The 196,460-nt window shown below is 58.1% G+C and carries 188 protein-coding genes, 1 tRNA gene and 3 pseudogenes (1 of these 192 cut by a window edge); 62 read left to right on the forward strand and 130 right to left on the reverse strand.

Annotation, left to right across the window (positions count from 1 at the left end; genetic code table 11):
- The 8 genes from prfB to AO068_RS00600 all read right to left on the reverse strand — a co-directional run.
- A protein-coding gene (prfB, locus tag AO068_RS00565; RefSeq protein WP_122259221.1) for a peptide chain release factor 2 occupies window positions 1-950 on the reverse strand; the annotation gives its coding sequence in 2 pieces (ribosomal slippage) (window positions 1-877 and window positions 879-950; 1,095 coding nt in all); it reaches 146 nt to the left of the window's first position.
- Window positions 951-1,067: 117 nt separating this feature from the next.
- Window positions 1,068-2,072: a response regulator gene (locus tag AO068_RS00570; RefSeq protein WP_058399634.1), complete on the reverse strand. Its 1,005-nt coding sequence runs from the start codon at window positions 2,070-2,072 to the stop codon at window positions 1,068-1,070.
- A 45-nt stretch (window positions 2,073-2,117) separates the two neighbouring features.
- On the reverse strand, window positions 2,118-3,128 hold the full coding sequence (locus AO068_RS00575; RefSeq protein WP_058407363.1) for a chemotaxis response regulator protein-glutamate methylesterase: 1,011 nt from the start codon (window positions 3,126-3,128) through the stop codon (window positions 2,118-2,120).
- Entirely contained in the window at window positions 3,125-5,500 is a 2,376-nt protein-coding gene (locus AO068_RS00580) for a hybrid sensor histidine kinase/response regulator (RefSeq protein ID WP_058407364.1), read from the reverse strand. Before AO068_RS00580 ends, AO068_RS00575 begins: the two co-directional genes overlap by 4 nt.
- A complete protein-coding gene (locus tag AO068_RS00585) occupies window positions 5,497-6,186 on the reverse strand; it encodes a chemotaxis protein CheW (RefSeq protein WP_058407365.1) in 690 nt (229 codons plus the stop codon). The genes AO068_RS00580 and AO068_RS00585 overlap by 4 nt, the downstream gene beginning before the upstream one ends.
- Complete coding sequence (locus AO068_RS00590) at window positions 6,186-7,496, reverse strand: CheR family methyltransferase (RefSeq protein WP_058407366.1); 1,311 nt, start codon at window positions 7,494-7,496, stop codon at window positions 6,186-6,188. Before AO068_RS00590 ends, AO068_RS00585 begins: the two co-directional genes overlap by 1 nt.
- On the reverse strand, window positions 7,493-8,029 hold the full coding sequence (locus AO068_RS00595; protein WP_058407367.1) for a chemotaxis protein CheW: 537 nt from the start codon (window positions 8,027-8,029) through the stop codon (window positions 7,493-7,495). The genes AO068_RS00590 and AO068_RS00595 overlap by 4 nt, the downstream gene beginning before the upstream one ends.
- A gap of 8 nt (window positions 8,030-8,037) precedes the next feature.
- On the reverse strand, window positions 8,038-9,660 hold the full coding sequence (locus tag AO068_RS00600; RefSeq protein WP_058399629.1) for a methyl-accepting chemotaxis protein: 1,623 nt from the start codon (window positions 9,658-9,660) through the stop codon (window positions 8,038-8,040).
- A gap of 289 nt (window positions 9,661-9,949) precedes the next feature.
- Between AO068_RS00600 and AO068_RS00605 the strand changes: the two genes are divergently transcribed.
- Window positions 9,950-15,919 (forward strand): NEL domain-containing protein, encoded by a 5,970-nt coding sequence (locus AO068_RS00605; protein WP_058407368.1) that lies wholly within the window; start codon window positions 9,950-9,952, stop codon window positions 15,917-15,919.
- Window positions 15,920-15,976: 57 nt separating this feature from the next.
- Here AO068_RS00605 and AO068_RS00610 read toward each other — a convergent pair whose 3' ends face one another.
- On the reverse strand, window positions 15,977-16,723 hold the full coding sequence (locus AO068_RS00610) for a tellurite resistance TerB family protein (RefSeq protein WP_057403261.1): 747 nt from the start codon (window positions 16,721-16,723) through the stop codon (window positions 15,977-15,979).
- A 288-nt stretch (window positions 16,724-17,011) separates the two neighbouring features.
- Between AO068_RS00610 and AO068_RS00615 the strand changes: the two genes are divergently transcribed.
- A complete protein-coding gene (locus AO068_RS00615; RefSeq protein ID WP_058399627.1) occupies window positions 17,012-19,099 on the forward strand; it encodes a hybrid sensor histidine kinase/response regulator in 2,088 nt (695 codons plus the stop codon).
- 59 nt (window positions 19,100-19,158) lie between these two features.
- Here AO068_RS00615 and AO068_RS00620 read toward each other — a convergent pair whose 3' ends face one another.
- From AO068_RS00620 to AO068_RS00630, 3 genes are all read right to left on the reverse strand, one after another.
- The gene (locus AO068_RS00620) at window positions 19,159-20,265 is read right to left on the reverse strand and encodes an NADH:flavin oxidoreductase/NADH oxidase (protein WP_058407369.1); all 1,107 of its coding nucleotides are present in this window, start codon (window positions 20,263-20,265) and stop codon (window positions 19,159-19,161) included.
- 113 nt (window positions 20,266-20,378) lie between these two features.
- Window positions 20,379-22,094 (reverse strand): single-stranded-DNA-specific exonuclease RecJ, encoded by a 1,716-nt coding sequence (gene recJ, locus AO068_RS00625; RefSeq protein ID WP_004666049.1) that lies wholly within the window; start codon window positions 22,092-22,094, stop codon window positions 20,379-20,381.
- A gap of 62 nt (window positions 22,095-22,156) precedes the next feature.
- Window positions 22,157-22,699 (reverse strand): YaeQ family protein, encoded by a 543-nt coding sequence (locus tag AO068_RS00630; protein WP_002554774.1) that lies wholly within the window; start codon window positions 22,697-22,699, stop codon window positions 22,157-22,159.
- Between the two features lie 333 nt (window positions 22,700-23,032).
- On the opposite strand from AO068_RS00630, the gene AO068_RS00635 reads away from it, so the two are divergent.
- Entirely contained in the window at window positions 23,033-23,872 is an 840-nt protein-coding gene (locus AO068_RS00635) for a TIGR02285 family protein (protein WP_058407370.1), read from the forward strand.
- A 183-nt stretch (window positions 23,873-24,055) separates the two neighbouring features.
- Here AO068_RS00635 and AO068_RS00640 read toward each other — a convergent pair whose 3' ends face one another.
- Window positions 24,056-24,352 carry a DUF3509 domain-containing protein gene (locus tag AO068_RS00640; RefSeq protein WP_005743386.1) on the reverse strand — a complete coding sequence of 99 codons (297 nt, stop codon included), beginning with the start codon at window positions 24,350-24,352 and terminating at the stop codon, window positions 24,056-24,058.
- Window positions 24,353-24,639: 287 nt separating this feature from the next.
- On the opposite strand from AO068_RS00640, the gene AO068_RS00645 reads away from it, so the two are divergent.
- A complete protein-coding gene (locus tag AO068_RS00645; RefSeq protein ID WP_058399624.1) occupies window positions 24,640-25,302 on the forward strand; it encodes a response regulator transcription factor in 663 nt (220 codons plus the stop codon).
- Here AO068_RS00645 and AO068_RS00650 read toward each other — a convergent pair.
- The 11 genes from AO068_RS00650 to ffh all read right to left on the reverse strand — a co-directional run bounded on the left by AO068_RS00650 (window position 25,275) and on the right by ffh (window position 38,839).
- Window positions 25,275-26,552 (reverse strand): EAL domain-containing response regulator, encoded by a 1,278-nt coding sequence (locus AO068_RS00650; RefSeq protein WP_080394859.1) that lies wholly within the window; start codon window positions 26,550-26,552, stop codon window positions 25,275-25,277. The genes AO068_RS00645 and AO068_RS00650 overlap by 28 nt on opposite strands.
- 124 nt (window positions 26,553-26,676) lie before the next feature.
- The gene (locus tag AO068_RS00655) at window positions 26,677-30,234 is read right to left on the reverse strand and encodes an ATP-binding protein (protein ID WP_161936567.1); all 3,558 of its coding nucleotides are present in this window, start codon (window positions 30,232-30,234) and stop codon (window positions 26,677-26,679) included.
- A gap of 182 nt (window positions 30,235-30,416) precedes the next feature.
- Complete coding sequence (gene thrC / locus AO068_RS00660) at window positions 30,417-31,826, reverse strand: threonine synthase (RefSeq protein WP_058407372.1); 1,410 nt, start codon at window positions 31,824-31,826, stop codon at window positions 30,417-30,419.
- Window positions 31,827-31,924: 98 nt separating this feature from the next.
- Entirely contained in the window at window positions 31,925-33,229 is a 1,305-nt protein-coding gene (locus AO068_RS00665) for a homoserine dehydrogenase (RefSeq protein WP_002552527.1), read from the reverse strand.
- A 145-nt stretch (window positions 33,230-33,374) separates the two neighbouring features.
- Complete coding sequence (dsbC, locus tag AO068_RS00670; protein ID WP_002552526.1) at window positions 33,375-34,115, reverse strand: bifunctional protein-disulfide isomerase/oxidoreductase DsbC; 741 nt, start codon at window positions 34,113-34,115, stop codon at window positions 33,375-33,377.
- A 145-nt stretch (window positions 34,116-34,260) separates the two neighbouring features.
- Entirely contained in the window at window positions 34,261-35,157 is an 897-nt protein-coding gene (gene xerD, locus AO068_RS00675; RefSeq protein WP_058407373.1) for a site-specific tyrosine recombinase XerD, read from the reverse strand.
- A gap of 102 nt (window positions 35,158-35,259) precedes the next feature.
- Window positions 35,260-35,610 carry a 50S ribosomal protein L19 gene (gene rplS, locus AO068_RS00680; protein WP_002552524.1) on the reverse strand — a complete coding sequence of 117 codons (351 nt, stop codon included), beginning with the start codon at window positions 35,608-35,610 and terminating at the stop codon, window positions 35,260-35,262.
- 44 nt (window positions 35,611-35,654) lie between these two features.
- Complete coding sequence (trmD, locus tag AO068_RS00685; RefSeq protein ID WP_002552523.1) at window positions 35,655-36,407, reverse strand: tRNA (guanosine(37)-N1)-methyltransferase TrmD; 753 nt, start codon at window positions 36,405-36,407, stop codon at window positions 35,655-35,657.
- A 5-nt stretch (window positions 36,408-36,412) separates the two neighbouring features.
- Window positions 36,413-36,952 carry a ribosome maturation factor RimM gene (rimM, locus tag AO068_RS00690; RefSeq protein ID WP_002552522.1) on the reverse strand — a complete coding sequence of 180 codons (540 nt, stop codon included), beginning with the start codon at window positions 36,950-36,952 and terminating at the stop codon, window positions 36,413-36,415.
- Between the two features lie 5 nt (window positions 36,953-36,957).
- Window positions 36,958-37,215 carry a 30S ribosomal protein S16 gene (rpsP, locus tag AO068_RS00695; RefSeq protein WP_002552521.1) on the reverse strand — a complete coding sequence of 86 codons (258 nt, stop codon included), beginning with the start codon at window positions 37,213-37,215 and terminating at the stop codon, window positions 36,958-36,960.
- A 247-nt stretch (window positions 37,216-37,462) separates the two neighbouring features.
- Window positions 37,463-38,839 carry a signal recognition particle protein gene (gene ffh, locus AO068_RS00700; RefSeq protein ID WP_002552520.1) on the reverse strand — a complete coding sequence of 459 codons (1,377 nt, stop codon included), beginning with the start codon at window positions 38,837-38,839 and terminating at the stop codon, window positions 37,463-37,465.
- Window positions 38,840-39,052: 213 nt separating this feature from the next.
- Between ffh and AO068_RS00705 the strand changes: the two genes are divergently transcribed.
- The 3 genes from AO068_RS00705 to AO068_RS00715 all read left to right on the forward strand — a co-directional run bounded on the left by AO068_RS00705 (window position 39,053) and on the right by AO068_RS00715 (window position 42,585).
- The gene (locus AO068_RS00705) at window positions 39,053-39,865 is read left to right on the forward strand and encodes a cytochrome C assembly family protein (protein WP_058407374.1); all 813 of its coding nucleotides are present in this window, start codon (window positions 39,053-39,055) and stop codon (window positions 39,863-39,865) included.
- A gap of 12 nt (window positions 39,866-39,877) precedes the next feature.
- The gene (locus AO068_RS00710) at window positions 39,878-41,125 is read left to right on the forward strand and encodes a CNNM domain-containing protein (RefSeq protein ID WP_058407375.1); all 1,248 of its coding nucleotides are present in this window, start codon (window positions 39,878-39,880) and stop codon (window positions 41,123-41,125) included.
- A 149-nt stretch (window positions 41,126-41,274) separates the two neighbouring features.
- On the forward strand, window positions 41,275-42,585 hold the full coding sequence (locus AO068_RS00715) for an MFS transporter (protein ID WP_058407376.1): 1,311 nt from the start codon (window positions 41,275-41,277) through the stop codon (window positions 42,583-42,585).
- A 56-nt stretch (window positions 42,586-42,641) separates the two neighbouring features.
- On the opposite strand, the gene purT is transcribed toward AO068_RS00715, so the two are convergent.
- From purT to AO068_RS00740, 5 genes are all read right to left on the reverse strand, one after another.
- Window positions 42,642-43,823, reverse strand: coding sequence for a formate-dependent phosphoribosylglycinamide formyltransferase (gene purT, locus AO068_RS00720; RefSeq protein ID WP_058407377.1), 1,182 nt, complete (start codon window positions 43,821-43,823; stop codon window positions 42,642-42,644).
- A 103-nt stretch (window positions 43,824-43,926) separates the two neighbouring features.
- Window positions 43,927-44,394: a preQ0 transporter gene (locus tag AO068_RS00725; RefSeq protein WP_004666056.1), complete on the reverse strand. Its 468-nt coding sequence runs from the start codon at window positions 44,392-44,394 to the stop codon at window positions 43,927-43,929.
- A 198-nt stretch (window positions 44,395-44,592) separates the two neighbouring features.
- Window positions 44,593-44,811 (reverse strand): DUF1289 domain-containing protein, encoded by a 219-nt coding sequence (locus tag AO068_RS00730; protein ID WP_058407378.1) that lies wholly within the window; start codon window positions 44,809-44,811, stop codon window positions 44,593-44,595.
- Window positions 44,811-45,335, reverse strand: coding sequence for a gamma carbonic anhydrase family protein (locus AO068_RS00735; RefSeq protein ID WP_002552513.1), 525 nt, complete (start codon window positions 45,333-45,335; stop codon window positions 44,811-44,813). The genes AO068_RS00730 and AO068_RS00735 overlap by 1 nt, the downstream gene beginning before the upstream one ends.
- A gap of 107 nt (window positions 45,336-45,442) precedes the next feature.
- The gene (locus AO068_RS00740) at window positions 45,443-46,039 is read right to left on the reverse strand and encodes a CoA pyrophosphatase (RefSeq protein WP_044323865.1); all 597 of its coding nucleotides are present in this window, start codon (window positions 46,037-46,039) and stop codon (window positions 45,443-45,445) included.
- Between the two features lie 150 nt (window positions 46,040-46,189).
- Between AO068_RS00740 and AO068_RS00745 the strand changes: the two genes are divergently transcribed.
- Both AO068_RS00745 and AO068_RS00750 read left to right on the forward strand, forming a co-directional pair.
- The gene (locus AO068_RS00745; protein WP_058399620.1) at window positions 46,190-46,741 is read left to right on the forward strand and encodes an NUDIX hydrolase; all 552 of its coding nucleotides are present in this window, start codon (window positions 46,190-46,192) and stop codon (window positions 46,739-46,741) included.
- A 204-nt stretch (window positions 46,742-46,945) separates the two neighbouring features.
- Window positions 46,946-47,368: pseudogene (locus AO068_RS00750) on the forward strand (L,D-transpeptidase family protein); the annotation flags it as partial.
- Window positions 47,369-47,482: 114 nt separating this feature from the next.
- On the opposite strand, the gene AO068_RS00755 reads toward AO068_RS00750, so the two are convergent.
- Window positions 47,483-47,794, reverse strand: coding sequence for a Nif3-like dinuclear metal center hexameric protein (locus tag AO068_RS00755; RefSeq protein WP_058407379.1), 312 nt, complete (start codon window positions 47,792-47,794; stop codon window positions 47,483-47,485).
- Window positions 47,795-47,799: 5 nt separating this feature from the next.
- The gene (gene purL, locus AO068_RS00760; RefSeq protein ID WP_058399618.1) at window positions 47,800-51,696 is read right to left on the reverse strand and encodes a phosphoribosylformylglycinamidine synthase; all 3,897 of its coding nucleotides are present in this window, start codon (window positions 51,694-51,696) and stop codon (window positions 47,800-47,802) included.
- 213 nt (window positions 51,697-51,909) lie between these two features.
- Between purL and mltF the strand changes: the two genes are divergently transcribed.
- Window positions 51,910-53,400: a membrane-bound lytic murein transglycosylase MltF gene (gene mltF / locus AO068_RS00765; protein WP_058407380.1), complete on the forward strand. Its 1,491-nt coding sequence runs from the start codon at window positions 51,910-51,912 to the stop codon at window positions 53,398-53,400.
- Here mltF and tadA read toward each other — a convergent pair.
- The 4 genes from tadA to AO068_RS00785 all read right to left on the reverse strand — a co-directional run bounded on the left by tadA (window position 53,397) and on the right by AO068_RS00785 (window position 59,159).
- Window positions 53,397-53,906, reverse strand: a complete 510-nt coding sequence (gene tadA, locus AO068_RS00770; RefSeq protein WP_044317308.1) for a tRNA adenosine(34) deaminase TadA — start codon at window positions 53,904-53,906, stop codon at window positions 53,397-53,399. The two genes, mltF and tadA, sit on opposite strands and share 4 nt — an antisense overlap.
- Window positions 53,906-55,279 (reverse strand): multicopper oxidase family protein, encoded by a 1,374-nt coding sequence (locus AO068_RS00775; RefSeq protein WP_005732457.1) that lies wholly within the window; start codon window positions 55,277-55,279, stop codon window positions 53,906-53,908. Before AO068_RS00775 ends, tadA begins: the two co-directional genes overlap by 1 nt.
- Window positions 55,280-55,457: 178 nt before the next feature.
- Window positions 55,458-57,434, reverse strand: coding sequence for a tetratricopeptide repeat protein (locus AO068_RS00780; RefSeq protein ID WP_058407381.1), 1,977 nt, complete (start codon window positions 57,432-57,434; stop codon window positions 55,458-55,460).
- 144 nt (window positions 57,435-57,578) lie between these two features.
- Entirely contained in the window at window positions 57,579-59,159 is a 1,581-nt protein-coding gene (locus AO068_RS00785; RefSeq protein ID WP_058399616.1) for a phage tail sheath family protein, read from the reverse strand.
- Between the two features lie 795 nt (window positions 59,160-59,954).
- Between AO068_RS00785 and AO068_RS00790 the strand changes: the two genes are divergently transcribed.
- Complete coding sequence (locus AO068_RS00790; protein WP_058399615.1) at window positions 59,955-60,947, forward strand: hypothetical protein; 993 nt, start codon at window positions 59,955-59,957, stop codon at window positions 60,945-60,947.
- A gap of 148 nt (window positions 60,948-61,095) precedes the next feature.
- Here AO068_RS00790 and guaA read toward each other — a convergent pair whose 3' ends face one another.
- The 3 genes from guaA to AO068_RS00805 form a co-directional block, all read right to left on the reverse strand.
- A complete protein-coding gene (gene guaA, locus AO068_RS00795; RefSeq protein ID WP_004656303.1) occupies window positions 61,096-62,673 on the reverse strand; it encodes a glutamine-hydrolyzing GMP synthase in 1,578 nt (525 codons plus the stop codon).
- 105 nt (window positions 62,674-62,778) lie between these two features.
- Complete coding sequence (gene guaB, locus AO068_RS00800; protein WP_004666065.1) at window positions 62,779-64,248, reverse strand: IMP dehydrogenase; 1,470 nt, start codon at window positions 64,246-64,248, stop codon at window positions 62,779-62,781.
- Between the two features lie 94 nt (window positions 64,249-64,342).
- Window positions 64,343-64,891, reverse strand: coding sequence for a hypothetical protein (locus AO068_RS00805; protein WP_004666066.1), 549 nt, complete (start codon window positions 64,889-64,891; stop codon window positions 64,343-64,345).
- A 131-nt stretch (window positions 64,892-65,022) separates the two neighbouring features.
- Between AO068_RS00805 and xseA the strand changes: the two genes are divergently transcribed.
- The 4 genes from xseA to AO068_RS00825 all read left to right on the forward strand — a co-directional run bounded on the left by xseA (window position 65,023) and on the right by AO068_RS00825 (window position 70,500).
- Window positions 65,023-66,402 carry an exodeoxyribonuclease VII large subunit gene (gene xseA, locus AO068_RS00810; RefSeq protein WP_161936568.1) on the forward strand — a complete coding sequence of 460 codons (1,380 nt, stop codon included), beginning with the start codon at window positions 65,023-65,025 and terminating at the stop codon, window positions 66,400-66,402.
- Between the two features lie 7 nt (window positions 66,403-66,409).
- On the forward strand, window positions 66,410-67,234 hold the full coding sequence (locus AO068_RS00815) for a M23 family metallopeptidase (RefSeq protein WP_058407382.1): 825 nt from the start codon (window positions 66,410-66,412) through the stop codon (window positions 67,232-67,234).
- A gap of 369 nt (window positions 67,235-67,603) precedes the next feature.
- Window positions 67,604-69,274: a 2-isopropylmalate synthase gene (gene leuA, locus AO068_RS00820; RefSeq protein ID WP_004667426.1), complete on the forward strand. Its 1,671-nt coding sequence runs from the start codon at window positions 67,604-67,606 to the stop codon at window positions 69,272-69,274.
- Window positions 69,275-69,630: 356 nt separating this feature from the next.
- Window positions 69,631-70,500, forward strand: a complete 870-nt coding sequence (locus AO068_RS00825) for an isocitrate lyase/PEP mutase family protein (RefSeq protein WP_002552494.1) — start codon at window positions 69,631-69,633, stop codon at window positions 70,498-70,500.
- A 390-nt stretch (window positions 70,501-70,890) separates the two neighbouring features.
- Here the strand turns inward: AO068_RS00825 and AO068_RS00830 are convergent, their stop codons facing one another.
- The 22 genes from AO068_RS00830 to trmJ all read right to left on the reverse strand — a co-directional run bounded on the left by AO068_RS00830 (window position 70,891) and on the right by trmJ (window position 90,104).
- A complete protein-coding gene (locus AO068_RS00830; protein ID WP_005760087.1) occupies window positions 70,891-71,325 on the reverse strand; it encodes a hypothetical protein in 435 nt (144 codons plus the stop codon).
- A 59-nt stretch (window positions 71,326-71,384) separates the two neighbouring features.
- Window positions 71,385-72,176 carry an amidohydrolase gene (locus tag AO068_RS00835; RefSeq protein WP_057431714.1) on the reverse strand — a complete coding sequence of 264 codons (792 nt, stop codon included), beginning with the start codon at window positions 72,174-72,176 and terminating at the stop codon, window positions 71,385-71,387.
- Complete coding sequence (locus AO068_RS00840) at window positions 72,164-73,312, reverse strand: pyridoxal phosphate-dependent aminotransferase (protein WP_058407383.1); 1,149 nt, start codon at window positions 73,310-73,312, stop codon at window positions 72,164-72,166. The genes AO068_RS00835 and AO068_RS00840 overlap by 13 nt, the downstream gene beginning before the upstream one ends.
- 109 nt (window positions 73,313-73,421) lie before the next feature.
- A complete protein-coding gene (der, locus tag AO068_RS00845; protein ID WP_004666071.1) occupies window positions 73,422-74,894 on the reverse strand; it encodes a ribosome biogenesis GTPase Der in 1,473 nt (490 codons plus the stop codon).
- A 138-nt stretch (window positions 74,895-75,032) separates the two neighbouring features.
- On the reverse strand, window positions 75,033-76,187 hold the full coding sequence (gene bamB, locus AO068_RS00850) for an outer membrane protein assembly factor BamB (protein ID WP_003409122.1): 1,155 nt from the start codon (window positions 76,185-76,187) through the stop codon (window positions 75,033-75,035).
- On the reverse strand, window positions 76,180-76,821 hold the full coding sequence (locus tag AO068_RS00855) for a YfgM family protein (RefSeq protein WP_002552488.1): 642 nt from the start codon (window positions 76,819-76,821) through the stop codon (window positions 76,180-76,182). Before AO068_RS00855 ends, bamB begins: the two co-directional genes overlap by 8 nt.
- A 39-nt stretch (window positions 76,822-76,860) precedes the next feature.
- A complete protein-coding gene (gene hisS / locus AO068_RS00860; RefSeq protein WP_058407384.1) occupies window positions 76,861-78,150 on the reverse strand; it encodes a histidine--tRNA ligase in 1,290 nt (429 codons plus the stop codon).
- A 22-nt stretch (window positions 78,151-78,172) separates the two neighbouring features.
- Window positions 78,173-79,282: a flavodoxin-dependent (E)-4-hydroxy-3-methylbut-2-enyl-diphosphate synthase gene (gene ispG / locus AO068_RS00865; RefSeq protein ID WP_004656273.1), complete on the reverse strand. Its 1,110-nt coding sequence runs from the start codon at window positions 79,280-79,282 to the stop codon at window positions 78,173-78,175.
- 3 nt (window positions 79,283-79,285) lie between these two features.
- On the reverse strand, window positions 79,286-80,290 hold the full coding sequence (locus AO068_RS00870; protein WP_058407385.1) for a RodZ domain-containing protein: 1,005 nt from the start codon (window positions 80,288-80,290) through the stop codon (window positions 79,286-79,288).
- Entirely contained in the window at window positions 80,290-81,048 is a 759-nt protein-coding gene (pilW, locus tag AO068_RS00875; protein WP_058399608.1) for a type IV pilus biogenesis/stability protein PilW, read from the reverse strand. The genes AO068_RS00870 and pilW overlap by 1 nt, the downstream gene beginning before the upstream one ends.
- A 26-nt stretch (window positions 81,049-81,074) precedes the next feature.
- Window positions 81,075-82,223, reverse strand: a complete 1,149-nt coding sequence (rlmN, locus tag AO068_RS00880) for a 23S rRNA (adenine(2503)-C(2))-methyltransferase RlmN (RefSeq protein WP_058399607.1) — start codon at window positions 82,221-82,223, stop codon at window positions 81,075-81,077.
- Window positions 82,224-82,256: 33 nt separating this feature from the next.
- Window positions 82,257-82,682: a nucleoside-diphosphate kinase gene (ndk, locus tag AO068_RS00885; protein ID WP_057402250.1), complete on the reverse strand. Its 426-nt coding sequence runs from the start codon at window positions 82,680-82,682 to the stop codon at window positions 82,257-82,259.
- Window positions 82,683-82,778: 96 nt separating this feature from the next.
- Window positions 82,779-82,979 (reverse strand): Fe-S cluster assembly protein IscX, encoded by a 201-nt coding sequence (gene iscX / locus AO068_RS00890; protein ID WP_057402251.1) that lies wholly within the window; start codon window positions 82,977-82,979, stop codon window positions 82,779-82,781.
- A 14-nt stretch (window positions 82,980-82,993) separates the two neighbouring features.
- Window positions 82,994-83,335, reverse strand: coding sequence for an ISC system 2Fe-2S type ferredoxin (fdx, locus tag AO068_RS00895; protein WP_057402252.1), 342 nt, complete (start codon window positions 83,333-83,335; stop codon window positions 82,994-82,996).
- 3 nt (window positions 83,336-83,338) lie between these two features.
- Window positions 83,339-85,201 carry a Fe-S protein assembly chaperone HscA gene (hscA, locus tag AO068_RS00900; RefSeq protein ID WP_058407456.1) on the reverse strand — a complete coding sequence of 621 codons (1,863 nt, stop codon included), beginning with the start codon at window positions 85,199-85,201 and terminating at the stop codon, window positions 83,339-83,341.
- Between the two features lie 44 nt (window positions 85,202-85,245).
- Window positions 85,246-85,767 carry a co-chaperone HscB gene (hscB, locus tag AO068_RS00905; RefSeq protein ID WP_058407386.1) on the reverse strand — a complete coding sequence of 174 codons (522 nt, stop codon included), beginning with the start codon at window positions 85,765-85,767 and terminating at the stop codon, window positions 85,246-85,248.
- Window positions 85,768-85,778: 11 nt separating this feature from the next.
- On the reverse strand, window positions 85,779-86,102 hold the full coding sequence (iscA, locus tag AO068_RS00910; protein ID WP_003365093.1) for an iron-sulfur cluster assembly protein IscA: 324 nt from the start codon (window positions 86,100-86,102) through the stop codon (window positions 85,779-85,781).
- A gap of 75 nt (window positions 86,103-86,177) precedes the next feature.
- Window positions 86,178-86,564, reverse strand: coding sequence for a Fe-S cluster assembly scaffold IscU (gene iscU / locus AO068_RS00915; protein ID WP_002552476.1), 387 nt, complete (start codon window positions 86,562-86,564; stop codon window positions 86,178-86,180).
- A gap of 81 nt (window positions 86,565-86,645) precedes the next feature.
- A complete protein-coding gene (locus AO068_RS00920) occupies window positions 86,646-87,860 on the reverse strand; it encodes an IscS subfamily cysteine desulfurase (RefSeq protein WP_058399605.1) in 1,215 nt (404 codons plus the stop codon).
- A gap of 44 nt (window positions 87,861-87,904) precedes the next feature.
- A complete protein-coding gene (gene iscR, locus AO068_RS00925) occupies window positions 87,905-88,396 on the reverse strand; it encodes a Fe-S cluster assembly transcriptional regulator IscR (RefSeq protein WP_002552474.1) in 492 nt (163 codons plus the stop codon).
- Between the two features lie 158 nt (window positions 88,397-88,554).
- Complete coding sequence (gene cysE, locus AO068_RS00930) at window positions 88,555-89,331, reverse strand: serine O-acetyltransferase (RefSeq protein WP_058407387.1); 777 nt, start codon at window positions 89,329-89,331, stop codon at window positions 88,555-88,557.
- Window positions 89,331-90,104, reverse strand: a complete 774-nt coding sequence (gene trmJ, locus AO068_RS00935) for a tRNA (cytosine(32)/uridine(32)-2'-O)-methyltransferase TrmJ (protein WP_058407388.1) — start codon at window positions 90,102-90,104, stop codon at window positions 89,331-89,333. The genes cysE and trmJ overlap by 1 nt, the downstream gene beginning before the upstream one ends.
- Before the next feature lie 215 nt (window positions 90,105-90,319).
- Between trmJ and suhB the strand changes: the two genes are divergently transcribed.
- Entirely contained in the window at window positions 90,320-91,135 is an 816-nt protein-coding gene (suhB, locus tag AO068_RS00940; protein ID WP_002552472.1) for a type III secretion system regulator SuhB, read from the forward strand.
- Window positions 91,136-91,201: 66 nt separating this feature from the next.
- Here the strand turns inward: suhB and AO068_RS00945 are convergent, their stop codons facing one another.
- From AO068_RS00945 to queA, 6 genes are all read right to left on the reverse strand, one after another.
- On the reverse strand, window positions 91,202-91,741 hold the full coding sequence (locus AO068_RS00945) for a glycine zipper 2TM domain-containing protein (RefSeq protein WP_058407389.1): 540 nt from the start codon (window positions 91,739-91,741) through the stop codon (window positions 91,202-91,204).
- A gap of 108 nt (window positions 91,742-91,849) precedes the next feature.
- On the reverse strand, window positions 91,850-92,761 hold the full coding sequence (secF, locus tag AO068_RS00950; RefSeq protein WP_003415403.1) for a protein translocase subunit SecF: 912 nt from the start codon (window positions 92,759-92,761) through the stop codon (window positions 91,850-91,852).
- Window positions 92,762-92,770: 9 nt separating this feature from the next.
- Window positions 92,771-94,639 carry a protein translocase subunit SecD gene (gene secD, locus AO068_RS00955; RefSeq protein ID WP_058407390.1) on the reverse strand — a complete coding sequence of 623 codons (1,869 nt, stop codon included), beginning with the start codon at window positions 94,637-94,639 and terminating at the stop codon, window positions 92,771-92,773.
- Window positions 94,640-94,702: 63 nt separating this feature from the next.
- Window positions 94,703-95,038: a preprotein translocase subunit YajC gene (gene yajC, locus AO068_RS00960; RefSeq protein WP_002552468.1), complete on the reverse strand. Its 336-nt coding sequence runs from the start codon at window positions 95,036-95,038 to the stop codon at window positions 94,703-94,705.
- 53 nt (window positions 95,039-95,091) lie between these two features.
- Complete coding sequence (gene tgt / locus AO068_RS00965) at window positions 95,092-96,207, reverse strand: tRNA guanosine(34) transglycosylase Tgt (protein WP_058407457.1); 1,116 nt, start codon at window positions 96,205-96,207, stop codon at window positions 95,092-95,094.
- Between the two features lie 14 nt (window positions 96,208-96,221).
- Window positions 96,222-97,286, reverse strand: a complete 1,065-nt coding sequence (queA, locus tag AO068_RS00970) for a tRNA preQ1(34) S-adenosylmethionine ribosyltransferase-isomerase QueA (protein WP_058407391.1) — start codon at window positions 97,284-97,286, stop codon at window positions 96,222-96,224.
- A gap of 117 nt (window positions 97,287-97,403) precedes the next feature.
- Here queA and AO068_RS00975 point away from each other — a divergent pair.
- Window positions 97,404-97,488, forward strand: a tRNA-Leu gene (locus AO068_RS00975).
- 83 nt (window positions 97,489-97,571) lie between these two features.
- Here the strand turns inward: AO068_RS00975 and umuC are convergent.
- Together umuC and AO068_RS00985 are read right to left on the reverse strand one after the other, a co-directional pair.
- Complete coding sequence (gene umuC, locus AO068_RS00980) at window positions 97,572-98,852, reverse strand: translesion error-prone DNA polymerase V subunit UmuC (RefSeq protein ID WP_058407392.1); 1,281 nt, start codon at window positions 98,850-98,852, stop codon at window positions 97,572-97,574.
- Complete coding sequence (locus tag AO068_RS00985; RefSeq protein ID WP_020313294.1) at window positions 98,839-99,273, reverse strand: LexA family protein; 435 nt, start codon at window positions 99,271-99,273, stop codon at window positions 98,839-98,841. Before AO068_RS00985 ends, umuC begins: the two co-directional genes overlap by 14 nt.
- Before the next feature lie 112 nt (window positions 99,274-99,385).
- Here AO068_RS00985 and AO068_RS00990 point away from each other — a divergent pair, with 112 nt between their 5' ends.
- Both AO068_RS00990 and AO068_RS00995 read left to right on the forward strand, forming a co-directional pair.
- The gene (locus AO068_RS00990; protein WP_058407458.1) at window positions 99,386-100,087 is read left to right on the forward strand and encodes an SOS response-associated peptidase; all 702 of its coding nucleotides are present in this window, start codon (window positions 99,386-99,388) and stop codon (window positions 100,085-100,087) included.
- A 36-nt stretch (window positions 100,088-100,123) separates the two neighbouring features.
- The gene (locus AO068_RS00995; protein ID WP_058407393.1) at window positions 100,124-101,356 is read left to right on the forward strand and encodes a hypothetical protein; all 1,233 of its coding nucleotides are present in this window, start codon (window positions 100,124-100,126) and stop codon (window positions 101,354-101,356) included.
- Between the two features lie 53 nt (window positions 101,357-101,409).
- On the opposite strand, the gene AO068_RS01000 is transcribed toward AO068_RS00995, so the two are convergent.
- From AO068_RS01000 to AO068_RS01010, 3 genes are all read right to left on the reverse strand, one after another.
- Window positions 101,410-102,204, reverse strand: coding sequence for a DNA adenine methylase (locus AO068_RS01000; RefSeq protein WP_058407394.1), 795 nt, complete (start codon window positions 102,202-102,204; stop codon window positions 101,410-101,412).
- Between the two features lie 177 nt (window positions 102,205-102,381).
- Window positions 102,382-102,927 (reverse strand): glycoside hydrolase family 19 protein, encoded by a 546-nt coding sequence (locus AO068_RS01005; RefSeq protein ID WP_058407395.1) that lies wholly within the window; start codon window positions 102,925-102,927, stop codon window positions 102,382-102,384.
- Window positions 102,928-102,965: 38 nt separating this feature from the next.
- Window positions 102,966-104,009 (reverse strand): phage late control D family protein, encoded by a 1,044-nt coding sequence (locus tag AO068_RS01010; RefSeq protein WP_058407396.1) that lies wholly within the window; start codon window positions 104,007-104,009, stop codon window positions 102,966-102,968.
- A gap of 95 nt (window positions 104,010-104,104) precedes the next feature.
- Between AO068_RS01010 and AO068_RS01015 the strand changes: the two genes are divergently transcribed.
- Window positions 104,105-104,554, forward strand: a complete 450-nt coding sequence (locus tag AO068_RS01015; RefSeq protein ID WP_058407397.1) for a hypothetical protein — start codon at window positions 104,105-104,107, stop codon at window positions 104,552-104,554.
- Here the strand turns inward: AO068_RS01015 and AO068_RS01020 are convergent.
- The 31 genes from AO068_RS01020 to AO068_RS01170 form a co-directional block, all read right to left on the reverse strand.
- Window positions 104,551-104,757 carry a tail protein X gene (locus AO068_RS01020; RefSeq protein WP_057421565.1) on the reverse strand — a complete coding sequence of 69 codons (207 nt, stop codon included), beginning with the start codon at window positions 104,755-104,757 and terminating at the stop codon, window positions 104,551-104,553. The two genes, AO068_RS01015 and AO068_RS01020, sit on opposite strands and share 4 nt — an antisense overlap.
- Window positions 104,732-105,577, reverse strand: coding sequence for a phage tail protein (locus tag AO068_RS01025; protein ID WP_058407398.1), 846 nt, complete (start codon window positions 105,575-105,577; stop codon window positions 104,732-104,734). Before AO068_RS01025 ends, AO068_RS01020 begins: the two co-directional genes overlap by 26 nt.
- A 9-nt stretch (window positions 105,578-105,586) precedes the next feature.
- Window positions 105,587-108,328, reverse strand: a complete 2,742-nt coding sequence (locus AO068_RS01030; protein WP_058407399.1) for a phage tail tape measure protein — start codon at window positions 108,326-108,328, stop codon at window positions 105,587-105,589.
- 138 nt (window positions 108,329-108,466) lie between these two features.
- Window positions 108,467-108,739, reverse strand: a complete 273-nt coding sequence (locus AO068_RS01035; protein ID WP_058407400.1) for a phage tail assembly protein — start codon at window positions 108,737-108,739, stop codon at window positions 108,467-108,469.
- Between the two features lie 46 nt (window positions 108,740-108,785).
- On the reverse strand, window positions 108,786-109,295 hold the full coding sequence (locus tag AO068_RS01040) for a phage major tail tube protein (RefSeq protein WP_058407401.1): 510 nt from the start codon (window positions 109,293-109,295) through the stop codon (window positions 108,786-108,788).
- A gap of 12 nt (window positions 109,296-109,307) precedes the next feature.
- The gene (locus AO068_RS01045) at window positions 109,308-110,471 is read right to left on the reverse strand and encodes a phage tail sheath C-terminal domain-containing protein (RefSeq protein ID WP_058407402.1); all 1,164 of its coding nucleotides are present in this window, start codon (window positions 110,469-110,471) and stop codon (window positions 109,308-109,310) included.
- Window positions 110,472-110,546: 75 nt separating this feature from the next.
- The gene (locus tag AO068_RS01050) at window positions 110,547-110,978 is read right to left on the reverse strand and encodes a hypothetical protein (RefSeq protein WP_020313284.1); all 432 of its coding nucleotides are present in this window, start codon (window positions 110,976-110,978) and stop codon (window positions 110,547-110,549) included.
- Window positions 110,979-112,601, reverse strand: a complete 1,623-nt coding sequence (locus tag AO068_RS01055) for a phage tail protein (protein ID WP_058407403.1) — start codon at window positions 112,599-112,601, stop codon at window positions 110,979-110,981.
- Window positions 112,598-113,203 (reverse strand): phage tail protein I, encoded by a 606-nt coding sequence (locus AO068_RS01060; RefSeq protein WP_058407404.1) that lies wholly within the window; start codon window positions 113,201-113,203, stop codon window positions 112,598-112,600. Before AO068_RS01060 ends, AO068_RS01055 begins: the two co-directional genes overlap by 4 nt.
- A 1-nt stretch (window position 113,204) precedes the next feature.
- On the reverse strand, window positions 113,205-114,086 hold the full coding sequence (locus AO068_RS01065; protein WP_058407405.1) for a baseplate assembly protein: 882 nt from the start codon (window positions 114,084-114,086) through the stop codon (window positions 113,205-113,207).
- Window positions 114,083-114,409: a GPW/gp25 family protein gene (locus AO068_RS01070; protein WP_004407126.1), complete on the reverse strand. Its 327-nt coding sequence runs from the start codon at window positions 114,407-114,409 to the stop codon at window positions 114,083-114,085. The genes AO068_RS01065 and AO068_RS01070 overlap by 4 nt, the downstream gene beginning before the upstream one ends.
- A 3-nt stretch (window positions 114,410-114,412) precedes the next feature.
- Window positions 114,413-114,691 carry a hypothetical protein gene (locus AO068_RS01075; RefSeq protein ID WP_058407406.1) on the reverse strand — a complete coding sequence of 93 codons (279 nt, stop codon included), beginning with the start codon at window positions 114,689-114,691 and terminating at the stop codon, window positions 114,413-114,415.
- A gap of 43 nt (window positions 114,692-114,734) precedes the next feature.
- On the reverse strand, window positions 114,735-115,319 hold the full coding sequence (locus AO068_RS01080) for a phage baseplate assembly protein V (protein ID WP_058407407.1): 585 nt from the start codon (window positions 115,317-115,319) through the stop codon (window positions 114,735-114,737).
- A complete protein-coding gene (locus tag AO068_RS01085; RefSeq protein WP_058407408.1) occupies window positions 115,316-115,828 on the reverse strand; it encodes a hypothetical protein in 513 nt (170 codons plus the stop codon). Before AO068_RS01085 ends, AO068_RS01080 begins: the two co-directional genes overlap by 4 nt.
- Window positions 115,821-116,477 (reverse strand): hypothetical protein, encoded by a 657-nt coding sequence (locus AO068_RS01090; RefSeq protein WP_058407409.1) that lies wholly within the window; start codon window positions 116,475-116,477, stop codon window positions 115,821-115,823. Before AO068_RS01090 ends, AO068_RS01085 begins: the two co-directional genes overlap by 8 nt.
- Window positions 116,474-116,788, reverse strand: a complete 315-nt coding sequence (locus AO068_RS01095; protein WP_058407410.1) for a head-tail joining protein — start codon at window positions 116,786-116,788, stop codon at window positions 116,474-116,476. The genes AO068_RS01090 and AO068_RS01095 overlap by 4 nt, the downstream gene beginning before the upstream one ends.
- Before the next feature lie 2 nt (window positions 116,789-116,790).
- Window positions 116,791-117,786, reverse strand: a complete 996-nt coding sequence (locus tag AO068_RS01100) for a major capsid protein (protein WP_058407411.1) — start codon at window positions 117,784-117,786, stop codon at window positions 116,791-116,793.
- Window positions 117,787-117,872: 86 nt separating this feature from the next.
- Entirely contained in the window at window positions 117,873-118,217 is a 345-nt protein-coding gene (locus AO068_RS01105; RefSeq protein ID WP_024683901.1) for a head decoration protein, read from the reverse strand.
- Window positions 118,214-119,365 carry a head maturation protease, ClpP-related gene (locus AO068_RS01110; protein ID WP_058407412.1) on the reverse strand — a complete coding sequence of 384 codons (1,152 nt, stop codon included), beginning with the start codon at window positions 119,363-119,365 and terminating at the stop codon, window positions 118,214-118,216. The genes AO068_RS01105 and AO068_RS01110 overlap by 4 nt, the downstream gene beginning before the upstream one ends.
- Complete coding sequence (locus tag AO068_RS01115; RefSeq protein ID WP_003377402.1) at window positions 119,362-120,843, reverse strand: phage portal protein; 1,482 nt, start codon at window positions 120,841-120,843, stop codon at window positions 119,362-119,364. The genes AO068_RS01110 and AO068_RS01115 overlap by 4 nt, the downstream gene beginning before the upstream one ends.
- The gene (locus AO068_RS01120) at window positions 120,840-121,046 is read right to left on the reverse strand and encodes a phage head-tail joining protein (protein WP_003377401.1); all 207 of its coding nucleotides are present in this window, start codon (window positions 121,044-121,046) and stop codon (window positions 120,840-120,842) included. The genes AO068_RS01115 and AO068_RS01120 overlap by 4 nt, the downstream gene beginning before the upstream one ends.
- Before the next feature lies 1 nt (window position 121,047).
- Window positions 121,048-123,078 carry a phage terminase large subunit family protein gene (locus AO068_RS01125; RefSeq protein ID WP_058407413.1) on the reverse strand — a complete coding sequence of 677 codons (2,031 nt, stop codon included), beginning with the start codon at window positions 123,076-123,078 and terminating at the stop codon, window positions 121,048-121,050.
- A gap of 4 nt (window positions 123,079-123,082) precedes the next feature.
- Complete coding sequence (locus AO068_RS01130; RefSeq protein ID WP_058407414.1) at window positions 123,083-123,652, reverse strand: hypothetical protein; 570 nt, start codon at window positions 123,650-123,652, stop codon at window positions 123,083-123,085.
- Between the two features lie 225 nt (window positions 123,653-123,877).
- Window positions 123,878-124,066 carry a hypothetical protein gene (locus AO068_RS28965; protein ID WP_004663048.1) on the reverse strand — a complete coding sequence of 63 codons (189 nt, stop codon included), beginning with the start codon at window positions 124,064-124,066 and terminating at the stop codon, window positions 123,878-123,880.
- A complete protein-coding gene (locus AO068_RS01135; RefSeq protein ID WP_058407415.1) occupies window positions 124,026-124,412 on the reverse strand; it encodes a hypothetical protein in 387 nt (128 codons plus the stop codon). The genes AO068_RS28965 and AO068_RS01135 overlap by 41 nt, the downstream gene beginning before the upstream one ends.
- Window positions 124,409-124,732: a phage holin, lambda family gene (locus tag AO068_RS01140; protein WP_003377395.1), complete on the reverse strand. Its 324-nt coding sequence runs from the start codon at window positions 124,730-124,732 to the stop codon at window positions 124,409-124,411. The genes AO068_RS01135 and AO068_RS01140 overlap by 4 nt, the downstream gene beginning before the upstream one ends.
- A 252-nt stretch (window positions 124,733-124,984) precedes the next feature.
- Window positions 124,985-125,467: a hypothetical protein gene (locus AO068_RS01145; RefSeq protein ID WP_058407416.1), complete on the reverse strand. Its 483-nt coding sequence runs from the start codon at window positions 125,465-125,467 to the stop codon at window positions 124,985-124,987.
- Window positions 125,468-125,795: 328 nt separating this feature from the next.
- Window positions 125,796-128,489, reverse strand: a complete 2,694-nt coding sequence (locus AO068_RS01155) for a bifunctional DNA primase/polymerase (RefSeq protein ID WP_058407418.1) — start codon at window positions 128,487-128,489, stop codon at window positions 125,796-125,798.
- A complete protein-coding gene (locus tag AO068_RS01160; RefSeq protein ID WP_004407080.1) occupies window positions 128,486-128,692 on the reverse strand; it encodes a TraR/DksA C4-type zinc finger protein in 207 nt (68 codons plus the stop codon). Before AO068_RS01160 ends, AO068_RS01155 begins: the two co-directional genes overlap by 4 nt.
- Window positions 128,685-129,173 carry a phage regulatory CII family protein gene (locus AO068_RS01165; RefSeq protein WP_020309367.1) on the reverse strand — a complete coding sequence of 163 codons (489 nt, stop codon included), beginning with the start codon at window positions 129,171-129,173 and terminating at the stop codon, window positions 128,685-128,687. The genes AO068_RS01160 and AO068_RS01165 overlap by 8 nt, the downstream gene beginning before the upstream one ends.
- A 227-nt stretch (window positions 129,174-129,400) precedes the next feature.
- On the reverse strand, window positions 129,401-129,628 hold the full coding sequence (locus AO068_RS01170) for a transcriptional regulator (RefSeq protein WP_003377382.1): 228 nt from the start codon (window positions 129,626-129,628) through the stop codon (window positions 129,401-129,403).
- Between the two features lie 100 nt (window positions 129,629-129,728).
- On the opposite strand from AO068_RS01170, the gene AO068_RS01175 reads away from it, so the two are divergent.
- The 14 genes from AO068_RS01175 (at window position 129,729) to AO068_RS01240 (ending at window position 137,748) form a co-directional block, all read left to right on the forward strand.
- A complete protein-coding gene (locus AO068_RS01175) occupies window positions 129,729-130,445 on the forward strand; it encodes a helix-turn-helix domain-containing protein (protein ID WP_058407419.1) in 717 nt (238 codons plus the stop codon).
- 174 nt (window positions 130,446-130,619) lie between these two features.
- Window positions 130,620-130,880 carry a DUF1654 domain-containing protein gene (locus tag AO068_RS01180; protein WP_235592554.1) on the forward strand — a complete coding sequence of 87 codons (261 nt, stop codon included), beginning with the start codon at window positions 130,620-130,622 and terminating at the stop codon, window positions 130,878-130,880.
- A 76-nt stretch (window positions 130,881-130,956) separates the two neighbouring features.
- Complete coding sequence (locus AO068_RS01185) at window positions 130,957-131,151, forward strand: hypothetical protein (protein WP_058407421.1); 195 nt, start codon at window positions 130,957-130,959, stop codon at window positions 131,149-131,151.
- A complete protein-coding gene (locus AO068_RS01190; protein ID WP_020309372.1) occupies window positions 131,148-131,486 on the forward strand; it encodes a hypothetical protein in 339 nt (112 codons plus the stop codon). The genes AO068_RS01185 and AO068_RS01190 overlap by 4 nt, the downstream gene beginning before the upstream one ends.
- Window positions 131,483-132,055, forward strand: a complete 573-nt coding sequence (locus AO068_RS01195) for a deoxynucleotide monophosphate kinase family protein (RefSeq protein WP_020309373.1) — start codon at window positions 131,483-131,485, stop codon at window positions 132,053-132,055. The genes AO068_RS01190 and AO068_RS01195 overlap by 4 nt, the downstream gene beginning before the upstream one ends.
- A 49-nt stretch (window positions 132,056-132,104) precedes the next feature.
- On the forward strand, window positions 132,105-132,341 hold the full coding sequence (locus AO068_RS01200; RefSeq protein WP_020309374.1) for a hypothetical protein: 237 nt from the start codon (window positions 132,105-132,107) through the stop codon (window positions 132,339-132,341).
- Window positions 132,338-132,712, forward strand: a complete 375-nt coding sequence (locus tag AO068_RS29135; protein ID WP_058407422.1) for a hypothetical protein — start codon at window positions 132,338-132,340, stop codon at window positions 132,710-132,712. The genes AO068_RS01200 and AO068_RS29135 overlap by 4 nt, the downstream gene beginning before the upstream one ends.
- The gene (locus AO068_RS01210; protein WP_058407423.1) at window positions 132,709-132,951 is read left to right on the forward strand and encodes a pyocin activator PrtN family protein; all 243 of its coding nucleotides are present in this window, start codon (window positions 132,709-132,711) and stop codon (window positions 132,949-132,951) included. The genes AO068_RS29135 and AO068_RS01210 overlap by 4 nt, the downstream gene beginning before the upstream one ends.
- A 49-nt stretch (window positions 132,952-133,000) precedes the next feature.
- Window positions 133,001-133,351: a hypothetical protein gene (locus tag AO068_RS01215; RefSeq protein ID WP_003342461.1), complete on the forward strand. Its 351-nt coding sequence runs from the start codon at window positions 133,001-133,003 to the stop codon at window positions 133,349-133,351.
- 43 nt (window positions 133,352-133,394) lie between these two features.
- Window positions 133,395-134,204: a DUF2303 family protein gene (locus tag AO068_RS01220; protein WP_058407424.1), complete on the forward strand. Its 810-nt coding sequence runs from the start codon at window positions 133,395-133,397 to the stop codon at window positions 134,202-134,204.
- A 73-nt stretch (window positions 134,205-134,277) separates the two neighbouring features.
- Window positions 134,278-134,781, forward strand: coding sequence for a hypothetical protein (locus tag AO068_RS01225; RefSeq protein ID WP_058407425.1), 504 nt, complete (start codon window positions 134,278-134,280; stop codon window positions 134,779-134,781).
- Entirely contained in the window at window positions 134,778-136,811 is a 2,034-nt protein-coding gene (locus AO068_RS01230) for a DNA cytosine methyltransferase (RefSeq protein ID WP_058407426.1), read from the forward strand. The genes AO068_RS01225 and AO068_RS01230 overlap by 4 nt, the downstream gene beginning before the upstream one ends.
- Window positions 136,808-137,428: a hypothetical protein gene (locus tag AO068_RS01235; protein ID WP_235592550.1), complete on the forward strand. Its 621-nt coding sequence runs from the start codon at window positions 136,808-136,810 to the stop codon at window positions 137,426-137,428. Before AO068_RS01230 ends, AO068_RS01235 begins: the two co-directional genes overlap by 4 nt.
- Window positions 137,425-137,748 carry a hypothetical protein gene (locus AO068_RS01240; RefSeq protein WP_058407427.1) on the forward strand — a complete coding sequence of 108 codons (324 nt, stop codon included), beginning with the start codon at window positions 137,425-137,427 and terminating at the stop codon, window positions 137,746-137,748. Before AO068_RS01235 ends, AO068_RS01240 begins: the two co-directional genes overlap by 4 nt.
- Window positions 137,749-137,871: 123 nt before the next feature.
- On the opposite strand, the gene AO068_RS01245 is transcribed toward AO068_RS01240, so the two are convergent.
- Both AO068_RS01245 and AO068_RS01250 read right to left on the reverse strand, forming a co-directional pair.
- Window positions 137,872-138,903, reverse strand: a complete 1,032-nt coding sequence (locus AO068_RS01245; RefSeq protein WP_058407428.1) for a hypothetical protein — start codon at window positions 138,901-138,903, stop codon at window positions 137,872-137,874.
- 414 nt (window positions 138,904-139,317) lie between these two features.
- On the reverse strand, window positions 139,318-140,316 hold the full coding sequence (locus AO068_RS01250; RefSeq protein WP_058407429.1) for a tyrosine-type recombinase/integrase: 999 nt from the start codon (window positions 140,314-140,316) through the stop codon (window positions 139,318-139,320).
- A 360-nt stretch (window positions 140,317-140,676) separates the two neighbouring features.
- Here AO068_RS01250 and AO068_RS26355 point away from each other — a divergent pair, with 360 nt between their 5' ends.
- From AO068_RS26355 to hopZ3, 4 genes are all read left to right on the forward strand, one after another.
- The gene (locus AO068_RS26355) at window positions 140,677-140,979 is read left to right on the forward strand and encodes a phage major capsid family protein (RefSeq protein ID WP_227449389.1); all 303 of its coding nucleotides are present in this window, start codon (window positions 140,677-140,679) and stop codon (window positions 140,977-140,979) included.
- Window positions 140,960-141,166: a hypothetical protein gene (locus AO068_RS01255; protein ID WP_058407430.1), complete on the forward strand. Its 207-nt coding sequence runs from the start codon at window positions 140,960-140,962 to the stop codon at window positions 141,164-141,166. Before AO068_RS26355 ends, AO068_RS01255 begins: the two co-directional genes overlap by 20 nt.
- A gap of 397 nt (window positions 141,167-141,563) precedes the next feature.
- On the forward strand, window positions 141,564-142,031 hold the full coding sequence (locus AO068_RS01260; protein ID WP_058407459.1) for a type III secretion system chaperone: 468 nt from the start codon (window positions 141,564-141,566) through the stop codon (window positions 142,029-142,031).
- Window positions 142,028-143,263 carry a type III secretion system YopJ family effector HopZ3 gene (hopZ3, locus tag AO068_RS01265; RefSeq protein WP_058399598.1) on the forward strand — a complete coding sequence of 412 codons (1,236 nt, stop codon included), beginning with the start codon at window positions 142,028-142,030 and terminating at the stop codon, window positions 143,261-143,263. The genes AO068_RS01260 and hopZ3 overlap by 4 nt, the downstream gene beginning before the upstream one ends.
- A 262-nt stretch (window positions 143,264-143,525) precedes the next feature.
- On the opposite strand, the gene AO068_RS01270 is transcribed toward hopZ3, so the two are convergent.
- From AO068_RS01270 to AO068_RS01280, 4 genes and pseudogenes are all read right to left on the reverse strand, one after another.
- Window positions 143,526-143,855 carry a hypothetical protein gene (locus AO068_RS01270; RefSeq protein WP_058407431.1) on the reverse strand — a complete coding sequence of 110 codons (330 nt, stop codon included), beginning with the start codon at window positions 143,853-143,855 and terminating at the stop codon, window positions 143,526-143,528.
- Window positions 143,761-144,182: pseudogene (locus AO068_RS29140) on the reverse strand (hypothetical protein). Before AO068_RS29140 ends, AO068_RS01270 begins: the two are co-directional and overlap by 95 nt.
- Before the next feature lie 193 nt (window positions 144,183-144,375).
- Window positions 144,376-146,682, reverse strand: coding sequence for a type III effector HrpK domain-containing protein (locus tag AO068_RS01275; RefSeq protein ID WP_058407432.1), 2,307 nt, complete (start codon window positions 146,680-146,682; stop codon window positions 144,376-144,378).
- Window positions 146,683-146,755: 73 nt separating this feature from the next.
- Window positions 146,756-147,310: an RNA polymerase sigma factor gene (locus tag AO068_RS01280; protein WP_058407433.1), complete on the reverse strand. Its 555-nt coding sequence runs from the start codon at window positions 147,308-147,310 to the stop codon at window positions 146,756-146,758.
- Between the two features lie 243 nt (window positions 147,311-147,553).
- On the opposite strand from AO068_RS01280, the gene sctW reads away from it, so the two are divergent.
- Genes sctW through sctU form a run of 12 tightly spaced genes read left to right on the forward strand, consistent with a single transcriptional unit; the run spans window position 147,554 to window position 158,013 of the window.
- Window positions 147,554-148,660: a type III secretion system gatekeeper subunit SctW gene (gene sctW, locus AO068_RS01285; protein WP_058399594.1), complete on the forward strand. Its 1,107-nt coding sequence runs from the start codon at window positions 147,554-147,556 to the stop codon at window positions 148,658-148,660.
- The gene (sctV, locus tag AO068_RS01290; RefSeq protein WP_058407434.1) at window positions 148,657-150,744 is read left to right on the forward strand and encodes a type III secretion system export apparatus subunit SctV; all 2,088 of its coding nucleotides are present in this window, start codon (window positions 148,657-148,659) and stop codon (window positions 150,742-150,744) included. Before sctW ends, sctV begins: the two co-directional genes overlap by 4 nt.
- 33 nt (window positions 150,745-150,777) lie before the next feature.
- Entirely contained in the window at window positions 150,778-151,752 is a 975-nt protein-coding gene (sctD, locus tag AO068_RS01295) for a type III secretion system inner membrane ring subunit SctD (protein WP_058407435.1), read from the forward strand.
- Window positions 151,749-153,098, forward strand: coding sequence for a FliI/YscN family ATPase (locus AO068_RS01300; RefSeq protein ID WP_058399592.1), 1,350 nt, complete (start codon window positions 151,749-151,751; stop codon window positions 153,096-153,098). Before sctD ends, AO068_RS01300 begins: the two co-directional genes overlap by 4 nt.
- A gap of 2 nt (window positions 153,099-153,100) precedes the next feature.
- A complete protein-coding gene (locus AO068_RS01305; RefSeq protein WP_005778280.1) occupies window positions 153,101-153,547 on the forward strand; it encodes a YscO family type III secretion system apparatus protein in 447 nt (148 codons plus the stop codon).
- 6 nt (window positions 153,548-153,553) lie between these two features.
- Window positions 153,554-154,126 carry a type III secretion system HrpP C-terminal domain-containing protein gene (locus AO068_RS01310; protein WP_058407436.1) on the forward strand — a complete coding sequence of 191 codons (573 nt, stop codon included), beginning with the start codon at window positions 153,554-153,556 and terminating at the stop codon, window positions 154,124-154,126.
- The gene (locus AO068_RS01315; protein WP_058407437.1) at window positions 154,123-154,839 is read left to right on the forward strand and encodes a hypothetical protein; all 717 of its coding nucleotides are present in this window, start codon (window positions 154,123-154,125) and stop codon (window positions 154,837-154,839) included. Before AO068_RS01310 ends, AO068_RS01315 begins: the two co-directional genes overlap by 4 nt.
- A complete protein-coding gene (locus AO068_RS01320; protein ID WP_058407438.1) occupies window positions 154,829-155,218 on the forward strand; it encodes a FliM/FliN family flagellar motor switch protein in 390 nt (129 codons plus the stop codon). The genes AO068_RS01315 and AO068_RS01320 overlap by 11 nt, the downstream gene beginning before the upstream one ends.
- Window positions 155,215-155,868 (forward strand): type III secretion system export apparatus subunit SctR, encoded by a 654-nt coding sequence (sctR, locus tag AO068_RS01325; RefSeq protein WP_057430737.1) that lies wholly within the window; start codon window positions 155,215-155,217, stop codon window positions 155,866-155,868. Before AO068_RS01320 ends, sctR begins: the two co-directional genes overlap by 4 nt.
- Window positions 155,869-155,875: 7 nt before the next feature.
- On the forward strand, window positions 155,876-156,142 hold the full coding sequence (gene sctS / locus AO068_RS01330) for a type III secretion system export apparatus subunit SctS (RefSeq protein WP_002552413.1): 267 nt from the start codon (window positions 155,876-155,878) through the stop codon (window positions 156,140-156,142).
- Window positions 156,143-156,937 (forward strand): type III secretion system export apparatus subunit SctT, encoded by a 795-nt coding sequence (sctT, locus tag AO068_RS01335; RefSeq protein ID WP_058407439.1) that lies wholly within the window; start codon window positions 156,143-156,145, stop codon window positions 156,935-156,937.
- Window positions 156,934-158,013 (forward strand): type III secretion system export apparatus subunit SctU, encoded by a 1,080-nt coding sequence (gene sctU / locus AO068_RS01340; RefSeq protein ID WP_058407440.1) that lies wholly within the window; start codon window positions 156,934-156,936, stop codon window positions 158,011-158,013. Before sctT ends, sctU begins: the two co-directional genes overlap by 4 nt.
- A 205-nt stretch (window positions 158,014-158,218) precedes the next feature.
- Here sctU and AO068_RS01345 read toward each other — a convergent pair whose 3' ends face one another.
- The 14 genes from AO068_RS01345 to AO068_RS01410 form a co-directional block, all read right to left on the reverse strand.
- Complete coding sequence (locus tag AO068_RS01345; protein WP_002552410.1) at window positions 158,219-158,566, reverse strand: hypothetical protein; 348 nt, start codon at window positions 158,564-158,566, stop codon at window positions 158,219-158,221.
- Between the two features lie 2 nt (window positions 158,567-158,568).
- Window positions 158,569-158,772, reverse strand: a complete 204-nt coding sequence (gene hrpT, locus AO068_RS01350; protein WP_002552409.1) for an HrpT family type III secretion system protein — start codon at window positions 158,770-158,772, stop codon at window positions 158,569-158,571.
- On the reverse strand, window positions 158,769-160,868 hold the full coding sequence (sctC, locus tag AO068_RS01355; RefSeq protein WP_005778267.1) for a type III secretion system outer membrane ring subunit SctC: 2,100 nt from the start codon (window positions 160,866-160,868) through the stop codon (window positions 158,769-158,771). The genes hrpT and sctC overlap by 4 nt, the downstream gene beginning before the upstream one ends.
- Before the next feature lies 1 nt (window position 160,869).
- Entirely contained in the window at window positions 160,870-161,301 is a 432-nt protein-coding gene (locus AO068_RS01360; protein WP_058399586.1) for a type III secretion system protein HrpG, read from the reverse strand.
- Window positions 161,288-161,512, reverse strand: a complete 225-nt coding sequence (locus AO068_RS01365; protein ID WP_002552406.1) for a type III secretion protein — start codon at window positions 161,510-161,512, stop codon at window positions 161,288-161,290. Before AO068_RS01365 ends, AO068_RS01360 begins: the two co-directional genes overlap by 14 nt.
- A gap of 83 nt (window positions 161,513-161,595) precedes the next feature.
- Window positions 161,596-162,177: a type III secretion system stator protein SctL gene (gene sctL, locus AO068_RS01370; protein WP_058407441.1), complete on the reverse strand. Its 582-nt coding sequence runs from the start codon at window positions 162,175-162,177 to the stop codon at window positions 161,596-161,598.
- 35 nt (window positions 162,178-162,212) lie between these two features.
- Window positions 162,213-162,740, reverse strand: a complete 528-nt coding sequence (locus AO068_RS01375; protein WP_058399584.1) for a hypothetical protein — start codon at window positions 162,738-162,740, stop codon at window positions 162,213-162,215.
- Window positions 162,740-163,546, reverse strand: coding sequence for a type III secretion system inner membrane ring lipoprotein SctJ (sctJ, locus tag AO068_RS01380; RefSeq protein ID WP_058399583.1), 807 nt, complete (start codon window positions 163,544-163,546; stop codon window positions 162,740-162,742). The genes AO068_RS01375 and sctJ overlap by 1 nt, the downstream gene beginning before the upstream one ends.
- A gap of 8 nt (window positions 163,547-163,554) precedes the next feature.
- The gene (gene sctI / locus AO068_RS01385; RefSeq protein WP_058399582.1) at window positions 163,555-163,929 is read right to left on the reverse strand and encodes a type III secretion system inner rod subunit SctI; all 375 of its coding nucleotides are present in this window, start codon (window positions 163,927-163,929) and stop codon (window positions 163,555-163,557) included.
- 27 nt (window positions 163,930-163,956) lie between these two features.
- The gene (hrpZ, locus tag AO068_RS01390; RefSeq protein WP_058399581.1) at window positions 163,957-164,994 is read right to left on the reverse strand and encodes a type III secretion system effector HrpZ; all 1,038 of its coding nucleotides are present in this window, start codon (window positions 164,992-164,994) and stop codon (window positions 163,957-163,959) included.
- Window positions 164,995-165,046: 52 nt separating this feature from the next.
- Window positions 165,047-165,373 (reverse strand): hypothetical protein, encoded by a 327-nt coding sequence (locus AO068_RS01395; protein WP_058399580.1) that lies wholly within the window; start codon window positions 165,371-165,373, stop codon window positions 165,047-165,049.
- A gap of 91 nt (window positions 165,374-165,464) precedes the next feature.
- Entirely contained in the window at window positions 165,465-166,373 is a 909-nt protein-coding gene (locus AO068_RS01400; protein WP_058399579.1) for a sigma 54-interacting transcriptional regulator, read from the reverse strand.
- A gap of 50 nt (window positions 166,374-166,423) precedes the next feature.
- Window positions 166,424-167,344, reverse strand: coding sequence for a sigma 54-interacting transcriptional regulator (locus AO068_RS01405; protein WP_058407442.1), 921 nt, complete (start codon window positions 167,342-167,344; stop codon window positions 166,424-166,426).
- A gap of 1,083 nt (window positions 167,345-168,427) precedes the next feature.
- A complete protein-coding gene (locus AO068_RS01410) occupies window positions 168,428-169,891 on the reverse strand; it encodes a transglycosylase SLT domain-containing protein (RefSeq protein WP_058407443.1) in 1,464 nt (487 codons plus the stop codon).
- A 218-nt stretch (window positions 169,892-170,109) separates the two neighbouring features.
- Here AO068_RS01410 and AO068_RS01415 point away from each other — a divergent pair, with 218 nt between their 5' ends.
- Window positions 170,110-175,254, forward strand: a complete 5,145-nt coding sequence (locus AO068_RS01415) for an AvrE-family type 3 secretion system effector (protein WP_058407460.1) — start codon at window positions 170,110-170,112, stop codon at window positions 175,252-175,254.
- 49 nt (window positions 175,255-175,303) lie between these two features.
- On the opposite strand, the gene AO068_RS01420 is transcribed toward AO068_RS01415, so the two are convergent.
- From AO068_RS01420 to AO068_RS01430, 3 genes are all read right to left on the reverse strand, one after another.
- Window positions 175,304-175,690, reverse strand: coding sequence for a type III secretion system chaperone (locus AO068_RS01420; RefSeq protein WP_058399576.1), 387 nt, complete (start codon window positions 175,688-175,690; stop codon window positions 175,304-175,306).
- A 77-nt stretch (window positions 175,691-175,767) separates the two neighbouring features.
- Window positions 175,768-178,002, reverse strand: coding sequence for a hypothetical protein (locus AO068_RS01425; protein WP_058407444.1), 2,235 nt, complete (start codon window positions 178,000-178,002; stop codon window positions 175,768-175,770).
- A complete protein-coding gene (locus AO068_RS01430; protein ID WP_058399574.1) occupies window positions 177,999-178,493 on the reverse strand; it encodes a CesT family type III secretion system chaperone in 495 nt (164 codons plus the stop codon). The genes AO068_RS01425 and AO068_RS01430 overlap by 4 nt, the downstream gene beginning before the upstream one ends.
- Before the next feature lie 302 nt (window positions 178,494-178,795).
- On the opposite strand from AO068_RS01430, the gene AO068_RS01435 reads away from it, so the two are divergent.
- Window positions 178,796-180,064, forward strand: coding sequence for a pectate lyase (locus AO068_RS01435; RefSeq protein ID WP_058407445.1), 1,269 nt, complete (start codon window positions 178,796-178,798; stop codon window positions 180,062-180,064).
- Window positions 180,065-180,150: 86 nt separating this feature from the next.
- On the opposite strand, the gene AO068_RS01440 is transcribed toward AO068_RS01435, so the two are convergent.
- A complete protein-coding gene (locus AO068_RS01440) occupies window positions 180,151-181,521 on the reverse strand; it encodes a hypothetical protein (protein WP_058407461.1) in 1,371 nt (456 codons plus the stop codon).
- 460 nt (window positions 181,522-181,981) lie between these two features.
- Here AO068_RS01440 and AO068_RS01445 point away from each other — a divergent pair, with 460 nt between their 5' ends.
- Window positions 181,982-182,926: a bestrophin family protein gene (locus AO068_RS01445; RefSeq protein ID WP_058399572.1), complete on the forward strand. Its 945-nt coding sequence runs from the start codon at window positions 181,982-181,984 to the stop codon at window positions 182,924-182,926.
- Window positions 182,927-183,074: 148 nt separating this feature from the next.
- On the opposite strand, the gene AO068_RS01450 is transcribed toward AO068_RS01445, so the two are convergent.
- Both AO068_RS01450 and AO068_RS01460 read right to left on the reverse strand, forming a co-directional pair.
- Window positions 183,075-185,594 (reverse strand): GAF domain-containing hybrid sensor histidine kinase/response regulator, encoded by a 2,520-nt coding sequence (locus tag AO068_RS01450; protein ID WP_310887187.1) that lies wholly within the window; start codon window positions 185,592-185,594, stop codon window positions 183,075-183,077.
- A gap of 373 nt (window positions 185,595-185,967) precedes the next feature.
- Window positions 185,968-186,396 carry a MarR family winged helix-turn-helix transcriptional regulator gene (locus tag AO068_RS01460; RefSeq protein ID WP_005735168.1) on the reverse strand — a complete coding sequence of 143 codons (429 nt, stop codon included), beginning with the start codon at window positions 186,394-186,396 and terminating at the stop codon, window positions 185,968-185,970.
- A gap of 97 nt (window positions 186,397-186,493) precedes the next feature.
- On the opposite strand from AO068_RS01460, the gene surE reads away from it, so the two are divergent.
- Window positions 186,494-187,270 carry a 5'/3'-nucleotidase SurE gene (gene surE, locus AO068_RS01465; protein WP_058407462.1) on the forward strand — a complete coding sequence of 259 codons (777 nt, stop codon included), beginning with the start codon at window positions 186,494-186,496 and terminating at the stop codon, window positions 187,268-187,270.
- A 209-nt stretch (window positions 187,271-187,479) separates the two neighbouring features.
- Here the strand turns inward: surE and AO068_RS26370 are convergent.
- Both AO068_RS26370 and AO068_RS01475 read right to left on the reverse strand, forming a co-directional pair.
- Window positions 187,480-187,719 (reverse strand): annotated as a pseudogene (locus AO068_RS26370) (SDR family NAD(P)-dependent oxidoreductase); the annotation flags it as partial.
- Between the two features lie 107 nt (window positions 187,720-187,826).
- Window positions 187,827-188,744, reverse strand: a complete 918-nt coding sequence (locus tag AO068_RS01475; protein ID WP_005735171.1) for a LysR substrate-binding domain-containing protein — start codon at window positions 188,742-188,744, stop codon at window positions 187,827-187,829.
- 188 nt (window positions 188,745-188,932) lie between these two features.
- Here AO068_RS01475 and AO068_RS01480 point away from each other — a divergent pair, with 188 nt between their 5' ends.
- From AO068_RS01480 to AO068_RS01515, 8 genes are all read left to right on the forward strand, one after another.
- Window positions 188,933-189,682, forward strand: a complete 750-nt coding sequence (locus tag AO068_RS01480; protein ID WP_058407448.1) for an SDR family NAD(P)-dependent oxidoreductase — start codon at window positions 188,933-188,935, stop codon at window positions 189,680-189,682.
- Between the two features lie 100 nt (window positions 189,683-189,782).
- Window positions 189,783-191,084, forward strand: a complete 1,302-nt coding sequence (locus AO068_RS01485; protein WP_058407449.1) for an MFS transporter — start codon at window positions 189,783-189,785, stop codon at window positions 191,082-191,084.
- An 18-nt stretch (window positions 191,085-191,102) separates the two neighbouring features.
- Window positions 191,103-191,951: a transketolase gene (locus AO068_RS01490; protein WP_058399566.1), complete on the forward strand. Its 849-nt coding sequence runs from the start codon at window positions 191,103-191,105 to the stop codon at window positions 191,949-191,951.
- Window positions 191,948-192,967, forward strand: a complete 1,020-nt coding sequence (locus AO068_RS01495; RefSeq protein WP_005735175.1) for a transketolase family protein — start codon at window positions 191,948-191,950, stop codon at window positions 192,965-192,967. The genes AO068_RS01490 and AO068_RS01495 overlap by 4 nt, the downstream gene beginning before the upstream one ends.
- 58 nt (window positions 192,968-193,025) lie before the next feature.
- A complete protein-coding gene (locus tag AO068_RS01500) occupies window positions 193,026-193,979 on the forward strand; it encodes an alpha/beta hydrolase (RefSeq protein WP_058407450.1) in 954 nt (317 codons plus the stop codon).
- 41 nt (window positions 193,980-194,020) lie between these two features.
- Entirely contained in the window at window positions 194,021-194,308 is a 288-nt protein-coding gene (locus AO068_RS01505) for a YceK/YidQ family lipoprotein (RefSeq protein WP_058399565.1), read from the forward strand.
- Between the two features lie 123 nt (window positions 194,309-194,431).
- Complete coding sequence (locus AO068_RS01510; protein ID WP_058407451.1) at window positions 194,432-196,177, forward strand: OPT family oligopeptide transporter; 1,746 nt, start codon at window positions 194,432-194,434, stop codon at window positions 196,175-196,177.
- Between the two features lie 62 nt (window positions 196,178-196,239).
- The gene (locus tag AO068_RS01515) at window positions 196,240-196,401 is read left to right on the forward strand and encodes a DUF2986 domain-containing protein (protein WP_069707265.1); all 162 of its coding nucleotides are present in this window, start codon (window positions 196,240-196,242) and stop codon (window positions 196,399-196,401) included.
- Window positions 196,402-196,460: the final 59 nt, after the last annotated feature.

Here is a 196,460-nt window from a genome sequence, read left to right on the forward strand (position 1 = left end):
CGATATCGGACTTGGTGTCTTCGAGCGCCTGGGACGCTGCGTTGCGCTTCTGCACTTCCTGCTCATACAAACGGGCCCGCAGCATTTTCATGGCGGTGTCCTTGTTCGCATGCTGGGAACGTTCGTTCTGGCAACTGACCACGGTGTTGGTCGGGACGTGGGTGATACGTACCGCAGAGTCTGTGGTGTTTACGTGCTGACCACCGGCACCGGAGGAGCGGTAGGTATCGATGCGCAGGTCCGACGGGTTGATGTCGATTTCGATGTTGTCATCGATTTCCGGCGAAACGAACACGGCCGAGAACGAGGTGTGGCGACGGTTGCCGGAATCGAACGGGCTCTTGCGCACCAGACGGTGAACGCCGATCTCGGTACGCAGCCAGCCAAAGGCGTATTCGCCCTTGATGTGCACGGTAGCGCCCTTGATACCGGCGACTTCACCGGCAGACAGCTCCATGATGGTGGCGTCGAAACCGCGCTTGTCAGCCCAGCGCAGGTACATGCGCAACAGGATGTTGGCCCAGTCCTGCGCTTCGGTGCCGCCGGAACCGGCCTGGATGTCCAGGTAGGCGTTGTTGGGGTCCATCTCGCCACTGAACATGCGACGGAATTCGAGCTTTTCCAGCGATTCGCGCAGGCGCTCGACTTCGGCAGCGACGTCATCGACGGCGGCCTGGTCTTCTTCTTCGGCAGACATCAGCAACAGGTCTTTGGCATCGGCCAGACCCGAGGACATTTCGTCCAGGGTTTCTACGATCTGCGCCAGCAGGGAGCGCTCGCGCCCCAGTTCCTGAGCGTAGGCCGGGTTGTTCCAGACGTTTGGATCTTCGAGCTCGCGGTTGACTTCGGTCAGACGATCATGTTTGTGATCGTAGTCAAAGATACCCCCGAATGGTTTCGGAGCGCTCGGACAAATCCTTGATGCTGTTTAGGATCGGGTTGATTTCCATGGTAGGCAGCACTCGCAGGCGAAATTTTCAAAGCCGACGAGTATACCCCAGGCAAGGCCACGAAAGCAGCCCGTCGAGCAGGCGTTGTGAGGCCTATTTTACCGGCCACTGGCGGCGTCAGCCTGCCGCGACCTGATTGCGTCCGTTGTTCTTGGCCTGATAAAGCCCCTTGTCGGCATCCAGAATCAGCTGGCGGCTGTGCATCCCGACCTGCGGCGTCAGGGTAGCGACACCAATACTCACGGTAAGGCTGGAACCAGGCGTTGGAGCGATATGCGGGATATTCATGCCTGACACGCTCTGACGCAGTTTTTCAGCCAGCAGACGCGCCCCGCCTGGAGAAGTATTGGGCAGGACCATGGCAAACTCCTCGCCGCCGTAGCGCGCGGGCAAGTCCGACGGGCGACTGCAACTGTTGCGGATGGCTTTCGCCACCTGACGCAGGGCCTCGTCGCCCTCCAGGTGCCCGAAATTGTCGTTGTAAGCCTTGAAGTAGTCGACATCGATCATCAGCAGCGACAACTGCGCCTGATCGCGAGTGGCACGCCGCCACTCCAGCTCCAGGTACTCATCGAAATGGCGGCGGTTGGACAGTCCCGTCAGGCCATCGGAGTTCATCAGGCGTTGCAGCACCAGATTGGTGTCAAGCAACTGCTGCTGGCTGACTCGCAGGGCACGATAGGCCTCGTCACGCTGCAGCAGTGTCATATAGGAGCGCGAGTGGTAGCGAATGCGCGCCACCAGCTCGATGTTGTCCGGCAGTTTGACCAGATAATCGTTGGCCCCGGCCGAGAACGCGGCGCTCTTGATCAGCGGGTCTTCCTTGGTGGACAACACGATGATCGGGATATCGCGGGTCAACGGGTTGCTGCGGTACTCGCGAACCAGCGTCAGACCGTCCAGGCCCGGCATGACCAGATCCTGAAGAATCACGGTCGGCTTGATCCGCACAGCCTGGGCAATTGCCTGATGCGGGTCGGCGCAAAAGTGGAAGTCGATCGATTCGTGGCCAGACAGTCCACGCCGGACAGCCTCGCCAATCATGGCCTGATCATCAACCAGAAGCACCATGGCGGTGTTCTCATCCGGGGTCTTGATCTCATCCGTCTGCAGGTCATGCATAGTGTTTCTCCTGATCGCCGACCACAGGTGAATGCACCTGAACGGTCATTGAGTAAATACCTCGACCAAGCGAGGGGCAATGGCGGGCAGCGGACGGATCTCAACAGCAGCATCAATGGCTGCGGCCGCTTTGGGCATCCCATACACAGCAGAACTGGCCTGATCCTGGGCGATGGTCAGAAAGCCTCGCTCCCGCATTGCCTTGAGTCCCTGCGCACCATCGCGCCCCATGCCGGTCAGTAGAACGCCGACTGCCTCACCACTCCAATAACGGGTTACGCTCTCGAAAAACACATCGATCGAGGGCCTGTAGACTTCATTCACTGGCTCTGCGGTATACGCCAGCGTACCGTCCTTGAGCAAACGAATATGATGATTGGTTCCGGCCAGCAGCACCACCCCGGGCTGCGGCGTTTCGCCTTCCTTTGCCAATCGCACGGGCAAGCCGGAAGCGGAAGTCAGCCACTCTGCCATACCGGCTGCAAATACCTGATCAACATGCTGCACCAGGACGATCGCTGCCGGAAAGCTCACCGGAAGCCCCTTCAGGAGGATCTCCAGCGCCGCGGGACCGCCCGCCGAAGAGCCGATTGCAACGAGCCTGTCGCGCCTCGCCGGCTCCGATCTCGGCGCAGCCACCACGCGCTCTCGGCCGACGCGCTGACCGATCAGCCAGTCGATATTGAGTATCTTGCGCAGCAGGGGCGCCGCCGCCTCTTTGGGGTTGGGACCGCCGATGGCAGGCGTATCCACCACATCCAGCGCACCGTGCCCCATCGCTTCGAATACGCGGCGCATGTTCTGCTCGCGGTCGACGGTCACGATGACGATAGCGCAGGGTGTTTCGGCCATGATCCGGCGGGTGGCCTCTACGCCATCCATCACCGGCATGATCAGGTCCATCAGGATGAGGTCCGGGGTCAGCTCAACGCAGCGCTGCACCGCATCGGCACCATTGGACGCCACCCATATGATCTGGTGCGCGGGCTCGAAGGCCAGCGCGCGACGCAGGGCTTCGATAGCCATGGGCATGTCGTTGACTATGGCAATCTTCATCCTTGCGCGTCTCCTATCAATTCGACAACAGCGTCGAGCAAGGCATCATCGTGGAAACTGGCTTTGGCCAGATAGTAATCCGCTCCGGCGTCCAGGCCGCGGCGTCGGTCTTCTTCACGATCCTTGTAGGAAACAACCATGACCGGCAATGACTGCAAACGAGTATCACGGCGCAGCAACGTCACCAGTTCTATACCGTCCATGCGCGGCATATCGATGTCGGTGATGAGCAGGTCGAAGTCCCCGGCACGCAGGGCATTCCAGCCGTCCATCCCATCCACGGCGACCGACACTTCGTAACCGCGACCGACCAGCAGCTTGCGTTCCAGCTCGCGAACAGTCAAAGAGTCATCGACCACGAGAACCCGCTTGCGCGACACATGGTCGACCTGACGGTTGCGCCGGTCAATACGCTCAAGGCGTCCGGTATTCAGGAGTTTTTCCACCGAGCGCAGCATGTCTTCTACATCAACGATCAACACCACAGAACCGTCATCGAGCAAGGCCCCTGCCGAAACATCCTGAACCTTGCCCAGCCGCGCATCAAGCGGCATCACCACCAGCGTACGCTCACCGATGAAGCGTTCGACGGCTACGCCATAAACTGCATCACGCTCGCGAATAACCACAACCTTGAGCGCTTCGCCGGCATTCTGGGCGGGCGGCCGATTCAATAACTGACTGGCCGAGACCAGACCGACATGGCGCTCTTCATCCCAGAAGTGCTGACGCCCTTCCAGTTGCAAAATATCATCCGGCTGCAAGTCGCGCATGCGCTCGATATGGGCCAGAGGGAAGGCATAGGCTTCTCCGCCCACTTCCACCACCAGGCTACGCACCACTGAAAGCGTCAGCGGCATTTCAATCCTGAAACGACTGCCCTCGCCCGTCCACTGCTGCAGCTCGACACTGCCGTGCATCTGGCGAACCATATGCTGCACAGCATCAAGCCCGACACCACGACCGGAAATTTGCGTGACCTTGTCGCGCATGCTGAAACCCGGCAGAAACAGAAAACTCAGCAGTTCCTCCTCGCTCAACTGCGCGGCGGTTTCTGCTGGCGAAAGCTTGCGTTCAACAATGCTCTGGCGCAAACGCTCCAGGTCTACGCCGCCACCGTCGTCACTCAACTCAACGACCAGCAAACCAGCCTGATGCGATGCCTGCAGACGAATCAGACCTTCAGGGTCCTTGCCCGACGCCGCGCGTTTTTCGGGCGACTCGATGCCGTGGTCCACCGCGTTGCGCAACAGATGGGTCAGCGGCGCATCAAGCTTTTCCAGTACATCGCGGTCGACCTGGGTCTTCTCCCCTTCGATCTGCAAGCGGACCTGTTTGCCCAGCTCACGCCCCAGATCTCGGACCATGCGCGCCTGACCGTTCAGCACATCAGCGAAGGGCCGCATGCGGCAGGCCAGTGCGGTGTCATACAGCAGCTGCGCGCGCTGCGCCGACTGCCAGCCAAACTCATCCAGCTCTGCGGTTTGCTGGACCAGCACCTGTTGCGCCTGGGACAACAGGTTGCGTGCATCTTCCAGGGCTTTTTGCACATCAGCCGGGGGGCCTTCTTCGCCAAAGCTCGCACCCAACACTTCAAGCGCGCGGTCGCTGCTGCTTTGCAAGCGTTTGAGGCGCTGCATACCGGCCAGCAGCGGCTTGAGTCGCTGGGTCTCGACCAGCGATTTGCTGGACATGTCCAGCAGCCCGTTCAAACGCTCGGCAGTGACCCGCAATACACGCTCGCCGCCTTCGGCCACTCGACGTTCACGCAAGGGGGTAAAAGGTGCTTCCGGTTCCGGCGCCGACGTGGCTGCGGGCCTGGATGGCGGACGCGACTCTGCTGGCAGCGGATCAGGTGCAGGGTTGATTATTGGCTCAGCCCCTTGGGCTGAAGACTCAAGCTGCTGCATCGCGCTGGCCAGCAATGCGTCCGAAGCAGGGTCAGGCAGCGGCGTATTGACCGTGCGCGCTGCGCCAGCACCGGACGCCAGCAGCGCGTTGAGCCTTTCAACATAACTGTCGATATCGGGCTGACCGACGCTGTTACCGCCTGGCGTAGCGATACGCATCAACAGGTCAGTGCCGGACAGCAGCGCATCGATGTGCTCGGCCTGCAGCAATAGACGGCCTTCCTGGGCGCTGACCAGACAGTCTTCCATCACATGCGCAACGCTCACCCCGAAATCGACGCCGACAATGCGCGCCGCGCCCTTGAGCGAATGTGCCGCCCGCATGCAGGCTTCCAGTTGATCCGCCTGGGTCGGGTTACGCTCAAGTGCCAGCAGGCCCGCACTCAATACCTGAGTCTGCGCATCGGCTTCCAGCGTGAACAGTTCAAACAGTGAGGCGTCACGCATTTGATCTGGCGTCATGTAAGGCTCCGGTGCACCGCCGACAACAACTCTTCTTCGTCCAGCCAACGCAGGCTGCGGCCCTTCCATTGCAAAACGCCGCGAGTGAAACGGGCGTTGGCATGAGTACCGGACGCAGAAGCGGCTTCCAGCTCACGCTCGTCAATGGCGTGAATGCCGTCTACCTCGTCCACCGGCACCACGACCGGACCGCCTTCAGCGGCAACGATCAACATGCGTGGCACCACCCGTGCCGACTGGGTACTCGCTGCATTGCTGTCGAGCCCTAGCAACTCGACCAGCGATATGCACGCTACCAGAGCACCCCGTACATTGGCGACACCCAGCATCGCACGCGAGCGCTGGTGCGGCAGCGAATGGATGGTCTGGTTGGGGGCGACCTCCGAGAGACAGCGGGAGGCCAGCCCCAGCCATTCTTCACCAAGACGGAATACCAGAATGGAGCGGGTCTTGATGTCGCGCAGCAACACAGAGCCCTGAAACTGTTCATGCGACTCCTGGGCCAGCGCGTAGCGGTCCAGCAGACGGGTGGCCGCCGCGGAATAAACCGCGCAGTTGCGGCAATGGATGTGCTCTTCAAGCAACGGGCAGGAACGATCACCGTGAATACCGATACGGTTCCAGCAGTCATCGATATCCAGGGCTTGGTCATGGGTAAGACTGGAAAAACCGGACACACCCGTCATCAATGGTTTCCTTGTTTATTCGCGCCACGTGCAGCGCGGTCCTGCAAGCGCCGGGCCCCGGTACTGTCACCCTGGGCGGCCAGCAACGCCGCCAGTTGGGCCAGCGATTCGGAATGCTGCGGTTGCAGGTACAACGCCTTGCGATAGAAACCCTGAGCCTGCGCCACGCTACCTTCTACTTCGCTGAGCAGGCCCAGCCAGTAAAACACCTGTGCAACCGGCTCATGCTGTTGCAGATAGCGTTCGCAGGCAGCCCGCGCCTCGACACTTTTGCCTTCGTTGGCCAGGCCAGCAATCCTGTCGAGGAGCGCCGAAACCTCGCTATTGCCAGTGACAGCAACCGGCTTGACGATGGGCGCAAATGCTGCGGACGTTCGTGCGACAGGTCGTGGCGCAGGCGCTCTGGCAGGTGCATCAGGGACCGGGCGCGGTGCAACCGGCGCGGCTACCGGCGCCGGAGTCCGAGCCTGGACTGGAGCCGGAGCCGGAGCCGGAGCCGGAGCCGTCGGTTCGACTGGCGCATGCCGGAAGGCAAATGATTGCGCAATACCGATCGAACGCATGCCAATACCTGCCAGCAGGTTGCCCTCCGCCGGCCCGATGAACAGCAGGCCGTCTTCCCGGGTCAGCTGCTTGAGGACCTTGAACACATGTTGCTGGGTCTGCCGATCAAAATAGATCACCAGGTTGCGGCAGAAAACGATGTCATACGCGACCTGCGAAGCCAGTTTCGGATCGAGCAGATTGCCAGCCTGAAAACTCACACAAGCGCGCACACTGTCGGCGATTTCAAACCCGTCAGCGACCGGGTTGAAATACCGCTCGCGAAAACCGGTGTCGCTGCCCCGGAACGAGTTCTTGCCATAGATGCCGTGCTCGGCCTTGGCAATCGAAACAGGGCTGATATCAATGGCATCGACTTTGAACTGCCTGGCATCGACCCCCGCATCGAATAACGCCATGGCAATCGAATAGGGTTCCTCGCCGGTCGAGCATGGCAGGCTGAGAATACGCAACGGGCGCACACCGGCAAGGCTGGCTATACGTTCACGGGCCAGCATGCCCAGTGTGACGAACGATTCCGGGTAGCGAAAAAACCAGGTTTCAGGAACGATCACCGCCTCGATCAGCGCCTGCTGTTCTTGAGGCGACGACACCAGAAGGTGCCAGTACGCATCACTGTCGGGGCAATGGGCGGCCGTCGCACGCTGACGCAAGGCACGCTCGATGATCGCCTCGCCGACCGAGGTCACATCCAGCCCGATGCGCTCCTTGAGGAAGCTGAAGAAGCGTGAATCGTCGACCTTCATGGCGCGTCCTCAAGCAATTCGAGGTCGATTGGCGGCACCGGGTACAACAAATCTCGAACCGGCTCGCTCAACAGCTCCTGAACGTGAATCCATTGCAGCAGCCCCTGCTCATCCTCGCGAACCGGCCCCAGGTAAGGTGACAGGCGATTGTCCAGCCCATACGCCTTGAACTGTGACACCGGGCAACACAGCGTTTCGGTGGCCTGCTCAAGAATCAGCCCGAGCAACTGCGCCGGATGCGCGTCGTCGTGCCGATAATGCACCAGAACCATGCGTGTGCTGGTGCGCAAGCGCGCTGACTGACCCGAGTTCAGCGCACTGATGTCAATCACCGGCACGATCTCGCCGCGATGGGCAAAGATCCCCGCCACCCAGTGCGGAGCCTGGGCAATTGCCTTGAGTTTCACCCGAGGCAGGATTTCAGCGATCTCTGTCGCGTCCAGCGCATAGCGGTCTTCGCCGATGCAAAACAGCAGAAAGAGTTTGCTGGTGGTCAGTGGCGTGCCGTTGCGCCTCGGCGATTGATCCGTCATTGGAGTGTTCAGACCTTGAATCGCGAAACGCCACCGCGCAGCCCGACCGCGACCTGACTCAACTCGTCGATGGCGAAACTGGCTTGACGTAGAGACTCGACGGTCTGGCTGCTGGCATCCGCCAGTTGCACCAGTGCCTGATTGATCTGTTCGGCACCGGTAGCCTGAGCCTGCATACCTTCATTGACCATCAACACACGGGGCGCCAACGCCTGTACTTGCTGAATGATCTGCGACAACTGCTCGCCGACCTGAGTGACCTCGAACATGCCACGGCGCACTTCTTCGGAAAACTTGTCCATGCCCATAACGCCTGCGGAAACCGCCGACTGGATTTCCCGCACCATTTGCTCAATGTCATAGGTGGCGACAGCAGTCTGGTCGGCGAGGCGGCGCACTTCGGTGGCGACCACCGCGAAACCACGGCCGTACTCACCCGCCTTCTCGGCCTCGATGGCTGCGTTAAGCGACAGCAGGTTGGTCTGGTCGGCCACCTTGACGATGGTAACGACGACCTGATTGATGTTGCCGGCTTTCTCGTTGAGGATCGCCAGCTTGGCGTTGACCAGGTTGGCAGCGCCCATCACCTGATGCATGGTGTCTTCCATACGTGCCAGCCCCTGCTGGCCGGAACCGGCGAGAATCGACGCCTGATCTGCTGCCGAAGTGACTTCGGTCATGGTTCGCACCAGGTCGCGCGAGGTGGCAGCAATTTCCCGCGAGGTCGCGCCGATCTCGGTGGTGGTTGCCGCGGTCTCGGTGGCGGTGGCCTGCTGCTGGCGGGAAGTCGCAGCGATTTCAGTGACAGACGTCGTTACCTGCACCGAAGAACGCTGGGCCTGCGCAACCAGCGCGGTCAGCTCGGTCATCATGTCGTTGAAGCCGGTTTCGACCGCATTGAACTCGTCCTTGCGGGACAGGTTCAGGCGGGTGCTCAGATCTCCGGTACGCATGATGTCCAGAATCCGCACGATCAGTTGCATCGGAGCCATGATCGAACGCATCAGCAGCAGCCCGCAGGCCGCTGCAGCCAGCACTGCCACCAGCAACGACAGGATCATGCTGACCTTGGCAGCCAGCACGGCATTGACGATATTGGCAGTGGCCTGATCAGCCAGCTGCTTGTTGGCGACAATCAGGTCGTTGAGCTGCTTGCGGCCCGTGAGCCAGACCGGGTTGACCTCGCCATAGAACTCGGCGCGCGCACCGGCATAATCGCCGCGGTCATACTTGGCGTGAACATCGGCAAGCATGCGCGAATAGGCTTCGCGGCGTTTTTCGAAAAGCGCAAAGCTGTCTCTGTCCGCGTCATCGAAGATGGACTTCTTGTAGCCGTCCATCTGCGCCTGCAGGTTTTCGTCAAACCCCTGAAACTGGTCCCTTTCCTGCTTGGTCAGCGCACGCCCCTGCCCTTCGGCAATCAGCTCCAGGGTGCGGATGTAACTTTCGCCCCATGCGCTGCGCACCAGCGTGCTGTAGTAGACACCGGGTAACGCATCAAGACGGACATCTTCCTCGCTGGACTCGATGGACAACAGTCGTGAATAAGATACAACGACCATCAACAGCATGATTGCGATGATGACGGCGAAACTCGCCAGAATCCGTTGGCGCAAGGTCCAGTTCTTCACAGTCAGCCCTCAAGAGTTCAACGACGGCATCGGGCCGTGTTCAAGAAGCGGACCGACGAGCGGTCCAAGCGGCGTGAGTATAGCCCAGCCGTCAACGGGTACACGGGGAATGAAAACCAAATCATGGCACCTGCTCATTAACCCGCTTTCCTGCCTTCTTGTCGGCACTTGTCACCACTACTTGAGCACAAGGTCTCAGGAACCTGTGCAGGCTATAAATAGTTAGCACTTGCTGTCCCGACCTCAAACGTAAGCTTTGTCGCCTGCTCACTCACGACAAGGCACTTCAATGCTGGATCAAACTTCGCCGGGCAAGGCATCTACCGCCCCGCATGTGCAACTTATAAAAGATAAAACACCCCGATGGCTGCTTGACGCAGAATCGGCAACCCATGCGGCTCTGCGCAAAACCTCCGGACGCCCCTTGCAATGGCTGACGAGCGCGCGCGCATCCAGTCCGGAGCAAGTCGATAAACTTCAGCAGCTCTATGCCGAACATCGCCAGAATGAACAAAAGGTTCGTCCGACGCTTGATCGCCTCTCGACACTGGAAGACTTTGCGCTCCCTCTTCTGACGGCGGCGATCAAGGACCGCTTCGGGCTGGACGTGGACGTCGCCCGAACCTCGCTGTTTCACGCCAGCCGGGCCAGGGTCGACCAGTCGTTCCTTGCGGCATCCCGAGACCCCATCACTCAAGCCAACATTGCCTTGAGGGCCGCCTGTCAGAGCCTGCTAAAGGCTGCACTGCAGAATTTCGAAACGTGGGAAACCGCGCCTGGCGCGATGGACTCGGACTCGGGCATCGAGGCTCAGGTGTTTTCCTCCGTTGAAATCATCGGCCCACAGATCGCCGGCCAGTCCTTGCCGATATCTGCAACCGGGTTCGCAGCAATGTGCCGCGAGCTGGACCTGGGCGGTAAATACCAGACCCACCTGGAGTCCGTCTTCAATGCACCTTCAACACCCGAAGAAACAGCGGACGCTGCGGCATCCAGGCTGCGCAAGGACTTCCTGAAACTTCAGTCATCGTCCATCCGGCTTCAACTGCAGATTGCCTCCCTGCAGAAACTGGTCAGCCCGCCATTGCAGGGCGCGTTACTGGATATTCTCGAAGGCAAGCAAAACGTCCGGCTTGATAACAGGCCGGTCACCTGCAGCGTGCTGTGCCTTGGGGATGTCGAACTTGACGGCCCGTTCGTTATTGGCAAAGACCGCGACATGGCAACTCAGGCAGAAAAAATTGTCGTCTACATTCCGGACGATCCGGTTGCGCCATTGAAGGAATACGACTCGGTCGAGGCGTTTATAAACTCGCTGCGCGACCGGATGTTCATCGATGGGTATCTGAATTTTTTCATGCGCTTCATACCGGCGCGCCATCGAAGTGCCTTGTTTGAAAAGCTGTCCGAGCGTCTGCACCCCAAAGTCAAGAAAGGGGGGTTCTTCGAGCGCCAGTGGCTGGAACGTGAAGCTGACCGAAACGCCCGGCTGGACCTGAGAGAAATCCCGCTGCAAGGTCTCTTGCCGGAGGCCCTGTACGATCGCAAACGGGCAGCGTTGAAGGACAATGCGCTGTTTCATGGCGTGCCGACAGCGGCGCAGGACCAGAAAACCTTCGACGAGCGTGTGCAGTACTTCAAGGACAAAGCCTTCGACGTCTTGAACATCGCCGCTTTTGTCGTTCCGGTATTGGGCGAAGTGATGATGGCCGTCACCGCCATTCAGCTGGCCCATGAGGTTTATGAAGGTATGGAGAGCTGGGCCAAAGACGAGAGACAGCAGGCGTTCGCCTACCTTTTCGATGTGGTGGAGAACATTGCCCTGATGTCGGCCCTTGGCGCTGCGATGACGGGAGCAGCAGGCATCCCGGCGATACAAGTGCCCGAGTTCGTAAACGGACTCAAACCCGTGGAATTACCGGGTGGAATGACTCGCCTCTGGAAGCCTGACCTGGCACCCTTTGCCCATGACGTCGTGCTGCCAAAGGGTCTGCATCCCGACGCTACAGGCCTGTACACCTGGCAAGACAAGCAATGGTTGCCACTTGAAGGGCGAACGTACTCGGTCAGACCTGAGCCGACCGGCGATGGTTATCTGATAGAGCACCCAGCCAACCCGCACGGCTATCAACCCGCCCTGCGCCACAACGGCGCGGGAGCATGGCTGCATGAACTTGATCGCCCGCTGGAGATGGAAGGTCTGACACTGTTTCGACGGTTGGGGTATTCCAGCGAAGCGTTTTCCGACAGCGCAGCCAGACGCATCCTGAAGGTCAGCAATACGCCTGAATCCGTGATGCGCCAGGCACTGGCTGATCAGCGCCGCCCACCGGCCTTGCTCGAAGACACAGCGCGCCGTTTCAGGCTGGATCAGGAAATTGATCGTTTCATAGCTCAGATGGAAGCCAACGATGCAGACGCAGCAGCGCCCCTCCAACTTGAACTGCTGAGCCATGACCCTGGCTGGCCGAACAATCGCGCTCTGGTGCTGGTGGATGCCCAAGGCAACACGCTCCAACGGTTCGTTGCGGCGCAGCAGTCTGGCGCTGCTGCCCCCCTCGACATGCATATTCGTGCCGATCAGCCAGATGCCCTGCGCCAGGTCCTGGAAAAACTGAACAACATCGAAATCCGGACTCTGCTCAACGAAGAGTTCGGTGCGGGTCAGCCGGGCAGCGCACCGCGGCTGATCGCTTTACGCGCGCAATTGATGGCGCGTGCCCGGATAACCAGAGCCTGGTTGTTCGAATCACATTACCGCGCCCTGAAAGTCACCGATACGGACGGCGCGCAAACCCTCCAGCAGGCGTTTGCCGGCCTGCCGCCGCTGGTCGTCGAGGAATTGGCCAGCCACGCCTCGCCAGCCGAGCGGATACAACTCACTACAGAGCGCCGCGTACCGTTACGAATGGCCGAAGAAGCCAGTGCCTATTTGCAGCAAGTACGGCTGGCACGGGCCTATGAGGGCCTTTACCTGACCTCGGTATCCAGCGCAGATACCGATTGCCTCGCCCTGCACAGCCTTGAAGCCCTTGCGCAATGGCCTTCAAACGTCAGGCTGGAGGTGCACAATCGCGTCTTTGGCGGCCAACTGCTCGACAGCATCGGGGCCCAGGAGGCTCCTGTTCGCAAGGTGCTGATCAAAGATGGCAATCGTTATGCGACCCGTGACGCTGACGATCAGCACCTGCACGGGCTGGACGATCTGTATTCATCCGTACTTCACGCCCTGCCCGATGCCGAGCGCAGCCAATTGGGTTTTGCCCATACCAGCCAAGGGCAGGCGCTGGCGGCTCTGATTCAGGAAACCCCTCTGCCTCGCCAGGCTCTCGCGCCACTGCTGAAAATGCAGGCGCTCAAACCCGGCTCCAAATCCCCCATGCGTCTGGCCGATGGGCGCCTTGGTTATCCCTTGAGCGGTAACGGCAGAACCGACTGGCATATGACCGATGAAAGTCTGCTGGACAAGATCCGTTTGCTGGAGCTGGAAGACGCGTTCCCCGAAGACATTCTCAGCCGCCTGCGCCACACCGGCCGGGATAATCGGGCTATCGATGAACGACTCAACAGTTTGCTGGGCGAACAAATGACGCTGCGGGCAAGTATTGACGCCTGGACCTCTGAGGTCGTGGCAATGCCCTCCATGAGTCAGGCGCATATCGATAGCCGGACGCGTATCAGTGAGGCGATCTGGAACCATTGGCGCATCAATAACCTGCCTGAAATCGGGCGAACGCTTGAGCCACTGTATCTGCAGCAGGTATCCCTGACTGACTTCCCACGACACCTGCCAGATTTTGTCTACGCGCGGGTGGGCGGACTCTATCTGGAGAATATTTCGATCGAACCCCGAGTGCGCCCGGGCGCGGAGCTTTCAACACCGATAGCCACGGATCTACCCAGACAGTTGACCAACAGCTTCGAACTTGGACACTTTCTGCAACGCTTCCCCCACACGCGCTCACTCATTCTGGTCGGCGAACCCGGCGCCGGTGCGGATCCGGAGATATCGGCCTTCCTCAACCTGCCCCAGCAGGTGTCCAGTGTGCTGCCGCAACTTACTGAACTGGGACTGATAAACCAGAGCATTTTTCTGGATCAGGCGCAGATGGAGCACTTGCGCGATATGCCTGATCTCAGGTCGCTGAACCTCAGCGGCAACCGGCTGGTCAGCTTGCTGCCCATGGACCTTGGCTGGCTGCATCTTGACCGGTTGATACTGGAACGAGTCGGCATGCACCGCTGGCCTTCCTGGCTGACGGACATAATCCCGAACAATATTCGTGAGCTGTCGGTGGCTCATAACAACCTGACCGAACTGCCGGACTGGATCCTCGACAATCCCCTCAACCCCGAGCATCAGACCCTGATCGATTTGCGCGGCAACAGCCTGTCCAGGCATACGGTGATGCACGCACGCATCAATGAGGCTGTACCCGACTGTTCGTTTCGCTTCCTCATGGACACGCCGCTCGCCGTGCAAGCCGCTATAAACATGCAATTGCGCGAAGGTGCCGAGTTATCTGCCACCCTTGATCAGTGGACACACGCCTCAAGTTCGCTGGCCATCACGAGTGAACGGACCATCGAAGCCCGCCGCGAGATCGGCAGGATACTGACTGATCACTGGCGAGCGTTCAGCCTGGGGCAAATCCACCGTCCACTGCGCCTGGAAAACCTTTCGCTGGTCGACTTTCCCCGCCAGCTGCCGGAGTTCTTCTATCGTCAGATACGCTATCTGCGCCTGAGCAGAGTCACGGCTACGGGATCTGATCTGGACCAGTTGCTGCGCCGTATGACTGATCTGAACTCACTGGAAATGAACGGGTATGTCGCACCGCTGCTGCAACTGCCTCCGGCGCTGCTTGAACTTCGATCACTTCGTTCGCTATTGCTGATTGACCAGGGAATGGTGATCGAGCAAAAGCACATCGATTTCTTCAGCCGTATTCCGACGCTTGCAAGGCTGGAACTGGATGGCAACCGGATGGGTGCGATCAGCGATCTGTCTGCCCTTAGCAATACCGCGCTCAACTGGCTATCACTTAATAACGTCGGATTAACCGAATGGCCGACCTGGGTGAATGACATGATTCCAGCACATCTGGGGACGCTCCTGCTGGAGGGCAATCTGATTACTGACTTGCCGGAGCATATTCTGGCCAATCCCGGCAGCGAATCTTCGCACACGGAAATAAGCTTGCTGAACAACCCGCTTTCCGAAGACAGCATGCGTCGAGCACACTTTTCAGAAAGCTATGGACGCTCTTTCACCTTTGACATGGACCTGCCACCCGAACTCGCAGCGATGGACTGGACGGAGCAGCATGATTCGGACTCATCGATATCAGACTACGAGTCAGAAGACAGTCGGGCATCGACTCCAGAGCCAGTGACTGCCGAACCCTGGCTGGACGACAGCAGCCCGCTCATCGCCGCGCGGCGTGCGCTCTGGGAGCAACTGGAGATCAGCGACCACAACCGAAGGCTATTGGACCTGATCGGTTCGCTGCGCCACAGTGCCGACTATCGCAATACGGCCAACCGGGCAGCACTGCAGGAGCGCGTCTGGCGAGTACTCGGCGCGGTGAGTCAGGACCCTCAACTGGGAATGACCCTGAGTGCTATCGCCGAAGAACCACTCAGGCTGTTCCGTGACAACAACACCTGCCCGGACGGCATCCTGCTGGAGTTCAACCAGATGGAGGTGATGGTGTTCACTCGTCAGTCACTGCACGATGTTGTGCCGGAGCAGCGAGGTGCATTGCTGTACAGGCTGACAACCAGGCTTTATCGCCTGTCCGAACTGGATGCTGCTGCCCGAGAGCAGACCGGGAGCCGCGATGAAGCTGAAGTCCGCCTGGCGTATCGCATACACTGGGCAAGCGCGCTGGACCTGCCCGTACCACCGGAAGGCATGTTGTATCAGGCCCACGCCGCCATCAGGCCGGGTGAGTTCGATACAGCCCTGCTTCGCGTGCAGTCCGGAGAACAAGGCGAACCATTCCTGCGCTTCGCCCAGCAGCAGGATTACTGGATCAACTATCTGCGCGAAACCCATGCTGGACGGTTCGATGCACTCGAACGTATTTACAGGACTGACCTGACCCGACTCACCGACGAATTCGAACAGCGCAACATCAGTCTGGACAATCCGGAATACGAAAAACGCATTCGGGAATTTGAAGCCAGCTTCAAGGAACAGCAAACAATGCTGATAAGGGAGCTGACCAACGCCGAGGGGCTGGAGCATCATTGATGGCATGGGCCGCCTGACACACAGTGCGCCAGGCGGCCCGGCAGCGGACGTGGCAGCTTACTCGGCGCCCCGCACCTGTGCTTCCAGTTCGGCCTTGAGACCGGGCTCCAGTTTCAACTGGCGCGCCAGCTCATCGAGATAGGCGCGCTCCATGAAATGCTCTTCATCCACCAGCATGACACTGGCGATATACATTTCCGCCGCCATTTCAGGCGTGGTCGCGGCGCGAGCCACTTCTGCCGGGTCCAGCGGTTTGTTCAACTCGCCCTGAAGCCATTGCTGAAGCGCCTGATCGCTGTTCAATTTGCTGAACTCCCCCTCGATCAGTTCACGCTCACGCTCATCCACATGACCATCGGCTTTTGCAGCGGCAACCAGTGCACGCAGGATGGCCTGGCTGTGCTGCTCGGCTTCAGCCTCGGGCAAGCGATCAATGGTTTGCGGCTCACGCTGACCGACGAGGCCCTGACTGGACTGCCAGTTGTTATAGGCCTTATAGGCCAGTACGCCCAATGCCGCCAGGCCTCCGTAAGTCAGCACCTTACCGCCCATACCGCGCGAGCGTTTGCCGCGCAGAAGGCTCATGGCACCTGCAGCCAGTGCACCGCCACCGGCGCCGGACAGCAGACCGCCAAGACCGCTCTGGGAGGTCCCTTGGCCTTTGCCGCCGCCGAGCAGGCTGCCCAGACCATTGATCAATGAATCGCTGCCCGAAGACTGCTTGCCGGATTTGCCGTTAGCCTTGTCCTGCAACATGCTTTGCCCGGATTTGAGCAACTGATCGAGTAAGCCACGCGTATTCACAGAAAGCCTCCTACAAGGTTTGTCAGATGAGTCATTGACCAACAAGTTGACAGGAAGTCACTGACTCAAGATTACCGGTGTGCTTCCGGATGTTACGATTCCCGACCAGCCCCATTCATCCAGTCATTCCCGATATCAGCGAAACACGTGCAACGCGCGGCTCTGATAAGGGGTCAATAGTGGAGCAGCCGGTACGAAAAGCAGTTAAAAAGACTGCTCGTCCAGATTGATCAACCTTAAGTACACCCATATGAACGCAAGACGCATACCGTCAGGAGCTTGCCTGAAGTGATATCGCCCACTGGTTTCCCGACAGCTAACGGCACGGCTGCCGGGATTATCCGATCAAAGGACTGGAGCCAGACACCACTCGGACCCATCGAGCGTTGGCCGGTATCGCTGAAAAACACCCTGAATCTGATTCTGAACTCGCCGGAATCGATGTATCTGCTCTGGGGACCGGAGCTGGTGTTTTTCCATAATGATGCTTATACCCCCATCCTCGGCCCGCGTAAGGATAACGCCATCGGCGCACTTATTCCGGACCTCTGGGCTGACGTGTGGGATCAGGTCGCGCCACTGGTCATTGATGCATACGCCGGCAAGCCCTGCCATTACAAGGACATGCCGCTGAGCATGGCGCGCTATGGAGAGGTGGAGCAGACATGGTGGTCATTCTCCTTCTCGCCGGTGATCGACGAGCAAGGGATGATCGTTGGCATGTTTTGCATCACCAACGAAACCACCGAGCATGTCCTCAGTCAGCAAGCGTTGCAGGACAGTGAGCGCAAACGCCTGAAACTGATCGACGATCTGGTAAATCTGGAACGACGGCAGACCGCCAGGCTGGCGCAGCGGACCCTGGAGCTGGATACATTCTGGGAGATTTCCCCGGACCCGCTGGCGATACTCGATTTCAACGGCATTTTCCTGCGGGTGAACCCGGCCTGGACAGTGCTGTTGGGCCGCACTGAACAAGAGCTTCTGGGCAGTTCGATCATGAGCCTGTTGCATCCAGATGATGTGCGTAATACCGAGGATGCCCTGCAACACGCCATCAATCATGTTTTGCCGCTGTTCGAGAATCGCTACCTGCATGTGGACGGGACCTATCACTGGTTCGGCTGGACCGCTGCGCCAGGCAATGGAATCATTTTTGCGCTGGGCAAGCACCTGACCCATGAGAAAGATCGCATCGAAGCATTGCGTATTGCCGAAGAAGCACTGATTCAGGCCCAGAAAATGGAAGCGGTCGGACAGTTGACCGGCGGTTTGGCCCATGACTTCAACAACCTGCTGATGGGCGTGACCGGCAACATGGAGTTGCTCCTGTCGAGGATCAGACAGGAGCGCTTCACGGAGCTGGATCGCTACATCAATGCAGCACTGGAAGGCTCAAGACGCGCAGCCTCCCTGACGCACCGCCTGCTGGCATTCTCGCGCCGTCAGACACTGGCCCCCAAGGCGACGGATATCGACCTTCTGGTGGCGGGCATGGATGAACTGATCCGGCGTACCGTGGGCCCTGCCATCGATATGCAGGTCATTGCGTCACGAGGGCTGTGGTCGACTCTGGTGGACCCGCATCAGTTGGAAAACTCGCTGCTCAATTTATGTATCAACGCCAAGGACGCCATGCCTGACGGCGGACAGCTGCTGATTCAGACTGGCAACCGTCATCTGAATGCAGCAGCAGCGGCGAGGTATCAGTTGCCCGCAGGTCGTTACGTGGAGTTATGCGTCAGCGATACAGGCACGGGCATGGACAAAGATGTCATGGCACGGGCCTTCGATCCGTTCTTCACCACCAAACCGTTAGGCATGGGGACGGGCCTCGGGCTGTCGATGATTTACGGCTTTGCACGGCAGTCCGGAGGCGGCGTCAACATCACCTCAAACGTCGGAGAAGGCTCGAAAGTCTGCATCCTGCTGCCGATGCATGAAGGTGAGCCTGAAGCTGTGGCACTTGAAGACAACCCTCTACAAGTGCCCGCACCTGGCATCAGCGATGAAACCATTCTGGTCGTTGATGACGAGCCCGCTGTGCGTCTGCTGATTGCCGAGTTGCTTGAAGACCTTGGCTATACCATTTTGCAGGCCGAGCGAGGCGCCGATGCTCTGACCATTCTGCAGTCAAAAGCGGCCATCGACCTGTTGATTACCGATGTCGGTCTGCCCGGCGGCATGAACGGTCGCCAGGTCGCAGACGCCGCCCGGGATGTTCGGCCCGACCTGAAAATACTGTTTGTGACCGGCTACGCTGAAAACGCGGCGCTGGCCCACGATACGCTGGAACCTGGCATGCATGTACTGCCCAAGCCTTTTGCCATTGCCGAACTGATCGGACGCGTCACCGAACTGCTGGAAGGCGAATAAAAATGAGCGCCCTGCGGCGCTCACTTATTTGCTGCTTCCTTCCGTAAACCGAACGGGCATCAATCCCGCAGATCAGACTCATGAATCGGCTGATCCCGATGTGTGGCGCGTTGGTACTGTGCAGGCCAGGTCGCCAGACGCCCGCCCAGGTCTTCATCGGCATGCAGCGGCCAGTACGGATCACGCAGCAGCTCACGCGCAAGCAGGATGATATCGGCCTGCCCGGTGCGCAGAATATGCTCTGCCTGGGCCGGATCAGTGATCATTCCTACCGTCCCTGTAGCGATTTCGGACTCTTTGCGAACCCGTTCGGCAAAACGCGTCTGATAGCCTGGGCCAACCGGAATTTCCGCGTTGGCTGACGTGCCGCCCGACGACACATCGATCAAGTCGGTACCCAGCGCCTTCAGACGGCGCGCCAACTCTACCGTTTCATCGGCGTTCCAGCCGTCTTCCACCCAGTCGGTGGCGGACACGCGAACGAACAACGGCAGCTCTTCAGGCCACACTGCGCGCACCGCTTCGGTGACTTGCAGCGTCAGGCGAATGCGGTTCTCGAATGAACCACCATATTGGTCGGTGCGCTGGTTGCTCAATGGCGACAGGAACTGGTGCAGCAGATAGCCGTGGGCAGCGTGAACTTCTACCACCTTGAAGCCCGCGGTCAGGGCGCGCCGTGCGGAATCGACAAACGCCTTGATCAGCTCCTGAATCTGCGTTTCGCTCAGTTGCACAGGCGCCGTGTGCTGCGGATCAAAAGCAATTGCCGAAGGCCCGACCGGAGTCCAGCCACCTTCATTGAGGGAAATGCTGCCGTGCTTGCCAAGCCACGGGCGCCAGGTGCTGGCCTTGCGACCTGCGTGCGCCAGCTGGATGCCAGCCACCGCACCCTGAGCATTGATAAAGCGGGTAATGCGTTGCAGCGGCTCGATCTGTTCGTCGTTCCACAGCCCCAGGTCTTCGGGGGTTATGCGGCCGTCCGGCGTCACCGCCATCGCTTCAGTGATGACCAGGCCGGCGCCGCCAACCGCTCGGCTTCCCAGATGAACCAGATGCCAGTCGTTGGCCAGGCCGTCGACACTGGAATACTGGCACATCGGCGAGACTGCAATACGGTTGCGAAGGGTCAATTGGCGCAGGGTGTAGGGTTCAAGCAGCAGGCTCATGGCAACCTCTCGTAATGAAAATTCAGGTGTCCAGGCACCGTTCATTCAATGAACAGGTTTTGCAGACAGTCTGTTGTCGACAACCCGATAGCGAGAGGGGTTCCTGCTGATTGTCAGCGTGGCGCGATGTGCACCACCATCAACTGCACGGTTTCGTTGCCACGAAACTCGTTGAGGTCAAGTTTGTAGGCCAGTTCGACCCAGCGAATGTTGGGGTTGGGCCAGATGTCACGGTCGACGCCGAACGCAATGCCATCGAGCTTGACGCTGCCGCACTCGGTCTTGAGCACCATTTTCAAATGACGCTCGCCCACCACCCGTTGTTCAACCAGTTGAAACACGCCATGGAACAACGGCTCGGGGAAGTGCTGCCCCCAGGGACCGGCATTGCGCAGTGCGCGGGCCAGTTCCAGATGAAACTCCTCGACGGCCAGCGAACCGTCAGACAGCAGACGTCCGGTCAGGTCCTGCTCGTCGAGCTGACGACGCACTTCCAGGTCGAACGCTTCGGCAAACGCCGGGAAATTCTCTTCGGGCAGCGAGAGACCTGCCGCCATGGCGTGCCCGCCGAACTTGCTGATCAGATGTGGATGACTGGCCGCCACAGCGTCCAGCGCATCGCGAATGTGAAACCCCGGCACCGAGCGAGCCGAGCCTTTGAGCACGCCCTCCCCGGCACTGGCGAATGCGATGGTGGGTCGGTGGTAGCGCTCCTTGAGGCGCGAGGCCAGGATACCGATGACACCCTGATGCCATTCGGCATCGAACAGGCACAGGCCGAACGGCATGGACTCCAGCGGCAGGTCCTTGAGCTGCGCGAGCGCTTCGCGCTGCATGCCTTGCTCGATGGATTTGCGATCCTGGTTCAATTCGTCCAGTTGCACGGCCATTTCTCGCGCCAGTGTCGGGTCGTCGCAGAGCAGGCACTCAATGCCCAGGCTCATGTCGTCCAGGCGCCCCGCCGCGTTCAAGCGTGGTCCGAGAATGAACCCCAGGTCAGTGGAGGTGATGCGCGAAGGTTCACGTCGTGCGACTTCCAGAATGGCGCGCAGCCCCGGACGGGCACGCCCGGCACGGATACGCATCAGGCCCTGATGGACCAGAATGCGGTTGTTGGCGTCCAGCGGCACGACATCGGCCACGCTGCCCAGCGCGACCAGGTCCAGAAGCTCACCCAGATTGGGCTGGGCACGCTGGTTGCTCTCGAACCAGCCGGTGTCACGCAAACGCGCACGCAAGGCCATCAACACATAGAAAATAACCCCGACACCGGCCAGCGATTTGCTGGGAAAGGTACAGCCTGGCTGGTTGGGGTTGACGATGGCGTCTGCCGCCGGAAGCTCGTGACCCGGCAAATGGTGATCGGTGACCAGTACCTGCAAGCCTGCCGCCTTGGCAGCGGCCACGCCTTCGACGCTCGAAATGCCGTTATCCACAGTGATCAATAACTGAGGTTCGCGCTGCAACGCGACTTCGACGATTTCCGGCGTCAGGCCATAACCGTACTCAAAACGGTTAGGCACCAGATAATCGACGTGTGCCGCGCCCAGCAGGCGCAGCCCCAGAACACCCACAGTGCTGGCAGTCGCGCCATCGGCATCGAAATCACCGACAATCAGCATGCGCTGGCCTTCGCGCAGCGCCGTTACCAGCAGGTCTACCGCAGCATCGATACCCTTGAGTTGCTGATAAGGGATCAACCGCGCCAGGCTTTTGTCCAGCTCGGCCTCGCAGGCCACGCCCCTTGCGGCATAAAGACGAGTGAGCAAGGGCGGCAGGTCGCCGAGAAACGGCAAGGTATCGGGCAATAGACGAGGTTCGATGCGCATGCGGGTCAGCTGATTCTCTTTGCAGTGTCGATGAATGTTTTTTCGATCGGAACCGGCGGCTGTCAGCCGCGTTCGCCCGCAAGCCATTGCAACTGGACTTCATGCTGGCCGCGGTCGTCGGTGACGAACACCGTTCCTTCACTGATCATCACATCCCACTTGATGACCCGCGGCATATCCTTGGCCAGCACTTCCAGCACGTCCTGCGGGACGGCGGCAATATTGACGTTTTTCAGGTTCTTGATCGCCGGGATGACCTTGCCTTCCCAAACACGCAAGCTGCCGTAGGCCAGCAGGCTGGTGCGTTCGGTGCGACGCGAGCACCAGGTCAGGCGGTCGGCATCCGGCTGCCCGACTTCGATCCAGTGCAAAACCCGATCATCCAGGCTTTTTTCCCACAGTGCGGGTTCGTCCACATCAGACAGGCCGCGACCGAACGACAATTGTTCGTTGTACCAGAAGGCATAGGCCAGCAGGCGCACGGTCATGCGTTCTTCGGTTTCCGAAGGATGGCGGGCAATGGTCTGTTTGACGCTCTCATACACTCCGCGATCGAGGTCGGTGAGGTTGAGTTCGAATTTGTAGGTCGTGGACGGCTGGGCCATGAACGGGCTTCTAGAGTCTGGAGGTAAGACCGCAAGTCTAACCGATGCCGGGCCTGTGAACGAACTTGCTCGCGCAGTGGATGTAATTGCTCCGACTTGCGGGCTATACAAAAATCGATAGCCTGAAACAAAATTCTGATACAGATTGGCTTTATAGACGATCTGCTCCGCGTACCTGGATCCCGGCAAGGGACTGCCGAAGCACTTGAATGTGACGCCACAGGCGCAGCGCCACTCAAAGAGCTGCCACCCTACTCCAGTTTGCTGAATCTTTTTCGAGGATGAAACCAGCGAATGTCCCTTCCTGCCTCGTACTGCACAACGGCTCGATTGATGCTCGCCCTGTCGCTGGCAGCCCTGTCATGCGCCAGCCAGGCAAGGGAGACACTGACCTGGCTGATGCGCGACATACCGCCTTCGACGATCTTTTCCGGGGTCATGCGCGGGCAAGGTGCCATTGATCAGCTCATGCCTTTGTTAACGGCACGAATGCCCGAATACGATCACGTGCTGATGCGCGTCAACCGTGCCAGGGGCCTGCAGATGCTTAACGACGGCACGTCTCTGAGTTGTGATCCCACCATGCTGTGGACTGAGGAGCGAGCCAGAACCCTGCTTTTCTCCATACCGATCGGTGCCATATTCAGCAGCGGCCTGATTGTACGCAAGGAAGACATGTCGACGTTCGAGCCGTATGTCGAGGACGGAAAAATCGACTTCGCGGCGCTGATGGCCAGCCGGACGATCAAATTGGGCATAGTTGCCGAGCGCAGCTATGGAGAACTGATCGACCATACGCTGCAAGCTGTCGACGAAGATGCGCTGGTGCTCCATTACGGTAACGATGCCACTGGCAGCCTTCTGCAAATGGAACGCCTGGGGCGCCTGCAAGCCTTTATCAGTTTCTGGCCGGAAGCGCGCTATCAGGCCATGCAACAAGGCATAAGGCCGGATGAACTGGCCTTCTTGCCGATCAAAGGCAACCCGGCCTATCAATTCGTCTATATCAGTTGCAGCGACTCACCTGAAGGCAAAAAAGCCCTCGCACAGATCAACCGCGAGATGCGTGTGTTGCGCGAAAGCAGCTTGATGGGCTTTTACGCGCAGTGGCTGGACCCCGAGCAACGGGCAAGCTACCTGGAAGACGTCAAGGCGCTGTTCGAGAAGAACTGACCACACAAAAGAAACCCCGGGCAGAGGGGGAGCCTGCTCGGGGTAAACATGACCATGATGGTCAGTACGCCAACCTTTGATCACCGGAGCACAATGATCAAACCTGACGTAATGGATAGGAGTGCGACGAGCGCGTCAGGTTCCGACATCGTTGACGCGAGTCAGATAACTGTTAAGCAACTGTTAAGCAAAAGACGGAGTGCCGACAAACGTTCGGCTGATTGCAGCATTGCGCATCGCGGCAATGACGCAGGGTTCGATTCGACCTTCGGCGACCATCAAATCCCGGCGCAGGCCGTCTACCACGTCGGTGAGCTGACGCTTGTCGCTCAGTTGGTCAGCGCCGAATGTACGCTCGATCACACAGACGCCCGCTTTATCTTTAAGCGTCACCAGACGTTCGCCCCGAGTACCCGCCGGGCCAATACTGGCCTGATAAGGAGCCAGCGCTTCGCTTAGCAGTAAGCTGATATTTTCCATCCGGATCACCACTCAACAGTTTGAATGCAAAGGTGCTAACCAATGACCGTCGGCGACAGCAGAAAGTTCTTTCTATCGCCTGATCACAGCACCGGTCTGTCATTTCGAGCATGCCTGTTGAATGTGACAAGGAAAAAACCGGAGGCCGATGGCGACGGGAAGTGGGCTTGTAGGAAAACTCAACATAATTCCGCTACACGTCCTACAAGGTGCCTATGCTATTGATCACTGCGTTAAACAATCCCGTCGTCTTTAATACCAATCAGCCTTTTTGATGGAGCCACATCTTGAGCGATTCCACTGATCGCCCGTTGCGCGTCATCGTGGCTGACGACCACCCTATTTTTCTCATCGGCCTGCGTGTCGTACTGGAACAGGACGATCTGGCTAGCGTCGTCGCCGAAGCCTGTAATCCGGACGAACTGTTACAGGTACTCGCGCGCCACACCTGCGATGTGCTGGTGACTGATTTCATGATGCCGGTCGAGTTGCAGAACGACGGCCTGCGCCTGTTGCAGCGTATCCACCGGGATTTTCCGGCATTGCCAGTGATCGTTGTAACGACACTGAGCAATGCCGGACTTTTCCAGTCCATGCTGGACCTTAACGTGCGCGGCCTGTTGAGCAAGGCCAGCCTTGCCGGAGAACTGCCTGCGGCCATCAGGGGCGTTCAGCGCGGTGAGTTTTTTGTCGCTGATTCCGTGCGCAGGGTGCTGAGGGAGGCCCGTCAGTACGGCCCTGACGCGCTGTCGCCAGCAGAAAAGCTGTCGCCAAGAGAGCTGGAGGTGTTACGCCTGCTCTCGGCGGGTCATACCGTCGGCCAGATCGCTGCGCAGCTCAATCGCAGCAAACAGACTGTCAGCGCACAGAAAGTCGCGGCCATGCGCAAGCTCGGTCTGGCCAACGACGCCGCGCTGTTCATTTACTTGCAGGAAAGCGGCATGTCCTGAGGCTGGCCGTCTGTCAGCATGGCCTGCAGATGAGACTCGCGCTCGACGGCCCAGCGCACGAACTCTGATGCGGGCATCGGACGCGCAATGAAATATCCCTGAATGGCCGGGTTGCCCAATGCCAGCAGGCTATGAAAGTCGTCAATCGTTTCGACCCCCTCCACCACTACCGACATGGACAATCTCTGCGCCATGAGCATGGCTCCAGCCACCACTGCAGACTTGCGCGCATCGTCGGCCATGCCACGCACAAATTCGGTCGGTATCTTCAACTCGCTGAAGGGCAACTGCAGGAGCCTGTCGATATTCGAAGCCCCCATGCCAAAGTCATCAATAGACAATTTGCAGCCCTGCATGCACAACCGCAGCAGGCCCTCCATCTGCCAGGTTTCCGGGCGGGCAGCGTCCTGTTCGAGAATCTCCAGGGTCAGCGCGGTTGCTGGCACGCCATGACGGGCCAGCGCCTGCATGATCTGCCCGGCGAAATCCGCTTGTTGCAGCACTTGTGGGTCAATATTGACCGCAACCGAAAGCACTTCGCCCTGCTCGCGCATGAACTGTGCAGAGAACAGCAGGGCCTGATCCAGCACACGCCAGGTCAACGCAACCGTCAGCGCCTCAGCTTCAATGGCTTCCATGAATCGTCCGGGAGCCAGCAAGCCATGCGTGGGGTGCTGCCAGCGGACCAGCGCCTCGACACCCAGCAACTTGCCCTGCAGACTGACCTTGGGTTGAAAATAGGCAATCCACTGCTCGGCAACAGACGCAACGTCTATGGGCATATTGTCTTTTGGATCAAACAACTCCACGGCAGACAGTGCCCCGAACGCACGCTTTACCGGTGACTGTGGCGCACTCCCGGCACGGCCTGGCCCGTAGGCCTCAAGCAGGTCATGGAGTACAGCGGCCGAAGCAGGTTTTTGCACATACCCCAACACGTCCAAACCCTGGCTGAGCGCCAGCTGCGCAACACCTTCCAGCACGCAGGCAGCTGAACTGCTGACAATGATCAGCGCCCTCGCCAACCCGTTTTCGGCCATAAAGCGGATCAGCTCAAGGCCGTCGGGGCCGTCCATCTGCAGGTCACAGATAGCAATGTCGACAGGACCACGGCTTTGCAGGGAAAGCCTGGCAACCTCAACGCTCTCGGCAGCCAGCACATCGAAGACCTGATTGGCGTTGAGCATCTGGTGCAGAGCCATCAATTGGAACGGATGGTCTTCGAGAATCAGAACCTTGAGTGAGTGCACGGTCACGCCTACGGGAGTCAGAGCCAGCGGCTCAGGGGAACACTCACTGTAGCTCCTCCCGAACGCATGCCCCATAGGACATGTCCTAAACCCGGTAGCGATAACAGAATTTTTTACGCAAGTCTCAATCGCGAGCCGCCGCAATGTCGGGCACTGCCACCAATTGCAACTCGATATCAGCGCGCAGGCCGGTCATCGCAGCTTCCAGCGCCAGCCAGCGCTCAGGCACACTGGCCACACACTCAAGCCGCACACTTTCATCGAGCGCCGCGCACGCCTTGGCCAACGGTACTGCGTCAACCAGACTCGCCGCGCCCTTGAGCCGATGCAGGCAAGCGCTCAAGGTGTTCCAGTCATGTGCCAGCACCGCAGGCTCCAGCAAGGCGTGTTCATGCCTGAGATTCTTCCACAACTCGCCCAACAACCGTTGCATCTGTTGCGGGTTGGCCCGGGTCATGTTTTGCAGCGTGCTGATGTCGAACGTCGGCTCACGTACCCGATCCGCCAGCTCCTGGGCCAGACGCGCCAGGGAAAGCGGTTTGATCAGCAGACCGTCCATCCCCGCCTGCTCACACCGTGCAGCCTCGTCGCTCATTGCGTTAGCGGTACAGCCAATGACCGGGCAGCGCCGGCGCTGCTCTTTCTCTTCGATCTGTCGAATGGCTTCGGTCAATGCATAACCGCTGATACCCGGCATGTTGCAGTCGGTGATGACCGCATCGAACGGCTCTTCGCACCACCTCGACAGCGCAGCCTCGCCATCTTCGACAGCCACCACATGATGGCCAAGAAACTCCAGCTGGCGGGTCAACACCAGCCGGTTGGCCGACATGTCATCGACCACCAACAAGCGAAGGCTGCGCGTATCCACAGGTGCATCCGGGACATCGCTGGAGGGCGAAACCGGCTCGCTTACCCTGACCAGCGGCAAATCGATGTTGACCAGCGTACCCTCGCCCGGCTCGCTGTAGAGGCTAATGTCGCCCTTCATCAACTCCACCAGTTGCCGGGTGATGCTCAGTCCCAGCCCGCTCCCGCCGTAATGTGCGGCAGTGTCATCGCTGGCCTGAGTGAAGGGCTGGAATATCTGCTGTTGACGCTCGGGATCGATACCTTCGCCACTGTCCTGGATACCGATGCGTACACGCGATGAGTCATCCAGCGCCGTCACACTCACGACGATCGCCCCTTGCCGAGTGAATTTCAGGGCGTTGCCCAAGACGTTATGCAACACCTGACGCAACCTCAGCGGGTCAAGCCAGTAATCGCCCTGAGCCTGTTCGGAGAATTCCAGTCGAAGTTCCAGGCCCTTTTCCCGAGCCTGCGCTGAAAAAAGCTCGATGACGCCTTCGAAAAGAGCCTGCAAGGGTGTGACCGCCAATGACAACTGCATGCCGCCCGCTTCGATTCTGGCCAGATCAAGACTTTCGCCAATCAGTGCCACCAGCTCCGTAGCCGAGCGATAGGCGACCTGCAAGCCTTGGGACGGTGCCTGCCCCTCGCGTAAAGCGTGTGCGCATTCCAGCTCGAGCAAACCGATGATTGCCCCCATTGGCGTGCGAATTTCATGGCTCATGCTGGCCAGGAAGATACTTTTCGCCTCGTTGGCCTGAGCCGCCAGACACATTGCTTCCTGGAGCTGCTGCTCAAGCTGCTTGCGCTCGGTGATATCGACCCAGCCGCCCAGCAAACCCTGCAACTGCCCGTCGGCGGCGAAGAAAGGCACCGTCCATTGCCAGACGTCCATGCGTCTTCCGGACAGTTCGATGGTGCGATCGGAAAAGACCGGCTGGTGATTTTCCAGCAAATTCAGGTAATCGGTATGCATCTGTTCGGCCAATGCATGCGGTATCAGGTTTACATCGGTAAGGCGTCGACCATTCATCTGCTCGAAACTGATGCCCAGGCTCTGCTCGTAGCTACGGTTGCAGGAAATCAGTCGCCCCTTGAGATCGCGTACATAAATCGGATTGGGGATACCATCGAACAAGGCGTGCTTGAAGGCCAGTTGGTCATTGAGCTGCCTTTCGGCCTTGAGACGCTGGCGAATCTGCACCTTGAGCCGACTGCTCCAGACCAGCGAGACCAGACCGGTGAGTAACGCCAGGGCCAGTACCCAGAATACCCACTGCGGTATACGCCCCCAGAGCGAAGGCTGAGGCAGTGCCGAGCCCAGCCACTTCAAACGGATCGAGCGCAACTCGGCCACCGGGAACTCCTCCAGCGCCTTATTCAGAATGCCCAGCAGTTCGGGCTGGGTCTTGATCACCGAAAACCTGTCGGGTGACCATTGTCCATCGACACTGCGGGCGACCTTCAGTTGCCCGGCCGGGAACAGGTAGGCACCTACTTCATTCTGAATGGTCGCGTCGGCAACACCGCTTTCCACCAGGGCTCGGGCCTGGTCGTAGGTGTCCACCAGACGCAGCTGGATCAAGGGGTGCTCGCGCCTGATCAGGTCCTCGAGCGCATGCCGGGCAGGCAGTGCCAGCACTTTACCGGCCAGACTGTCGAGCGATACTCGGGATGAGCGCTCGGAGCGCACCACGAACATCCAGCTATTGCCTCCGAACGAATAGGTAAAGTCCAGAAACCGCCGACGCTCGGCATTTTCTGCAAGCGAGGTGTTCATCTCGGCAAGACCGACACGCAGCATTTCAATGCTCTGCTGCGTGGAAGGCACTTCCTGATGGACAAACTGCAACCCGGTCATGCGTGAGATACGGGACAGCACATCTGCGTTCAGCCCCACCCATTGGCCATTCTTGTCTTTGTAGATGTACGGCGGATGCTGTGTGGTGGCGATGGTCACGCTCGGGTGCTTGAGCAGCCAGCGCCGCTCGGCACCGGTAAGGCGAATGCGTTGCCCCTCCACGTCAGCGCCCAGCCCCATGGTCCAGCGGCCGAGCACTTCACGACCGATCGACGGTTCAATGCTGTCCAGCGCCCGATTGATGAAGGTCAGCAAGCGCTGCTCATCGTCACGCACTGCAAAAGAAAACCCTACCGGAGGCAACCGGCTTTCGAACTTGATCTGCAATCCGAGATAAGGACGCAGGGCGGTGTAGGCCCGGACAATCACTTCGTTGCCGATAAAAGCGTCGACCTCGCCTTGGCTCAGGGCCTCCAGAGCACTGTAGAGGTTAGGCGCGATAATCAGCTCGCTGTCAGGATAAACGCGGTGAGCGACGTCCGAGTCGGCATAGCCATCAAGCAGCACAACCTTCTTGCCGGCCAGGCTTGGCGGCGGGCTCAGATCGTTGCCACGACCGACGACAACAGATCGGTCAGGCATGTATTCGGTTGAGAACGACAGTCCTTTCACGCCCCGCTCAAAGCCATTGGCGCTGGTCAGCAGGTCTATCTTGCCGTCGCGCAATGCCTCGATGGCCTCGTCACGCCTGGCAAACCCGGTCACCTGCACCGGAATGTTCAACTGGTCGCTGACCAACCCCAGATAGTCGGCACTGATGCCCTGATAACGGTTGCGGTCACTGGTGATATCAATCGGCTCGTAGTCGGCAATCGCAATACCGACCCGAAGCACCTTGCGTTGATCGAGCCAGGCACGATCCTGATCTGCCAGGGCCAGATCCGCTGAAGCCACGAAAGGGGCTGTCAGGGTAAACGGCAAGCTTTGCGCCGCATCGACCGCCCCGACAAAAACCAGTGCCAACCACATGCATGCCATGCGCCATGCGCGGCCTCTCAATGTGCTGTCTGCCTCCCTGACTACGCTTTGCATGCTTGCCTGCTTCACTACAAATGACCCAACTCTATGGTTCGAAAACCAGCGAAGTTTGGCACGTAGAAACAGAAAGGCCCGCCAAGTGGCGGGCCTAAAGTTGTTACACGACGCTTCTGTCAGAGCGGTTTGCCGCGATTGCCATGCTGGCTGACAAACGCCTGTATGGCTTTCAGGTCATTTGGCAGCACAGTGCAGCGCTCGTCACGCTCGAACAAATCAGACAAATGTGCAGGTAGCTCAAGCGCTTTTCCTACACCGGCCTTCTCCACTGCCTCCGGAAACTTGACCGGATGCGCGGTACCCAGAATCACCATTGGCGTGTCCAGGCTGCGACGGCATTCGCGAGCAGCCTTCACCCCGATAGCGGTATGCGGATCAAGCAGTTCGCCGGTGCTGGCAAACACTTCAGCAATGGTCGTGCAAGTGTCCTCGTCGCTGACCGCCAGCGAATCGAACAGCTTGCGGGTTTCAGTCCAGCGCTCTTCTTCGACACTGAAACCGCCACCCTGCCTGAACGTGCTCATCAACTCGGCAATGGCAGAGCCGTTGCGACCGTGCATATCGAACAACAGGCGTTCGAAGTTCGACGACACCATGATGTCCATGGAAGGCGACAACGTCGCGTGCAGGGTTTCCTTGACGTACTGATTGCCGCTCATGAAGCGGTGCAGAATGTCGTTGCGGTTGGTGGCGACAATCAGTTGATTGACCGGCAGCCCCATGTTGCGGGCCAGATAACCGGCAAAGATATCGCCGAAGTTGCCGGTCGGAACCGAGAACGATACCGAACGTGCTGGCCCGCCCAACTGCAGCGATGCATGGAAGTAGTAGACGATCTGGGCCATGATTCGCGCCCAGTTGATCGAGTTGACGGCGACCAGACGCGTGCCCTTCAGGAAGCCCTGATCGGCGAAGCTGGCCTTGCCCATTTCCTGGCAGTCGTCGAAGTTGCCTTCTACTGCAATGTTGTGGATGTTGTCGCCAAAGATGGTGGTCATCTGCCGGCGCTGGACATCCGATACCCGATTGTTCGGGTGCAGAATGAAGATGTCGACGTTGTCACAGCGGCGGCAGCCTTCGATGGCTGCAGAGCCGGTGTCACCCGAGGTAGCGCCGATGATCACCACACGCTCGCCACGCTTGGCCAGCACGTAGTCCAGCAAGCGACCGAGCAATTGCAGCGCGAAGTCCTTGAACGCCAGGGTAGGACCGTGGAACAGCTCAAGTACCCACTCGTTGCCATTCAACTGACGCAACGGTGCCACTGCACTGTGGGCGAAGACACCGTAGGTCTCTTCAAGAATCTTCTTGAAATCGGCATCCGGGATGCTGCCAGCCACAAATGGGCGCATCACCCGAAAGGCAAGTTCGTGATACGGCAGACCGGCCCAGGAAGCGATCTCTTCCTGAGTGAAGCGTGGCAGGTTTTCCGGCACATACAGACCGCCGTCGCTGGCCAGACCAGTCAACAGCACGTCTTCGAAGTTCAGGGCCGGCGCCTGGCCGCGAGTACTGATATAGCGCATGGGATCAAACCTTTGATTTGAGCTGAAAGCCTCAAGCCTCAAGCTCAAAACGACTGGCGTCTGACTTTGAGCTTGCAGCTGACGGCTCGCAGCTGATGTTAATTAAGATGTTCTACGCGAATACGAACCACCGGGCCAACCACGTCCTGAAGAGCTTCCAGGGCCTGAATGGCGTCATTGATGCGCTGCTCCACAACACGGTGCGTCAACAGGATCATCGGCACCAGGCCATCGTGCTCTTCGACTTCCTTTTGCATGATCGACTCTATGTTGATACCGCGCTCGGACAGGATGCTCGCCACCTGGGCCAGCACGCCCGGGTGATCCTTGGCCTGGATGCGCAGGTAGTAGGCGCTTTCACAGGCTTCGATCGGCAGAATCGGGTGCGCGGACAGCGAATCGGGCTGGAAGGCCAGATGCGGCACGCGGTTTTCCGGGTCGGAGGTCATTGCCCGCACCACGTCCACCAGATCGGCCACCACGGAGGAAGCCGTAGGCTCCATACCGGCACCGGCACCGTAGAACAGCGTCGAGCCGGACGCATCGCCATTGACCATCACCGCGTTCATCACGCCGTTGACGTTGGCAATAAGACGATCGGCCGGGATCAGCGTCGGGTGTACGCGAAGTTCGATACCCTGGGCCGTGCTGCGTGCAACGCCCAGGTGCTTGATGCGATAGCCCAGCGCCTCGGCGTAATTCACGTCGGCGGTGGTCAGTTTGGTGATGCCTTCGGTGTAGGCCTTGTCGAACTGCAGCGGGATGCCGAAGGCAATGGAGGCCAGAATGGTCAGCTTGTGCGCTGCATCGATACCCTCAACGTCGAAGGTCGGATCGGCCTCGGCATAACCCAGCGCCTGGGCTTCGGCCAGAACGTCCGGAAAGGTACGGCCCTTCTCGCGCATTTCGGTGAGGATGAAGTTGCCAGTGCCGTTGATAATGCCTGCAACCCAATTGATACGGTTTGCCGACAGCCCCTCACGGATGGCCTTGATGACCGGGATGCCACCAGCGACAGCCGCCTCAAAGGCTACGATTACGCCCTTTTCACGTGCCTTGGCGAAAATCTCGTTGCCGTGAACTGCGATCAGCGCCTTGTTGGCGGTCACTACGTGCTTGCCGTGCTCGATGGCCTTGAGCACCAGATCACGGGCGATGGTGTAGCCACCGATCAGTTCAACAACGATGTCGATTTCAGGGTTGGTCGCAACGGCAAACACATCACTGGTAGTAGGCGTACCGGCAATCTGGCAGTTGGGGTTTGGTGTACGAACCGCAATTTGCGCAACTTCGATTCCTCGCCCGGCACGGCGGGCGATCTCCTCGGCGTTACGCTGAAGTACGTTGAAGGTACCGCCACCGACAGTACCCAGCCCACATATGCCTACTTTGACCGGTTTCACTGATGAACTCCCCGAAAAACAGCCGATGCTTGATCAGCCGTGAAATCCGCCGCACGTTGCCATGCGGCTACAAATGTGAAGAGGCGCCAAAAGCACAGCCTCGTGTAGCGCATGCTTATATGAAGCATGCTGATGTGACAAAGCGTTATTTGGCGCCCATTGCCAGTTTGGCAACCTGAGCAGCAGGCTGATAGCCCGGAATCACCTGACCGTCGGCGAGGACAATCGCCGGGGTGCCGTTGACGCCGATCGACTGACCCAGCTCATATTGCTTGCTCACCGGATTGTCGCACTTGGCGGCCTTGATGTCCTTGCCGTCTACCATGCGGTCCATGGCACTTTTACGGTCCTTGGAACACCACACGGCCTGCAACTGCTCGTCACCCGGAGAACCCAGGCCCTGGCGCGGGAATGCCATGTAACGGACTTCAACGCCCATTTTGTTCAACTGGCCGACTTCTTCGTGCAGTTTGTGGCAATACGGGCAGGTAGTGTCGGTGAATACCGTGATGTGCGATTTGGTCTCGCCCACCGCCGGGTAGATCACCATTTCGGAAAGCGGAATGGCATTGATGGTCTTGGCAATGGCCAGTCGCTCGGTCTTCTCGGTCAGGTTGACCGGCTTGCCGTTCTGCACCTGGAACAGGTAGCCCTGAACCACGAACTGGCCGTCGGCGCTGGCGTAAAGCACGCGACCGCCCTTGAGCTTCACTTCATAAAGGCCATTGAGCGGGCTCGGCGAGATGCTCTCGACCGGCAACTGCAATTCCAGCGAATCGAGGGTCTTGCGGATGGCCTGATCAGGGGCAGCATCAGCCAGGGCAGACATACTGAATGTGCCGGCCAGCAGTAAAGCGGCGGCAGCGAAAATCTGGGGCAAACGCATGGAAACTCCTATGACGACGGGCAGACTGGCGGCGGTCGAAAAAAGGGGCGCCAGCCTTGATATGCGAAACCGGCAAAGCCTACCACATAAGGCTCGCGGGGCCGACTCGGAGCGACGTAAGAAGCTTCGCAAAATACGTCGTGAGTCAACCGCGTGGATGGTGCTTGGCATGCATCTCCTGCAACCGCGCGCGCGCCACATGGGTGTAGATCTGGGTCGTCGAAAGATCGCTGTGCCCCAGCAACATCTGCACCACCCGCAAGTCAGCGCCGTGATTGAGCAGATGTGTGGCAAAGGCATGGCGCAGGGTGTGCGGTGACAAGGATTTGCCGATGCCCGCAACCGTTGCTTGATGCTTGATACGGTGCCAGAAGGTCTGACGGGTCATCTGGTCGCCGCGGGTGCTGGGGAACAGTACGTCGCTGGGTTTCCCGCTCAGTAGCTCGTCGCGGGCACCGCGCAGGTAGCGCTCTACCCAGACGATGGCCTCTTCGCCCATGGGTACCAGCCGTTCCTTGCTGCCTTTACCCATCACCCGCAGTACGCCCTGGCGCAGGTTGACCTGTTCCAGGGTCAGGCTGATCAGTTCGGTCACGCGCAGGCCGCAGGCATACAGCACTTCCAGCATGGCACGGTCACGCTCGCCGATGGGCTCACTCAGGTCGGGTGCTGCCAGCAGCGCTTCGACGTCGGCTTCGGAGAGTGACTTGGGCAATGGCTTGCCCAACTGAGGCATGTCGATCTGCAGGGTGGGATCGACGGAAATCAGATTTTCGCGCAGCAGGTAGCGGTAGAAGCCACGTGCGCCGGACAGGAAACGCGCCGTGGAGCGCGGTTTGTAGGCATTTTCAACGCGCCACGCAAGATGATCGAGGATGACCTCGCGTCCGGCACTGGGCAGATCAACGTTGCGCTCCTGCAGCCAGCCGTTGAACAGCGCCAGGTCGCTGCGGTAGGAATCGCGGGTGTTATCGGACAGCCCCTTTTCAAGCCAGAGCGCATCCAGAAACCGGTCAATCAGCGGGTGGTCGATGGCAGCCATTTCAACTCAGTATGTGCGTGATACGCCGAAGACGAATTTTCAAACATCAGATAGCAAAAAGGCAGCCCGAAGGCTGCCTTTTTTATGCATCGAAAAACTGTATCAGGACAGTTTTTCCTTGATGCGCGCTGCTTTACCGGACAGGTCACGCAGGTAGTACAGTTTGGCCTTGCGAACGTCACCGCGACGTTTCACAGCCATGCTGTCGATTTGCGGGCTGTAAGTCTGGAAAGTACGCTCAACGCCAACACCGTTGGAGATTTTACGAACAGTGAAAGCACTGTTCACGCCACGGTTACGCTTGGCAATTACAACGCCTTCGAATGCTTGCAGACGAGCGCGGTCGCCTTCCTTCACTTTAACCTGAACGACGATGGTGTCGCCTGGTGCAAAGGTAGGGATCTCTTTGGTCATCTGCTCTGCTTCGAGGGCAAGAATGATTTTGTTAGTCATGCTGGTGCTCCTAAGGTAATCCGTATGGATCGACCATCGATACGTTAACTATCGTCCCGCTCGCGGATGTATTCCGCCAGCAGCTTCTTCTCTTCTCCAGAAAGCGAGCGGCTTTCCAGAAGATCAGCGCGTCGTTCATAGGTCCGCCCAAGGGACTGCTGTAAACGCCAACGCCGGATGTGCGCGTGATTGCCACTTAGCAACACGTCGGGAACACGCTGATCCGCATACACCTCAGGTCGGGTGTAGTGCGGGCAATCCAGCAGACCGTCCGTGAAGGAATCTTCCTCCGCGGAGTCCACATGCCCTAAAGCTCCAGGCAGCAGCCGCGTAACCGCGTCAATCAGGACCATAGCCGGCAGCTCGCCACCGGAAAGAACATAGTCACCAATCGACCACTCTTCATCGACATGAGCATCAATAAAACGCTCGTCAATGCCTTCATAACGACCGGCGATGAGGATAATCGCTTCCTCCTGCGCCAGTTCGCGTACCGCAGACTGATTCAGCTGGCGGCCTTGTGGCGACAGGTAAATAACCTTCGCCGCATCCCCTGCCGCTTGCCTGGCCTGAACCAGAGCATCTTCGAGGGGCTTGATCTTCATCACCATGCCCGGACCACCGCCAAATGGGCGATCATCCACAGTGTGATGGCGATCAGTGGTGTAATCCCGCGGATTCCAACAAGTCAGCTGCAACAGCCCTTGTTTCACCGCACGGCTGGTAATGCCGTATTCGCTGATGGCGGAAAACATCTCGGGAAACAGACTGATGACTTCTATGCGCAGGCTGGCCATGGCATTCAGAAGTCCGCGTCCCAATCCACCTTCATCTCGCCAGCAGCCATATCGATTGCCAACACGCATTGCTCCGTATAGGGCAACAGGCGTTCACGATCATCCAGGCTACCCGCGCAGGGCTTTACAACCATTACATCGTTCGAGCCGGTTTCGAGCAGGTGATCGATTTTCCCGAGCAGTTGCCCGAGTTGGTCGATGACCTTGAGGCCTTCAAGCTGGTACCAGTAGTACTCGCCATCGTCCAGATCAGGGAACAGGTTACGCGGCACGCAGATTTCGTAACCGGAGAGAAGACGAGCTTCTTCACGATCATCGAGACCTTTGAGCTTTGCGACCAGAAACTTGCTTTGCAAGCGTCCGCTGACCAGCTCCACCTGTTTCTCAACGCTGCCTTCGCGCCGAAGCGTCCAGGTTTTGTAGTCCAACAGGTTTCCAATCGGATCAGTAAAGGAAAAGACCTTCACTTCGCCGCGAACGCCATGAACCGAGTAAATCTTGCCAATGACGATCAGATCGTCGGCAGATGCAGGCGTCGCGTTCATAAGACTCAGGCCGCGGCCTTGGTCTTGTTGTGCTCTTTGAGCAGCTGGGCAACGCGCTCGGAAGTTTGTGCACCAACGCTCAACCAGTAGTTGACGCGTTCTTCGTTAACGGACAGACGGATTTCCTGACCACGGGCAACCGGGTTGAAGAAACCAACCTGTTCCTTGTGGGAACCGTCACGAGCGTTGCGGCTGTCGGTTACGGTCAAGTGGTAAAACGGGCGCTTTTTGGAGCCGCCAAGGGCAAGACGGATGGTTAGCATTGAACATCGTTCCTGTAGTCGGTGCTGCAAATCTAAGATGCACAGCGGGCATAGGTGCCCGAAAGGCCGCATATTCTAAGGAATATCCCGACTTTTGCAAATGTCTTTTTCCGGCGCCTATCGGCATGCCTTCCAGATTTGCGAGGGAGCTGTCGGTATGACAGCAGGTAAAAGCCCGCATAACGCGGGCTGACCGGGGGTCGCCCCCCGTGTGGGACGCGTGCAAAGAGGCTTGCACGCGACGCAATTACATTTTTGGCATGCCGCCGCCAGGGAGCATTCCGCCCATGCCGCGCATCATTTTTGCCATTCCGCCCTTGGCGGAGAACTTCTTCATCATCTTCTGCATCTGTTTGTGCTGCTTGATCAGACGCCCGATGTCCTGCACCTGGGTACCCGAGCCCATTGCAATACGGCGCTTGCGCGAGCCGCTGATAAGGTCCGGGTCACGGCGTTCGCCAGGCGTCATCGAGTTGATGATGGCTTCCATCTGCTTGAACTGCTTCTCGGCCGCGCCCTGGGCATTGCCCATCTGCGCAAGATTGACGCCGCCGATGCTTGGCAGCTTGTCCATGAGACCGCCAAGGCCGCCCATGTTTTTCATCTGCTGCAACTGATCGCGGAAGTCTTCGAGATCGAAGCCTTTGCCTTTCTTGAGCTTTTTCGCCAGTTTGTCGGCTTTATCCTTGTCGAGGGTCTGTTCAGCCTGCTCGATAAGGCTGAGCACATCGCCCATGCCAAGGATTCGCGACGCGATACGGTCTGGGTGGAAAGGCTCCAGCGCCTCGCTCTTTTCGCCCATACCGATGAACTTGATCGGCTTGCCGGTAATTGCACGCACCGACAGGGCCGCACCACCGCGTGCATCACCGTCGACCTTGGTGAGGATCACACCGGTCAGCGGCAGTGCATCGCCGAAGGCCTTGGCGGTGTTGGCCGCATCCTGACCGGTCATGGCATCGACCACGAACAGCGTTTCAGCTGGCTTGGTCGCAGCATGCAGCGCCTGAATCTCGCCCATCATCTCGACATCGACGTGCAGACGACCGGCGGTATCGACGATAACTACGTCAATAAACTTGAGCTTGGCTTCTTTAATGGCCGCCAGGGCGATGTCGACCGGCTTCTGGCTGATATCGGAGGCGAAGAACGTCACACCGATGTCGTTGGCCAGGGTTTCAAGCTGCTTGATGGCGGCAGGACGGTAGACGTCGACCGACACAACCATCACGGTTTTCTTCTTGCGCTCTTTAAGGAAGCGCGCCAGTTTGCCGGCGGTAGTGGTCTTGCCCGCACCCTGCAGGCCCGCCATGAGGATGACGGCAGGCGGCGTGACATTGAGCACCAGATCTTCGTTGGCAGCGCCCATCAGGCTTTCGAGTTCGGCCTGGACGATCTTCACGAACGCCTGGCCTGGTGTCAGGCTGCGCGACACCTCGGTGCCGACGGCGCGCTCCTTGACGTTGTTGACGAAGTCTTTGACCACCGGCAAGGCGACGTCGGCTTCAAGCAACGCCATACGCACTTCGCGCAAGGTATCTTTGATGTTGTCCTCGTTCAGCTTGGCCTTGCCAGTAACATGGCGCAGCGTCTGCGAGAGGCGGTCAGTCAGGTTTTCAAACATGCGCGATCCTTTCAGGCTCTCGTCGAACCCCGGTTGATGCGGCCCGGCCCGTAATGCAGAAATGGCGCTCGGCGAGCCTGCGGCTTGAGCAGGTCGCGGATTATAGCGAAGACTCCGCCGCACGGACACCACGCAGTCTGCTTCTGTGGTCTTTCGTGATTTGCCGGTTCTATGCCAAACTCAACGTCTTTTCAGGCCCGTCCATCAGGATCTATGTCCCCTTTGCCACCCAGCCTGCTTCCCAGCCTCGCCGCCGCCGTTCTGTACGCCGCTGCGACCGTCTATCAGAGCCTGCGCCTGAGCCAGGCCGTCAAGCCCGACAAGCGGCTGCTTTGCCTGCTCGGTACGCTGGCGGTGATCGCACACGCCACCGGTCTGTTTTCCCAACTGACGCATTCCGTCGGCCTGGGTCTGGACTTTTTCAACTCGGCCAGCCTTATCGCCGCGTCAGTGATCGTTGTGACCCTGATCGCCACGTCACGCATTCCGGTGGAAAACCTGCTGGTGCTGCTGTTCCCATTGGGAATGGTCACCGTGATGCTCGCCCAGTTCGCCCCCAGCGGCACCGTACAGCCGATCATGGAAGAACCCGGCATCCTGAGCCATATCCTGCTGTCGCTGCTGGCTTACGGGATGTTCACCATTGCCGTATTCCAGGCGTTGCTGTTGCTGTTGCAGGACTACCGGCTCAAGCACAAGCACCCTTCCGGACTGATCAAGAACTTCCCGCCGCTGCAAACCATGGAAAGCCTTTTGTTCGGCTTTCTCTGGGCTGGCTGGACACTGCTTTCACTGTCGCTGATTTCCGGCTGGCTGTTCGTTGAAAACCTGTTTGCCCAGCATCTGGTGCACAAGACCCTGCTGGCTTGCCTGGCCTGGGTCGTGTTCAGCGTACTGCTGTGGGGGCGCAATCGCCTTGGATGGCGAGGCCACAAAGCCATTCGCTGGACCCTGGGCGGCTTCTGCCTGCTGATGCTCGCCTACTTCGGCAGCAAGCTGGTACGCGAATTCATCCTGCACATCTGACGGGCCCTGATCATGGATAATCTGCCCCTTGGCCCACTGCTTGGCGTCCTCGCCCTCCTTATGCTCTGGGCTGGTCTGCTGACGTCAGTCGAAGCCGCGCACCATCAACTCAAGGCAATGCGCGCCGCCAGCCGCTCGGACAAGGCTGCGCCGCTTCCCGAGCTGGCGTTCAACCTGAACAGCCTGATCCTGGGCAATACGCTGATCAGGGTGTTGATCACCGTAATCGCAACACTGATTGCTGCCAATTACTGGCTCTACAACGGCCCGACCGTGGCATGGCTGGGCACCGTGAGCGTCATGCTGGTGTTCGCCGAATACATACCGCGCCGCCTGGCGAACCGTCACCCTGTCTCGACACTGCTACTGGGCAATGGCGTACTGCGCATTCCAATGAAGATCGTCTGGCCGCTGGCCTACGTATTCAATGTGCTCGCCAAAACGCTGCTGCGCCCGTTTCTGTCACGCCACGTGCAGCAACAGGAGCAGAACTTCGAAGACGATGTGCAGAAAGCCAACCGCCACGACGTTGTTCACGAGCATTATCCGCGCGCCAGCGTGCTGTCGGGCATCCGCGCACTGGACAGCATAACGGTCAATGACATCCTGATACCGCGCAACGAGGTGGATGGCGTCAACCTTGATGATCCGATGGAGCTGATCATCGAGCGCCTGATCATTTCACGTCACACACGCCTGCCGGTCTATCACAACGACATAAATCAGGTTCAGGGCGTCATCAATACACGCGACATCAGCCACCTGCTACCCAAAGGCACACTGACCAAAGAGCAGTTGCTCGCAGTCTGCTACGAGCCTTATTTCGTTCCGGAAAGCACTCCGTTGCAGTTGCAGCTGCTGAATTTCCACAAACAGCAGCGCCGCCTCGGCGTGGTGGTTGATGAGTACGGGGAAGTGCTGGGTATCGTCACCCTTGAAGACATTCTTGAAGAGATCGTCGGCGAGTTCGAAAGCGAGCAGCGGCTGGACAATCCCCACGTCAAGCAACAGGAAGACGGACGCCTTGAGGTGGAAGGTGCTGCGTCCATTCGCGAACTAAATAAAAGCCTTGGCTGGCACCTGCCTTCCGATGGTCCGAAAACCGTTAACGGGTTGGTTACCGAAGCACTGGAAACCATTCCAGACGCTCCGGTCTGCCTGAAAATAGGGCCTTACCGGCTGGAAATTCTCGAGACCGAAGACAATCGCGTCAAGCGCGTGGCCATGTGGCAGAACACCCTCGTTCGCACCTTCAAATAGATTTCTGCCTTCAAATAGATCCCGGCGACACCCTTGCCTCTCGCCCCATTCGGGTTACTCTGCTCGACGCTTTACCCACAATCACAATAATGAATGCTTGCCGGAGCACGGTCCTTGCCGCCCGGCGAGTCGACAGTCAGGGAATCTGCATGATCAGCACCCCGCTCTCTCGCGAAGATAATGCCGCGCCCGTAAAACCGGTGAATTCGGCGACCCGCATCGCCACAGCCAGCTTCATCGGCACAGCTATCGAGTTCTACGACTTTTACGTTTACGCCACTGCCGCTGCCCTGGTGATAGGTCCTGTGTTTTTTCCGCAGACCTCAGGCACGGCACAGATGCTGTCTTCATTTCTGACCTTCGGTATCGCGTTTCTCGCCCGCCCCCTCGGGTCGGCGCTGTTCGGTCATTTTGGCGACCGGATCGGGCGTAAATCGACCCTGGTGGCGTCGTTGCTGTTGATGGGTATCTGCACCACGCTGATCGGCATATTGCCTGGTTACGCGACTATTGGCGCGTGGGCACCGATCCTGCTGTGTGTCCTGCGCTTTGGTCAGGGGCTTGGCCTGGGTGGGGAATGGGGTGGCGCTGCGCTACTGGCGACCGAGAACGCCCCGAAAGGCAAGCGAGCCTGGTTCGGCATGTTTCCACAGCTGGGACCCTCGATCGGGTTTCTGGCCGCCAATGGCCTGTTTCTGGCACTGGCCATGACGCTCACCGATGAGCAATTCCGCTCGTGGGGCTGGCGAATCCCGTTTCTGCTCAGCGCCGTGCTGGTCATGGTCGGGCTGTACGTGCGCCTGAAGCTGGAGGAAACCCCGGTCTTCGCCAAGGCCATGGCCCATCACCAACGCGTCAGCCTGCCGATCGTGGAAACCTTCAGCCAGCACTGGCGGCCCATGCTGCTTGGGGCAGCGTCGATGGTCGTCTGTTATGCGCTGTTTTATATCTCGACGGTGTTTTCATTGAGTTACGGTGTGGCCACGCTGGGCTATACCCGTGAAACGTTTCTGGGGCTGCTGTGCTTTGCGGTGCTGTTCATGGCGGCTGCCACCCCATTGGCGGCACTGGCAAGCGACCGCTTCGGGCGCAAGCCGGTACTGATTGTTGGCGGTGTGCTGGCGATTCTGTCAGGTTTCACCATGGAACCACTGTTAACCCACGGCAGCACCTGGGCTGTGGCGTTGTTTCTGTGCATCGAGCTGTTTCTGATGGGCATTACGTTTGCCCCCATGGGCGCACTGCTGCCAGAACTGTTCCCGACACAGGTTCGCTACACAGGCGCATCGGCGGCGTACAACCTGGGCGGAATCGTCGGCGCTTCGGTTGCACCCTTCTTCGCCCAGAAACTGGTGGCGATGGGCGGCTTGAGCTGGGTGGGCGGGTATGTATCTGCAGCTGCGCTGATCAGCGTGCTGGCGGTGTTGAGCCTGAAGGAAACTCGGGATAGGGAGCTATAAGCCTCAAGCTGCAAGCAAGAGCACCACACTCCTGCTTGTAGCTTGCAGCTGCACCCTTACAACTTTACGTCTACCGCTTGCGATGCTCGGGTCGCTTTGGCCCGCGCGGCTTCGATGGACTCATCGCGAGCCAGGGCAACGCCCATGCGGCGTTGACCGTTGACTTCCGGTTTGCCGAACAGGCGCAACGCGGTGTCAGGCTCGGCCAGCGCCGCGCCGAGGTTAGCGAAAGCGGTCTGAGTGGACTGGCCTTCGACCAGAATCACTGCGGAAGCAGATGGCCCGAACTGGCGGATCAACGGGATCGGCAGGCCGAGAATCGCGCGAGCGTGCAGGGCAAACTGCGACAGGTCCTGAGAAATCAGGGTGACCAGACCGGTGTCGTGCGGGCGCGGCGAGACTTCGCTGAACCACACTTGATCGCCCTTGATGAACAGCTCGACGCCGAACATGCCACGGCCACCCAATGCCTCGGTCACCGCCCTTGCAACACGCTCAGACTCTGCCAACGCTACCGGGCTCATGGCCTGCGGCTGCCAGGATTCCTGATAGTCGCCCTTCTCCTGGCGATGGCCAACCGGCGCGCAGAACGTGGTGCCACCGATGTGACGCACGGTCAGCAGGGTGATTTCGTAATCGAAGTCGATGAAACCTTCGACAATGACGCGGCCCTTGCCAGCGCGACCGCCTTCCTGCGCGTAATCCCAGGCTTTCTGCACGTCATCGGCGCTCTTGAGCAGGCTTTGCCCTTTGCCCGACGAACTCATGACCGGCTTGACCACGCACGGGAAACCGAGGTCTTCGACCGCCTTGCTGTAGTCCTCGAAGGTGTCGGCAAAGTGGTAAGGCGAAGTTGGCAGTTTCAGCTCTTCGGCCGCCAGACGACGAATGCCTTCACGGTTCATGGTCAACTGTGCCGCGCGCGCGGTCGGGATCACAGTGAAGCCTTCAGCCTCAAGCTCAACCAGAGTTGCAGTGGCGATGGCTTCGATTTCCGGAACGATGAAATCCGGCTTCTCGGCCTCGATGACTGCACGCAACGCGGCACCGTCGAGCATGTTGATCACATGGCTGCGATGAGCAACCTGCATCGCGGGCGCGTTCTCATAACGGTCAACAGCGATCACTTCAACGCCCAGGCGCTGCAGCTCGATCACGACTTCCTTGCCCAGTTCGCCGCTGCCGCAGAACAGTACGCGAGTCGCGGTGGGCGACAGTGGAGTTCCGATTTGAGTCATCTCAGGTCCTCGTGAAGCAGATATCGAGGGCTGCCTGCGTTATGCAAGCAACCGCTGTGGAGAAAGGCGCGCAATTTACCACGAAGCCCCGGCAAATTGGGGCTCAGCCCGGACAAGCATTGTTGCGCGCTCGCCAGGCCATGATCATCCAGACCAGGGTCACGCCGGCGAACTTCGATGCCAGTGCAGTGAGCACAACCGGTGCAGTCAGGGCGTCGATCATGCCGAAGAAGATAAAGGTATCCAGCGGAATACTGAGTGCCGAGCTGATCCATAACCGGTCACGCAACGGGCGTCTGGTGATACTGAACACCAGCCAGTCAATGCACTCGGAGACCGCGAACGCAGTGGCGCTGGCCAGGGCAATGGTCGGATCGCTGGTGACGTAGGAAAGCACCAGCGCCACCAGCATGGCGATGATCGCGCCATGACCAAAGCGAATCTGCACCATATCGCGCAGCACAAACACCAGCCCGCCCCAGGCAGACCAGATGATGTCCAGATGCGGCGCACTGGAGAAGGCGAAGTTGATCAGCACGACACTGCCGATGTAAGCGATGAGGAAAAGCATGGAGGGTTATACGCTTGGGGAAACGGATGGCAATGATAGCTCAACGAGCCTCAACTATCGTACGACGCAGAGCGTCGAGAACTGCATTCCCACGCTGGAGCGTGCGGAACGATCAACCCGACTATCGTGCGGCGCTCTGCGTCGCATGCCTTTCTGGACGCTCTGCGTCCTCTTGCGACGCAGAGCGTCAAGCACTGATCAGCGTGCCCCGCCCACCGTCCACATCAACCCGCTGGCCTTGGCGCGCTCGTCGCACAGCCCGAGCACAACACGGCGCTCGTCGTTGCTCATCCGGCTCCACCGGGTGATCTCGTTCACGGTTCGCTGGCAACCGGTGCATATATCCTGCTCATCGAGCGCACAAATGCTCACGCAGGGAGAACGGACCGGCTTTTCAATCGGGGTATCAGTGCTCATCACTCTTCCTGCACAACCAGGTCACGGGCGTAACGCTGGGCATTGTGTACGTAATGAGCAGCGCTGGCTTCCAGCATCTTCTTCTGCACGTCGGTGAGTTCGCGCACCACTTTACCCGGTGACCCCATGACCAGCGACCCGTCGGGAATGACCTTGTTTTCTCCGATCAGCGAATTGGCGCCGATGATGCAGTATTTACCAATCTTCGCCCCATTGAGTATGACCGCATTGATACCGATCAGGCTGTAATCGTCAACACTACAACCATGCAACATCGCGTTATGCCCAATGGTCACGCTCTTGCCGATGCTCAGGGGCGAGCCCATGTCGGTGTGCATTACCGTACCATCCTGCACGTTACTGTTTTCACCGATATGGATCAGCTCATTGTCGCCACGCAACACCGCGTTGAACCACACACTTGCCCCGGCTTCCAGCCTGACATTGCCGATCAGCACCGCATTGGGAGCAACCCAGCTCTGCGGGTCGGTCTGGACACGGGATTCCCCCAGGCGATATTTCATGCAGCTTCCTCAGGCGGGTCGTACTCATGGGTACGGATTGTTATGAACAGCACTTCTTGTGAGCAGCACTTTCTGTGGACAGCACTTCTGCTGCAGGCCAGTCAGGTTCAAGTGGTCGAGCGTTCGGGCGGATGATGCAGACTGATTTTGGTGTCGTACAGCACATTGACCAGCTCGACGATCATGATCGCGGTAAGCCCCCAGATCTTGTACCCGCCGTAACGGTAACTGGGCACGTACCAACTGCGGCCTTCGTAATCAATGCGGTGCGTGTGTTCACGGGTGTCCTGACGGAAGAACTCCAGCGGTACGCTGAACACCGCCGCGATCTCGCCGTCATTGGGCTGGTATTCGACAAAGTCAGGTATGACACCGACATACGGCGTGACTTTAATGCCATGTTTGGAGATGAGCGGGCTTAACGGGCCGACTACTTCGACCAGCCCGGGAGGCAGGCCGATTTCTTCCTCGGCTTCGCGCAGGGCAGTAAAAATCAGGTCCGGGTCGCCTGGATCGCGTCGACCACCCGGAAAAGCCACTTCACCACCATGCGTCGACAGGCCACTGGCACGCAGGGTCAGAATCAGCTCGGGTTGTTCACTGCGGGTGACAGGCACCAGAACAGCCGCCTCGGGGAATCGTCGATCCGAGTCGAGGGTTTCGGGCGTATGATTGACTACACGGCGAAGTAGCTCATCCAGCATGGGAAATCTCGATCTGTTGCCTGTCTGGCATCATGCACCAAAGCGAGGTTGCGCCCAACCCCTCGCAAGGCAACTCCTGTCACACAGAGGGTTGCCGAGCCGCAGCACGACAGGCCAAGATAGCGACTGCGTTCACTATCGACTGACCCCATGAAATTTTGCAGCCAGTGCGGCAACCCCGTTATCCAGCGTATTCCCGAAGGCGACAGCCGATTGCGGTATGTCTGCGAGCATTGCCACACCATTCATTATCAGAATCCGAACATCGTGGCGGGCTGCCTGGTGACGCTGGGCGACAAGGTCCTGCTGTGCCGCAGGGCCATAGAGCCGCGCCTGGGTTTCTGGACGTTACCGGCCGGTTTCATGGAGAACGGCGAAACCATCGAACAAGCCGCGCGGCGTGAAACCATCGAGGAAGCCTGCGCCACTCTGACCGACCTGCATCTATACACTTTGATCGACGTTCCGCACATCAATCAGGTGCATGTGTTCTATCGGGCAGAAATGGCTACTGACTCATTCGCCGCAGGAATCGAGAGTCTGGAAGTGCAGTTATTCGACGAAGCCGACATTCCGTGGTCGGACCTGGCTTTCATGACAGTCGGGCGTACCCTAGAATACTTCTTCGCGGATCGGCGTCGACAGGTCTACCCGGTTCATACCAGCGCCCTTCCCCCGTCACGTCCGTTGCTGGACACCTGAAAGTCAGGGTCGCACACAATATCGGCGCTTTTTATAGAAAGAAGCATCTTCAGGGAAATCGTAATGCGCTGGTTGTTCGCCTTCTTTTGTATGTCATTCGTACCGCTTTCGCAGGCTGCGTTTACCCAGACCATCGTGCCCAAGGGCAGCGAACAGAAAATCATCAACAATAAAGTCATCAATACCGAGAGTATTGCCAGCAAACCGATCGACAAGGTGCTGGTACTCAAGTCGGTTCGCCAGTTGCAACTGATCAGCGGTGGCGAGGCCCTGAAGACCTATCGAATCTCTTTGGGCAAGAACCCCAAGGGCACCAAACTGCAGGAAGGCGACCAACGCACGCCGGAAGGTTTCTACTGGCTCGACTGGCGCAAGCCCAGCAATAACTACAACCTGTCGATGCACATTTCCTACCCGAACATTTCGGACTCGGCACGGGCACGTCGCGAAGGCGTGAAACCGGGCAGCATGATCATGATTCACGGTACGCCGGTGGATGAAGAGTATCCGGAGTGGTACTTCCACACGCTGGACTGGACCAACGGCTGCATCGCGCTGAAGAACAACGATATGCGGGAAATCTGGGATCTGGTGAAAGACGGGACGATGATCGAGATTCGGCCTTGAATAGGCGGCTTTGCGCATTCGCGAGCAAGCTAGCTCCCACGAGACGCTCTGAACGATAGTTATCGTCCCACGCGCCAGCATGGGGAAGCATTTCCGGACGCCCCGCGTCCAACTTCAGAACTCTGCCAGCCGCCATACTTCGTAAGCAGGCGTTTCGTAGGGATGGCTCTGCTTGAGAGCCACCACCACTTGCCGAATCAGATCATCAGCCACGACCAGCTCGACCTTCCATTCCTCCACTGATTCGACCACTCCACTCTGCCCGACAAATGGCTGACTGCCATCCAGCGGGCGGGACTGGCCCTGGCCGAGCACTTGCCATGAGCAGTGATCGTAAGCGCCGATTCGCCCTGCACCAGCAGCGAATACGGCGTTCTTGACCTCGTCCACATGGCTCGGCGGAACGAAGAAGGCGAGCTTGTACACGCGCCTTAGTTAACCCAGGCCCGCGCGTTGCGGAACATGCGCATCCAGGCAGCGTCCTCGTTCCAGTCCTCGGGACGCCACGAGTTCTGCACCGCGCGGAACACGCGCTCCGGGTGCGGCATCATGATCGTCACGCGACCGTCCAGGGTGGTCATGCCGCCGATACCGCGCGGCGAGCCGTTCGGGTTGGCCGGGTAGGTTTCAGTGACCTTGCCGTGGTTATCGACGAAGCGCAGCGCCACAGTACCGGACACGTCCGCCTCAAGCAGCGCGTCGTCATTGCGGAACTCTGCGTGACCTTCACCGTGAGCGATGGCGATTGGCATGCGCGATCCGGCCATGCCTTGCAGGAAGATCGACGCCGATTCCTGAACCTGGACCATGGCCACGCGCGCTTCGAACTGCTCGGAGCGGTTACGCACGAAATGTGGCCAGAACTCGCTGCCCGGAATCAGCTCGTGCAGGTTGGACAGCATCTGGCAACCGTTGCACACACCCAGCGTGAAGCTGTCGGCACGCTCGAAGAAGCCCTGGAACGCATCGCGGGCGCGGCTGTTGAACAGTGCCGACTTGGCCCAGCCTTCACCGGCGCCCAGCACGTCGCCATAGGAGAAGCCGCCACAGGCAACCATGCCCTTGAAGTCGTTCAGGTCAACACGACCGGCAAGGATATCGCTCATGTGCACGTCAATCGCATTGAAGCCTGCGCGATCAAAGGCTGCCGCCATCTCGACCTGACCGTTGACACCCTGCTCGCGCAGCACGGCAACCTGAGGGCGGACGCCCGTCTTGATGTACGGCGCGGCGATATCTTCGTTGACGTCGAAGCCCAGCTTGACGGTCAGGCCCGGATTGTCCTCTTCCAGCAGCGCATCGAATTCCTGATCCGCGCATTCGGCGTTGTCACGCAGGCGCTGGATCTGATAGCTGGTCTCGGCCCACTGACGTTGCAGCAGACGACGCTGGCCACTGAATACCGGCTCGCCATGGAAGCTGATCGATACTTCATCGTTGTTGATCGGCTGACCGATCACTGCCACGCAGTCTTCCAGACCGGCCGCGCTGAATTGCGCCAGCACCAGCGGAGTCGCGTCCTGACGCACCTGAATGACCGCGCCCAGCTCTTCGTTGAAGAGGATCGCGCTTAGCTCGGAGACGTTGTCGGCCACACCGTCGAGGTGCAGGTTCAGGCCGCAGTGACCGGCAAAGGCCATTTCCAGCGTGCTGACCAGCAGACCACCGTCGGAACGGTCGTGATAGGACAGGATATGACCGTCGGAATTGAGACCCTGAATCACGGCGAAGAAGGCTTTGAGGTCTTCAGCGTCATCGACGTCTGGTGCGACACGACCCAGCTTGCCGTGAGTCTGGGCGAGAATCGACGCGCCCATGCGGTTCTGGCCACGGCCCAGATCGATCAGGATCAGGTCAGTGATGCCTTTGTCCATGCGCAATTCAGGCGTCAGGGTCTGACGAATGTCGACCACTGGCGCGAAGCCGGTCACGATCAGCGACAGCGGCGAAGTCACGCTCTTCTCAGTGCCTTCGTCGCTCCAGCGGGTTTTCATGGACATCGAGTCCTTGCCCACCGGGATGGTGATACCCAGCTCCGGACACAGCTCCATGCCCACCGCTTTGACGGTGTCATAAAGACGCGCGTCTTCACCGGGATGGCCAGCAGCCGACATCCAGTTGGCCGACAGTTTGATGTCAGACAGCTTTTCAATACGAGAGGCCGCAATGTTGGTCAGCGTCTCGCCAATCGCCATGCGGCCCGAAGCCGGAGCATCCAGAAGAGCCAGCGGCGTGCGCTCGCCCATCGCCATGGCTTCACCGGTGTTGACGTCGAAGCTGGTCGCAGTCACGGCGCAGTCAGCCACAGGCACCTGCCACGGGCCGACCATCTGATCGCGAGCGACCAGACCGGTAATGCTGCGGTCACCAATGGTGATCAGGAAGCTTTTGCTGGCGACTGCCGGGTGACGCAATACGCGTTGCACGCTTTCTTCGATATCCAGCGTGCTCGGATCGAAATCATCGCCGATCTCGGCTTCACGCTCGACCGAACGGTGCATGCGCGGCGCCTTGCCCAGCAGCACTTCCAGCGGCATGTCCACCGGGCTGTTGCCGAAATGGCTGTCGGTCACGGTCAGTTGCGGCTCGGCAGTGGCTTCACCGACAACGGCAAACGGGCAGCGCTCGCGCTCGCAGATGGCCTTGAAACGCTCGAAATCTTCGACGCCGACGGCCAGCACGTAACGCTCCTGGGATTCGTTGCTCCAGATTTCCAGCGGGGCCATGCCCGGCTCGTCGTTGGGTACGTTACGCAGTTCGAAACGTCCACCACGATCGCCATCGTTGACCAGTTCAGGGAAGGCGTTGGACAGCCCCCCGGCACCGACGTCATGGATGAAGCTGATCGGGTTACGGTCGCCCAGCTGCCAGCAGCGGTCGATCACTTCCTGGCAACGACGCTCCATCTCAGGGTTTTCACGCTGAACCGAAGCGAAATCCAGATCGGCAGAACTTGTACCGGTCGCCATCGAGGACGCTGCGCCGCCGCCCAGGCCGATCAGCATTGCCGGGCCACCCAGCACGATCAGCTTGGAACCCACGGTGATCTCGCCCTTCTGGACGTGATCTTCGCGGATGTTGCCCATGCCGCCAGCCAGCATGATCGGCTTGTGATAACCACGAACTTCGTCGCCATGTGGCGTGGCAATCGACTGCTCAAAGGTACGGAAGTAGCCGGTCAGCGCCGGACGGCCGAACTCGTTGTTGAACGCCGCGCCACCCAGCGGGCCTTCAATCATGATGTCCAGCGCGGTGACGATGCGCTCGGGCTTGCCGTATGGCACTTCCCAAGGCTGCACGAAACCGGGAATCTGCAGGTTGGACACGGTAAAACCGGTCAGCCCGGCCTTGGGCTTGGCACCGCGACCGGTTGCACCTTCGTCACGAATCTCGCCGCCGGAACCGGTCGCTGCACCAGGAAACGGCGCAATGGCGGTCGGGTGGTTGTGAGTTTCGACCTTCATCAGAATATGCACCGGCTCCTGCACCGCGCCGTACTGACGGGTTTCCGGGTCCGGGAAGAAACGGCCGGCAACGTTGCCGACGATCACCGAAGCGTTGTCCTTGTACGCGGACAGCACGCCTTCGCTGTGCATCTGATAGGTGTTCTTGATCATGCCGAACAGGCTTTTTTCCTGGCTCTGGCCGTCGATATCCCAACTGGCGTTGAAGATTTTGTGACGGCAGTGCTCGGAGTTTGCCTGGGCAAACATCATCAGCTCAATGTCGTGCGGGTTGCGCCCGAGACCGTTGAAGCTGGTGATCAGGTAATCGATTTCATCTTCAGCGAGGGCCAGACCCAGTTCGACGTTGGCTTTTTCCAGCGCCGCGCGGCCGCCACCCAGAATGTCCACCGCGGTCAGCGGCTTGGGCTGGGCGTGGCTGAACAGGCTGGCGGCCTGCTCGTGATCGCCCAACACCAGTTGCGTCATGCGGTCGTGCAGGCTGTCGGCGATTGCCTGAGCCTGGGCCTCACTGAACTGGCCTTCTACATAGAAGGCAATCCCGCGCTCGATACGCTGGATTTTCGTCAGGCCGCAATTGCGGGCGATGTCGCTGGCCTTGCTCGACCAGGGTGAAATGGTGCCAAAACGCGGCAACACCAGAAACAGACGGCCGCTCGGCTCTTGAACCGGCACGCTGGGGCCGTATTTCAGGAGACGATCGAGAACCTGCTGTTCTTCGCTGGTCAGAACGTCGTTGACGTCCGCGAAGTGGGCGAATTCGGCGTACAAGCCACTGACAGCTGAAACTTTTTGTTTCAGTTGTTCTAGTAATTTGCTGTGGCGGAAGGCAGAAAGGGCAGGAGCACCGCGCAGGATCAACATCTTCGGGACAGCCTCGAGAAGGGGGTGTGCTTTGAGGCCGCATATTCTAGCCTAAAGCGGGCCTGTGATCACCCAAAACGGCGGCATCGGGTGCGCCCGAATGTCGCTCCGCGCAAAAAAAGTCTGAAAATGCCTGTAAAACCCCCTCGCCTATCAGACGCAGGCTTCACTGTCGAGATATGGCGCCCGGTGCGCTTTGCGTATACTGCACCGATGTTCTTCAGACCAGATTTCCGCCCACGCTGCGCCAAGTGGCTCATCGCAACCGGACTCTTCCTGATGCTCGGCGCCTGTGTGGAGAAACCCACCACACTGGAGCGAGTCAAGGAGGACGGCGTACTGCGGGTGATCACCCGTAACAGCCCGGCGACTTACTTTCAGGATCGCAACGGCGAAACCGGCTTCGAATACGAGCTGGTCAAGCGTTTCGCCGACGATCTGGGCGTCGAACTGAAGATCGAAACAGCCGACAATCTGGACGATCTGTTCGACCAGATGAACAAGCCGGGCGGCCCGGTCCTGGGTGCCGCGGGCCTGATCGAGACGCCAAAGCGCAAACAACAGGCGCGTTTCTCGCACTCTTATCTGGAAGTGACCCCTCAGGTTGTCTACCGCAACGGCCAGTCGCGCCCCACCGACCCGGGCGACCTGGTGGGCAAACGTATCGTGGTCCTGAAAGGTAGCGCGCATGCCGAGCAGCTTGCGGCACTCAAGGCGCAGAATCCCGGCCTTGAATACGAAGAGTCGGACGCGGTCGAGGTCGTCGATCTCCTGCGCATGGTCGATGAAGGCCAGATCGACCTGACGCTGGTCGACTCCAACGAGTTGGCGATGAACCAGGTGTACTTTCCCAACGTGCGTGTAGCCTTCGACCTGGGCGAAGCCCGCGAACAACGCTGGGTGGTTGCACCGGGCGAAGACAACAGCCTGCTTAATGAAATCAACGCGTACCTCGACAGGGTCGAGAAGAACGGCACGCTGCAGCGCCTGAAAGACCGTTACTACGGCCACGTTGACGTACTCGGCTACGTTGGCGCCTATACCTTTGCCCAGCATTTGCAGGAACGCCTGCCCAAATACGAGAAACACTTTCAGACATCGGCCAAGAAAGAACAGGTCGACTGGAGATTGCTGGCCGCCATCGGCTATCAGGAATCAATGTGGCAACCGGCCGTTACCTCGAAAACCGGTGTGCGCGGCCTGATGATGCTGACCCAGAACACCGCTCAGGCGATGGGCGTGACCAACAGGCTCGACGCGCGACAAAGCATTCAGGGCGGCGCAAAGTATCTTGCCTACGTAAAGGATCAGCTGGACGACTCGATTAAAGAGCCAGATCGCACTTGGCTAGCTCTCGCGTCCTACAACATTGGCAGCGGTCACCTCGAAGATGCGCGCAAATTGGCCCAGAACGAGGGGCTGAATCCTGATAAATGGCTGGACGTGAAAAAAATGCTGCCGCGTCTGGCGCAGAAGAAGTGGTACAGCAAAACGCGTTACGGCTACGCCCGAGGCGGCGAGCCGGTGCATTTCGTTGCCAACATTCGTCGTTATTACGACATTCTGACCTGGGTCACGCAGCCTCAGCTCGAGGGCAGCCAGGTCGCCGATGGCAACCTGCATGTTCCCGGTGTCGACAAGACCCAACCACCTGCGCCGCCTGCACCTGCTTCAGGCAGTAGCCCCGACAAGCCTGCGCTCTAGACGCCGCCCTGGTTTTTATCTGCATCCTTGGCTGCCCGGCGCATTCTGAAAAACTCGCTCAGCATTGCCCCGCATTCCTCGCCCAATACCCCGCCCTCAAACAGCACGCGGTGATTGAGAAAGCCCTGACTGAAAAACTGCCCCTGGCTTTGAACGATGCCCGCCTTGGGCTCAAGCGCGCCGTAGACCACGCGCGCTACCCGCGAATGCACGATCAACCCGGCGCACATGCTGCATGGTTCCAGCGTCACGTAAAGCGTACTGCCCGGCAGACGATAATTATCCAGCGCCCTGGCGGCATCACGAATAGCGACCATTTCGGCATGCGCACTGGGGTCGCTCGCGCTGATCGGGCAATTGTAACCACGACCGATGATCTCGCCGTTCTGCACCACGACTGCACCGACCGGCACTTCGCCCAGCAATGCGCCTTGCGCGGCGAGCGCCAGGGCCTCACGCATGAAGTCCTGATCCTTGCTGCGGTCGATGATTTGCGGCTGACGCATCACGACACCTCGATCGCGGCCATGAGGCCTGTTTCCATGTGATCGATCACATGGCAGTGGAACATCCACACGCCTGGGTTATCCGCCACCAGCGCAACCCGCGCCCGCTCGTTGCGGCCCAGCAAGAACGTGTCGGTAAAGTACGGAATGATCTTGCGCCGATTGGACGCGATCACCTTAAAACTCATGCCGTGCAAGTGAATCGGGTGTTGATACTGAGTCATGTTCTTCAACTCGAAGATGTAGCTCTTGCCCAGCTTCAATTTGGCGATTGGCCGGTCGGCGCAGGTCTTGTCGGTGATGTCCCAGGCTTCGCCGTTGATCTGCCACAGGCTGGGCGGCTTGCCGTTGTCGGTGTTGACCGACATTGAGCCCACCCACTCGAAGTTGAAATTGATCTTCTCGGCGTTATCCATATCCGGCTCGGCCACCGGGTTGGCAGGCAGCTCGGGTGGCCATTGGCCGGGCGCGTCGTTATTGGCGACCGAGCGAAATGTCCCCAGACGCACCGGGCCGTTACGCAATGAAATTTCCTCACCCGCAGGCGGTGCCTTGATCGCCAGACAGATGCGCATGCCCGGCCCCAGCCAGTACTCGTCACCAAACGGTCGCGGCGTGACCGGGTTGCCATCCAGCGCATAAATCTGCGCCTCCGCGTCCGGCAGGTTGAGGCGGTAGGTGACGGTATTATCGAGGTTGAGCAAGCGCACGCGGGTAATCTGCCCAGCAGGCAATTCAATGACCGCCTGCGGAACACCATTCAATGTCGAAAGCCGACCCGCCGTACCTTCACGCGCCGCCTCACGCAGCACGCTGAACTCGGTAAACGCGCCAACTTCATCCACATGCCAGCTTTTCAGGCTGACCGTGCGCTCATGGGCGAAACCGGTGGGCTCGCGCTCTTCAACGATCAGCGGCCCGACCAGCCCACGGCCCAGCTCTTCGCTGCTGCTGACGTGCGGGTGATACCAATAGCTACCGGCATCCGGCACCCGGAATTTGTAATCGAAATATTCACCCGGCTTCACTGGCAACTGTGAAACGTACGGCACGCCATCCATCTCCAGCGGCAAGCGGATACCATGCCAGTGAATGGTCGTCTCGACCGGCAGCTGGTTGATGAAGCGCAAGCGCAACCACTCGCCCTGCCGCACCCGCAACTCGGTGCCCGGTGCAGAACCGCCAAACGCCCAGGCAGGTGTCTTGTGGCCAGAGACCAACTCTATATCCAGCGGTGCAGCGATCAGCACGAAGTCCGAACCCGCTTGCGACTCACGACGCCCCATCCAGTAACGCGAAGCACCACCCGCGCCAAGGCCGACGACAGCAAGACCGGCGATGCCTGTAAGGATTTGACGACGGGTAAAGGACATGAACGGCGCAACCTCAAAAACGACGACTGAGCGCATCTGCGAGCAAATGCGAGGGGCGAATACGATACACCTGCATTTGCGTAAAGATAAGGGTGGATACCACGAACTGAAGTCGAGGCGTAAAAAAGCCGGGCAAGGCAGTGACGCCCGCTCCGGCTTTTTGCATCAATCAACCGCGCTACGACTGACTAACCCGCTCCAGCCATTCGATATACGCCGGCTCTGCATCAAGCGGTACATTGGCGCGGTAATCCTGTAACTCTGCCTGCATGCCAAACCCTTTCCATATCAGCGGTGCGAGGCGCGATGCCGGGCTGTTCGCCCGCTCCAGTTCGCTCAGCACTTGCAGGCTTCGTTGCTTGTGCTCGGCCACTGTATCCGACTTGTAATCGAAAGCCTTTCCCAAGCCGGAGAGGTACATCAGTTTTGCGGTTTCTATCTCAGGCCACTGGAGCGCCATGTTAAGCGGCCATTCGAGCATGGCGCGCTCACCCCACATCGACGACTTGGGTAAATGGTCGTTCGCAAGCAACGTCAGCATGAATGATTGGCCCAACTGGGTCAGATACACCGGCAAGACCTCAGCGTCAGGCTGCCGGTAAAACACATCCAGTGGCTGCTCACGCTTGAGTCCGATGCCGGCCAGCAAGCGCTGTTGAAGATCAAGTACCAGCGCGCCAAGTTCCGCCTTGCCTGCACTACCGTTTTCAACGGTTTGCCGGGTGCGGCTCGTGCAGTTCCATAGGCTCAGTGAAATCCGCCACTGGGCCTGATCGCCCTCACCCGAACAACCCACCTCGCCCGTCACGAAATACTTCGTCGTTGGCGGGACGATATCGAAAAGTGTGTTGCCGTCGACCTCAACCCCCGATACGACCGGCCCCGCACCCTCCGCGACCTGGACATAAAAATTGGCTGCATAGTCATTCCAGTAGTGAACCGACTCAGCCATGTAAAGAGGGATGGCACGCGTATAGCGCCCGACATCATCCTCGCGCTGCGATTCGGCGGGCTCTGCTTTCTCCATGATTTTGGACAAGGCGAAGAAACAGATTTCTGGCGCACCTTCCGGTTTTTGCGCGAAGAGCCAGTCAGCATTGCGCAAACCGTAGTGCCAGACCGGCTTGGTCAACGCCACGGTATTGATCGCCACGCTGGCAGGATCAATCGGAATGCCTTTGTCTTCCTGCCTGCGCACGTCCTCGAAAGCGTGCGCAAACTGGTCAAGGTGACTTTTGATTGGCGCAAAGCCGAGGGCATACAAGCGCGTAAGCAAGGCCTCGCCTTCATCCACCCTGCCCAGTTCCTGATAGGCACGCAGCAAGTTGAGACCTGCCGTCGAATCATGTTTGTGCTCATCATAAGCAGGCCCGACAAGCTCGACGATCAGCGGAATGTGGCCATTGTTGCCCAGATCCCCCGAGATCATCTGCAGCGCGCTTCGGTCGAACTGGCCACCTGCCAACACTTCTTCATACAGCACGCGCGCCTGCTCGACGTTCTGCTGTTGCAGGTAATGCCGCGCCATCCACAGCTGCGCACGCCAACTGCCCGGCAACGCCGCTACTGTGTGAAGAGCAGCGAGATAGGCCGCCTCGCCGCCCCGCTCCTGCTGGATGCTCAGCCACCACATCACACCATTCTCTTGATTCGGGTCGGCTTCAACCGCCTGCCATAGCGTTGCCTCTGCAACTGATTGTTCACCACGCTCGGCAAACACCTTGGCCAGATTGGTCAGAATGATTCCCGACACACCGACTTTCGCCAGCCCTTCGCGCAGCGTGGCTTCTGCGGCATCAAGCCGGGCGTTATGCATCAGCACGATACCGTTCACCACATGGCTGCGCTCGGGATTAGCGTCGATCTCGACCAGTCGTTCGGCTGCTGGCATTAGATCAGTCGCAAATCCATCGTTCAGGCCCGAAACAATGAGATTGTAGAGCTCGTCAGCATCGCCCCACTGCTGCTTCAGATTGGGCAGGAACACCTTCTCGCGCCACTCGGCCCGAGTGATCTTTATCTCGCGTCCGTAACTGTCGTAGGCAGTGATCAACTCGCCGTCGTGGGCTTCTGGCGACGTCGTATCAGCAGGCGCGTTATCTGTTGAAGCTTGAGATTTCTTGCCGCTGAGAGCGGACAGAATGCGTTTGAACATGAGTGGAGTCGCCGCGGTTTGGGGTGAGTGGGCAGAACACGATGAGTTGCGGAAATCTTCAAGCAAGGATTGTTGGCATCCGTGCTTTTTGCTCCAGGCACTCAATCGTCAGTAAATAAAGCCGAGCGTTGCTGAGTGCTCCTGTCAGGCAGACTTCGCCTGCTCTTGCTGGAACATGATGACCAGAAATTCAGCAGGTCTGACGGTCGCCACAAGAACGGAAACGCGCAAGTAGCCATTGAGCACATCATCGGCCGTCATGGTACTGCCCAGCCCGACGTTGACCTGAAAGGCATCCGCAGGCGACGAGCCCTGCAAACCACCTGACCTCCAGACCCCCATCAGGAAACTGGTGATCATGCTTTTAACCGCCAACCAGGTGTCGGACGTATTCGGGCTAAAGATGTATTGGCGTGCGGCCAGCTTGACCGACTGTTCAAGGAAGGTCATGGTCCTGCGCACGGATACGTAACGCCATTCCTGGCTGTTGCCATCCAACGTGCGAGCCCCCCAGATCAAAATGCCCTGGCCGTTGAAAAAACGAATGGCGTTAACCGATTTTCCGGAAACGGCATCAATGTTGAGCGTTTCCTGCTGTGAGTCCGACAGACGAATCGGCAGGCTGGCAGCCCCGACGATGCCGACGTTTGCAGGCGCACCCCACACCCCGTTGGTATTGTCGTTGACGGTATAGACTCCCGCGATAGCGCCGCTTGGAGGCAACGTGTTAGCGCTCGACAACACATGCGTGACAATCTGGCTGTAGAGCGGACTGGCGACAAGCAGCGCGGCCTGCAACTGACTGTTTGTCATCGGGTCGGCTGGTGGCTTCTGGATCATCTCAAGCAGGGCGGCGACCGCAGCATTGGGTGCCGATGGCGGATTCAGCAAAGGAGCCAGTTGGGTCGTATCACCGCCAAACAGATTGGTGAAGTCGATGTCCGGCTGCTGCATGATCGTGGTGCCGATAAACGGGTAGTAGCTGGCGCCGTACTCGAGCCCGGTGTTGCCTGTGCTGTCGCGGAAGGTCTGGATGTCCTGGGTATAAAGGATAGGGTCGGGGTTGGCACCGCCAATGACGTCGAATATGCACATCGCAGTGCCCATTTCCTGTGCCTGCAACAACATACCCTGCATCAATGTGCCATTGTCGGCCACAGACAACAGCGTTGCCTCGGGGCAGATATACATTGTCGGCTCCAGCTCATTTTTGAGCAGGGCCAGCCCGCGCTGCAGATCAGCCAGTTGGACGTTGGGATTGATTACCGGAGCAGCCGGGTCGGTCGCAGGTTTTTTGCTGGGCGGGCCATAGGGACCGACCGCCACGATGTAAGCATCACCACCGCCATTCAGATAGAAGAGGCGTATGCTGTTGTAGAGGTAGTAGATCGTACTCGGGTCTGGCAGGATGGAATAATACTGATTGTTCAGCGTCAGGTATTCGCCGGATGTCGGCAGCTCCTTCTGTTGAACCAGGTAATACTCCGGACTGTACTGCCTGGCAGAATCAGCAGGCGGCGGCAGGTTGTCCAGCATGAAAAAGGCCTGGAACTCCATGAACGAAGAGATCTTCTGAGGCTTGTTGTAATACGACTCGCCCTGGTAATCCGCTCTCGGTGTGTAGCCGATAAAAGCAGGCACTGCAGTGGCTATTGGCACCACCGAGTTGGCAAAGCCGTTAACTTCATTGATGTACACACCTGGCGTTGGATAGTTGGAAGCCATTGCTCGTCCTTGATGGAGTTGAGAATTAACGGATCTCAGCCTTGCAGGTATCACACGTAAACGTACATGGCGCACACCGCGCGGGGCGATCGCAGATCGCCGGGCTTGATCAGGTAAACCGGCCTCGGTGTCAGCAGACCTTACTAAAATACGCTCAGCAGGTTGTCCTGTTGAGAGGGCTACCAACCTGTAAGCCAGAACCCTGGCGTGGCGTTTGCCTGATTTTTACGAGCGCGCGTGTGCGTCAATGTTATTGTTTTGCTCGCAAAATGCGGATAAAGCAACCCCGGAGTATGATTTTTGGGCTGCTCGTGGCGAGCTTTATAGTTTGCCCTTGCAGGATGCCCTTTTATCAACGCTTGCCGGGCAATCTAAAACCGAATTCTACTCTACAACAGACCAGCAAAGGTCTTCACTGAGTCCGGCGCAGCCCGAGGTTCGGACATAGCCACCGCAGCAGCTTGAAAAGCGAGCGAGGCCCGAATTGATGCGTCCACGCTTGATCGCAGCGGTAACGACGTCAGCAGCCACAATGCCTGCCTCGACCGCAGCACCTGCACCGGCCTGTACCGGCCCTCACCGCACCTGCCAATCCATCTTTCGACTCTCCTGCTGCGATCAGCACATGACTAATGAACGGTAAAGTCCAGAGTTTTTTACCCAATCCCCCTGCTAACGCATGAACATTATCCTTGTTTGAATCGTCAGCCCGAACATGTGAATCATTGGCTTTAGAAACTTAAAAACCTGCCGACAAGCTGGCTAACCTAAATGCGTTAACATCAGGAGATGTTTATGGAGCAGGAAACCGTTACGCAAATGGCTTTGACCGTAGCTTTGGCTGTTTCAGGGATAGCATTTATTTATTTAGTGCTTTGCTGGGCTCTTGTATGGAAGTCAAAGCTCGCTCCTATGCGAATAGGTGAGATTGGTTGGAAACGAGTAGACTACATTTGGATAATAATAGGATCCCTTGCATTACTTATACACATTTTGCAAACAGAAGCCAATATTAAAATAGCCGAACGCGACATGGAGGAGTCCTTTGGGAGATTAGCAATTCAATCTTTAAACATCGCGGCAACGAATCTGAGTGACCCTGACATTTGCGTGCCTTCCACTGCACCTGCTCGTAAAAACCTAGCCAAAGAAGACATTGCGGAGTTAGACGCAGCTTGCGAGGTATTTACGAAGATTCGACCACTCTCTCGGACCGGGACTGAGCCAGACGTCAAGCTCATCATCTATTTAACAAAGCATACAACGGCGCCTAATTACTCAAACCATACTCTATCCGAGCGTGTGAAAAGCCTTTATCACAGCTGGGCGAATTACTTGCAGCAACTCGACTTAATTAGCCAGACAGGCGGTCAAGTTTTAACTTACGAGAATACTATTAGCACCTCCGAGTATATTGCTTCTTTTCTTCTAGCCTGTGCAATTGCACTGAGATTAGCTAAGGTTACCGGAGAAATCAGACTAAAGACTCACCCTATCGAAAGTAGTAAGAAGCCGCCCGTCGACAATAAGGATCCGGATAGCGCTCCGAGCGAATTAAAAACTTCTGCGAGAGAGCTACGCCTTTCAGCACAAGAATTAAAACTCTCCGCCACGAACCTAACTAAAGCAGCTGATCAACTAAAGAACCCAAGCAAATTCGACACACTGCAGACCAGGCTTGCTAACATTGAAAAATTAATACCTTATGTTTATTGGATGCTAGCAGGGTCAGCTTGTATCAGCGTAGCCATTGCATTGCTCCTACAACGCGTCCTGACTGGCGCCTAGGATAATTTTAATGCTTGGCACCGATGGTGCTTAGTTGGTTCTCTACCATAGCGACAAACAAAGCTTCCAGATTTTACCACCTCCAAAAAAAAGCCCGCAATTACGCGGGCTCCAGAGCATTTCTTGCTAGATAATGCCGGACGCAGGGTCACTCCCACTCAATAGTAGCCGGCGGCTTGCTCGACACATCATAAGTCACCCGCGAAATCCCTTCGATCTCGTTGATGATCCGACCGCTCACCGTCTCCAGCAGCTCATAAGGCAGGTGCGCCCAGCGAGCGGTCATGAAGTCGATGGTTTCGACAGCGCGCAGGGCGACGACCCAGGCGTAGCGGCGGCCGTCGCCGACCACACCAACCGATTTGACCGGCTGGAACACTACAAACGCCTGGCTGACCTTGTGGTACCAGTCGGCCTTGCGCAGTTCTTCGATGAAGATGTGGTCGGCACGACGCAGTAGGTCGGCGTATTCCTTCTTCACTTCGCCGAGGATGCGCACACCCAGGCCTGGGCCTGGGAATGGGTGGCGGTAGACCATGTCGTACGGCAGGCCGAGTTCGAGGCCCAGGCGGCGGACTTCGTCCTTGAACAGTTCGCGCAGTGGCTCGACCAGTTTGAGGTTCATTTCTTCCGGCAGGCCGCCCACGTTATGGTGCGACTTGATGACGTGGGCCTTGCCGCTTTTCGCGCCAGCCGACTCGATCACGTCGGGGTAGATGGTGCCTTGCGCCAGGTACTTGATGTTGTCCAGCTTGCAGGACTCGGCATCGAACACGTCGATGAAGGTGCGGCCGATGATCTTGCGCTTTTTCTCTGGATCGCTCTCGCCTTCCAGGTTGTTCAGGAACTGCTCTTCAGCGTTGGCGCGAATCACCTTGACGCCCATGTTCTCGGCGAACATGGCCATTACTTGCTCGCCTTCGTGCAGGCGCAGCAGGCCGTTGTCGACGAATACGCAGGTCAGTTGATCGCCAATGGCCTTGTGCAACAGCGCCGCGACCACGGAGGAGTCAACGCCGCCGGACAGGCCCAGCAACACATTGTCAGTACCAACCTGAGCGCGAACCTGAGCGATAGCGTCTTCAGCAATCTTCGAAGGGGTCCACAGCGCTTCACAGCCGCAGATGTCGAGGATGAAGCGCGACAGGATGCGACCGCCCTGCTTGGTGTGGGTCACTTCCGGGTGGAACTGCACGCCGTAGTAACCGCGAGCGTCGTCAGCCATACCGGCAATCGGGCAGCTCGGGGTGCTGGCCAGAATGTGGAAGTCTTCCGGCAGTTTGGTGACCTTGTCACCGTGGCTCATCCATACGTCGAGGCCAAACAGGCCGTCGGCGTCGATATGGTCTTCGATACCATCGAGCAGACGGCTTTTGCCGACTACGTCAACGCGAGCGTAGCCGAACTCGCGCAGCTCGGAACCAGCAACCTTGCCGCCCAACTGCTCGGCCATGGTCTGCATGCCGTAGCAGATACCAAAAACCGGCACACCCAGGTCAAATACCGCTTGCGGGCAGCGTGGGCTGTTGGCTTCGTGTACGGACTCGGGGCCGCCGGCGAGGATCACGCCTTTTGGAGCGAATTCGCGAATCGCTTCGTCGTCCATGTCAAACGGATGCAGCTCGCAATACACGCCGATTTCACGCACGCGGCGGGCGATCAGCTGGGTGTACTGGGAACCGAAGTCGAGGATCAGGATACGGTGGGCGTGAATGTCGAGGGCCATGACTCATTCTCGTCAAAAAACAGAAACGACACGGGGCTGCGTCAACAGCCCCGGCTATAAAAAGTGTTGGCCTGCATCGCGGCGCACACCACGATGCAGTCCGGATCAACCAACGCGATAGTTCGGCGCTTCCTTGGTGATCTGCACGTCATGGACGTGGGACTCAGCCATGCCTGCGCCGGTAATGCGCACAAACTCGGGCTTGGTGCGCATCTGCTCGATGTCGGCACTGCCGGTGTAACCCATGGAGGAACGCAGACCGCCCATCAACTGATGGATGATGGCCGACAACGGACCTTTGTAGGCCACACGGCCTTCGATACCTTCCGGCACCAGTTTCTCGGCACCTGCGGACGAGTCCTGGAAGTAGCGATCGGACGAGCCTTGCGCCTGGGACATTGCACCCAGCGAACCCATGCCGCGATAGGCCTTGTAGGAACGGCCCTGGAACAGTTCGATCTCGCCTGGCGCTTCTTCAGTACCGGCGAACATCGAGCCCATCATCACGCAGGAGGCACCGGCCACGATGGCCTTGGACAGGTCACCGGAGAAGCGGATGCCGCCATCGGCGATCATCGGCACGCCTGTACCTTCAAGGGCAGCGGAAACGTTGGCGATGGCGCTGATCTGCGGCACGCCGACACCGGCAACGATGCGCGTGGTGCAGATGGAGCCTGGGCCGATACCGACCTTGACTGCATCGGCACCTGCGGCAACCAGAGCCTTCGCAGCTTCGCCAGTGGCAATGTTGCCGCCGATGACCTGCACCTGAGGGAAGTTTTCCTTGACCCAGCGAACGCGGTCGATCACACCTTTGGAGTGACCGTGAGCGGTGTCGACCACGACAACGTCAACGCCGGCAGCAACCAGCGCAGTGACGCGCTCGCCAGTGTCCTTGCCGGTGCCGACAGCAGCGCCGACGCGCAGGCGAGCCTGATCGTCCTTGCTGGCCAGCGGGTACGCCTTGGCTTTTTCGATGTCCTTGACGGTCATCATGCCCTTGAGCGCGAAATTGGCATCCACGATCAGGACTTTTTCCAGACGGTGTTTGTGCAGCAGCTCACGCACTTCGTTCTTGTCGGCACCTTCACGCACGGTGACCAGACGCTCTTTGGGCGTCATCACTTCGCGGACAGGGACATCAAGACGGTTTTCGAAGCGTACGTCGCGGGAGGTCACGATGCCGACCAGGTCGCCATTGTGCAGAACCGGTACGCCGGAAATGTTGTGCATGCGGGTGAGTTCGAACAGATCACGAACAGTGGCGTCGGCTTCGATCGTGATCGGGTCCTTGACGACACCGGCCTCGAACTTCTTGACCTTGCGCACTTCGGCAGCTTGCTGCTCGATGGTCATGTTCTTGTGGATGATACCGATACCGCCTTCCTGGGCCATGGCAATTGCCAGACGGGCCTCGGTGACTGTATCCATTGCAGCAGAGACCAAAGGTATATTCAGCTCGATGCCACGGGTCAAACGGGTTTTCAGACTGACTTCGTTGGGAAGTACCTCGGAATAACCGGGCACAAGGAGAATGTCGTCGAATGTAAGGGCTTCTTGACTGATACGCAGCATCGCGGGGGCTCCCGGGCGGGAAATTGGAAGCGCGCCATTATACCTATAGACCCCGGTCGGCTCAATGTAAACCTCAGCCTATTATCCAGGCTGTTTATAGCCGTACATGAACGAAGGACACCGGGCGATCCAGACGTTCGGCGAAGTCATCCAGAAAGGTCTGGGTGAACGACGCATCCAGCCAGTTATTGAAGATGAAACCGAGGTTGGAAAATCCGCAGGCGTCCAGAAACAAAAAGCCGTTGATGTCATCTTCATGACGGCATTCGGGGCAGGTGAAATTATCGGTGTGACCGGGCATCCAGTCTTCCAGGCTGTCGAACAGCGCCTCCCCCACTTCGCGGCGGCACTCCGGGCAACCGGCCTCTTCGGCGAAGTCGTTCAGCGGGGTGTAGATGCAGCGCTTGGTGACAATTTCCAGACCATTGACTGTTTGCCCGAAAGGCAAGGCATCGGGGTGCTTTACTACCCTCCTCGCTCCGGGTGCCACGGCATAGGCCATCTTGTTATAGGTGCGCCCGCATGTCGTCAGCTCCGGCTCGACTACGTCGAGCTTGACCAGCCAGCGCAGAATCAGCCGCGCCCTGGCCTCGTGCCCGGGAAAGGTGGAAATTTGCGGGACGATGATGCTTTGGGTGTTCATAACGGAGCGTCGCTTAAAGCTGTTCGAGGCCGCAGCTTAATAGGCTGATGATTCTGGTCAAGGTGAAATCCTGATCGAAGTGACGATACGGACCTGTGCGCCAGACCGGCATTGCCATTATGATGCCCGACATGATCAAAGACCCTTTCGCAAGACTCGGCCTCGACCGGGAAGTCCTTACTGTCAGCCAACTCAACGGCCGTGCGCGGGTGTTGCTGGAGGACGTGTTCAGCAGTATCTGGGTCGAAGGCGAGATATCCAATCTCTCGCGTCCGGCTTCGGGCCATGTGTACTTCACGCTCAAGGACTCTGGCGCGCAAGTGCGTTGCGCGCTGTTCCGGCAGAGCGCGGCACGTGTGCGTCAGGCGCTGAAGGACGGTTTGCAGGTCAAGGTGCGCGGCAAGGTGTCGCTGTTTGAAGGCCGTGGCGACTACCAGCTGATTCTCGACACCGTCGAACCCGCCGGTGATGGCGCTTTGCGCTTGGCGTTCGACGCGTTGAAAGCCAAGCTCAGCGACGAAGGCCTGTTCAGCGCCGAGCGCAAGGTTGCCTTGCCATTGCATCCGCAACGTATCGGCATCATCAGCTCGCCGACCGGCGCGGTAATCCGCGACATCATTAGTGTGTTCCGCCGCCGCGCACCGAGGGTCGAACTGACATTGATCCCCACCGCTGTTCAGGGGCGTGAGGCGATCAACCAGATTGTCCGCGCGCTGAAACTGGCCGACAGCAGAGGCTTCGATGCACTGATACTCGCCCGTGGCGGTGGATCGCTGGAGGACCTGTGGTGCTTCAACGAAGAAGCCGTCGCCCGCGCCATCGATGCTTGCGTGACGCCGATTGTCAGCGCCGTTGGCCATGAAACCGATGTGTCCATCAGTGATTTCGTGGCCGATGTGCGCGCACCGACGCCCTCCGCTGCCGCCGAACTGCTCGCCCCGGACTCCAGTGACCTGCATCGACGCGTCGACAACCTGCACCGGCGATTAGTCAGCCGCATGCAGGACCGCCTGATGCGCGAGCGCCTGCGTCTTGAGGGCATTTCGCGGCGTCTGCGTCATCCTGGCGAGCGCTTGCGTCAGCAGTCGCAAAGGCTGGATGACCTGGACATGCGCCTGCGCCGCGCCTTCGAACAGAACATGCACCAACGTCAGGTGCGTCTGGCGCACATGCAGAGCCGCCTTGCTGCCCAGCACCCGGGCCGGACCCTGGCCTTTTTGCGTCAGCGTCTGGATGCCCTGGCCGAGCGGCTGCCCAGAGCCATCCGCGAACAGATCAAGGCGCGCAAGCTGCAACTGCAAAGTCAGATGCAGACCCTCAACGTGGTCAGCCCGCTCGCCACGCTGGGGCGCGGCTACAGCATTCTGCTCGACGAGCGGGGCCAAGCGATCCGTAACGCTGCACAGACGCAAACGGGCCAACGGCTCACCGCCAGGCTCGGCGAAGGCGAACTACAAGTACGCGTCGAAGACAATCACCTCACGCCTGTGACCCTTTCCCTTCTGGACTGACTGCCTGATGCTACGTTTTATTGCCCCGCTGTTCGCCCTGCTGCTCTGCCTTCCCGCTCACGCCGACAGTTTCATCACTCGCGCACTCGACAAGCCTGTACCCGGCGGTGTGGCGGTTATCGATCTGGGCACCGGCGCTCAGGCTCCGACCGCCACCTATCAAGGCAAACCAGTGCTGGTGGTCAAGGAACAGGGCACGCGCTGGCTGGCCATCGTCGGCATCCCGTTGACGGTCAAACCCGGCACTCAACAAGTGACCTCGGGCGGGCGCACGCTGAACTTCACGGTTGGAAGCAAGAAATACCCGGAACAGCACATCACGCTCAAGAACAAACGTCAGGTGAACCCAAACCCTGAAGACAACAAGCGTATCGAGGGCGAACTGGCTGAACAGCTACGCGCCTACCGCAGCTTCAGCCCCGGAACGCCGAGCAACCTGATTCTGGACAAGCCAGTCAACGGACCGCTATCGAGCAGGTTCGGCGTGCGCCGGTTCTTCAACGGCGAAGAGCGCAACCCGCACTCAGGGCTGGATTTCGCTGTACCGGCCGGCACGCCGATCAAATCTCCGGCTGCGGGCAAGGTCATCCTGACCGGTAATTACTTTTTCAATGGCAACACTGTATTCGTTGACCACGGCCAAGGCTTCATCAGCATGTTTTGCCACATGTCGAAAATCGACGTGAAAGTCGGTGATCCGGTCCCTCGTGGCGGCGTGGTCGGCAAGGTCGGTGCTACAGGTCGCGCAACCGGCCCGCACATGCACTGGAACGTCAGCCTCAACGATGCGCGCGTGGACCCGGCGATCTTCATCGGCGCTTTTCAGCCGTAAGCCTGTTGGTGAGTGAGCGTTAGGGCGCTCGCTCACACAAGCCCTCACTTGCGCACATCGCTTTCGGCCAACAACAACCAGCAAATAAACGCTCAGAAACCGCTATAAAAAATCGATAAAAGCGTATTTTCGAGAATTTATCCTAATCTTTTTCAAGTGCTTGCCATCATTCATTCCAATGGTTACGGTTGGCCTCATGAAAACCTCTCAAACCCTTATTCTGTTGCGCCAACATCGGTGCCTCAGCTTGGTCAGTGCCCGACTGCCAGGCTAGATTGCTGTGCCTCGCCCCTGTGTTCGCAACCCCTGTGCTTTTTAGAACGGAAGGCCGACCCTAACCCGGCCCCGTGAATACAAAAGGATTTCCTGATGACCATGCTCAAAGACCCATCGAAGAAGTACCGCGCATTCCCGACCATCGATCTGCCTGACCGCACCTGGCCTTCGAAGACCATCGATGCAGCGCCGATCTGGTGCAGCTCCGACCTGCGCGACGGCAACCAGTCGTTGATCGAACCAATGGACGCGGCCAAGAAACTGCGCTTCTGGAAAACCCTGGTCAGTGTTGGCGTCAAGGAAATCGAGGCATCCTTTCCATCGGCTTCGCAGACTGACTTCGACTTCGTGCGTACCCTGATCGAAGACGGCCATATCCCGGATGACACCACCATCCAGGTACTGACCCAGGCTCGCGAAGACCTGATCGCTCGCACCTTCGAATCGCTGCGTGGCGCGAAAAAGGCCATCGTCCACCTGTATAACGCGACCAGCCCGTCGTTCCGCCGCATCGTCTTCAATCAGGACAAGGCCGGGGTGAAAGAAATCGCGGTCAATGCGGCCAAGCTGTTCGTCAAATACGCTGCACAACAGCCTGAAACACAGTGGACCTTCGAGTACTCGCCGGAAACCTTCAGCGCGACCGAGCTGGAATTCGCCAAGGAAGTCTGCGATGCAGTGATCGAGGTGTGGAACCCGACGCCCGAGAACAAGGTGATCCTCAACCTCCCGGCTACCGTGGAAGTGGCGACACCCAACATTTACGCTGACCAGATCGAATGGTTTGGTCGCAACATCACCCGCCGCGACAGCGTGCTGATCAGCCTGCACACTCATAACGACCGTGGTACAGGCGTCGCTGCTACCGAGCTGGGCCTGATGGCCGGTGCGGATCGCGTCGAAGGCTGCCTGTTCGGTAACGGCGAGCGGACCGGCAACGTCGATCTGGTCACCGTGGCCCTGAACCTTTACACCCAAGGCATCGACCCGGAGCTGGACTTCTCGGATATCGACGGTGTGCGCAAGGTCGTCGAAGAGTGCAACCAGATCCCGGTGCACCCACGTCACCCGTACGTTGGCGACCTTGTCCATACAGCGTTCTCCGGTTCGCACCAGGACGCCATCCGCAAGGGTTTCACCCAGCAGAAGGACGGCGAGTTGTGGGAAGTGCCTTACCTGCCGATTGACCCGGCCGACATTGGCCGTAGCTACGAGGCGGTGATTCGCGTCAACAGCCAGTCAGGCAAAGGCGGCATCACTTACCTGCTGGAACAGGAATATGGCATTTCCCTGCCACGCCGCATGCAGATCGAGTTCAGCCAGGTGGTTCAGGGTGAAACCGATCGTCTGGGCCTGGAGATGTCCGCTCAGCAGATTCATTCGCTGTTGCGCCGTGAATACCTGCAAGCCAACACACCTTACGCGCTGATCAGCCACAAGTTGCAGGAGGAGAACGGCAACAGTGCGGTCGATGCCGAAGTGCATGTGGACGGTGAAACCCAGCATTGGCGCGGCAAGGGCAAAGGCGCTCTGGAAGCGCTGGTCGCCGGTCTGCCAGTTGCTGTGGAGATCATGGACTACAACGAGCACGCCATTGGCTCGGGCACCACGGCCAAGGCGGCTGCCTACATCGAACTGCGCGTGAATGGCGAACGCGCCGTCCATGGCGTGGGCATCGATGAAAACATCACCACGGCGAGCTTCCGCGCCCTGTTCAGCGCCCTGAATCGCTCACTCAGCCAGACCCAGGCCAAAGCTGCCTGATTCAATAGCCGGATGACGGACGCAGGTCCGTCATCCGCATCGCCCTCTTCCCTCCCCGCCTCACACTGCACCAGCCTCTTGCATTCCGCGCATGACCCTGCCTGTTTCGGCATAATCTTTTTCATTTATGCTGTGGTAGCATGCTGCCCTTACTCCAGAGCGCGCCCAATCCAACAGCAATTCATATGCTGACGATGCCTGCTCGGACTTACCTGCCAGCTGCACCTTTCCTATAAAACCAAGACGACTATTGCATTGATTTCCGGACGAAAAGAATGCTCGGGCAGACCCACCGTGCATTGAAATTACCATCGGCCTCGGTACGCTGAGCTGATCCAATCACATTTGGAGCGATTATGCCCAAGGCTTCCCATCAAGATTTGCGCCGCAGTTTCCGTGCGCTCACCTCGTCGAATTCATGCTTTCACACCGCCTCGGTATTCGACCCCATGTCAGCGCGAATCGCAGCGGATCTGGGCTTTGAAGTAGGCATCCTCGGCGGTTCTGTCGCATCGCTGCAAGTACTGGCAGCACCTGACTTCGCACTGATCACCCTGAGCGAGTTCGTTGAACAGGCCACGCGCATCGGCCGCGTTGCGCAACTGCCGGTTATCGCGGACGCAGACCATGGTTATGGCAATGCCCTTAACGTCATGCGTACCGTTGTTGAACTGGAACGTGCCGGCATCTCGGCATTGACGATTGAAGACACCCTGCTGCCTGCGCAGTTCGGGCGCAAATCCACTGACCTGATCTCCACGGCTGAAGGCGTTGGCAAGATCCGCGCAGCACTGGAGGCACGTGTCGACCCGGAGATGTCGATTTTCGCTCGCACCAACGCGGCGATCATCCCGGTTCAGGAAGCCATCAGTCGGGTTCAGCAGTATCAGGCTGCCGGGGCTGACGGCATTACCATCGTCGGCATTCGTGACTTTGATCACCTGGCGCAGATATCCGAAGGCGTGACCGTACCGCTGATGCTGGTGACTTACGGCAACCCTGAGCTGCACGACAATGCGCGTCTTGCCGAGATGGGCGTGAGAGTCTGCGTACATGGTCACGCCGCGTACTTTGCCGCGATCAAAGCTACCTACGACTGCTTGCGCGAACAACGCCAGATTCTGGGCAGCGAGTCGAACATGAGCGCTACCGAATTGACCCACACGTATACGCAGCCTGAAGACTACGTAGAGTGGGCACGCAAGTTCATGAATGTGAACGAGTAAGGGCTCTGGGTGCTGTGACGCTCTGCGTCACAGATCTGCGCCAAACCGTACACTCAAAATCGGACGCAGAGCGTCCAGAACTGCATGCGACGCAGAGCGTCGCACGATAGTTGAGGTCATCGTTCCGCACGCTCCAGCGTGGGAACGCAGTTCTCGACGCTCTGCGTCGCAAGAGGCCGCAGAGCGCCCAGAACTGCATACGATGCAGAGCGTCGCACGATAGTTGAGGTTATCGTTCCGCACGCTCCAGCGTGGGAATGCCGTTCATGACGCTCTGCGTCATAAATCCACGCCGCACCGCACATTCAGGATCGGACGCAGAGCGTCCAGAACTGCATGCCGGCGCCGAGCATCGGCACGATAGTCCAGATCATCATCCGCGTCAGGACATCAGGCAGTGGTGTTGACGCCACCTTCAGTCTCCAGCTGCAGCAAGGATGCTTGCAGCGTCTGCAGGTTAGCGCTGGTGGACGCAATCTGGCCCTGAATCGCCATGGCTTTCTGGGCCTTTTCTTCCGCTGTGCCATTACCGCTTTGAGCGGCAGCCAATTGCGCCTGCTGTTGAGCCAGTTGCTTCTGGGCGTCCTTGATCTGCTGCTTTATCTGTTCGATCGTCTGATTAAGAGCCGATTTGCTGGAGCCACCAACGCTGCCCCCACCACCGGCCGCTCCGGCCTTACCGCCTTCGGTCGAGGCCTGATCAGAGGTCTTCTCTGCTTCAGTCGTGGTAGTTGCAGACTTGATTGCCTCTGCGTCGGTAGATTTAACCGCTAAGGTCAACGGGCTTGAATAGCTGTTCAATGTGGACGTATTGATGGTAATCATGGCGGTCTCCAGGTTGTCTGCACACACTATCGGCCGACTCGTAACATTCTGAAGTAATTTTATTGAATATTAAAAGAGTCAGCGTCCAGCCCGGCCGGAAAGCGTGTGCGATAGGCTTGCAAGTCTGCCGCGCTTAACGTCGCCCTGAACACTCCATCCGCTTCGCCTGCGCCCAACAGGCTCTCGCCTTGAAAATCCAGAACCTGACTGTCACCGGTGTACGCAAAGCCCTTCCCGTCCGACCCTACCCGATTGACCGCGGCAACGTAGCACAGGTTTTCGATGGCCCTGGCGGGCAGCAGGCGGTTCCAGTGCAGACGTCGCGCGCCTGGCCAGTTGGCGGTGTACAGCAACAGGTCGGTACTTTCGGCGTCACGGCTCCAGACCGGAAAGCGCAGGTCGTAACAGATCAGCGGGCGAATACGCCACCCATTGAGCTCAAACATCACCTGACGCTCGCCCGGCGTGTAGTGTTCGTGTTCACCCGCCATACGAAACAAGTGACGCTTGTCATAATGCAGCAACTCACCATCCGGTCGCGCCCACAGCAGACGGTTGCGATAAGTGCCATCGGCAGCGCGAATGATGACGCTGCCGGTCACCACCGCATTGATCCGCTTAGCCTGCGCCAACAGCCAGGTCGATGTAGGACCTGCCTCAGGCTCAGCCAGGGCCTCGGACTCCATCGAGAACCCGGTGGTGAACATTTCAGGCAGGATCACCAGATCAGCGCCATGCGCCTGGCCCAGCAAGTGCTCGAAATGCTCCAGGTTAGCCTCGCGGTCATGCCATGCCAGAGTCGTTTGAATCAGCGCAAGGTTCAGGTTTGGCAGTTCGCTTATATCGCGCATAGTTTCTCCGCCGCCTGACGCAACGTGTCCTCTTGCTTGGCGAAGCACAGGCGAATCAGACGCTGGCCTGCTGGAGGGCTCTGGTAGAACACAGAAATCGGAATGCTCGCCACACCGTGTTCACGGGTCATCCACAGCGCCATGTCGACGTCATTCAGGTCAGGCCGTATCTGCGAGTAATCGACCAACTGGAAATAAGTACCGCCAACAGGCTGGAAGCTGAAACGCGATTCAGCCAGATGGCCGCAGAAGAAATCCCGCTTGGCCTGGTAGAAACCTGGCAGCTCGTCGACATGCTCCGGGTGCTCGGCCATGAAATCGGCCAGCGCATACTGCAATGGCGTGACACCACAGAAACTGACGTACTGATGCACCTTGCGCAGTTCGGAAGTCAGCGCGGGCGGCGCGACCACGTAACCGGTTTTCCAGCCTGTGACGTGATATGTCTTGCCGAACGAGCTGACGACGAAGGCGCGCTGATACAGTGCCTCGTGATCAAGCACGCTGACATGGCGCGCGCCATCGAAGACCAGGTGTTCATAAACTTCATCGCTGAGCAGGTAGATATCACGATCGGCGATCAGCGCAGCCAGTCGATCAAGCTCTGCACGACTGATCAGGGCACCGCTCGGGTTGTGCGGGCTATTGATGACAATCATGCGTGTACGCGGGCTTAACGCATCGCTGAGCTTTTGCCAGTCGATGGAGAAGTCCTCCAGTCCTAATTGCACGTGAACACAGCGCCCTCCAGCCAGCTCGACGGCGGGCTCGTAGCTGTCATAGCAAGGGTCAAAAATGATCACTTCGTCGCCAGTACGGATAACGCTCTGGATCGCGCAGAAAATCGCTTGGGTGGCACCGGGCGTAATGGTGATTTCGCTGTCGGGGTTAATCTCACGCCCGTAACTGCGCGCGATCTTTGCCGCGACCTGCTGACGAAGTGCCGGCAGCCCGGTCATCGGTGAGTATTGGTTATGACCTTGAGTGACATGCCGACAGACCGCATCGCGCAGCGCCTGCGGCCCATCAAAATCGGGAAAACCCTGGGACAGGTTGATAGCGCCGGTTTCGGCGGCCAGCTGTGACATGACGGTAAAGATAGTGGTGCCCACGTTGGGCAACTTGCTGTCGATCATGGAACCCTTTCCCTGCAATCTCCCGGCACCGGGTGGCACGGGTCAGGCAGGATAGCCCATTAAACAGGCACAAAAAAAGGCGCCGAAGCGCCTTTTTCCAGATGCCGACTCAGCGCTTGTCGCGGCGCTTCTTATCGGCTTTCTTGTGGTGCGACATCATCCGACGCTTCTTGTTGACCTGACGGTCGGTCAGCGTGTTCTTGTTACCTTCATACGGGTTCTCGCCACCCTTGAACTCGATGCGGATCGGCGTACCGACCAGCTTGAGCACGCGGCGATAGGTGTTTTCCAGGTACCGGACATAAGACTTCGGTACTTTTTCGACCTGGTTGCCGTGGATCACGATCAGCGGCGGGTTGGCGCCGCCCAAGTGAGCGTAACGCAACTTGATACGGCGGCTGCCGACCATAGGTGGCGCGTGCTCACTGACCGCATCTTCCAGAATCTGGGTCAGACGGCTGGTTGGCCAGCGCGTTACGGCAGACTTGAACGAGTTCTGTACCGACTGATACAGGTTGCCCACGCCCGTGCCATGCATCGCAGAGATGAAATGGATGTCTGCGAAGTCGACGAAGAACAACCGGCGTTCCAGTTCGATCTTCACAAAATCACGTTCACCCGGCGTCATGCCATCCCACTTGTTCAGCGCGATAACCAGAGCACGACCCGCTTCAAGTGCGAAGCCCAGCAGGTTCAGGTCGTGGTCGACCACACCTTCGCGGGCGTCCATGACAAAGATCACCACGTTGGCGTCCTTGATGGCCTGCAGCGTTTTGACCACCGAGAACTTTTCAACTTCCTCGTGGATCTTGCCGCGCTTACGCACACCGGCAGTGTCGATCAGCGTGTACTTCTCTTCATTACGCTCGAAGGGAATGTAGATACTGTCGCGCGTGGTGCCTGGCTCGTCATAGACGATAACCCGGTCTTCACCCAGCATACGGTTGACCAGCGTCGACTTGCCGACATTGGGACGCCCGATGATGGCGATCTTGATGCCGTCTTTTTCGCTCGGACCAGGAATGCGCTTGGCTTCCTGACCTTCGGCAACTTCCTCGACCTCCTCGCCCTCTTCCAGCTCGTCTTCGTCCTTGGGGAACTCCCGCAGGGCGATTTCGAGCATCTGCGAGATGCCACGACCATGGGCACCAGCCACCGGAATGGCGTCGCCCAGACCCATCGGGCTGAACTCGGCACGTGCCAGGTTTTCGTCGATGTTGTCGATCTTGTTGGCAACCACGTAGGAACGCTTGTTACGTTTGCGCAGGTGCTCACCAATCATCTGATCAGCAGCGGTATAGCCTGCACGGGCGTCCACCAGAAACAGCACCACATCGGCTTCTTCAATGGCCAGCAGCGACTGCTCGGCCATCTTTTCGTCCATGCCATGCTCGTCACCGGAGATACCGCCGGTGTCGATCAGAATATAGGAGCGCCCTTGCCACTTCGCCTCTCCGTATTGGCGATCACGGGTAAGACCGGACAGATCACCGACAATAGCGTCGCGAGTCCTGGTCAGGCGGTTGAACATGGTGGACTTGCCGACGTTCGGTCGACCCACCAGGGCGATTACGGGAACCATGCGGCTCTCCACTTCGTTATTTCAGAAAATACAAAAGCCGCTGCAGGGCAGCGGCCGGAGTTCGGGGCGATGCCACAAAGGCACCGCAGCCTTGCCGAAGCAAGGGCACCCGAGGCCATTGGCCCCGGGCATGGACACTTATTGCTTGATGGTCAGGGCTTCCAGTTTGCCGCTGTTGCCATACACGTAAATCATGTCCCCAACCACCAGCGGACGAGCACGCAGGCCGTCGCTGTCGATACGTTCGCGACCGACAAAACGACCGTCCACCTGGCTCAACAGGTGCAGGTAGCCTTCCATGTCACCGACCGCTACATAGCTGGAATACACTTCCGGCGCGCCGAGCTGGCGGCGAGCCAGTGATTCGTTGCTCCACAGTGCAGAGGACGAACGCTCGTCGATACCTTCGACAGTGCCGGAGGCCAGGGTTGCGTAAACGCTGCCAAAGCCCTGGGCAACGCCCGAGTAGCTCGAAGCATCACGCTGCCAGAGCACACGACCGCTTTCCAGGTCCAGACCGGCGACGCGACCCTGATAGGTAGCGACGTACAGTGTACCGCCGGACAGCAACAGGCCGCCGTCGATATCCACAACACGATCCAGTTCCGAGCGACCTTGCGGGATGGCAACACGCTGCTCCCAGACAGGCACGCCGTTGGTAATGTCCAGCGCGACGACCTTACCGGTTGACAGACCCGCCACAGCAAGACGATTGGTTGCAAGTGGAGCACCGGTACCGCGCAGGGTCAGCACCGCTGGAGTACTTTCGTAAATCCAGAGCTGGGAACCGGTAGAAGCGTCGAAACCGACGATGCGGTCATCCTGAGTCTGAACCACTACCACAGAACCGTTGGTGGCAGGCGGAGCCAGCACTTCGCTGGTCACGCGAGCGCGCCACTTTTCCTCACCGGAGGTGGCGTCCATGGCAATGACTTCACCCTTGAGGGTACCGATCATCACCAGGCCATAGCCCACGCCGACTGCACCGGAAACCGGCAGATCGAGATCTTTCTTCCAGATCACATCACCGGTCAGACGATCCAGCGATACGACTTCGCCAGTGACGTCAGCCGCATAGATGCGGTCGCCATCGATGGCTGGCACGAGCATGTTGTACGTCTTGCCCTGACCGTCGCCGACGGAACGGCTCCATTGCTTGTGCAGAACCACTTCTTCTTTGAAGTCGGTCAGCTCGGCCGGAGGCAATTCCTTTTTGCTGTTGCTGCTGCAACCCGCGGCCAGAATGGCCAGAGCCAGCAATGCTGCATGTTTCCAACGAATCACGTCACGCATCCCCTTTCGCCAGATCGTCGAGCTTCATTTGCAGGCCACCCACTGCTGCGTCTTCGGACAGAGCGGATTTGGCCTTTTGGTATGCAGCATACGCCTCGTCGGTACGACCCAGCTGTACCAGCAGGTCACCCTTGAGTTCTTCACGACTGGCGAGGAAAGCCTTGTCGGCATCGCCGTCGAGCAGCTTCAGCGCGTCATCGGTCTTGTTCTGCGCAGCCAGCACGCGTGCCAGACGCTGACGGGCAATCTCGCCCAGCGTGTCATTGGCAGGCTTGTCGGCCACGGTTTTCAGCTCGGCTGCAGCATCGTCCAGCTTGCCGGCATCGACCGCCACCTTGGCGACGAACAGGCTACCGAACTGTGCATAGGTAGTGCCACCGAATTCGCTTTTCAGTTTGCCGGATATCTCGGCGACACGTGCGGTGTCTGCCTGGCCACTGGGCGTCAGCGCGGTTTCCAGCAATTGCTGATAAAGCATCGAGGCGCCTTGCGACTGGCTGGCCTGATACCTGTGCCAGAACTGCCAACCCAAGACCACGACCAACGCGAGCAGACCACCGGTCAACAGGGGTTTGCCGTTACGCTGCCACCAGTCCTTCATTACCGCCAGCTCTTCATCTTCGGTACCCGACACCCCAATACTCCTATTCGCTAAACGGCTGTTAAATCAGCTTCAACCCTGCACAACGCAGGAGGCCAGGTGCTCTGACAGAGCGTCCCAGGCAATATTTTGTTGTTCACCCTGACCGCGCAGGGGTTTGACGCCAATGACCTTCGCCGCCAGTTCTTCTTCACCGAGAATCAGCGCATACAGCGCACCGCTCTTGTCGGCTTTCTTGAACTGGCTCTTGAAGCTGCCGGCACCGGCGTTGACCTGCAAACGCAGGCTCGGCAACTGATCGCGCACCTGTTCGGTGAGAGCCAGCGCAGCCAGCTCAGATGCTTCGCCAAATGCGCACAGGTAAACATCGACCTGACGGGCAATTTCTTCCGGGACCTGCCCGAGGGTTTCAAGCAACAGAACCAGACGCTCGATACCCATCGCGAAACCAACGCCGGTAGTCGGCTTGCCGCCCATCTGCTCGACCAGACCGTCATAACGACCGCCTGCACAGACCGTACCCTGGGCACCCAATTGGTCGGTGACCCACTCGAAAACGGTCTTGCTGTAGTAATCCAGCCCGCGAACCAGCTTCGGGTTGATGACATAAGGAATGCCGGCTGCGTCCAGACGGGCCTTCAGGCCTTCGAAGTGAACGCGGGATTCGTCATCCAGATAATCTGCCAGCTTTGGAGCATCGACCAGCACAGCCTGGGTTTCGGGGTGTTTGGTGTCCAGCACGCGCAGCGGATTGGTTTTCAGACGACGCTGGCTGTCTTCGTCGAGTTGATCAAGACGTGCCGACAGAAACTCGACCAGCGCATCACGATAACGCGCACGCGCTTCGCTGGTGCCCAGGCTGTTGAGTTCAAGCTTGACCGCATTGCGAATGCCCAGCATGCCCCACAGGCGCCAGGTCATGACGATCAGTTCGGCATCGATGTCCGGACCGTCAAGATTGAAGACCTCGACACCAATCTGGTGAAACTGGCGATAACGGCCTTTCTGTGGACGCTCGTGACGAAACATCGGCCCGATGTACCACAGTTTCTGAACCTGACCGCCACCGGTGATGCCGTGCTCCAGGACCGCACGCACACAGGCAGCAGTACCTTCCGGACGCAGGGTCAGGGAGTCGCCGTTGCGATCGGCGAAGGTGTACATTTCCTTCTCGACGATATCGGTCACTTCACCGATGGAGCGCTTGAACAGCTCGGTGAATTCGACGATAGGCATACGAATCTGCCGGTAACCGTAGTTATCCAGCAGACGTGAAACGGTGCCTTCGAAGTGGCGCCACAGCGGCGTCTGCTCGGGCAGGATGTCGTTCATGCCACGAATGGCTTGTAGAGACTTACTCACAGAAAATCCTTAGCAATCCTGGTTAGCCGCGCACGATGACAGATGCGTCGGCTTCGGCCTTTTCAGCCGCTTTCTCGCGAATCAAGCGTTCAAGCTCGTCCACGAGATTGTCGTTGGTCAGTTTCTGCGCAGGCTTGCCGTCGATGTAAATCAGGTTCGGCGTACCACCAGTCAGGCCGATATGCGCTTCCTTGGCCTCGCCCGGACCGTTGACTACACAACCGATCACTGCGACATCAAGTGGCACCAGCAAATCTTCAAGGCGACCTTCAAGCTCGTTCATGGTCTTGACCACATCGAAGTTCTGCCGCGAGCAGCTCGGGCAGGCGATGAAGTTGATACCACGGGAACGAAGGCGCAACGATTTGAGGATGTCGTACCCGACTTTCACTTCCTCAACCGGGTCAGCAGCCAGCGAGATGCGGATAGTATCGCCAATTCCTTCGGCAAGCAGCATTCCGAGACCGACAGCCGATTTCACCGTACCCGAACGCAAGCCACCGGCTTCGGTAATACCCAGGTGCAGCGGCTGGACGATTTGCTTGGCCAGCAGACGATAGGCTGCGACGGCCATGAATACATCGGAGGCCTTGACGCTGACCTTGAAGTCCTGAAAGTTCAGGCGCTCCAGGTGCTCGACGTGGCGCAAAGCAGACTCCACCAACGCCTCTGGCGTCGGCTCGCCGTACTTCTTCTGCAGGTCTTTTTCCAGCGACCCGGCGTTGACGCCGATGCGGATCGGAATACCGCGATCACGCGCAGCATCGACCACGGCCCGTACACGATCTTCACGACCGATATTGCCCGGATTGATACGCAGGCAGTCGACGCCCAGTTCAGCCACACGCAATGCGATGCGATAGTCGAAGTGGATGTCTGCGACCAATGGCACTTTGACCAGTTGCTTGATGCGACCAAAGGCTTCGGCAGCGTCCATGTCCGGTACGGAAACACGCACGATGTCGACACCGGCCGCTTCCAGACGGTTGATCTGGGCGACGGTGGCAGCAACATCGTTGGTATCGCTGTTGGTCATGCTCTGCACGGCAATCGGCGCATCACCGCCGACCGGTACGGAACCGACCCATATTTTTCGGGATTCGCGACGCTTGATTGGAGATTCGCCGTGCATGACTTATTGCCCTAGCTTCAGGCGAGCAGTTTCGCCGCTGGTAAAAGGTGCCACGTCTACAGGCTGACCGTTGTAGCTGACCTGCGCGCCGCGCGCGTAGCCCAGACGCAGCGTCAACGGCGGCTTGCCGCTGACATCGAGGCTGTCGCCCTTGCGCTTGAGGCCGCTGACCAGCACCTTGCCGTTTCCGTCAGTAACCTGGGTCCAGCAATCGGCGACGAACTGCACAGTAACCTGACCGGCCCCGGCCATGACTGGCGCTGGCTGCTCGGCTGGTGCAGTCGGCATCGACGGTACGGTCGGCGCAGCAACAGGCGCTTGTGGAGCATTTGCAGGCGGCGTAGTGGCGGCCGGTGTCTGTGCCTGCGCAGGCGCATGACTCGTAACACCTGCAACAGGAGCGGCAGGTGCGGCGCTCGGCGATTCACTGGCAGGCGCGCCGGTGTTCAACGGCAGCGAAGTCTGTCCGGCAGCAGGCGTTTCAGCCACTGCTGGCTCTTCCGGCTCGTCCAGCGGGTGAATCTGAGTGGTGCCGTCGGCGCTTTCGACTTCGACGTGCTCCATGTTCAGCCCGGACTGATCCCTGCCGCGCAAGGAGGCCTGATCCTGCCACCAGAAGAAACCGCCACCGACCAGAAGCACCAGCAACAACAGGCTGACGATACGCAGGATGTTGTGTGAAAGCCTGACCGGCTCTTCGATACGGCCCAGTGCGTGGACGGAACTGCCCTTGCCATCGGTGCCGGTGAACTGGTCGAACTGTTCGACCAGCGCCGCCTGATCAAGGTCAAGCAGTTTGGCGTAGGCGCGTACATACCCCCGGGCAAACGTGTGCCCAGGCAGTTTTTCAAAATGACCGTTCTCCAGATTGCTCAGGGAGGTCACGGTGAGGTTCAGTCTCAAAGCCACATCTGGCAGCGACCAGCTCCTGCTCTCGCGGACCTGGCGCAGGGTTTCTCCAGGGTTCACGCGGGTGGTTGCTACAACTTCGGGATGCGCCGCTTTCATCATTGCTCCGACAGGTATTGCTGATATTCCGGCGTACCGGGATAGAGTCTTTTCAACAGCAGACCAAAACTGGCCGCCTTGTTACGATCATCATAGATCTTCGCCAAGCGTGTACCGAGCAATAGACTACGTGCATTTTGCTCGCTGAGTTGGCTAAAACGGTCGTAATAATCACGCGCCGGCACATATTGCTTGTCTTCGTAGGACATCTGCGCCATTTCCAGCAGCGACCTTGGCAACTGACGGTCCAGGCGCAACGCCTTGGTAAAATGCTCACGGGCCTGATCGCGGTTACCCAGCTTCAGCGAAGTCATACCCAGGCTCTCAAAGACCCGCGACCGCTCAGGATACAGGTTGTCGGCAGCGGCCTGCTCAAAACGCTCGTAGGCTTCCTTGTAACGCTTTTGTTCGAACAGAAAACTGCCGTAATTATTGACGATGCGTGTTTCGTTGTTACTGGAGGCCAGCGCCTTGCGAAAGTACTGCTCTGCAAGCTCCGGCTCCATCTCGGTCTGGAACACCAGCGCCAGCGCGGCATTGGCCTGCGCGTCGGAACTGTCCAGTTCGAGCGCCTTTTTCAGCGGAACCTTGGCGCGCTCGGTCTGCCCCTGCTGAAAGTAACCCAGCCCGAGCTGCACGTACGCTCTGCGCGCTTCCTCACGCCCCTGCGCCGTTGTCAGCGGGTTGACGTTGCCGGTGGATACGCACGCCGTCAGCAGCATGAAAACACATAGCAGCAGCGAGGCACGCACAGACATGGAGTCTCTCTCGATCAGGTTGGCAGTCAGGTTCGAGTCGCCGCAACCGGGGCCGTCTCGGTCTCGGCGCTCAACTCACGCACAGCAATGTAGCGTTCACTACGGCGCGTACGGTCCATCACCTGCCCGACCAACTGGCCGCATGCAGCATCAATGTCTTCACCGCGCGTGGTGCGCACAGTGACGTTATAACCAGCCTGATGCAACAGGTCCTGAAAACGACGGATCGCATTATTGCTGGGACGCTCGTAACCGGAGTGCGGAAACGGGTTGAACGGGATCAGGTTGATCTTGCAAGGCGTGTCCTTGAGCAGCTCGATCATCTCGACGGCGTGTTCAACCTTGTCGTTGATGTCCTTGAGCATGGTGTACTCGATGGTGAGCACACGCTTTTCGCCCAGACTGGACATGTAACGGCGGCAGGAATCAAGGAGCATTTGCAGCGGGTATTTCTTGTTGATCGGCACCAACTGGTTACGCAGCGCATCGTTCGGTGCGTGCAGCGACAAGGCCAGGGAAACGTCGATATGCTTGGAAAGCTCATCGATCATCGGTACCACGCCGGAGGTGGACAACGTCACCCGGCGCTTTGAAATGCCATACCCCAGGTCATCCATCATCAGATGCATGGCGGCAATGACATTGTCGAAGTTCAGCAGCGGCTCACCCATGCCCATCATCACCACGTTGGTGATGGCACGGTCGACGGTCGCCGGTACGCTGCCAAAGGATTTGTTGGCAATCCACACCTGACCGATGACTTCGGCGGCGGTGAGGTTGCTGTTGAAGCCTTGCTTGCCGGTGGAGCAGAAACTGCAATCCAGGGCACAGCCCGCCTGGGACGAAACACACAAGGTGCCCCGCTTGCCCTGCGGGATATAGACGGTCTCGACGCAGCTGCCGGACTCTACGCGCACGACCCATTTACGGGTACCGTCGCTGGAGATGTCCTCGCTGACCACTTCAGGACCGCGAACCTCGGCACACGCCTTGAGCTTTTCGCGCAGGGCCTTGCTGACGTTCGTCATCGCGTCGAAATCATCGACGCCGAAGTGGTGAATCCACTTCATGACCTGACCGGCACGGAAGCGCTTCTCCCCGATAGAGTCGAAGAATTTCTCCATTTCCTGTTGAGTAAGCCCCAGCAGGTTGGTTTTACCAGTCGATGCAATCATGAATTCACCCTTCACTCGTCAGTCAAAAATGACTTAGCGAGCGGTTACTTCGGTAGCTGCGAAGAAGTACGAGATTTCGCGAGCTGCGGCGGCTTCCGAATCGGAGCCGTGAACAGCGTTGGCGTCGATGGAATCAGCGAAATCAGCGCGGATGGTGCCGGCAGCAGCTTCTTTAGGGTTGGTAGCGCCCATCAGCTCACGGTTCAGAGCGATAGCGTTTTCGCCTTCCAGAACCTGAACGACAACCGGACCGGAGATCATGAAGGCAACCAGGTCACCGAAGAAAGCACGAGCGCTGTGCTCAGCGTAGAAACCTTCAGCTTCGGCCTTGGACAGCTGCTTCAGCTTGGAAGCGACAACGCGCAGACCGGCTTTTTCGAAACGAGTGGTGATCTCGCCGATTACGTTCTTGGCAACGGCGTCAGGCTTGATGATGGAGAAAGTACGTTGAACAGCCATGGTGAAACTCCAGAAGCAGTGATTGAAGCGAAAAATTAAACCCGCGAATTATACGCGGGTTCTGGTGTATTGCCTAACTGCGTACGTTACTGAACGTCAATCCAGCTCTTCGATCCATAACCCCTGGATCGCCTCGAGAACCTTTTCCCCGCTGCGCGCAGGATCGTCATCGAATTCAGGCAGGGCAATCACCAGATCGCGCAGCCTGGGGAAACTCACCGCAAGCGGATTGATATCCGTATGGCGTTCGGCCAGCAGGATGGCAATTTCCCGCACATCGACCCATTTGAGACTCATGAGCAATCCTTGAATCAGTGTGGCGCTTCAGCAGCGTGGTTGAGCGAATACTTGGGTATTTCTACGGTCAGGTCTTCAGTGCCGACAATTGCCTGACAGGATAGACGCGATTGCGCTTCCAGGCCCCAGGCTTTGTCGAGCATGTCTTCTTCCAGCTCGTCCGCTTCATTGAGCGAATTGAAGCCTTCGCGAATGACGCAGTGACAGGTGGTGCAGGCACACACGCCACCACAGGCGCTTTCAATCTCGATGTGGTGCTCGTGGGCAATATCGAGAATAGACGTGCCCGGCTCCACTTCTACAACCAGCCCGTCCGGGCAATGCTCGGCGTGGGGCAGAAAAATCACCTGCGGCATCAGTTATTCCTCAATATCATTCAAGTTGCGCCCGGCCAGCGCGGCTTTTACCGTCGAATCAAGGCGTCGGGCAGCAAATGCGTCGGTCACCTGCGACAGACGCTTGGTCTGCTGCTCGATGGCATAACCATCGGTGCCTTGCATCAATTCACGTAATTCGTCCATCTGCAGGTTGATGACCAGACGCTCTTCTTCGTCGAGAAGACGCTCACCATCAGCCTCAAGGGCACCTTGAACCGCTTCGAGCAAGCGCTCGGCGTCGACCTGGTGCTCACGCAGCACACGAGCGACTTTGTCGTCGCCGGCATACTCGAAGGAGTCCTTGAGCATGCGGGTGACTTCGTCATCGGTCAGCCCGTAGGAAGGCTTGACCTGAATGCTCGACTCGATACCCGAGCCCATTTCACGCGCCGAAACGCTGAGCAGACCATCCGCATCGACCTGAAAGGTGACACGAATCTTTGCCGCACCCGCGACCATCGGCGGGATGCCACGCAGCTCGAAGCGCGCCAGCGAACGACAGTCGCTGATCAATTCGCGCTCGCCCTGCAGGACATGAATCTTCATGGCCGTCTGGCCATCCTTGTACGTGGTGAATTCCTGACCACGTGCCACAGGGATGGTGGTGTTGCGCGGAATGACCTTCTCCATCAGCCCGCCCATGGTTTCCAGCCCCAGCGAGAGCGGGATCACATCGAGCAGTAGCAGTTCACCACCATCACGCTTGTTGCCTGCCAGAGTATCGGCCTGGATCGCAGCCCCGATGGCCACCACTTGATCCGGGTCAATCTCGGTCAATGGCTGACGACCAAACAGCTCGGCGACAGCCTCGCGCACACGCGGAACACGGGTCGAACCACCCACCATGACCACCGCCTCGACTTCTTCAAGCTCGATACCGGTATCACGCACCGCACGACGACACGCCTTGAGACTGCGCGCGATCATGGGTTCGATCAGCGCATTGAGCGCATCGCGAGTCAGGGTGCCACGCCAGTCACCATAGGCGACCTCAACAGACTCGGCGTCGGTCAAGGCTTCCTTGGCCGAGCAGGCTGCCTGCAACAGGCTGCGTTGAGCGGAAGGGTCGATGTCGGCAGACAAACCGGCATCAGTGACAATCCAGTTGGCTATCGCATGATCGAAGTCATCGCCACCCAGAGCGGTATCGCCGCCAGTGGCCAGTACTTCAAACACACCGCCGGTCAGGCGCAGGATCGAGATATCGAAAGTCCCGCCACCCAGATCATAGATGGCAACCACACCTTCGGCTTTCTGATCCAGGCCATAGGCGACCGCCGCCGCCGTGGGCTCATTGAGCAGGCGCAGTACGTTGAGGCCCGCCAGTCTGGCAGCGTCCTTGGTCGCCTGACGCTGAGCGTCATCGAAGTAAGCAGGAACGGTGATCACCGCGCCTACCAGCTCGCCACCCAACGAGGCTTCTGCGCGCTGGCGCAGGACCTTGAGAATGTCGGCAGACACTTCAACCGGGCTTTTCGGCCCCTGCACGGTGTCGATGAACGGCATGTGCGACTCGCCGCCAACAAAGCGATAAGGCAGTTGCTCGCCCAATTGCTTGACGTCAGTCAGCCCGCGACCCATTAGGCGCTTGACCGACAGAACGGTGTTGAACGGGTCCTGGGAAGCAGCGACTTTCGCTGACTGCCCCACTTCGACACGATCAGCGTGATAGCGCACGGCGGACGGCAGAATGACCTGCCCTTCTGCATCGGCCAGCGGCTCGGACAGGCCGCTGCGCACTGCAGCAACCAGAGAATTGGTAGTACCCAGGTCGATACCCACAGCCAGGCGACGCTGGTGCGGTTGAGGACTCAGGCCGGGTTCGGCGATCTGCAGTAAAGCCATGCTGTTCAGAATAATCACTGGCGCGCGACCGAAGCCGCGCGGGGTTAATCGTCGAGGCGCTCTTCTAGCTGGCGCACTTCGTGAGAGAGCTTGTCGAGAAACTGCATGCGCCGCATCAGCTTTTCAGCGTGATCGCGTTGTGCAGCATCGTTCCAACAGGCAGCGAAGCTCTGGTTCAGCTCGTCCTGAGCGACCTTGAGCTGGCGCTTGAAGGTCGCAACGCCGGCGAGATCAGCTTCGTCCTGCAAGTCCTCGAGGTCTTCGCGCAATTGCATCTGCTGCAGAAGGAACTCGGGATCGTGCACGGTGACCTCAAGCGGCACCTCGTTGCCATTCATTGCCAGCAGGTAACGCGCCCTTTTCGGCGGGCTTTTCAGGGTCTGATAGGCCTCGTTGAGACTGGCCGAGCGCTCCAGCGCCACACGCTGCTCACGCTCGGGGGCATCCGCAAAGCGATCCGGATGCACGTTACGCGCAAGCTCACGGTAGCGCGCGGCCAGCTGGTCAAGATCAAGCTGAAACTCGGGCTTGAGGTCGAACAGGGCGAAGTGACAGGGAGTACCCACAATAAAAAGCCTCAGACGTTGAAGCTTTCGCCACAGCCGCACTCACCGCGCGAATTGGGATTATTGAACTTGAAGCCTTCGTTCAACCCTTCACGCACGAAATCGAGCTCGGTGCCATCCAGATAGACCAGACTCTTCGGGTCAATGATCACCTTGACGCCGTGCATTTCAAACACGGTGTCTTCGCTGGCCGCCTCATCGACGAACTCGAGCACATAGGCAAGACCTGAACAGCCTGTGGTGCGAACACCCAGACGAACGCCGTCACCCTTGCCGCGCCCCTCGAGGGAACGTCGTACGTGGTTAGCGGCAGCTTCTGTCATGCTGATAGCCATCGGAACTCCTTAGCCTGTTGCATTAGCCTGTTGCAGTTGACTCTGTTGCAAGCGTCTATTGAAAAGCCTGCTTGCTTACAGCAGACCTTTCTTCTGCTTGTAATCGCGAACGGCCGCCTTGATGGCGTCTTCAGCGAGTACCGAGCAGTGAATCTTCACTGGCGGCAGCGCCAGCTCTTCAGCCAGCTGAGTGTTCTTGATGGTCTCTGCTTCATCCAGAGTCTTGCCCTTCATCCACTCGGTCGCCAGCGAGCTGGAGGCAATGGCCGAACCGCAGCCGTAAGTCTTGAACTTGGCGTCTTCGATAACGCCCTGTTCGTTAACCTTGATCTGCAGACGCATTACGTCGCCGCACGCTGGAGCGCCGACCATGCCGGTGCCGACATCAGGATCTTCCGCGTTCATCTTGCCGACGTTACGTGGGTTCTCGTAGTGGTCGATGACCTTTTCGCTGTAAGCCATGATTCTATTCCTCTCACATCAGGGAGCCGCTCTGCAGGTCACGCGCAATTGCCCATGACCTGTGTTGGAGGCGACTTTAAATTAGTGCGCCGCCCACTCGATCTTGGAGATGTCGACGCCGTCTTTGAACATGTCCCACAGCGGCGAAAGCGTACGCAGCCGGGTGACAGCCTCGCAAACTTTCTGCGCGGCGTAATCGATTTCTTCTTCGGTGCTGAAACGGCCGAAGGTGAAACGAATCGAGCTGTGCGCCAGTTCGTCGTTGCGACCCAGGGCACGCAGCACGTACGAAGGCTCAAGCGAGGCCGAGGTACAGGCCGAACCGGACGATACCGCCAGGTCCTTGAGCGCCATGATCAGCGACTCGCCTTCGACATAGTTGAAGCTCAGGTTCAGGTTGTGCGGTACGCGGGCAGTCAGGCTGCCGTTGACGTAAAGCTCTTCCAGATTTTCGACCTGCTTGAAGAAACGATCACTGAGTGCCTTGATGCGCACGTTTTCAGCAGCCATTTCTTCCTTGGCAATGCGGAATGCTTCGCCCATACCGACGATCTGGTGGGTCGCCAGGGTACCGGAACGCATGCCACGCTCGTGACCGCCGCCGTGCATGGTCGCTTCAAGGCGAACACGCGGCTTGCGGCTGACGTAGAGCGCGCCGATGCCCTTAGGACCATAGGTCTTGTGCGCAGAGAACGACATGAGGTCAACCTTGAGGCTGGCCAGATCGATTTCAACCTTGCCGGTCGACTGCGCGCCGTCAACGTGGAACAGCACGCCACGCGAACGGGTCAGTTCACCGATCGCAGCGATGTCGTTGATAGTGCCGATCTCATTGTTCACATGCATGACCGAAACCAGGATGGTGTCGTCGCGCAGTGCCGCTTCAATCATGGCAGGCGTGATCAGACCATCTTCACCTGGCTCGATGTAGGTGACTTCGAAACCTTCGCGTTCCAGCTGGCGAGTGGTGTCGAGAACAGCCTTGTGTTCGACCTTTGACGTGATCAGGTGTTTGCCTTTGCTGGCGTAGAAATGCGCAACACCCTTGATAGCCAGGTTGTTGGATTCGGTGGCACCCGAGGTCCAGACGATTTCGCGCGGGTCGGCGCTGACCAGATCAGCGACCTGACGACGGGCGTTCTCGACCGCTTCTTCGGCTTTCCAGCCAAAAACGTGGGAGCGCGAGGCCGGATTGCCGAAGTTTCCTTCGACGGTCAGGCATTCGATCATTTTCTGCGCGACACGCGGATCGACCGGGGTCGTCGCGGAGTAGTCGAGGTAAATTGGCAATTTCATTGAAGCTCTCCTATCAGGCAGACGCACCGCTCATTCATCTGCGTTCATTCGACGGCGGACGTTTCGATCTTACCCAGTTGCGACATGTGGTTATGACCACGGCGCATATCCTGGCGCTGAGCGACTTCTTGTACCTCACGGCGAGTGACAAGATCCGCCAAGCTGATACCGCTTAGAAATTCGTGAATCTGCTGGCTCAGGTCGCACCACAAGTGGTGGGTCAGGCAGGTATCGCCAGCGTGGCAATCGCCCAGACCCTGACAGCGCGTGGCGTCGACCGATTCATTGACCGCGTCGACAACCTGAGCCACCTGGATGCCTTTCATGTCGCGCGACAGCTGGTAACCACCACCCGGGCCACGAACACTGGAAACCAGATTGCCGCGACGCAGCTTGGCGAACAGCTGCTCGAGGTAGGACAGGGAAATGCCCTGCCGCTCGGAGATGTCGGCCAGAGACACTGGCCCGTTCTGCGCGTGCAACGCCAGGTCAAGCATGGCTGTTACAGCGTATCGGCCTTTAGTAGTCAGTCGCATGGCGTATACCGCAGAGGTTCGGAATGAGAGCGAGTATGCTATTCCCGAGTAAAAGAGTCAACTATTAGACCAAGTAAAACAGTCGGGATTAGCGAAAAGTGCGGGCTGCATCATAGCAAAGGTGCGACGTAATGGCACGCGTCACACCGCCGTGCCACCTAGCCAACCTTGCCTTCGTGACGATCCTTGACGCAGTCGAATACTTCATCACGCAGCTCGGGAAGGTCTTTGGCGCAGTAATCGCTGCCCAGCCTGCCGAGCGCATCGCACATGCCCTCGAGGCGACCGTCGACCGCCTGCAAATGGTCGAGCAACTGGCCAATGGCGCGAGCGATAGGGTCCGGCATGTCGGCGCTGACGCCATATGCGTCGAAACCGAGCTTTTCAGCCATGACCTTGCGCCGGGCTTCGGTTTCATCGTCGGACTTGACGATGATGCGCCCCGGAATGCCCACGGCCGTTGCCCCCGCAGGCACCGCCTTGGTCACCACTGCGTTGGAACCAATCTTGGCACCGGCACCCACCGTGAACGGCCCGAGCACCTTGGCACCCGCCCCCACCACGACGCCGTCTTCCAGCGTCGGGTGACGCTTGCCGGCATTCCAGCTGGTACCGCCCAGGGTCACGCCCTGGTAAAGCGTCACGTCATTGCCGATCTCGGCGGTTTCGCCGATCACGATGCCCATGCCGTGGTCAATGAAAAAACGGCGACCGATGCGCGCCCCCGGGTGGATCTCGATACCGGTCATCCAGCGACCAAAGTTGGAGACCAGCCGCGCGAGCCACTTCCAGCCGTTGCGCCACAGAATGTGCGCAAAGCGGTGCAACCATATGGCATGCATGCCCGGATAGCAGGTCAGCACCTCAAAGGCATTGCGCGCAGCAGGGTCGCGATGGAATACGCTTTGAATGTCTTCTCGCAGACGCTTGAACATTACTGATCCTTCCGCTTGTAGGGCTCACCGCGTGCGGCTTTCTGGGTTTCGGTGAGCACACCGCGCAGGATACTCAGCTCGGATCGCTCGACCTCGCTACGCCCGTACAGCCTGCGCAGTCGTGCCATCAGATGACGCGGCTTTTCCGGATCAAGGAAACCGATGGCCACAAGCGTCGCTTCGAGGTGCGTGTAAAAGCCTTCCATCTCATCCATCGTCGCCAGCTCGGCATTATGCGCCGAGACCGCTCTGGGCGTTTCGCCCTGCTCTGACTGTGCCGAAGCCGCCAGCCAGGCCATGCGCACTTCGTAGCTGAGCACCTGTACAGCCGCAGCAAGGTTCAGCGAGCTGAACCCGGGGTCCGACGGGATGTGCACATGGAAGTGGCAACGCTGCAGCTCTTCATTGGTCAGCCCTGCGTGCTCGCGACCGAAGACCAGCGCCACTTCCGCGCCCTCTCCGGCCTGCTCGATGACTTTCTCACCGGACGCGCGCGGATCGAGCAACGGCCACGGCAGGCTGCGATCACGCGCGCTGGTGCCGAGCACCAGACGACAGCCGACCAACGCGTCTTCAAGGGTCGCAACAACATGCGCACCCTCAAGAATATCGGTGGCACCTGACGCACGCGCATCGGCATCAGGCGAAGGAAAGATGCGCGGATCGACCAGCACCAGACGCGAAAGCCCCATGTTTTTCATGGCGCGAGCGGCCCCGCCGATATTTCCGGGATGGGTAGTGCCGACCAGGACAACACGAATGTTCTGCAACAAAGCGAACGCTCACTGACGCGAATTAGGGGGGCAAATCTTACAGAAACGGTTCGACTAACGCTATGAAGCTGTGCGGGCCGGAAGATCGGAACTGACCGCTTGTGACATAAAAAAATCCACCCAAACCCGACAACCGTGACAACGCAAGGCTGGAAATAATTCGAATCAGCCCATAGAATGCCCGGCTCTCTTTAACAACCTTAGGTGAATTGTCCATGCAGCCCATGCTGAATATCGCGCTGCGCGCCGCCCGCAGCGCCAGCGAATTGATTTTCCGCTCCATCGAGCGCTTGGATACCATCAAGGTTGACGAAAAAGAAGCCAAGGACTACGTCACAGAGATCGACCGCGCCGCCGAACAGAGCATCATTACCGCTCTGCGCAAGGCCTACCCGACTCACGGCATCCTTGGCGAAGAAAGCGGCCTGCACGAAGGCAGCGGCGAAGGCACCGACTACCTGTGGATCATCGACCCGCTGGACGGCACTACCAACTTCGTTCGCGGCATCCCGCACTTTGCTGTCAGCATCGCCTGCAAATATCGCGGTCGCCTTGAGCACGCCGTTGTTCTGGACCCGGTCCGCCAGGAAGAATTCACCGCCAGCCGTGGTCGCGGCGCTGCCCTGAACGGTCGCCGTCTGCGCGTCAGCCAGCGCAAGAGCCTGGAAGGCGCACTGCTCGGCACCGGCTTCCCGTTCCGTGACAACCAGATGGACAACATCGAGAACTACCTGGGCATGTTCCGCAGCCTGGTAGGCCAGACCGCCGGCATCCGCCGCGCAGGCGCTGCAAGCCTCGACCTGGCTTATGTCGCTGCCGGTCGCTTCGATGCGTTCTGGGAGTCGGGCCTGTCCGAATGGGACATGGCAGCGGGCGCTCTGTTGATTCAGGAAGCAGGCGGTCTGGTCAGCGATTTCACCGGTGGTCACGACTTCCTCGAGAAAGGCCACATCGTTGCGGGCAACACCAAATGCTTCAAGGCCGTGCTGACCGCAATCGCACCGCACCTGCCGCCTTCGCTCAAACGCTAAGCTGCAGACATAAAAAAACCGGCGAAAGCCGGTTTTTTTATGTCTTCTGAAGCTCAGCGGCTGGCGTTACTGCGCCTGACCCAATATCAGCTGACCGTTCTTGTCGACCGGAATCTGGCTACCCGGATCACGCTCCATACGAACCTGACCCACTTTCTCGTTCAACTTGTATTTGACGTTGTAACCCACAACCTTGTCGCTCACATCGTTGACCGTCGTGCAGCGGTTCTGCGTAGTGGTGTAGGTATCACGCTCCTGCATGCCTTCCTGAACCTTGTTGCCCGCATAACCACCACCTACCGCACCCGCAACTGTAGCGATCTTCTTGCCGTTACCGCCACCGATCTGGTTAGCCAGCAAACCACCGGCAACCGCGCCAATAACGCTACCGACGATCTGATGCTGGTCCTTGACCGGCGCCTGACGGGTAACGGTTACGTCCTTGCAAACTTCACGGGGGGTTTGGATCTGCTGATTGATCGGCTCTACCGCCAATACATCCGCATACTCAGGACCACCCTTGACCAAGCTATAGGTGGCAACGGCGCCGCCAGCAGTCACTACAGCAGCACCTAACACAGCACCAACAAGCATAGACTTGTTCACTTGAACCTCCTGACCAATCGAAACGCAGCATGACTGCGCAATGCCTAGCCTTGGAGCATAAAAAAAGGCGCGAGTTCAGCACTCGCGCCTTTTTTATGATGGCCGGACCTACGGGAGGTCGTCAGCCTTCTCGACGACCACTGGAGGAATCAGGTCCTCGGTGGTCAGGTTCAGCCAGATCAGCACCACGTTGGCGATGTAGATGGACGAGTAGGTACCCGCCAGTACGCCGATGAACAACGCGATGGAGAAGCCTTCCAGGCTGTCACCGCCAAACACCCACAATGCCACGATCGCCAACAGGGTCGAAACCGAGGTGGCAATGGTGCGCAGCAGTGTCTGCGTGGTGGAGATGTTGATGTTCTCGATCAGCGAAGCCTTGCGCAGCAGACGGAAGTTTTCGCGTACCCGGTCGAAGACCACAATGGTGTCGTTCAGCGAGTAGCCGATGATCGCCAGCACCGCCGCCAGCACCGTCAGGTCGAAGGTGATCTGGAAGAACGACAGGATCCCCATCGTCACCACCACGTCGTGAATCAGCGAGACGATCGCCCCGACTGCGAATTTCCACTGGAAGCGGAATGCCAGGTAGATCAGAACACCGCCCAGCGCCATCAGCATGCCGAGGCCGCCCTGATCGCGCAGCTCTTCACCGACCTGCGGGCCGACGAACTCGACACGCTTGACCACTGCCGGGTTATCGGCACCGGCCTTGCGCAGCGCCTCGGCAACCTGGGTGCCCAGTTGCGGATCCTCACCCGGCATGCGCACCAGCAAGTCAGTGGTGGCACCGAAGCTCTGTACAACGGCTTCGTGATAGCCCGCTGAAACCAGCTCCTGGCGAACCTTGCCCAGATCGGCTGGACGCTCGTAGGTCAGCTCGATGAGCGTACCGCCGGTGAAGTCCAGACCAAAGTTGAGCCCTTTATGGAACCAGCTGAACAGCGCCAGTGCGGTAAGGAGCATCGTGATGGCGAACGCAACATTGCGAACGCCCATGAAGTTGATGGTACGTAACATGGCAGCCCCTTAAATCCACAACTTCTTGAAGTCACGACCGCCGTAGATCAGGTTGACCATAGCGCGGGTCACCATGATGGCCGTGAACATCGAGGTAAAGATCCCGAGCGACATGGTCACCGCAAACCCTTTGACCGGGCCGGTGCCCATCGCAAAGAGAATGCCGCCGACCAGCAGCGTCGTCAGGTTGGCGTCGAGGATCGCCGTGTAGGCACGATCGAAACCTTCGTTGATAGCGCGCTGGACCGTCATGCCGTTGGCGATCTCTTCACGAATACGCGAGAAGATCAGCACGTTGGCATCCACCGCCATACCCATGGTCAACACGATACCGGCGATACCTGGCAGGGTCAGTGTTGCACCCAGCAAGGACATCAGTGCCAGCAGCATGACCATGTTAAAGGCCAGTGCGACGGTCGCGATCAGACCGAAGAAGCGGTAGATCGCCATGATGAACAGCGAGACGAACAGCATGCCCCACAGGGAAGCATCGATACCCTTGGTGATGTTGTCGGCACCCAGGCTCGGGCCAATGGTGCGTTCTTCAGCGAAGTACATCGGTGCCGCCAGACCACCAGCACGCAACAGCAGCGCCAGTTCGGAAGATTCACCCTGACCGTTCAGACCGGTAATCCGGAACTGACTGCCCAGCGGCGACTGAATGGTCGCCAGACTGATGATTTTCTTTTCTTCCTTGAAGGTCTGCACCGGCACGTCTTTTTCGACGCCGTTGACCATCTGTTTGGTGTAGGTGGTGGTCGGACGCTGCTCGATGAAGATCACCGCCATGCTGCGACCCACATTGCTGCGGGTTGCGCGGCTCATCAGCTCGCCACCGTGGCCATCAAGATTGATGTTCACCTGTGGACGGCCATGCTCGTCGAAGCTGGCCTTGGCGTCAGTCACCTGATCGCCAGTGATGATCAGACCACGCTCCACCGCCGCTGCCGGACGACCGCCTTCGCGGAATTCGAACATTTCGGTGGTGCCTTTCGAATCATCCGGGCCTGCACCCAGACGGAACTCAAGGTTGGCGGTCTTGCCCAGAATACGCTTGGCTTCGGCCGTGTCCTGCACACCCGGCAGCTCGACCACGATGCGGTTGGCACCCTGGCGCTGAACCAGCGGCTCGGCAACGCCCAGCTCGTTGACCCGATTACGCACGGTAGTCAGGTTCTGCTTGATCGAGTATTCGCGAATCTCGGCCAGCTTGGCCGGCGTCAACGCCATGCGCAGTACGGGAATCCCGTTCAGCTCGGCAGGCGTGATTTCGAAATCGGTGAAGGTCTTGCGCACCAGTGCACGAGCCTGCTCGCGCTCTGCGTCATCGGTAAAGCCCAGCTGAATCACATTGCCCAGTTGCGGCAGGCTGCGATAACGCACCTTTTCCTTGCGCAACAGGGATTTGACTTCGCCTTCATAAACCTTCAGACGAGCATCGATCGCCTTGTCCATGTCGACTTCCAGCAGGAAGTGCACACCACCGGACAGGTCGAGACCGAGCTTCATCGGGCTTGCACCCACGTGACGCAACCAGGTTGGCGTGGTACGCGCCAGGTTCAGCGCAACGACATAGTCGTCACCCAACGCCTTGCGCACGACATCCTTGGCTGGCAACTGGTCTTCCTGCTTGCTCAGACGCAACAAACCGCCCTTGCCATTCTCGGCCAGAGAAGAAGCCTTGACCGAGATGCCGGCATCGGCAAGCGCCTTGGCTGCACGATCCACGTCTGCCTGATTGACTTGCAGTGCAGTGCTTGCACCGCTGATCTGGATGGCAGAATCATCAGGGTAGAGATTGGGTGCGGAATAAATAAAACCGACCACCAGCACCGCCAGGATCAGTATGTATTTCCACAGAGGGTATTTGTTCAGCATCACGCCGCCCGCTTAAAACGCGGGGCGCCTTGCGCGCCCCGTCGATGGGTAAAAAGTTACTGCTCAGATCGCTTTCAGGGTGCCTTTTGGCAGAGTGGCCGCGATGGCGCCCTTCTGGATTTTCAGCTCAACGGTGTCAGACACTTCGATCACTACGAAGTCGTCGGTCACTTTGTTGATCTTGCCCGCGATGCCGCCGCTGGTCACAACTTCATCGCCTTTCTGCAGGTTGCCCAGCAGGTTTTTCTGCTCTTTGGCGCGCTTGGCCTGTGGACGCCAGATCATCAGGTAGAAGATGACCAGGAAGCCGACCAAGAAAATCCACTCGAAACCACTGCCCGCAGGACCGGCAGCCGGTGCAGCAGCATCCGCAAAAGCGGGAGAGATGAAAAAGCTCATTTGTCGCTCCAGTTACATAATTAGTATAAAAAGCAGGAAAAACTCGTTCTGTTTCAACCCAGAGGCGGCGTTGGAAGGCCGCGTTTGGCATAGAAGGCATCGACGAAGGCGGCCAATGTACCCTGTTGAATAGCCTCGCGCAAACCAGCCATAAGCAGCTGGTAGTGGCGCAAATTGTGGATCGTATTCAGCATGCTCCCCAGCATTTCTCCGCACTTGTCCAGGTGATGCAGATAAGCGCGCGAGAAGTTCTTGCAGGTGTAGCAATCGCAGGTCGGATCCAGCGGCGAATTGTCGTGGCGATGGAACGCGTTACGAATTTTCAGCACACCGGTATCGGTAAACAAGTGGCCGTTGCGGGCGTTGCGGGTCGGCATCACACAGTCGAACATGTCAACGCCGCGGCGCACACCTTCGACCAGATCTTCCGGCTTGCCTACACCCATCAGGTAACGAGGTTTGTCTGCTGGCATAAGGCCCGGCAGATAGTCCAGCACCTTGATCATCTCGTGCTTGGGCTCGCCTACCGACAGGCCGCCAATCGCCAGACCGTCAAAGCCGATCTCATCCAGACCTTCCAGCGAACGCTTGCGCAGGCTCTCGTGCATGCCACCCTGAACAATGCCGAACAGCGCAGCATTGTTTTCGCCATGCGCAACCTTGGAGCGCTTGGCCCAACGCAACGACAGCTCCATGGAGACACGCGCCACATCTTCGTCAGCCGGGTAAGGCGTACATTCGTCAAAGATCATCACGACGTCCGAGCCCAGATCACGCTGAACCTGCATCGACTCTTCAGGGCCCATGAACACCTTGGCACCATCAACCGGAGAGGCGAAGGTCACGCCCTCCTCCTTGATCTTGCGCATCGCGCCCAGGCTGAACACCTGAAAACCGCCGGAGTCGGTCAGAATCGGCCCCTGCCACTGCATGAAATCGTGCAGGTCACCGTGGCCCTTGATGACTTCGGTGCCGGGACGCAGCCACAGGTGAAACGTGTTGCCCAGAATCATCTGCGCACCAGTGGCCTCGATATCACGCGGCAGCATGCCCTTGACCGTGCCATAGGTGCCCACCGGCATGAACGCCGGGGTCTCGACCACACCACGCGGGAAAGTCAGGCGACCGCGACGGGCCTTGCCGTCGGTGGCCAGCAATTCGAAAGACATACGACAGGTGCGACTCATGCGTGATCCTCTGGTGCCGATTCCTGTGGGGCCGTCGGCGCGGGATTGCGGGTGATGAACATCGCATCACCGTAACTGAAGAAGCGGTAGCCGTGCTCGATGGCCGCAGCATAAGCCGCCATCGTCTCGGGATAACCGGCGAACGCCGAAACCAGCATCAACAGCGTGGATTCAGGCAAATGAAAATTGGTCACCAGGGCATCGACCACATGAAATGGCCGCCCCGGATAGATGAAGATGTCGGTATCACCACTGAACGGTTTCAGTTCGCCATCACGCGCGGCACTCTCCAGCGAGCGCACGCTGGTGGTCCCGACTGCAATCACCCGCCCGCCTCGCGCACGGCATGCGGCCACGGCGTCGACCACGTCCTGGCCAACTTCCAGCCATTCGCTGTGCATGTGGTGATCTTCGATCTGCTCGACGCGCACCGGCTGGAACGTACCCGCGCCGACGTGCAGCGTGACGAACGCAGTCTCGACGCCCTTGGCGGCAATCGCCTCGAGCAGCGGTTGATCGAAATGCAGGCCGGCAGTCGGTGCAGCCACAGCGCCTGCACGCTGCGCGTAAACGGTCTGATAACGCTCGCGGTCCGCGCCTTCGTCCGGGCGTTCTATATAAGGAGGCAACGGCATATGGCCGACACGCTCCAGCAACGGCAGCACTTCTTCGGCGAAGCGCAGTTCAAACAGCGCATCGTGCCGCGTCACCATCTCGGCCTCGCCACCGCCATCGATCAGAATCGACGAGCCAGGCTTGGGCGACTTGCTGGAACGCACATGCGCCAGCACACGATGGCTGTCCAGCACGCGCTCGACCAGAATCTCCAGCTTGCCGCCGGACGCCTTCTGCCCGAACAGCCGCGCGGGAATCACACGGGTATTGTTGAACACCATCAAATCGCCCGGGCGCAAATGCTCGAGCAAATCAGTGAATTGACGATGTGCCAGCGCGCCCGTCGGCCCATCGAGGGTCAACAGACGACTGCTGCGACGCTCGGCCAGTGGATGGCGAGCAATCAGGGAATCGGGGAGTTCGAAGGTAAAGTCAGCGACGCGCATGATCGGGTTCGTTTAGCAGGGCCGGGAAGTTTATCCGGTTTGGCGGCATTAGTAAAAAACCTGCGTAAATCCCTGTTGACCAACGGAAAACTCATCCTTATACTTCGCCGCCATTGAGCCCTGATGGCGGAATTGGTAGACGCGGCGGATTCAAAATCCGTTTTCGAAAGAAGTGGGAGTTCGATTCTCCCTCGGGGCACCACCAAATTAAAAAAAGACCTTGATTTTAAAGGTCTTTTTTTTCGTCTGGCGTAAAGTTGGCGTAATGACAACGAAGAAACAAGATCAATCACACCTTACGGTCCACAGCTGATCTAGCTTGGTTGTGTAGCTCTGGCTCATCATGTCGCGCCGCATGGCCCACTCAGGATTCGTAGGCACACTTCCCGCCCTAAGAGTCCCCCTCCCCCAGCGCGTATTGATCTCGTCCAGCACGCCCATCACCTTCTCGGCCGCGACCGGCTGCGAGGCCGCGAAAAGATCATCCGTAAATTCACCTGGCTGACGAAGGTCCAGTAGCAAAACCTCCGCTTTGCTGTACTTGAAGCCCGACCGGAACAGACGATTGACCGCCTCGGTCGCGGCCTTCGTCATCAAGCGAACGTCGTTGGTGGGATACGGCAATTCAACCAGCGCCCCATTGGCGTACTTGGCTTCTTCAGGGTTGAACATTCCTGTGCGGATGCTGACGCGGATCTTCTTGCATAGGGAACTCTGGGAGCGAAGCTTCTCGGCAGCACGTTGCGTGTAGGTGGCCACCGCTTCTTTGATTGGCTCAATCGTAGTCAGCCGCTGACCGAACATCCTGCTGCAGCAGATCTCCTGCTTTGGAGGCGCGGCCTCGCCCAGCTCCAGGCATGCAGTGCCGGCCAACTCACGAGCTGTCTTTTCAATGACAACACTGAAACGGTCGCGCAAGGTGCGCGGATCGGCGTTGGCCAGGTCCATTGCGGTGCGGATGTTCATCGCCTCCAGGTGTGCTTTCATCTTCCTGCCCACGCCCCAGACCTCGGAAACTGCTGTGTTACGCAGTACCCAGTTGCGTTTATGCAGATCGCAGATATCGACGACACCACCTGTCTGAGCCAGTAAGCGCTTGGCGGTATGATTCGCAAGCTTGGCCAGGGTTTTTGTAGGAGCGATGCCGACCCCGACAGGTATGCCCGTGCACTTGAGGACGGAAGCCCGTATGCGACGACCGAATGCTGTGAGGTCCCCAGGGATGCCGGTCAAGTCCGCGAACGCCTCGTCGATACTGTAAACCTCAGTGGCGGGCACCATGGACTCGATGATCGACATCACGCGCTCGCTCATATCGCCATAAAGCGCGTAGTTGCTGCTGAACACCTTGATGCCATTGCGACGCAGCACCTCTTTGATCTGGAAATACGGGGCCCCCATTTTCACAAATGGCTTGGCGTCATAGCTGCGGGCGATCACGCATCCGTCGTTATTGCTGAGGACCACGATAGGAGTCTTTTCCAAGTCAGGACGGAAGACGCGCTCGCAGCTCGCATAAAAACAGTTGCAGTCAATCAGCGCGAAAACCGGCTCATGCCTTTCCATGACGGCGCATGCTGTAATTCACCACGCCCCAAATGACCAGGTTGTCACCTTCCAAAATATGCCGAGCTGGATACGCGGCGTTTTCAGACTGGAGCTTGACGACTCCATCCATCATGAAGAGCCGCTTGCAGATCGGCTCAGAGTTATTCAGCGCCGCAACGACTATCTCCCCATGCTCCGCGTTGCGGCTGCGGTCGACGACGATCAGATCCCTATCGAAAATGCCCGCGCCTATCATGCTGTCACCCAGGATCTTCGCAAGATACACATGAGGCGCACGCACCTCGGCCATTTCATCCAGTGAGACGTGCTTCTCGATGTAATCGACAGCGGGCGAAGCAAATCCTGCGGGCACCTGAAACGAGTAAAGCGGAAGCTTGATGCCTCCTTCAGACAATGGGCCGAGAATGACTACGCTCATGGGGAAACCTTCAGATAGAGATTGCTGTATGCATATACAGTTAACTCTTCAGCTCGCTTGCGGTCAATCGTATAGGCAGGCATTTTCGACGAGTGACATTACGGGTGACATCATGTGCGGACGCTACTCGATCTACGAATCCATGGACCACTACCTCAAGGAGCTTGCGCCAGAGCATTTGGTCATCAACGGATATGACCTATGGCCTATCGAGCGGTACAACGTTGCTCCTTCTACCCGCGTCGAGATCATTCGTCCGACCGAGCAAGGCCTGAGTGTCGACAAAGTGCGCTGGGGCTGGGCACCGTTTTGGGCCAAAGGCAAACGCCCGGCACCGATCAATGCGCGGGTCGAAACCGTGATGACCGGAAGGTTTTTCAAGGAGCTATGGTCGAACGGGCGCTCGCTGGCTCCAGCGAATGGGTGGTTTGAGTGGGTAAAGGATCTGGACGATCCAAAGAAAAAGCAGCCGTACTACATTCGGTTGAAGAGTCAGAAACCGATGTTCTTTGCGGCGCTGGCTCAAGTGCATAAAGGATTTGAGCCGAATGAGCGTGATGGGTTCGTGATCATCACGGCAGAGAGTAATTCGGGGATGGTGGATATACATGATCGTCGGCCGGTTGTACTGTCGGCGGATGATGCACGGGAATGGGTAGAATTTGGATTGTCGACTTCTCGAGCAGAGCAACTGGCCCGCGAAGCATGCAGGCCTGTGGCGGATTTTGAGTGGTTCGCAGTAGGCAAAGCGGTAGGAAACGTTAAGAACCAAGGTTCTGCATTAATAGCTCCAGATGCTACACACAAAAAATGACGTTACAGCCTAAAGATCAGCCCCCAGGAGGCACTCTTGAGATCTAAATTTAGCAATGAAGCTTATGCCAGCGAGCTGCTCAATAAAATCTTCCAAAACTGCACACTGAACCCAAACGGAACCATAAGCTACAGAATCGAAAATCAGTTCTATCACGACGCGCTTTACGGGTTAATAAAGCACAATCACAAATTAGACGACGACACTGTCTTTGCAATACTTGTAAGGACACTAGAGGCATGTTTCATACGAAACCAACACTCAAAATCCAGCAACATCCTGACAGAGCTTGACAAGGCTTGCAACTTAAAAACCAAATCCCAGTCAACATACATATTAATAACAGAGGTGAGCATATTAAATATATACAAAATGCCCAAACTCAAGATTAATGATTGCCACATAACCTTCCACAACGAACTGCCATTAAAATACAAGAAGCATAGGGATTTTTATATAACTGAAGCTACAGAACACAAATTATTTGCTGTAGAAAATTACACATTCGCCTGCATTACAATTAGCGCAGCAAGCGAAGATCACGCTGTAAATAGTGCATTGGAAGCTCTGGGTGCAGTTAGAGCGATACTCCAAATAGGTTTCAAAAAAAATCGTCAACTTCTCAGTTCATCCAAAGAAGATGAGTACCCCACCGCAAGCGTGGTTCAATGTGGCCGCGTGCACACGTTACACATGCCAAGTGGTGAGATGACAGGAACACATTCATGGATAAATTCTTCTTTTAAAGGAAAACCGGCAGTCAGGTTGAGACATCCGGAGAAGACGACAGAACATTTGAAAAGAACCAATCGCCGCCTCCGATCAAGCGCATATTCCGCACACACTTTGTCAGCGCTGGCTAACTACATCGACTCCACGGATAGAGAAGATGCAGAGATGAAATTCATGAAGCTATGGTCAACCTTGGAGATACTCACACTGACCGACAAGTCTGAGATACTGATAAGAAGAGCTTCTTTTTTTTATCAAGATCGAATTTTACACCAGGCATTACTTGAATCTTTGCGCGACGCCCGCAACACTCATGTGCACAGAGGGCACCCCCCAGTAAACATCGAGCAGAAAAATTTTCAGCTATGCGCTTTCGTAGAAAACATTCTTAATTTTTTTATAGTTAATCCTTTCAAGTTCTCCACCGTTACAGAAATAAATAACTTACTTTCTCTGCCCACTCAAGAAACAAACTTGAAGACACAGATTATGATGCTTAAAACGGTACAGAGATTCATAAGCTATCCAAACTCTTGACACGTGATGTCATACACTCACCGTCGAGGCCACGACTAGCTCGACGAGAACTCTCAAAATAATCCGCCAAGTGCATCAGGCTGCCAATTCATCACAACTAGCTCTCCGGTTAACACTGACTTCCCCTGTCGTTGGTTTCCAGTGGTATACCGAATATCCAACGTTTCAAAATGAAAGCCTTCAAACACTTTTCGTATGTCCGGATGATCATTGATGCTGACCATTACCTTCCCCTTACACCGCCGCATGAACTCCGCCATCCGCTCGTAATTCTCAAACGGAAAATCCACACCATACCCAGCCGTCTGCCAGTACGGCGGGTCCATGTAGTGGAACGTGTGAGGCCGGTCGTAGCGCTCGGCACATTCGAGCCACGGCAGATTCTCCACGTACGTACCTGACAACCGCTGCCAGGCCGCAGACAGGTTTTCCTCGATCCGCAGAAGGTTGATGGCCGGACCGGTCGTGGCGGTACCGAACGTCTGCCCGCTGACCTTGCCTGCGAAGGCATGGTGCTGCAGGTAGAAGAACCTGGCGGCGCGCTGGATATCGGTGAGGGTTTCGGGGCGGGTCATCTTCTGCCACTCAAATACCTGGCGCGAGCTGAGTGCCCATTTGAACTGGCGGACGAATTCTTCAAGGTGGTTTTGGACGACGCGATACAGCGTCACCAGATCACCGTTGATGTCGTTCAAGACCTCAACGGGGGCAGCCTGGGGACGCATGAAGTAGAGGGCCGCACCGCCAGCGAACACTTCGACGTAGCATTCGTGGGGTGGGAAAAGCGGGATAAGACGGTCGGCCAGGCGGCGTTTGCCGCCCATCCAAGGGATGATGGGTGTGGACATAGAAAGCAAGACCTTTACTGTATATATAAACAGGTGCTAGGCTCGCTCCGCTTTGTGCACGAAGCGAGAGCCTTGGCTGGACTTGCAGGGGTAATCTGCGGGAACGGTGACCAGCCGTGATGTTGACGCATCTCGACTGGTCGCTCTTTTTCACTTTGATGCTGGGAGTCTTTCGGCTCAGGACAAAACCTTCAAAGCGCGCTCGTAGAGCATTTGCCGATCTGCCTGGCCATTGGTGCCGCCATTGATGCGTTTGGTGATCGTCAGGAGGTCGCCTTTATCCGCCAAGGTATTGAGCCCCGCACGGTGCCAGAACCAACCAGCCGACATGGCTGCATGCTCTGGGCGCTCCAAGAGTTCGGGGTGCTTGAGCAGATCCAGCCCCAACGCCTCTGCACACGCAGCGTAGTTGTCTCGCCCGGTGACCTGAATCAACCCCCTGCCCCGATACAACTGACCATCGTCATCGTCCTCTGGGGTGTTACCCAAGCGCTCAGCCAGCCGCCCGGTATCGTACTTATCAAGGTATTGATCGCTGCCAAGCTCACGCACGTAGCGGAGCTGGCCGGACTCATGGCCCACCTGCGCAAGGAAGGCAGCGATACGCAGCTTCGTAACGATGGCGTATTTGCTCATCGCAACATTTAGGACAGGAACAAAAACGCCAGCTCGGGAGCTGGCGTTGGGGAGGATCTGCAGCAACTGCTGCGTGGTAATCGACATGCGTGGTTCTCCTGATGAATAAATGTTGAGCTGGCCGGTTAAAGCTGTACGACCTTGACCGGTTTTTTCTCTTTCTTTTTCTTGCCCTTCGCCTTGGCTTTGCCGGACTTCCCGCCGTTGCATTCAATGGCCGTGGTCCAGCCAGACTGGGTGAAGACCTGTTCAACCGAGTCAACCAGGTACTCGCCATCGAGGCCGACTTTGAAGTCCAGTGCATTGATCATTCGCTCGGCGAACAGATCGGTGCGCCCCGCCATTTCCAGCCGAACACCTGCGGTACTGCGATTGAATGCCGCGAGGCGCGCCTTGGCTGCCTGCTCAGCAGCGGACTTATTGGGATGGATATGGCGGTCGGTATGAATGGGCGGGAGGCCGTTAGGGGATTGATCGTTGCTCAGCTCAACCACCTGCAGCTTTCCAGTCTTCTTGTCGAGATGCTTGGCCTGTACGGCTTTCTGCGTGGTTTTGTCGCTGAGACGAAACTGCCAGCGTGCTACGTCATGACGACGGACTGTTATGACCCCCAGAGCTTTCCCGCTCGCGCTTAATCCGTCTTGCCGAGGCAGCACCAGCAGCTTGCCGTCTGCAACCTTCGCGGTGCAGTCATACTTCTTGGCCACCCGGGTGATGAAGTTGTAATCCGACTCGTCGAGTTGATCAACGCGAGGCACTTTGGTCGTGACGGTACACACCGGCTTCCAGCCATTACGTGCAGCAACATCGCTGACAATCTGCTGCAGGGGGACATTCTCCCAATTGCCGGAACGCGTGGTCCGACCGCTGCCGCGCATATCGCTGGCCTTGCCGCGTATGACCAAGGTATCGGGCGGACCAGATGCCTCAATGTCATCAACGGTATATAGACCCAAGCGGGTCAGTCGGTGCCCTTCGTAGCCGAGGTATATCTCGATGTCTGCACCACGCGCAGGCAGTGAAACGGCCCTATCCCTATCGTCGATGCGCAGCTCAAACTCATCTGACTCCATGCCTGGCTTGTCACTTGTGCGCAGCAGCAACAGACGGTCATTGACCAACGCTGTAATGTCGTTGCTGTCCGCAACAATTCGGAATACCGGTTTCATGAGACCTTCTTATAGCCATGACAAGGCATGGCGGATTAACTAGAATCCGCCGACGAACACCACTAAGGGATTGAAAGTTGAAAAGGACTATCGGAATGATCTTGCTCGTGCTGGCCGCAGGCTCAGTGCAAGCTGAAAAGAAACTTGAAGTCATTGACCTCGCCCCGGAAAACGTCAGTGCAGAAGACAAAGCTGCAGGTCAGCGCTATCAGGCGGCGCAAGACGCAGCTGCGAAGATCACGCCAGCTGAAGCCATGGACTTCATCGCACGTCTTAACAGCACGGTCGAGGACGGCCATGCGTTAGCCAAATCGGGAACCATGAACGGAACCCAGAGCCGCAACCAAGCCATCGCCCTGAACAAGCTGCAAGATGAAGGGGCGAAGTTTGGAACGCTCTTTGCGCCACTCGCCAAATGCAACAACGCAGCGATTGATGCAGCCACGTCCTGGCAGGGGCTTATTGGGAATAACGAAAAACTGTTCGCCGATTCTCACCAGTCTTACTTACAAGCCTCTTTGGAATGCATAAAGGCGGCGAGCTAACCCCACAGCTGTATCACTTCCTCGGTCTGGGTGAGCAGATCCGGCAGCACGATCTGCACACCAGCTCGATACGGTTGGGGCTCATCGGCCAAGCCCTGATTGGCATCCAGCACCGCCTCAACGCTACCGTTCAGGTGCCCATAAAACTGGTGGCAGATAGTGTCCAGCAGATCTCCGTCAGACGTTCTGCAGATCGTCGCCATAGCTTACAAACTCCAGTGAAAAGCCCTGTTTGCGGGGAATACCTCCGGCGAGCAGGTTGCTCTGTTCTTCATCCACACTGAGCAGGCACCAGTTGCCCAGCACCTCGCCGTAACCGGTTGTCAGGCTCAGCGGCTGCAAGTTGCGGCCCATGCTGCGCAACGTGTCCAGTTGCTTGAGGCCGCCCTTGAAACCGGGAAAAATGGCCCCCTTCAAACTCAGCTTATCGTCGCCCAAACCAACTGCCTGTTGCGCAATGCTACGAGTCAAACGTTCTTGCCCGGCCCAGCGGAACGCGGTCTGCCTACGAAGCTCATCGAAGGCAGCCGTGTCCAGGTTGAAGTAGTAAGGCTGCGCCTCAGGCTTGAGCGGCTGGACGATCAGTAAATGCGGGAACGGCTTCACGGCCTCGGGTGCCGGTGTCATCTGCGCTGCGAAGCTGCCCGTCGGTACGATGTTGCCCAGCGCTGGACTGACATTCCCGGCCACCCTGTTGATGGCGGCACCGGCTTTGGACGCTTGCTCTTTCAAGGTCCCCAGACGCTCTTGCACCTGCGCCGCCGTACTGGTCGCCTGCCCGTAAATCGCAGCTACCTGTCCAACCTTTGACTGCGCGGCACTGATGCCCCGCATTGTGCGTTGCAGCTTTTCCCCGAGGGCCGGGCCAAGGAACGGTATGTTCTCCAGCTCCGACGCGGCCCCTGTCATATCGCCTACGGCCCCAGTCAAGGGGCCAAGCATGTCGTCCAGACTACGGCGTCCCACCTCTCCCGCTGCAATCAGGTATTTCAACGATGACTGCAGCTGCTCTGCGTAAGCCATGATTTTTCCTCACCCTACGTGCGGGGCATCAAACAATTGGCGGGCAGATGCTTGCCGACTGAACTCTTCAAACTGACGCTGCAGAAACGGTGCTATGTCCCGCGCCAGTTGTGCTGGGTCCTTTACATCGCCTTGTACGTTGACGGGCATATGCGGCGCGAAGGTGAATTGCTGGTCAACCTTGGCGGGTTCAGGCTTGTTCTGCTCAGCAGCCTTGACGACAGCAGGCAACGCCAGCGGAGCAGGTGCTACCGCCGCCATTGCTTTGACCACATCGCCAGGTGCGGCAGAAGGTTTGGTATCCCCAGTCTTGCCAGCGATGGCCTCGGTTTTTTCATCTGAGCCAAACAGCGCTTTGCCCAGAAAGCCACCGATGTCCTGTCCACCCATGCCGCCGAGAAAGGCACCGACCGCGCCACCAATGGCCGTACCGATCACCGGCACGATAGAGCCAATCGCGGCACCCGCCGCACCGCCTGCCAGTGCACCGGCCAAGCCACCCGCAGCGCCGCCGTAGCCTTCGGCTTTCTCGTCCTGGGTCTCGGCGTTTTGGTAGGTGTCCAGAGCAAGCATGCCCGCATCCAGAAACTTCGCGCCGGGAACCACCTTGGCAACACTGCCCAGCTTTCCTGCGGCACCCGCCAACCGCGCCAGTCGGCCTGCTGGTACAGGAGGAGCTGGCGGCATCGGAGGGCGCGGAGGTCCTGCGCGTCGACCACCGGCACCGCCAGCAGCGCCACGCCGACGGCTGCGTCGTGAGCGACGTTGATCACCTGGTGCATCCGAACCGCCACCGAACGCATTGGCGTTGACCACAAAGACCTTCTGCGGCTCAGAGCTACTGCCGCCCTTCGCGCCATCAGAGTCGTTGCCACCCTCACCAAACAGATCGAGGATCTTCAGGCCGGTGTCGACCGGATCAAAACCGGTCTTGCCGCTTTCCTCTGCGTCGTCATCAGCATCGTCAGCGCCGCCCTTGGCGTCAGCATCAGCTTTGTCCTTACCCTTACCTTTTGCCTTGTCGTTGTCTTTGAACGCTTTGAGACCTGTTTCCAGCAATCCTTTGACTGCACCCACCTTCCCTTCAGGCTTATCGTCTTTGTCACCGGAGTTGGTGACGTAGACTTTCTGCACCTTGTTCGGATCACCAGTCAGGGATCCACGCCCCAGGTTGAGCAAGCCCTTGCCGATTTTGAACACACCGGCAGCCGACTTCAGCGCCAGCAGCCCGGTACCTATCGACGCGATGGCCAGCACCACCGGCTTGGATGTGTCAGAAAGCGCAGTAAACTCTTTAGCCGTTGCAGTAATGCCCTTCGCAACCGCGTCAGTGACCGGACGTATCGCATCACCAATGCTGCGCATCGAGTCGTTGACTGCCTGAAACGTCTCGGCCCAGATCTGCGACGATGCACCACGGCGCTCGGCCAGGTTTTTGTCGAGGATCCCCGAAGCGTTCTGTGAGTCTTTTTTCAGTTGCTCATACAACGCGCGATTTTGCGTGTAAGCGGTTAGTGCGGCCTTGACCTGCATGTCAGCAAACAGATCGCCGGTGCGTAGCGCCTGCTCCAGCGAGTCCAACATCTCCTTGGCTTTCGCCGGATCAGCCTCTTTACTGATCTTGGCCGTTGCCTCCTTCATTTTTTTGGCTTTTTCAGGGTCTGTCTTTTCGATGTAGCGCTGGGCCAGCGCAAAGCTCGACTCAAGAGTCGACATGCCCTTTTGGATACCGGTGTTCAGCGACCCCTGATAATCGATACCGACGTCCTTGTACGACTTCACCACGTCGGTGGAGCCGATCTTCTCCATCCAGTTCTTCAGGTTATTGGCGGCCTCGTCCGAGCCACCGGCCGTTTTCATCTGGACCTGCAGCATTGCACCGAGCTGGCTCACCGAGTCCATGCCAGTGACACCCAGCTTGCCCATGCCCGCCAGTAATTGCGGGAACCAACGCGCCATGTCACTGGCCTCAAAGCTGCCAGCCTGGCCCTGCATGGCAATTGCCTCGAGGGCTTTTTCCATGACCTTGGGGTCGGTGATCTTGGCGTTCTGCTGCAGTGCCTGAATCATGTTGGCCGTATCGTTGCCGCTGGCCCCCTGCCCGACTGCAAACTTCGCTGCCACCGGCGCGTAGGACAGTGCCTTGTCCAGGCTCATGCCTGCGCCAACCAGCTTGTTGACCAGGTCGGCCACGTCATTGCGTGCCATGCCGGTGTCTTGCGAGGTCTTGATAACCGAGGTGGTCAGCTCTGCTTCCTGCGGCTGATTGGCGACGCCGGCCTTGATGGCGATGTCCCGGATGATTGCCTGATAGTCGGCACTGATCTTGGTCGGTACGGCCATTGCGCCGACACCAGCGACGGCGGTACCGATACCCGACTTGAGCCCGGCTTTACCCTGCTCGATCTGTTGATGCCCCTTGACCTTGAGGTCCATGCTTCTGGCCACACGGTCAAGGGACTGATATTCCTGCCTGAGCTTACCGACCTGAACACCCTGTTTACGCAGCGTGTCGATGTTGTTCTCAAGCTTGCGCAGCAAACCAGAGGCCGATGCAGCACCACTGTCGTGCGCTTTCTTCCACTCATCACGCAGGCGCATGGTTTCGCCAATCGTGTTTCTCAGCACCTTGGCCTGATTACCGCGCTGCTCCAGCTTCTTGATGCGACTTTCAACGGTGTTGAACGCCGCACCCACAGTCGGGCTGACAGCGCCGCCAATCACCAGGCCCAATGCCAGATTGTTCGCCATCACTCACCTCTGATGTTGGGATGGGCTCAGTCCGTGAGCCACCAGATCATGTCCGAGAAAGACATGGACATGATTTCCGCCGACGAAAAACCCAGCTCTTTTGCGAGCCGCTTCGCCGCGAGCCTCTGCAATGCGGGGTCAAAGCTCGTCGTCGCGCACCAGGCGAAAATAACCGGCCTGCAGGCGGCTGTAGTCCTTAAGGGACAGCCCTTCAAGATCGCGGACGCCCATCTCGGCCAGGGATGCGAACAGGTTCAGCTCGCGCTGTTCATCATCGCCGTTGGCAGCAGCCTGCGCGGTGCGAACATCGCGCACGGTAGGGGCGCGCATGATGATGGTGTCGACCTGAACGCTGTTGACCTCGGCAGGCTTGGTCAGCTTCACCGACACGCTCTCGGCCGTCAGGGTCATCCACTTTGGATTGGTATTTACTTGAGACACAGGATTTATCCTTCTATCAGAGGCCAAGGGCTGAACGTTCTGCAGCGAGCTGGTCGACACCGTTGATCACACGCTTCATGCCCAGTGCATCAATCTCGTAGACCACACGACCGTCCACTTCCAACTTGTAGTAAGTGAGCGCGACAGCGTGTTTGATCTCGGACTTGTCACCGGGCTTCCAGTCCCCCATGTCGACCTCTTTGAGCCGACCACGCAATGTGACCACGACCGGGGTGACCTTGCCTTTCAGGCCCTTGAACGCTCCACGGAATACGCCGTTGAACGCAGTGCCATCTGCCAGGCCGAAAAACTTCAAGGACTCACGGCGCACGCCCGTGGTGGTGAAGTTGGCCTCCTGCTTTTCCATGCCCATGTCCAGCTCGACCGGCAAGTCCATGCCACCGGGGCGGTGCTCTTCAGTCTTGAGTGTCAGCTTGGGCAGGGTCAGGCTCGACACATCGCCTTGGAAGCTGACACCGTCGACGAACAGGTTCAGGTTGCTCAGTGTTTCTGGAATCATTGCCATCGTTGCAGCTCCTTAAGCGGCAGAGTCGAGCACTTCGGTCAGCCATTGGTTGGTGACTTCAACGCGGAAGTTGGGGTTTTCGGCAGGTGGCACGTCGGTGAAACGGATGTTCCAGTACACCTTGCCCTGCTCCAGCTGGGTGGACGTGTTCAACTCGGTGTCCGCGAATACTTCAAAGTTGATGATCGCGCCCTGATTTTTCAGATCACGCATGAACGCCTGCAGGCCCTCGGTTACGTCCTTGACGTAGGTGGCAGTGATCGAGCGGTCCACCGCCCATTTGTGCCCGTAGAGGATCGCGTCCATGACAATGTCCATGGTGCGCACGCGGGTCACGAACGCCCATTTGGAATCGCTGCTGAGCGTGCGGTTGCCCCACAACCGATAGCCGTCATCGCGGATGATGGTGGCGATATTGGCGTTGTTGAGCAGGTTGGCCCGGCAGGTTTCGTCACCGTCCAAAAACTCGATGGGCCGCTTGGTACCCGTGATGCCTGCAAACTCTTTGTTCGACGGCGAGGCCCAGAAGCCGTACTCCGCGTCGGTCCAGGCGAACAGACCTGCCACCCAGGCAGAGCCAGGTGCATCGACTGTCCCATTGGCGGTGGTATCCCAGTACTGGACACCGGGGTCGACCATGAAAGAGCGCTTGCCACCGAAGTTCTTGGCGTACGCCATGACCGCTTCGTCGGTGGTGTTGGGGCCATCAATGATCGGCAGCGCCCGCAACTTGTCTGCCAGTGCAGTCAACGCTTTACCGACCGCCAGAATCGAGCTGTGCTTGGGGGCAATCAGCAATCGCGGCTGGGCATTGAAGCGGCTCTTACCGTCGAGCAGTGCCTGGAGTCCGGTACGGGTTCCATCTGCTTTCACACCGCCGATAATGGCGGAGGTCTGCAGGGCCGCGTCGTCCAGCTTGGCGACGCCGCACGCAACGATCACAGCCTTGGCTTTGACGTAGATCGCCTGACAGGCTTTGGTGATTGCCGAGTCAGGACCAAACGCTGCAATAGCCTCGCGCTCGGAAGTGATCAGCACCAGGTCATTGACCTTGGCGCTGTACGCAGGCGCTTCTGTGAACGTATCCACCAAGCCAATGATTGAGGACGTGGGGAGCGAAATGGTGCGTGCGCCGGTATCGACGTTCGTCACAGTCACGCCGTGGAAGAAACTCATAGGACAATCTCCAGAAACGAAAAACCCCGCATGGCGGGGTTGGGTGGTGCTGCGTTATGCGTAACGGGCGAGCGCTTAGACGAGCGCCGACACCCAGTCAGGAGGCTGGGGGCGACTCTCTGCGCTTGGGAATGCAGGTAACTGCGGCCAGTCGCGAAGATCCAGCCGCCAGGCTTGAAGTGTTGAGTACTGATCATCATTCAGCGTGGTCGCGCGCTTAGCTTCCTTTTCGTCGCGGTGACGCACGATTAGTGGGTCGGTGGTTGCAAGCCACTGGTCGCGCCAGTAGCGAGCGCCCTGTCTCAGTTGTTCGTCACTGGCCGGGGGCGGATCTTCGAGGATCGGGAAGCCAGCCGCTCCCGTGACAATGAGCTGGCCCTCGCCCTGTCCGCCCAGCAACATCGAATAGTCCTGCTCTGACACTTCCACAGCGTCGTCAGGCATATCGTTACCCAGGATGTCAGGGCGACAAAAAGCACCCAGCGAAGCACTCCAGTAGTTGTTCATTTATTCACCTATGGCCCAAACACGAATAATGCGCGCACCCGTATCCTCACTGAAGGCAAAGCCGTTGACGGACCCGAGGCCAAGTCCCTCCGTGGTAATTTGAAACTTGTTGACCCCGGCACCGTTCCCCTGGATCGCGAACGCCTGATGACATGCGTTTAGAAAACTGGTTGGGAGAACCGCAGTCCAGGCCATTGAAGCCCCTGCTACGGGAGTGAATGAAATCTGCGTCCATTGAAATATTTTTCCGCTCAACAATCGGGTCCATCCCGATTGTGCTCCGGACTTCATCTGCGCTTTGATACGGCCAGCCTCAACCTTATCGATTCGAAAAACCAAATCGGAACCGGAGTTCTGCCCTCCACCCTCTGCAAACATTCCACTGTCACCGTCCTCGGCGAACGTATACCCCGCCACTGATGAGTTATCCTCTGTATTGGGAGGGCCTTTGGGCACCCTCACACCACGGAAGAACTGTGCTGCGCCACCTGCGGAATGCTGGAAGATGACTTCGCCGTTGGCTGCCAACTGCAAGGTGCCGTCCGTGGGACTGAACAGGCCGGTATCGTCATCAAACACAAAACCACTGTCGTTTGTATTGCCCGCATTGGCCGCGCCTACCTTAGCCTTCAACTTGCCCTTGAGTTGTCCTCCGGACAAGCTGAGCTTTTGCGAAAGCCCAGCCGCCAGCGCGGCCTGCACAAATTCGGTGTTGGCGGCCAACTTGTTGTTGGCAACTACCGCAGGCGTGGGCACCGTAGGTGTGCCCAACAGAGCCGGGGACAGCAACGGGGCAAAGCCCGCCGTAATGTTCTGGAAAACCAACGGGGTTGTTCCGACACGAATCTGTCCTCCTGTAAGCAGTTGCCAGATTGTATCGGCCAGCAAAGTCCCCTCTTCCACAGAAACAATAAGCGCGGCAGTGACTTCAGGATCACTGTCTGCATCTTGCGAGCGCAGCCAGTTGCCGCTGGCAACTACCGTGTACAGGCCATTCTCTTTTCCAGCGGTCTGCGACTTGACCAGGACGCGATCACCGTCGACAAGCTCAATGCCGTCCACGGTTTGCAGACCGGACAATTTGATGTCTGTCGAGGTCGCAACCCGTACCGACTGCTTGTGATCGAGCCTGTTGAGTTTGTCGGCTACTTTACCGTCAACGTAAGCACGTGTTGCCAGCACCACAGAAGGATCAATTTTCAGCTCAACGTTGCTGGTATTGCTGACCAGCAGGTTGATACGAACTATCTGGGTACGACCGGACCCTTGAGTCAACGCCGGTTTGTATGATGGCGCACAGTTTGCGACCGCGACCATGTCACCATCGGAGTCGTACAAGGCGATTTCACGAATCCAGAACCCGCCCACTTCAGCAGGGATGACCTGCTCGGCGATGATGATTGCGTTATTGGCAGGGTCAACCTTGAGCTGATTGAGCGGCGCTCGACGTCGCTCGTTAATCAGTTTTTTCTGCGAGGCATCCGGAACAGGATCAGCCCCGTTTGCATCCCCGACGCCCATTTGTGCAATTTTCCATGCGATGCCCAACGCATCGGCGTTCGCCTGTTTGGCAGCACCGATGTTGGTCAAGATGGCAAAGAATTGCGAAGTCTGATCGATCATGCGAAGACATCCAGAGTATCGATAGTGGTTTCACGTCCACCCAGTCCTACAAAACCCGTGACATCGATGTCACGCTGCACAGGAGGGTAAACATCGATTTCATCGCCTTCGGAAACCGACAAGGCCATGTAAAACCTGCCGGTCGTTTCCAGGCTTATAGCCAGCTCCCGCATGTGCCGACTGACCGGCTTGGCGTCGTCAATCAGGGCGGTCAGCTCTTGATACATCTCTTCGGTAATACCGGTATCCAGCACGCCGACTTTCAACGCAAAGGTCCCCGGTGTGCCCTGCGGCACGGTCTCCCACCACTCCAGCACGTCAATCAGATAACCCAAGGGCTCGACCACACGGCGGATTGCTCCAATGGTGCCCTTGCGTGCATGGATGAAAAACGAAGCGGCAATAGCTGCACGCTTCACCGGCTCGGACCATTCATCATCCCAACGGTCGACGGACCAAGCCCAGGCAAGGTGGTACAGCAGGTGTGCAGGACAGGTCTGCGGGTTGTACAACGTGCGCAATGGAGTCTGGGTGACTTCATCCGTAGCCGCTTCAATGGCGCGCTCCAGCGGGGTGCTGTTGAGGGGGAGCAAGCTGGTCATCTCAACTCCCCCGCGTCACAGTGAATGCTTCGCACCAGGCTGCCTGCGCCTTCGTCGGACGGATATCGATCCAGCCCTGCAGATCAATCCGGCTGACACCGCTAATGTGCAGTTGGGCATCAACGCCGGACCGGGCGACCTCAAGGCCAAGCCGTCTTCTGGGATTGATCCAAGACTGCAGACGGCTTTTGCATTCGGCCAGAGTCGCCTCGGTTTCAGGACCGCTGCCGACCATGTGAACAACGGCATCGATCCGATAATGTAAGATCTCGGCGCTCTGCACTGTCAGGCGGTCACCCAGCGGGCGTACATCTTCGTCACTGAGATTGAGCCGAACGGTCTCCAGCAGATCCGCACTTGCCACACCGCTGCCTTCCAGTGCGAGCACCGTGACGACCACCACCGCTGGAGAAGGACTCTCGGCTGTAGCATCGGCCACCAGCGCCGAGGCGTTGCGCGCATGCAGGATATAGCTGTTTCGTGGCCCCGCCGTGGTGAGCCCTTCATAGGCCAGCTGGACACGCTCCTGTAGGGCGTCATCTTCTTCCATGACCGCAGCGGTAGGCGGCACGGCGTTCGGATCTGCTGCCTGAATCTCCAGACGCCTGAGATTGACGTTGGCTGCCAACTGATCGAGATCCGCTTTTCGGGCATAGGCCAGCAGCAGAGCCTTGGCCGCATCGTTGACACGGGCGCGGTTCTGAAGCCGTCGATAAGCGCCCAGTTCAAGCAGTTTTGTCACCGGGTCACTTTCCAGCAAGGCGCTCCAGTTATCACCCATGTACTCACGAAATGCGCTCAGTTCTCCCTGATAAACCTCTTCAAAGTCCAGATCTTCGAGCACCTGCGGCGCGGGCAGCGCCGACAATTCGATCAGGCTCATGCCGTTACCTCCAATACTGCGTTGTCACCGAGGTAGGTGCCTGTCAATTGCAAGGTGACCTGTCCGTTCAGAACGGCAATCACCCTCACCCGCTCAAGGCGCAGGCGCGGCTCCCAGCGTGAAAGCGATCTTGCGACCTCGGCCTGCACTGCGCTCTTCCAACCATCGTTGACGGGCAGGTCCACGAATCGCCTGATCTTGCTGCCGTACTCTGGCAGCATGCGGCGGCTGCCAATCGGTGTCGTGAGGATGTCTTCGATGGACTGCCGCAGATGCGCCAGGCCGGAGACGGGCTGACCGGTTCGGCGATCCATTCCGATCATGACTTACTCCAACGACTCAAGGTCGGGATGCGTGCTCAGACACTGCACCGCGACCGCGTCATCTGCCAGCGCGGTGACAATGCCTCTGGCGACCGCCAGCGTGCGGTCATCCGGCAGGATAAGCGTGCGGGAGGTGTACAGCGTGTCACGGTAGGTCCGAACCGCCACCGGGGGCACGGGAGGTGAAACGGCATCAGCTACGGATGCAGTCGCAGGTGTGACCTGATTTGCTTGTACGGCCGGCTCATCACCAGAAGCCTTGTCGCCTTTCACTGTCGCCATCGAATAATCTCCAGACATTAAAAAGCCCGCAGTGCGGGCCGGGTCAGTGCTTGTGGTTCGGGGTGTTGCCACCCGTGTCGATAATCTGCCCGCCGCCATGGATATCACCGACTACGGCGAGCGTTCCGCTGATCGTGACGTTGCCATCCAGCGTGATCGTGGCTGCCTTGGCAGTGATCGTTCCGGAGGTCGCACTGATAGAGTCGTCGGTCACAACGGCCGAGCTGGCTCCGACTGTGACAGTCACAGTTCCAGAGGGCAGATCAATTGTGTAGGTGTTGGCCTGCCAGTCGTAGATCAGGGAACCGCCATCGTCGAAGCGCCAGACTTCCACGTGATCGCGGTTATCAGGCTGGCTACCGGCATTGCCGTAAAGCCCAGGAATGAACGTGCCTTGGGACACGTCACCGCTTGCGCTGATCAAGGTGCCCTGCTCGTTCATTGACGGTGCCCGCCAATGGCGCGCCTTGCCAGCTGCAATGCTGTGCCAGCGAACCCAGGCACTCACCCAGTTTCCGTCTGAAACACGACAGGCGGGAGGTGATGCGGCAAGGTCCAACGCTACGACATAGCAGTCCTTGACGACTCCAGCGAGCATGCGGTCGTGCTCTGCAAGGGCAAAACTCATAACAGCTCCTCGGGCGAATGATTATCTCCAGCTCGGTCGAAGGCAAAAACCAACGTTCCGGGTGGCTCATTTGGCCACGGCCATTCCTCTTCGCCGAGGTAGATGCCTTGAGTCCACTCAACGACCCAGACCGCGTAGCCATCCAACTCGGGACGCGACCAGTCCTGAGCGGCTCTCACGAACTCAGCGGGCTCGACCTCAAGCCCCCAGGTTTGCAGCCTCAGCAGGACAGCAAGCTGCGATGCTGCAAAGGCTGCCTGCTGCTGACATTGCTCACGCTCGGAGCCCACGATTACCCGTGCTTCGAACCGGGCAATCAGGGCTGTTTCTCCGGTGCCCTGATCTATGCCTGGCTCAAACTCACCCAGTTCGATCAGCAAGGCCGGAACGGCGATCTGCTCAAGCATATCCGGCATGGTGCCGACGTACTCAAGCCCGACTATCGCGGCCCTGATGTGTCGCTCAATGGCTTCGTACAGCGAATCCAGACTGAAAGCTTCGTCAGGCACGGGCAGTTCCTTTCAGATACTTCTGCAGCTCGTAATTGAATTCCTGCTTGAGGATCTCCAGCAGGCGCTCATCAGCACGTTTCACCCAGCTATCGAAGTGTGGCCTCGCCTCTTCAAGCGATACCTTGGCTTTGGCCAGCGGGAAGCGGCTGCCGTTTTCTTCGATAAAACCGGAGCGACGTTTGCCTTGCCTTGTCTCGGCATACGCGCCTGAGTCAAAGTGCTTGCTCGCGGTACGGATCCAGATATCAGGACTGCCGCCGTAAACCGTTTTGAAGAACGCGCCCTGATAACGGCGACCGGCAACGGATACGCCGGTACGGCTCTGCCGCGCACGGCCGATACGACTGGCAGAAATGGCATCCAGACCAAACCAAAGCTTGCCGCGCATCGTGCCACCGCTGACCGGGTAGGCCCGAAGGCGTTGCCGTACGGCCGTGACAGCGATGCGCTCTTGCCGCCCAACTGCCCTGGCAATGTGCGTGCGCAACCAGCGCAGCGTCTTGTTGATGGCTCGACGCTGGGCCGCGACCGCCGCTTTGGGAACCGCGGCAGCAAAGTCCTTGAACGCTTCCAGGTCAGCCGCCGAAGGCTGCAGGGTGATCATACCGTCCTTGGCCGACTGCTTGTAGAAGCTGCCAACACTCATGGATTAATCCTCAAGACCAGCGTGATCAGTCCATCGCCACCGGGCTCCATACGAACCAATGTGTACAGCCCACCGCCGTCTGGCTTGGGCAGATCCACCCGCACCTGCTGTCTCTCATGAACGCCGTCAGAATCTGCGACACGAATGACCAGGTGCGGCTCGCGCAGACCGGTATTGATGCGGCCCAGCTTTGGTTGCAGCCAGGGTGCAGAGAACATGCCTGACACTTCGCGCCCCTCAATAAATGCCGTGTCGCTCAGCACATCGAACACGGCGTCATCCAGGGTTTCGATCAAGTCACGGAATGCCATGACTACAACGTCAGGCGGATCTGCGCCCGAGGTCGAGTGCAAAGGTGCAGCGGGTTGGACTGTGCTTCACCGGCTACGCCCTTACCAAACGGCAGTGTTTCCAGCTTGCTGTAGTACGGTATGCCCTGCGTGTTGACGGTCTCCATGTAATCGGCCGGCGCGAAGGCTGAGATGTACAGGTCCGGCACACCCTCAGGCACGAGCAACGCCTCGTCGTCATTCACAAAGGCGATACCGGCGACCTTGCCACGGTAGCGCTCCCACACGATGCCACCGAACTCGAAACTTTCGCGGGCATCACCGCGTAGCTCCGACGCCTGCGCCGAGTTGAGGTAGGTCTCTTTGACCGACTTGTGAACGATCAGCTTGTTCCAGAAGTTCTTGCCGCAGAACGCGCGCGAGCCGGTGCTGGTTACGCTGCCGAGTGCGTCCTCTTGCATGTCCAATGCTTCGCCTGCTTTGACACGCAGTTCCGTGCCAGCGTCGTTCAGGCCCATGGACAGGCTCTGACGCTGGACACCAAAGGCCGCGTAGATATCCAGCAGCACGGTTTTTCCGTCCGCATCCAGCACCTGGCCATTGAGCGCGCCCATGCGCTGGAACTCGTGGGTAGCGTCAAGCTGACGGCGGGCACGGGCCAGCCGGGTGTTGATTACATCCTGCACGGCCTGCAGCTCAGTGCGTGAACCGAATGCGCGAATGCCTTGAATCTCATCCGCCCGGATCGTGAAGCGCTCAGGCAGGTGGACGGTGTTGAACGGAATCATGCGGCGCTTGGTGCTGGTGACGACAAGACCAGAGCTACCACGCTCACCGGACGGGACCAGCGCCAGGGTGTCGCCGTCCTTTTCGATCTGCACGGTCAGAGTCGTGATGCCCGCTTCCTGAAACAGACCGAGGCCGCTGATGCGACCCGGCAGGTAAGGTTGCTCGTTGATGGCGGCGGTAAGCGTGGCGACGCTGAATGCTTCGTCGTCGAAAATGGCGATATCGGCCATGGGGGTATTCTCCAGAAAAACGAAACCCCGCAAATGGCGGGGTCGGATAAACGAAAATGAATCGGGGTTTGTGGCCGATAGATCGATCAGCGAAGGATGATGAACTGCTTGGCCAGCGCCTTCTCAGCGTCCAGATCCAGACCGGTCAGCAGCGTTTCAGCGACCTCGGCCAGGCGCACCACGGCGCGACCACGACGAACGATGTCCGACTCAGGAAGCGGTGCAAAAAGAATCGCTGTGGCGATCTCGCTGCCGTCTTCAGCGGCCGGGTCGTAAGGGGCGAACTCACCCGATGCGGTCACCAAGCCCAGCAGTTGGCCCGCATTCAGGGCCTCACTGGCGGCCACGTTGATCGACTCTCGCGAGATGTTTCCGGGACCTTCGGAGAGAAGGAATTCACCGGCATGGATAGGCTCCATTTTGATGGTCATGGACGTGCTCCTGTTGAGGTCGGTTTCTTACCACCCTGCGCCGCCCTTCGGGCCGCATAGATGTCGTGGTGATCGGGTTGTTTGGCCTGGACCTTGGCCGGTGGGTCGTCCTCCAGCGGCAGGCTGTTATCGATTTCAAAGCCCTTGCCGCTGCTGACCAGCTTTTCAAACAGACGCGCCTGCACAGCCTGCTTGTCCAGACCTGCGCTAACGAATTCGGCGGTCAGCTCCGGCAAGCGAGCCGCAACACACAGGTCGCGCACGCCCTTAGCCTGGGTGATCGCCGCCTGCACCGTTGCTTGATCGGCAAGCTTGGTGGACGCAATCAAAGGCTCGATCAGGTTATTGATGCCCGCCGCGCCGCAGGCTTTCGTAATCATCAGCGCCAAGGCGGATGCATCAGCCGGTTCAGGATCAGTTGGCGGGTCAGTAGGTTCGGGCTCGGGCTCGGGCTCAACAGCGTTGAGCTGATCCAGCAAGGCCTTTGGCGTCTGGCGGAACCGCTGTATGGCAGCACCCTGCCCAAGACATGCTTTGACCTCTACCCCCGCCCCGATCTCGTCAGCCAGGCCAAGCGCCAACGCTTCCGGCGCAGTGAGCCAGGTTTCAGCGTTGACCATGCGTCGCAGCTCGACCTCGTCGATGTCCGGCGACTTGGCCTTGTAAGCCGCGATGATGGCTTCCAGCGTCTGGTCCAGCACATCGGCGACCTTGCGCAGGTCCTCGGCATCGCCCGCCGTGTAGGTCCACGGGTTGTGAATCATGAGCATGGCGTTGGACGCCATGACCATGCGGTGTGCGCCACACGCGGCAACACTCCCGGCACTGGCAGCCAACGCATCGATACGCGCCGTGCAGCGCTCACCCAGCCGGTTCAGCGCATTGTGAATCGCCAGTCCGTCGAACAGATCGCCACCGATGGTGTTGAACGCCGCAACGATGGGCGACACGCCATCATCAATGGCCTTCAAGTCCTGAATGAACTGGTTGGCCGTGATGCCCCAACCGCCGATCTCACCGTAGATGTAGATCTCGATGGTGGTCTGCTCGGCCTGGGTTTCGGCCTTGATGCGGTACCAGTTCTGGTCCTCGACCGCCAGGGCTACCGGGACCTTGTTGAAAATGCGAAACGGCAACAGCGGTTTCATGGGTTCTCCTTCTCGTCGGGATCCTCATCGAACGCCGACAAGGTGCTGTAATTGAGGCCCAGACCACGGGCACGAGCCGCATCGGCGGCGTTTTCTTCGTCCACGATTTCGGCATCAGTGCCAGTGCGCAGGCACATCTCACTGCGCGAGGCGAGCCCCGCGTTGATTTCCATCGTTCTCGATTGCACGTCCTGCACCGGATGAATGTAGGACCAGCCTTGCGGTACCCAGCGCGTGCGCAGGTATTCGCGACGGCGTGCGGCGTAGTCGTCCAGTTGCAACGCCCCAGACAACACCGCCATGTCCATCCATGCCGCCCGGACGGGACGGCACAGTTGGTGGACATACACGCTGTACTGCAGCTGCTCCAGACGCCGACGAAACTCGTTAAGCACCACCCGGATGGTGCGGTCGTTGACGCCGCGCATGTCGCCGGTCATCAACTCATAGGGCAGCCCCGCACCCGCAGCTGCCGCCATCAGTTGCTGCCGCATGAAGTCGGGGTAGTTGTTGCCGCCATCGGGCGGTGTCGAGAACTCGACCTCCTCCCCCGGCAGCAACTCCTGCATCGTGCCTGGCTCCAGCGCGACCATCGGCGTGAAGCCATCGGCTCCGACCTTGATGGGCGCGCCCGTCAACGGGTCGAGCATGGGCGGACCGTCAACAGCGGGCTTACGGATGAAGCCCGCGAACAGGTTGGCCACCTCTTGGCGGAACAGGACAGCGTCGTCGTAGTTGTCCAGACTGCGCAGGCGCTTGAGCACCGGTGCCAGCCTGGGCACGCCACGAAGCTGGCCGGGCTCCACGGGCTCAAAGATGTGCAGCATCTGGCTGGCCGGAATACGCACCAGCATGTTGTAACCGGCGTTGATCGAGGTCATGTCACTCGGGTGTGAGCGATAACACCAGTAGGCCACCCGCTTGCCGAATCCGTTGAATTCGATCCCGGCGCGGATGATGTTGCCAGTGCTGGTCACCTCAAACTTGTCATGCGGAACGAACTCCGGTGCCAGGCATTGCAACTGCAAGGGTACCGCCAGACCGTCGTCCATCCGCCTGGGTCGTAACCGGACGAAGCATTCGCCCGACTGCTCGACCGTCCGGGCGATCAAGGCTTGCTGGCCGTAGAAGTCGGTCAACTGATCGGCATCGGATTCGTCTACCCAGTCCTCCCACGTCTCCTGAAAGATACGGCGCAATTCCTTGTCCGCGATCCTGGGCTGCGGGGTGATGCCGGTGCCGATCAGGTTGCTGACCCTGCGATCAATGGCATTGGCCGCATAAGGGTCGTTGCGCACCGCTGCTCTGGAGCGGGAGCGCAGGTTGCGCAGCGCAGGCATGATCAGGCTGTTTACGCCTGTATCAGGTGCGTCCCACGTGGCAGATCGGCGACCGTCGGCAGCGCCTTCATAGCTGGCTTTGATGCGTTCCGGCACCAGAAAGCCTGAACGTGACAGCGTAGGGTAACGAGTGCTCACAGTCCTTTGCCCCCGTGGTATAGGCGGACAACCCGCGAGCGTGGACCGGCAGCATTGGTCAGGCTGGTGCGGATCAGATCGCGAGCCTGGATCAGCTCATCAACCGAGCGGTATTCGACCGTCCGATCTGCGTAACGCACGATCTTTTCGCCACGCCCTATCGCTGCCTCGACGGCATCAAGATGCTTCTGGGTGTAAGCCATATCAACGTCTCTTCAGATAGCCGCTGGTGGAAGCGCGGCGTTGCGGGGGTTGCGCGGGTTGTGGTGCTGGACGTGCTATCGGCTGAACGACTGCAGCCGTGGGTTGCGCTCGCGGTTCAGGCGTGTGAGCTGGCCGGTCCTCAACGCTCAGACGTTCAGCGACCGGGGCTGTAGACTGACCCGCCTCGTCAAACAAACCGGCTTGGGCCAAGGCATTCTTGAGCCGCCCCCAGTCGTGCTCGCCGTAGCGATGCAGGCCCAAGTAATGAGCCATCGCCAGGCTGTACACCAGCAGATCGAGCGCCTCGTTTCGTTCCGCCTTGCCCTTGACCCACTCAATGCGTTTGAAGCCTTTCACGTACCGGGCGACCTTGCGCTCGGCAACGCACTGCGCAAAGAAGTCGGCAGGCAGATCCTTGGCGAAGTGCAACGCGCCGGGTCCGCTTTCCAGCTGATAGCGGTTGTAGATCCAGTCCTTTGCCGTGTCGGTACCGACCATCCACAACTCAGCACCGTTGCGTTCGGTCTGGCCTTTCCACGTCACGTCCACCAGTGAGGGCCGTTGAGCGATAACCGGCTTGCCGGGCTTGCTCGCGCCTTTGATGGCGAAGACATTGCGCCAGCGTCGAACGCGGCAGAACTGATAGACCTCGTGTGTGTGGTGTCCACCGGAGTCGACACCCGTTGCCAGAATCGCCAGGCTCACGCCACAAGGGTGGCGGTAGCGCTCTTTGAGCTTTTCATCCAGCACCAGCCAAGTGCGATCATCAGCGGGATCGCCCATGATCACCTGGAAATCAATGATCCAACGTTCCATCCCTTCGCCCCAGCCGACCACCATCATTTCCAGCCGGTTGGCCTGAACGTCCACTGAGGCAGTGAGCGATAGGACGCCAGCGGGCATGGAGCCCAGCACGTAGTTTTCCAGCAGCGCTCTTGCTTGCAGAACAGCAGCTTTGGTCTGCTCTTGAGCACTGTCCCAGACTTTGGCGAGACGGGTGTTGTAGAACACCTGCATCGGTTCAAGATCGCCGCGATCCTGAGCCTTTTTGGCTTTCTCGTACTGCTTGGCTAGTGACTGCCAACTCTGCCAGCCCAGCGGGGCATACAGCGCGTTGAGGTGGAAACCCACCGTCTCACCATCACCCTGGGCATGTGAGCGCCATTCGCCTCGGGCGAGCATATCGCCCTTGTGAAACTCCTCGATCAGCACATCGCAGTCCGGACTAGCACACTGGTAATGCACGGTGCTGAAGTCAGGCGAGTACAGCAGGCGTTCCCACTCCAGCGTCTGCATGTGCCCACACGTTGGGCATGGCACATAGTAGTAACGCTGGTCGCTGGTCGAAAACAGGTCATCAATGCGCGACGCGCCCTTGATGGTCGGGGAGCTGGAAAAGTAAAACTTGGCGTTGCGCCCGAAGGTACTGCCCCGCGTCTCGGCCAGCTCTATTGGATCGCCCTCGTCATCGACATCCACGTCCCAGCGATCCACTTCATCGCCGTAGACAAACCGCGCTGACAGTTCAGCAAGGTTGGCCGCAGAACCGGCTGTTGTGGCGAACAACGCGCCACCTTCAAACTCTTTGGTGTCCATGGTGTTACGGGCGTCCCGCGAGCGCGGTGAAGCCACACGTTCACGCAGGACCGGAGTCGCATTGATAGTCTTGCTGATCCGCGCAGAGACACGCTTTGCCAGGCTCAGGCTGGGCAGCAACGTCAAGATGTTCGACGGGGACATGTGAATCAGCGCGCCGATCCAGTTCAGCGCAATCTGGGTTTTCATCAGCTGCGACGCCACCATTGTGACGACCCGTTTGCAGGGGTGAGCCGGTGACAGGCAGCGCATGGGCTCGCGGGCATAGGGTGTGCGGGCCGTTCGGTATTGGCCAGGCTCTGCGGCACCGGTATCACGCGGGATACGCATGTACTCATCGGCCCATTCATCGACCCAGAGTTCCGGGTCGGGCTCAAGCCCACGGCAATACGCTTCGCGGTACACCTCGGCACCGTCTGCGTATCCAGTGGGCATAGGTCTATTTCTCGGTCATGGCGTGTTCAAGGTCAGCGGTTGTCATGCGGGCAGCATCCTCAAAGACCCGGCGAAACGCGCCCGTCAGGTGCTTTTCGATTTGCCAAGGGTCGGTCATGGCAGCCAGCTCGGGAGCCAGTTGGGGGGAAAGGCCGAACATCAAGTCCCGCACGGTTCGGCCAGCGGTGAAGGCAGCTTTTGTTACCGCTTCGCGCGCAACGAGGTTGCCTTGGACTTTGTGAAACTCAGCCTCGGCCAACTGCCCAAGGTAATACTCGCGATGCGCTCTGGACTTCTGGAAGTCCGGGCCTTTGTTTGGGGGCTGCGCCGCAGGTGTTTCGGCGCTCGGCGATAGCTCGCTGTAGACCCCGCGATCAATTCGCCCCTCTTCATGGCGAGCCGCGACAGCAGCCTTGCTTGGATCGGCAGAGTCGGCGAGCAGCGCTTCGGTTGCTTCCAGATCCACCTTCCCGTCCGGCGTCAGGACCAAGCGGTCCTGCTTTGCCAGTTTGGAAACGTAAGATTTGGCCCAGCCGCGCCGTGCTGCGAAATCCGACTTACTGATCAATGTCATGCTGAAATGTCCTGTTCACCCAATGAATACGGGGTGTTCACCTGTTCACCGCAGTTCACTAAGCTGGTGAACTGTCCGCTAACCGAGTTGCGCGAGTCCGCAGCCCCGTATACCCCGAATACCCCCAGGGTCCCCCTTCTCTCGGGGCGCACCAAAACAGGTCATTCGACCCGAAACGCCGAGATCGCGAGCCAGGGCGCGGGTTGCCGTGGGTAGGTCCACGACCTACTTGCTTTGGCTGCGCAGGATCTGCGCGTCGACCTGATCGGCGCAGGTGTCGAGTAGCTTGATGGCCTGATCCTTCAGTTCCCAGACGTCGCCGTTCGAACGAAGGTCAGCCTCATCGGCGTTGATGCGTTCGCAAGGAATCAACTCAGGGGGTTCGATTCGAACCGCTGATGTTTTTGTGACCACCACCGGCTTTGCCGCGCAGGCCGTCAGGCAAAGGCTGAGAAGCCCAATCACGAACGGGCTTGCTGTTGCGCTTGAGGTCTTCAAATTCTTTCCTCGCCTGTTTGGCTTTGTTTTCGCTGGCCTTGATCCGTTGATTCAAGTCCTTCAGGTAGGCTGCATTACGTTGGGCCTCGGCACGCAACGTGGTGATGGTGGCCTCGCTTTCGAGGTTGGCGTCGAGCGCTTTCTTCTTGGCCGTGGCTTCCACTTCCACTTCGCCGCGCAATGCGACGACCCGGTACTGCTGGATGCCGATGAGCAGTACGCCCACCAGCGCGATGATGATTGCAGCAGCGATAGCCTTCATAGGGAATCCACCTTCCGGCCAATGAAACGGGCCACCAATTCGCGAATGGCCGTAACGCCAAGAAAGCCAATCGTTCCACCTGCCGCTACCGATAAGCTGGGCGGCCAGGTCATCCACTCAATCAGGCTGGACGCGACCAGACTCAACGAACCGCAGATCAGCGCTTCGAACAGGATCCGGCGCTTACTGGTTTCTTTGGCGTCGTAGAGGATGCGCAGTAGAGAAACGACGATGGCCATGATCATGCCCTGCCACAGTGGATTTGAAATGGCCGCCACGATCCTGGCCCACGTATCTGGTTTGTCGGGCATGGTGCGCATCCGGTTGCCACCCTTCCGGGGGAGCTGAAATTAAAAACCCCGCCGAAGCGGGGTTGGTGACAGCCTTGGGGATGGCTGGGTGAAGCATGCACAGCAGGTGCTCTGACTGTGATTCAGGCGCAAATCGCAGATCGTGCCCACGTTGTACCGGCGTTCGGAAAAACCGAAAAGGGCTGTTTAACGGTTGGGCCAAATGTGGCCGCAATACAACAAAGATACGACCACAATGCGACAACTGACCCGGACGAACGGTCAGAGCGCCCGAGGGATTGAAGACCTTCTCGAGGAACCGCTTGCGACCTTCAGGTGACGGTTGGTTTGGGGGCCGACCGGATAGCCACGGGTCGAGCCGCTGCGCAGTGCGAGAATCAGCAGGACCTGCTGATGCAGGCGATCTACCCAGTTGCGATAAGTCCGATCAGCGCCTTCGGCAATACCCACCGCTTTCATCTGATCGCGAACAGTCGCCATGGCGCAATAGCGCTCCAATGCCAGCCGTGCCAGTGGTGCACGGCCTGACCGCTCAAGCTCTGCCACGGCGGCTCCAATTTCGCTTGCGATGTGGTCAATGCCACACCCAGCACCGCCAAGTATCCGAGAACCCGGCGTACCACGCGGTGGCGCGCCGCCCCATTCGATAATGGCCCCCATCTGGCTGCCCAAGCCGCCGCCCTGGCCGCGCTCTCGCATCTGCTCGCCCCAATGCACCATCAACACTTCGATTTCCTTGATCACTGCCCTTTCCTCTCGAAATCTGAACCCAACACACAAAACGCCCTATCCAACACAAACCCAACACACTTAAAAACCTTCAAAAACAATGAATTAAATAAGAGTGTGCTGAGTGTGTTGGGTTTGTCGGGTTTATAGGTCCTCGCATAGAGAAAAAATACCTGCGCTTTAAATGATGCAAATAACGTCACGTATGCGCGCACGCGACGCCAAACCCAACACACCCAACACACACGTCTGTACCCCGCGAAAAATGGGCGCTTGATCAGTGCTGGGTTGCCAAATCCAACCCAAAACATACCCAACACACCCGACACACTTTGAGGCGTACTCATGCCGCGACCGCCTTCACGTGGTCCCAGCTATCGACGTTCCAACCCGCAAGGCGCGCCTTGGCCCGCCAGGCATCGACGGCAACGCCCAAGTCCGGCGCTCTCATTGATGGGGGCAGGGAAGCCTCAGAATCATCGGGCACAAAGAAAGCGCCGAAGCGCCGATCATTGCGTTCAGTCCAGGGTATTGACCGGGTCTTCTCCACCTCCGAGCTGATGAACAGCGAGAACTTCGTCTGGCTCATCACGTGCTCTTTGTTGCGCTGACACCACTCAAGGAACAAGGCATAGAGGTCCGTTGAAAGACATACGCCCCAGAGCCCACGGCCCAGTTCGCCATACCGCCAAAGGTACAAAAACGTTTGCCATCCGGCCCGACTGAGCGCAACCAGCCGCTCGCGCGACGCAGTGCTGGGCGGGCGGGTGCGTTCATTGAAGTCACCCAGATCCACACGTAGCAACCAGCCGTAGAGCGCGGCGACACCACCGTTCTCCAGCTCGTGCCCGATGGCTTTCTGTCGGGCGACCGGCAAGGTTTCCATCGGCCACATGACCAACATTCGCCGGTCACTGTCGCTGATCGGCCACGGCAGGATCTCGTTGCTGAGGAACACAGCATTCATGTGGTTGGCCTCCTCCCAGCCGTTGATGAACTTCGACTCCATGCGCACGGTTTTGCCGGTGACCAAGTGCTTGATCTTGCCGACTTGGTTGTAACGCTGATCGCGGCTGACCACCTCTTCAAAAACGGCCCACATCTTCCTGCTTTGCCAGGCGTTGAAGTTGCTCTCCAACTGGGTCTGGCCAACTGTCGCGGCGTACTGTCCGTAGAGCGCGCCGAAGGTATCCGCGAACAACAGACTTTTGCCCGAGCCTTCCATGGTGGAGTGCATCAGCACCGCCGTGTCCATCTTGGCCCCGAGGTGTTGCAACGGATATGCAAGCCACCGAGTCAGCCACAGTGCAGCAGCCTCATCATGGTTGCAGAGGAATGAAATCAACCAGCGCAGGTTGGCGCACGCCGGATCGTCATTGACCGGCTCCAACGGCAGGCCGTCAAAAGTGTTGATGTAAATGCTGGGATCTTTGGTCATGGTCGGGTCGAAGACAATGTGTTCGACATCCACGACCCGTCGCTCGCTGCTGTTCAACCAGAGCGCATAGGTATCGCCCAAGGCCATCTTGACGGCCCCCTCGGCGATCCGGCGTTTCTTTTCTCGATCCCAAACGTCTTTGGTGCCGTCAATGTAGACGTAACGTTCCGTGGGCCGCATGCCGAGAGCACCGCCCTTCTTGCCCGCCATTTTTCGGGCCTGTTCAATGTCCTTCACCTGATCGTCGGCGATCAGCTTCTTGTCCGTGGCATCGAGCCAAAGCTTGGCAATGGGCTTGCCAACACGCGCTTCAAAGGCTGACTTTTTCATCGCCCTAGATTTATCGAAGTCCCAGACCTGCGTGGTGCCTTCTACCAAGGCAAAACGCCGCAGCACTTGCTCAATGGTTAGCTCCTCCCCCGCCCCCCCGTCAGGTGCAGGAGCCGCCGCGCTTGGCACGTCCAGTGCTGCTGCATCTGGCTTGTCGCTACCCTCAGTTGGGGCCGGGGGAAGATCGCTTGCGCTGGGTCGGGTCGTTTGCATACCGAGCATCCGTGCCGCGTCCTTCACCGCCTTGGACTGATCACCGCCATGCTCCAGTAGACAGAACACTTCGAACGCATCGTTTTGGTGACCATTGGCCAACGGATCAGCAGCATGGTGCGAATACACCTTGCCTTCATCCACGGTGATCCCTGGCAGCCCGGTACTACTCTGCGGATAAAGCCATTTGCTCCCGCGCTTGGTATAGCCATTGCTGCGCAAGATCTCTTCGACATCGTGGCAGTTGTTGAATTCGTCAATGACAGACGGCCTCTTGCCACCTGCAGGGGCTGGCTTCGGTTTAGGCTTTTGTTTGCCCGTAGCCTTGGCGTCCTTCGGCAGCCATGGGCACGCAGCCTCCGCGCCCCGCTTGAAGACGTCCCAGTTGCTCCAGACATTCAGCAGATCGCTGATCAGAACCGGGAGCCCCGAAACATCAGGCGGCGTGCGCCAGGTGTATGGCTGGCCGGTGCCTGGATGAATGGAAGGGGGCAGGACGTCCTGCACCAATCCTGCACGCAATTCAAACACAGTGAACCGCTTGTACTGCTCGGCATCTGCTCGATACAAGGCCTCTCTGGCCGTATCGCCCGCCTCCCGAGCAGCGTTTGCCTTAAGCATGATCGACTTGTGCTTTGATCCGTCTGGGTCGTTTTCATTGGGCCAAGACAGGGAGTGCCGCGTCAGTTCCAGCCCTTCCGGGACCTGAAAGAGGACCCGAAACCGCAGTGGGTTGCCGACGACAGTGGGAAAAGACAGGGCGAGCGCGTCCAGATCGACACCCAATAGTTCGTACAGGACAAACCGTGTCCACTTGACATCGTCGACGTCCAATGAACACACCCGACTCGGCCCCAGCACTACGCCGAGGTTATGGTTTGGATTTTTCGTCCAGAACGCCTCGGCCTTGGCAGGATCAACGATGTACTTGCCGGGCTGGTTCCATCCCCTTCCCTTCGGGCCTTTTTCACCCGGTTGAATAGGTACTAACGCAAAATTGAATGTCTCACAGTAGCGACGTGCCCAAGCAGAAAGCGGGATCGAACGATCACTCATCTACGCTGCTCCCGCAGCGATTGACAGTGAATACACGTCTCGCAGCCAACAATGGCGGCACGGCGTGGCTCCGGGATCGGATCGTCGCAGTCTTCACAGAACTGTGAGCTGACCAGGCTGGTCGGGATTCGGCGATGCTTAAACAGAGCGACGTCCAGCAGGTATTGAGCCTGCTCCGTTGCGCGGTCGATATCGTCAGCCATTGGCACGATCCTCCATCGCCAGACGAGCGCCGGCCATGATGCCTAGCACTGCGCGAATGATGTCGTTGCCCTGCTTCTCCAGCAGAGCGACTTCGTGCAACTCCCACACGCCGTCGGCAGCACCGTTGTGCATGCCTGAAACGAACTCGCCTGTTTCGGTCAGCAGCTTGCCGACCGACTTGAGCGCATCCTGAGTGGCAGCCACAGGCTCTGGCTGGTACCAAACGGCTGATGCCGGACGCATCAAGGCATCGAGCAAAAGCGGGCTGCCTGTAAGCCGAATGACATCTTCCAGTTCATCTGGATTCAACCAGCGTCGCTCTTCATCGAGCTTCAGCTTTTTCTGGAGGGCGTCGTTTTCCAACACCATGTCGTGAGCAAGGGCAGTGACCCCGCCCTTGTAGTCGCGACCGGCGCGGTAAAGCGCCTGACGCAACGAAAGCACCTGACCAGCGTCAGGCAATAAATCCATGCGACTCATAACCGTAAAATCCCCGTTTACGGTGTAGCCATAGGCAGGGGCACCCCCTATCCTACGACCACGACCGATGTGCTGTGCTTAACGTGCTGTGCGGCACGGTTCATCGTTCTAGCCAACCAGGTGATTCTTGTGGTGAGAGGACCTGGTAAGCGGAGTTGGCAGTGTTTTGCACTGCCGTTGCTGGGTCGGGGGAATCTTGTGGTGAGAGGTCCCCGGCCCTGCGACTTTTATGCAGCTTCGGAGCCGCGTAGGTATGCCCAGTCGATGTCTGGGCGCAGCACCTCGCATACAACCTTACCTTTCGACTCTCGCTCGATGTTCACTGCAAGAGCGGCACTGGCCCGACGATTACAGTACGCAACTTGTCTGAGCTGTCCGGCAGAAGTCCCGCAACGGCGGGCAAACGCTTCAAGGTCAGGTTTATTCAAAGCCTTCAAATATTCGTGCAGGGTCATATGCACCTCCGTTCAGGATTCGCAGATTAGCAATTGCTAATGGATACAGCAATAGCAAACCGTAATTTACTGTCTGCTAACGGAAAGCGATCATTGGGGCATGGATATCTATAAGCAGCGAATCAGCGCTCTGCGCGCCGCGATGGCGGGGCTGAGCCAAAAAGACTTTGCAAACCAACATGGGTTGGACGCATCGTATTTGTCCCAGCTTTTGAATGGTCATCGGAAACTCGGTGAGAAAGCAGCTGCAACCCTCGAAGAGAAGATCAAGCTGCACCCAGGTAGTCTGGTGAATCCAGAGCTATTGAGCGGTTCCGATCCGGATCAACTCATAGTGCCCGCCGTCGCACCCGTTGACAGTCGAACAGTGATGCAGTCGCTCGGATTCATCACTATCCCACACCTCGACGTGGCAGCGTCGATGGGGTCTGGCAATGTTCCGCCCGACTCCCAAATTGAAGTGATCAAGGACATTACAGTCCACCTTGATTGGCTCAAGACCCAAGGTTTAGCCTTCTCTAGGATCGAGAACTTAGCGATCATCACCGGCGATGGCGACAGCATGGACGGGACATTTCGCGACGGCGATTCCCTACTTGTTGATCGCGGGATTACCGAGATCAGAACCGATGCAGTTTATGTCTTCACACTGGACGGCGACCTTTACATCAAACGGCTGCAGCGCATGACTGGCGGGGCCTTGCGGATGATCTCGGACAACCCTTTGTACCCTGCGATAATCATCGAAGGTGCGGACCTTACAAAGGTCCATATTCAAGCCCGAGTCCTCTTGGTGTGGAATGCCAAAAAACTGTAAACCTCATGCCCATCCAAGCCCGCAATTGCGGGTTTTTTTGTGTCCAATCGCAAAGGAGTACAGATGTACTCCTTTCGGTGTTGCGAAAAAAACCTGCGCAAAATACTGTATGCATATACATACAAAGCCAAGGAGGACCCAATGGCTAGCGTAGCGCACAAGCTGATAGCAACTATGTCTCCCGCACAGATTCTAGCGGCTCGACTTCAAACCATTATTCGCTCCCAGTCCGCTCAGGGAGATCGATATGCAGTGATCTACAAAAAACCAGATGAAGATCAACGGCACTGGGACCAGATCATCGCAGCGATCGACGATACGGAAGGCGTTCACGTAAATATTCAATCTGACGGGGCCGCACGCATATCGTGGTACCTGCCCGAAACCCTATGTCGCCCTGAATGCGGCAGACGCAGTAGCAAAAACGATCATTAATTTAGCATCTGCTATTGCATGAATATTTAGCTTTTGCTAATTTGTCTCGTACCCCTCTCACCACAGAGTACGAGCCATGCAAACCACTCAGCGCAACACCCGCTGCCCGGTGTATCTCCACCCGGCAGCGGCCTCAAACCGCGAATCTATCGCCACCATTCAGCGCCAAACCGGCCTGCTGTTGATCGTCCAGCCAAAAAGCAGCTCCGCGAAAGCAGCACCTGCACCGGCAGTCGATGACTTCGGTCCATGGGGAGGTGACGCGGCATGAATAGCTCCCACCAAGACACCATTCTCCAGATCCTGACGACGATCATGATGGTCAACGCCCAAGGAAAGCTTGTAGGCTTTTTCGATTACGCGGGCCATGTGCAACGGATTGATGTGCGCTTCTATGAAATAGGGGCTTTCGATGTTCCTGACAGCATTAAAAAGGCCCTGCACAGGCGGCACGTTTGGCTGAAAAGAGAATTATCTGTACAGGATTCGGCCGATGACGGTGGGGATATGGGTGAACCCAACGTCACCTCACTGATCGGCCTGCTTGAATTCGTCCAAAACCTGCTGCAACCCACCGACCAATTGGAAGGGGAGCAAGCAGCATGAAGCAGATCCTGATCGGCCTCACCGGCCCTGCCCGCTCCGGCAAAACCACCGCCGCCCACCACCTGGCCCACGAGCACGGATTTGAGTGCTACGCATTCGCCGACCCGTTACGCGACGGCATCATGGCCATATTCAATCTCAGTCCTGAAGACCTTGAGGGCGACAAGAAAGAGCAGCCCATTGACTGGCTGGGTCGCTCACCTCGCCAGTTGATGCAACTGCTCGGCACAGAGTGGGGCCGACACATGATCAGCGCGAACCTGTGGATCGACCTCGCCGAACAAAACCTTGATTGCCTCAGTGCGGTTTTCGACGGCGTGCCTGGCTTTGTGGTGAGCGATGTCCGCTTCGAAAACGAGGCCGACTTCATCCGCAAACGCGGTGGGACAGTTATTCATCTTTCCCGTCCTGACGCAGCCGAAGTTAATCCTCACATCAGCGAAGCCGGTGTGTCGGTGCACCCGGACGACTTGGTACTAACCAACGACAGCGGCCTTCAAGAGCTGTATGGCGCACTGGACGAGCTGTATCGCGCCATCCGCTCACGCGGTTTGCTGGCCGTGGCCTGAGGCACTCGTCATGAACAGAACCCTCGATGCTACAGCAACGATTCTTGGCATGAAGCCACGGGCATTTCGAGCGAAGTTGCGCGAAATCGGCGTGCTGACCCAGGCAGGCGAGCTTGCACCCAAGCACCGCGACCATGGCTACCTTTACGAAGATTCACGCAGTCGCTGGAACAAGAACATTCACGCCTACAGCCACTATGCGGTGGTGATGGTCAAGGAGGCAGGTGTTACCTGGCTTTCGGACCAGCTTGGCATCACCTCCACGAAGAAGGACGCCGCAGCATGACACTGAACGCAATTACGCACGCCGTAGGCGCGCTGAAACTGGTTCCGATGCACCTGAACCACCCAACCATCGTGAGCCGCTCGACGCTGATAGGAGCCACGTCAGAGGCACTTAGCATGCTGGACGGTTTGCCGCCTGTTACAGCCGAATTGGCAGAGGTATTCCGGGCTGTGGACGCTGTACTGCTTGAGGGTCAAGTTGCGTATGTGACACCCACACGCTGCCCAGAGCGCCCATATGGCGCAGTGGTAGCGGACGCAGAGGGACGGCTTTGCGCGACTGCAACCGGCAAATCGAAAGAGGGTCTCGCGGAACTGATTCGCTTCCAGTTGGTGCCCCAAAAGGAGGGGCACGGGGAGGATGCTGCGTGAGTGAGACGTTAAGTCAGCTCCGGGAGGAGTTCGCCACGCCCTGCCCCACGCTGGGCACTGTGCGAGAACGGTACTTCTCGCACATATCAAGTGATCGTTACCTGCTTCGCAAGATCAACGCGGGCCGCATCAACCTCAAGGTTACTCGGCTGGGCGGATCGAATAAGGGCCAGCCAGTGGTCTACCTGCACGACCTGGCGATCTATCTCGACGCACAGGCCAAGTTGAAAGCGGCCTGATTCAAAGGTGGTCACTGCCTTCCAGTGACAACTACCAGAGGCACAGGACATGAAACCCACGGACACAGCCGAGTTCATTGGCGAACTCAACGCAGGCGTCTTCGCGAACCAGATCGGCCACGCGCTCTCCGAGGTAGCCGCAGGCGTCGTTGACAACAAAAAGGTCGGCACCGTAACGCTCACGTTTTCGCTCAAGCAGATTGCTGACAGCCACCAGGTCACTGTCAACCACAAGCTGGCCTACAAAGTGCCAACCAAGCGCGGCAGCCGCACCGAGGACACCACCCTCGACACGCCAATGTACGTTGGCGAAGGCGGTCGTTTGACTCTGTTCCCCGAAACACCTGCGGCAGACCAGATGTTTGATCGCAACGCCGCCCCCGTCCCAGCCAGATCGTAATTCAACGCTATTCCATACCTCTCACCACAGCAGGAAATGATTCATGGAAGCCAAAGCAATTCAGTTGATTCAAGACACCGCCGTACTTGCAAACGCCAAGGCGCTGGACACCTTTACACCTTCAATCGCCCTACCCGCGACCGTGAATGTTGTCAGCCTGGAGAAGTTTCAGCAGACCCGCAGCCGGTTTCGAGGCGTGCTTGAAACTTCGTCGTTAAAGGACTTCAGCGAGTACGTGCAGAACCAAGCTGATGGCAACACATCGGGCTTCGTTAATAGCGCCGACATGACGTGCAGCGTCTTCTTTAACCTTGGCAATCAGGACAACCCTGGGCACGGAGATTTTCGCGCCAACCTCACCCTGAAGAAGACTGCCGCATTTTTGGCTCTAGAACGCGCAGCCGGGTCCAAGCACACTCAAAAAGAGCTGAGCGACTTCATTGAGGACTGGGCACCGAACCTGACAGCGCTCACCCCGGACCGCGCCGAAATCGATCTGCGCCGAGCTGCTGGTGCCATTCGCTCGATCACCATCGAGCAGGCCCGCAAAAGCGAACACATCGTCGGCGACATGAGCGCATCCCGTTCGGCGATGGATCAGATCGAAGCCAAATCGGCAGACGGCCTACCCGCTGAGCTGCTGTTCAGCGTGATCCCCTACGAAGGCCTGCAGGCTCAGACCATCCAGTTGCGCGTTGCAGTCCTCACTGGGGGCGACCAGCCCGTGCTCCGGCTGCGTTGGATCGGCGAGGCTCAGCTGCGCGAAGACCTGGCGCAAGAATTCAAACAAGTCGTAGCAGAAGAAGTGGGCGAAGCAATAGACCTCACCATCGGCTACTTCACCTTGGCATAACCAGCCCGCGTAAGCCCGTCGCCGTCCTCTCACCACCGATCCGGCGACGGGCTCATCCACAAGGACACAGCACATGCACGCACAGCACTTCATCATTCTGGTCGGCCTAGCGGTCTGCTTTCTGCTCCTCACCGTCTTCATCCAGAGAGCAATCAAGCGGGCATTACGCAGGTCGTACTGGGCAGGAAAATCCGCGGGTATCGCCGACAGCAGCGCACGGATGGATGCATTGAATGCAGACATAGCAACGCTTGCACGCCGCCGCGAACGCGACCGCAAAGGGTTTCTGCACACTATCGAACTCAAAAACCTCACCATCAGGCATCTGGAGGAGCAGTTGAACTCGCGCAGCACCGGCTCGCTCACCAAAGCCGATCTCCAGGTTCTGTCAGACACAGCCATCGCGCTGGGGCTGGCCCATAAAACGTGGGTGCACGTCAAAGGCACAGAGCCATGGCGCACTCGGGCAACAAACCAACTCCAGGAGCTGAACGCCATAGTGCTCCGAATCCTTGGCGAGATTCGCGACAGCAACAAACCGACCGAAAGCCCGATTGTCGTGGAGGAGGCAGCATGACCTCACTCAATCGCCCACCATTCGATTTTAAAACCCAATACAGCCTGGGCTTCAACGCGCAAGACGACGAGATTGTTGTCGATTTCTTCTGCGGAGGTGGCGGCGCTGGTACCGGGCTGGAAATGGGTCTCGGCCGAAAGGTCAGCGTGGCCAAGAATCACAGCCCGGCAGCGATCAGCATGCACACCGTGAATCACCCGGGTGCGAAGCACTTCACGACTGATGTATTCGACGGCGATCCGGATACGGAATGCGGCGGAAAAGCCGTGGGCTGGTTCCACATGAGCCCGGATTGCACCCACCACAGCCAGGCCGCTGGCGGACAGCCACGCAAGCGCGAGATCCGCAATTTGTCTTGGATCGGTTTGAAGTGGGCAGGCAAGAAGCAACCCCGCGTCATCAGCTTGGAGAACGTGAAGCAGATCCTGCAATGGGGACCGCTGGTAGCCAAGCGTTGCAAATCAACCGGCCGGGTCGTGAAGCTGGGCGGCGGCATTGCAGCGCCAGGCGAGGTTGTGCCGGTCGACCAGCAGTTTCTGGTGCCAGACCCAGCGCGGCGTGGCCAGACGTGGGCAGTGTTCGTGGCCGAGCTGGAGCGCCTGGGCTATGCCGTAGAGTGGCGTGTGATCCGAGCGTGCGACTTCGGCGCGCCTACCAGCCGGGAACGTTTGTTCATGATTGCCCGGTGCGACGGCCAGGCAATCGTATGGCCAGAGCCGACACACGCCAAGCGTCCTACTAAAGGCCAGAAACCTTTGAAGACCGCCGCCGAGTGCATCGACTTTTCCGACCTCGGCAAAAGCATCTTCGAACGCAAGAAAGACCTGGCTCCAGCCACCCTGCGCCGAGTAGCGAAGGGCATGAAAAAGTTCGTCATCGACAATCCGACGCCCTTCATCGTACCGATTGCGAACTGGTCAGGCGAGACGGTGCAATCGGCCAACGAGCCGCTGCGCACGGTGACATCATATCCAAAAGGCGGCGCATTCTCGGTGGTCAGCCCGGTCATCGCACCAGCGACCCACCATGGGAGCGACCGTGTCAACGATCCGCTGGAGCCGTTGCCGACAATTACCTGTGCCAACCGTGGCGAGCTAACGCTGATCAGCCCCACCCTGATCCAGGCTGGTTACGGCGAGCGCGAAGGCCAACAGCCCCGCGTGCCGGGTATCGATCAGCCATTAGGGACGGTCGTTGCCGGTGGCGTTAAGCATGCGCTGACAAGTTCAATTCTGGTGGGTGCAGGCGGGCCAGTTTATGCAGGCAAGCCAGTAGCAACTGATCAGCCGGTCGGTGCTTTGATGACGAGGAATCACCGTGCGGTGGCCACTGCATTCATGGCTCAGATGAACGGCGGCTTCAACACGACGCACGCCAAGGGTGTCGACGAGCCGATGACAACGGTCACCAACACCGGAAGCCAGCAGCAACTGGTGGCCGCAAACCTGGTGCATCTACGCGGCAACTGTGATGCGCGGGACGTGAACGATCCTCTATACACCATCAGCGCCGGCGGCCAGCACCACGGCTTGGTCACTGCGTTCATGGAGCGGCAGTTCGGGGCCAGCGTCGGCCAGCCGCTTGACGAGCCTGCGCCTACCGTCACGGCCGGAGGCGGAGGTAAAAGCTCTGTCGTATCGCTCAGACTCTCCCCAGAGCATCAGGAAGGCGCACTGCGCGTAGCCGCGTTCCTGATCAGCTATTACGGAACCGAGAACGTCAGCAGCGCGGGCGAACCAGCGCCCACGATCACGACCAAGGATCGCTTGGCGCTGGTCACCGTGATGGTCAAGGGTACGCCCTACGTGATCGTAGACATCTGCCTTCGAATGCTCAAACCGCCCGAGCTGTACAAGGCCCAAGGCTTTCCGGCCGACTACGTCATCACCCACGGCGCCGACGGCAAGCCATTTACCAAGACCCAGCAGGTGCATATGTGCGGCAACAGCGTCAGCCCTCCGCCGATGGCCGCACTGGCCAAAGCAAACGACCCATGGCGGCAGATCGAACTCTGCAGGGAGGCAGCATGAGCCGCACCGGAGCGCGTGACAGAGCGCGCAAACAGCTCACCGAAACTTTGGCGCTCATGAGTGACTCCGTGGCTCTTCTTGCCAAGTCGCGCTCGCTAATCGAGCACATCGATACACCGGACGCAGTTCAGTATCTTGCAGATCTGGAGGCTTTTTGTTCCCGCCCGTTTCCAGCACAGGTCGACCAGCACCCAGATAACCAAGCTGTTGATGCGTTCGCTGCCGCTATGAAAACCAAGCTTGCCGAGGCTCGCGCTAAAGGCCGTCATGGTTGGAGTGAGTCGTGGGTACAGGACAAGCAACTGGCCGAACTGATGGTTGGGCACATTCCCAAGGGCAATGCTGGCAATTTTGAGGACATCGCGAACTTCGCCATGATGCTGCAGCAACGGGGCGCACATCCAATGGAACTGACATTGGCTTTCAAAAAAGTGTATCAGCAGGCCGAACCGGTCGCCTGGGATGTTCTCTCAAGTCGTGGAAGCTGGTGCAAAACCGTGAGAGGGCGTGAAACCGCCAAGGCTGCAGAACAGCGCGGCTTCACAATAGAGCCGCTCTACCGTTCCGCACAGCCCCACAGCGTAATTGCTGACGGGCAGATGGAGAAATATGTATGAGTAACCTAAGCACAGATCCTGAGAGTGCGGACTTGCTGCTGACTCTCCGAGCCTTGGTGACTGAGTTGAGAGCAGCTAGGGTTTCAATTGATGACGAGTTGTGGACCTTCGATGACATCGCTCAGTACATGAAGCTTTCTCAATACACGGTAGAGAGGCGTGTTGTCGTCCAACCTGGGTTTCCCGATGCACTCCAACCATGTGCCTCCGGCAAAGGCACCAAAGCAGTCAAGCGTTGGTTTGCAGGTGAGGTGATCAAGTGGGCACGACAGAACCGTGCCAAACTTCCAGTTGCACGCGGCACTCGACGCGCAGCGTGATCAACTGGGTAGCCGCACTGACTTGACCTCCCTTTGAAGCGTTCTCGTACCGCAAGTTTCCTAGGTCGGCACTATATGGAAATGGATAGAGGCGCTCCAAAGGTTTCTAAACATGTAATAGAATTATGGTTTTTTAAGGCTGCTGATCACCTTGGCTATCGAGTCGACAGCGTCGTAAACACTGGGAGGGGTATTAAGGTCTGCAGAAAGTTCGCTGAACACAAGATTTTCAAATTTGGCCAAAGTTGTTCTATCCATATCTTTAGCGCTATTCGCATACTCGTTTACGAACGCGCACATTTCATGCCGTAAATAAAGTTGCAGCATATGATTCTTGGCGATTATCCATTGCCCGTATACTATTCGAAAGTAGTACAGCAACAGTGCTTCTAGCGCTATGGAAAAGGTAAAAATGGAGATTGAGGAGATCGTGATCGTTACTTTTTCGTCAAGAAAGTTTTGAATGAAGCTTGTCGTTCCTAAAAACAAAAACAGAATGGGAACAAACAAAGTAGCCAGCGCAATCCAAGTCAGATTTTTGCGTAGGCCGTCACGTTCAGTACGTTTTTCTTTAAGCATTTTATCAAATGCGTTGCCAAGTCCGAGATAGTTTGTCGCGTCAATTACCCCTTGATAACGATCTTCACTTTCTTTAACTCGCACGCCCCACTGGCTGAGAGATATTTCCCACTCTTCAACCTTTTGAAAAATAGCATGAATACGATTTAGCCTATCGGTCTGCGGATGGAGAATCGCAGTAATCGGTATCCCAAATCGAATTTGATCAACCTTCTTATAGTCTATTTCTTTAAACTCCGGAAACAAGTAAAAAAGAACCATATCACTACTATTGTAGTCAGACGAGCCTCCGTAACTAAGCTCCCTTAAATATTTCGCCGAAAGAAAGTGACCCTCTTCTAAATTTTCAATACTGAACGGCACATAACTGAATGCATGTTCAATTTTCCTACGGTGATCACCAAAAAAATCTGAACCATCAGCCGTTCGAGATACATCTCCTTCTTTATTCAAAAACCAAATCATTTGATCAGCCAATTTAGATAAATAATCAAACCTGGCACTCCCCTCAAATGATCCAGATAGAGCCCTGATACTCGCCAAGCAATTATCGCGAAACCCCGTACTAAAATACATACTTACTCCTTATGATAAACTTTAAACAACATCAAAAGCTCGACGCGCAAAATACTGCCGCTAATGAACAAGGGGGAATTATAAGCTGAGTGCAATCGCCGCGTTGATATTTCTAAAAATACTTTGTGCCCTAAGCACCCGATCGGCAGCAGACAGTGGTACGTGATGTGATTGCTTCCTGCACCTCCGACCCGTAGATTTTCAGGACACATCCGGATCAGGCATACACATACGCTCGCCTTCTGGAACATACGTTCAGTAGCACAACCCACCCCGGCAGCAGAGACAATTGTGCTGCTGATCGCATATCCGACACGCGCTAGACGACTGCGCTTCGATCGCAGCGGGAGAGTAATGTAGATGCTTGCTAAAATGAAATGCAGGTTGGTGATCCATCAAAATGCAATGTCGTTGTCAGTCGAGCCGCGCAGCCATCTCGGTAGCAGTAGCGTTGTAATAGACCATCAACGAGCGCGGATCCTTATGCCCAGTGATCCGAGCTAGATCCAGCACATCGACTTTACGTGCAAGCCGGGTTGTCGCTTCATGTCGGGTATCATGGAAATGAAGATCCACAATATGTAACTCGTCTCTGATTTTTCGAAACATAGCATCAGCAGACGCAGAGCTGAGTCTGAACACATGGCTATCGCCTGATCGCTCGCCCACAAGCACTTCCAACAACTCGCCTGCTCGCCGCGTCAACGGTACGTTGCGGCTTTCCCCATTTTTGGTCATTTCCAATCGGACGTACCTGTCCTTTATAAGGACGTCTTTGACCTTCAGGCCAAGAATCTCACCCTGTCTCATTGCTGTTTCAAGTGCCAGCAAAAATGCATAGGCCAGCTCCTGCTGCAGAGTAACTGGCGCAACACCTTCGATGAACCCTAAACGGGTGGTGAGGGCGCTCACCTCAGACAAAGATACGCGACGATCTCTCGGCCTGCCATTACTTGGGCGTTTAACTTCGCGCACAGGATTGATCGTGCAGCACTTCCATTCTCGCTTAGCAATCTCAAAAACGGACGACAATAAAGTCATATCGCGTCGGACTGAGGGACTAGACACCTTTTTCAGCCTGAGATCACGCCACTCAGCGATCTGGTCAGCAGTGATGTTACCGATCAGCTCACCCACGAACGTCATCTCGTTGTCCATCTTATCCAGGCGCAGTTCTTCCCAACGCTGACCGGCCTTTGTAGTCGACACATCGCGCTTGTATCGTCTCAACGCGTCCGATAACGTCATTTGATTGCCAGCCTTCGGCTTTCCACTTCCTGCTAAGATTTCTGCTTCACGATGCGTTGCCCATGCAACGGCAGCTGCTTTCGTTGCAAAGGTCTGCGAGTCACGGATCCCTAGCTTGACTACCTCTGCTCGCCATCCCCCACTGCGCTTTCGATACGACGCCACGTCCGCCCCCTATTGGCGTAAATTTGGCGTAAAGACTACCACGCCAATGCAACCCGATGCCCCTAGCTGCACATCTTCTAACGGAGAAAAATCAATAGGAACAATCAGTTGCACCCATAAGCAACTTATAGCAGTTTTCTGTGTAATGCTTTAAGATTCCCCCTCGGGGCACCACACATAATTATCTAGCGTTGCTCAAAACGCCCAGATAACCAGAGAAACCGGCCACTGAGCCGGTTTTTTTGTGCCCAGCATTCCCAGTGATTCCCTTGTAAGCCCAGTTTATTGTGAGTAGATCGAGTTCGGTCCAGATTTCTACTCACACCCTGACGGGAAAATCCCCCGCCAGCGCCACCGAACCTGTGGGGTACGCCGGTAGTTGTCACCATGGGAATGCCCGAGGGTAGAGCGCTGATTCTCGACACCACCTCACTGCTTGATCGCCAGGAAGTGGCGGTTGAGGCAAGCCGGATGGACGGCGACAACTTCCGCCGCAACCTAGTAACGATCCTCGCTGAACTGCGCACCGGCCTCGCCGTGTACGCCCCATCCTCGATGCGTCTGGTGTCCCTGACCCCAATTGCCCCTCAACCACTGGCTGGATCGGGTCGATGCGTCGAACCGGTCCGCGAGGACTGCAAACATGAGCATCACCAAACCTGAAACGCTACCCAAGCCGATTCAGCGAGCGCTAAACCAGATCGCTCACAGCCGGTCCCTGCTCTATCAGGCAGCCTGCCGCGATCAGATCCGGAAGGAAATCGACACGCTACTGGCCAGAGGCATGAGCCATCAGGACGCGATCGAGGCGCTGCGGGCCTGCCCGCCGACTCTCGACCCGGACTACTAGGCCAAGTGGTTGCCAACCCCACCGATTTGGTACGAAAACAGCGATTCTGGCAGCGAATGAGGGATTCAAGGCGCTGAAAAACGCCGTTGACGGATTCGCTGAAGAGCTTGCCAGGCTGGACCGATTAGGAATGCCCTAGCCGCCGTCGCCAAGATTCCGGCCATTACAACGGCTGAAATCAGTTCAGCTTAACGTACTTTAAAATCCTTTTTCTGAGGCGCCCCTAAAAGATCCTTCATTGAGTCGATCAATTCCTGGGGAACTGACTGAAGGCCTCAACCACTCAACGATCAGTAATAGGGCACCAGGCCAGCCGGTCAGGACCTGGCCATGACAGGGCGAGGTTTTGCATCGATAGCGCCTGATGCACAGTCTCCTGACCTGCAGAGTTCCGATTATGACGATACAAGACTTGCTGAATGCGTTGGCGATAAGGCTTGAAAGTGGACCGCTTTCTCTGGATGCGAATCACCTATGCTGTCTGAAGGTCAACGAACTGGACATGACGCTGGAACGGATTGAACAGCAAAATACGCTGTTTGTTTATCTGTGCGTGGGCACGCTTTCTACTCCAGCCAGCAGCACACTTCTGAGCGATATTCTGGCCGCCAACCTCTTTCATTATGGCTCCAGCGATGGTGCGGCCTTCGGGCTGGACGAAAAAAATAATGAAGTGCTGCTTTTTCAGCGGTTTGATCCGTTACGGATTGATGAGGATCACTTTGTCAGCGCCTGCGTTCAGATGATCGAAGTGGCGAAAATATGGCGGGCAAAGTTACTGCATGGCCATTCTGCTCCGCTCGCCTCCTCAACCAGGCTGACGAAAACCGGTTTAATGCTAACCATGGCGGGGACTATTCGATGAATATCTCAGGTCCAAACAGACGTCAGGGGACTCAGGCAGAGAACACTGAAAGCGCTTCGTCATCATCGGTAACTAACCCACCACTACAGCGTGATGAGGGCAGACGTCTACGACGTCAGGATGCGCTGCCAACGGACATCAGATACAACGCCAACCAGACAGCCGCATCACCACAAAACGCGCGCGCGGCAGGAAGATATGAATCAGAGGCCAGCTCATCCGGCGCGGATGATACTCCGCAAGCTGAGGGTTCAATGCCTTCGTCGTCCGCCCTTTTACAATTTCGCCTCCCCGGCGGGCGGAACCATTCTGAGCTGGAAAATTTTCATACTATGATGCTGAACTCACCGAAAGCATCACGGGGAGATGCCATACCTGAGAAGCCCGAAGCAATACCTAAGCGCCTACTGGAGAAGATGGAACCGATTAACCTGGCCCAGTTAGCTTTGCGTGATAAGGATCTGCATGAATATGCCGTAATGGTCTGTAACCAAGTGAAAAAGGGTGAAGGTCCGAACGCCGATATTACACAAGGAGATATCAAGTTACTGCCGCTGTTCGCCAAAGTGGAAAATACAAGAAATCCCGGCTTGAATCTGCACACATTCAAAAGCCATAAAGACTGTTACAAGGCGATAAAAGAGCAAAACAAGGATGTTCAAAGAAACAAGCAATCGGTGAGTATACGGGTTGTTTACCCTCCTTTCAAAGTGATGCCAGACCACCATATAGCCTTGGATATCCAACTGAGATACGGCCATCGACCGTCGATTGTCGGGTTTGAGTCTGCCCCAGGGAACATTATAGACGCTGCAGAAAGGGAAATACTTTCAGCATTAGGCAACGTCAAACTCAAAATGGTAGGAAATTTTCTTCAATACTCGAAAACTGACTGCACCATGTTTGCGCTTAATAACGCCCTGAAAGCTTTTAAACATCACGAAGAATATACCTCCCGTCTGCACAATGGAGAAAAGCAGGTGCCTATCCCGGCGACCTTCTTGAAACATGCTCAGTCAAAAAGCTTAGTGGAGAATCACCCGAAAAAAGATACCACCGTCACTAAAGACCAAGGCGGTCTGCATACGGAAACGCTATTACACAGAAACCGTGCCTACCGGGCGCAACGATCTGCCGGTCAGCACGTTACCTCTATTGAAGGTTTCAGAATGCAGGAAATAAAGCGAGCAGGTGACTTCCTTGCCGCAAATAGGGTCCGGGCCAAGCCTTGACTCACGTCCTCTGAAAAAACGCGCCTTATGGTTGGCGCGTTTTGTCCGAGGACAGGTGTTCGAGAAGAATAAAGGTTGTCATCTCACGAGGCAGGAGGAAAGAGTCGAGGCTCGGCTTGCTCAGCAAACGAAAAGCTGGCGTAACGGGTTTGGCCAGCCCCCTATTGGAGCCGGGGCCGTGTATCGCGGCCTCAGGTCCACTGCAAGACGAATCAGGTTATAGAAAGACGTGCGTCACTTTGCTGAAAGAGCGCCAACGCTGTCAGGACTGCCGAATAAAAGTCCGCAGATCACGCACACGCAACTCAGCGTTTATATCCTGTAGCGCCTCAAGACTCAGCGTATTCAAGGGCGCACCATTGGACATTTCCGAGACCTGCTCAAGAAGATTATTGCGAAACCTATCAACAGCTGACGCATCCAGATACTCGGCTTTCTCTTTCTTGCTCGTGTTCAGCCTTACAAGCAGATCCTCAGGCAGCTTTATATTCTTGAGCTCACATCCCAGAGACAGCGTTACAAGATCCCCAAGGCTTCTGATCTCCACGTCCTTGATTGCCACCGTCTGCCTCCCCGGCCAGGCGATGCTCATTTGCCTTGTACATGAACCTATTATTCTTGCCCGGTATAGAGGTACTGATCTCATGGGCAGAAAGACCTTTGACTTTTTCGAATCCTAAAACCAAGGGCACCACCGTCCCACGATTCAGCAGGCTGTTAAAATGCGGATCAGGCCATCGGGCCACACCTACTAACACCTGCTGGTAAGGCATCAATCTGCTCACTTGGGGCCCTGAAGCTCACCGCACCTTGGCGTCCTGGCTCGTTGATGGACTGAGGATGCCTCTGGAGAGTTTGTATATGATGCGCGAAAGCTGTCCGAAGAAATGACAGATGCTTTTGACGATACGCAACCCATCGGGCTCACCTTTTAACTATTTAATTTAATGTCAGGCCTGACAAAAGTCCGATATTTGTCAAATAGCCTCGGTTTTTTTAGCGTCTAGCGCTAACGCTTTCCATAAACTTTTATGCTGCCGATTAAACAGCTCACACGGATCGGTAAAAAACGAAGGCTCAGCATTCAAGGCATCTGAGCCGACTCAATTCAATCAATGCGCCCTGGCAATCCCGAACTGGTCCAGCACCGGGTCAACGTTATGATCGAACGCCTTCTGCGCCTTGTGCTTCTTGACCGCATCAATGATCGCCGAGATACCGAAGCCCAATGCCATGGCGCCGTCGATGGCCCAGCCGATAACCGGAATCGCAGCACCCAGTGCCGCACCCGCAGCAAGCCCGGTGGCTTCGCCGGCGACCAGGCCGACAGCGCGGCCGATCATCTGCCCGCCCAGACGCCCGAGACCGGCAGAGGCCTCGCGGCCCATCATCTTCGCCCCGGCGTCGACCCCTCCCTTGATCGCCTCGGCGCCCAGCTTCGTGCTGTCGTAAATGGCCTGCGTCGCGCCAAGCTTGTCGCCGTTGGCGAGCATGGTGGATACCGATGCAAAGCCCATGACTGAATTCAGCACCTTGCCACCCGCCCCGGCATCAGCAAGCTGAGCCAACAGCGAAGGGCCGCCCTCTTCATCGCTTTTGCCTTCCAGCAACTTGCGACCTTTTTTGGAGTTCTGCAGCTCATTCAATGTGCTGGTCGTGTAGTTTTCATGCTCGCCTTCAACGAAATCAGCGGGCAGCACACTTTCATAGGCCGCTTTCTGGTTGTCTGCGGTTTGCAGGGCTTCGCTGGCATCGGCCTTTTTCTGGCCGAGCAATTGTTTCAATGCGCCGCCTTCGCTGAAGTTGCGAACGTACGAATCGGCAATAGACGATTGCAGATCAGGTCGATTGCTGACCACTTGCTCGGCCGTCGGCACTTCGGCATCGGGAAACAGATCTTTCTGCAGTTGCAATTGCGCCGACAGACCGCTGATAGCGCCGCTGTAATCGGGGTTTGGCTTGTGCTTGTCGACCGCTTTGTCCGCTGTCGACATGTCGGTCTGCAGCGCCTTGCCGCTGTTGACGTTTTCAGCTTGCTCGGCCACCGCTTTTTGCAGCGCGCTATCGCTGCGCACCAGTTTGCGTTCCTGCTCGGGAATGCTTTTGTTGAGGTAAGCCTGAACGTCGGGATCGGCCTGTAGCTGAGCGATTCTTTCGTTGAGGCCAGCCTCGGTTTTTTCAGTGTTGCGCAAGCCGCGACCGGCGATCACGCTCTGCTGGGTTTGCTGCAACTTGACCATCACGGCGGCTTTCTGCGCGCCGGTGTAAGACTTGGGTTTATCGAAAACACCGGCGTCCAGCTTGCTGATGTCGATACCCGCTACAGAATTCAGGGTCGCCGCATCGCTGAGCATGCTGGCGAACTGGCCACCATTGGTGGGCGCACTTTTCCTGATCCATTCGCTCATGTTTTTCGCGTCAAACAACTGGTCGGGACTGTGCGCAGCTTTCTTGCGCCCGGTCATCCCCGCCTCGTCCACCTGGCTGAGAAAGCCCGGCTGCGACCACGTGCTGCAGGATTGCTTGAGCGTACCCGACAACCCGGGGTTATTTTCAGCCAGACCTTTCAAGTCGTCGGCACTGATATTGCCGTCCACGTCGGTCTTGTCAGTCGCACCGACCGCATGATGCGGGTCAGCGGCCACCGTCAGCGGCATATTGGCTCGCATCACTGCGGCATTGCGCACCATTTCCAGGGATTGAGGATCCGCATCGGGGTTGTCCTCCATGTATTTGCCCAGGTCCTTGTCGGCCGCGTCCGCGGCCTTTTCCATATTTTTGGCGAACGCCTTGAGGTCTTTGTTGGTGATTTTGCCATCTGCGTTGCCGCCATCCTTACCGACGTCCACAGCCGTCTTCAACGCAGGGTTGGCGTTGATGAACGCCATAGCCTTGTCAGCATTGGGGCCGTGCTCTCTGGCCATCCAGGCGGCCGCAATCGGTCGGTTGAGTTCTTTGGCCGCCTGCTCGCGCTCTTCGGGCGGCAGGTTGGCAACCATCGGGTCCCAGCGCTTGAGGGCCTCGGGCGAAGAGTATTCGGAGTTATCGAGAAACGCGGCATCGGTAGCGCTTGGGGCGTTTGCCGGGTCGGAGGCAGCCGCCGCAGGTGACGCGCTCGCGGTTGACGAGACCGACGTCATCGGCGACACCTGATCACTGTCCTGATCGATGCTGGAGGTACTTTCGCTACTGCTGCTGCGAGTCAGCAGACTCATCAGCGATGAGCCGCTTTGCTCGGTATCGGAAAAGGAAGATGTATTGTCGTTGGCCTGGCCGAACTGCACAAAGGCCTGACCACCACCTGCGCTGCTCTGCGTGAGCGAGGCCTTGGCTAATGGCGTCTCAGCAGCCAGTTCGCCAGAGGTGGGTTGATTCACGATGCTGCCGAGGGCAGGACTGGGAGAACTGGATATACGCATGGTTGCCATCCAAGTGGTGAGGGATGGCAACTGTGTGGTTTTGCGTGCGAGTTGGTTCCAGACAGATATCCACTCAGGCGAACGGGTCAATCTGCTGCTTCAATTGCACCCGCGCCCGGGACAGTCGCGAGCGCACAGTGCCAATCGGAACGCCGAGCGTGTTCGCCGTATCCTGATAATTGCCATCCATCTCCAGCGACACTTCCAGGACTTTTTGCATGTTCGACGGCAAGCAATCGATGGCTGCGATGACGCGTGCCAATTGCCTGTGTCCATCTACCTGATGAGTGATATCGCCATTCCATTCCAGCTCTGAATGAACGTCGTCTTCCCAGCTTTCCTGATAGGGCTGGCGATACATTTTGCGGAAGTGATTGCGGATCAGGTTCAGCGCAATGCCACACAACCAGGTTTGCGGTTTGCTGGCATGTTGAAACTTGTGCTCGTTGCGCAGGGCCTCCAGAAATACGCATTGCAGGATGTCATCGACATCATCCGGGTTCATTACGCGTTTCTGAATGAACGCTCTGAGCATCTGTATCTGATCAGCCGTCAGTTGACGGATACCGGCAGACGAAGAGTCATTACGTGGCGGGGTTGCATCAAGAATCACAAGGTTGGGAAACATGGGCTTACCTTAATTTAATGGTGTGCAAGCCCTATAGCGATAACCGTGCCAGCCAAAATACTTATTTAAGCTATTGATTTATATAACTATTTTAAAATATGTAATTCTTTGTAATACATTTTTTTGCGCAACGCCGTTTTTATCCCTACAGCTTTTGGCACAAACGCGTCAGCCCCTTTTACAAGGGAACCGAATCCTGGCCAGGCCCCACTCAACGGTCATGACCAGGCTCAGAACCGTCCTATGAAAATCGTCGCCCCGCCTATATTGCCAACCCACACGGTCACGCCGATTCGCGCCGTCACGCCCGCTGCGCGAGCGATTCCCGGCACCCTATCGTCGGAAAAAGGCACGTCATCGCAACAGGTCTCGCGCTTCGCCGCAGCACTGGTGCAAAACAGCCGGATACTGCGCCAGCGCGAACTGATCGCAAGCAGAAATGCACTGCAGTCGCGGGCCGTCAAACTGGGTGAGCTCTATCAGTTGTTGATGAGCGCCAACGACACCGGGCTGGATAATGCCGCGAGGCTGCTGCGCAAAAAACTGCTGCAAGAGAACGACACAGAACTGGAACAGGTTCTGGAATTTGCCGATGGCGATGCGGCCAAGGCCCACGTGGTGCTGCAAGCAGCGCGCAAACAGGCTGAGGACGATGGCGCTGAAGGCGAGTACGTGGCACTCACCCAAACGCTGAAACAGCTGCGGCGCAAGTTCGGACCACACGCACGGGCGGGCATTAATACTGCCAGGGCGTTCGGGCGGCAGAACGTCGACAACAAACGCCGAGCCGCATTGCGCAACCTGTATGGCGTAGCGGTTTCCGGGCAGCCAAACGTGACCGGCCTGATCGAAGCCTTGATCAACGAGCAGGAAGAGACCGGAGACTTCGACCTCAACCTGCGCGACATGCGTAGAGCCATTGCCGACGATCTGTCGGCGATTACCCCTTCTGCATCTCATGAACAGCTGCGCACGTTGATGCACGGGCTGACCACGGCACGGCACGTGACGACGTTGTTGCGCGGTTGTGAACACCTGCTTGGGCGCATGCGCAACAAGAACCCTGACCTGAAGGTGGATCCGCCAGCCTTTCTCAAACACTTGCTGACCCTGACGGCCAATGGAATGAACGTGAACCAGACCCTGCAACTGACTCAACACATCGGCGGTGCCAGGCTCAAGAACCAGCTGGCGTTTCTCAATGGCTTGCGGCCGATGCTGATGCAATTGCCCATCCTGCTCTGGAAGGACATGAAAAGCCGTCAGGCTGCTCTGAATAACCTGCTCACCCTGATGGCAGAACTGACTCAACAGGAACAGAAACAGCTTTTTGAGGGACTTGCCGGATGAATCAAGTCATCAACTTTCTGAACATGATTGCGCTGTCGGCCATGCGCCGGTCAGAGCTGGTTGGCGCATTCTTCGTCATCGCCATTGTCTTCATGATGATCACCCCCCTGCCCACCGGGCTGGTTGATGTGTTGATCGCGGTGAACATCTGTATCTCTTGCCTGCTGATCATGCTGGCGATGCATTTGCCAAGACCGCTGGCATTTTCGACCTTTCCGGCCGTGCTGTTGCTGACCACCATGTTTCGTCTGGCACTGTCGATTTCCACCACACGATTGATCCTGCTCAATCAGGACGCCGGGCACATTGTCGAAGCCTTCGGCCAGTTCGTGGTGGGTGGCAACCTGGCGGTAGGCCTGGTGATCTTTCTGATCCTGACAGTGGTCAACTTTCTGGTTATCACCAAAGGTTCGGAACGGGTTGCCGAGGTCGGCGCACGGTTTACGCTGGACGCGATGCCCGGCAAGCAGATGTCCATCGACAGTGACCTGCGCGCCAACCTGATAACCGTTCAGGAGGCGCGCAAGCGTCGCGCCGAGCTGAACAAGGAAAGTCAGTTGTTCGGAGCCATGGATGGCGCGATGAAGTTCGTCAACGGTGATGCCATTGCCAGCCTGATCATCGTTGCCATCAACATGATCGGCGGTATTTCCATCGGCGTGTTGCAGCACAACATGAGCGCAGGCGATGCGTTGCAGCTGTATACCGTGTTGACCATTGGTGACGGCCTGATTGCACAGATCCCGGCGCTGCTGATCTCCGTGACCTGCGGCATGATCATCACCCGTGTACCCAATACCGAGGCTGGCGCGGAGGCCAACATTGGCCGTGAAATCGCCGAACAGATCACCAGCCAGCCCAAGGCGTGGATCATCGCCGCAGTGGCCATGCTCGGCTTCGCGGCCCTGCCGGGCATGCCCACGGGAGTGTTCATCACCATCGCGATCATCTGCGGTGCCGGGGGCATGCTGCAGTTGCAACGGGCAAAACCCAAGCCCGACGAACAACGCGCCACTGCCGTCGCCCCGGAAATGAACGGCAAGGAAGACCTGCGTACCTTCTCACCCAGCCGGCAGTTCGTCCTGCAGTTTCACCCAGGCCAGGACAGCGCACAGATAGAGGCACTGATCAGCGAAATACGTCGGCGACGCAATAGACTGGTGGTGCAATACGGTCTGACCCTGCCGTCGTTCATCATTGAACATGCCGATCATCTTCCTCCGGACGAGTTTCGCTTCACCGTCTACGACGTACCCATGCTCAAGGCGACATTTACCCAGTCCCATGTCGCCGTGGACGCCCGCCAACTCGGTGGTGAAAACCTCCCGGCGGCGATCCCTGGCAATACCGACCGCCAGGAAGATCAATGGGTGTGGTTGCCTGCCGAGCAATGCGATGAGCTGAACCCGGTCAGCGCCATGACTCTGATTGTCGAACGCATGGAACGCGCATTGCAGTCCTGCGCGCCGCAGTTCATCGGCTTGCAGGAGACCAAAGCCATCCTCAGCTGGCTGGAATCCGAGCAGCCGGAGCTCGCGCAAGAGATACAGCGGGTGCTCACGCTGACGCGCTTCTCGGCGGTTCTGCAACGTCTCGCGTCGGAGCGCGTACCGCTCAGGGCAATCCGGCTGATCGCCGAAACCCTGATCGAGCATTGCCAGCATGAACGCGATACCAACGTGCTGACCGACTACGTGCGCATCGCGCTCAAATCGCAGATCTACCACCAGTATTGCGGTGCCGAAGGCCTGCAAGTGTGGCTGCTCACGCCGGAAAGCGAGGGCTTGTTGCGCGACGGTCTGCGCCAGACACAGACCGAAACGTTCTTCGCACTGAGTAACGAGATCAGTCAGATGCTCGTGCAACAAATGAATATCGCATTCCCGGTGCGCGCGCCCGAACAGGCGGTACTGCTGGTCGCGCAGGACCTGCGCAGCCCGCTGCGGACCTTGTTGAGGGAGGAGTTCTATCACGTTCCCGTACTGTCTTTCGCAGAAATCAGCAACGCGGCCAAGGTCAAGGTAATGGGTCGCTTCGATCTTGAAGACGATCTTGAGCCAATGGACAACGAGCACGCAGCTTGAGCCTTTCAGGCTTGAGCAAAGGGAGACTTTCAGATGTTTGAATTACGCGTACTGAACGGTCAGCACCAAGGCGCAGCCTTGCCACTGGTGGGCGAGCAATGGTCGATTGGCTCTGCCGCGCAACACGATCTGGCACTGGACGACGCGGGTGTGGAAAGCCTGCACTGCCGCCTGCAACGCCTGGACGACAGCTGGACACTGAACGCTGAAGAAGGCGCGGTGTGCGACGAAGAAGGTAACGCCCGGCCCAGCATTGACCTGACACTCAACACTGCGTTCATGTTGGGTTCAGTGTGGTTGTGCGTTTCGCCCGCAGACGATGAGTGGCCTTCAGTGCCAGCAGTCATCCCGAAACAGCCACAGGCTGACCCCGAGCCAGCACGCAATGATGTGCCGCTGAAAAAGGTCAAGTCGCGCTCGCAATTGCTCAACCGTACCACAGGGATCATCGCCGGTTTGCTGGTGGGTGTCATCGGCAGCGCCTGGAGCCTGACCCGCCCGCCCGCAATTGCAATGGACCAAGGCCCCGGCCACATGGCCTCGGTCACAGCAGAGGCACCGGCAGAGACATCTCCAACACCGGCAAAGACCATCAAACCCGCGGCCGACAAACGCATACGCCTGACCAGCGCGGAGGCAGTCCGCCATCAGTTGGGCACCATGCTCAGCGACCGGCTGCTGACCGATGTCAGCGTGGAGGAAACAGCCGAGGGGCTGGTGCTTAACGGTGATCTCAAAGAGGAATCCCTGCTGGTCTATCAACGCATGCTGCAGCGTTTCAAGGACCGCTATGAATCGCCGGTGACGGTGTTCGACAACGTCGCCAGCACACGTAGCGCCCTGCCCTTCGTGGTGGTTCAGATCATGACCGGCCCGCATGCGCATCTGGTGACTGCAGACGGCCGCCGTATCTATGTGGGTGACGAAGTGGATGGCCTGCGCCTGACGCGAATCGACAATCAGCGCCTGCAATTCGACGGCAATCGCCACATTGAGGTGAACTGGTGAATGCTGCACTGAGCCAATGGAAAGACACCCACGCAGCGCGCTTGCGTGACTACAGCGCCGTGCGCGTCAGTGGCCGGGTCAGTGCAGTGCGCGGGATTCTGCTGGAATGCAAGATCCCTGCTGCCAAGGTGGGCGATCTTTGCGAGGTGAGCAAAGCCGACGGCAGTTTCCTGTTGGCTGAAATAGTCGGTTTCACTCAGGAATGTACGCTGCTCAGCGCCCTGGGCGCACCCGACGGAATTCAGGTCGGGGCTCCGATCCGCCCGCTGGGCATCGCCCACCGGATTGGCGTTGACGACAGTTTGCTGGGCTGTGTTCTGGATGGCTTCGGACGTCCGCTGCTCGGTGATTGCCTCGGTGCTTTTGCCGGACCGGATGATCGTCGCGAAACACTGCCGGTGATCGCCGACGCCTTGCCACCCACCCAGCGCCCGCGCATCACCAACGCCCTGCCCACCGGGGTACGCGCCATCGACAGCGCCATCCTCCTGGGCGAAGGTCAACGTGTGGGGCTGTTCGCCGGTGCTGGCTGCGGCAAGACCACACTGATGGCCGAACTGGCCCGCAACATGGGCTGCGATGTCATCGTCTTCGGGCTGATCGGCGAACGGGGCCGCGAGCTGCGCGAGTTTCTCGACCATGAACTGGACGCAACCCTGCGCGCCCGCTCGGTGCTGGTCTGTGCCACCTCTGATCGTTCAAGCATGGAGCGCGCTCGCGCAGCGTTCACCGCGACCGCTATCGCCGAAGCATTCCGCGCACGAGGCCAGAAAGTGCTGTTGCTGCTCGACTCCCTGACCCGGTTTGCCCGTGCGCAGCGTGAGATCGGGATTGCCTCGGGCGAACCGTTGGGGCGTGGCGGCCTGCCACCCTCGGTGTACACCTTGCTGCCACGCCTGGTCGAGCGCGCCGGCATGAGCGAGAACGGCTCGATCACCGCCCTCTACACCGTGCTGATCGAGCAGGACTCGATGAACGATCCGGTGGCGGATGAAGTGCGCTCATTGCTCGACGGGCACATCGTGCTGTCCCGCAAGCTGGCCGAGCGCGGGCATTACCCTGCCATTGACGTGTCCGCCAGCATCAGCCGGATCCTCAGCAATGTCACCGGCCGCGAACACCAGCGAGCGAACAATCGTCTGCGCCAGCTACTGGCCGCCTACAAGCAGGTGGAAATGCTCCTGCGTCTGGGCGAATACCAGGCCGGGGCAGACCCGGTGACCGATTGCGCCGTGCAACTGAATGACGCCATCAACGAATTTCTGCGCCAGGACCTGCGTGAACCGGTGCCCTTGCAGGAAACCCTGGACGGGTTGTTGCGGCTCACCTCCCGACTGCCGGAGTGACCATGGACGACACACTGGAAGACGACCCACAGCGAGCAGCACTTGAGCAGGTGATCGGCTTGCTGACCCCGCTGCGCCAGCATCGTCAGGCGAGCGCTGAACGGGCCCATCGCCACGCGCAGGTGGAACTGAAATCGATGCTCGACCACTTATCAAAAACACGGGCATCGTTGGATCAGGAACGTGACAACCACAAGCGGCGTCGCGAGGGCCTGTCTCAGGAACACCTGGAAAAGACCATCAGCCTGAACGATATCGACCGATGGCATGAGAAAGAAAAACACATGCTCGACCGCCTGGCCTGTATTCGGCAGGACGTGCAGCAACAGCAATTGCGGGTAGCCGAACAGCAGGCGTTGCTTGAGCAGAAGCGCCTGCAAGCCAAAGCGTCTCAGCGCGCGGTCGAGAAACTCGCCTGCATGGAGGAGACGCTCAACGAAGAAGGTTAAGTGACGATGACCGCACCGATCAAACACCCGGCCAAAGCGCCAACGGCACCACCCGTAGTGCATGCCACGCCGCCTTCTGCGCCCGCGCAGCGCGCACCGGACAAGGCTGATGAGAATCCACCGGCTTTTGGCAGTACAACGCGTACCGACATGCCGAAGGTCCGCTTCGCACAAAACCGTTCGGCGACAGAGACACCGGAGAGCGCCGACGGCCTGTTCTTTTCCCAACTGCTGATACCTCAGGTCGGCGAAGAGCCTGATCAGCAAGGCTTCGGCGGCAGCAGCATCGCCCTGCCCGAGCACGCCGAAAATGTACCGACCCCATTGATCGACGAGCTGGCGCAGCGCTTGCCCGAACAGCCCGCCGGCCCGCTGGCGTTTACCCTGCTGATGCCCAGCCTGGGGACAGTACGCGTCAATGCCGAAAAAACCGAACACCGTTGGAGCATCCAGCTGGGCTTCGCCCGTCGCGACGTTCTGAAACGTTTGCAGGGTCATACCGGCGCATGCCGTGATTCACTGTCGCGGGCACTCGGCCATGACGTTGAGCTGGACCTGCATGAAGATCTTGCAGCATGAGCGCGCTGCGTCTGCGCAAGGTCGATGCCCTGCTGGCTAAGGCCACGCGTGAGCTGGGTGCCGGTCAAAGCCTGGGCTTCAGCGCCGCAGGTCAGGACGCCGAACTGACCCTGTTGCCACTGCTTGCCGACACAGGCGAACCGGCAGGTGCTGTCTGGCTGAGCACAGCCGTCGGCCCCCTTTTGCTCAGCGACGCCGAAGCGCTGCTCAGCCTGCTGGGCGATATCCCCTTTACGCTCGGGGGCGAGCAACAAGCCTGGTACTGGCAGCTGTTCAATCAACGCCTGAGTCCGACCATTGCCCGACTGCTGGCACCGATCGAACCCCTGCACAACAGACCGCACGCACTCACCCTGGGCTGCCGGGTTCAGGTACAGCGCGGTGGTGAGCAGCTTCACGCGCACTTGCATGCCACGCCCGACACACTGCTCAGGCTGCTGCAATCGGCGCCCTGGCAAGCCCGCATGCGCACTGTGGATGAGTCCTGGTCAGTGGCCAGCCCCCTGATCATCGGTGAAATGTCGCTGACCCTGGAACAAATCGCCTCGCTGCGCCCCGGTGACGTGGTGCTGCCCGCCCACTGCCAGTTCGACAGCGCCGGTCAAGGGTTCCTGAGCCTGGCAGGACGGCAATGGGCGGCACAGACCGACCAGCACGCGCAGCGTCTTTTTTTGCGGCTCAGTCATGAGGAGCACCGCCACCATGAGTACTGAAGATCTGTATCAGGAAGATGTCGAGATGCTCGACGACTATGAAGACCCGTCGACTGAACAGCACTGGTCCGAAGAAGACGACGGCGAGCCATCCGGGTATGCGACGACCGAACCGGACGATCACGCAGCGCAGGAAGAACAGGACGAGCCCCAAGCCCTTGATTCGCTGGCGCTGGACCTGACCCTGCGTTGCGGTGAACTCAGGCTGACCCTCGCCGAACTGCGCCGGCTGGATGCCGGGACCATCATTGAAGTCACCGGCATTTCGCCGGGGCACGCGACACTGTGCCATGGCGAACAGATGGTGGCCGAGGGCGAGCTGGTGGATGTCGAGGGGCGCCTGGGTCTGCAGATTACCCGCCTGGTGACCCGCTCATGATCATGGAGGGCGTAAACCCGATCATGCTGGCGCTGTTTCTCGGCTCGCTGTCACTGATCCCCTTTCTGTTGATTGTCTGCACCGCCTTTCTGAAAATCGCCATGACCCTGCTGATCACCCGCAACGCCATTGGCGTTCAGCAGGTGCCGCCGAACATGGCCCTGTACGGCATTGCCCTGGCCGCCACGATGTTCGTCATGGCCCCGGTGGCGCATGAGATCCAGCAACGGGTCCATGAACACCCGCTGGAACTGGGCAGCGCCGACAAGCTGCAAGCCAGTCTGAAAACAGTGATCGAGCCACTGCAACGCTTCATGACCCGCAATACCGACCCGGATGTGGTCGCCCATCTGCTGGAAAACACCCAGCGTATGTGGCCCAAGGAAATGGCCGACCAGGCCAACAAGAACGACCTTTTGCTGGCGATTCCGGCCTTTGTGTTATCGGAGTTGCAGGCCGGTTTCGAGATCGGCTTTCTGATCTACATTCCCTTCATCGTCATCGACCTGATTGTTTCCAACCTGTTGCTCGCACTGGGCATGCAGATGGTCTCGCCGATGACCCTGTCGTTGCCGCTCAAGCTGCTGCTGTTCGTGCTGGTGTCGGGTTGGTCCCGACTGCTCGACAGCCTCTTCTATTCCTATATGTGAGGCGGCCATGGAAGCGTTGGCGTTGTTCAAGCAAGGCATGTTTCTGGTCGTCATCCTGACCGCTCCGCCGCTGGGTGTCGCCGTGCTGGTCGGGGTGCTCACCTCGCTGCTGCAGGCACTCATGCAGATTCAGGATCAGACGCTGCCGTTCGGCATCAAACTCGGGGCGGTCGGGCTGACCCTGGCCATGACCGGCCGCTGGATCGGCGTCGAGCTGATTCAGTTCATCAATATGGCCTTCGACCTGATTGCACGGTCCGGGGTCAATCACTAAATGCCCTTCGACGCCCACGAAGCGTTCCAATTCATGCTGGGCATGGGTCTGGCGATGGCGCGCCTGCTGCCGTGCATGCTTCTGGTGCCAGCCTTCTGTTTCAAATACCTGAAAGGCCCGCTGCGCTATGCGGTGGTGGCCGTGCTGGCGATGATCCCGGCCCCCGCAATCAGCCGCGCGCTGGGTTCTCTTGACGATAACTGGTTTGCCATCGGCGGCCTGATGATCAAAGAGGCGGTACTGGGGACGCTATTGGGGCTGTTGCTGTATGCGCCGTTCTGGATGTTTGCCTCGGTCGGTGCCCTGCTCGACAGTCAGCGCGGGGCGCTCAGCGGTGGCCAGTTGAACCCGGCACTCGGTCCGGACGCCACACCGCTGGGCGAATTGTTTCAGGAAACCCTGATCATGCTGGTGATTCTCACTGGCGGCCTTTCACTCATCACTCAGGTCATCTGGGACAGCTACAGCGTCTGGCCACCGACTGCCTGGCTGCCGGGCATGACCGCAGGTGGCCTGGATATCTTTCTGGAACAGCTCAACCAGACCATGCAGCACATGCTTTTGTATGCCGCACCCTTCATTGCCCTGCTGCTATTGATCGAAGCCGCCTTTGCGATCATCGGTCTGTATGCACAGCAGTTGAACGTATCGATTCTGGCCATGCCAGCCAAAAGCATGGCTGGCCTGGCATTTCTGTTGATCTACCTGCCAACGCTGCTGGAGCTGGGCACCGGTCAACTGTTGAAGCTGGTTGATCTGAAGTCGCTGCTGGCGCTTCTGGTGCAAGTGCCGTGAGTGAAAAAACCGAAAAGGCTACCCCCAAACAGATACGCGACGCTCGCGAAAAAGGTCAGGTGGGGCAGAGTCAGGACCTTGGCAAACTGCTGGTGCTGATGGTCGTCAGTGAAATCACCCTGGGCCTGGCCGATGACAGCGTCGACCGATTGCAATCCTTGCTGGCGCTGTCTTTCAAAGGTATTGACCGGAGCTTTGCTGCATCCGTCGAGCTGATCGCCAGCGAAGGCCTTTCCGTGTTGCTCAGCTTCACGTTATGCAGCGTCGGCATGGCCATGCTGATGCGCCTGGTCAGCAGCTGGATGCAGATCGGCTTTCTGTTCGCGCCCAAGGCCTTGAAGCTGGACATCAACAAGATCAACCCCTTCTCGCATGCCAAGCAGATGTTTTCCGGGCAGAACATCCTCAACCTGCTGCTCAGTGTCCTCAAGGCTGTCGCCATTGGCGCGACCTTGTACATGCAGGTCAAGCCCGCGCTTGGTGCTCTTATCCTGCTGGCCAACAGCGACCTGACGACGTACTGGCACGCATTGGTCGAACTCTTTCGCCATATTTTGCGCGTGATTCTGGGGTTGCTGCTAGTCGTCGCCATGGTCGACTTCGCCATGCAGAAATACTTTCACGCCAAGAAGCTGCGCATGAGCCACGAGGACATCAAAAAAGAATACAAACAGTCCGAAGGCGATCCTCATGTCAAAGGCCATCGTCGACAACTGTCCCATGAAATCCTCAACCAGGAGCCCAGCACCGCCCCCAATCCGGTGGAGGAAGCGGACATGCTGTTGGTCAACCCTACGCACTACGCGGTGGCGCTGTATTACCGGCCAGGCGAGACGCCTCTACCGCTGATTCATTGCAAGGGTGAGGACGAGGAAGCGCTGGCGCTGATTGCGCGGGCCAAAAAGGCCGGTATCCCGGTGGTACAGAGCATCTGGCTGACAAGGACGCTGTACCGCGCCAAGGTGGGCAAATACATCCCTCGCCCCACGCTGCAAGCTGTCGGGCACATCTACAAAGTGGTTCGCCAGCTGGATGAAATCACCGATGAAGTGATTCAGGTTGAGGTGGAGCTTTAGGCTGGGAGCTGCAAGCCAGGCGTAACAGGTGCTTATGCACCAGCCCTCCCCCACGCCCTGTTTCAATCTCTAGCCTCTAGAAGACCGCGTCCTGAAACAATCCTCAACATTACCTTACCTGTAGCTCGTGCCTGCAGCTCCAGCTGCCCAAAAAAAAGACCGCCTCCTCTGCAGGGGCGGTCTTCTTTCATGCTGGCCGAATTGCCTAAGCCAGGTGTTCCAGGCCTGCCAGCATCAGCTCATGCCGCCGGATGTCATCCAGGTTGGTGACGGCATCCGGCGCGTCGCTTACGGCATGCCACACTACAAAATCACGCTGTACATCCAGAAACAGAAAGTAGTTTCTGAACCGCTCGGCCTCTGAGAACCTCATTTGCAGCGCCTCTCTCAGTTGCTCGGGACGCAGCGCACGCCCCTCGATGTGCAGCGCGATGCCCCAGTCATGATGCTCACGCCGACTGACGAAGGACACCCCGTTTGCCACCGGCCAGACCGCAGGGCTCTGGGCAGCAACGTTGTAGTAGAACGCCGCTTTTTCCTTTACCTCAATCATTTCTAATCCTTTAACTTCACGACAGTGTAATCCCGCTCGTGGTCCTGGTCGTCCAGACCGTCGCGCATGTCCGGCGGCCACCAGATGACCAGTTCGCGGTTTGTGGAGTCCGGACGTTTGCAGGCAACTCCCGTACAGCCATGGGTGGCACACCCCGACAGGGTAGCGAACAGCACCAGCACAACTGCAATGCTACTGATCTTCATGGTTTCGCTCCCTTGAGCAGTGATGGCCGACTCTCTTTCGCCATTTTCGATATCTGTGGCTGGCGCACAGCGATATATACCTCGCTCTCTTCACCCGGTTGCAGCCAGGCGTGAGGCCAGGCGGCAACGCCGATGACCCAGCGACCGCCGCAGCGGCTCTCGTCGATACGTACCGGTTTGTCGGTATTGTTGTGCGCCACGACAACCGCAACACCCCAATCCTTTCTGGCGTACCACTGCGAACGTTGACCGTCGAGCGTCAGCCCCGCGCCCGGATCACAAAGGCTATCGGTTTCAAATGGCAGTGTTTCGCCGGTACGCATACCCACGGGGGCAGTTCCATCGACCATCTGGGTGAAGACCTTCTGGACATCGCCACGGGTCGGCAACTCTCCACCGTCGCGTCGCTCCTTGATCCTTTTCATCTGATCATCGACGTCATGCGGGTTACCGTTTTGCACATAGCGAGCCGGGTTGACCTGATCACCAATCAGCCGCGGCGTCAGAATGAACAGACGTTCGCGCTGGCTCAGTTCGCGGCTGCGGGACTGGAACAACAGCTTGCCGATGTAGGGAATGTCGCCCAGCAAGGGGATCTTGTGGACCTTGTCATTGGCTTCCAGCCCGTGGAAACCGCCGATCACCAGCGAACCATGTTCGGCGATGACGGCTTGGGTGCTGACATTGCCTTTGCGCACGCTGGGTTGTGTATCGTTGATATCGGAGATATCGATCTGGCCGTCTTCAATGTCGACGATCAGTTGCACCTGAGGCTTGCCATCGTGGTCCAGTGAACGCGGGATCACTTGCAGACTGGTCCCGGCGGTGATGGGCTCGATATTGGCGACGCGTTCTGAGGTCGCCGTGATGTATTCAGTACGACTGAAGTCAATGACAGCCGGCTGATTTTCCAGGGTAAGAATGGACGGGTTGCCGATCACGGACGCTGAACCGTTGCCTTCCAGCGCGTGCAACTCTGCAGAAAACTTGCCCGCGTTCTGAATGAACATCGTCGAACTGGTGCCCGCGTCGAACAGGTTGACGCCACCGCCGACGCTGCCTGCGTTGAAATTCCAGCGACTGGAGAGCTCCGCCAGCTCGTTGCGATCAATGTCGAGGATCACCGCATCGATTTCGATCAGGTTGCGTGAGACGTCCAGTTCCTTGATGAGTTTCTCGTACATTGGTTTGCGCGAAGGCAGGTCATAGATCAGCACCGCGTTGTTGCGCACATCGGCGGTTACACGAATGTTCGCGCGGCCACCGGAACGGCTTTTCCCGGATTTCTTGCTGCCGCTGCCATAGCTCAACACCCGATCAAGGCCCTGTTGCAAGGCGCCGGTATCGATGCCGCTGGAATCCAGAGGCAGGCTTTGAGTGTCCGCGCCGCCACCCGCGAGTCCGGCATTTGCGCCACCGTGCCCCAACAGGTTGATGCCATTGATGGCTTCGCCGCGAGAACGCGTGTCGAGCAAATCCTGAAGAATGCTGGCGACACCCGCTACTGTCAGTTGTTGATCACGATAACGAATGGTCCGGTCCGACGCGTTGGCGTATTTGAGCGGAAACACAACAATGTCTTGCTTGTCGCCCTTTTCCGGCGTCTCGACTTTTTTGCTGTAGTCACGCACCAGTTCCACATATTTTGCCGGGCCGCGAACCAGCACCACACCCTCGTTAGGCAGAACGCCCCAGCCAAAGCGTTTATCCAGCAGGCCTACATCGGTCAACGCCGTCTGCAAGTCATCTACCGCATCGGATGAGACTTCTACGCGCGCCGAGGTGTGTTCGCTGGACGGGCTGACGTAGAGCGTGTCGTTATAGACAAACCACTGGAAGTGGTATTCCTGACCAAGCCGGTCGAGAAACTCTTCCGGGCTCTGGGCACGAATCCGGCCATCGAGCGTTCCTGGAATGGACGGCATGTCCAGCGCCATGCCGAACTCTTTGGCAAAGTCAGCCAGCGCCGTGGTCAGTTCAGTCTGCCGGGCGTCGTAGGCGTAAGCCGTGTGTTTCCAGGCTTCGGGGGTGACCGCCCATGTAACAGGGGTCAACCCGATCAACAATAAAGGCAACCACATCAAGGCCTTGCGCATTTCAAACTCCCGGTTGCCGGTGATTGAGGGTCGTGCGCCCGGATATCGCGGGCGTCATGTCGCCAATGGTGGTATGCATCAGGCTGAGCAAGGCCGCACGCTGATTGGCCAGGCTTTCAAGGCGATCGAGTAGATCGGCGAGGTTGCAGGGGTTGGGTATCCAGGTGACCAGGACCATGCAGCGGGTCTGCGGATCAATGGCGAAGGCGCCATCACAGGCACACGCAAGACTGGCACCCCCGTGGCTGAGCAACGCCTCGATGCGTTGGGAGTCATTGGCATCGTAGGGATCGAGCAGCTCGATGCTGCAACGTATTCCATGACCAACCACTTCCAGGCGGGCGTTGGCGTCGTCGACCCAGCAGTCCAGCGCAGTCGCCGGACGCTGATCACACCACTGGCCGACGACCTCAGCGAACTCACTGAAATCCATCGATGACATTTTTGGTCATTTTGTAGCCGGCTTGCTGGCACTGGTCAGCGATGTTGGAGCTGACAGCGGCCTGCTGACTTGCCTCACCGAAGGCATCAATGTCGTCGGCAGTAAAATGCCCGTTGCCACCCTCAAGCACGTCATCCACGTCGGACAAGGCGCGATTCAGCGTGCTGTCGAGGTTATTTTGCAGAGATTTGAAACTTATCATGTCCTTTTACTCCAGCAGGAAGGTTCAAACCTTGAGTGGAGCAAACGGCTGGTGCGGTTCCATTTTCGGCGCAAGAGCCTGTTTCAGGCAGACGAGTCACGGCCTGCCAGCCCGTTGCGCAGCGTCGCCCAATCGATGTCGAACGCGCCATTGGCGTCGCTCAGGCGCAGGCTTTCGGTGGTCAGCGATGCGTCGCGCTTGAGCTGCCAGTATTGGGCAAACCGGCTGTCAGCCAGCCACTCGGCGACCGGCTCGGCCATATCGGGGTGAACGCTGAGGGTCGCCACCGCTTCGTTGAGCTGACTGGCCGCGAGATTTTTCACCAGTGCCCTGGCGCGCTCGGCCAGCGTCGTGTCGTCAAGCAGGTGCCGAAGTGACTCGCTGAGCAATTCCTCTATGGCGGTCATTGCTTGCTGCTGTAACACTTCACGCTGCACCTGCAATTGAGCGAGGAACGCATTGGCGTTTTCCCAGAAGCTGACCAGCGCCTGCTGATGCAGCAGGTCGGCCTTCTCTTGTTCGAGAACCAGCATTTGCTCTGCCTGGCGCTGCGCGTCGGCCAGAACATCGCGAGCCAGCAGGCTGTTGGCAATGTCTTCACGACGCAGCACAGGTTCAGGCAGAAGCGCAGTGGCAGTCAGCGTAATACTGCGTTTGGCGAGCATGGGGAATTCCTGATACAGAGCGAACCGGATCGAATTCAAACCGCCGTGACACGCCATAAAATGGCCTGCCACAACGTCTGAAGTTTATTCTCGGGTGCCTCGCACGGGGTGTCGGGAAGCTCATCTGGCGCCCAGGCCAGACGCAATCGCGACCAATACTCAGGCCCCAGCCAGGCCCCCAACAGCAAGCGAGGGTCTTCGTTGGCAAGTTCCAGCCAGACGCCGGGGCGCAGCGCTTTGGTCAGCGCCCAGCACCATTGCCCGTCAGCGCCATCGCTTTCATTTCGGCAAAAGCAGATGCGCCCGGCCAGATCCAGCGCCCGGTCACGCTGTATGGGTGTCAGCGCCAGCCAGCGCAACACCGGCTCGGCAGGCATCGGCGGTTGATCGGGGTCAATGCCGACACTCTGCAAAAATACGCTGTGACGACTGGCCATCAGCCCGTCACAGTCACTGAGTGTCAGCCCGCAGTTCAAGGCAAAACGGCGTTGCCAGTCCGGATGCGCAAACTGCCAGGGGTTGCACCACCATTGAACCCAGTGCTCCTCGGCAATCAGCTCCATCAGGCACGCGCCGGTACGGTTGATCGACTCCGGGCGCCGAACCCGATTCGCCGAAGCAGCGCGGCACGCCAGTCACTGCGCAGCAGCAGCGCAATAATCAGCAGCAATACGACAACACCGGCCGGTACCAGCCAAAGCATCAGGTGCCAGAACGGCAAATCTTCGCTGTCGAGCTTGAACGGTCCGAAGCTGGCCCATTGCGTCGTTTCCTGAAACTCGGTGGCCGGTACAAAAACGATGGAGAATTTCTTCGATTCTGCCGATTGCGTGGACATGCCAGGGATGCTGCTGGCGACCATCTGCTGAATACGCCCACGCACACTGTCCGGGTCCAGCGCAGCCGAGTGCTTGATAAATACCGCCGCAGAAGCAGGTTGCACCGGCTCGCCCGGAGCGATGCGTTCCGGCAGCACCACATGCACTCTGGCCACGATAACGCCGTCTATCTGCGACAGCGTGGCTTCAAGTTCCTGAGACAGGGCATAGATGTAGCGGGCACGCTCTTCGAGAGGGGTCGAAATGACCCCTTCTTTCTTGAAGATGTCGCCCAGACTGGCGCGCGACTGGCGTGGCAGGCCGGCAGCGTTAAGCACGCGTACGGCGCGGTTCATGTCGCTGGCTGCGACCGTAACCACGACACCTGTCTTTTCAAGGCGCTTGCGCGCATCGATGTGCTGGTCCGCAAGGCGTGCAACCACCTCGTTGGAGTCCTGCTCGGACAAGCCAGTGAACAGATCGGTTTCATCACTGCACCCGCCAAGCAACAACATGCAAAACAACAGCAGCCCTGCGCTCAGAAATTTCACGAGAACCTCTACTGCAGGTTGGTCAGCTTGTCGATTGCCTGCGCAGTCTTGCTGACGACTTTGGTCGTGAGCGCTGTCTGCAGCGAGCATTGCGACAATGTGCGAGTCATCGCCGCGATATCCAGTGCCTCTCCGCTGCCCGAGGCCTTTTTCATGGAGCGCATGGCTTGCTGGGACATTTTTTCGGTTTCGCCCAGACCACCGGAAATCGCGCTGGCGATATGCTCGGAAAGCGGTGCTCCGCTTGAGACATTATCCGGACGCGTTGCGGCGGTGAAGATATCGACATCCGCCTGGGGAGGTTCTGAAACGAGCCCTTGTGGTACATCCTGCCCGAGCTCCGGCGAGATGTTTTTAACATTACCAAGGTGGGAAATGGTCACTTGAGTTCTCCGTCAGGCGGGTGTCAATCAGGCAGCAGCCTGGTTTTTAGTGCTTTGCAGCAGCATGTTGACCAGCAGCAAGGCAACTTGCGCAGCGCTGGACTGCACGCCGGTGCCGGTCTGGCCAGCATCCTGAAGCGTCGCTTCCAGACCTTTCTGCAGCAAGCCACCGAGTAACTGACCCAGATCCTGATTCGGCTGTTCGCCGCCAGGCACAAGGGCAGTATTGGCGGTGCTCACAGGTGTTCCCAAGCCGCCACCGGCCAATACCGATTGCAGGCCTCGGTCTATCAGCTCACCGATCAACTGGCCCACATCACCATTGGGATTGCTGTTGCTGGCGGGGCCGGTGTTAGCGTCGATAAGCGGGTCACCCAGTGAACCAGGCGAATTTTCCGTATTGCTCACAGGGCTGCCCAAGCCACCACCGCTGCTGTCGCCCGCCAGACCGCCGGCTGCATTCTGTTGACTGCCCAATTGCTGGCCGATGATGTCGAGTGCCGAGCGGAACTGTGCTGTTTCGTCGCCGTCGAGGAAGTTATCTTCCTTGAGTTCGTTCACCCACGAACCCGAGTCCGGTTTGGGAAACTGTGAGGGGTTGTCGTCCATGAACTGCGCGATCTTTTTCAGCATCGGCATGTCGTCCTCGGAAAAACGAGTGCCGCCATCCTGCTTGGTCAGAAGATCATTCAGCATCGACTTGGCCAGGCCATTGAGCACCTGTGTCATCAAGTCGGGTTGTCCGGCATCCGAGGCGTTGTCGGCAGAAGCGCCAAAATTGTCGCCCAGCTTTTCGTGGATAAGCGTGTCCAGCGCAGCCTTGATGTCCTCGAGGCCGCCGCCAGCCTTGCCACTGGCGGCCATCGCTTTGCCGAGCAACTTGCCCAATGGCGAGCTCTCGTCCAGTTGACCATTATGGGTCAGCTCCTGGGCAAGCTGCGCAATCACTTCCTGAAGCGCCCGGCTGGATGTACTCGCCCCGGTGGTCTCGGTTTCAGGACGGATCAGAACGAGCGCCATCGTCGGGCTTTGCAGCGTGCTGTTATTAAGACTGAGACTCTGCATCACAACCTCCTCAAAGTAGCAGCCCCCTCTGTGTGAAGGGGCATTCAAGAAATCAGAACTGGACGACCGAGTTCCGGATCTTGCTCGCAACGATTTGGTTGGAAAGCGCTTCTTTCTTGTCTTCGAAGCCCGCCAGCATGCTCGTCTCTCGCAGCAGGCCGTTCTCTTCGTTCGCAGTGCCGTCAAGCTCGGCGCTTTTTGCATCACCTTTACTGATGCTCGAGCGGGTAGCATCGATACTGTCAGTGCTACCCGTGTTTTTGGTCAGTGCAGTGTTGCGGTCGACGCTGCTCTTGACGCTGTTGATACCCTGCGCAGCGCCACCCACTGTGTTAACGACACCGCGACCCGCGTTAGTCAGAGAACTCATGATGCTCATAACGTGATACCCCTTGGTCTGTACCAGCGTAATTGCTTGGTACAGATAGGTGGTAACGACCCTTAAATCGGTTCCAGCACTCTGCAAAAAATCAGATCTGCAACTCCTTGATACGTCGATAGAGCGTGCGGCGTGGCATGTCCAGCTCCAGGCTTGCCGCATCAATGCAGTTACGGTGACGCTTGAGTGACTGTTGAATCAGGGCCTTTTCAATCGCCCTCAGCTGGGATTTGAGCCCACAGGCCAAGTGTTCTTCACTCTGCGGGTCGACGCCCAGCACCGGAAAACCCAATACATGACGTTTTGCAGCAGCCTTGAGCTCACGAATGTTGCCGGGCCAGTCATGCCCCAACAGTACCTGCTGGAGCAGCGGACAGACATCGGGCGGAGCAACGTCCAGTTCTTTGGCAGCCGTGGCCAGAAAGCGCTTGAACAAGGGCTGAATGCGCTCAGGCTGTGTGCGCAACGGTGGCAGCTGGAGTGTCAGCACGTTAAGGCGAAAGTACAGATCGCGGCGAAATTTCCCTTGCTCGACGGCATCATCCAGAGACGACTGGGCCGAAGCAATCACGCAGACATCCAGCTTGATCGTCGAAGTCGAACCCAGTCGCTCCAGTGCTCGGGTTTCGAGCACCCTCAGCAGCTTGGCCTGCAGGCTAAGCGGCATGCTATCGATCTCATCCAGATACAGCGTTCCGCCTTGTGCCGCTTCGATGTAGCCGACTCTGGAGCGGTCAGCCCCGGTGTACGCACCGCTGACCACTCCAAACAGCTCACTCTCCGCCAGAGACTCCGGAATCGCAGCGCAATTCATCGCAACCAGGCGACCTTTACGACCCGACATTGCGTGAATGCGCTGGGCAATCGTGTCTTTGCCGGTTCCGGTTTCGCCTGACAGCAACACATCGATACCGAGTTGCGAAATGCTTTCAGCGACGATCCCCAGATTTGGAACACGCTCCTCGTCCAGGTCGTCATCAAACCCCTCATCAAGATCCATCACATGACTCCCGAGACATCAGCTTTTTGGACTCCAGCCGTTGCTGCGATCTATGCAGCAACTCCCAGCTCCTTCATACGGTGGTAAAGCGTACGTCTAGGCAGTTCGAGCTCCTGAAGCACGGCGTCGACATTGTGTCGATGCCGCTTCAACGCATCCTGAATAAGCATCTTTTCGATCACGCGCATCTGCATGCGCAGACCTGTCACCGGATCGCGAGCATCCATCGGTTCGGCCCCCAGCAGCGGGAACCCCAACACAAACCGCTTGGCCGCGGATTTCAGTTCGCGCACGTTGCCCGGCCAGTCATGGCTGAGCAGGATCTGCACACGCCCGTTATCCAGTGCAGGAACGGGACGTTGGAACTCAGCGGCAATCTCCTGGGTGAACTGGTCGAACAATGGCAGGATCTGTTCGCGACGTTTGCGCAAGGCTGGCAAGTGGAGCGTCAGCACGTTGAGCCGAAAAAACAGGTCGCGACGAAAAAGTCCTTGTTCCACCAGTTCATCCAGAGGGCGCTGGGCGGAAGCAATCACGCGCAGGTCCAGTGGAATGAATTCGGTCGAGCCCAGCCGCTCGACTCCCCGGCTCTCCAGCACGCGAAGCAGCTTGGCCTGGAGGCTGAGCGGCATGCTGTCGATTTCATCGAGGTAAAGCGTGCCGCCGCTGGACGCCTCGATGTAGCCCTCGCGAGCGCGGCAGACACCGGTAAATGCGCCGTTGACGACACCGAACAACTGGCTTTCTGCCAACGATTCGGGGATGGCAGCGCAGTTCATGCCGACAAAGGGCCCGGACCTGCTGGACAGTTCATGAACGCGATTGGCCAGGGTGTCTTTACCCGTCCCGGTTTCCCCGCACAGCAGCAAGTCCATATCCAGAAATGCGCTGTTCATTGCAATTTGATGACCAGCGGATAATGCAGTTACGTCCCAACACTCTCGGACGTCCTTATCAATGTCTGTGCTCATCGATCACTCTCACTGTGGGTGGCAAGCGGACTATTAATACCACGTCTTACAAGGCACACATATAGTAATTTAGTTCCCCATGAAATGAGAAAAAGCTCACAAAGTTGAGAATTATTATCATAGTAATATCGTCATATGACGAGCAACACCCGCATAGAGCCAGACTGTTGGGATGATTAGTTTAATCTATCGATATTCCATTCCGATCAAGCGCTTACCGTTCAAAAAAATCTTAAAACCCCCGGCGTGCGGGCCGTTCGTCCGACTGCCCCGTCTTGGACCCGGGCAAAAAACCATGTAATCACACGGTTTATTATTAGAAAAAACCGTGCAGCAAAGTGACTCGACTTATAAAAAACCAACGTACCGTTACAGGCCACATGAAAGGGCTCAACTAATAACGGGCTGAAAGAAATAAAAACGGGAAACACACACTTAACCAGTCCCCCCTCAAGGAAAATTAAGTTACCCAACTACCGAACCAAAACAAAAAGTTCGACATTGAAACTTAACTTACTGATTGGAAACGGAAGACGTTACACGTAACGCTGAACAGCGTTACTCACAGGTTTTCATTCATTCGGTTTTCCGAACGCTGCTCACCCTCGGCATGGAGGGTTACAAAATTCTCCCGGTTTTCGGGCTCGAAACGAGATAGCTTTTTGCCACCCAGCCATTCGGCTATCCGAACGAGTGGATTTCGTTGCGCGTAGACTCAAAATTGGAGGGAAGGGATAGTTAACTGAAAGGATTCAGTGTAGGACAATCCGCCAATCGCAAGCTGTCGCTACGCCAAAGGTGGCCACCATAAAGATCGGTGATACCTCGTCATCACGGAAGAATGTTTCTAAATGTGTGTAAGCACTAGCTTACAAACCTTTACAAAAGTTCAGCGAAAATAGTCGGCGAGCGTAAAAAGTTCATGGCTACCTGCCACGAACGAGAACAAAAACAAGGACGTATCAGCGTTGAAATATAGCGTCTTAACGGCGAGTCACACCGAAACGCCAACAAGAAAAAGCACCAAAAAAGGGCATTTTTCAGGTGATTTTGCTAGGCATCCGGCTTTAAAACCGCAGGTTATTAGCGTGAACCGCTGGCATAGACCACGATACGCGGGCCGCTTGGCAGCTCGCGCGGGCCCGTACGATCCTCGATATCATCACGTCTGCGAGGCGACGAGCGGTCATCCACGTAGCGCCCGGCTTGTACCACGCTAGGCACCGATAATGCCTCCCTTGCCGGTGTCCGCAGGGTCATCGGCGGCTCTTTATGCTCGACAGCCGGTACCAAGGGTGGTGTTTGCGGCGCAGAAGCCTGCTCTGCCACCTGCATGGGTTCCACGGGCTTGGGCACAGGTGCCCGTTCAGCCACCTCCACCGCCTGCACGGGCCTGGGCACCGGCGTTCGCTCGACCACCCTCACCGGCTGTGCCGTCCGGGGTAATGCCAAGTGTTCGACCACAGGCTTTTCAATGCGCTGAGGGGTGCCCGTAGTCACAGGAGATTCCCCGGTTATTCGCGCGATACCGGCTGTCAGCACTTGCTTCTGAGTCTTGGGCAACAGCAACCGCCCTGGTCCATCCGGCGTTTTTTTGCGCAGAAACGCCGAGTTGAGTCTCAGCAACTGGCCCTCATCCACACCCGCAGTGGCCGCAAGCTGGGTCAGGTCTACCGCATGGTTGAGTTCGACTACGTCAAAATATGGCGTATTGGCGACCGGGGTGAGTTTTACACCGTAGGTAGCGGCGTTGCGCACGATCAGCGAGAGCGCCAGCAGCCTGGGCACGTAATCCAGGGTTTCCCTGGGCAAATTCAGGTGCCAGTAATCAACAGGCAGGCCGCGCCGCCGATTGGCCTCGATCGCCCGGCCGACGGTGCCTTCGCCCGAGTTGTAGGCCGCCAGTGCCAGCAGCCAGTCATTATTGAACTGATCATGCAGGCGGGTCAGGTAATCCATCGCCGCCCTGCTGGATGCCACCACGTCACGGCGAGCGTCATACGTAGCGCTTTGATACAGATTGAAGCTGCGCCCGGTAGAAGGCATGAATTGCCAAAGGCCCGCCGCAGCGGCCGGTGAATTGGCCATCGGGTTGTAGGAGCTTTCGATCATTGGCAACAGTGCCAGCTCCAGCGGCATGTTGCGCTCGTCCAGGCGCTCGACAATAAAATGCAGATAGGGGCTGGCCCGGACACTTGCCCCACTGATAAAGCCACGATTGCTCAGCAGCCAGTCGCGCTGGCGAGCGATACGCTCATTCATGCCCTGGCCAGCGGCCAGCCTGCTGCGTTGCGCAACGCGCTGCCACACGTCCTCGCCGTTATACACGGGCAAATCGGAAATGCTCTCTGCCGCACGCGCACCTTCCTGATCATCTCCCCCCCAGTAGACCAGGCCCGTAACCAGCCGCGGATTGCGTTCCTGCCGTGGTGCTGAATAGTCCACAGACTGACAACCCACACACAGCGAGCCCAAGGCGAGGACAGCGATTTGAATAGCGCGAGCCAGCAAGCGGGGGCGCGATACGAAGGAGGCAACGGCGGGCATGGGGGGAATGTCCTGAACGTGTCCATCCTACGTGGCACGTTCACCGTTACGGTTCCCTTTGAAACCGATATCAGCGCTGCAAGGCGCTTGGCTGAATCATTTCAGCCATAAGTATTTGCGATGGAACCCTCCACCATCACTTGCCACTCAGCCGATGAAGGAATTTTCACGCTTTGCATCAGGCTGCCATCAGTGGCAAATGGACAGGGAGATTCACCGTGCATTCATCATCGATCCACCGCAACACCGGAAGCATCATTCAGCCGCCAGTCCCGGCAAATACGAACGCTGCAACTGATCTACAGCAAAAAACCGAACAACCCAAGCAGCGCTCCTCGCACTCACTGAGCAGTGTCGGCAAGCGAGCGCTGAAGAACGTCAGCAAACTGTTCCAGAAATCCAAGGCACCGCAGCAGAAAGCGGCCACGCCTCCCACCGTAAAAAACGTCAAGCCTTCACAGCCCACTTCAAATGCGAAGACAGCCAAAGATAAAGCGCCTGTATCTCAGTTATCGAGCAATAGTCTTGATGACCTGGACGATACGCGCCAGCCAGTGACGCGTGCGGGGCATAGCGGCGCCAGCACTTCCGGCACCAAAGCCCAAGACCCGGACGAGCCGGCAACGCTCCAGAGTTCTCGGCAATCGATGATGACGCGCAGCAACGGAGGCCGTTTCGAGCTGAAAGACGAAAAACTGGTTCGCAACTCAGAGCCACAAGGCAGCATTCAACTGGACGCCAAGGGAAAGCCTGACTTCTCCACGTTCAATACTCCCGGCCTGGCCCCATTGCTGGATTCCATTCTCGCCACCCCCAGGCAAACCTACCTGGCCCATCAAAGCAAAGACGGCGTGCACGGCCATCAGTTGCTACAGGCCAACGGGCACCTGCTGCACCTGGCGCAGGACGACAGTTCGCTAGCCTTGATCCGCAGCAGCAAAGAAGCACTGCATATAGAAGGAAAGAAACCGCCAGCTGTGAAACTGGAGCGTGAAGACGGCAACATTCACGTCGACACCGCGAGCGGACGCAAGACTCAAGAGTTACCCGGCAAGGCGCACATCGCTCACATCACCGGCGTGCTTCTCAGGCACGACGGCGAGCGTATGCGTGTGCATGAAGACCGGCTCTATCAGTTCGACCCGCTCAGTGCTCGCTGGAAAGCGCCTGAAGGCACGGAGGACATTGCTTTCAACAGTCTGGCGACAGGCGGCAACGGCTCGGTCTATGCGAAAAGCGACGATGTGGTAGTCGACCTCACGAGCCCGTTCATGCCGCACGTTGAAGTCAAGGATCTGCAGTCATTTTCGGTGGCGCCGGACAACAGAGCGGCATTGCTCAGCGGCAAAGAGACCCAGGCGATTCTGCTCACAGACATGAGCCCGGTGATTGGCGATCTGACCGAGAAGAAAACCAAAGCGCTTGAACTCGACGGCGGCAAGGCGCAAGCGGCTGCGGTCGGCCTGAGCGACAACAAGCTGTTCATAGCAGACACCCAAGGCAGACTTTACAGCGCGGACCGGAGCGCATTTGAAAGCAATGACCCGCAATTGAAGCTGATGCCCGATCAGGCAAACTTTCAACTGGCAGGCCTGCCGCTGGGTGGCCACGACAGCGTCACCGGATTCATCAATGGGGATGACGGCCGTGTGCATGCATTGATCAAAAACCGCCAGGGCGAGATTCACTCCCACGCGCTCAATGAGCAGGATTCAAAACTGGAAAGCGGCTGGAACCTGACCAATGCTCTGGTACTGAGCAACAATCGCGGGCTGAGCATGCCCCCGCCCCCCACCGCCGCTGACCGGCTCAACCTCGATCGTGCGGGTCTGGTTGGCCTGAGCGAAGGACGCATTCAGCGCTGGGACGCGACGCCCGAATGCTGGAAAGACGCCGGTATAAAAGATATTGAGCGCCTGCAACGCGGTGCCGACAGCAACGCCTATGTGCTCAAGGGCGGCAAACTGCACGCGCTCAAGGTGACTCCTGAACACCCCAACATGGCCTTTGACCACAACACAGCGCTGGCACAGACCGCGCGCTCGACAACAGTCGAGATGGGCAAGGAAATCGAAGGCCTCGACGACCGAGTGATCACAGCCTTTGCAATGGTCAGCAACAAATGCTTCGTTGCCCTTGATGACCAAAACAAGCTGACCGCCCACAGCAAGGATCACAAACCCTTCACTCTCGATATCCCCGGCCTGGAGGGCGATATCAAGAGCCTTGCTCTGGATGAAAAACAGAACCTTCATGCGCTCACCAGTACCGGCGGGCTTTATTGCCTGCCCAAGGAAGCCTGGCAATCGACAAAGCTGGGGGATCAGATGCGCGCCCGCTGGACGCCGGTTGCCCTACCTGGGGGTCAGCCGGTCAAGGCACTTTTCGCCAATGACGACAACGTGCTCAGCGCCCAGATCGAAGACGCCGAGGGCCAGGGTCTGATGCGGCTCAGTGCAGGCAAATGGCAAGCTTTCGAGCAGCGCCCGGTAGAAGAAAACGGTTTGAATGACGTGCACTCGCGAATCACGGGATCGAACAAGACCTGGCGAATTCCAAAAACCGGGCTGACGCTCAGAATGGACATCAATGCATTCGGGCGCAGCGGTGTGGAGAAATCCAAAAAAGCCAGCACCCGCGAATTCATACGCGCCAACGTCTACAAAAACACCGCAGAAGTGCCCCGCTGGATGAAGAACGTTGGCAACAGTATTCAACATCGCCACCACGGTCGTCTGGGTCTGAATGAGGTTTATGAAACCGAGTCCATGCTGTTCAAGCAGTTGGAGCTGATCAATGAGTCCGGCGGCAGGCCACCAGCCCCGGGCAAGGATTTGAAAGCGCGCATTGCCGCACTGGAATCAAAACTGGGGCCTCAAGGCGCTACGCTGGTCAAGGAACTGGAAACCCTGCGCGAAGAGCTGGAAAATCACAGCTATACGGCGCTGATGTCTATCGGCCAAAGCTATGGCAAGGTGAAAAACCTCAGGCAACAAGATGGCATTCTCAACCAGCACGGTGAGTTGGCCAAGCCGTCGGTGCGCACTCAGTTCGGCAAGAAACTCGCTGAGCTGGGCACAAAGCTCAACTTCAAAAGCTCTGGACATGACCTGGTCAAGGAGCTTCAGGACGCCTTGACTCAAGTTGCTCCGTCTGCTGAAAACCCCACCAAAAAGTTACTCGGCACGCTGAAGTATCAAGGGCTGAAACTCAGCCACCAGAAAGCCGATGTACCCTTGGGGCAGCGCCGCGATGCCAGTGAGGAGCATGGCCTGAGTAAAGCGCGTCTGGCGCTGGATCTGGTCACGCTGAAAAGCCTCGGCGCGCTGCTCGACGAGGTCGAACAGCTACCGCCGCAAGCCGACATAGACCCGTTACAAAACAAACTGGCGACGCTGCGTGATGTGACTTACGGCGAAAACCCGGTCAAGGTGGTTACAGACATGGGCTTTACCGATAACAAAGCGCTGGAAAGCGGTTACGAAGCGGTCAAGACATTCCTCAAGTCGTTCAAAAAAGCTGACCATGCGGTTAGCGTCAATATGCGCGCAGCCACAGGCAGCAAGGACCAGGCGGAGCTGGCCGGAAAATTCAAAAGCATGCTCAAGCAACTGGAGCATGGCGACGACGAAATCGGGCTGCAGCGCAGTTACGGACTGAACCTTACCACCCCGTTCATCATTCTTGCCGACAAGGCCACAGGACTATGGCCAACGGCAGGTACTACCGGCAACCGTAACTACATACTCAATGCCGAGCGTTGCGAGGGCGGCGTTACGCTGTACCTGATCAGCGAAGGTGCGGGAAACGTAAGCGGTGGCTTCGGTGCCGGCAAAGACTACTGGCCGGGCTTTTTTGACGAAAACCATCCTGCTCGTAGTGTCGACGTCGGTAACAACCGCACGTTGACCCCCAACTTTCGCCTGGGCGTGGACGTGACAGCCACCGTCGCCGCCAGCCAACGTGCCGGCGTGGTCTTCAACGTTCCGGATGAAGACATCGACGCATTTGTCGACGATCTGTTTGAAGGCAAGCTGAACCCCTTGCAGGTACTTAAAAAAGCAGTAGACCATGAGACCTACCAGGCGCGGCGATTCAACTTCGACCTCACGGCGGGCGGAACTGCCGATCTACGCGCAGGAATAAACCTGACCGAAGACAGAGACCCGGATGCCGATCCCAATAGCGATTCGTTCTCTGCGGTGGTGCGCGGCGGATTCGCGGCGAACATCACCGTTAACCTGATGACCTACACCGATTACTCGTTGACCCAGAAAAACGACAAGACCGAGTTGCGCGAAGGCGGCAAGAACCGTCCGCGTTTTCTCAACAACGCAACGCTTGGCGGGCAGCTTCGCGGTCAGATCGGCGGCACCCACACCGCCCCCACAGGCACACCCGCCTCCGCGCCGGGACCGACGCCCGCTTCACAGTCAGCCGCCAACAATCTGGGAGTAGCGGTCAATTTCAGCGTAGAGAACAGGACTGTCAAACGGGTCAAGTTTCGCTATAACGTCGCCAAGCCGATAACCACCGAAGGTTTGGGCAAGCTGTCTAAAAGCCTCGGCGAGGCATTCAAGGACAGCACGACCAAAGCAAAACTGGCCGAACTGGCCGACCCGCTGAATGCGCGTTACGCAGGCAAGAAACCGGATGAGGTTATTCAGGCGCACCTCGACGGCCTTGAAGAACTGTTTGCCGACACTCAATGGCAGAACGACAAGCAGTACAAAGCGCTTCGTGGCCTGAAACGCGGGGCGGTCGAGCATCGGGCATCAGTCAATAAGCACAGCGTGATGGATAACGCACGTTTTGAGACCAGCAAAACCAACCTCTCCGGCCTGAGCAGTGAAAGCATACTCACCAAAATCATGGGCTCAGTGCGTGAAGCGAGCGCCCCCGGCAATGCAGCCAGGGTTGCCGAATTCATGCGCCAGGACCCGAAACTCCGCGCCATGCTCAAGGACATGGAGGGCAGCATCGGGACACTGGCGCGCGTACGGCTGGAACCGAAGGACTCACTGGTCGATAAAATCGACGAAGGTAGCCTGGACGGCACCATGACCCAAAGCGACCTCTCCGACCTTCTGGGGGACCGCAGCCAGATGCGCATCAAGCGCCTGGTGGTATTCCACACCGCGACTCAGGCTGAAAACTTCACCTCACCAACACCCCTGGTCAGCTATAACAGCGGAGCGAATATGAGTGTCACTAAAACGCTGGGGCGCATCAACTTCATTTATGGCGCAGACCAGGACAAACCGATTGGTTACACCTTTGACGGCGAGTTGTCGCGGCCTTCGGCGTCGCTCAAGGAAGCGGCGAGCAAGTTGAAGCAAGAAGGGTTTGAACTGAAAAGCTGAAAACGCAAACAGTGAAAAAAGCGCCGCCTTTACGCGGCGCTTTTTTTATTCAAGCCAGAAATGCGCGAGCCTCGCGTGCCTGGGAAATGAAGCCGCGAGTCACATCGCAGAACGCCGGTTCATCGAGCGATGCCAGTTCACGCTGGGCGCATAGACGTACATCGCCCTGATCGACAGCAAACCAGCAACCGTGCAAACGGGCGACGTCGAAGTTCAGGCTCAACAGGCGCTGCAGATCAGTGGAACGCTCCGGACAACGGCCTACACGGCAATGAAAGACGACCATTTCGCTGTGCTCGGGCAACTCGATGATCGCCGCTTCGTTGTTCTGGCCGTCGTAAAGGGCGCATACGCCATTCTGCAAGGCCAATGATGTACCGAGCTGGACGCTCAGAGCGTTAATGAAGCGGGCGAAATCGGGTGTCGGGTTTCTCATCGTTATAGTCCTTTAAAGTTAAAGCAGTCTGAATCAGCCGGACAGCAGACAGGTACGGACTGTGCCCGGCGTTGGAATCAGCGCGGAGCGAGCAAGCCTTCTTCCAGCGCCCGCAACTGCTCGTCGTCAAGCGGAACGGAAGGTGCCGGCCGCTGCACTGTGGGGCTGGTTGGCGACGTTGGGGCCGCGTTCCGGGGCTCGTCGACGGACCCGCGAGCTTCAGGCGGTTTTGCTGGCGTAAGCGCAGCGCGTGCTGACGACACGCCGTTCAGCACACCGTCTGCCAACACTCGAACCGTGTCCACAGCCATCTGGGTTGGCAGCTGCAACGCGCCTCGGCCCATGTGATAAGCGTTTTCCATAGCCCTTGGAATGCCGCTCAATGTGCCCGGCTGGGAGGTATGTGGCAGCGATGCCCTGTTCGGATGGCGGATGTTGTTCAAGGCTGTTTCGGTACGATCCAGCATCGGCGTTGCGCCGCCCATGCCCGCATCCTTCAGCGCCTTGGCTTCGGCGGTGACAGACTGGTTGGCGTACAGCGTGGACAAGTAGGAAATCGAGCCCGTTGCGGCCAGAGCCATGTTGCGCAGGATATTCCCCGCACTGAGCGTACCGCGCGCGCCTTCGGGCTGGGCTGTCACTGGCGGCAGTGCCGAGGTCAGCGCCGAGCTCTGAATACCCGATATTGCCTTGCTATAGAACGTGGTACGTACCGACGCTTCGCGCAGGTCCATGCCTTTGGCCAGATCCTTTTTCAACTCTGTCTCGGCTCGGTCTGGCGTGAATACCGGAATTTTGCGCCCTGCGGGATCGACATACGTCGACTTCAACTGCAAAAGCGTTTGCGAACTGGCAGACACCGCCCCGCCAAAGCCGGATGCCAGGGCTCTTGCGCTCAGCGTCTGGCCATTGATCTGGTGTAAATCGTTGAGCATCTGGCGCACTGCCTGAGAACCACCAAAGGCACTGTAAGCCATCAGTTCACCCACCGGATGGGTGGACGAACCCTGGACCTTCTTCTGGTTCAGCACCGCGCGTTCGCCCTTGACGAATGCCTTGTCCTGAGCGAGTTCATCGGGCGTTTTCCTGATCAGTTCACCGTGCTCGCTTTTCAGTTCGAAGGGGTCAGGAATCACCGAATTGGTATCGATAGCCTTGAGTGGCACCATGTTCAAGCGCTCGTTCAGGCCAGTCTTCTGCAAGGCAGCCTGAAACACCGGTTTCACTACGCTATTAACTGTCTCGTGAGCAATGCCCGCGACCATTCCGGTTATTGCCGCCTTGAGCATGCTGGCGTCGCTGCTGATCTCAGGCACCTCCTCTCGCAGCTTGTCACTGGTGGACAAACGCACGTAACCCAGGTGCGTCATTGACGACAGGAACTGCGGAACCGCAGCCGCAATAATCGGCCCGGCACCTTTCCAGCCGCCAACCGAGTTGCGGGCAGTGACAAGATCACTGACGACGGTGTCCAGTTGTGTATGTGCGGCGACCGAAGCAAGGCGTTTGGCCTCTGGCGATTTGACGAAATCGGCGTGCAGGCCGACCAGAGTGGTTTTGGCATCAACCAGCGCCTGCCTGTTAGCGTGCAAAGCTTCCTTGTCGCCCTCTTCGGCACTTTGCAAGCTCACATCCACTGCAGCGATGTGCTCATCCAGCGACACGATGCTTTTGCTCAGCTCTTCGCCGATTGCCTTGCTAGCACGACCGGCGTACTCGCCAAGAGCGGCCTGACTGACGGCAAGAGTCGCCCGATCCTCGTTGGCATGCGGGCCTGTCTTGGTTGGCGTAGCGTCGTGCATCAACTGAAAGTGCTCCAGTTGATCGGCGACCGATTGTGCGAAGCCCTTGATCAGTTGACCGACTTCGGCTTTGTCGGGGGCCTGACCCGGCTGGGTAAACTTGTCCAGCAGTTGTTGCAAGTCCGAACCATGAAACTGCTTCAGTTGATAGCGCTCAGGAGAGAGACGCTCGGCCATGACTTCAAAAGGCAGCTTTTCAGCCTGCAGCAAGCTGCCAATCAATAACGCGGCACGCGAGCTGATCATCGGCGCGCCGCTGACCGGAGCCGTCGCAGGCTCAGCCTTGAAGGCTTGTAAAAGCTGCGTGTGTCGCGCCGCAACATTCAGCCGCGCGGCACCGGCAGCCGAGCTTTCTGCTGCGTGCGGCCCTGCCTGATTGGGAGTCAGCGGCGGATTCATGCCTGGCGTCACTGCATTCGGGTGAGCGGTCTGGGCGGGAATAGCATCGGGCTGCTGGTTTATCCGGGCGAGCTCGATGCCGCCCGATCCACCGATTCGCGGAGTGTTCATTGAAACCTCCCTGAGGCCGACAGGCTCTCGCGTTTGGCTGCCGTGGCAACAGGCTGCTCAGCCGAAGCACCTGCCGTTGCGGCCTGCCCGATGAACCCGTGCTCGCGCCACTCGTTCGCCAGATCAGCGAACGACTTCATCAACAGCAGCACGCCTTCGGCAGAGGCTCGCTCCAGGCTCACGGACCCCATAAGCAGCACCCGGCTGGTCTGAGCATTCCAAGAGAAAACCGGGCTATGGGCGCCCGAGAACATATGAAAATTGATGTCCATCAACGCCAGCAATACAGCGTCACGATTGCGTGTCGGCAACGCTCCCATGTCGCCGTAAATCAGAACAGCACGGCCCTCATCGCGATCCTGATACTGAAGTGTGAAGTCCACTTCGCTGATTTTGAAATTGGCAGATTCGTAAAAACGTTCAGGCGTGGAAATAAGGCTGAGCGCGCAGATTTCGTTTATCAGGGTGTGGTACGGGTCATTATTGGTCATTTCACGGCCTCTGAGTGCGATATAAAGCCACACCGTTTTTCTGCCGGTGTGTTCGCACTGAGTCGAAGGTAAAGGCGTTTTGGTTCCTTGCGCTCGTCAAGCGCACAAGGGATGGCGTCTTGAAAACATCGCCATCGATAGCGGCGAAACGGGAACCGCTCACCTCGCTTTGCCACTCACTTCGAGCAACATCTGGCGAATTCCTCGTCGACCTATAGAACTGACAGGGACGCGGCGACCGACGCTGGTAAATCCGGAAGACGACGCTGGTTCATATGTCCACCCCATCGAGGTAAAACATCATGAGCATCGGTATCACCCCCACGCCCTACCAACCCGCGCCAGCCGCGCTGGACTTCTCGGCGCTGAGTGAAAAAAGCCCGCAGACAAACACCTTCCACGATGAGAACGCACCGCAGGCCGTAGACGCTGGCGCCATGCTGTTCAACAGCGCCGCACAGAAAAACGTCAGTTTCGGGCAACCCGACAACAGCGTGCAGAGCCCACAGGATGCCAACAACACAGCCAACCCCGAGTCCAACCTCATCAAGCTGTTCAGTGCATTGATTGTTTCACTGCTGCAGATGCTCATGAACCTTAATAAAAAACAGGACACAGATCAGGACTCGAGCGAGTGGCAGGACCCTTTTCAGAACAATGGCGGGCTCGGTACGCCTTCAACCGATAGCGGTGACAGCGGTGACGGCAGTACGCTAGCCGCAACGGGTGATGGCAGCGGCGATACCCCCACCGCAACAGGTGATGGAGGTGGCGATACGCCGACTGCAACAGGCGGTGACGGCGGCGATAGCCCTGCACCCACTGCAACAGGTAGCAGCACGCCTTCTGTCGAAGGCAGCAGCGAGAACGATGATGGCGTAACACCGCAACTGGCCAACCCCAACCATACCTCAGGCACGGGTCCGGTTTCGGATACAGCGGGCGCCAACGACCAGGCCGGCAAGGTCATTGTGGTGAAAGACACCATCAAAGTCGCTGCCAACACAGTCTATGACGCACATGGCGCAACCTTCACCGCCGACAAGTCGATGGGTAACGGAGACCAGAGCGAAAACCAGAAGCCTTTGTTCGAACTGGCAGAAGGCGCCACCTTGAAAAACGCGAATCTGGGCGAGAACGAGGTGGATGGCATACATGTGGTAGCCAAAAGCGCCCAGCAAGTCACCATTGATAACGTGCACGCCGAAAACGTCGGGGAGGACATGATCACTGTCAAGGGCGAGGGAGGCGCAAAGGTGACCAATCTGCAAATCAAAAACAGCAGTGCTGAAAACGCAGACGATAAGGTTGTCCAACTTAACGCGAACACTCATTTGAACATCACTGGTTTCGAAGCCAACAATTTCGGAACGCTGGTTCGCACCAATGGTGAAAAGCAGTTTGATGACATGAATATCAAGCTGGACGGTGTAGACGCTAATCACGGCAAGTTCGCACTGGTAAAAAGCGACAGCGAAGACCTGAAGCTGGAGACCAGCAACATCGCCATGACCGATGTCAAACATGCCTATGATAAAACCAAGGCCTCGACCCAACACACAGCGCTTTGAATCCCAACCGGACAGCTGGAAAAAAGGGGTGGCCTCACTCGTTGAGCCCGCCCCTTTTTACCGTCTAATTGCAACTTACAGTTTGCTTACGACCATCCAGGCTGAAACGGTGTTTCACTTGGAGAAGCCGCAATACCACCCTCTTCAATATCCGCTTCACGCGCGGGACGATGACGCAGGTTATTGACCGTGTTGCGCAAGCTGGCACCGGTATTGACGAGCGCTTCCCCGCCTTTGTCTTTGACGGTTTTTGCCAGTTTCACGGTCTGGTCGGCAACATAGCCTGTCGTACTGGACGCAGTCGACTTCACCGTGTCCTGTATGAACGACTCGGCTTTTTTAACCGCAGGGTCAGTCGCCAGTGCAGCGGTGGTCCAGCCTGCGAAAACGCCTGCCGAACCCGCCAGGTTGGTCAACTGACTGACCGCAGCACTGGTCGCCGGATGGGAGATGTTTTTCGTCGCCATCTCCTGCAACTTGCCTACCCCTGCGAAACCGCCCGCCAAGGCAACCCCGTTTTGTACCAGACTGGTTGCCGAGACCAGACTTCTCACCGCCTTGAGCCCGTCAGTCGCGATGTCCAGTGGCAGACCGGCCATCCGCTTGCCAGCGTTAAGCGCCGCACCTGAGTAGCTGGCTGACTTGATCGCGTTGTAAGCATCGAGCCAGTCAGTTTCGTCATTCAGGTCAGCCTTGGGCTGTTTATCCTTCAGGCCGAGCACGAATGCACCACCGCGCAGGTGATCGCGCGACTGCACACTGAGCATGCGGTTGCCAAAGCCTGCGTTGGCAGCCAGACCACCCGCCGTCGACACGCTGATGTCGACAGCACTCTGGACTGCCGGTCTGGACGCCAGTGCCGGAGCCAACACCGTACGCACTGCGTTGCGCGCCGAGTACGTCTGCACCGCAATCCCCATGTCCACAACCTGCCTGCCAAGCCCTGGCGAGTGGCGCTTCACAGAGGCAGCCATCGCATCATGGAGCCTGTCCGGCGAGGTGCTCAGGTAATGCAGATCACCTGTCGCACGATCCATCATCTTGGTGCCCACCTGGTCCATCACCCCCGACAGCGCCCCGGAAATGAACGGGGTTAGCGGCTTGAGTGGCGCAGGTAGCCAATCGCCCTTGTTAATCGCTGGCTGCATGTACTGAAGCACCGAAGCAGCGGCAAATGGCGTGGCCCGTAACGCGCTTGATGCCGTCGTCGCCAATCGGTCGAACTTTTCCGCCTTGGCAAATGTTTCTCCGATGCTTGCACGGGTTTCGCCCTGCTCACTCAACCGCCTGGCGCGCGCATCGATCAGCGCATCGATCTGCTCGTTATGAGCATGAATGGCAGCGTGGTCGTCCAATGAGCCGGTCAACGGCAATTTGTGTGCAGCGAACACATGATCCTTCAGGTAATCAGTGATCGCATGCAGATTGTCCTGCGCACCGGAGTTGACGGACCGCACAGAACTGGAAGCAAGAGACGCGTCAGACGCGGTTCGAAAGCTCTCTATCTCAATACCAGGCGGTTGTTGGGCGGATCGGTTGATGTGCATGGAAATTCCCTCTCGGTCTACGGAGTTTGAACAGCAAAGCGCTGAGGCGGGCTTGTCCGGAACGAGTATTTGCGTGAAAGCAATGCAACGAAGTGTCGATCAAACAACGCCAGAAACAGCGAAACGTCCGGCTACCCGCCAGTTGAACAGGATCGACAAAGGCTGTGTGGTCCCGGATCCGTTGACGGTTCCAGTGCATGACCTGTGCATGCCGAATTCAAAGGCACCAGCCGAAACAGCACAGCAAACCGTGTTGAAAATTACGCACCCGGAAATTAAGCGGGCTTTAAGGCGAGCGGCGTAAGTTCGCGGCATAACGTGTTCACTGAACATATACAGCCTTCTTCCAACCCAGCAAGGGAGTGCCGTAATGACGGGGCTTTTCGAAAAAAAATGGCGGTGTATCAGCCGAACGGTCACCTACGTTGGCTGGTCGCTGTTCTGGCTTCTGCTCTGGGACCTGGCCGTGACCATGGATGTCATGCTGATAGAAGGCAAGGGCATCGATTTCCCGCTGATGCCTCTCACGCTGCTTTGCTCGGCACTGATCGTGCTGATCAGCTTTCGCAACACAAGCGCCTACAACCGCTGGTGGGAAGCGCGCACGTTATGGGGCGCGATGGTCAATAGCTCACGCAGCTATGGCCGCCAGGTGATTACCCTGATTGAGGGTAATACCGATGATCGCAACAACCCGGTGAAAGAAGTGCTGTTTCATCGCCACGTGGCCTACCTGCGGGCACTGCGGGCCCATCTCAAAGGCGATGTCGGCACCGCAAGGCTCGACGGTCTGTTGTCGAACGCCGAAATTCGTCGGGCCTCTGACAGCAATAACTTTCCCAATGACATTCTGAACGGCTCGGCAGCCATCATCTCCGAAGAGTTTGCAGCGGGACGCATCGACAGCATTCGTCTGGCGAGACTGGAGTCGACCATGGTCGAACTGTCCAACTGCCAAGGCGGCATGGAACGCATCGCCAACACACCCTTGCCCTACCCGTACATCTATTTTCCGAGGCTGTTCAGCACCCTGTTCTGCGTCATCATGCCACTGAGCATGGTGACCACCCTGGGCTGGTTCACCCCGGCGATATCCACGGTGGTCGGCTGCATGCTGCTGGCAATGGACCGTATCGGCACCGACCTGCAAGCGCCCTTCGGCAGCAGTCAGCACCGGATTCGCATGGAAGACTTGTGCAACACCATCGAAAAGAACCTGCACTCGATGTTTAGTGCGCCGGAAAAGCAGCTGCTGTCGACAGGCTCGCAAGGCGAGGACGGTGGTGCTTGGCAGGCGCATCGGCTGGCCGTTTGAAGAGCTGATATAAGCGCTAGCGGCCAACCATAAAAATTTTCACAGGCGAAGGAGGTTTGGAGGCATAGCCTGTGATGAACGGCGCATCATTGACTGCCAAATCCAAGCTGACAGGAACGATGGCCTTCACCCCATACTCTGGCGAAGGTCAGGGTGCCAAGCCATAAGCTTCTGGCGCGGGGCCGCCGCCCTTGCCGTGAAGCGGGGCAAGGCATGCTGCAAGTTCGCTTTTGCGAAACGGCTTTGTGAGCCGCGGAAGATCCGGATCAAGGCCCTCACGTTCGGCATATCCGGAGACCAGCAGGATCGCGGTTCCAGGCCTTGAGGAGCGGACCACTCGGGCCAGATCGGTCCCGTTGATACCCGGCATGAGGTGGTCAGTGATCAGCAGATCAAATGCCTGCCCGTTGGCTATCAGTTGCATGGCCTCTTCACCTGACCCGGCCTCGATCACGCGGTAACCCAGCTCGGCCAGCATGTAACAGGTGCTTGCCCGTACCAGTTCCTCATCGTCGACCAGCAGCGCGATCCCGCGCGTCAATTGCGGCTCTGACGCCTCGACAATGTGCAAAGCCGCTGCTGGCACGGTCATGCTGCGCGGCAACCACAGCTCCACTTTCGTCCCGGAACCTGGCGAACTCTGAATCGTGAGAGCACCGTTCAATTGTGATGCCAGCCCATGCACCATCGAAAGACCCAGACCAGTCCCTTTGCCGACACCCTTTGTGGAGAAGAATGGCTCCACCGCTCGGCCAAGCGTGGCAGCGTCCATGCCAGTGCCCGTGTCTGCGACAGTTAAACAGAGGTATTCGCCTTTCGGCAGCTTCGAACGATGCCCATCGCCCACCAGCACCGTGCCGGCAGATATGCACAGGGTGCCGCCTGCGGTCATCGCGTCACGCGCGTTCACGGAGAGATTGAGAACAGCCATCTCCAGCTGGTTTTGATCGGCAATGGCAGCAGGCAGATTCTCTGGAGCATCGACGACCACCTTGATTTTCGGCCCGGCCGTTCTGGCCACCAGATCACCCATATCGCTCAGCAATTTGGCCACATCGACCGGAACCGTCTGCAACGGCTGACGGCGCGCGAAGGCAAGCAGTCTCTGTACCAGCGTCTTGGCACGCTCCGCCGACTGCATCGCGCCCGAGATGAGACGTTGCTCTCGATCGCCACCCACGCCACGTCGCAGGAGCAGATCGAGCGTGCCCACAATGGGCGTGAGCAGGTTATTGAAGTCATGCGCAACGCCGCCGGTAAGCTGCCCCATCGCTTCCATCTTCTGGCTCTGGCGCAGCGTCTGCTGGACCTTCTCGCGCTCGGCGATGGCCTGGACAATTCGCCTTTCAAGGGTGTCGTTAAGCTCTCTCAGCTCCTCCTCGGCAGCCTTGCGAGCAGTGATTTCGATTGCGGTGCCGGTGACGCGCAAACAGACACCGGCTGCATTGAACACCCCGCGCCCCTTGGCCGTGATCCAGCGAACGACGCCGTCCTCTCGGCCAATCGTGCGATAGTCGACCTCGTAGAGCGCGCGACGCTCTGGGTCTGCGGCCGCCAGGAAGGCGTCGATCGTCGCATCACGATCCTCGGGGTGCAAACCATCATAGAAATCTTGCAACGTGACCGTCACGTTAGCCGAGATGCCGAACATCGCCTTGGTTTGTAAAGGCCAAACCAGCGTGTCATGCACCAAATCCACGTCCCAAAAACCCACATCGGCGTGGTCAACGGCCAGGCGCAACCTCGACTCGCTGATACGGATCGCGGAATCCGTTCGTGCACGGTGAACAATCAGTCCGACCGTATGAGCCACGAAGTCGATGATCTCAACATCCTCTGGCAACGGCTCACGCAGCTCACGGTGGTACAGGACGAAAGCACCGAGCAGTGCGCCCTGCGCCGAACGGATAGGGACTGACCAGCAGACGAACAGCCCATGTCCGACGGCCAGATCGCGGAACTCGCTCCAGCGTGGGTCGATCATGATGTCGGCCACTGCCATTAATGCGCTCTGGTAGCCCAGGAACGGGGCGACAGCAATAGCTTTGAGAGCGTCAGTGTAAGCGTCAGGCAGACTCGGGCCGGCACAATGCTCCACGTGATCCATGTCCTCATCCAGGAGCACGATGCTCCCCACGAATCCCGACGTTGACAGCGCTTCCACTTCGCGGACGATTGCGTCCAGAGTAACGTTCAGGGTTGTCACTTCTACAGCCAGTTCAAGGATTCGATTCTGAGTGGCCCTTAGTGCCGCCCCGCGATTGCGTGCCTGGGTCAGGCGCGCATTCTCGATTGCGATGGTTGCCAGTCGCGCTAGACTTTCCAACAGTTTGATCGTATCGGGATCATGATCGCGAACATCGGACCAGTAAGCGCCAAGCGCCGAGAACGGAACAGGTCTACCGACGGGCACCATCACGAGGCTTCGGACAAAGGTCGGCGCGTAAGCGTCCTGCGAGATGCGTGGATCGAGCCAAACATCACTGATCGCAACCGTCTCACCATGGCGCATCGTCCAACCAGATACACAATGGCTAATCGGGAAGCTCTGTCCTTGCCAAAGGGGAGAAACCGCATCTTCGGCTACATAAGAACAGCGGCCTTCATTTTCAATGACGACCGCAATGCCCTCCGCGCCTACCGCAGCGCGCGCCGTGTCCCTCAACACAGCGACGACCTCCTCAACCGAGGCCGCACTGGTCAGCCTCTCGCTGGCACTCAGCACATGCGACAGGCGGTCATCACCAATCAGATCCTTGGGAACATTAAGCAAACGGGTCTCCCAACGGTCGCAGAATACTGTTCCGCGGCATGGTTCAAATTGAAGGAGGAAAAGAGATACTGAAGCGCGACTCTCTTTTCGTATTTGTCGAATTTCAGTCTCTCAGAAAATCTTGTCAAGCATCACCATAGCGATGGTTTACGACCGGCAACACTTGGCCGATTTCTGTTTTTCGTGAGCAGCGTATTCGGGTCGAGAGTCGGCTGGCGCGAGAGGCGAATCTCGACCCATAGCTGCCTGCTGTCGGGGCTTATTTTTGCTAATCGCTTAATTTCTTATAACCGGCCAGCTTCTCCATCAGCGCTCCAGCAACTTCCAGTTGTTTGAGTTCTTTATCCGAAAGGTACGCTTCCACCGCGTTGCCCAGCCATTCATCGCGTCGATCTCGGCTTGTCTGTAATACCAGCCTGCCTTTTTCGGACAACCCTATCCATGTGCGGCGTAGATCACTGGTGTCGTGAGTGCGCGTAATCAGCTCACGAGCTTGCAGGTCGCGCAGCAGAGAGGCCACGTTCGACGACCGCATGTTTTCGGCCTCTGCAATTTTCGAAGGCGTCGCCGTCCCGTCCATTTGGTCAATTGCACTCAAGACCAACATTTGCGACCAGGTTTCAGGGTGATTTTGTGCTTCCTGACGCAGACGTTTGCTTAGTCGAGTCACCTGTTCACGAAACAACGAAATATCCATCAAGGTATACCTATAATAAAATAGCTATGTAATTATAGCTAAAACAGCCTACGGCAGTATTCTCAGATTCGGCCGGAAAATCATGAGGGGAATTAAGATGCCTAATGACCACCCGAGATTCGAGCGGATTCTTCTCACCAATGATGACGGTATTGATGCTCCGGGGCTTAAGGTTTTGGAACGCATTGCGTCTCAAATAGCACGGGAGGTTTGGGTTGTAGCTCCGTTACTGGATCAAAGCGGCACTTCTCACTCGCTGAGTCTTCACACTCCATTGCGGATGAGCTTTCATGGCCCCAGACGCTTTGCAGTCACCGGGACACCGGGGGATTGTGTGGCAATGGCGTTAGAGCACCTGCTCAATCACGACAGGCCTGATCTGATTTTGTCAGGAATAAATAGAGGCGCGAATTTGGGAGTCGAAACAGTTTTCTCGGGCACGGTTGGGGCCGCCATGACGGGGTTGCTGTATGGGGTTCCATCTATCGCGTTGAGCCAGTCGTTTACCGACAGGAGTGCTGTACCTTGGGAAAACGCGCTCAATCATGCGCCACAAGTCATCGCCCAGCTCATGGGTATGGACTGGCCGAAAGACGTTTGCTTGAACATCAATTTCCCCTGCTGCCCCTTGGCCGCCGTGCTTCCATTGAAACTGACACGCCAAGGATCTGGACGTTTGAGCGGTGTATCCGTACGCACAGAGAATGATCCTCGCGGCCTTCAATATCACTGGTTGAGCCTGGACAGGCACACACAAGCTGATACAGCAGGTACTGAAACGGCCGAGCTTCTTGCTGGGCATATTACCGTAACCCCCCTGCAATTTGAGCGTACCTGTGACAAGGCATTAGTATTGCCGGGGCCACAGAATTGAGACTTGCTCGTGGATTAGCACGGCCAGGTTTCTACTTCTTGCGAGCATAGTGGGGGCACGGTTAGAGAATAACCATCTGCCGTCTCGACCGCTTGAACAGCAAGCCGGAAGCAGCCTCTGAGTAAGCATCTGTTTCCGGCCGATTACGGCTTTTCGCGACCTCCAGCTTTCGGCCAAAACCGTCTTTGGCAGGCGTGATCTGAATGTCCTTGGCCTTGATTTGAAATCTGCGCGGCCAGTCGTTGCCAATCCTCTTCACGCCGCACATCCAGACGCAGAAAACAGGCGCGACTACCCAATGAGCTTGCAACCGCATTACCAAGGTCGTCGTTAATATCCGTGACGTAAACGAAGCAGCCTTGTTGCACAAAGAGTTTTGCAATGGCGGCACCGATGCCTTGAGCCGCGCCGGTAACGACCGCTGTTCTGGAAACCAGTTTATTTTCCATAAATGATGACATCTCCATGGTGAGGCGTATTCAGACATCATGAGAATGAGCCCATGCCCTATGCCACGCTCACACCTGGCAAAGAGGCTAACCATAAGCGGGGCGGCTCAAAACACAAACCCCTGCCCTAACTCATGCTCCATCCATTCAAGAAATCTTCTGACTCTGGGGAAGCCGGAATGGGCCTTGGGAAAGACCAGATGATGCGCTGCAACCGGTGCAGTCAATTCTTGAGGCGCAACTTCGATCAGTTCGCCAGTGCCCAGATACTTTTGCGCCAGCAAGGTGCTTTCCAGCGCAAAACCCAAGCCGTGACTGGCGGCTTCCAGCGTCATGTACGAGCGGTCGAAACTCAGCGCATAAGGCTTTTCCGGGCGAGCCAGACCATGCCGGGCAAACCATTCAGGCCATTTGAGCAACGTGGCTTCGGAGAGAATCAATTCGCGGTCGAGCAAGTCCGCTGCGCTATGCACCGGGCGACGCGCCAGCAGTTGCGGAGACGCCAGCACAGCGAATTTCTCGTCACGCAGGGTGCGCACTTCGTAGCTCGGCCAGTTTGGTCTGCCATGACGGATATCGACATCGATCTTGTCCCGGCTGAAATGCAGCGACTCATAAGAGCACGACAGGTTGATCTGGATATCCGGGTGGCTTACCCGAAACGCCTCCAGCCTTGGCATCAGCCAGAGCAGCCCGAAACTGGGCGCGGAATGCAGGCGCAAGCAATCGAGACTGACATCGCTTGCCGCACGTTCGGTCGCGACGGCAAGGCTGTGCAACACCCCCGAGACATCTTTCAGATACTGCTCGCCGACCGGCGTGAGCGTGACACCACGCGCGGCCCGGACGAACAATTGCCGTCCGATCAAAGCCTCCAGTCTGGCCAGTTGGTGACTGACTGCCGAGGGTGTCAGGTCCAGGACCTCGGCTGCTCTGGCCAGATTGCCGAAGCGGGCAGTCTGTTCAAAGGCCTGAAGCGCTTTCAGCGGTGGCAGGCTCAGAGGTGCATCGTCATCAGGCTGCATGAACACTCCGATGTGTCCGATTATTCGAGTTTCATGCATTCAACCACTGGTATAGCGGATTGACGAGAGGTGAATTTTTTTCAGCATCCAGTGATTTTTGCGGCATTGCTCAGGACCCGCACCGGGAACACTCTGAAGTCATCGATCACCCGAATCGAATCCAACAACAATAATCAGAGGTAACCCTTATGCTTCTTCAAGGCAAAATCGCAGTCATCACCGGCGCAGCGTCGGAGCGCGGTATTGGTCGCGCAACTGCGGTCACGTTCGCCAGCCATGGCGCACGCGTGGTCATTATCGATCTGGATGAGTCCGCTGCACGCGATGCCGCTGCCGCACTGGGTGAAGGTCATCTGGGTCTGGCGGCCAACGTCGCCGATGAAAAACAGGTTCACGAAGCCGTCAGCAAAATCATCGCGCACTACGGTCGCATTGACATTCTGGTGAATAACGCGGGTATCACACAGCCCATCAAGACCCTGGACATCCGCCCTGGCGATTACGACAAGGTGCTCGACGTCAGCCTGCGCGGCACTCTGCTCATGTCGCAAGCGGTGATCCCGACCATGCGCGCCCAATCCTCGGGCAGTATCGTCTGCATGTCGTCGGTTTCCGCCCAGCGCGGCGGAGGCATTTTTGGTGGCCCTCACTACAGCGCGGCGAAAGCCGGCGTGCTGGGACTGGGCAAGGCGATGGCACGTGAATTCGGGCCTGATCAGGTGCGTGTCAATTCCATCGCCCCCGGCCTGATTCATACCGATATCACCGGCGGTCTGATGCAGGATGAGCGACGCAACGCGATCATCGACGGCATTCCCTTGGGCCGCCTGGGCGCAGCGCAGGACGTGGCCAATGCCGCGCTGTTTCTGGCCAGCGACCTGTCGTCCTATCTCACCGGTATCACGCTGGATGTGAACGGCGGCATGCTGATTCACTGACCGCGTGTAGACGGGCTGGCAAACAGCCCGTGTTTGTTCTGGATCGACGATACGCCGGGCGAATGCCTGGCGATCTATAAAAACAAGAGATCAGACCATCATGATAACCACCATGACCCTCGACGCGGTTTCGACCACGCGCGCCAATGCCTACCGCAAGACCGCCTGGCGACTGATGCCGTTCCTGATGCTGTGCTACCTGTGCGCGTACCTGGACCGTGTCAATGTCGGCTTCGCCAAGCTGCAGATGATGAACGACCTGTCGTTCAGCGAGACCGTCTACGGCCTCGGTGCCGGCATGTTCTTCATCGGCTATTTCCTCTGTGAGGTGCCCAGCAACCTGATCCTGCACCGGGTCGGTGCCAGACGCTGGATCGCCCGCATCATGATCTCCTGGGGGATTATTTCCGCGCTCTTCGCCTTGGTCGAAACTGCCTGGCAGTTCTACGCCCTGCGCTTTCTGCTCGGGGTGGCGGAAGCCGGTCTGGCACCCGGTCTGCTGCTGTACCTGACGTACTGGTTCCCCTCTTATCGCCGCGCGCGCATGACCGTGCTGTGGTTCATCGCCATCCCGCTGTCCGGCATGATCGGCGGCCCGCTGTCGGGCTACATCATGACCCGCTTCGCAGGCGTTCATGGCTGGGCTGGCTGGCAATGGATGTTCGTCCTTGAAGCGATCCCGACGGTGATCGTCGGCTTGCTGGTACTGAGCTATCTGAAGGATGGCGTGCATCAGGCGACATGGCTGTCCGCTGAAGAAAAGGAATTGGTCAACAAGGAGCTGCAAGAGGACAACAGCCAGAAAGTGGTACACGCGTCGGTAGGCGCCTTCATTCGCGACAAGCGTCTGTGGCTGCTGGCATGCATCTACTTCTGCGTGGTGATGGGCCAGTACGCGATCACCTTCTGGCTGCCGACGCTGATTCGCAATGCAGGCGTTTCCGATCCGCTGCATATCGGCCTGATGACCAGCCTTCCCTACCTGTGCGCAATCGTCGTGATGCTGTTGATGGGGCGCAGCGGCGACAAGCATCGAGAACGCCGCTGGCACCTGGTCGGGCCGATGATCGCAGGCGCGCTCGGGCTGAGCCTGGCAGCGCTGTTCGGCGGCAATCTGCTGCTGTCGGTGCTCAGCCTGTGCCTCGCCGCAGCAGGCATTCTCTCGGCATCGTCGCTGTTCTGGATGCTGCCTACCACCCTGCTGGGCGGGGTATCGGCGGCCGCCGGGATCGCCGGAATCAACAGTTTCGCCAATCTCGCGGGCTTCTGCTCGCCCTACCTGATCGGCTGGATCACCACCACGACCGGATCAAGCGCCATCGGCATGTACCTGATTACCGGCGTGCTGTTCATCGGCGCCTATCTGGTGCTGCGCATCCCTGCCGCCTCGGTCAATCGTTGAGTCAACGGAGTAATCACCATGACAGCCACTACTTTACCTGCGCCTTCCACTTCGCTGGCGCAGCGTGCTCATAACATTCGTCGACACGCATTACGTATGGGCCAGGTTCAGGGCCAGGGTTATGTCGGACAGGCGCTGGGCGCTGCGGACCTGCTCGCCGTGTCCTATTTTCACGCGCTGAACTATCGGCCTGAAGACCCTGAATGGGAACAGCGTGACCGCTTTTATCTGTCGATCGGCCACTACGCCATTGCGCTGTACGCGGCATTGATAGAGGCGGAAATCGTCCCGCTCGATGAACTGGAAACCTACGGCTCGGATGACAGCCGTTTGCCCATGTCCGGGATGGCGACTTACACCCCCGGAATGGAAATAACCGGCGGTTCGCTAGGTCATGGTCTGGGCATTGCGGTAGGTGCTTGCCTGGGGCTGAAGCGCAAGGCCTCAAGATCTTTCGTTTACAACCTGCTGTCGGACGGCGAGCTGAACGAAGGCTCGACCTGGGAAGCGGCCATGTCCGCCTCGCACTGGAAACTGGACAACCTGATCGCGATCGTCGATGTGAATAACCAGCAGGCCGATGGCCACTCCAGTGAAGTGCTGGCTTTCGAACCCATCGTGGATCGCTGGCAGGCGTTTGGCTGGTTTACCCAGCGCGTCGACGGCAACGACTTGAACGCACTGGTCGCAGCCTTCGACGCGGCCCGCCAACACGTCGGCGCTCAGCCCAGGGTCATCATCTGCGACACGAAAATGGGCAAGGGCGTGGCGTTTCTGGAAACCCGTGAAAAGACCCACTTCATCCGCGTGGATGAGCATGAATGGGACGTCGCACTGAATAACCTCGACGAGGGGAAAATCGTATGAGCTCTGCCAATCACACACCGTCTCCGTCCGTTGCCACGAAGAAAAAACTGACCACCTCGGCGATGATCGCGTCTATCGCGTCCGAGGGTCAGGCCACTCGCCCGGCTCCGTTCGGCCATGCATTGGCGGCGCTCGCGGAGCAACGTCAGGATATCGTCGGGCTGTCGGCTGACCTGTCGAAATACACCGACCTGCACATCTTCGCCAAAGCGCACCCTGAACGTTTCTACCAAATGGGCATGGCCGAGCAATTGCTGATGAGCGCGGCTGCGGGCATGGCTCGGGAAGGCTTCGTACCGTTTGCGACCACTTATGCGGTGTTCGCCTCGCGTCGCGCTTACGACTTCATCTGCATGGCGATTGCCGAGGACAACCTCAACGTCAAAATCGTCTGCGGCCTGCCGGGCCTGACCACTGGCTACGGCCCCAGCCATCAGGCCACCGATGACCTGGCGATCTTTCGCGCCATGCCCAACCTGATGATCGTCGACCCCTGCGACGCGCTGGAAATCGAGCAGGCCGTACCGGCGATCGCAGCGCATCAAGGCCCGGTTTACATGCGATTGCTGCGCGGCAACGTGCCGTTGGTACTGGATGAATACGGTTACACATTCGAGATTGGCAAAGCCAAGACCCTGCGCACCGGCAACGACGTGCTGATCATCTCCACCGGCCTGATGACCATGCGTGCCCTGGAAGCGGCCAAGGCACTCCAGGCCGACGGTGTCGATGTTGCGGTGCTGCACGTGCCGACCATCAAGCCGCTGGACGAGCAGACCATTCTGGCGGAAGCCAGAAAACCAGGCCGTCTGGTAGTGACCGCCGAAAACCACTCGATTATCGGCGGGCTGGGCGAAGCAGTGGCGACGGTGTTGCTGCGCAATGGCGTTACACCGACCTTCAGGCAGATCGCCCTGCCGGACGCTTTTCTCGACGCTGGAGCGCTGCCTACACTGCATGATCGTTATGGCATTTCCACGCCGGCAGTCTGCACGCAGATCAAAGCCTGGCTGTAGGCACTGAAGGTGCACAGGGGCACTTTCCTGTGCACCTCCTGCGCATCGGGGGCAACCGTTGAACGCAAATGAATTGCTGGACCCGGCCTATCACTCGTTCATGGATGAGCCTGCGGGTAGCTGGACACATCAGACCCTGCCCGGGATCAGGGCTCGTGTCGGTGCCGCCTGGACGGCAGCCACTGCGGCCCGTAGCGAGCAGCACTGGACCACAGGCGTTTCGGACGTCGGCATCAGGTTATGCCTTTACCGGCCCGGCCCGCCGCTCGAACACCCCAAACTCCCCGTCATCCTGTATATCCACGGTGGCGGCTTTGTTCTGGGCAGCCCGGAGATGGCCAATGATTACCTCGCAGAGCTAGCCGTCGAGCTCAAGGCAATCATCGTCGCTGTCGATTATCGGCTCGCCCCCGAGCATCCATTCCCGATCCCGCTGGAAGACTGTTACGCAGCGCTGGAGTGGATATTCAGCAATGGGCTGACGCAAGGCATGGACACCCGCAACCTGGTGATCATGGGCCACAGCGCAGGCGGCGGGCTTGCTGCCGCGCTCGCTCTGCTGGCAAGAAACAAAGGGCTGCGGACACTCGCCGGTCTGGTGCTGATCTACCCCATGCTCGATCACCGCACTGGCGCGCCTGACGCGCTGCCAGCCAACCCGACTACCGGCACTTTCAGCTGGTCGCGTCAGGCCAATCATTTTTGCTGGGAATGCCTGCGCGGTGCCTGCGCACTGGACGATGAGCGCAAAGCACTGTTCTCCCCCGCACTGGCCACCGACCTGAGCGATCTGCCGCCCACCTTCATCTGCGTTGGCGCACTCGATCTGTTTCTGGAAGAGGACCTGGCATTCGCACTGACCCTGTCGCGCTCGGGGGTGCCGGTGGAATTGCATGTCTACCCGGGTGTGCCGCATATGTTCGATCAGTTGCCAGGCGAGCAGACAGCGCAGGCTACGCAAGATATTGCCCGGGCCGTGCGCAGGATGATCGCCGCAGGGTTATGCGACTAGAATGACGCACACGTTGCATCAACTCTGAAACAAGGGAATGTATGTTCAAGCAATGCCTGTTACTGGCTGCAGCCATCTCACTGAGCGGCTGCTGGAGCCTGATGTATCACCTTGATGGTGAACGTTGCGTCTATCCCGGAACACGACACGGCTGGGCATGGGGTACCAAAGACGTGACATCAACCTGGCCCTGGCTGATAGACGTGCCGTTCTCTTTGGCGCTGGATACGCTGTTTTTGCCCTACGACCTCACCGCTTTCCTGCCAGAAAACCTTGGCGGTGATGATCGCGAGTGCCATTTCAATGATGGGCTGAATGTGCTTGGTTGAGAGGATCCCGCAGAGTCAGGATTCTACACAGTGACGAGGGGCTGGAAGCCCGTCATCTGAACCTTCGGCCACTATGACGCTCACTTTATAGGTTGCCTTGTCTCATTGCCGAAAGGAACTCGCATGCTTTCAACCTCGCCATCGATGCCTCTTGTCAGTCCTGTCGAGCGCGAGCTTAGTCTGCGCGCGGTCATTACCGGGGTCGTGCTCGGTATCCTGTTGACGCCTTCCAATGTCTACGCCGGGTTGAAGATTGGCTGGTCGTTCAATATGTCGATCATCGCCTTGTTGATCGGCTATGCGATATGGCAAGGGCTTTCAAAGCGTTCATCCGAGCATCTGCCGTGGACGCTGCATGAGAGCAACATCAATCAGACCGTGGCGTCGGCAGCTGCGTCGATCATTTCCGGTGGGTTGGTCGCGCCGATTCCGGCTTATACCTTGCTGACCGGTCAGCAACTGGATGCCGTCCCGATGATCGCCTGGGTGTTCTCGGTGAGTTTTCTGGGGATCTGGATTGCCTGGTACTTGCGGCCATCACTGCTCAACGACAAATCGCTGAAGTTTCCCGAAGGCATGGCCACTCTGGAAACCCTGCTACACATCTACAACCATGGGCGCGAAGCCGCAATACGCTTGAAGGTGCTGCTCAGCACCGCGTTGCTGTCTGCGCTGGCCAAGTGGGTCGACACATTCATATGGGCCTTCCCGCGCTGGTCGCCGAGCGCTCACCTGGAGCGTCTGACCTTTACCGCCGACCCTTCGCTGCTGTTGGTTGGGTTCGGCGCAATTATCGGCATTCGCGTCGGCTTGACCCTGCTAATCGGTGCCGTGCTGGCCTGGGGTGGCCTGGCGCCGTGGCTACTGAACCAGGGTCTGGTGACATTACCGGCCGACAGCAGCGGCCCGCAGTTCGCAGCACTGGTGGAATGGTTGCTATGGCCGGGTGTGAGCCTGATGGTCTGCTCGACCCTGGCTTCGCTGGCTATCCGCCTGTGGACACTGCACGCGTCTACCAAAGCCAGCGGCGGGACGCCTTGGTCAATGCCCAAGCCCGGGCCGGCCGCCGGTTTTGCGCTGGCGATCCTGTTGGTGGTCAGCCTGCAGGCGCTATTATTCGGTATTAATCTGTGGATGGCATTGCTGACCATTCCCCTGGCAATCTGTCTCGCAGCCGTGGCGGCTCGAGTAGTCGGTGCCACCGGCATTCCCCCTATTGGGGCAATCGGGCAGTTATCGCAACTCAGCTTCGGCATCGTTGCGCCCGGGCAGGTGCCGATCAACCTGATGAGCGCCAACACAGCCGGAGGTTCTGCCGGGCAATGCACGGACCTGATGAACGACTTCAAGGTCGGCCGGGCGATTGGCGCCACGCCGCGTAAACAGCTGATCGCCCAGACACTGGGTATTTTCGTCGGCAGTATCGTCGGGGTCCTGGCTTATATGGCGCTGATCCCGGACCCGCAATCGATGCTGCTCACCGAAGAATGGCCCGCCCCGGCAGTAGCCACCTGGAAAGCCGTCGCACAAACGCTGACCCACGGCCTGGATTCGCTGTCAGCGAGCATCCGCTGGGCGATTTTCATCGGCGGGCTGGTCGGGTTGTTGCTGGGCATCCTCGACAGCACGCTGTCTGCTCATCGCGCCCGTTACTTGCCCAGCGCCGCAGCACTGGGCCTGGCCTTTGTCCTGCCAGCCTCGGTATCTCTGATGATGGCCCTTGGCGCAGTGCTCACCTGGCTGGTGAACTGTCGCTGGCCGTCCGTTACAGAACGCTTCGCCATTACCGCGGCGGCAGGCTTGATTGCCGGAGAGAGCATCACCGGTGTCGGTGCATCGTTGTGGCAGATGGTTCAGAACGGCGGGTAGTCGCATGCATGGTGCGACAGGCAACTGCTATGATTCGCGCCTGTGCAAGCGAGTTGAAAAACATGAATCGTCGCAAGAAAATCCAGCAGTTGCTGAAAGCCCACGCCAAAAAGGCCAGCGCCAAACTGGCCCCGCAGAGCAAGGCCAAATACATCAGCAAGGCCGACCGCTTGAAGCTGGCGGCCGAAGCGGATCAGGACTCGACCAGCCCGTCCGAAGGCTGACCCGCCACATGCGCGCCTTGACGACGCAGAGCGTCGAGAACTGCATTCCCACGCTGGAG

Source organism: Pseudomonas sp. ICMP 3272, assembly GCF_001466905.1.
Taxonomy (GTDB): Bacteria; Pseudomonadota; Gammaproteobacteria; order Pseudomonadales; family Pseudomonadaceae; genus Aquipseudomonas; species Aquipseudomonas amygdali.

Bases quoted from the DNA above. Each gene is read 5' to 3' on its own strand.
- AO068_RS01315 (WP_058407437.1), top strand. From the start codon at position 154,123: ATGAGCGCGCTGCGTCTGCGCAAGGTCGATGCCCTGCTGGCTAAGGCC.
- AO068_RS00790 (WP_058399615.1), top strand. From the start codon at position 59,955: ATGGAGCAGGAAACCGTTACGCAAATGGCTTTGACCGTAGCTTTGGCT.
- guaA (WP_004656303.1), bottom strand. From the start codon at position 62,673: ATGGCCCTCGACATTCACGCCCACCGTATCCTGATCCTCGACTTCGGT.
- AO068_RS00575 (WP_058407363.1), bottom strand. From the start codon at position 3,128: ATGAAGATTGCCATAGTCAACGACATGCCCATGGCTATCGAAGCCCTG.
- AO068_RS01480 (WP_058407448.1), top strand. From the start codon at position 188,933: ATGCTTCTTCAAGGCAAAATCGCAGTCATCACCGGCGCAGCGTCGGAG.
- AO068_RS29135 (WP_058407422.1), top strand. From the start codon at position 132,338: ATGACACTGAACGCAATTACGCACGCCGTAGGCGCGCTGAAACTGGTT.
- AO068_RS01110 (WP_058407412.1), bottom strand. From the start codon at position 119,365: ATGAAACCGCTGTTGCCGTTTCGCATTTTCAACAAGGTCCCGGTAGCC.
- AO068_RS01160 (WP_004407080.1), bottom strand. From the start codon at position 128,692: ATGGCTGACGATATCGACCGCGCAACGGAGCAGGCTCAATACCTGCTG.
- secD (WP_058407390.1), bottom strand. From the start codon at position 94,639: ATGCTGAACAAATACCCTCTGTGGAAATACATACTGATCCTGGCGGTG.
- AO068_RS01255 (WP_058407430.1), top strand. From the start codon at position 140,960: ATGAGCATCACCAAACCTGAAACGCTACCCAAGCCGATTCAGCGAGCG.
- sctT (WP_058407439.1), top strand. From the start codon at position 156,143: ATGCCCTTCGACGCCCACGAAGCGTTCCAATTCATGCTGGGCATGGGT.
- AO068_RS01360 (WP_058399586.1), bottom strand. From the start codon at position 161,301: ATGGATTTCAGTGAGTTCGCTGAGGTCGTCGGCCAGTGGTGTGATCAG.
- AO068_RS01070 (WP_004407126.1), bottom strand. From the start codon at position 114,409: ATGATCGGAATGGATCGCCGAACCGGTCAGCCCGTCTCCGGCCTGGCG.
- purT (WP_058407377.1), bottom strand. From the start codon at position 43,823: ATGACTCAAATCGGAACTCCACTGTCGCCCACCGCGACTCGCGTACTG.
- AO068_RS00745 (WP_058399620.1), top strand. From the start codon at position 46,190: ATGAAATTTTGCAGCCAGTGCGGCAACCCCGTTATCCAGCGTATTCCC.
- AO068_RS01065 (WP_058407405.1), bottom strand. From the start codon at position 114,086: ATGAGCCTGATCGAATTGTCGGCGCTGCCCGCGCCGCAGGTGCTCGAA.
- AO068_RS00580 (WP_058407364.1), bottom strand. From the start codon at position 5,500: ATGACGCCAGATCAAATGCGTGACGCCTCACTGTTTGAACTGTTCACG.
- AO068_RS01165 (WP_020309367.1), bottom strand. From the start codon at position 129,173: ATGAGTCGCATGGATTTATTGCCTGACGCTGGTCAGGTGCTTTCGTTG.
- AO068_RS01400 (WP_058399579.1), bottom strand. From the start codon at position 166,373: ATGGATCTTGATGAGGGGTTTGATGACGACCTGGACGAGGAGCGTGTT.
- hrpZ (WP_058399581.1), bottom strand. From the start codon at position 164,994: ATGCAGAGTCTCAGTCTTAATAACAGCACGCTGCAAAGCCCGACGATG.
- AO068_RS01045 (WP_058407402.1), bottom strand. From the start codon at position 110,471: ATGAGTTTCTTCCACGGCGTGACTGTGACGAACGTCGATACCGGCGCA.
- AO068_RS01420 (WP_058399576.1), bottom strand. From the start codon at position 175,690: ATGAGAAACCCGACACCCGATTTCGCCCGCTTCATTAACGCTCTGAGC.
- AO068_RS01015 (WP_058407397.1), top strand. From the start codon at position 104,105: ATGATCTTGCTCGTGCTGGCCGCAGGCTCAGTGCAAGCTGAAAAGAAA.
- AO068_RS01020 (WP_057421565.1), bottom strand. From the start codon at position 104,757: ATGGCGACGATCTGCAGAACGTCTGACGGAGATCTGCTGGACACTATC.
- AO068_RS01435 (WP_058407445.1), top strand. From the start codon at position 178,796: ATGAGCATCGGTATCACCCCCACGCCCTACCAACCCGCGCCAGCCGCG.
- AO068_RS01060 (WP_058407404.1), bottom strand. From the start codon at position 113,203: ATGACCAGCTTGCTCCCCCTCAACAGCACCCCGCTGGAGCGCGCCATT.
- AO068_RS01225 (WP_058407425.1), top strand. From the start codon at position 134,278: ATGCACGCACAGCACTTCATCATTCTGGTCGGCCTAGCGGTCTGCTTT.
- AO068_RS00920 (WP_058399605.1), bottom strand. From the start codon at position 87,860: ATGAAATTGCCAATTTACCTCGACTACTCCGCGACGACCCCGGTCGAT.
- AO068_RS01025 (WP_058407398.1), bottom strand. From the start codon at position 105,577: ATGGCTTACGCAGAGCAGCTGCAGTCATCGTTGAAATACCTGATTGCA.
- AO068_RS01010 (WP_058407396.1), bottom strand. From the start codon at position 104,009: ATGAAACCGGTATTCCGAATTGTTGCGGACAGCAACGACATTACAGCG.
- AO068_RS01220 (WP_058407424.1), top strand. From the start codon at position 133,395: ATGGAAGCCAAAGCAATTCAGTTGATTCAAGACACCGCCGTACTTGCA.
- AO068_RS01005 (WP_058407395.1), bottom strand. From the start codon at position 102,927: ATGTCGATTACCACGCAGCAGTTGCTGCAGATCCTCCCCAACGCCAGC.
- purL (WP_058399618.1), bottom strand. From the start codon at position 51,696: ATGTTGATCCTGCGCGGTGCTCCTGCCCTTTCTGCCTTCCGCCACAGC.
- AO068_RS01365 (WP_002552406.1), bottom strand. From the start codon at position 161,512: ATGATAAGTTTCAAATCTCTGCAAAATAACCTCGACAGCACGCTGAAT.
- AO068_RS01140 (WP_003377395.1), bottom strand. From the start codon at position 124,732: ATGCGCACCATGCCCGACAAACCAGATACGTGGGCCAGGATCGTGGCG.
- AO068_RS01100 (WP_058407411.1), bottom strand. From the start codon at position 117,786: ATGGCCGATATCGCCATTTTCGACGACGAAGCATTCAGCGTCGCCACG.
- sctS (WP_002552413.1), top strand. From the start codon at position 155,876: ATGGAAGCGTTGGCGTTGTTCAAGCAAGGCATGTTTCTGGTCGTCATC.
- AO068_RS01000 (WP_058407394.1), bottom strand. From the start codon at position 102,204: ATGTCCACACCCATCATCCCTTGGATGGGCGGCAAACGCCGCCTGGCC.
- AO068_RS01485 (WP_058407449.1), top strand. From the start codon at position 189,783: ATGATAACCACCATGACCCTCGACGCGGTTTCGACCACGCGCGCCAAT.
- AO068_RS01505 (WP_058399565.1), top strand. From the start codon at position 194,021: ATGTTCAAGCAATGCCTGTTACTGGCTGCAGCCATCTCACTGAGCGGC.
- queA (WP_058407391.1), bottom strand. From the start codon at position 97,286: ATGCGCGTCGCTGACTTTACCTTCGAACTCCCCGATTCCCTGATTGCT.
- AO068_RS01170 (WP_003377382.1), bottom strand. From the start codon at position 129,628: ATGACCCTGCACGAATATTTGAAGGCTTTGAATAAACCTGACCTTGAA.
- AO068_RS00630 (WP_002554774.1), bottom strand. From the start codon at position 22,699: ATGGCCCAGCCGTCCACGACCTACAAATTCGAACTCAACCTCACCGAC.
- AO068_RS00830 (WP_005760087.1), bottom strand. From the start codon at position 71,325: ATGATTACCATCAATACGTCCACATTGAACAGCTATTCAAGCCCGTTG.
- AO068_RS01130 (WP_058407414.1), bottom strand. From the start codon at position 123,652: ATGACATTGATCAGTAAGTCGGATTTCGCAGCACGGCGCGGCTGGGCC.
- AO068_RS00985 (WP_020313294.1), bottom strand. From the start codon at position 99,273: ATGAGCGTAGTCATTCTCGGCCCATTGTCTGAAGGAGGCATCAAGCTT.
- sctL (WP_058407441.1), bottom strand. From the start codon at position 162,177: ATGCTCGCCAAACGCAGTATTACGCTGACTGCCACTGCGCTTCTGCCT.
- AO068_RS01200 (WP_020309374.1), top strand. From the start codon at position 132,105: ATGAAGCCACGGGCATTTCGAGCGAAGTTGCGCGAAATCGGCGTGCTG.
- AO068_RS01135 (WP_058407415.1), bottom strand. From the start codon at position 124,412: ATGAAGGCTATCGCTGCTGCAATCATCATCGCGCTGGTGGGCGTACTG.
- AO068_RS01430 (WP_058399574.1), bottom strand. From the start codon at position 178,493: ATGACCAATAATGACCCGTACCACACCCTGATAAACGAAATCTGCGCG.
- AO068_RS01105 (WP_024683901.1), bottom strand. From the start codon at position 118,217: ATGACCATCAAAATGGAGCCTATCCATGCCGGTGAATTCCTTCTCTCC.
- trmD (WP_002552523.1), bottom strand. From the start codon at position 36,407: ATGGCCAGCCTGCGCATAGAAGTCATCAGTCTGTTTCCCGAGATGTTT.
- AO068_RS00725 (WP_004666056.1), bottom strand. From the start codon at position 44,394: ATGCTTTTCCTCATCGCTTACATCGGCAGTGTCGTGCTGATCAACTTC.
- bamB (WP_003409122.1), bottom strand. From the start codon at position 76,187: ATGCGTGACGTGATTCGTTGGAAACATGCAGCATTGCTGGCTCTGGCC.
- AO068_RS00990 (WP_058407458.1), top strand. From the start codon at position 99,386: ATGTGCGGACGCTACTCGATCTACGAATCCATGGACCACTACCTCAAG.
- suhB (WP_002552472.1), top strand. From the start codon at position 90,320: ATGCAGCCCATGCTGAATATCGCGCTGCGCGCCGCCCGCAGCGCCAGC.
- AO068_RS01310 (WP_058407436.1), top strand. From the start codon at position 153,554: ATGACCGCACCGATCAAACACCCGGCCAAAGCGCCAACGGCACCACCC.
- AO068_RS00585 (WP_058407365.1), bottom strand. From the start codon at position 6,186: ATGACGGGTGTGTCCGGTTTTTCCAGTCTTACCCATGACCAAGCCCTG.
- AO068_RS00735 (WP_002552513.1), bottom strand. From the start codon at position 45,335: ATGAAATATCGCCTGGGGGAATCCCGTGTCCAGACCGACCCGCAGAGC.
- AO068_RS01410 (WP_058407443.1), bottom strand. From the start codon at position 169,891: ATGCCCGCCGTTGCCTCCTTCGTATCGCGCCCCCGCTTGCTGGCTCGC.
- hrpT (WP_002552409.1), bottom strand. From the start codon at position 158,772: ATGAAGATCAGTAGCATTGCAGTTGTGCTGGTGCTGTTCGCTACCCTG.
- der (WP_004666071.1), bottom strand. From the start codon at position 74,894: ATGGTTCCCGTAATCGCCCTGGTGGGTCGACCGAACGTCGGCAAGTCC.
- rpsP (WP_002552521.1), bottom strand. From the start codon at position 37,215: ATGCTAACCATCCGTCTTGCCCTTGGCGGCTCCAAAAAGCGCCCGTTT.
- AO068_RS00730 (WP_058407378.1), bottom strand. From the start codon at position 44,811: ATGAGCACTGATACCCCGATTGAAAAGCCGGTCCGTTCTCCCTGCGTG.
- AO068_RS00590 (WP_058407366.1), bottom strand. From the start codon at position 7,496: ATGAAGGTCGACGATTCACGCTTCTTCAGCTTCCTCAAGGAGCGCATC.
- AO068_RS00635 (WP_058407370.1), top strand. From the start codon at position 23,033: ATGCTCGCCCTGTCGCTGGCAGCCCTGTCATGCGCCAGCCAGGCAAGG.
- AO068_RS01475 (WP_005735171.1), bottom strand. From the start codon at position 188,744: ATGCAGCCTGATGACGATGCACCTCTGAGCCTGCCACCGCTGAAAGCG.
- AO068_RS00870 (WP_058407385.1), bottom strand. From the start codon at position 80,290: ATGAAAGCGGCGCATCCCGAAGTTGTAGCAACCACCCGCGTGAACCCT.
- AO068_RS01345 (WP_002552410.1), bottom strand. From the start codon at position 158,566: ATGATTGAGGTAAAGGAAAAAGCGGCGTTCTACTACAACGTTGCTGCC.
- mltF (WP_058407380.1), top strand. From the start codon at position 51,910: ATGTTCTTCAGACCAGATTTCCGCCCACGCTGCGCCAAGTGGCTCATC.
- AO068_RS01515 (WP_069707265.1), top strand. From the start codon at position 196,240: ATGAATCGTCGCAAGAAAATCCAGCAGTTGCTGAAAGCCCACGCCAAA.
- AO068_RS01320 (WP_058407438.1), top strand. From the start codon at position 154,829: ATGAGTACTGAAGATCTGTATCAGGAAGATGTCGAGATGCTCGACGAC.
- iscX (WP_057402251.1), bottom strand. From the start codon at position 82,979: ATGAGTCTCAAATGGGTCGATGTGCGGGAAATTGCCATCCTGCTGGCC.
- AO068_RS00715 (WP_058407376.1), top strand. From the start codon at position 41,275: ATGATCAGCACCCCGCTCTCTCGCGAAGATAATGCCGCGCCCGTAAAA.
- AO068_RS01460 (WP_005735168.1), bottom strand. From the start codon at position 186,396: ATGGATATTTCGTTGTTTCGTGAACAGGTGACTCGACTAAGCAAACGT.
- AO068_RS01280 (WP_058407433.1), bottom strand. From the start codon at position 147,310: ATGTTTCCCAACCTTGTGATTCTTGATGCAACCCCGCCACGTAATGAC.
- AO068_RS00570 (WP_058399634.1), bottom strand. From the start codon at position 2,072: ATGCATGACCTGCAGACGGATGAGATCAAGACCCCGGATGAGAACACC.
- yajC (WP_002552468.1), bottom strand. From the start codon at position 95,038: ATGAGCTTTTTCATCTCTCCCGCTTTTGCGGATGCTGCTGCACCGGCT.
- AO068_RS01190 (WP_020309372.1), top strand. From the start codon at position 131,148: ATGAATAGCTCCCACCAAGACACCATTCTCCAGATCCTGACGACGATC.
- AO068_RS01075 (WP_058407406.1), bottom strand. From the start codon at position 114,691: ATGGCGACAGTGAAAGGCGACAAGGCTTCTGGTGATGAGCCGGCCGTA.
- AO068_RS00785 (WP_058399616.1), bottom strand. From the start codon at position 59,159: ATGGCTTCCAACTATCCAACGCCAGGTGTGTACATCAATGAAGTTAAC.
- xseA (WP_161936568.1), top strand. From the start codon at position 65,023: ATGATCAAAGACCCTTTCGCAAGACTCGGCCTCGACCGGGAAGTCCTT.
- umuC (WP_058407392.1), bottom strand. From the start codon at position 98,852: ATGGAAAGGCATGAGCCGGTTTTCGCGCTGATTGACTGCAACTGTTTT.
- AO068_RS01095 (WP_058407410.1), bottom strand. From the start codon at position 116,788: ATGGCATTCCGTGACTTGATCGAAACCCTGGATGACGCCGTGTTCGAT.
- AO068_RS00825 (WP_002552494.1), top strand. From the start codon at position 69,631: ATGCCCAAGGCTTCCCATCAAGATTTGCGCCGCAGTTTCCGTGCGCTC.
- AO068_RS00640 (WP_005743386.1), bottom strand. From the start codon at position 24,352: ATGGAAAATATCAGCTTACTGCTAAGCGAAGCGCTGGCTCCTTATCAG.
- AO068_RS01090 (WP_058407409.1), bottom strand. From the start codon at position 116,477: ATGAGTGTTGGCAGCTTCTACAAGCAGTCGGCCAAGGACGGTATGATC.
- AO068_RS00620 (WP_058407369.1), bottom strand. From the start codon at position 20,265: ATGAGCCTGCTGCTTGAACCCTACACCCTGCGCCAATTGACCCTTCGC.
- sctC (WP_005778267.1), bottom strand. From the start codon at position 160,868: ATGCGCAAGGCCTTGATGTGGTTGCCTTTATTGTTGATCGGGTTGACC.
- AO068_RS01490 (WP_058399566.1), top strand. From the start codon at position 191,103: ATGACAGCCACTACTTTACCTGCGCCTTCCACTTCGCTGGCGCAGCGT.
- AO068_RS01305 (WP_005778280.1), top strand. From the start codon at position 153,101: ATGGACGACACACTGGAAGACGACCCACAGCGAGCAGCACTTGAGCAG.
- sctD (WP_058407435.1), top strand. From the start codon at position 150,778: ATGTTTGAATTACGCGTACTGAACGGTCAGCACCAAGGCGCAGCCTTG.
- AO068_RS01495 (WP_005735175.1), top strand. From the start codon at position 191,948: ATGAGCTCTGCCAATCACACACCGTCTCCGTCCGTTGCCACGAAGAAA.
- AO068_RS01155 (WP_058407418.1), bottom strand. From the start codon at position 128,489: ATGAGTGATCGTTCGATCCCGCTTTCTGCTTGGGCACGTCGCTACTGT.
- AO068_RS00705 (WP_058407374.1), top strand. From the start codon at position 39,053: ATGTCCCCTTTGCCACCCAGCCTGCTTCCCAGCCTCGCCGCCGCCGTT.
- AO068_RS00840 (WP_058407383.1), bottom strand. From the start codon at position 73,312: ATGATCGACAGCAAGTTGCCCAACGTGGGCACCACTATCTTTACCGTC.
- AO068_RS01030 (WP_058407399.1), bottom strand. From the start codon at position 108,328: ATGGCGAACAATCTGGCATTGGGCCTGGTGATTGGCGGCGCTGTCAGC.
- AO068_RS01235 (WP_235592550.1), top strand. From the start codon at position 136,808: ATGAGCCGCACCGGAGCGCGTGACAGAGCGCGCAAACAGCTCACCGAA.
- AO068_RS00595 (WP_058407367.1), bottom strand. From the start codon at position 8,029: ATGACGGATCAATCGCCGAGGCGCAACGGCACGCCACTGACCACCAGC.
- AO068_RS01275 (WP_058407432.1), bottom strand. From the start codon at position 146,682: ATGCGTATATCCAGTTCTCCCAGTCCTGCCCTCGGCAGCATCGTGAAT.
- sctW (WP_058399594.1), top strand. From the start codon at position 147,554: ATGAAAATCGTCGCCCCGCCTATATTGCCAACCCACACGGTCACGCCG.
- iscA (WP_003365093.1), bottom strand. From the start codon at position 86,102: ATGGCTATCAGCATGACAGAAGCTGCCGCTAACCACGTACGACGTTCC.
- xerD (WP_058407373.1), bottom strand. From the start codon at position 35,157: ATGGCTGCCATCGACCACCCGCTGATTGACCGGTTTCTGGATGCGCTC.
- AO068_RS00710 (WP_058407375.1), top strand. From the start codon at position 39,878: ATGGATAATCTGCCCCTTGGCCCACTGCTTGGCGTCCTCGCCCTCCTT.
- AO068_RS01375 (WP_058399584.1), bottom strand. From the start codon at position 162,740: ATGGAGCTGATTGCCGAGGAGCACTGGGTTCAATGGTGGTGCAACCCC.
- surE (WP_058407462.1), top strand. From the start codon at position 186,494: ATGCCTAATGACCACCCGAGATTCGAGCGGATTCTTCTCACCAATGAT.
- AO068_RS00775 (WP_005732457.1), bottom strand. From the start codon at position 55,279: ATGTCCTTTACCCGTCGTCAAATCCTTACAGGCATCGCCGGTCTTGCT.
- AO068_RS01270 (WP_058407431.1), bottom strand. From the start codon at position 143,855: ATGAGCATCGCCTGGCCGGGGAGGCAGACGGTGGCAATCAAGGACGTG.
- AO068_RS00815 (WP_058407382.1), top strand. From the start codon at position 66,410: ATGCTACGTTTTATTGCCCCGCTGTTCGCCCTGCTGCTCTGCCTTCCC.
- AO068_RS01195 (WP_020309373.1), top strand. From the start codon at position 131,483: ATGAAGCAGATCCTGATCGGCCTCACCGGCCCTGCCCGCTCCGGCAAA.
- tgt (WP_058407457.1), bottom strand. From the start codon at position 96,207: ATGTCTTTCGAATTGCTGGCCACCGACGGCAAGGCCCGTCGCGGTCGC.
- AO068_RS01040 (WP_058407401.1), bottom strand. From the start codon at position 109,295: ATGGCAATGATTCCAGAAACACTGAGCAACCTGAACCTGTTCGTCGAC.
- leuA (WP_004667426.1), top strand. From the start codon at position 67,604: ATGACCATGCTCAAAGACCCATCGAAGAAGTACCGCGCATTCCCGACC.
- AO068_RS00835 (WP_057431714.1), bottom strand. From the start codon at position 72,176: ATGCGCGATATAAGCGAACTGCCAAACCTGAACCTTGCGCTGATTCAA.
- AO068_RS01185 (WP_058407421.1), top strand. From the start codon at position 130,957: ATGCAAACCACTCAGCGCAACACCCGCTGCCCGGTGTATCTCCACCCG.
- ispG (WP_004656273.1), bottom strand. From the start codon at position 79,282: ATGCACGGCGAATCTCCAATCAAGCGTCGCGAATCCCGAAAAATATGG.
- ndk (WP_057402250.1), bottom strand. From the start codon at position 82,682: ATGGCTGTTCAACGTACTTTCTCCATCATCAAGCCTGACGCCGTTGCC.
- sctV (WP_058407434.1), top strand. From the start codon at position 148,657: ATGAATCAAGTCATCAACTTTCTGAACATGATTGCGCTGTCGGCCATG.
- AO068_RS00605 (WP_058407368.1), top strand. From the start codon at position 9,950: ATGCTGGATCAAACTTCGCCGGGCAAGGCATCTACCGCCCCGCATGTG.
- AO068_RS00780 (WP_058407381.1), bottom strand. From the start codon at position 57,434: ATGTTCAAACGCATTCTGTCCGCTCTCAGCGGCAAGAAATCTCAAGCT.
- AO068_RS01425 (WP_058407444.1), bottom strand. From the start codon at position 178,002: ATGAACACTCCGCGAATCGGTGGATCGGGCGGCATCGAGCTCGCCCGG.
- AO068_RS01120 (WP_003377401.1), bottom strand. From the start codon at position 121,046: ATGGCTTACACCCAGAAGCATCTTGATGCCGTCGAGGCAGCGATAGGG.
- AO068_RS01230 (WP_058407426.1), top strand. From the start codon at position 134,778: ATGACCTCACTCAATCGCCCACCATTCGATTTTAAAACCCAATACAGC.
- AO068_RS01175 (WP_058407419.1), top strand. From the start codon at position 129,729: ATGGATATCTATAAGCAGCGAATCAGCGCTCTGCGCGCCGCGATGGCG.
- AO068_RS01125 (WP_058407413.1), bottom strand. From the start codon at position 123,078: ATGCCCACTGGATACGCAGACGGTGCCGAGGTGTACCGCGAAGCGTAT.
- AO068_RS01180 (WP_235592554.1), top strand. From the start codon at position 130,620: ATGTCTCCCGCACAGATTCTAGCGGCTCGACTTCAAACCATTATTCGC.
- AO068_RS01260 (WP_058407459.1), top strand. From the start codon at position 141,564: ATGACGATACAAGACTTGCTGAATGCGTTGGCGATAAGGCTTGAAAGT.
- AO068_RS00740 (WP_044323865.1), bottom strand. From the start codon at position 46,039: ATGCTGGATGAGCTACTTCGCCGTGTAGTCAATCATACGCCCGAAACC.
- thrC (WP_058407372.1), bottom strand. From the start codon at position 31,826: ATGCGCTATATCAGTACTCGCGGCCAGGCGCCGGCCCTGAACTTCGAA.
- secF (WP_003415403.1), bottom strand. From the start codon at position 92,761: ATGTTACGTACCATCAACTTCATGGGCGTTCGCAATGTTGCGTTCGCC.
- guaB (WP_004666065.1), bottom strand. From the start codon at position 64,248: ATGCTGCGTATCAGTCAAGAAGCCCTTACATTCGACGACATTCTCCTT.
- sctR (WP_057430737.1), top strand. From the start codon at position 155,215: ATGATCATGGAGGGCGTAAACCCGATCATGCTGGCGCTGTTTCTCGGC.
- dsbC (WP_002552526.1), bottom strand. From the start codon at position 34,115: ATGCGTTTGCCCCAGATTTTCGCTGCCGCCGCTTTACTGCTGGCCGGC.
- AO068_RS01395 (WP_058399580.1), bottom strand. From the start codon at position 165,373: ATGAGCATCATGAGTTCTCTGACTAACGCGGGTCGCGGTGTCGTTAAC.
- rplS (WP_002552524.1), bottom strand. From the start codon at position 35,610: ATGACTAACAAAATCATTCTTGCCCTCGAAGCAGAGCAGATGACCAAA.
- AO068_RS01215 (WP_003342461.1), top strand. From the start codon at position 133,001: ATGAAACCCACGGACACAGCCGAGTTCATTGGCGAACTCAACGCAGGC.
- AO068_RS01445 (WP_058399572.1), top strand. From the start codon at position 181,982: ATGACGGGGCTTTTCGAAAAAAAATGGCGGTGTATCAGCCGAACGGTC.
- fdx (WP_057402252.1), bottom strand. From the start codon at position 83,335: ATGCCGCAGGTGATTTTTCTGCCCCACGCCGAGCATTGCCCGGACGGG.
- pilW (WP_058399608.1), bottom strand. From the start codon at position 81,048: ATGTCTGTGCGTGCCTCGCTGCTGCTATGTGTTTTCATGCTGCTGACG.
- cysE (WP_058407387.1), bottom strand. From the start codon at position 89,331: ATGTTCAAGCGTCTGCGAGAAGACATTCAAAGCGTATTCCATCGCGAC.
- recJ (WP_004666049.1), bottom strand. From the start codon at position 22,094: ATGCGCATCGAACCTCGTCTATTGCCCGATACCTTGCCGTTTCTCGGC.
- AO068_RS01050 (WP_020313284.1), bottom strand. From the start codon at position 110,978: ATGAACAACTACTGGAGTGCTTCGCTGGGTGCTTTTTGTCGCCCTGAC.
- AO068_RS01080 (WP_058407407.1), bottom strand. From the start codon at position 115,319: ATGAGTTTTGCCCTTGCAGAGCACGACCGCATGCTCGCTGGAGTCGTC.
- rlmN (WP_058399607.1), bottom strand. From the start codon at position 82,223: ATGATTGCATCGACTGGTAAAACCAACCTGCTGGGGCTTACTCAACAG.
- iscU (WP_002552476.1), bottom strand. From the start codon at position 86,564: ATGGCTTACAGCGAAAAGGTCATCGACCACTACGAGAACCCACGTAAC.
- AO068_RS01055 (WP_058407403.1), bottom strand. From the start codon at position 112,601: ATGATCGATCAGACTTCGCAATTCTTTGCCATCTTGACCAACATCGGT.
- hscA (WP_058407456.1), bottom strand. From the start codon at position 85,201: ATGGCTTTACTGCAGATCGCCGAACCCGGCCTGAGTCCTCAACCGCAC.
- AO068_RS01035 (WP_058407400.1), bottom strand. From the start codon at position 108,739: ATGACCCTGACGGCCGAGAGCGTGTCGGTGAAGCTGACCAAGCCTGCC.
- AO068_RS01245 (WP_058407428.1), bottom strand. From the start codon at position 138,903: ATGTATTTTAGTACGGGGTTTCGCGATAATTGCTTGGCGAGTATCAGG.
- tadA (WP_044317308.1), bottom strand. From the start codon at position 53,906: ATGCGTCAGCCGCAAATCATCGACCGCAGCAAGGATCAGGACTTCATG.
- ffh (WP_002552520.1), bottom strand. From the start codon at position 38,839: ATGTTTGAAAACCTGACTGACCGCCTCTCGCAGACGCTGCGCCATGTT.
- iscR (WP_002552474.1), bottom strand. From the start codon at position 88,396: ATGCGACTGACTACTAAAGGCCGATACGCTGTAACAGCCATGCTTGAC.
- AO068_RS01510 (WP_058407451.1), top strand. From the start codon at position 194,432: ATGCTTTCAACCTCGCCATCGATGCCTCTTGTCAGTCCTGTCGAGCGC.
- AO068_RS00805 (WP_004666066.1), bottom strand. From the start codon at position 64,891: ATGAACACCCAAAGCATCATCGTCCCGCAAATTTCCACCTTTCCCGGG.
- hopZ3 (WP_058399598.1), top strand. From the start codon at position 142,028: ATGAATATCTCAGGTCCAAACAGACGTCAGGGGACTCAGGCAGAGAAC.
- rimM (WP_002552522.1), bottom strand. From the start codon at position 36,952: ATGAACGCGACGCCTGCATCTGCCGACGATCTGATCGTCATTGGCAAG.
- AO068_RS01405 (WP_058407442.1), bottom strand. From the start codon at position 167,344: ATGAGCACAGACATTGATAAGGACGTCCGAGAGTGTTGGGACGTAACT.
- AO068_RS01240 (WP_058407427.1), top strand. From the start codon at position 137,425: ATGAGTAACCTAAGCACAGATCCTGAGAGTGCGGACTTGCTGCTGACT.
- AO068_RS00655 (WP_161936567.1), bottom strand. From the start codon at position 30,234: ATGTGGTTGGCACTGGTTTTTGTCGGGGCGGTCGATGCGGCGCAAAGC.